Below are 182,039 nucleotides of genomic sequence, written 5' to 3' on the forward strand. Positions count from 1 at the left end.
GGTACCTCAGCGCTGCGCGCTGAGGAGAGAATGCCCTCGCTGCGCTCGGGCGGCCCGCTTCGCGGGCCAGGGCCTCCCCTTCGGGGAGCCACCCCTCCGCTTCGCTCCGGGGGCGGCCCGCTTCGCGGGCCAGGGCCTCCCCTTCGGGGAGCCACCCCTCCGCTTCGCTCCGGGGGCGGCCCGCTTCGCGGGCCAGGGCCTCCCCTTCGGGGAGCCACCCCTCCGCTTCGCTCCGGGGTGGGGGCTGTTGGCCCCCACGGGTTCCCCAGCGCTGCGCGCTGGGGAGGGAGCGCCCTCGCTGCGCTCGGGCGGCCCGCTTCGCGGGCCAGGGCCTCCGCTGAAAGGGGAGGCACCCCTCCGCTTCGCTCCGTGGGGGGGGCCGTTGGCCCCCCCCACGAGTTCTCCAGCGCTGCGCGCTGGAGAAAGGAACGCCCTCGCTGCGCTCAGGCGAGGCTGCTTCACAGCGCGGGGTTTCCCATACAGGAAGGTGACCTTGCGATCCCCAGTAGGACTGGGGGCCAACAGCCCCCAAGGGGTACCGAAACGTTGCCGGCCTCGGACTGTCCCCTCTGTACTCAGACGGGCCTCTTCGTGGCTCAGGGCCTCCCTTTCTAGGAGGTAGCCCGCGGGCTATGGACCAACGTGGCCTAGGGGTGCCGAAGCCCTGCTCGTTTCGAGCTGGAGCAGTTTCTCTGTGTTTGCTTTGGGCTGATTGGAATCAGCCACAGGCATTCTTGGGGGGTTTGGATGTGTCCTTTGAGGTGGGGTGTGGCCTTCGCAGTGGTGAAGGGTGGTTGGTCGGGCGTTGTGTGGTGTGGGTTGGTCTGGGGGCTCTTGAGCTGGGGTTTCGGGTGTGGTCTTAACGCCGTTAACAGGGGTTGGGTGTTTGGGGTGTTAACGGCGTTAAGGGTTGCGTGAGGGGGTTGATTCAAAATTTGGTGTGGATAGAGATGGGAATCAGTCAGATTCTGCGGGGTTGTGGCTGGGGGGTTGTGGTGAGGGTTCGGGCGTTGGGGAGGGGCTTGTTTTTGGGGCTTCAGGGGAGTCTTGCGTGCTGGTTGAGACGGCGTTCAAGGCCTGGGCGGGAGCGACCACCGGCCTATAGAAGGTACGGAGATGCGTTGTCGCAGGTCAGAGGGGGTGCGGGGGAAAAGATATGTCCCCTCAGGAGGGACATATCTCGGGGGTTGTGTCGCTGCTAGGGGGACACAACGGCTGCAAAATGTCATTGGTGCTGACGTAATATGCGCTAAAACGTCAGGGGGGCTGACGTATGGGGGGAGGTGTGCCGACTAACTGGTGGCGGGGCGGGTGGGGTTGGCGCGGGAGCGTCGGGAGGAGGGTCGGGGAACGGTGTGGCTGAGATATGTCACCTGTGAGGGGACACAAGACACGCCGAACGTCAACGAGCGTGACACTTGTGTCACCCTTGTTGACATACTGATCTCCGCAGATCAACGGAGTGGAGAGCAGCCTCGTGTCATCAGAGCCACAGCGCCGCCGGGGCAATCCGGTAGGGACCCCGCGTCCCGATCTGCCGGTGGACGACGCGATCTCCGCGTGGAGTCAGCCCCTGGCTCCGGTCAAGGATCTGGACAGCCTCGCGAAGCGGTATCCGACGCGGAAGCTGACCCTGGACGGCGAGCGCAAGCCGCTGGAGTTCTACGGGACCGAGAATCAGCCGAATGCGTTCTCGATGGACAGCCTCGAGTTCTTCCTCGTCATCGCCCAGTACTTCAGGGAAGCGCTGCCTCTGCGGCTGATCCTGCTGCTCATCGCCTGTCAGCGGGCGGGGGGGCGGATTCCACTTACCCAGGAGGAGATGGCTACCATCCTGGATGTCAGCCGGACGAAGACGTCGGAAGCTCTGCACACGGTGATGTCTCATGGGATCGTCTTCAAGGTGCGGCGGGGTGTGTATCAGTTCAACCCGCCCTACAGTTACCGGGTGGCGGAGTTCATCCCGGGTACCGAGATGACGGGTGAGTTCGTGAAGGTGGAGCAGCACGGGACCATCTCGCAGATTCGTAGCGATACGAGCCTGCCGGACTTGGTGCGCTTTCCCTCGCTGGATCACATGAGGCAGGCCATCGCGGAACTGCGGGCCGAACGGGCAAGAGAGCGCGCTGCGCGTCGGGTGAGCCGGACGAAGCGCACGGGAGAAGGGACGGCTCAGTGAGCACCTTGCGATTCGCCGCGGTCAACGCCGACGGGCTGCTCTCCGACCTCGACCTGCCGCCGGCGGCCTACCGGGTACTGCTGAAGCTGCGTTCGCTCAGTGAGCCGGGCGGGCGGATCCTCATCGACCAGGCGACGGTCGGCGGGATGCTGGACCTGAGCCGGCCGAGCGTGAACGCCGCGCTGCGGAGCCTGGAGCTCGCGAAGTTGGTCAGGAAGATCCGGAACGGGGTCTACCAGATCAACCCGATGCTCGCCGGGTACACCTCGTTCGAGGATGCGGTCGCGGCCGTCAACGAGATGGACTCGGAGGAGCGGCTGGACGCGCGGGGCTATGTGGCCAGCTACCACCGGGCGGTGGCGGCGTATCAGGACCAGCTCGCCGAGCAGCGCAAGAAGCGGGCGGCTCAGGCCGACGCGAAGAAGGCGGCCGAATCGAAGCGGCGTAGGGCGCTGCACGCGGTTGGCTGAGTAGGTGGTGTTTGTAGGGCTTCTGAGGGGTGCTCAGGAGCTTGTGGGGGCCCCGGAGTACTCCGGGGCCCTTTGTGGTTCCTGAGGGGCTCAGGGGGGCGTCTGGGGGTTTGCTGCCTTAGAAATTGAGCTCTACGTAGTCGATGTCGGTGAACTCGACGAGGAGGCCCTGGGCGCGGGCGCCGTGGTCCTTGAAGTAGATCTCCTGGAGCCCTTCGGCGGTGATGCCGCGGAGCTGGGCTTCGGTGGCTCCGGCCTCATGGGCGGTGAAGAGGCGGGAGGCGTACTCCGGGGGGAGATGCTGGGTGATGCGCCGCATCCGGCCGTCGTCGGTCGTGCCGGGGGCGGCGCTGAAGCCGAAGCGGGCGCGGGTCTCGATGACGAGGCCGGTCTGCTTCGCGGCCTTGGCGCGGGCCCGCTTGCGGACGAGGGGCTGCCAGCGGCGGCGTACCTCGCGCTCCAGGCGGGCGGAGAGGGCCGGTTTGGGCTGCTTGATCTGGTCCTTCACGTACCGCTCGACGGTGCGCCGGGAGATGGCGAGGAGGTCCGCTACGGCCTTCGTCGATTTGAGCTGTTTTACGAGGTAACGGATCTGGGCGCCCGCCGATTTGGGGATGGGGCGGGTGAAGTTCTGCTCGTCGGCGCGGTCGAGGCTGTCGCTGATCTCGGACATGGGTGGCTCTTACTCTCCGTCGGCCGCGGCGTCGTGGCCCTTGATGTGGCGGGCGGGGTTGTGGCGTTCGTCGAGGAGCTGAACGGCCCAGAGGAGGGGTTGGGTGCCCTCGTGCTTGACCATGCCGGGGCTGACGCCCAGGCGGAAGCCGCCGGGCAGGGGCTTGCCCTCGGGGGTGCGGGGGAGGAAGTCCAGGGGGCTGGGGCCGTCCGAAAGGTAGACCGCGCAGTCGGAGAGGACGGCGATGGGGTACAGGTCGGCCGCTGTCGCGAGCTTTTGCATCTTGCGGTGCATGTTGACGCGGGCGGTGGAGATGACGGCGGCGCGGATGTCGGGGCGCCAGGTGGGGCGTTCGAGGGCGGGCCAGCTTTCGCCGGGACGGTAGCCGGCGCCCTGCGGGCGTTCGCGGAGCTTGCCGATGCCGCCCTTGACGGTGGACTTGATCGCGGAGAGGACCGCTGTCTGGGGGAGGGGGTGGTCGGGGTCGTCCTTGTACTCCGCCATCGCCTGAAGGAAAGCGGAGTCCGTGAGGGACGTGTGGACGCCGAGTTCGGCCATCGTCGCCATGTACGCGTCGCGCAGGCGGGTGTACCAGGCGTCGAGGTACGGGCCGTGGTCCGGGCGGAGCCAGGCTTCGGTCGCCTGGACGGTGAGGCCGAGCTCCTGGGCGTAGGCGAGGGTCGGAGTGGCGTACCAGGCGGGGCCGGTGGGCGGGCGGCCGTGCGGGGTGAAGGGGCTGGGGAGGCGGGGGTCGAGGGCAGCGGCTTCGGCGGAGAGGTCGGCCAGCCAGCAGCCGGGGAGCTTCGGGTCGAAGCGGGGGCCGTCGGTGTGGACCGTGGGGCCGGTGCCGACGAGGAGACGGTTGGCGGCGGCGGCGAAGGCCATGTTCACGTCGATGCCGACGGCGTGGGTGCGGGTGCACTCGGCGTCGGTGAGGAGCTGGGGGTCGCGGATCCAGTCGTACGCCTCTTCGTCGAGGACCTGGTCCGGCGTGCGCTGGTGGGAGCGGGGATAGAGGGCCGCGACGACCGGGTGCTCGTCGGGGGCCTCCGGGGGAGCGGGATCGACGGGGCGGGTGAGGGAGCCGGGGACCGGGGCGGAGACCCAGGTGTTCGTGGACTCGTCGCGGGCGGCGCGGGTGGGCGGCCGCAGCGCCGTCATCAGCTCCAGGCCCGAGACGGCGGTGGAGCCGCGGGGGGTGAGGACGCGGGTCGCGTACGAGGTGAGCAGCTCGGCGAGTTCCGGTGCGGGGAGGTCCGCGGTCTGCTCGCCCCAGGCTCGGGGGTCGAGGGCGCCCCAGGGGAGGATCGCGAGCTGGACGCACTGGCGGCCGGTGGTGGGGGTGGCGGGGCGGTAGATGCGCGGCCAGGGGCCGAAGCCGCGCCGGGTCAGCTGCCATTTCGATTTGGTGAGCTGCTTGATGACCGGGTGGTCGTCGGGGAGGCGCAGCCCGCGGCGGTCTTCCAGGACCAGGGGGAGTCCGAGTGCCTCGGTGGCGGCGGGGGTGAGGACGAGGAGGGGGTCGCCGTCCTTGCCGTTGCGGTGGAGGCGGGGGGAACGGAGGTTGGCGGCGGGGGTGAGGGCCCACTCGATGAGTGCGGGGAGGGTGGTGGGGGGTGTGAGGACCGTGCCTCCGGCGGCGTGGGCCTTTCCTGTGCCGTCCAGGACGGCTAGGGGGCCGTTGCCTTCCAGGAGGGGTGGGGCGGTCCTGGGGGCGGAGCCCGTGCGGGGAGTGGTTCGGGGGGTGGCCTTGGACGGGGCCGCGCCTGTGCCCGCTCCCGTCTGGGGGTGGGGGGTGGTGGGCGTGGGGTGGGGGTGGGTGGGGCCCTGCGGGGCTGTTCCCCTACCCGCCCCTTCGCGAAACTGGGGCTCCGCCCCAGGCCCCGGTTGCGGGGGTGCGGCCTCGGGGCCGGCGTTAACGGCGTTAATGGGTGCGGCGCCGTTGGGGGTGGGCCCGGCGCCTTCGGCGCGGGCCTGCGGGGTGGCGGGGGCAGGGGCCGCAGCCTGCGGTGCGGCAGCCTGCTCTGCCGCGATCTGCGGTGTGGAGGGCTGCTCTGCTGTGGGCTGTGGGGTGTTAACGGCGTTAATGCCGTGGAGGTCTGCCAGGCCGTTGAGGAGGCGGGCGTAGGCGGCGCGTTTGGGGGGGCGGGGGGCCGTGCGGCCGGTTTCCCAGGAGGTGACCGTTTCGCGGCGGACGGCCAGGGCCTGGGCGATTTGGTCCTGGCTCAGGCCCGCGGCCTCGCGGAGGCGCTTGCGCTCGACCGGGTGCGGGAGGGCGTCCTGTGCCGCGGCCTCTTCCAAAAGGGCGTCGACCGCGGCGAAGAGCGTGGTCTGTTCGTTTTCGTGCGCGTTGGGCATGGGCACCTCCAGGCGCAGCTTATGCGAACCGCACCATGGAACGCACGTGAAACACACGTGGGGGTGTGGTGGTCCGACCGGGCCAACGCCCCCTTCGTGTCGGGTGGGGTTCGGGTCTGGTGTGGGTTAGATGCGGCTCAGGAGCAGCTCTGTTACTGCCTTCAGGTCGTCCGGGGTCAGGTGGGCGGTGAGGGCGTCCGCGATGGTGTCCGGGGAGTCCGCCGTGATGGTGATGCGGCGGGGGGAGGGCCCGGGGGTAGGGGAAGAGGAGGGGGACGGCGAGGGCTCGGGGGCCGGGGTGGGGCGGGTGCGTTGGCGTGGGGGGTTAACGGCGTTAACGGCTTCCTCTGCCGCGGAGGCCTGGTCTTCCTGGGGGAGGCGGCCGATGCGGCGGGCCGGTTCCACCTTGAGTTCGCCGGTCTCCACCTTGTCCTGGAGCTCCGGGGTGAGGTTCAGGAGGGTCAGGCGCTGGGAGACCCAGGCCGGGGTCTTGCCGAGGCGCTTGGCGACCTGGGCCTGGGAGCCGTGGACCTCGACGAGCTCCTGAAGGGCGCGGGCCTGGTCCATGGGCGCCACGTCGACGCGGTGGACGTTGGCGATGAGCGCCGACTCCAGGATGTCCGCCGCGGAGGAGGCGAGGGAGTCGTTGACGTGGATCTGGATGGTGCGAAGGCCTGCGCGGTGGGCCGCCGCCAGGCGACGGTTGCCGTCGATGACCACGTACGGGGCGCGGCCCAGGCCGTCGGTGTTGCCGGGGTGGGCCTCCATGAAGGCCATGCGGGTGGCGACCGCCAGGGGCTGGAGCTGGCCCCGGACCGTGAGGGACGCGGCCAGCTCTTCGAGCTCCGTGAGGTCCTCGCGGAGGTTGAAGGGGTTGTGGGCGAGCGCCTCGATCGGCACCTCCGACGGCGGGACCACACCGGAGGTGGGGGCGCCGGTGGCTTCGGCGATGGCCGCGCGGCGGGAACTGACGCCTACGGGCTGGGCGCGGGCGAAGGAGCTCGAGACTCCGAGTTTGTCGGCCTTGCTCATGAGATCTCCCTTGCGAGGGCGCGCAGGGCGACCGCCTGCTCGCCCTTGGGTGCGTAGACGAACAGCGGCTGCTTCACGCGGACCGCTTCGCGCTGTTCCTTGAGGTCGGGGACGATGGCCACCACGCGCGGATCCTTTATGTCCATCCAGGCCTGGAGGGAAGAGGTCGCGATGTAGCCGCGCCGGCCGTCGTAGAGGTTGACGACGAGGCCGAGGTAGTCGATGTCGAGGCTGAGGTCGTCGCGGAGGTCGTTGATCTGGGAGGTCAGGAGGTCGTAGGCGTCCGCCGAGGAGTCCTCCGCCTGGACCACGATCAGCGCGCCGGAGGCTCCCGGCTGTTCGGCGTCGCGGCGGCGGCCGTAGTAGATGGCGGCGTCCATGCTGAGCCCGAGGCTCGGCGGGCAGTCGATGAGGATGACGTCGTAGTCGGCCTCGACGGGGGCGAGGGCCCGTTCGAGCGCGGCCTCGCGGGCGCGGACCGTGGAGAGGCGGACGTCGAGGAGGAACGCGTCCGTGCAGGCCGGGAGGATGTGGAGGCGGTCGCCGAATTTCTCGTCCGGGATGGGGACGATCAGGTCGGCGAGGGGGCCCTTGGCCTCGCCCGCCATGTGGCAGGTGAGGCTGTCGCCACCGATGGGCAGCGGCTGCCGGCCGAGCTGCTTGGTGAGGTGGCCCTGGGGGTCGAAGTCGACGAGCAGGACGCGCATGCCGAGGCCGGGCAAGTCTTCCAGGTCGACGGGCGGGGCGGACGCCGTGGCCTCCTGGCCCGTCTCGTCTCCGTCCTCGACGGCCGAGAGCCGGGCCAGTTGGCGGGCCACCCGGACCGGGTGGAGGCTGTCGGGGTCCTCGGCGAGGGCTTCGCCGGTGCCGGCGGTGATGGCTGTCTTGCCGACACCGCCCTTCTGGTTGCACACCACGATGCGGCGGACGACCGAGGGCCGCTTCACGGTGGGGGCCGGGTTCATCTCCAGCCAGAGGGAGACGGCTTGGGCGAGTCCCTGGATGAGGGAGACGCCGCGGTGCTTGGAGTCGGTGCGGAAGGACTCCCACTGGCCGGCGGGCAGCCAGGTGGAGAAGGATTCGGCGCCGGAGGTGTCGACGGGGGAGGGGGAGGAGGCGAGCGCGCTCCAGTGGGCGATGCCCTGGTGGACGGCGTCCTGGATGTCCACCCGCAGCTGGGCGGTGCGGATCTTGAGCTCCTGGCGCAGCCACGGAGGGAGTTTGGAGACGACCTTCTCACGGTCGCTCGGTGATGAGGGCGAAGTCATGCGAGGGACTTTACTAACGTTCAAGGGTGGTTGTGGGCGCCACGCTTGAGTTTTGCTAACGAAGTGGTGTGGATCGGCCCCGGAATCGCCTGCCAGGCGGGGGCGGGGTTGTTGGGACAGGGCGGCCTCGCACGCGCCGTGGTGAGCACCCCCGTGGTTCACCACGGCGTGTGCGAGGCGGCCCTGGATGCATCGTCAGACGGTTGCGGCCGGGGAGGAGTCCGGGGCCGGAGCGGAGTGCGGGGCCGGAGCGGAGTGCGGGGCCGGAGCGGAGTGCGGGGCCGGAGTAGAGCCTGGGGTCGGAGCAGAGTGCGGGGCCGGAGCAGAGCCTGAGGTCGGAGCAGAGGCCGCGGCTGACAGGTGCAGTTCGGACCGGCACTCGGGCGAGCCGGCCGGGTCGAAGCGGGAGATGCGCTCCGCGGGCACGATCCCCGGGAGCAGGAAGTTCCACAGGTCGATGACCCGGGCGTGCAGGTCCGTGCGGCCGGTGCGTACGTGTGAGGTCACCTGGATGCCGGAGAACGCGGCGACGAGCATGGTCGACAGGCTGTGGGCGTCGACCGAGGGCAGGACGTCGCCGCGCTCCTGGGCCGGCGTCAGGCAGCTGCGGCAGGTGTCGATCCAGGTGTTGTACGGGCTCGGGTCCGGGTCGGTGAAGGAGCCGAACTCGATGACCAGGCGGATGCCGGCGCGGACCCGGACGTTGGAGCGGAGGCCGAACGCCATCCGGTGGGTCAGGTCGATGGCGGTCTGGAGGCCCGGCTCCGCAATGGAGGGCATGCCTTCGGAGATCTGGAACTGCTCGTCCATCAAGGTCCGGGCGATGGCTTCCTTGGACGAGAAGTGGAAGTACAGGGCGCCCTTGGTGACGCCGGCGTGCCCGACCACGTCGGTCAGGCTGGTGCCGTGGAAACCGGTCCGGTCGAAGGCGATGGCCGCGCCGTCGAGGATCGCCTGCCGGGTGATCTCGGCTCGTTCCTGTCTGGCCCTCGCCATGCGGGTTCTCCTCGGGGTCGCGGTAGTTGGGCGGAAACGGGGGAGTGGTCACCGTGGTTCGGCCAGGTCCAATCTAGGCAGATGGTCCTGAAGAAAACCAGTCGACCAGTACTTTTTATGGAAGTGGATCATTAACGGCGTTAACGCGGTGGGTGGGGAAGGCGGGTGGGGAGGTGGGTGGGGAGTGGGTGGGGGTGGCGTTAACGCCGGACCGGCATTAACGCCGTTAACGTGTACGGTAGACGCAGTTTTGTGGTGGGTGGAGTGCGAGGGGATTCGATGACGGACGCGGACGAGCAGTGGGGCGCGGCCGTGCGGCTGCTCTGGGGGCCGCCGGTGAAGCCCGCGCGCGGGCCCAAACGGGGGCTCACGCTGGAGGGGATCGCCGGCGCGGGGGTCGCCCTCGCGGACGCCGAGGGGCTGGCCGGGGTATCCATGCAGGGAGTGGCCGGGCGGCTGGCCGTCACGAAGATGGCGTTGTACCGGTACGTGCCGGGCAAGGCGGAACTGGTCTCGCTGATGGTGGAGGCCGCGATGCCGGACTCCTCGGTACTGGACGGCCGTCCGGTGGGGGAGAGCCGTCCGGTGGGGGAGGGCTGGCGTGAGCGGCTCGCGGCGTGGGCGCGGGAGCTGCTGGCCGGATTCCGGGCGCATCCGTGGCTGTTGGAGGCGACGGTCGGGGCGCGGGTGATGGGGCCGGTCGAGGTCGGGTGGATGGAGCGGGCGCTCGCCGCGCTCGACGGGTGCGGGCTGACGGGGGCCGAGGCGATCGACGCGGTGGTGCTGGTGTCGGGGCACGTACGCGGGATCGCGGAGCAGGAGCGTGCGATGGCGGGCGGGGCCGCGGGGGAGGGGCCGGACGCGCAGCTGACGTCGGTGCTCGGGGAAGTGATGCGGGTGCACGGGGAGAAGTACCCGGCGCTCGGGGCCGCGTTGGCCTCTGTGGCGGAGGCCGGCGGGCAGGACCAGGCGCTGGACTTCGGGTTGGAGCGGATCCTCGACGGGCTCGGGCTGCTGGTGGCGGAGCGGGTGGGTGAGCGGGGGTAGTCAGGCATTAACGGCGTTAACGCCTTGGCCGTGGGGTGGGGGCGCCGGCGGGGCGGCGCGCGAGGCATTAACGGCGTTAACGCCGGAGGGGCGTAGGCATCGGTGGCGTGGGCCGTGGGGCGGGCGCGGGCATTAACGGCGTTAACGCTGAGGGGCGTGCGTCTCGGTGGTGGGGGCGGGGGCATTAACGCCGTTAACGCCGAGGGGGTGTGGGGCGTGGTGGTGGCGTGGGGCATTAACGGCGTTAACGCCGGGGGGTGTGGAGCGTGGTGGGGGCGGGGGCATTAACGCCGTTAACGCCGGGGGGTGTGGGGCGTGGTCGTGGGCGGGGGCATTAACGGCGTTAACGCTGGAGGGGTGTCGGGCTTGGTGGTGGGGCGGGCATTAACGGCGTTAACGGTGTGGGGCGGGGTGTGGGTGGGTGTGGTCGGCCGTGGGTGGAAGGTGTGAGGGCATGAGTGATGTGGGGCAGTGGGCGGCGCCGTTCCGGCTGGACGTGGCGCAGTCGGAGTTGGACGATCTGGGGCGGCGGCTGGAGCTGGCGCGGTGGCCCGATGAGTTGCCGGGGGCGGGCCGGGCGTACGGGATGCCGCTCGGGGAGCTCCGTGAGCTCGCGGGGTACTGGCGGACCGGCTACGACTGGCGGGCCGCCGAGGCGCGGTTGAACGAATGGCCGCAGTACACCACGGTCATCGACGGGGCACGGGTGCACTTCGCGCACCTGCGGTCGCCCGAGCCGGGCGCGACGCCGCTGCTCATGACCCACGGCTGGCCGGGTTCCTTCGTGGAGTTCCAGAAGGTCGCCGGTCCGCTGACGGATCCGCGGGCGCATGGTGGGGATCCGGCTGACGCCTTTCATCTGGTGCTGCCGCACATCCCCGGCTTCGCCCTGTCCGGGCCGACCACCGAGCGGGGGTGGGAGTTCAAGCGGGTCGCGCGGGCCTTCGGTGTGCTGATGGAGAGGCTCGGGTACGAGGAGTACGGGGTCCAGGGCGGCGACTGGGGCGCTGCCGTCTCGCGGGAGCTGGGGCGGATCCGGCCGGGGAACGTGCGCGGGGTGCACCTGAACCTGCTCCCGGGCGGCGGGGCCACCGCCGAGCCCCGGCCGGAGGAGCTGGCCGCGCTGAGCCCGGCCGAGCGGGAGCGCACGCTCGCCTCCTGGGAGCGCTACCGGGTCTGGGCGCGGGAGCGGCAGGGCTACGCCGACATCCAGGCGACCCGGCCGCAGACGCTCGCGTACGCGCTGAACGATTCGCCGGTCGGGCTGCTCGCCTGGATCGGCGAGAAGTTCACGGAGTGGGCGGACCCGCGCAGTCCCGTGGATCGCGATCAGATGCTGACCAACGTGACGTTGTACTGGCTGACCGGGACCGCCGGCTCCGCCGCCCGCATCTACTACGAGCGTGCCCACGCCGACTACCAGGGCGCGGCGCCCGAGGTGTCGAGCACCCCGACCGCACTCGCCGACTTCCCCCGGGACAACTTCGTGCCGCTGCGGCACATCGCCGCGCGGACCGACCGCATCGTGCGCTGGACCTCGTACGAGAAGGGCGGGCACTTCCCCGCGATGGAGGTTCCGGAGCTGCTGGTGGGTGACGTCCGGGCCTTCTTCCGCTCTCTGTGACCCAGGTCTCTTTTGTGCCGTGTCACGTTCCGGGCCTCCCGTCTGTCCCATGGATGACAGAGCGAAGAGCGAGCGAAGAAGGAGACGGCCATGAAGGTTCTACTGGCGGGTGCGAGCGGGGTCCTGGGGCAGCAGGCGGTACGGGCTCTGCGCGCGGCCGGGCACGAGGTCGCCGGTCTCGGCCGGGGCGCCGGGATGGACGTACGGGCCGACCTGCTCGACCGTGAAGGCCTGCTGCGCGCCGTCGACGGGCTCGGCTTCGACGTGGTGGTGCACGCGGCCACGGCCCTGTCGGGGAAGACCATGGCCCGGCACCAGGACATGGCGGGGACGAACGCCCTGCGCACCGAGGGGACCGTCAACCTGCTGGCCGCCGCGCGGGAGACCGGGGCGCGGCGGTTCGTCGTGGAGTCGATGATGTTCGGCTACGGGTACGGGGACCACGGCGGGGCCGTGCTCGGTGAGGACGACGGCTTCGGGCCGCAGGGGGCGAACGTCTGGCTGGAGCGGCACGTGGGCGCGATGCGGACCAAGGAGGAGCTGGCCTTCACCGCCGACGGGATCGAGGGAGTGAGCCTGCGCTTCGGGCTGTTCTACGGGGCCGGTATCACCGATGGACAGGTGGTGCCGATGCTGCGCAAGCGTGCCCTGCCGGTGGTGGCGGCCAAGGGGCGGGCGCTGAGCTGGGTCGACGTGGCCGACGCGGCGAACGCCGTGGTCGCCGGCGTGGAGTCGGGGCTGCCCGGGCAGGCGTACAACATCGTCGACGACGAGCCGCTGGGGTGGGACGCGCACATGCGGGCGGTGGCCGCGGCGTTCGGGGCGCCAGCGCCGATGACCGTACCGATGTGGGTGCTGAAGCCGGCCCCGCTCGCGCACACCATCATGGGAACGGATCTACGACTGTCGAACACCAAGGCGAAGCGTGAGCTGGGCTGGGCTCCGACGTACGCGAGCAGCGCGGCCGGGGCGGGTGCGCTTGCGGAAGCCGCGGGGGCGGCGGCAGCATGACCGTTCGTGAGCACTGCTGAGCACCTCCCGGGAGCTTCCTTCGATGCACTCGGTCCCTTCACCGCCCATCGGCGGCTGCTGTTCGACGTCGCCTATCGGATGCTGGGCAGCGTCGTCGACGCCGAGGACGTCCTCCAGGACGCGTGGTTGAGCTGGGACCGCGCGGACCGGTCGGCGGTCCTCAACCCGCGGGCCTATCTGGTGCGCACGGTCACCAATCTGTCCTTGAACCGGCTCACCTCCGCCCGCGCCGCCCGTGAGACCTACATCGGGCCGTGGCTGCCCGAGCCGCTGCTGACCGAGCCCCTGCCGACGGTGGCCGATGGCGCGGAGGTGGCGGAGATGGCCGAGACGGTGTCGACCGCGATGCTGGTGGTGCTGGAGAGCCTGAGCCCGCTGGAGCGCGCCGTGTTCGTGCTGCGGGAGGTGTTCGGGTACTCGTACGCGGAGGTGGCGGGGGTACTGGACCGCGCGGAGGCGACCGTACGGCAGACCGGGCACCGGGCACGGGCCCATGTACAGGCCCGGCGGCCGCGGTTCGCCACCGAGCCGGGGCAGCGCGGTGAGGTGACCCGGCGGTTCCTGGCGGCGTGTGCGGGCGGGGACCTGAACGCGGTGATGGAACTGCTCGCCCCCGAGGTGACGGCCTGGTCGGACGGCGGCGGCAAGGTGACGGCGGCCCGGCGGCCGCTGCACGGGGCCGACCACGTGGCGCGCTGGCTGCTGGGGATGCTGGCCAAGCCCTCGCTGCAGGCGGTGACCCTGGAGTCCGCGCAGGTCAACGGGGAGGAGTCGGTGGTGTTCGTGTACGGAGGAGTCGCGTGCGCGGCGCTGACCTACGACTTGGACGCGGTGAACGGGCGGGTCGTGAACCTGCGGTTGCAGGTGAACCCGGAGAAGGTGGCCGGGCTGACGGGCCGGCCCGTGGACGGGGCGACCAGGATGTGAAATGGCCGCGCGCGGGCCGCCGCAGGGCTGTGATCATCACCCGATGATCGATGAACAGCGGACCCCGCCCGTGCTGGTGGGCGACGAACGGGCCACCTTGACCAGCGTTCTCCAGTGGCAGCGGGACACCCTGATGATGAAGTGCGCCGGCCTGTCGGACGAGCAGCTGCGGCGCAGGGCGGTGGCTCCGTCGGGGCTGAGTCTGCTCGGACTGGTACGGCATCTCGCGGAGGTGGAGCGCGGCTGGTTCCGCAACGTCGTGGGCGGCGAGGACGTGCGCGGGTACTTCCCGAAGAACGAGGCGGGGGAGTGGACCGAGTTCCACGTGGACGACGCCGATGTCGCCGGGTCGTTCAAGATCTGGGAGGACACCTGCGCGCGCTCGCGGGAGATCGTGGACGCGGCCGAGTCCCTGGACGTGACCGGCTCCTACGGGGACCAGGACTACTCCCTGCACTACGTACTGGCCCACATGATCGAGGAGTACGCCCGGCACAACGGGCACGCGGACCTGCTGCGCGAGGCGATCGACGGGACCACGGGGGAGTAGCGGCGGCCCCGGCCTAGGCGGCGGATGCCGTGGTGCGGTCCACCTCGTTCAGGGCCGCAGCCCAGGGGAAGTGCGCCGGGGCGTCCGGGCCGGCCGGGCCGGGGACGAATCCGCCCTCGCCGAAGAGGACCGAGACGCCGGCGGCGCGCAGGACGGCCAGGGACTGGTCGAACTGCGGGTGGGCGGCGAGGGCGGCGTTGGCGCAGGGCATGGTGGCGACGGGGGTGCCCTTGCCGATGGCCTCGGCGGCGACCCCGACGACGAACCGGTCGGTCAGACCGAGGGCCCAGGCGTTGACGGAGTTGAACGTGGCCGGGGCGAAGAGCAGGGCATCGGCCGTCGGCCACACGTCGGTCTCCCCGGGCAGTTTGTACTGCCAGCGGACGGGATGGCCGGTGAGCGCGGCGAGACCGTCGAGGCTGCCGGAAAGCCAGTGGGCGGCGGTGGGGGTGAGGCCGAGGCAGACGTCCCAGCCTCGGGACTGGGCGTCCTCGATGACACGGGCCACGTCGAAGACGGGCGGGGCGGCGGAGCAGAGCAGGTAGAGGGTCTTCGTCGTGGTCATACCGCAATGTGATCATATTGATTGACCTGTGGTTGAGCAAGGTCGCGGTACGCACCGTAGGTGCGGTGGGCGCAGTAGGCGTACTCGAGGTGGCGGGACGTGACGAACCCCCGAACCGGGGGCGGTTCGGGGGTCCGGGGTGAGCGTGCGGGTCAGCCGTTGGAGACGGTCTGCCGGGCGTTGCCCGCGGTGAACGCGTCGAACGCGCCCGAGAAGTCGGTCAGGTCGTCGCCGGCCTGGCCGGGTACCAGGCCCGTGATGTCCTGCGTGTCCCGGGGAGCGTCTGCAACGGTGCTGGTGACGGCGTCGGCGAGCGGCGGCTCGGCGGCCATGGCGGGGGCGGCGACGGCGAGGGCCGCGGTACCGGCGATGAGGGCCGTGGTGACGATGCGCTTGATCATGTCCTGGTGAACGACGCCGTCGAACGGGGGTCACTACGGCCACCCGGTTGCCGGACCTACGACCGGAACTACGATCGGAACTCCGTGAGGAACGCGGACAGCAGGGCGTGCACGACCGCGGGGCGGTCCAGGTGGACGTCGTGGCCGGAGCCCGGGACGGAGACCGCCGTCGTCAGGGTGGACGGGCCGCCCGCGGCGGCCGACTCAGCTGCCTCAGCCGACTCGAGCATCCGGACGGACTCCTCGGGCGGGATGATGCCCTTCTCCCCGATGATCAGCAGGGTGGGACACCGGACCGCGCGCCACTGCGGCCACCAGTCGCGGGTGCCCGCGGCGAGCACCGCCTCGGTGATGGCCGCGACCATCACCGAGCGCTCGAAGCGCGGGTACCAGCCGTCGACGCGCTGCTCCAGGCCCGCCGCCCAGGCATCGCCGTTCAGCCCCTGACCGGTGAGATAGGTGCGCGCCTCGGCGAGGGTGGGGAACGGGAGCGGCCAGGAGTCCAGCCAGCCGCCGATCTCGTCCGGAGTGCCCGGGTCGGCGCGGGCGGCGCCCGCCTCGACCAGCACGAGGCCCCGTACGAGGTCCGGGTGGGCGGCGGCGGTGAGCATCGCGGTGTGGCCGCCGAGCGACTGGCCCACCAACACCGGGCGGTGCACGCCGAGCTGTTCGCAGACGGCCCGCACGTCCGCCACGTACGCGGCGCGGGAGACGTCGGCGGGACGGCGCTCGCTGGCTCCGTGACCCCGCTGGTCCACCGCCACCACGCGGTGGTGCGGGGCCAGGTGTGCGGCGGTGGCGTCCCATTCGCCCGCGTGGCCCGCGAGGCCGTGGAGGAGGACGACGGGGGGTGCGGAGTTGGGGTGGCGGGAGTTCCAGTCGCGGCAGGTCAGGCGGACGCCGGCTCGGGTGACGGTGCGCTCGGTCCACATCATGCGGAGATCATCCGACATTTTCGCGGTGGGACCGACGAGTTTTGGCGGAGGTCCGGGTCTACCTTTCGTATGCCGACCGCAGGAACATCGGGAACGTCAGGAACGTGAGGAAGAGGACCGTGATGACCGAGCCGGTGAAGGGCCCCGCCAGCTACTTCCCTTCCATCGAGAAGAAGTACGGCCGTCCGATCGCGGAGTGGCAGGAGCTCATCCGCGCCTCGCCGCTGACCAAGCACATGGAACTCGTCGCCTGGCTCAAGAGCGAGCACGGGATCGGGCACGGGCACGCCAACGCGCTCGTGAAGCACACGCTCGACGGGCGGTAGGGGAGCCGCCGCCCGGAGGAGGGGGCGAGGGCCCGTGGACGCGCGCGTATGCGGTTGAGCTTCTCGGCGATGTTCCGTCTCATGCCGGGGGAGTTGACTGGTCCCCATGACGAAGACAACGCAGCAGACGCAGAACGACACCGACCTCCGCACGCTGGTCATCGGCGGCACGGGCAAGACAGGCCGGCGCGTGGCCGAGAAGCTCACCGCCCTGGGCCGTCCGGTCCGCATCGGGTCGCGCTCCGGTGAGCCGGCCTTCGACTGGAACGAGCCCGAGGGCTGGGGACCGGCCCTCGAAGGCGTGGACCGCGCGTACGTCACGTACTACCCCGACCTCGGCTTCCCCGGCGCCGCCGAGCAGGTCGGAGCCTTCGCCCGGGTCGCGGTGGCCGCCGGGGTGCGCCGCCTGGTGCTGCTCTCGGGGCGCGGCGAGGAGGCGGCGCAGCGGAGCGAGGAGGCGCTGAAGGAGTCCGGGGCCGACTGGACGGTGGTGCGCGCGGCCTGGTTCAACCAGAACTTCGACGAGAGCTTCTTCCTGGAGCCGGTGCTCGCCGGCGAGATCGCCCTGCCGACGGGCGACTGCGTCGAGCCGTTCGTCGACGTCGAGGACATCGCCGACGTGGTGGTGGCCGCGCTGACCGACGACCGGCACATCGGCCGGACGTACGAGCTCTCCGGCCCGCGGCTGCTCAGCTTCTCCGAGATCGCGGCCGAACTGTCGAAGGCGACCGGGCGCGAGATCTCGTACGTCCCGGTCTCGACCGAGGCCTACCGGGAGGTGCTGCGGGAGAACGGGCTGCCGGAGGAGTTCGTGGAGCTGTTCACGCTGATCACGGACGGGCGCAACGCGCACCTGGTGGACGGGGTCGAGGAAGTGCTGGGCCGGGGGCCGCGGGACTTCGCGGACTTCGCGCGGGAGGCGGCGGCTCGCGGGGTCTGGGACGTGTAGGCAATGGGCCGTTCGAGAGCGGGCGGTTGGGGAGTCGTCGAGTGGGGAGCCGGCGGGCGGGGAGTGGGCGGGCGGGGGCCGGGTGGGGAGAATGGGCCGATGGACACGCTGACGGCTCTGCTCGAAGGCCCCAAAGCCAAATCCGCCTTCCTCATCAAGTGCGCGTTCGACCCGCCCTGGTCGGTCCGGATCGAGGACCGGGCCCCGCTGTCGGTGATGACGATGGTGCACGGATCGGCGTGGCTGATGCCGGACGGGGGCGAGCCGGTGCTCATCGCGCCGGGTGAGGCGGTCCTGGTGCGGGGACCGGGTCCGTACACCCTCGCCGACGCCAAGGACACGCCCCCGCAGATCAGGGTGGGTCCGGACCAGCGGTGCAGCAGGGTGGACGGCGGGGAGGACGTGTCCGACTCCATGGCCCTGGGAGTACGGACCTGGGGCGCGGCGGCGGGCTCGGCGGTGCTGCTGAGCGGCACCTACCAGGACCCGGGCGAGATCGGCAGCCGCCTGCTCACCGCGCTTCCGCCGGTGCTGGTCGGCCCGGTGGACCCGACGCTGGTCGGGCTGCTGGGCGTCGAGATCTCCCGTACGGAGCCGGCCCAGGAGCTCGTTCTGAACCGGCTGCTGGACCTGCTGTTGATCGGCGTCGTACGCGGCTGGCTCGCGGAGCGGGGCGGCGCCGAGAACGACCCGGTCACCGGTCCGGCGCTGCGGCTGCTGCACGAGAACCCCGCGTACGGCTGGACCGTGGAGTTGCTGGCCCGCAAAGTCGGCGTCTCGCGGGCCGCGTTGGCCCGCCGCTTCACCGAGCTGGTCGGCGAACCCCCGATGTCGTATCTGACGGGCTGGCGGCTGGCCCTGGCGGCTGACCTGCTGCGCGACCCGTCCGCGACGCTCGCCTCGGTCGCCCACCAGGTCGGCTACAGCTCGGCGTTCGCGCTCTCGACGGCCTTCAAGCGGGTACGGGGGGTCAGCCCGCGGGAATACCGGGCGGGGGCGGGGGCCGCGGCCGCGGCCGCGGCCGCGGGGTAGGGGGCGGAGCCGGAGGTCAGGGAGTCCGGAGGTCCAGGACGGCCACGGTTTCGCCGTCGCTCTCTTCGCCCGTCGGGCGGAAGCCGAGGGCGAGGTAGAAGGGTTCGGGGGTGCCGGGGCCCGGGTGCCAGGTGACGTAGGCGTGGGAGGCGCCTCTGCGGCGGAGTTCGGCGATGACCGCCGTGACCGCGAAGCGGCCGTAGCCCTTGGACTGGTGGGCGGCCGATATGTTCAGGCGCCAGAGGCCGGAGCGGATGTCGTGGGGGTCCTCGGCCGGGCTCCAGGCGATGTCGAGGAAGGCCATCACGAAGCCGACGACCTCGTCGCCGTCGACGATCGCCCGGGGCCAGGCCGTCTCCCCGTGGGCGTCCGCCTCCACCAGTGACTTCGCGACCGGGGAGACGAGGTGCTCCTGGTCGGGGCGGACCGACAGCGCGCAGACGGAGGCGAAGTTGTCGGGGGTGACCGGGGCGAGGTGGAGGGACTTCACGGGTGTGCTCATTCGCGCAGCCTACGTGTGCGTTACATGTGAGTTGGCGGCGGCTGGGCGGCACCGAAGGTTCACTGGCCCGATGGGGTGGGCGGTGGCACGATCAACAGCCGTCGGGGGGCGGTGGGAGCCTCCCGCGTTTCAGGTTTCGGATTTCGGGTTTCGGGTTTCGGACTTACGGGGGCACAGCTGATGGGATCCACCGGCACCAGACTCTCCACCGCACTGCTCGTACTGTCGACCGTACTGGTCGGCCTGATGGCGGGGCTGTTCTTCGCCTTCGACGTCTCGGTGATGCCGGGACTGGCGAAGACCGACGACCGTACGTACGTCACGGCGATGCAGAGCTTCAACGCCGTCATCGACGGCAACCCGCTCTTCGGGACGGTCTTCGTCGTCGCGCTGCTCGCCGCCTTCGCGGCGGCGTTCGTCGAGGCGCGGGCGGGGCGCCGTGCGGTCGCTCTGTGGGCGGCGGTGGCCGCGGCGGCGTACCTCGTCGTGCTCGTCGTCACCTTCGCGGTCAACATCCCGCTCAACAACGAGCTCGCCGACTTGGGTGACGCAGCGAAGCTGACCGACTTCTCGGTCGTCGAGAAGTTCAAGGGCACCTGGGAGACGGCGAACATCGTGCGCACCCTGCTCTGCGCGGCGGCGCTGACCGCCCTGGCGCGGGCGCTCGTACTGTACGGGCGGGCGACAGGGGCGGCGGCGGCGTCGGCGGCGGCCGGGGCCGGTCGCTGACGGGCTAGGCGGCTGTCGCCAGGAGGGCCCAGGACTGGCAGGCCAGGGCGGCCGTGCACAGGGCGGTACGCCAGCGGTTGGCGGGTACCCACTTCGTCTCGAACGCCGCGCGCACGGCGGCCGGATCGGCGATCCGCTCGGCGGGGCCGGCCGCCTCCAGGGCGTTGTTGAGCGGGATGTTCACCCGGCCGGTGACCACGACGGCGAGCACGTAGAGGACGAGGGCGCCCGTCAGCGCGGGGAGCGGCGCGTGCTCGCCTGCGGGCAGGTGGAGGGCCAGGGCGAGGCCGGTGAAGAGGAGCGCGCCCAGGAAGGCCAGCATGAACCAGCCATTGATGATGGAGGTGTTCACGCGCTGCATGACGGAGACGAGGGTTCGGTCGTCGGAGCGCTTGAGGGCCGGCATCACCGAGACGTCGAAGGCGAAGAAGAGGCCGGCCATCAGGCCCGTGGTGAGCGTCGCGGCGACGAGGGCGGCGAGCCGTGCGATGTCCATGCGGCCTGTCTACGTCCTTGCTCCTGGTTCTGTCCATGGTGGAGTGGGAGCCGAGTGGTCCACGGTGGAGTAGGGGCCGAGCCGAGCAGGCCGGAAAGGCTCGTGGTCGTGGTCGGTGGGCGGGGTACCCTCCGGCTGGGGCTGTGTTCGGATAATGGATTCCGCGATGCGGAAGTCTGGTCCGGAGCTCCGAGCCGCATCTCGGAGCCGGTCCCGGCGTAGACACCAGGAGGAACAGACCGTGACGGACCCCAAGGACCCGCAGGGCCGGCTGGACGCGCTGCGCGGCGACATCGAGCGCCGCAACCCCGCCCAGCCCGAGTTCCACCAGGCCGTACGGGAGGTCCTGGACACCCTGGCCCCCGTTTTCGCAGCACGTCCCGAGTACGCGGAACCGGGTGTGGCCCTGCTGGAGCGGCTCACCGAGCCGGAGCGGCAGATCATCTTCCGGGTGCCGTGGCAGGACGACCGTGGTCGCGTCCACGTCAACCGTGGCTACCGCGTCGAATTCAACAGCGCGCTGGGCCCGTACAAGGGCGGCCTGCGCTTCCACCCGTCCGTGGACATCGGCGTCGTGAAGTTCCTCGGCTTCGAGCAGATCTTCAAGAACGCGCTGACCGGGCTCGGCATCGGCGGCGGCAAGGGCGGCAGCGACTTCGACCCGCGCGGCAGGTCCGATGCCGAGGTCATGCGGTTCTGCCAGTCCTTCATGACCGAGCTCCACCGTCACATTGGTGAGCACACGGATGTCCCCGCGGGCGACATCGGCGTCGGCGGCCGCGAGATCGGCTACCTCTTCGGCCAGTACCGGCGCATCACCAACCGCTGGGAGGCCGGCGTCCTGACCGGCAAGGGCCAGGGCTGGGGCGGCTCGCTGATCCGCCCCCAGGCCACGGGCTACGGCAGCGTGCTGTTCGCCGCCGAAATGCTGGCGGTCAAGGGGCTGTCGCTCGACGGGCTGACGGCCGTTGTCTCCGGTTCGGGCAACGTGGCGCTGTACACGATCGAGAAGCTGCAGCAGCTGGGGGCGAACCCGCTGACCGCGTCCGACTCGCAGGGGTACGTGGTGGACGAGAAGGGCATCGATCTCGCGCTGCTGAAGCAGATCAAGGAGGTCGAGCGCGGGCGCGTGAGCGAGTACGCGCAGCGTCGCGGGCCGTCGGCGCGGTTCGTGCCGGGCGGCCGGGTGTGGGACGTGGCGGCGGAGGTGGCCTTCCCGTCGGCCACGCAGAACGAGCTGAACGCCGATGACGCACGGACGCTGATCGCCAACGGGGTCAGGGCGGTGTCGGAGGGCGCGAACATGCCGACCACGCCGGAGGCGGTGCACCTGCTGCAGGCGGCCGGGGTGTCCTTCGGGCCCGGCAAGGCGGCGAACGCGGGCGGAGTCGCGGTGAGCGCGCTGGAGATGGCGCAGAACGCGGGGCGCGTGGCGTGGAGCGCGGAGCGGGTCGAGGCGGAGCTGGCGGGGATCATGCGGGACATCCACGCGGTGTCGTACGCGACCGCCGAGCGGTACGGCTCCGCCGGAGACTATGTGGCCGGGGCGAACATCGCTGGGTTTGAGCGGGTGGCGGATGCGATGTTGGCGCAGGGGTTGATCTGACGCGCCGGCGCCTTTGGCGCCCCTGACGCGCTGAGGTAGGGGGCTGGGGGTGTGTGTCCCCTACCCGCCCTTCCTCCGTTCCCCGGGCTGCGCCCGGACCGCCGGGAGCCGGGGCTGCGCCCGGGCTCCCGGCGGTCCGCCCTGGACCCCGCGCCTCACACGCCGGCGGGGCTGGGGTGGGCGAGGCCGGGGTGGGCGAGGCCGGGGTGGGCGAGGCTGGGTGGGCTGGGTAGGGGTGGGCGGTCTTAGGGTGGGGCGGTTGATGGTGATCGACTCCGTAGGGGGATCAGTGCTGACCGCGCTCACCGGGGTGTATGGAGACCGGCCCGATGCCCTGCGGGTGGCCGGGCGGGATGCCTCCTATGAGGAACTGCTCGGCGCGGCGCGGGCCGTGGCTGCCGATGTCGCCGGGGCGCCCGCCTTCGCGGTGACCGCGACGGCCTCGCTGGAGACCGTCGCCGCCGTCGTCGGCGGGCTGCTGGCCGGGGTGCCCTTCGTACCGCTGCCGCCCGACGCGGGGCCCGCCGAGCGGGAGCACATCCTGCGGGACTCCGGCGCGGTGCTCGTCGACGTGGACTTCGAACGGCGCGGAGACGGGGACGCGGGCGTGGTGGCGGGCCCCGGGCAGCCGGCGCTGATTCTTTACACCTCCGGGACCACCGGCCCGCCCAAGGGGGTCGTCCTCACCGCCGAAGCCGTGGCCGCCGATCTCGACGCCCTCGCCGAAGCCTGGCAGTGGAGCGCCGAGGACACCCTCGTGCACGGGCTGCCGCTGTTCCATGTGCATGGCCTGGTCCTCGGGGTGCTCGGAGCGCTGCGGACCGGCAGTCGTCTCGTACACACCGGGCGGCCCACCCCGGAGGCCTATGCGGAGGCCGGGGGCAGCCTGTACTTCGGGGTGCCGACCGTGTGGTCCCGTATCGCCGGGGCGCCGGCGGCCGCCGCCGCGCTGGGCGGGGCGCGGCTGCTCGTCTCGGGCAGTGCCGCGCTGCCCGCGCCGGTCTTCCGGGACCTGGAGCGGCTGACCGGGCTGCGGCCCGTGGAGCGGTACGGGATGACCGAGACGCTGATCACCGTCAGCGGGCGCGCGGGCGGGGAGGTGCGGCCCGGCACGGTCGGCACTCCGATCCGGGGCATCCGTACGCGGATCGCGGCGGAGGCGGGCGCGGAGATCGGCGAGCTCCAGCTCACCGGGCCGACGCTGTTCTCCGGGTACTTGGGCCGGCCCGAGGCCACGGCCGCCGCCTATACGGAGGACGGGTGGTTCCGTACGGGCGACATCGCGGCCGTCGACGAGGCCGACGGAGTACACCGGATCGTCGGCCGGGCCTCCATCGACATGATCAAGTCGGGTGGGTACCGGATCGGCGCCGGCGAGATCGAGAACGCTCTGCTGGATCACCCCAAGGTGAGCGAGGCGGCGGTCGTGGGGCTGCCGGACGCGGATCTCGGGCAGCGGATCGTGGCCTTCGTGGTGGCCGAGGGCGTCACGGGTCCGGAACTGACGGACTTCGTCGCCGCGCACCTGTCGGTGCACAAGCGGCCGCGCGAGGTGCGGTTCGTGGCGGCGATTCCGCGCAATGCGATGGGCAAGCCGCAGAAGAAGCTGCTGCTGGGCGACGCCTGACGGTGTGTGTATCGGCGCGGGCGGGCCTGTCGTGCCTGCCCCCTTCTGGGCCCCCGGGTTAGTGGGTGTCGCGGGGGACCAGGTGGCGGGCCAGGACCTCCAGGGCGCGGGTCAGCTCCGGCAGCCGTTCTGCTTCGGTCTCGCCGAGGGCGCGGGCGAGGGCGTCCTCGACCTTGGACGCCCCGGCGGCGCGTACGGCGGCCACGCGCGCGGAGGTGCCGGGGGACTGGCGGACCAGCGTGCGGCGGCGGTCGGCCGGGTCGGGCGAGGTCTGTACGGAGCCGGCCTCGCGCAGGCGGGCGACGGCCCCGGAGACCTGGCTCTGCGGGAGGCCCGTGCGCTGGGCCGTCTCCCCGACCGTGGTGTCGGGGTGCGCGGCGATGTCGCCGGCCACGATCACGACGGAGCGGGTGCCGCCGGCGTACTGTCCCGGGCCGCCGGGGGGCTCGGGCAGGGCCTCTTCGCCGAGCTTCATCAAGGCGCGGCCCAGCAGGAAGAGTTCGATTCCGTCCACGGGAGCACGGTACATCGGAACCGTCGAAGCATCGAAGGAGATGTATCTTTTTTGATCCATCTATATTGATGTATCTGATTCGATGGGTTAGGGTGGTTGCAGAGAGTGGACGGACTGGGGGTCCGGAGCCGCGAGCAAGGAGTGATCATGTCTGTCAGCGTCGAGTCCGCCGTCACCGGCACGCTTCCGGTTCAGGGTGCCGTGATCCACTACCAACTGCAGGGCTCCGGCCCGCTGCTGCTCATCGCGCAGAGCGGGGAGGGGGACGCCGACCGCACGGCGGATCTCGTCCCGCACCTCGCCGACGCCTTCACCGTACTGACCTATGACCGCCGTGGACTCTCGCGCAGCCGGCCGGAGGAGCCCGGCCGGACCGCGTCGCTGGCCGAGCACGCCGAAGACGTACACCGGCTGCTGGCGTCCGTCACCGACGAGCCGGTGATGATGCTCGGGTGCAGCCTGGGGGCCGTCATCGGCCTGCACCTGGCCGTTCGGCACCCGGAGCGGGTGAGCACCCTCATCGCGCACGAGCCGGTGGCCCCGCGGCTGCTGCCCGAGGGGGAGCGGGGCCGGCACGTGGCCGAGCTCGAGGGGTTGCAGGGCATCTACCGCACGGGCGGCCTCGAAGCCGTCTTTCCGGAGATGGCGCGGGTCCTCGGGATAGACCTCGCACGGCGTGACGCGGAGCCGGGCCTGACTCCGCAACCCCTGGACGAGCGCAGGCGGGCCAACTTCGGCTACTTCATCGAGCACGACTTCACGGCGATCGTCGAGGACACCCTCGATGTGGACGCCCTCACCCGGACCCGGACGCGCATCATCCCGGCGCTGGGCACCGCCACCCCGTCCACCGTCTTCGACCACCGGTGCGCGACGGAACTCGCGGCCCTCCTGGACACGGAGATACGGGTCTTCCCGGGCGGCCACAACGGCAACACCACGCACCCCCGGGGCTATGCGGAGCTGCTGCGGGGTGTGCTGGCTCCGGGCGGAGCGTAGGGCGCCGGAAAAGGGCAACGGGGTTTTCGGGCGGGGCAGGTAGCTTGCTCGCATGGACAAGACGTCTGATCAGGTCAGGACCGACTGGCGGGCGCTGATAGCCGCCGGAGTGACCGTCGTGCTGTGGGCCTCCGCGTTCGTTTCCATCCGCTCGGCGGCCGCGCACTTCGAGCCCGGAGCGCTGGCGTTCGGGCGCTTGCTGACAGCCTCGGCCGCGCTCGGGCTGGTATTGGTCGTCAAGCGGGTGCCGCCGCCGCCGAAGCAGGCGTGGCCCGGGATCCTTCTCTCCGGGGTGCTCTGGTTCGGGCTCTACATGGTGACGCTGAACTGGGGCGAGCAGCTCGTGGACGCCGGCACCGCGGCGATGATCGTCAACATCGGCCCGATCGTGATCGCCCTGCTCAGCGGCTGGCTGTTGAAGGAGGGTTTCCCGCCCATGCTGTTGGCGGGCATGGCGGTCTCCTTCGCCGGAGCGGTGCTGGTCGGACTGTCCACCTCGAACGGTGGGACCGCCTCGCTGGGAGGGGTGCTGCTCTGCCTGGTCGCCGCGCTCACGTACGGAGCCGGGGTGGTCGCGCAGAAGCCGGCGCTGGCGTACGCGAGCCCGATCCAGGTGACCACGTACGGCTGCTTCGTCGGTACGGCCGTCACCCTGCCGTTCGTCGGGCAGCTCGTCGACCAGCTTCCCGGGGCCCCGCTCGACGCCGTCCTCAACATGCTCTACCTGGGGCTCTTCCCGACCGCGCTCGCCTTCACCACCTGGACGTACGCGCTGTCGCGGACCACCGCGGGGAAGATGGGCGCGACCACCTACGCGGTGCCCGCCGTCGTGGTGCTCATCGCCTGGATCGCCCTCGACGAGATCCCGGCCGCGCTGACCCTGCTCGGCGGTGCGGTCTGCCTCACCGGCGTCGCCGTCTCCCGGAGACGCCGGGTCCCGGCCTAGCTAGGAGCTGTCCGGCCGATCACGTGGAGGGGGGAGGGCGTGGCCAGCCGGGAGTGGTCGGCCGTTGCTAAAGTGCGCCTCGATGGGTATCCGGGAACGCGACCGCAAGGTGTACCAGCCTCTGCGCAGGGCCGGCCTCCAGGTGATCCCGAACTCGGTGCCGGCGGGCACGATGCCGTACGTCCCCGGATGCGGCGTGGAGGACGTGACCGATGGCTTCTCGCACCGGTACGACACCCCGCGGCTGGTCGAACGGCTCAATGCCGACTGGTACGACCTCGCGGCGTCCTCAGGGTTGTTCGACCATCGGCGCGAGTTCCTCCTGCAGCTCCCACAGGGCACCCGTTCACACCGAGCCGCCCTGGAGCACATGCACTCCGGCAACTGGGCACCGGCGCTCTGGACCCGGGTCCGGCTCCTCGACCGCTGGGACATCATGGGCCGGGGCGCCGCGTCGGCGTTCCTCGGCGTGCACTCGGGTCACCCGGGCTTCGCAATGATGGCCCTCGACGGCAGCGTGTACGTCCGTGCCTCGACGGGTGAGACCGGCATCGGCGTGCTCGCCGTGCGCCACCCGGACCGCTCGGAGAACATCCTGCGGCACCTGGAACGAATCGCGCGCGACGGCTCTCCCTACGTCAACCGTGAGTACACGCAGCGGGTCGCTGCCTGGCTTGCCGGCCGGCCGGGGAGCCCTTCAGGTCGCTGAGCCTGGTGGGCGGGGGGTCGAGGCGCCTCGCTCGGGGATATCGGCCGAGCATTCCTTGTTCAGGTCGTAGAGCCTGCGGCGGTCGTCCTCTGTGTCGCCGAGTCGGGCGAGGGTCGTGAAGCTGAAGCCCGCCGCGCGGCGCCGGTCGACGTACGGCGTGAACGGGCGGAGTCGAAGGTGCGGACCGTGAGTTCGAGGCGGACCCAGTGGACGCTCACGCGAGGCGCAGGTCTATGAAGGGCACGGTGTCGCCGGGGAGGACGTAGCGGTCGAACTCGATGAAGCCGGCTCGTCGCGCGAAGCTGAGGCCCTCCGGGTTGGAGGCGAGGACCACGGTCTCGATCACCTCGCCGCCTCGGGCTCGTGCCTGGGTGAGTGCGTAGGCGTACAGCTCTCGGCCGAACCCCCGTCCCCGGTATGCGGGCAGGACCCGTGCGATCACCGTGGCGGTCGTGGAGCCGGCGGTGGGGGGTCGGACCGTCGTGCATCCGACGAGGGTGTCGCCGAGGTGGGCGATGTGCAGGACGTGGCGCGCGGAGCGCTCCCGTATCTCTTCGAGGGAGAGGACGGCCGTCGGGATGACCGAGTTGTGGACGTGCTGCCAGTCGTTCAGGGCGGCTTCGGAGGCGGCGTGCACCGGGTCGATGCGGAGGGAGGAAGCAGGCGGCGGGGTGTCCTGGGCGGCGGCGTCGAGGAGGACGCGGGCCAGGGCGGAGGGGGCGGAGAACATCGGCCAGTGGCCCGTGTCCAGGGTGACGAGCTGCCAGTCCGGGCCGGTGGACAGGAGCTCCGCCACGTCGGGGTGGGGTTCGGCGCCGTCCAGCAGGCATTTGACGTAGGTCGCGGGGAGCTCGGCGAGCGGGTGGGTCAGTACGGCCGGCTCGGTGAGCGTGGCGCCCGGGTGCGGGGTCGCGTCCGCGAGGAGCCTGGCGATCTGTTCGGAGGTGAGGCCCTGGTCCTCGTAGTCGGCGGCCTGTTGGGGTGGCCAGAAAGCGTTGTTCGCCGCGATGGAGGACTCCACGGCTGAGCGGCCCTCCGGCCAGGCGGAGACGAAGGATCCATTGTGGGTGGGGACGTTGGCGTCGACGAAGACCACCCGGTTCAGGCGGGCGCCGATCCGCTCGGCGGCCTGGCCGACCGGGATGCCGGCGTAACTGTGGCCCACGAGGACCACATCGCGCAGACCGAGTCCGTCGATGGCGTCGACTATGTCCGTGACGTGCGTCTGCTGGCCGGCCGCGACGCCCTGCTTGTCCGCGAGGCCGGACAGGGTCAGCGCGTGGACCTCGTGGTCGCCGCGGCCCGTGGTGCGCAGTGCGGTGCGGAGTTCGGCGGCCACCTCGTCCCATGCCGCCGCTCCCAGCCAGGTGCCTGCCACCAGTACGAAGTCAGTCATGAACGTACGTTAATCGAACCGGATGTCGGCGGTGAGGGGCAGGTGATCGCTGGGGGTGGCGGGGAGCGTACGGACGTGGTGCACGCTGCCCGAGCGGGCCAGGATCTGGTCGATCCGGGCCAGGGGGAATGCGGCGGGCCAGGTGAAGGCGAAGCCGGGGGTGGGTGTCGCCGTTGCTGCCAGGGCGGTGCGGACAGGGGCGAGGCCGCGGTCGTCGGCGGTGCCGTTGAGGTCCCCGAGCAGGACGACGCGGTCGGCGGGTTCCGCGGCGAGGACGGCGCCGAGGAGGAGGGCGCTCTCGTCACGGCGGGCGGAGCCGAAGCCGGAGGCGCCGAGGCGCAGGGAGGGCAGGTGGACGACGTAGACGGCGACGGGTCCGCCGGGGGTGGCGGCGGTGGCGCGCAGGGCGCGGTTCCAGTGGGGGTCGCCGGCGAGGGCCGTTGGCCTGATGTCGACGGGGCGGACGTCGGTGAGCGGGTGGGTCGACCAGAGGCCGACCGTGCCGTGCGTGGCGTGGTGGGGGTAGCCGGCGGCGAGGGTGGCGGCGAAAGCCGTGATGGCGGCGGGGGTGAGCTCCTCGACGGCGATGAGGGCGGGGTGGTCGGCGGCGAGGGCCTTGGCCGTGCGGGAGGGGTTCGGGTTCTCGTCGCCGATGTTGTGCTGGACGGCGGTGAGGGTGGGGTGGGAAGTGGACGGTGTGGCGGGGTGGGAAGTGGACGGTGTGGCGGGGTGGGGGAGGAGGCTGCCGAACTGGCCCAGCCAGGCGGCGGTGGGGAGTAGGAGGGCCAGGGCGGTGGCGGCGGAGCGGCGTCGGAGGGCCAGGGCGAGGAGGAGGGGGACGGCGAGGCCGAGCCAGGGGAGGAACGTTTCCAGCAAGCTGCCGGGATGGCCGGGGGTGTTGGGGACGAGGGAAGGGCGGGTGAGGAGCGCGGCGAGGAGGAGGGAGAGGAGCGCGGGGAGGAGTACGGGGAGGGCTGCCGTGTGGGCTGCGAGCCGGGGGAGCGGGCGGCGGCCGGGGCGGGGCGGCCGGCGGAGGGGGATGAGGAGGGGGCGGGGGAGAGGTTTGGCAGTGGGGCCGGGAGTCGGGTCGGGGGTCGGGCAGGGTGTGGGGCTGGGCGGTGGGCCGGGAGTGGGGTCGGTGGTTGGGCGGGGAGTGGGGCCGGGTGTGGGGTTGGGGGTCGGGCCGGTGGTCGCGTCGGGGGTTGGGCGGGGTGTGGGGCCGGTGGTTGGGCGGGGAGTTGGGCTGGGTGTGGGGCCAGGAGGCAGGTTGGGGGGTGGGGGCGGGTTTGTTTGGGGCATGGGGCCGTTTCTGGCTGGGGGTGGTGGGTCGGGCGGCTGGTACGACGACGTTGGGGGCGGGGGGCCGGTTCCCGCGAGGTGTGCGTCCGCGTCCGGGGAGTAAGCGGTTGCCTTGGGTACGTGGGGGTGGATCCAATGGGCGGATGATCAAACGGGCGCGTCGGGCCGACTTCGGTCGCGTCGGCGTGGGGATAGAGGAGCGCCACACTGTGAACGCCTCGGCATTGCCGTCATCGGGGGAGCGGGCCGGCGGGCCGGCCGTGCGATTGGGGGCCCTCGCGCCGTTGACGCCGCCCGGCTGGGTTGATGCGGGGCGGCACTTGCTCGCGGGGCTCGAGCTGGCCGTGCGCGAGGTCAACGACGCGGGAGGGGTCGGTGGCCGGCCGCTGGAGCTCGTGGTCCGGGATACCGCGGCCGATCCGGAGCGGGCCGCGGCGGCCGTGGAGGAGCTGGCCGGTCTGGGTGTGGCAGCGGTGGTGGGGGAGTACCACAGCGTCGTCGCACGGGCCGCCGCCGCCCGGGCGGACGCCCTCGGCGTGCCGTTCCTCTGCTCCTCCGCGGTCCTCGACGCGCTCACCGAGGAGCCGACGGAGTGGGTCGCGCGCCTGGCCCCGGCCCAGTCCCACGGCTGGCGGACGTACGCGGACTTCCTCCTCGGGGCGGGCCACAGCCGGATCGCGGTGGCGACCCAGCCGAGTGTCTATTGGGCTTCCGGGACCCGCATCCTGCGGGATCATTTCGCTTCCCGCGGCGGGGCCGTGGTCGAGATCGACGCCAACGGGCTCGCCCCCGGGGAGCTGTGCGACGCGCTCGTCGAGCACGGGACGACGGCGCTCCTCCTGCTGGTCGGGTATCCGGAGCCGGCGGCGCCGATCGTCAGGGCCGTACGGGGGGACCGGCGGCTCGGGGAGGTCCTGATCGGCGCCCCGGCCGGGCAGCCGGAGTTCGCTGGATGGGCCGAGGCGTTGGGCGCGGACGGCGCCGGGATCCCCTTCCTGCGCTACCTGCCCGAACGACTCGGTGCCCTCGGCGACCGGGTGGGGAAGGAGCTCCGCGAGCGGCTGGGCGAGGAGCCCTCGTTCGTGGCGTTCGAGGGCTGGGACAGCGTCACCGTCCTCGCCGAGGTGCTGCGTTCGCACGGCACGGACCGGGCGGCCATCGCCGGGGCATGGCCGCGCGTGGAGGTCGAGGGGACCCGCGGACCGATCCGGTTCTCCCGGACGCCGGGGATCAGCGTCTGGCAGTGGGCCTGGACACCGGTCCGTGTGGTCGACCGGGACCCGCAGGAGCTCGGCCGCTTCCGGATCCTGCACGACCGGGGCGAGGGGAACGGCCCGCGCTGACCCGGCACCCGGCCGGCCGCGATGACCCGCCGCCCTGCAGCCGTGGCATGTCTGGGTTCGCCGTAAGATACGTGCTGCCTGGTATAATTTGCACCGGCTGTTTTCGGTGACATGCTCCTACCTCCGAGGAGGTGCATCGATGGCTGCCAGCACCATGGAAGGAGCGAAGGTGTCTCAGAGGGAGGCTTCTCGGCGCACCCGGCGACTCATCGTCGAGGCCGCCGGCGCCGTGTTCGCGGAGAAGGGCTTCAACGGGGCCACGATCGCGGACGTCTACCAGCGGCTCGGCCTGACCAAGGGCGCTTTCTACTACTACTTCAAGGGCAAGGAAGAGCTGGCCCAGGCCGTCCTGGCCAGCCAGATCGACACGGTCGGCTTCCCGGTCCTGCCGCGGAGCACCCGCCTCCAGGAGATGATCGACAAGGGCATGCTCTTTGCCGTTCAGATCCGCAGTGATCCGATCGTGCAGGGCAGCCTGAGGCTCTCCCTGGAGCGCGGCAGCCACCACGAGCACCGTCTGCGGCCCTACCAGGACTGGATCGACCACAACCGGTTCGCCCTGGGGCAGGCCCGTGAGTGCGGCGAACTCCACGCGCACGTGGACCTGGACGCGGTCGCGAACCTCATCGTCGGCGCCTTCACCGGAGTGCAGGTGCTCTCTGAGGTGATGTCCGGCTGGGAGGACCTGGAAGTGCGGGTATCCGTGCTGCTCAGGCACATCATGCCGATCATCGCGCTGCCGACGGTACTGGCCGAACTCGACATGGCTCCCGGCCGCGCCGACCGGGTCGTCGCCGACCTGGAGAAGCACCTGCGGGAACGGGCCGACGCCGAACCCGTCGATCCGGCCGAGCTCCAGGCCTAGTACGTCCCGTGGGAAGAGCCGGCAGCTCGCCGTCGCGATGAGCGCCCGCGCCCGCCCTCGGCATCTCCTGCACCGGTCTCGCATCGGTCTCGCATCGGGATTCTGATCCTGTGGCCATGCCCTCCTTGGGGGCATGGCCACAGGTATGTCCGCAGTCGTGTGGGGAAGGGAAGTGCGAATCATCGCCCCGAAGTTATACCTGCACCGTGGTATGTTTCTGGCCTTCGAGGCTCTGAGCCTCGCAGAAGGGAGCCCCTGCCGTGCAGTTCCAGCAGTTACGCTCGTTCCGTGAGGTAGCCGCCGAGATGAGCTTCACTCGCGCCGCTCGCAACCTCCACTACTCGCAGCCCAGCGTCACGGCCCACATCAAGAACCTCGAGGACGACATCGGGGTCGCGCTGTTCGATCGCGCCGGCGGCCGGGTCCAGCTCACCGAGGCGGGCATGCGACTGCTGCCGCACGTAGAGAAGATCATCCTGATCGCCGAGGCCGCCCGTGTGGACGCCGCCTCCGCCGGCAGTGCCCGTCCCGCCGCCTGACCAGCCGTGGTGACCGTCTCCGTGCCCTCAACAAGGCTTCCCCGACTCGTTGTTGATGCACCCCCTCGAGCGTGATGCCGCCAGGTTGGCGTGGATGGGCAAGGGGCCGTGCGCAGCCCAACAAGAGCTGATCGGCGGCCGAACCTACGCTCGGGCCGATCGAACCGTGCGCCCGGCAGTGGTCGCGTACGGAGGAGCTCGGCGAGGCCGTGCACTGGTTCCGGCAGCACCACCGGATCACCGAGGAGAAGAGGCACCACCATGAACATCCTGCTTTTCGGAGCCAGCGGACACATCGGCAGCGCCATAGCCGGCGAACTGCTCTCCCGCGGGCACGCCGTCACCGGCGTGACCCGCACCGGCGAGATCGCGGGCAACGGCCACGAGGGCCTGAAGGTGATCGCCGGTGACGCCACCAACGCCGACACCGTGGCCGAACTGTCCGCCGCGGGCTACGACGCCGTCGGCTCGGCCGTCGGCCCCAAACTCGGCGTCGACGACGACCACAAGATCATCGTCGGTGCGGCGGGCGCGCTCATCGAGGGCCTGACGCGCAGTGGCGTACGCCGTGTCGTGGTCCTCGGGGGCGCCGGCAGCCTGGAAGTCTCCCCGGGCGTCAAGGTCATCGACAACCCGAACTTCCCGGCCGTCTGGAAGCAGAACGCCCTCGCCCAGAGCGAGGCGCTCGGCCTCTACCGCCAGGCCGGCTCCCTGGACTGGACGTTCATCTCCCCGGCGGCCCAGATCGAGCCCGGTGAGCGCACCGGGACCTATCGCGTCGGCGGTGAACAGCTCCTGGTGGACGCCGAAGGCAAGAGCCGCATCAGCATCGCGGACTACGCGGTCGCCTTCGCGGACGTACTGGAGCGCGGCGAAGCGATCCAGTCCCGCATCACCGTCGCCTACTGATTCCGCGTTCCCCGGAGGGGATCAGAAACATGACGTCACCCGCGACACCGAAGGGCGCCGGCATCGTCCGGTTCGCCATCATCCTCGGTGCCCTCACCGCTCTCGGCCCGCTGGCCAACGACGCCTACATGCCGGGCCTCCCGCAGATCGCCGAGGACCTCGACACCAGTGCCTCGGCGGCCCAACTCAGCCTCACCGCCTGCCTGCTCGGCCTCGGCATCGGCCAGCTCATCGCCGGGCCGGTCAGCGACGCGCTCGGCCGCCGCCGTCCGCTCATCGCCGGTCTGGCGCTGTTCGCCGTCACCGCGCTGCTGTGCGCCTTCGCCCCCGACATCTGGACGCTGGTCGGGCTGCGCGCCCTCCAGGGCCTCGGCGGCGCCACCGGCATCGTCATCGCCTCCGCCGTCGTGCGCGACCGGCACACCGGGCCCGCCGCGGCCCGGTTCTTCGCGATGCTGATGCTCATCACCGGCATCGCGCCGATCCTGGCGCCCGTCCTCGGCGGCCAGCTGATGCTCGTCACCTCGTGGAAGGGCATCTTCATCGGTCTCGCGATCATCGGCGCCCTGATGCTCTTCGGTGTCGCCGGGGCCCTGCCGGAGACGCACCCCGCCGAACGGCGCGTGCGCGGCGGCCTCAAGGCCACCGGCCCGATCTTCCGCCGGCTGCTCGGCGACCGGGTGTTCGTCGGCTACAACCTGGCCTGCGGCTTCGCCTTCGCCGCGATGTTCGCGTACATCTCCGGCTCGACCTTCGTGCTCCAGTCCATCCACGGGATGTCCCCGCAGGCCTACAGCGCCGTCTTCGGCGTCAACGCCCTCGGCCTGGTCATCGCCGCGCAGGTCAGCGGCCGCATCGTGCACAAGACCGGCCCGCGCGCCCTGCTCGCCACCGGTCTGGCGCTCTCCGCGGCCGGCGGCCTCGGGCTGCTCGCCGTCGTCCTCACCGACGCCGGTCTGGCCCCGCTGCTCGTCGCGCTCTTCCTGGTCGTCTCCAGCGTCGGCCTCGTCATGCCGAACTCCTTCGCGCTGGCCCTCCAGGACCACGGCGACGTGGCCGGCTCGGCCGCAGCGCTGCTCGGCCTGTCCCAGCACCTGATCGGCGCGGCCGTGGTCCCGCTCGTCGGCCTCGCCGGCGAGGACAGCGCGGTTCCGATGGGCATCGTCATCGCCGTCCTCGGCGCCGGCGGTCTGCTCTTCTTCGGCCTCACCAAGGGCCACCAGGCCGCCGGCAGCGAGGAGGCCGAGGCACAGGCGCCCGAGGTGCAGGCGGCCGAGACCGTTCCCTCCGCGGTCCGCGAGCCTGTCTAGGACCCTGGCGAAGCAGGCTCCCGCAACGGATGGCCCACCGGGGGTCCGTAGGCGTGTGGGTACGGGCGCGGGTCAGCGGACGACGTCGAAGACGTTCAGCTGCAGGCCGTTGGCGTAGGCCTCGTGCTCGACGAGCTTCAGCTTCTGCGCGTCCTTGTCGGTGGCGCTGAAGAGCCGCTTGCCCGCGCCGAGCAGCAGCGGGAAGACCAGCAGGTGGTACCGGTCGATCAGGCCGGCGTCGGAGAGGGCCCGGTTCAGGGTGGCGCTGCCGTGGACGATGATCGGGCCGCCCTCGGTCTCCTTCAGTGCGGCGACCTCGTCGAGCGAGCGCAGGATCGCGGTCTCGCCCCAGTTCGACACCAGGTCGTCCTCGGCGAGGGTGGTGGAGACGACGTACTTCGGCATCTCCTTGTAGTCGGCGAAGTCCTCCATGCCGGGCCACACCGGGCTGAACGCCTCGTAGCTGGTCCGGCCCAGCAGCATCGCGGAGGCTTCCTTCTGCTCCCGGCCCTTGATCTCGAACGCCTCGGGCAGGAACTCGATGTTCTTGAAGGTCCAGCCGGAGTTGCGGTACCCGGGCTCGCCGCCCGGGGCCTCCACGACGCCGTCGAGTGAGATGAAGGCGGAGCTGATCAGGGTGCGCATCTGGGGTTCCTCGGAATCTCGTGTCGGGCTCTCGGCGGTCCGTCCGGCGCGCCCCGCGACCACCTGCGTGGCTGCCGCGGCGCACCTTTCATGAACTAAGACCGCAGTCCCCCGGGAAACTCATCGGTCCCTGCGAAATTTCTTCCGGGAAAGGCGCGAGTCCTCCAAAGGCGTGCGAACTGCGTCGCCTGCGTCGTCTTCAGTCGCGGTCCGCACTCGGTTCGGCGGCGTCCGAGGGTGCTTCCGGCTTCGTGTGGAGGATCTCGCGGGCCTGTTCCGCGGCGCGGGCGATGCTCTCGGAGACGAAGTCGAGGAAGCGGGCGATGTTCTCCATGCGGGTGCCGGCCGGGGTGCCGGCGCCGAGGACGGCGACGCCCTGCCGTGCCGTCTCGACGATCTGGGCGGCGGAGCGGGCACTGGCCATCATCGACTGGTACCAGATGTCGTCGTCGACGACGTAGCGCTCGCGGCGGCCTTCCCCGCGTTCCCGGCGGACGAGGCCCTGCTCCTCCAGGAACGTGATCGACTTCGACACGGACGCCGGGCTGACCTGGAGGCGCTGGACGAGTTCCGACGCGGTGAGGCTGCCCGTGTCGGTGAGGGTGAGGCAGGCCATCACCCGGGCCGTCATGCCGGGCATGCCCGAAGCCATCATGACGGTGGTGAACACCTCCTCGTAGGCGCGCACGGCCTCGGCGTCCCGTCCGTAGGCCTGCGGGGCCGCCTGCGGTCCGCGGGGCGCGGGTTGCTTGCGCCGGTGCGCGCGGGCTTCGGTGGCGCGGTGGGCCAGGTCGGCGCGGTAGGTGCCGGGGCCGCCGTTGCGCATGACCTCGCGCGTGATAGTCGAGGTCGGTCGGTCCAACTGTCTGGCGATCTCCGCGTAGGCGAGGCCGTCCGCCACTCCCAGGGCGATCTGCTGGCGTTCCTGCTGGGTGAGCCTGCCTCCCGGCATCGCGGTCTCCTTCGTGGGGTGTCGTGCCCCCAGTATAGCGTTTACTTCCATCTCATTGCAACGTCTTGAGTGGTGTCGTTGCATTTGATTCCAGGCTTGCGCAACGATTAAATGCCTTTGACCTGCGATTATTAAGGTTAGTCGCAACGAACTGCTTGTTGGGAGTTGGAAAGCAACGTAGCTTTTCCCTCATCGGAAACAACGAGTCGCAGGAGAAGATCATGCAGAAGTTCGCCACCACCGCCCCGATCTCCACCGTTCTGGACATCCCCGCCGGCATCGTCCGCTTCATCGCCGCGGACCGTGCGGACACCGCGGTCGAGGTCCGGCCCGCCGACGCCTCGAAGGGCCGCGACGTGAAGGCGGCCGAGCAGACCCGGGTCGAGTACGCCGACGGGGTCCTGCGGATCGAGGCCTCGGTGAAGAACCAGCACCTGGGCGCCTCCGGTTCCATTGAGGTGACCGTCCAACTGCCCGCCGGCTCCCGCGTCGAGGCGAAGGCGGCCAGCGCCGAACTCCGGGGCGTCGGACGCCTCGGTGACGTCCTCTTCGAGAGCGCGCAGGGCTCGGTCAAGCTCGATGAGGCCGCGAGCGCCCACCTGACCCTCGCGGCCGGCGACGTCTCGATCGGCCGCCTGGGCGGCCCCGCCCGGATCAGCACCCAGAAGGGCGACCTGCGCATCACCGAGGCCCTGAGCGGCACGGTCGAACTGCGCACCGAGTACGGCGACATCTCGGTCGGCGCCGCTCGCGGGGTCAGCGCCACCCTCGACGCCGGCACCTCCCTCGGCCGGATCCACAACGCCCTGCACAACACCGGCGGCGCCGCCGCCCTCGCCATCCACGCGACCACCGCCTACGGCGACATCACCGCCCGCAGCCTCTGACATCCCTTCACGAAGGAGCACCGCTCATGACCACCTGGGCCATCACGGCGAACGGTCTGCACAAGTCCTACGGCGACAAGACCGTCCTCGACGGCATCGACCTGACAGTCCCCGAAGGAACGGTCTTCGCCCTGCTCGGCCCGAACGGCGCGGGCAAGACCACAGCCGTCAAGATCCTCTCCACCCTCGTCTCCCCGGATCCCGCCTCCGGCGAGATCCGGGTCGGCGGCCACGACCTGGCCGCCGACCCGCGGGGGGCCCGTGGGGTGATCGGTGTGACGGGTCAGTTCTCCGCGGTGGACGGGTTGATCACGGGTGAGGAGAACATGCTCCTCATGGCGGATCTCCACCACCTGTCGAAGCAGGAGGGGCGGCGGGTCGCCGCCGAACTCCTCGAGCGGTTCGACCTGACGGAGGCGGCGAAGAAGCCGGCTTCCACCTACTCGGGTGGGATGAAGCGCCGTCTCGATATCGCGATGACGCTGGTCGGTGATCCGCGGATCATCTTTCTCGACGAGCCGACGACCGGTCTGGATCCCCGTTCCCGGCACAACATGTGGCAGATCATCCGAGAACTGGTCACCGGCGGCGTCACGGTCTTCCTCACCACCCAGTACCTGGAGGAGGCCGATCAGCTCGCGGACCGTATCGCGGTGTTGAACGGCGGGAGGATCGCCGCGGAGGGCACTGCCGAGGAGTTGAAGCGGATGATCCCGGGTGGGCATGTCCGACTGCGGTTCTCCGACCCGGCCGGCTACCGGTCGGCCACCGCAGTACTCGGCGAGGTCAGCCGGGACGACGAGGCGCTGGCGCTGCAGATCCCCAGTGACGGCAGTCAGCGCGCACTGCGCTCGATCCTCGACCGGCTGGACTCCGCCGGAGTCGAAGCGGATGAGCTGACCGTGCACACTCCTGACCTCGATGACGTGTTCTTCGCCCTGACCGGTACCGATCCGCGCCCCGGTTCTTCCACCCTTCCCGGCCAGTCGAAGGAGAACGTCCGATGAGCTCTCTGTCCCTTGCGGTCCGTGATTCGTCCACGATGCTGCGCCGCAACCTCCTGCATGCCCGGCGCTATCCGTCCCTGACGCTGAACTTGCTGCTCACGCCGATCATGCTGTTGCTGCTGTTCGTCTACATCTTCGGAGATGTGATGAGCGCGGGCATCGGCGGCGGCAGCCGCTCCGACTACATCGCCTACCTCGTGCCGGGCCTGCTGTTGATGACGATCGGCTCGACCACGATCGGTACGGCGGTGTCGGTCTCCACCGACATGAGCGAGGGCATCATCGCCCGTTTCCGGACGATGGCGATCCACCGCGGGTCGGTGCTCATCGGGCACGTCATCGGCAGTGTGCTGCAGTCGATCGCGAGTGTGGTCCTGGTGGGCGCTGTCGGGGTGGCCATCGGATTCCGTTCCACGGACGCGACGGCCCTGGAGTGGCTGGCGGCGTTCGGGCTGCTCGTCCTGTTCGCCCTGGCGCTCACCTGGATCGCCGTCGGCATGGGGCTGATCAGCCCGAACGCGGAGGCCGCCAGCAACAACGCGATGCCGATGATCCTGCTCCCACTGCTGTCGAGTGCTTTCGTTCCGGTCGAGGGGATGCCGGGCTGGTTCCAGCCGATCGCCGAGTACCAGCCGTTCACTCCGGCCATCGAAACCCTGCGCGGTCTGCTGCTGGGCAGCGAGATCGGCAACAACGGGTGGATCGCGGTCGCCTGGTGCCTGGGTCTCGCGGTCCTCGGCTACTTCTGGTCGGCCGCAAAGTTCAACAGTGACCCGAAGTAGCGGCCGGGCAGCACAGGCCCCCTCCCGCGCCCCGCTCCGCCCGAAGGCGGCGTACCCCGACAACACGTCGGAGTACGCCGCCTCGTTCGTATGCGCTCGGGGAGCCGTCGGACGCGGCGCCGGTCAGCGGGCGCCGATCAGCAGGGAGGTGGTCGGCACGGTGTTCGTCGCCGCCGAGCGGGCGCGGTGCAGGTCGGTGTGCGGCTCGTCCTGGAGGTTCTGGTCCGCGGTGTAGGCGTGGACCGTGGTCATCAGGCCGTGCTCGATGCCGAGCGCGTCGTCGAGGACCTTGGCCAGCGGGGCCAGGCAGTTGGTCATGATGCGCCAGCGTCGCGGGGTCGGTGAGGTCGTTGACGGCGACCACCTCCAGGCCGGTGCCCCGCTGAAGGGCGGCGTGGAAGAAGCTGCGGCCGATGCGGCCGAATCCGTTGATGCCGACCTTGATCGTCAGGTGAAACTCCTCGTTCGAAACTACATCCATGACCGCATGTGAAGCCGTGTTGTCCGGCCGGTCCTCATCCTCGACCGTACCGGTCGGCAGGTCGGCTGGCTTGCGCAAATACGGCTATTCATTGCCTGTTTGCGCGTAAAGGTCGGGTTTGGTGCCTGCCTCATTGGAATATCTGATGGGAGTGAGTACCTGCATGCAGGTATGTTTTTATAAGGCCTGCCTGTCACGAGGGCACGCTTCCCGGAGCGAGGAGAACGATGGACATGCTGCCGCTGCGCGGGCCGAGCACGGCGCGCGTCATCCGCACACACGGCGAGTTCGTGTACGGGGCCACCGTCCGGCGCGACTTCGGCGACGTCACCATCTCCCTCGTCACCGGGGAGGCCCACGAGGCCGTACGCCCCGGCCGCCACATCCGCCCCGACCCCACCGCGCCACTGCGGGTGTTCCGGGCGCTGGCCGGCGAGATCCACGTCCACCAGGACGGCCGCCGGGGCCGGGCGAGCGGCCCGCAGATCATCTGCTGCGACACCAGCCGCCAGTACCGCCTCCTGCTGCCCGGGCCCTTCCACCTGGTCGAAGTGCAGCTCCCGCACCGGCACCTCGGCATGTCGGCCGGCGACACCGCGAAGCTCACCGCCACCGGCTGGTGCGGGCGGATGGGCGCGGGCGCCCTGCTCTCCCAGCTCCTCGCCGGACTCCACGACCACGGCACCGAGATCCACTCCGCCGTCGACCGGGTCGGCGCCACCGTCGCGGGCCTGACCGCGGCCGTCCTCGCCGACCGGCTGCGCCACGTGGCCGCCGAGGATGAGGTGGCCCGGCACGACCTCATGCTGGGCATCCAGGCGTACATCCGAGCACGGCTTTCCGACCCCGAGCTCACCCCGCGGGCGGTCGCCGAGCACCACAACATCTCGCTGCGCTACCTCCAGCGGATCTTTCAGGAGTGCGGGACCAGTCCCGCCCGGTGGATCCGGGACGAGCGCCTCGCCCGCTGCCGGTCGGAGCTGCGCGACCCGCGGCTCGAGCACCTGCCCGTCGGGGTGATCGGCGGACGGTCCGGCCTCTACCAGGCCTCGCACTTCAGCAGGCTCTTCCGCGACCGGTACGGCCTCACCCCGCGCGGCTACCGGACCATGCGCGAGGCCGTGCCCACCTAAGCCGTGGTAGCGAGCGCAGCGGTGGTGTCGTCTGGTGTCACTGTGGCGCACGATGGCGTCATCGGTCTGACCAGCATGTTTGTGTGTAGTGGTGTCATTGCTCAGCAGCGTGGTGCCACATTGGCTCGACATGGCGCCATGTCTGTGCCATGCTGGGCGACATGGACCTCACGCCCTACGTCACCACCCTCCGCCAAGAGCTCGCCGTCGCCGCCGAGGCCGGCGGCGACGAAGCCCGCAAGCTGGCCGAGAGGCTCACTGCTCCCCTGGAGTCGGCAACCCGGCTGACCCTGCTCAATGTGCTCTCCGCCGCGATGGACGAGATCACCCGCGAACTCGCCCCCGGCTCGGTCGACGTACGGCTGCGAGGGCTCGACCCCGAGTTCGTGGTGACAGTGCCCTCCAGCGAGGGCCGCGCCCCCGCGGAGCCGACCGCGGCTCCGTTCGCCGAACCGCTCGCGCCGCAGGCGTCCGCCGACGGCGACGAGGGTGGCATCGCCCGCGTCAACCTGCGGCTGCCGGCCCACCTGAAGGCCCGTGCTGAAGAGGCCGCGAGCCGTGAGGGGCTGTCGGTCAACGCGTGGCTGGTGCGCGCCGTATCGGCCGCGGTCGACGGCGGCGCCCAGCCCCGTACGGCGGAGAAGTCCCAGAGCGTGGGGCAGAGCTTCACGGGCTGGGTGCGTTAACCCACGCCCCCATCGGTTCCATCACCGCACCGCACTGCACCGCCATCAGTTCTCCCACACCACGTCCCACCAGCGGGGACGCCCAGAAGACTCAAGAGGACGGGACAGCCATGCCTTCTTTCGACACCTCCGAAGCGATCTCGGTCACCGCACACGTGGAGGCCGGCTCCATCCAGTTCACCGCGGGCGACCGCCTCGACACAGTCGTCGCGGTGCAGCCTCGGGACCCGAAGCGGGACAAGGACGTACGGGCGGCCGAGCAGACCGAGGTCGCGTACCGGAGCGGTGTACTGACCATCAGGACGCCCAAGTCCAATCCGTTCGGCCGCCCCGGCATCGTCGACGTGACGGTGGAACTGCCCACGGGCTCACACGTCGACACCACCGGCTCCTGGACCCAGGTGCTCGGCGAGGGCCGGCTCGGCGAGGTCCGGGTGAAGACCTCGTCCGGCGACGTCCGCCTCGACACGACCGGCCCGCTCAAGCTGACCGCGTCGCACGGCTCGATCACCGTGGACCGGGCCGAGGGCGCGACCGAGATCACCACCAGCTCCGGCAGCCTGCGCCTCGGCTTCGTCGACGGCCCCGCCGTCCTGAAGAACTCGCACGGCACCACGACCGTCGGCGCCGCCATCGGCGAGCTGCGGGTGAGCGGTGCCAACGGTGACATCGAGATCCGGCGCGCCGAGGACTCGGTCACCGCCAAGACCGCCCACGGCACCCTGCGGGTGGGCGAAGTCGCCCGTGGAACCGTGGAGTTGGAGACCTCCTACGGGGCCATCGAGGTCGGCGTCCGCGAGGGTACGGCCGCCTGGCTCGACGTCAGCTCGGGTTCCGGTCAGGTGCGCAACACGCTCACCGCGTCCGGGAGCCCGGAGGCGAGCGCGGACACCGTCAAGGTCCGGGCCCGGACGAAGTACGGCAACATCGACGTCCGTCGCGCCATCGCCGCCGGAGCCTGACCGCCCCTCTCTCTCGGCTCCTCTCCCCCGTCACTTAAGCCTTCGAATGGAGGGCCTCATGCCTTCTTCTGTCATGCCCACATCAAGTCGACGGGACGGTCGCCCGTCTCCGGCCGCCGTCTCCACCGTCGGTCTGTGCAAGTCCTACGGCGACAAGACCGTCCTCGACGGCATCGACCTGAGCATCCCGGCCGGTTCCGTGTTCGCACTGCTCGGGCCCAACGGCGCCGGCAAGACCACCGTCGTGAAGATCCTGTCCACGCTCATCACCGCCGACGGCGGTCAGGCCCAGGTCGCGGGCCACGACATCGCGGCCTCCCCGGGCGGGGTGCGCGCCGCGATCGGTGTGACGGGGCAGTTCTCGGCGGTGGACGGGTTGATCACCGGTGAGGAGAACATGCTCCTCATGGCGGATCTGCACCACCTGTCGAAGGGGGAGGGGCGGCGGGTCAGCGCCGAGTTGTTGGAGCGGTTCGACCTGGTGGAGGCGGCTAAGAAGCCGGCTTCCACCTACTCCGGCGGGATGAAGCGCCGGCTGGACATCGCCATGACCCTGGTGGGCAACCCGCGGATCATCTTTCTCGACGAGCCGACGACCGGTCTGGATCCCCGTTCCCGGCACAACATGTGGCAGATCATTCGTGAGCTGGTCTCCGGTGGTGTGACGGTCTTCCTGACCACGCAGTACCTGGAGGAGGCCGACGAACTCGCCGATCGGATCGCGGTGCTGAACGACGGAAAGATCGCCGCGGAGGGCACTGCCGAGGAGCTGAAGCGGATGATCCCGGGTGGGCATGTCCGACTGCGGTTCTCCGACCCGGCCGGCTACCGGTCGGCCACCGCAGTACTCGGCGAGGTCAGCCGGGACGACGAGGCGCTGGCGCTGCAGATCCCCAGTGACGGCAGTCAGCGCGCACTGCGCTCGATCCTCGACCGGCTGGACTCCGCCGGAGTCGAAGCGGATGAGCTGACCGTCCACACGCCTGACCTCGATGACGTGTTCTTCGCCCTGACCGGCACCGATCCGCGCCCCAGTTCTTCCACCCTGCCCGCTCAGTTGAAGGAGAACGTCCGATGAGTTCCCTGTCCCTCGCGGTCCGTGATTCGTCCACGATGCTGCGCCGCAACCTCCTGCATGCCCGGCGCTACCCGTCCCTGACGCTGAATCTGCTGCTCACGCCGATCATGCTGTTGCTGCTGTTCGTCTACATCTTCGGAGATGTGATGAGCGCGGGCATCGGCGGCGGCAGCCGCTCCGACTACATCGCCTACCTCGTGCCGGGCCTGCTGTTGATGACGATCGGCTCGACCACGATCGGTACGGCGGTGTCGGTCTCCACCGACATGAGCGAGGGCATCATCGCCCGTTTCCGGACGATGGCGATCCACCGCGGGTCGGTGCTCATCGGGCACGTCATCGGCAGTGTGCTGCAGTCGATCGCGAGTGTGGTCCTGGTGGGCGCTGTCGGGGTGGCGATCGGGTTCCGTTCCACGGACGCGACGGCTCTGGAGTGGCTGGCGGCGTTCGGGCTGCTCGTTCTGTTCGCCCTGGCGTTCACCTGGATCGCGGTCGGCATGGGGCTGATCAGTCCGAACGCGGAGGCGGCCAGCAACAATGCGCTGCCGATGATCCTGCTGCCGCTGCTGTCGAGTGCTTTCGTTCCGGTCGAGGGGATGCCGGGCTGGTTCCAGCCGATCGCCGAGTACCAGCCGTTCACTCCGGCCATCGAAACCCTGCGCGGTCTGCTGCTGGGCAGCGAGATCGGCAACAACGGGTGGATCGCGGTCGCCTGGTGCCTGGGTCTCGCGGTCCTCGGCTACTTCTGGTCGGCCGCAAAGTTCAACAGTGACCCGAAGTAGCGGTGCGGGTAGCGCAGGTCATCGAGGGGTGTAGCCAAGGGACGGGGCGGCGGTAGCGGCGGGTTTCGCGGCGTGCGGCCGCTCCGTCAGCAGGAGGGTGGCGGTCAGCACGAGGAAGGTGGCTGCCGAGGCGTGCACGGTCAGCGCCGTTGCCACGGTGCCGCCGTGGGTGACCACCGCCAGTGCATCGCCCACCGGTATGACCACGTTGATCAGCACGACCCAGCCGAGGATGCGGCGCCGGCCGAGGCCGAGCAGGAGGAGCGTGACGCCCGCCGTGGCGATGTCGCGCACGCCCTTGACGATGAAGTAGCCGTCCGCGTTGCCCGTCGGCCAGGGGTCGATGCCGTAGCTCGTGGGGGCGCCGCCGGGATTGAGCAGGAAGTTCAGGCCGAAGAGCAACGGTGCGGCCCCGGCGAGCAGGGACAGCAGGGTGGTCAGGCGATGCATCGTCATGAGTGTTCTCCCCAGTGCGCTGGCAGACGGATTCCGGTACGAGGGTGGTCAGGACCGCGGGCTCAGACGAGGGCGGCGACGAGCAGGGCGAAGGCGGCGACGATGACGGCGACGCGGACGTAGTGGAAGCGTTCCCAGCGGTTCAGCTGCTCCTTCCAGTCGGCGGGCCGGTTCTCGGGGGTCCACGTCTTGTTCCGGTTGTTGATCGGGACGAGCAGCAGGAGCGACATGACCACGCTGAGGATCAGCAGCGCGCCGGCGGTGACGACGAGGCCGGTGCCCTGGTGGTGCCATCCGGCGACGGCCCAGACCGCGACGAGGACGAGCGAGGTGATGTACCAGACCGGCATCACGGCCCCGAGCATCCGGCCCCCGTGGGCCTTGCCGAGTTGGCCGCTGTCCTCCGGGAGGGCGTCGAGGATCCGGTTCATGACGAAGGCGACGGAGAACTCCACCCCCACCATCACGCCGACGACCACGGTGGTGATGACCTCGAGTGCGTTGAGCATGATGACCCTCTCGGAATCTAGTGCTGCTAGGTGATGAGGCAACGCTAGCGTTATTGCCGCTCGATTGTCTAGCGATGCTAGGATCGAATCATGTCGGTACAGGAACGCAAGCAGCGCGAACGGGCGGAGCGTGAGCGCCTCATCGTGGCGACGGCCCGCGAACTCGCCGAGCAGCAGGGCTGGGACGCGGTCACCACCCGCCGGCTCGCCGAGCGCATCGAATACAGCCAGCCCGTCCTCTACAGCCACTTCCGTGGCAAACGCGAGATCATCGGCGCCGTCGCCCTCGAAGGCGCCACCGAGATGGCCGCGGCGCTGCGGGCCGCGACCTCCGCCGCGGACGGCCCCCGCGCCCGGGTCGCCGCCCTCGCCCGCACCTACCTCGACTTCGCCGCACGCAACCCGGCGGTCTACGACGCCATGTTCCAGCTCGACGGCGGCCTGCCCTTCGCGGACGAGGACACCCCGCAACCCCTGAAGGACGGCTTCGCCGCCCTCCAGGAAGGCCTCGGAGAGGCCGCCGGGGACGGCGTCCACCCGGGACTGTTCACCGAGACGTTCTGGGCGGCCCTGCACGGACTGGCCACCCTGACCCGGGCGCGACGGCTCCCGCCGCAGGACGCCGAGCGCAGGGTGGAGCTGCTGGTGGACCGGCTCGCCATGGTCTGACACGCCGCCCCATGGCCGTGGAGGGAGCGTCCTGGTGTCGGACGCTCCCTCCACGGTTTTCAGAGGGCCGCGGCGGCCCCGGCCGCGGCTGTGATGCCTCTGACCAGTCCCGACAGCCACTGTCCGGGCCGGCGGGTGCGCGTCGGCCGGGGGCGGCCGGGGGCGCCGGCGGCCGGTTCGGTGACGGGCTCGGGGGTGCGCGTCGGCGTGGTGTCCGCGCGGTGGGAGAGCTCCGGCACCGGTACGGGCTCCACCTCGGGTCGGGGCCCCGGCAGGGTGAGTACGGTGGCCAGGGCGGACTTGGTCTGGTGGAGGTCCTCCTCGAGTGCGGTCAGGCGCTGGTGCATGTTGTGGTCGGCGGTGCCGTTGCGGGCGGCCTCGATGCGGTCCCACGCCGCGAGCCAGCGCATGACCTCGGACTCCTTGGTCACCCCGCAGGCCCGCACGAAGTAGGCCAGGAGGTCGCGGCGGCAGTGCCGTGTGCCGTTGAGTACCGCGCCGAGCGTGCTGCGCGGCAGCATGGTGACGGTGCTCGAACCGGGCGTGGCCCGCGTCCCCAGTTCGCGCAGGGACGGGTTTCCGACGCGAAGACGCAGGTCTCGCATGGCGTGGAGCAGGTCGGCCGGCTCGGAGATGTACTGGGGCGCCATCGCCGGCCGCCGCGGTACGGAGCCGGTCTTGCCGGGGGTCCGGATGGAGGCGGCCTTCGTCCACAGCCGCCGGGCCTCGGTGATGCTGCCGCCGCACGCCTTGGTGTAGGCCTCGACGACGCGCCACGCCGGGACGCTGGGCCGCTGCCCGGAGGCGGGGACCAACTCGGCGCGGTACAGGGTGCTGCGGGAGGTGGGCAGGCCCACCTGTTCGGTTCGCTCCGCCACCTGGCTGATGGTGAGGCCCGAGGCCTGTCGCAGTGACAGCAGCCACTGCGACAGGCCTCGGGTGTGCTCAGCCAGGGCGCTGTTGATGCGCCCCACCGCGGTCTCCTAGGAGGCCTGGCGGCGGGCGGCGGTGAGCGTGTCGACCAGCCGGCGGATCAGCTCGATGGCGAGCAGGCCTCCGACGGCGAGGACGGTGATGACGGTCTCGACCGGCATTCCGTAGAGGGTGAGTGCGGCGGTGAGGAGGATGACGATGACCACGATGATCGTGGCGGGCACCGGAACCAGGGTTCCGGTGCTCGTCGTCGGAGCCTCCACGCACGCCGCGGCTGCGCGCGCGGTCTTCTTCTTCAACTGATTCTCCTGAGGGGGTCTCGTTGCCACTCGACAGGCCCACCAGATGGCCGACGGCCTTGCAGGGCCGAAGGTCGTAGACCTTCCCACAGCGTTCAGGAGCCCTCATGTACGCGTCTACAGTCGCTCGGAGCCCCATTCCACTTTGTCCCACTGGAAGTTGAGATGGCGTCAGGGGGAATCCCGCAGGCCAACGGCCCACCGTTCCGCCCGCGCGCACGGGAGATGCCGGTGCTGTCCCACGTGCTGAGGCCATGAGGCCTTGTCCCGCCGGTCTGGAACCCCGACGCTTCGATCCGTAGCCCGAAAGACTCGGGCCCCACGGAGGGGGAGTGAAGGCGATGCACGTCACGACCTGGATCAATCCATGGCCAGTGCTTCAGTCCCTCGTCTTGCTCTGCGCCGGCTTCCTTCCGTGGAGGACCTCCGCGCCACTCGTGGGCACCTTCGCGCCGCCACGGGACTCGGCCACGCAGACGTGGCACGGGTTGCTCCGCGCGTCTCCCGGATGATCCCGGAGCCCCGTCCGCATGCCTGCAGGTCAGGCGGGTCAGGCAGGTCAGGCATGTCTGGGATGGGGGGAATCCCGCCTGCCTTCCCTGGGGGAACTCCCGGACGCGGTCTCTGACCGTGCCGGTCTTTCCGGACGACTTCCGGAGCCGTATGCCCCCATGCCCACATGCCCTCATGTCCACGTGTCCGCATGCCGCATACCCGCAGCTCAGAGGCATGTCCGGGACCTGGCGAACCATGTCCGCCTCCATGGGGCGGATCTCTCAGACGCGGTCTCCCCGGGCCGTTGCCACTCGACACCAACAGGGGAAACTGGTCGGATCTCGTTGCAGCGAGCCCGGCCCCGGGTGCAGCCACTGGCTGCACCCTGAGCTTTGAAGGACGGGAAGGACCACAGGCCGAGTACCTGGTCCAACCCGAAGGAGCGGGAGAGGAACCTCCCGGCCGGCCGGCGGGCGGCGGTGCGCAGGCGCTGCCGGAACGCCGGCTGCGTGTTCCACGTCCCGGTGGCCGAAGCCAAGTTGAAACGACAGGGGCGCAGCCGCATCCGCCGCCCCGGCCCGCCCCGCGCGGCCCGCCCTCTCGGGCGGCCGGTTGCCCCGGCTTGATCAAGACGCACGGCGGCTACCACCTGCGCCATCCCGCCACCGGCGAGTTCACCCTCCAGTACGAAAGCCTCAACCTGCCCGGCGATCCCGACCAGAAGCTGATCATGTACACCGCCGAGGCCGGATCCCCGTCGGAGGCGGCGCTGCGGATCCTCGCCGCGCAGACCCGGGACGTGGACCCCGTACTCGCCGTGCGCCCGGCCGGGGGAGCCCGTACGCCGGTGCAGTGACCGCGCGCGGCGACCGCGCCGTGAGGGTGCTTTCCCGTGGCCGGCTCGCAGCATGCTGCGAGCCGGAATGCCGGAAGCTGCACCCGGAACGGGGCCGGGCGGACGGGACCCGCTGTCAGAGTGGAATGGCCATCCCCGCTTCCGAAGGAGCCACCACCATGGCCCAGACCCAGACCCAGAAGAACCCGCTCGCCGTCACGACCGGTGTGCTGATCGCCCTCCTGGCCTCGTCCACCGTGCTGTTCGACGGCACCGCGCGGTACGTCGTCATGGGTGTGCTCGCCGTCGGCGTGCTCTCCTGCGCCCGCGCGCTCCAGCGGTCCCGCGCGTAGCCGTGGCCGTCTTAGCGGGAGTCCGCGAAGGGGGAGCACCTCCGACGCGGACTCCGTGCTTACCGGGCGGCCGCCCCGGCCGCCCCGCTCAGATCCAGCCGCGCTCCCGCGCGAGCAGCGCCGCGTGGAACCGGTTCGACGCGTCGAGCCGGTGCATCAGCGTCGCCACGTACTTGCGGTACGTCCGCACCGAGATCCCCACGTCCCGCGCCCCGTTCTCGTCCTTGTCGGCCGTGCACAGCGACTCCAGGATCCGGCGCTCCAGTTCGGTGGGGCACTCGCCCTCCGCCGCCGGCCCCTCTTCGTCCGCCGCCGCCGGTATTTCCTGCGCCTGGCCCCACATCCGGTCGAAGAGCGACACCAGCGTGGTCACCAGGCCCGGTTCACGGGTCAGCAGCGCTCCGCGCTTGCTGTCGGAGGGGTCGATCGGCGTCAGCGCTGCCGCCCGGTCGAAGATGAGGATGCGCTCCAGGTCGAGGCGGGACACCCGTACCTCCGCCCCCTTGCCGACCATCTCCCGCAAGTACGCCATCGTGGCCGGGTCGGCCAGCGCGGCCGCCCCGAACAGGCTGCGCATCCGGATCCCGCGCCGCAGGATGCGGGCGTCGGCCGGCCGGGAGGTTTCGATGATCTCGGGCCGCATCACCCCCGAGGGCCACGTGGTCATGGACTCCGACCGGGTGAAGAACGTCAGCTCGTCGATGGCCGCCCGCACCTGCTCGATGCCCATCAGCCGCTCCATGGGAGGCCGGTCCGCCCCCGCGATCGCGTCCGAGGTCGTGGCCGCGTCCCGTTCCGCGAGCAGTGAGGCCACGATCGCGTCCGCCGCCGCCCTGGTCTCCATCTCCTGCCGCATCCGGGCGAGCCGGGCGTCGATCAGGTGCTGCACCGCCTTGGCGGGACTGACCGGGCGCAGCAGCCCGTCGGTCATCGCGGCGAGACCGAGGGCCGTGGCCCGCTGCCGCAGGGCGCACACCGCCTCCTCGTCCAGATCGGCGTGCCGCACGAGCTGTTCGGGATCGGCGCCGCCGCTCCTGAGCAGGACGCGGTAGAAGCGTTCGTCCTCCGGATCGATATCGAGAAACGCCAGATCCGGATCCCCCATGGATTCCCCCAACGCCGTGGCCGGTCATTACCTGGCCTAGATCTACCTGTTACCCCGGGTCGAGGCTACGGCAATGATCCATTCCGCTTCCAGGTCCAGTGCGGAAGGGGGCCGCGGACGGTGCAGTAAGTGACCTCGCAGAACGCAGCAAGCTGCGCGTGACAGCCCTCGAACGAAGCCTTTCCGAACGGCAGAGTTGTGGTCACAAGGAGCCGCCGGGAAAAACACCGGAGGCCACCGGAACCGGGTGGGAAAAGGCCGGATCCGGGACGGACCGCAAATCAAGGGGGAACCACCGTGATGAAGCGCCTCAGCGTCACTCTCGCCGCCGCCGTACTGATCGGCCTGGCCGGTGCCGGCACCGCGAACGCCGACGCTCCGACCCCGCTTCCCGCACCCGGCACCCAGGTCTGCGTACCGATTCCGGCCGGTCTGCCGGTCCCCGACGTCTGCGTGATCATCCCGGGCCGCGACACCCACAACTGGGACTAGTACCCCCTCCGGCAGGCTCCTGCCGGAGGGGACCGGGAAATGATCTCCGCCCCGCAATTCCCGGCCCGGTCCCGCGATATCCGATCTTCCTCGACCATTGCGATCTTCAATCATCCGGCTCCCGGGAAACGAACTCCCGGACCCCGAGCACAAGGAGAGAAAGTCCGATGACCGCCTACTCGGTGCTCGTCCCCTTCGTTCCGAGCCGCCCCGAGCAGCTCCTGCCCTTCGCCGGGCTCGTCCACTGGACCGGGGCCGAACGCCTCTGGCAGGGACAGAGCCTGGTCACCGAGACCCACCAGGCCTTCGCCCACGCGGCCGGCGCCGGATTCAGGGTCCCCGTCGGGCTCGGAGTGACCCTGATGCCGCTGCGCCACCCCACGGAGGCCGCCCTCCAGGCCCGTTCGCTGGCGCTGGTGACGGGTCAGCCGGTACTCGCCGGCTACGGGCCGGGAGCCCCCGCGGTGCAGAAGGCGCTGCTCGGAGCCCCGTACCGGAGCCCGCTCACCGCCGCCCGGGAGTACCTGACCGCCGTACGCGCCGCCCTCGACGGTACGGACACGCTGCTGGACGGGGAGTACCTGCACCAGGAGGCGCTGCTCCCGCCGGTGCCCGGACCGCCCGTCGAGATCGGGCTCGGTGTCCTGCGCCCCGGCATGGCGAGGGTGGCCGGAGAGGTGGCCGACGCGGCGATCTGCTGGCTCACCCCCGCCCGCTACCTGGCCGACACGATCGTGCCCGAGGTGCAGAAGAGCGCCGAGAGCGCGGACCGGCCGGCGCCCAAGGTGGTGGCCATGGTGCCGATCGCCCTGGCGGCGCCCGACCGGGACCCCGTAAGCCTCGCCCTCGCCTCCAACCGGCACCACCTGAAGGCGCCGCACTACCAGGACATGCTCCGGCGCGGCGGTGTCGAACTCCCCGCCGCCACCGGTTCGCAGACGGACGACGAGCGGGCGCGGGGCGCGGCGCTGGTCGCCGGCGACGCCTTCCTCTACGGGGAGCCCGCCGAACTCCTCGCGAAACTCGATGCCTTCCGCGAGGCGGGCGTCGACGAGATCGTCCTCAACGTCACGGGCGTGGCCCAGCTGTACGGCGCCCAGGTCGCGAGCCGTGAACTGCGCACGCTGCTCACGGTCCTCGGACTCGCCTCCTGACCCGAGGCGGCCCGGGCCCCGTGCCCGCACCCCCGTGCCCGCACCCCCCGTACCTCCGCTCGCCGGCACCCCCTGCCTGCACGCACCCCTGCCCGCACGCACCCCTGCCCGCACGCACCCCCGCAGACTTCCGGCCGCCCGGCCGATCCCCCTCCAGCTCCGCGTCATCAGGCGCCCGCGTCCACCCACGCACTCACGTTAGGCATGTTCATGACACTCACTTCCGTCAAGGCCCACGCCTTGCAGTGGGGCACCGGACGCCCCCTGGCCGCACTCGCCCCCCGCCCGCCGTTCACCGCGACGGTCGTCCTGGAGGACGCCGCCCACCTCGACGCCCTGCTCGGCAGCGGAGTGGCCGGCCCCGGCACCGTCGTCCTGGTCCCCGGGGACGAACCGACCGCGGAGCCCGAGCCGCACGAGGCCACCGGCGCCCAGGTCATCGTCTGGCAGGGCTCGCTGGGCGAACCCGGCGCGGAGGCCGGACTGCACCCCGACTTCTACCTCCAGGTGCAGGCCTACTCGATCACCCCCTACCTCTCCGTCCTCGGACCCACCCTGGTCCGCATCGTCGAGGAAGCCGACTTCCAGGCCTTCCTGGAGGACGCCGACCGGGCCCTGAACGACGGCGAGTTCTCCGCCTTCCTGACCCACCCCTCCGTCCAGCTCGCCGACCTCGGAGCCCTCGGTGGCAACGGCGACGGCGACGGCCCGGCCCTGCGCCTCTACGTCTGCGCCGACGGAGCCGTCAGCGTCGCCCCCGGCGCCGCACCCCTCGGCCCCGTCGGCACCCCCGCCGCCGAACTGCACCGGGCCTGGGAGGACTCCACCGGCGCCCTGGACGGCGTACTCGACGAGGACCTGCGCCGCGAGCAGCTCGCCGCCCGGCCCTGGATCTCCCGCTACCTGGCCGCCGTCGGCGCCATCCGCGAAGCCGTCACCCGAGGCCTCGAACAGCCCCGCGTCTCCGGCTTCGGCGGCCGCCTCGTCCCCGCCCTCGCCGCCCACGCCGCACCCCAGGACAGCTCCGGCGACACCCCGGTGCTGCTCTTCAACGCCGAACAGGCCCTGATCCACCACCCCGGGGACCGCCGCACCATCGCCCTCTCCCCGGACGCCGCCCAGGCCGCCGAAGCCCTGCTCGTCACCGGCACCGCCCGGGCCGCCGCCGACTACGCCGACCCGGCCACCGTCGACGCCGTCGCCGCCTACTTCTCCGGCATCGGACTGCCCCTCACCGAGTCCGCCGCCCCCCGTACGGCCCCCCGCACCGCCACCCCCGACGCCACGGAAGGAGCGACCCGCTGATGGGCGCCATGCTGCTCAGCCCCGCCGCCGCGGGCACCGGCCTCACCGGCCGCGCCGCCGAGGCCGTCGCCGAACTCGGTGACCGGGCCGTCCTGTGCGACCTCTACGACGAGGCCGGCGCCCCCGTCTACCACGACATCGCCGGCACCACCCCGCACGAGGTCCGCGAACTCCTCACCACCCTGCGCCGCATCCCCGGCCCGGTCCTCGACCTGGCCGCCGGCTCCGGCCGGCTGACGTTCCCCTTCCTGGCCCTCGGCCGCGAGGTCACCGCCCTCGAACTCTCCGGCCACATGATCGGACTGCTCAGGGAACGGCTCGCCGCCACCCCGGCCTCCCTGCAGGGCCGCTGCACCCCCGTCCAGGCGGACATGAGCGACTTCTCGCTCGGCCGCCGCTTCGGCGCCGTCGTCCTCGGCACCACCTCCATCTCGCTCCTCCCGCCGGAGGCCCGCCCCGGCCTCTATCGGTGCGTACGGGAACACCTGGCGCCCGGCGGCAGGTTCCTGCTCACCACCGTCGAGGTGGACGCCGCCGACGACGGCAGCGACGAGAGCGAGATCCTCGCCCCCGGCGAGATCACCGGCCGCTCCTACCGGATGATCGAACAGTGGACCTCGGGCAACAGCTCCCGCACGGTCACCGTCATCCCCGCGGACCCGCCGGCCGAAGGCCCCGTCCACGTCGCCACCACCACCATCGGCGTGATGCCCGCACCGCTGCTGGTCGCCGAGCTCGAAGCCGCCGGCTTCGCCATCCGCTCCACCACGCCCATCCCGGGCGGCGGGCGCCACCACGACGTCCTCCTGGAAGCCGAGGCCCTGTGATGACCACCGCCCTGCCCACCCTGCCCGGACAGGACGAGGCTCCCGACCACGGCCACCCGGCCCTGTGGACCTCCCTGCTCCCGCCCTCCGCCCACGGCGACGACGCCATCTGCGCCGTCTCCGCCGAGGGGATGTACGTACGGTTCGCCGACGGCAGCGAACTCCTCGACGGCGACTCGGGCCTGTGGAACGCCAACCTCGGCCACGGCAACCGGCACATCGCCGAGGCCTGCCACCAGGCCCTGCTCAACGCCTCGTACCTGAGCGTCTTCCGCTACGAACACCCCTACGCCCGGCAGGCCGCCGAGGACCTGGTGGAGCTCTGCGGAGCCGACCACTTCGCCCGCGTCCTCTTCTCCACCTCCGGCGGCGCGGCCAACGACCTGGTCATGAAGACCGCCCGGCACTACCACGCCCTGCGCGGCGCCGAGAAGCGCAAGATCATCGTGGGGCTGCGCGGCAGCTACCACGGCCTGACCTTCGGCGGCTTCGCCCTCACCGGCGAGAACCTCGGCCAGCAGCTCTACGGAGTCGACCAGCGCCTGGTGCGCCACGTCACCCCCAACGACCCCGCCGACATCGAGAAGCTGATGCGGGCCCAGGGCTCCCAGATCGCGGCCGTCGTCATCGAACCCGTCCTCGGCAGCGGCGCCGTCCCCCTCACCGACGAGTACCTCCAGACCCTCTTCCGGCTCCGCGAGGAACACGGGTTCCTGCTCGCCGCCGACGAGGTGGCCACCGGATTCGGCCGCACCGGATCGATGTTCGCCTCTCAGCTGTGGCCCGAACGCCCCGACCTGCTGGTCACCTCCAAGGGCCTGACCAACGGCACCTGCGCGGCCGCCGCCGTCATCGTCTCCCGGACGATCGCCGACGCCTTCCGCGAAGCCGACGCCACCTTGACCCACGGCGAAACCCAGGCCGGCACCCCCGTCACCTGCGCCGCGATCATCGCCACCATCGAGGAGATGCGCCGCCTCGACGCCGTCTCCCGGGGCCGGCGCGCCGCCGAGACCCTCGGCGCCCACCTGGACCGGCTCGTCGCCGAACACCCCCTCTTCGACTCCCACGACGGCCGCGGCCTCTTCCGCTCCATGCGCCTCCTCACGGCCGACGGCGAACCACTGCCGCAGGCCCGGGTCCTCGACCTGATCGCCGCCATCCGGGCGGCGGGCGCCATCGTCCACGCCGGCGTCCACGGCATCCAGATCATGCCGCCGCTCACCGCGACGGACGCCGAGATCGACGCCCTCATGGAAGCCGTCCGCACCGGAGTCGAAAGCTTCTCCGGAGGACTGCGGTGAACATCGCCTGGTCCGGATCCACCCGGCTGCTCATCGGCCCCGAAGGGCTCAGCGACTGGCTGGCGGACTTCGACGACGCCCACCCGGCAGGGGGGAACCGTCCCGTCACCGCCCTGCTCCTCGACCCGGCCGTCGCGAACTCCCGCATCACCGCCCTGGTGACCGCGGAACTGGACCGGGCGGGACACACCACCCACACCATCGTCCCCGACGGAGACGGAGGCCCGGACGAGATCCTCGCCCTGGCCCGCGCCACCGCCGGCGCCGGACTCATCGCCGTCATCGGCGGCGGAGCCCTCCTCGACCGGGCCAAGCTCCTGTCCGTGGCCCACGCGGACGAGCGGGCCCGCGCGGCCCTGCGCACCACCGGCCGCAGCGGACTGCTCACCCTGGACCCGCGCACCCGCCGCACCCGCCCGCTGCTCGCCGTACCCACCACGGTCGGCACCGGATCCGAACTCAGCCGGGTCGCCTGCCTGCCGCACAACAGTGGCAAACGGCTCGTCATGGGAGACGCCCTCGCCCCCGACGCGGCCCTGCTGGACCCGGCCGCCACCGAGACCCTGCCCGGCGAGCTGCTGATCGAAGGAGCCCTCGAAGCGGTCTTCCGCACCGTCGGCCCCTACGTCGGCAACCTGACCGACCGAGCCGTCGAGGACGCCCTCGCCCAGACCGCCGCCACCCAGCTGGTCCGCCTCGGCGGAGCACTGGCCCGGCAACTGGCCGACGGACAGGCCCCCGACGCCACGCTCCGCACCGACCTGGCCCGGCTGAGCGGACTGACCCAGTCCACCTGGCTCTGCTACGGCAGGGACCTGTTCAGCACCGAGGGCTGGATGATCGCCAACGAACTCTCCAGCGCCCTGGGCATCCGCAAGATGACCGCCGTCGCGGCCATCCTGCCGGCCCTGTGGCGGGCCGTCCTCGCCGGCGACACCCGGCTCGGCTCCGCCGCCCGCCTGCGGGGGATCTGGGAACTGCTCCGCTCGGCCGACAGCAGCGGCGACCCGCTGCCCGCCGAGCCGGTGGCAGGCATCAGCGCCCTGATGAACCGCTGGGGCATCGCCCGCGACATCGCCGTCACCCCGCAGCTGCTCGACGCGGTGGCCCGCAGGACCGTACGGGCCTGGGGCGCGGGCCTCCCGATGCTCGGCGGCCTGCGCGCGGCCGACGTCAACGCCCTGCTCAGCGAAGCGGCCTGAACTCCCGCGCCGCACCCACAGACTTCCGCGCCGGCTTGGCGCGGGGACCGCACCACTCGCTTCCCACGGAAGGAAAACCGTCATGGACAACAACACGTTCGACGTTGCCGCCGATGTGAACCACCTGGAGCTCGGTCTCCAGGAGCTCGAGGTCATGGAGGCCCCGGGCTGGTGGACGACCGGTGGCGTCGTCGTCGGCATCTCCCTCGTCTCGGTGGTCATGACCTGATCCGACCCGGATCACACCGCACCACCCCCCCTGCACGACACAACCCGCACCACCCCTCACGGAAGGAAAACCGTCATGGACAACAACACGTTCGACGTTGCCGCCGATGTGAACCACCTGGAGCTCGGCCTGCAGGAGCTCGAGGTCATGGAGGCTCCGGGCTGGTGGACGACCGGTGGCGTCGTCGTCGGCATCTCCCTCGTCTCGGTGGTCATGACCTGATCCGACCCGGATCACACCGCACCACCCCTGACACACCGGCACCACCTCTGGAAGGAGCACTCGTGAACGAGCAGCAGATCGACCACGCGGCGGTCGTCGCGCAGGACGGCCTGGAGCTGGGCCTGCAGGAGCTGGAGGCCCTCGAGGCCCCCGGTTTCTGGGAGGGCGTCTCCACCGGGATCGCCGTCTCCCTGGTCTCCATCGTCGTCGCCACCTAAGCGACGCACGGCACGACCCGCAGCACGCGCACCACCTCTCACTTCCCACCAGACAGAAGGAGAACAGCCAATGAGCGAGCAGATCCTCGACAACGCGGCGGTCGTCGCGCAGGACGGCCTGGAGCTGGGCCTGCAGGAGCTCGAGGTCCTCGAGGCCCCCGGCTTCTGGGAGGGCGTGTCCATCGGCATCGCCATCTCGACGGTCACCATCGCCACCTGATCCACCCTCACCACCCACGCACCACCACCACACCACCACTCGACACACGAAGGAGAACAGCCAATGAGCGAGCAGATCCTCGACAACGCGGCGGTCGTCGCGCAGGACGGCCTGGAGCTGGGCCTGCAGGAGCTCGAGGTCCTCGAGGCCCCCGGCTTCTGGGAGGGCGTGTCCATCGGCATCGCCATCTCGACGGTCACCATCGCCACCTGATCCACCCTCACCACCCACGCACCACCACCACACCACCACTCGACACACGAAGGAGAACAGCCAATGAGCGAGCAGATCCTCGACAACGCGGCGGTCGTCGCGCAGGACGGCCTGGAGCTGGGCCTGCAGGAGCTCGAGGTCCTCGAGGCCCCCGGCTTCTGGGAGGGCGTGTCCATCGGCATCGCCATCTCCACGGTGACCATCGCCACCTGATCCGGACCGGGCGACCCCGCACGCAAGTGAGCGGCGCCTGAAACGGATCGATGCGGACCGGGCCCGGCCGGGAAACCCCCGGCCGGGGCCCGGCCCTCGGCACCACCGAACCACCGCACCTCCGAACCACCCACACACCCGGCACACCCCGGAAAGGACGCGGCAGCGATGAGCAGCAGCAGCGACCCGGCCGTCTCGCTGAACGGCCTCACCAAGACGTACAAGGGCCTGCGCGCCGTCGACGCCCTGACCGTGGACATCCGCGCCGGCCGCGTCACCGGCCTCCTGGGCCGCAACGGCGCCGGCAAGACCACCACCCTGCGGATGCTGCTGGGCCTCGCCACCCCGACCGCCGGCACCGCGACCATCCTCGGCAAGCCGTACGCCGAACTCCCCGACGCGGCCCACCGCATCGGAGTCAGCATGGACGGCATGGGCGGCGTCACCGGCGCCACCGTCCGCGGCGAGCTGCGCATCTGGTGCACCGTGCTGGGCCTGCCCGCCGGCCGCGCCGACCAGGTCATGGAGTACACCGGCCTCGACTACGCCGCCGACCGCCCGGTCAAGGGCTGCTCCACCGGCATGCGCCAGCGCCTCGCCCTGGCCACCGCCCTGCTCGCCGACCCGGAGATCCTCATCCTCGACGAGCCGGCCAACGGCCTCGACCCGGACGGCATCCGCTGGCTGCGCTCCACCCTGCGCACCCTGGCCCTGGGCGGCCGCACCGTCATCGTCTCCAGCCACCAGCTCGCCGAGCTGGAGCAGACCGTCGACGACGTCGTGATCATGCAGCACTCCCTGCGCTACGCGGGCACCCTCGACGACCTCACCGGCCACGGCGCCACCCGCCTGGAAGACCGCTTCTTCGAGCTGGTCGACCCGGCGGCCACCGTCGTTCCCACCGCCGGCGCCACCGGCACCCGCACCCCGGAAAGGAACTACTCCCGTGCGTAACCTCATCGCCGGCGAAACCCGGAAGGCCCTGACCGGCCGCGCCTGGTGGGCCCTGCCGCTCGCGGGAGCCTGGCTGTGCCTGATCACCACCTTCGGATACGTCTCCGGAGGCGAGAAGGCCATCGCTGGCGGGTCCACCTCCCTGGCCGTCGGCCAGGACGTGGCCCGTTCCTGGATGATGATGTTCCTGCTGGCGGCCGTCTTCGGCGCCGTCCACGTCACCCGGGACTACGCCTCCGGCACCATGGTCCGCTCCGCGCTCCTGGCCGGCTCCCGCTCCCGCCTCTTCGGCGCGAAGCTCGCCGTCGCCACCGCCGCCGGGGCCGCCTTCGGCCTGATCGCCGCCGCGCTCGGCGCCGTGAGCGTCTACCTCGGTCCGCTGCCCTTCGGCCTGGAGGCCGCCGCCGACGGCGAGACCGCCCTCATCCTGGTCGGCGTGTTCGCCTGCTGCACCCTGGCCGCCCCCTGGGGCGCGCTCATCGGCTGGATCGTCCGCAACCAGACCGGCGCCGTCGCCACCCTGATCGGCCTCACGCTCCTGGTGGACCCCGGGCTGCAGCGGCTGGTCCCCGAGGTCTCCAAGTACCTGCTGACCATCGCGATGAGCTCCGTCTACCGGGACGTGAAGCCCGACCTGCTCTCGCTGCCCTGGGCGTACGCGGTGATCGCCGCCTGGCTCGCCGCCGCCCTGGTCACCGGCCGCCACCTGGTCCGCACCCGCGACATCGCGTAAGGGCGTGTCCAGCGCGCCAGGCAGAACCGGTCCGTCCGGCCCCGACCCACCGGACACGTCCTCACCGCCCCCCTGATCCGAGGTGCTTCCACCATGTCCGCCGAAACCGCCTTCGCACCCGATCTGGAGCGGCCCCGCACCGCCGACGACGTGGCCGTGCGCGAACCGCTCACCGAAGACGCCCCCTGGGTGATCCAGCGCGGGGAGCACAAGCACTTCCGCACCGGCGAGGACCTCGCCCGCCTGGTCCGCCTCCTCGACGGAAGCCGCGACCACGACCAGCTCGCCGCCGAACTCGGCTCCCCCTGGACCCCCGGCCACATCGGCCGCGCGGTCCGCAGCCTCGCCGACTCCGACCTCCTGGAAGACGGCCGGCCCGTCAAGAAGCCGGCCCGGGTCCGCTTCGCCGGCCCGCTGACCATCCAGTTCACCCTGGTCAAGCCCGAGCGGATGCTGCGCCGCCTCGCCCCGCTGGTCCGCCCGCTCGGCCACCGCATCGTCCTCGGCGCGGCCGCGGCCGTCGTCCTGCTGGGCGTCCTGGCCCTCGCCGCCTGCGGCGCCACCCTCGGCGAGGCGCTCTCCCGCCCGATGCCGCTGTGGGCGTACGCCTGCGTGATGCTCGGCGTGGTCGCCACGACCGCCGTCCACGAGATGGCCCACGGAGCGGTCCTCACCCATCACGGCGGCACGCCCAGCCGGATGGGCTTCATGCTCTTCTACATGTCGCCGGCCTTCTTCTGCGACGTCTCCGACGGCTGGCGGCTGCCCAGCGCCCGCCAGCGCGTCCAGGTCGCCCTCGCCGGCATCGCCATCCAGGCCGTGGCCGCCGGGACCGCCGCCCTCGCGGCCCTCGCCGTCCCCGCCGGACCGGTCCGCGAGACCCTGCTGCTGGTGGGCCTCGTCAACTACATGACCTGCCTGGTGAACCTGCTCCCGCTGGTCAAGCTCGACGGCTACCTCGCCCTCATGAGCCACCTGGACATCTCCCACCTGCGGGAGAAGGCTATGACCGACGCCCGCCGCGCCATCGCCCGCGTCGTCTTCGGCGGCCGCGGCTACCAGCGCGAACTGCCCGGCCGCGGCTGGTCCGTCCCGTACGGCATCGCCTGCCTGCTCTTCCCGCTGTACCTGGTCTCCACCGCCCTGACCCTCTGGTCCGGGATCCTGCAGCGCCTCGGCATCGCCGGCTCCTGCATGATGGTCTGCGCGCTGGGCTACCTGCTGTGGCGCCTCGGCAAGGGCGCCACCACCCTGGTCCGCGAAGCCGTCCAGGCCGGCGCCCGCCCCGCCCGCATCGCCGCCGCGGGAGTGCTCGCCACCGCCGGACTGGCCCTGGCCGCCACCCTCGTACAGATCCCCGCCACCGTCTCGGCCGGCTACACCACCGAGCGCGACGGCAGCCTCAGCCTCCTCGTCCCCCGGGGCGGCGGCGGCTTCGACCTCACCGAGGGCACCACCGTCACCCTGCGCCGGTCCGGCCTCTTCTCCCGGCCGCAGACCGGCACCGCCACCCTCGGCGAACCCACCGGCCACGACGTCCTCGCCCCGGTCACCGCCATGCTCCCCGTCGCCAGTGACCGCCCCTGGCTGGAGATGAAGGCGTACCCGCTGCACCGCGTCACCGCCACCCCCGCGCCGAACGGCACGGACCGCACCGGCGTCGCCGAGGTCCAGGCGGGCGACCACCCGCTCTGGAAGTGGTTCGCCGTCTCCTACCTCGGCCCGCTGCTCCCCTGACTTCTCCCGTACGCCGCCCACGGAGGCCCGCCATGTCCCTGCGACACGTTGCCCACTGCCCGCCCGGCACCCCCTTCTACGACCGTCCGGCCGCGATCACCGGCGCCGACGCCTTCCCGGCGGCCACCGCCGACGCCCCCGCCGGGTGGACCCGTGAGCCGATGGGGGAGTGGACCGTCCTGACCCCGCCGGGCCTCGAACTCCCCGGCCAGGGCTGGAAGATCCACGTCTCGGCGACCGAGCGGACGGCCCCCGAGGTCCTCGACATCGTGAGCGCGTACTGCACCTCCCGCTCCCTGCTCTTCAAGTTCCTCACCAGCCCCTCGATGCTGATGCTGCGCAACAGCAAGTACGGGGACCGGGGCAGCAGCGGCAAGTTCATCACCCTCTACCCCCGCGACGAGGCGGAGCTGGAGACCGTACTGACCGAGCTCGACGACCTCCTCGAAGGCCGCCCGGGACCGGCCGTCCTCAGCGACCTGCGCTGGGGCGCGGGCCCCCTGTACCTGCGCTACGGAGGCTTCAAGCTGAAGCTGGGCCCCGGCCCGAACGGCGCCCCCGTGCCCTGCATCGAGGACCCCGACGGCAAACTCGTCCCCGACGTGCGCGGCCCCTCCTTCCGCCCGCCGGCCTGGCTGGAGCTGCCGCCGTGCGTGCTGCGGGCCCTGGCCGAACGGAGCCGCGGAGGCTCCCTCGGGGACTTCCCCTTCAAGATCACCCAGGCCCTGCACTTCTCCAACGGCGGCGGCGTCTACCGCGCCACCGACACCCGCGACGGACACGAGGTCCTGGTCAAGGAGGGCCGCCCGCACGCCGGACTCGACGACGCCGGAGCCGACGCCGTGGAGCGGCTGCGCCGCGAGCACGACGCGCTGGCCGCCCTCGACGGACTGCCCTGGTTCCCGCGGGTCCTGGACTGGCGACGCGGAGCCGAACACTGGTTCCTGACACGGGAGTTCGTCGACGGCAACGCCCTGACGAAGGAGACCGCCGAACGCAACCCGATGCTCCACCCGGTCACCGCCCGCGACACCGCCATGCCCGTGGCCGAGTACACCGCCTGGGCCCTGGACGTCCTCGACCGCATCGAGGCCGCCGTCACCGCCATGCACGAACGCGGCCTGGTCTTCGGCGACCTGCACCCCAACAACGTCCTGATCCGCCCCGACGGCACCGTCGCCTTCATCGACCTGGAGACCACCCTCGCCATCGAGGGCCACACCGGCCAGGCCATCGGAGCCCCCGGATTCTGCGCCCCCGCCGGCACCACCGGCACCGCCGTCGACCGCTACGCCCTGGGCTGCCTGCGCCTGAGCCTGTTCCTGCCGCTGACCCCGGTGATGTCCTTCACCCGTCACCGCTCAGAGGACCTCCTCGCGCAGATCGCCGCCTTCTTCCCGGTGCCCGAGGGGTACGCCGACCAGGTCCGCGCCGACCTCGGACACGCCCCGGCGCCCGCCGGCGGCCCGCTGGCCACCCCCGAGCGCATCGCCACCGGCATCCTGACCTGCGCCACCCCCGAGCGCGAAGACCGCCTCTTCCCCGGCGACGCCGACCAGTTCCTGCACGGCGACGGCGGCCTCAACATCGCCAACGGCGCGGCCGGCGTGCTGTGGGCTCTGCGCGGCGCCGGAATCGCCGTCCCCGAGGCGCACCTCGATTGGCTGGCGGACGCCGCCCGCGCCGTCACCAGCCCGCGCCCGGGCCTCTACGACGGACTGGCCGGCATCGCCTGCGTGCTGCACGACTTCGGGCGCACCGACGAGGCCGCCGCCCTCCTCGACCGCGCCCACGGGCTGCTGCCCACCGCCACCCTGCGCGACGGCAGCCCCGACCGCAGCCTCTCCGGTGGCATCGCGGGCCTCGGCCTTGCCCTGCTGCACCTCGGCGAGGACGCCGCCGCCCGCGAACTGGCCGCCGCCCTCGTCAACAGCCCCACCCTGGAGGAACGCCCCGGCCTGCTCCGCGGAGCCAGCGGCGAGGCCCTCTTCCTGCTCGCCGCCGGCCGGGACGACGCCGCCCGCGTGGCGCTCGTACACGACCTCGAACTGTCCCGGCAGCCGCTGCCCACCCCCTGGCACCGGGTCCAGCTCGCCCACGGCGGAGCCGGGCAGGCCATCGCCGTCCACCACTACCTCGCCGCGCACCGGGACCCGTACCTCACGGCCGTCCACGACGCCCTGCTCACCGACCTCACGTCCCAGTTCCACCCGGCCTGCGGCCTGTTCACCGGCCGGGCCGGCGCGCTCGCCGCGCTGACCTGCACGGACGACGGCTCGGCGGCCACTGCCCGGGCGCTAGCGGAGCTCCGCTCCGGCCTGGAACCCTTCGCGGTGGCCCACGAGAACGACCCGGACGCCACCGGCTTCCTCGGTGACCACCTGCTGCGCCTGTCCACGGACCTGGCCACCGGCTCCGCCGGCGTCCTGGCCGCGCTGACCGCGCCCCGCACGGCAGTCCTGCCCTACCTGCCCGCCCCGGTCCCGGCGGCGGCGCCCGCCCCGGCCGCCCGCTGAAGTCCACCCCCGGCACGTTACGGAGCCCCGTATGCCCACCCACCTGACGGTCAGCATCAGCATGACCGAGGAGGCCCCGTCCTCGGCGGCACCCGAGACCACGGCCGTACGCCTCGTGTCCTTCCTCCCCGCGTCGTGGACGGTGGTCCCCGTCTCGATGACCACGCGCTCCGCGACCCTGTCCCTGACCGCCCCGGACGACACCCGGGCCCCGGCGCTCCTCGAAACCCTGGACACCGCGCTGTCGGCCCCGGCCTTCACCGGCTGGATCCGCGGCTGACCGGCCGCCACCCCCCGACCACCCGCAGGCCGCTCTTCCCCCACAAGCGGCCTGCGGGTGCACGTCCTTGTCCGGCCCGCGTCCGGCCCGCGCCTACGGGTCAGCCCCTCGGCGGGACGAGCATGCGCTCCGTGGTGAGGCCGGCCGTGCGGGTGTTCTCGTACAGGGTGGTCTCGCCGTCGCTCCAGCGGACGACGAGGTCGTCGGTGAGGCCGTCGCCGGTGTAGCGGCCGGCGGTCATGAGGACGCTGTGGGTCCAGGTGCCGTCCGGACCGTGGAGGCGGCGCTCGCTGCCGAGCCCACGGGTGGTGATGCCCTGGTGGCTGCCGAGCGCGCCGTTGGACCAGCGGACCATCAGGTCCCACTTCCGGTTGCCGGAGAACTGCCCGGCGGCGAGCAGGGCGGCGCCCTTCCAAGCGGGGCCGGGGGCCTTGAGCCGGTGCTCCCGGCCGAAGGTGCCGGCGCCCACGGCGGTGTGGAGGGTGAGTTCGCCGTCGGACCAGCGGACCACGAGGTCGGTGACGTAGGTGGAGGCGTTGAAGCGCCCGGCAGTGATCTGGGCGGCGTGCTTCCAGACGGATCCGGCGGGGGCCATCTCGGTGACGCGGCCCAGGCCGTGGGAGCCGACGTCGCCGTGCAGGGTCGTCCGGCCGTCCCTCCGGCGGATCAACAGGTCGAACTGGTCCGACCCGGTGAAGTCGCCCGCGGTGATGGTGGCGACGTCCTTCCAGCCCGCGTTCGGTGCCATGAGCCGGCGCTCCGGGAGGAAGCCGCCCCGGCCGTCACCCGGGAAGAGGGTCACCTCCCCGTCCGTCCACACCACGAGCAGGCTGCTGCGGCCGCTGCCGGTGAAGTCGCCGGAGGCCATGGCCTTGGCATGGGTCCACAGCTCCCCGGAGCCGGGCAGCGGGGGGCCGTCCGCGGAACCCGGGTAGGGCGGGCGGGAGAGGGCGCCGGGGTCGCGGCCGGAGTCGGCGTCCTCGTACAGCTCCCGGGCCTCCTTGCCGTACACGGGCGCGTACGTCACCCAGGAGTCGTTGCCGCCGCCGTGGTAGCCGCCGGTGTTGCCGATGACCTTGCCGGTGCGGCGCGCAGCGTCGTAGTCCTTGATCCAGGGGCCGCCGGACACCCCGCCGTAGAAGCCCTTGCACACCATCCGCAGCTGCCGGAAGCCCCGTAGCCGCGTGGTGGGCACATCGCACCGGACGGCCTCGTGCCCCTTGTTCACGCGGGAGGCGGACGGATAGCCGACGACGGTCACCTTGTGCTCGTACGTGCCGACCGGCGTGAAGGTCAGCGCCCCGGTGACGTTCTCGACGCGTCCCTTCGCGTTCGGCTCGACCAGGACGAAGGCGAGGTCCAGGTCGGACACGGCGGCCCTGCCGTGCACCCGGTAGCGGGGGTCCGTGTAGACGCCCCCGGCCCTGACCGGGAAGATGCCGAACGGCTGGGCGGCGGCGGTCTTTCCATGGCGGTAGCGCGGTACGAAGACGGCGCGGTTCGCCGACTGTCGCATGCCGACGGCGCAGTGCCCCGCGGTGAGCACCATGCCCTTGCCCGCGCTGCGCACGACGCTGCCGGTGCAGGAGGTGTCCGCCGTGCCGATCCCGGCCTGCCGGTAGAAGAAGGTTCCCACCATCGGCATGCCGTCGAAGTGGATGCCGGTCGGAATGCCGGAGGGCGCGCGGGCACCGGCCACGGCACGGCTCCGGGCGGCGTCGACGGGCACGGCCGCGGCCATGCGTTCGGCCGTCCAGTACTGCTCCGCGGAGCGGAGCCCGGCAAAGGGCCCCGGGGGCGGGGCGGCCGCGGCGGTCCCGGGAGCGGCGCCCGGTACGGCCGCCAGCACGCAGGCGGCGGCGACGGCGCAGACGGTGAACCATCCGGATCCCAAAGAACCTGCCCGCCTTCTGCGTGAGGTGACCCCGCGGAGCGCCGAGCCGGCCGGCGCGACCGCCGACGGACAAGAACGAGATCACACGAGCGCACCGATGAGCCTCCTGCCCGCGTTCGCCGCGCCGCCGCCGCTCCCGATTCCCCCGATGGGCAGCGCCCGCGACGCCGGGACGGGACCGGCGCCCCGGCTGACTCCGTCGCCGTCGGCTACGCCGAGGGCCGGCCGCCCGGCAAACGGCCGCCGGCGATCCGCTCCTGGAGACGCTTGCGGCAGTCGGGCCACTCCGCCGCGATGACCGAGTGGATCGCGGAGTCGCGGAGCAGGCCGTCCTCGCCCGGTGCCCATGACGGGGACCAGTTGCGGAGCACGCCCTCGAAGCGTGCGCCGACCCCTTCGATCGCGGCGCGGGAGCGGCCGTTGCGGGCGTCCGTCTTCAGGTCGAGCCGGGCCACCTCCCAGGTCTCGAACGCGTGCCGGAACAGCAGGTACTTGGCCTCGGTGTTCAGCCCCGAACCCTGGGCCGAAGCCGCGAGCCAGGTGAAGCCGACCTCGATCGCCTGCAGCCCCTCCCCGGCCGGCCGCGGCCGCGGGTTCCAGTAGGCGGTGACCCCGACCGCCCGCCCCGATGCCCGCTCCACCTGCGCGTACGGGGCCAGTGTCCGCGCGGAGCGACGGGCGAGCTGGGTGTCGATGTACGCCCCGACCCGGTCCGCGGTGGGCACCCACGTGTGCCCGTAGGAGCTGCGGTCCTCTTCGGCCGCCACGGCCAGATCCGCCGTGTGGCGGTGCTCGAGCGGCTCCAGCCGTACGAGCGAGCCGTCCAGGACCGGGCCGTCGAGTGTGAAGGTCATGACCGCAGCGTTCCAGAGCGGTCCCGCCGTGTCGCGCGAATTCGGCGGCACCGGGGCAGAGATCTATACGGGCGTATTGAACAAACGTATTAGACGGTTGTATGGTTCTTGGCGGGGGGTCACACCGGCACCCGTATCCGCACCGCTCAGGGGGAACCACCGTGACGAACACCGCCGCCCAGCCCACCCGTGCCACCCTGACCATCGACGGACGCGCCCTGTCCTACCTGGACTTCGGCGGCGCCGGCCGCCCCCTGCTCGCGCTGCACGGCCACCTCTCCGAGGGCTCCTCCTTCGCGGGCCTGGCCGCCGCCCTCGGCCCCGAGTGGCGGGTGATCGCGCCCGACCAGCGCGGCCACGGAGACTCCGACCGCGCCGCCGAGTACACCCGCGCGGGCTACCTCGCCGACCTGGTCGCCCTCCTCGCCCACCTCGGAATCGGCCGGACCGTCGTCCTCGGCCACTCCCTCGGCGGGATCAACGGCTACCACCTGGCCGCCGAACACCCGCAGCTGGTCTTGGCCCTCGTCGACGTCGACGCCCCCGCCGAGCTCCCCGACCACGGCACCAGCCCGCTGGGCTTCGTACGGAACTTCCCCTACACGGCCGCCACCCGCGAGGAACTCCTCGCAGCCTGCGGACCCCTCGCCCCCGCCCTCGCCCCGGCGCTGCGCCCGCTGCCCGGCGGATCGGGCTGGCGGCTGCCGTTCCACCCCCAGGACACCATCGACTCCGAGCACCTCGTCCACGGAGACCACTGGAAGCAGTGGCTCGCGACCGACTGCCCCGCGCTGCTGGTCCACGGCCTGCGCAGCCAGGTCGTGTCCGCCGCACTGGCACTCGACATGACCACCCGGCGCCCCGGGACGGTGTCCCGCGCCCTGGACACCGATCACTTCGTGCAGACGGGCGACCCGGACGGCTTCGCGGCCGCCGTCCGGGAGTTCCTCGCCGGGCTCTGACGCACGCCCCGCTCCCGTCCCGGAGCCGCGGGTCAGAGGACGAAGCTGCCGCCGGCCTCGAGAACCACCAGACGCTGCGCCGCGCCCGCCTTCTCGAAGGCGGCGCTGACCTCGTCCTGCCCCTCCGTGAAGTGCTGCCAGCCGTCCTGGTGCACGGCGAGCACCTTGCGGGCGCCCAGCAGCTCCGCCACCTCCACCGCCTGCTCGGAGGTGAGCGAGAGCAGCGTCGGGCCGAACGGGGCGAGCTGCGCCGCGCCCACGTGCAGCACCGCCAGGTCGACGCCGGCCCCGCCGAGGCGCTCCGCGAGGGCCCGCACCGGCTCCAGGGAGACGTTGTCGCCGCTGACGTACACCGTCGGCAGGCCCTCACCGCTGAGCAGGAAGCCGGTGACGGCGCCGAGCATCTGCTCGGTCCCGGCCGGACCATGCTGCGCCGGGACCGCGGTGACCACGAGCCGGCCGCCGCCCGGGCGCTCCAGTACGTGCTCGGCCCACGGCGCCAGCCCCGTACCGCCGACGCGCTCGGCGGACTGCTCGGTGGTGAGGACCAGCGCGACGTCCTTGAGGAAGGCGCGCCCGGCCGTGTCGAGGTTGTCGGGGTGCTGGTCGTGCGACAGCAGAACGGCCGTGACCGTGCCCAGCCGGCCGGTGGTGAGCGCCGGTCCGGCCAGCTTGTGCAGGGAGACCGGGCCCAATTCGTAGGAGGAACCGGCGGTGTCGAAGGTCGGGTCCGTCACGAACCGCAGCCCGCCCAGGTCGATGACCACGGTGGGTCCGCCCACCGGGGTGACGGCGAGCCGGTCGGCGGTGTGCTCTGTCATGGCTCTGCTCCTTGAAGGTGGTTCTCGAGTCAGACCGGGCTCTTCTCCGGCTCGGGCTGCTCGGGCCGGGCGCCGTCATGCTCCTTGACCCGCTTGCCGAGCAGCACGAAGAACAGCACGAGCCCCACCGTGAGAGTGATGTGTCCCGACCCGCCCACCAGGGAGAAGAGTTCGGGGACCTCGTTGCCGAGCACGGTCTGGGTGCCCCGGTAGGTCATGCTGAAGACGGTGATCGAGAGGCCCGCGTTGTAGATCCAGAAGAAGCGGTTGAACTGCTTGGTCCCGGACAGCCCGAACACCTTGTCGAGGCCGAGGATGATGAGAAAGACCAGCATGCCCAGCACGAGCAGGTGCGTGTGGACGACCGCGAGCTGGGTGTCGTCCTCGAACTTCTGGCTGGAGGTCAACTCGCGGTAGTACAACCCCGAGCTGACTCCGATGATCATGTAAATATACGCTGCAATGTACGACTTCCGCATCCCCGTGCCCGCTCCCTGATGGTCCAATGGCTCCCCTGCCGGTGGCCATTGAAGCACCTTGCGTATGGAGCCGAAACGGTGGGTTCAGCCTTCGAAGTAGCCTGAATCGACGGGGGGTTGGCGTCGGCGGCGGTGCAGGAGCCCGCTACGGGGGGAAGCTCACCGGGTGGCGGACGACGACATCGGCCCGCCCTCGGACCGCTCGGTCTTGTGCCCCTTGCCGCCCGGCGCCAGCGTCCGCGCGTCCACGGCCTCCGCCGGCGCCCCCGTCGCGTACAGCCCGTCCGGGGCGGTGTCGCGGTCGTGCGGCAGCAGCCAGAACACCCGCCGGCGAAACGTCCCCGAGGAGCGGGACGGCTTGGCCCCCGGCCCCAGCAGCGCGTAACCGACCATCCGGCCGTCGCGGTGGTACGCGGGCCTGCCGCGCCGGGTCGGCAGCCGGTCCAGGCTCTGTCGGACGTAGTCGAGCCGGCTGATGTCCTCGAGCCAGACGAAGTCCACTTCGTGGACGATCTCGTCCTCGGCGATGAGAGCGCTCATGCTGTCTCCTCGTCCGCGAGCAGGCCGATGCCCGGGTAGTACTTGCGCTGGTTCGACAGGATCATTTCCTTGGGCGACGCCAGCCCCACCACCTCACGGACGCGTGCCGCGAAGGCCCGGGAAGAGATCGCCGGGGCTCCCTCATGCTGACACCAGCCCCTGTAGGCCGCGTAGAGCAGCGCCTGCTCCGCCCGCAGGGTCGGCTCGAACCGGCAGGTCTCGCCGATGAAGCGCCCGGTGTGGTCCTCGGTCTCGGCGTACGCCGTGGTCGCGATGCGGACCCGCTCGGGGCCCGAGAGGTCCTTCTCGCCGCCGAGGTAGCGACGGGCGCCTTCGATCAGCCAGTTGAGGATTCCCGAGCCCTCATGGGTCACCAGGATGTCCGCCAGGTTGTCGATCTTCCGCTCGTCGGAGACGACCCGCTCGAACGGGATCAGCCGCATGCGCCGCCAGAACGCGAAGCCGCCGGTGCCCACTTCGGGCCGGTGGTTGCCCAGCAGCCACAGCTTGTGCGTCGGCTCGAAGCTGAAGAAGTCCTGACGCATCCGGCGGGCCTTGATGCGGTCGCCGCCCGTGAGCAGCTTGACGCGGGCCTCGTCGAAACGGTCGCCCGGCTTGACCTCGCTGCACACGATGACCCGGCGCCCGTGCAATTCGGCGAGGTCGGTCGGGTGGCCCTCGTACGGCCGCGCCATCAGGAACCCGGGGGGCGCCGCGTCGGCGTAGTCGCCGAGCAGCTTCATCAGTACGTCCAGCAGTACGGACTTGCCGTTCTTGCCGGAGCCGAAGAGGAACGGCATCACCTGCGCGCCGACGTCCCCGGTGACGGAGTAGCCGAGCAGCAGCTGCAGGAAGTCGATCATCTGCGCGCCCTCCGGCCCCTCGCCGAAGGTGTCGGTCAGGAAGCGGTTCCAGCGCGGCGTGGGCATCGGCTGCGGCGCGGCAGACGTGGAGCGGGAGTGGAAGTCCGTCGCGGGCTCGGCGGGGCGGATATGACCGGTGCGCAGGTCGACGACGCCCGCCGGCGTGCACAGCGCGTACGGGTCGGCGTCCAGCAGCGCCGCGTTGAGCACCATGCCCGGGGCGGACTTCGCCTGCGTGAGCATCGCGTTCATCCCGCTGGTGCTGAGCGCGCGGCGGCGGTGCTGCGCGAGCGAGACCGGGGTGTACACCCCCTGGGGGTCGGTGGTGGCGATGCTTTCCGCCAGGTCGCCCGCCGCCCATACGACGGTGTCGTCCTCGTCGATCTGCCAGCGGGTGCCGTCCCAGCGGTACCAGCCGATGCCGGGGACGTGCCGGTAGTCGTTGCGGTAGAGCTTGACGAACAGTTTGGCGTTGCCGCGGTCGGTGAGCGTGTCGGGCAGCAGTCCTTGCGCCGTGGCCTCACCGTCGGAGCGCGCGGCACCGCCGGCGCCCGCGTCCCCCGCCTCCCCGGACTTCGCCTGCTCCCCGTACTCCCGGGCGGCCGGGACGGGCTGCGCGAGGATCTGCGCGGCGACCGCCTGGACGTCGAAGCCGGAAAACGTGCTCTCGTCGTCCACTCTCATACGCGGCCTCCGGGGGACAGCGGGCGCGACCGACCCGCGTGCAGACCACCACGGATGATGGCGCGGCAGCGGCCCTCCTGCCCGGGACGGGCGTGCTCGGCCGCTTCCCGCAGGGCCCGCGTGGCAGCGGCCTCGGTCACGTGCCCCGCGGCGACCAGTCCGCCCGCGGTGTACGCGGCCCGGTTCAACTTCTCGGAGAAGGCCGCCCCTTCGGGCACCGCCGCGCACGCGGCGACCTCGGCCAGCACTCCCGCCAGGACCCGCTCCGAGACACCACGGCCACCGCCCGCAGCGATGACCGCCTGCCGGGCGCGCGGCGGTACGGGCCGGGGCCCCGCGGCGGCGCGAGCGGGCGCGGCGGGCAGGTGCCCGGTGCGCTCCAGCTCCCGGGCGAGCCAGGACGGCAGGGGGGCGGGTTCACGGGCGGGTCCCACGGGCCGGTAGACGCCCGCGCGGGTCACGGTCCCGGGAGCCACGATGTACCCGCCGCAGGCGCGTACATCGACCTGCCAGGCGAGGGCGCGGGTCCCGCCCGAGCCGGTGGAGCACTGCCAGCGGCGGCCGTCGTCGTCCCGGTACCAGACGTGCAGGCCCCCGGACGGTGTGCGCACGCGCAGGGTCGAGGAGTCGTCCGCCGGGCTGGCGACGCCGCGCAGGGCGGCCAGCACGCCCAGGGTGTGGAATCCGTTGGCCAGTCCGGTCAGGTCGATCCCCGCGGAGATCGCGACGCCGGGCAGCAAACGGTCCCGGCCGGGCAGCTCCCGCTCGTGCGCATCGATGTCGATGACGACCAGGCCCGCGGGGCCGCAGGCCACGCCGACGCCGGGCCGGGGGCGCGTACCCCACCACTGGCGGATCCGGTCGAAGTCCAGCGTGGCCGCGTGGAACCCATGGCACCAACGGCCCGCCCGCAGACAGTCGCACGCTCCCCGGTCGTGTCCGGGCGCACGGCACGCTTCGCAGTTGCCCACGGGTGTCTTGCGGCCCGGGGCGAGAGGATGAACCGGCCAGCCCTGGCGCGCACACCACTGGGCGACCGCCGCAGCACTCGTGAACTGCCCTGGGTCGCTGCGCGAAACCCGCAGCTCAGCTGCCATTACTTCCCCCGTCAGCGACTGAAGCGACTCACGCCCAAAATCACATTAGCGAAACTCTCCTGGGTCGAGAGACATATGAGTCGGAACAGGTGTACGTATTTACCCGGAACTCCAGCGACTGAGCGACTCACCGCGCAGCGACCCGGGATCGTTCGGTCGCTGCTGAAGGCGCTCATGAAATCCCAGGTCAAAGGCGCGCACACAGAAAAACAGCGACTGAAGCGACTCAAGGTCCCCATATATGACGCACACACGCGCACACGCGCACGCGCCAATGTCTCCATATACCCGGACCTTGAGTCGCTTCAGTCGCTGTCAGGCCCATGACACCGATCTGACCTGGGGTTCTTCTCTTTCGCGCCCAGCGACTCAGCGGTCGCTCAGTCGCTGCGCTTCAGCTTTTTCCCGCTCGAGCCCCACTGTCCCCGGCTTTGAGCGGGAAACGAGCAACGACTCATCGCCGAAGGGGGCGCCGCCCCCCGCCGCCCGGATGTGGGATTCCGTTTCCGTGGGTGTGGCCACCCCGGCTACATCTGTCCTCCTTGGAGCCCTAGAAGAAAACAGCTTAGCCGGTATATTTTCGCTTCGTCCGGTGGCAGGGGGGCGAAGGGGGTACCGCTGTGCGGGAGTTGAGTGCGGTGCGGGCGCAGGTCGTGGTGGTCGGGGGAGGGCCCGTCGGACTGCTGGTCGCGGCCGAGCTGGCCGCGTACGGGGTTGACACGGTGCTCTTGGAGGCGCGGGACCAGGTGTCCGAGCGGCCCAAGGCGACCACGCTGCACGCCCGGGCGGTGCAGTGTCTGGCACGGCGGGGATACCTGCCCGGTGGCAGGGCCCCCTACACGGGGCCCCCGGCGGGTCGGCCCTTTCACTTCGGCGGGCTGCCGGGGCTGGTCATCACGGCTCCGGAGAACGAGCCGGAGCCGATCCTCAAGTGTCCGCAGGCGGAGCTGGAGAGGCTGTTCGAGCAGCGGGCCGGAGCGGCCGGGGCGCGGATCCTGCGCGGGTACCGGGTGACGGAGGTCCGCCAGGAGGCCGACGGCGTCCGGGTCGAGGCCGAAGGGCCGCAAGGGCCCGCCGTGTTCGTGGCTCCGTACGCGGTGGGGGCCGACGGAGCGCGCGGTACCGTCCGGGAACAGGCGGGCATCGCCTGCGACACCCGTCCGGCGTCGGTGTCCGGGCTGATGGGCGCCGTCAGGCTCGAGGGCCCGTACGCGCCGGCCGACGGCTGGCACCGCACCCCGCGCGGCTGGATCGTGGCCAAGCGGGAACCGGAGGGCCGTACGCACATCCGGACGCTCAATTGCACCGGTGCCCACGGGGACCGGCAGCTGGCGCCCACCCTGGAGGAGCTGCGCCGCGAGGCGTCCTGGATCTCCGGGCACGACATCGCGATGCGGGACCCGCTCTGGCTCAGCCGGTTCAGCGACTTCACGCGGCTGGCACGGACCTTCCGCGCGGGTGGCGTCTTCCTGGTGGGGGACGCGGCGCACATGCACTTCGCGATCGGCGGGCAGAGCCTGAGCACCGGGGTGCTGGACGCGCTGAACCTGGGCTGGAAGCTGGCGCTCACGGTGCTCGGGGCGGCGGGTCGGGACCTGCTGGACACCTACGACGCGGAGCGCCGGCCGGTCGCCGGCCGGGTCATCGAGAACACCCGGGCGCAGCTCGCGCTGATGCGGCCGGGACCCGAGTCCGACGCGCTGCGCGGATTGTTCACCGGGCTGCTGGCCTCGGAGGACGGCCAGGGGGGTCATGGGCACCTCGGCGCCATGGTCAGCGGCCAGGACACCGTGCTGCCGCCCCTCACCGGGTCTCCGGCACCTGCCGCAGGAACGTTTCTGCGGAACATTGCGATCACCACCGAAACGGGTGAGAGCGATGTGATCGAGCTGCTGCGAACGGGCCGGCCGCAGCTGCTGCTCTTCGGCGAGGAGGGCCGCGGCTACTGGGACCAGGCGCGGGAGTGGGAGGGGACCGTGCGGGTGGTCAGCGCCCTGCCCACGCCCGAAGTGCCGTACGAGGCGCTGCTGCTGCGGCCCGACGGTTACATCGGCTGGGCGCCGGGCGGCGAGGACCTGGGCGTCGCGCTGTCGGCGTACTTCGCCGCGGGAGCCCGCGTGGGGGCTCCGTGACGGGGACACGGGCGCGGCGGGAGGCGTCCGCGGGTCCGCCACGCCATGTCCCGTCCCGGCCCGTCCCGTCCCGGCCCGTCCCGGCCGTTCAGACTGCGGCTTCGGCGACTTCCCGCTCCTCGGCCAGCTTCAGGGCCTCGGCGTACACCGCGGCTCCCCGGCCCTCCGAGAGGTCCAGCGAGGCGAGGACGGGGGACACCACCGCGCTCGGCAGCAGGTGGCGCAGCAGCGCGCACACCCTCGTCGGCAGGTCGGCGTAGTTGCAGACGGCCTGGGACATCGACTGGACACCGGCGAACGAGGAAACGATCACCTCCGCGGTCTCGCCCGGAACCACGTGGGGCAGCAACTCGCCCTGGGCCCGGCCCTTCTCGAGCAGCGCCTGGCCGACCTCGGCCCAGCGCAGGAACGGGCCGCTGCGGTCGAGACCGTTCGCCTGCTGGTCCATGGTCAGCCGTACGCCCGCGCGCACCATGGGATCGGTCTGCAGGCGGTACGCCTGCAGCATCACCACGTCCGAGATCTCCTGCACCTTCGAGGCGCGGTCGGGGACGACGATCCGCTGGTCCTGCTCGGCGAGCACGCCCTGGGCCAGGTCTTCCTTCGACTGGAAGTGGAAGTACAGGGCCCCCTTGGTGACTCCGGCCGCGGACAGGATCTGGGCGATCGTGGCCGCCTGGAACCCATGTTCCTCAAAGATCTTGGCTGCCGACGAAAGGATCGCCTGGCGTGTGCGGATGGCGCGTACCTGCTCAACCACGGTGCCCTCCTTCCTCCTCGGTCGACGGGGCGCGGAACCCATAAGAGACCGCCCGGTTTGTATCTTACAGCGGGTGAACAGGGAGGGAAGATCATGATCCTGGTCACAGGAGCGACGGGGACGATCGGGCGGGAGGTGGTCCGCCTGCTGCCGGCCCATCTGGCGGTCCGCATCCTGGCCAGAGACCCGGCGGCCGTCACCGGTGGATCCGCGACGGCCGAGACCGTTCAGGGGGACTATGCGGACCCGCGGTCGCTGATGCGCGCGCTGAGCGGGGTGCGGGCCGCCTTCCTGGTGACGAACCGGATCGCGGACGACGACGCGCGCTTCTTACGGGCCGCGCGTTCGGCCGGGGTGCGCCACGTCGTGAAACTGTCCGCCGCCGGGGTCACCGACGACGGGGCCGAGGATCTGATCACCCGGTGGCAGCGCGGCAACGAGGAGCTCTGGCGCGGGTCCGGGCTGGAGTGGACCCTGCTGCGGCCCCGCCTGTTCATGTCCAATGCCCTCTCCTGGGCGGGGCACGTCCGTTCACACGGCGCGGTGCGAGCGCTCTACGGGGCGTCGGCCAACGCCTGCGTCGATCCCCGCGACGTCGCCCAAGTGGCGGTACGGGCGCTCACCGGGGACCGGGAGGGGTACGCCGGGACGGCCCTCACCCTGACCGGGCCGGAGCCGCTCACGGCGGTCCGGCAGACGGTCCAGCTCGCCGAACTGCTGGGCCGTCCGCTGCGCTTCGAGGAACTCGGCCCCAGGCAGGCGCGCACGGTGCTGGAAGAGCGCTATCCGCGGGAGGTCGTCGACGCGCTCCTGGAGCGGGCCGAGCGGCAGCGCGAGGGCGCCAAGAGCGAGGTGGACGGAACCCTTCCCGCCCTGCTCGGCCGGCCGGCCGGTTCCTTCCGGGTGTGGGCCAGGCATCATCTGAGCGCTTTCCGGGCCTTGGCGGAGCCGGTTTCCGCAACCGGTCAGAGCCCGTGCGAGCCCGCCGTCACGGTGGCGGAGAAGGCGGGCTCGCCGTCTTGACGGGCGGTCACCAGGACCGTCTCCTCGCCGGCGGCGGGGGAGGCCGCGTCGTCGAGCAGACGCGCCTCGATCATGCAGGGCCGGTCGAGCTCGACGTACCGGGTGAACCGGGTCGCGACGGCGAGGGGGAGGTAGGAGGACCGGCCCAGCACGGCGGCCGTGGCCTGGCGGGCGGCCTCGATCAGCACGGTGCCGGGTATGTGGTCGACCGGGTGCTCGAAGAGCACGGGGTGGCGGGTGTCCACGCGCAGTTGCCAGCAGGCCTCCTCGCCGGTGGGGGAGAGCACGACGTCCATGGGTGACATGCGCCCCACACTCTGCGGTGCCGCCGGGCTGATGAGGGGCAGCTGGTGCCAGTCCCCGCCGGCCGTGTGGTCGCCGCGGACCCGTCTGTAGACCGCGGGCGCCAGACAGGAGTAGGAGCCGGCGCCCGTCGCGACGACGTTTCCGTCGCGGTGGAAGACCGCCTCGAAGCGGAGCCCCGACAGCTTCCCGCCGCGTCGGTTGATCTCGGTGCACGTGACGTCGATGCTGAGCGCCGCGGGTGCGTAGCCCACCAGGAGGTGCTCCGGGCGTACGGTGACGTCGAGGTCCCAGACGATGAACTGGTGGCCCATGGGCACACCGAACTCGGCATGGCCCAGCAGGATGCCGATCTGACGGACCGTCTCGCAGGCGATGAGCGGGTCGTGGTATCCGTCCGCCACCGGGGTGAAGAAGCTATGGCCGCGCGGCCACTGCGCGGCGATGCGGAAGTGGGTGTCGTCCACCCGTGCCCAGTCGGTGAGCAGAACCTCGGCGACCGCCGACCGGTGTACTAATTCCTTGGGAACGGTGCTGGTCAGGGTGATGGCGCCGGCGACGCGGCCTGTGACGGTGGTAACCGCTGCGGCCTCCATCGTTCTGGTGCCGAAGGTTGGGCGCTCCATTTGAGGCGTGCTCGAAGACATGGCTCCCCCTGGACTGCTGGAGTTGTGCTCGGATTGGCCTTGTGGCCCGGAAGATACTTACCAACCGGTTTAATCTCTAGTGGTTCTGAGGTGCTCCCGACAAAAATTGACGGAGGCATTTACTCCGATTCGCCTGTTCGCCCTGGTGAGGTGCCGTCCTCCCCATTCCGGCAACCTCCTGCCCCCCGATGCCCGACCTGGCCCGCTTGAGCAGGATCCGAGCCGTTCTCGAGCGACGCCGACGAGGGCGCCCGCATCCGGGGTCCGCTTCTGGTCGGCTGCGTGAGAAAACCGCACAGACGGTTTGGCAAATCGTCGCGCTTCCACGGGACCGGACGGCCCGCATCAGCGAGGCCCTGGCCGGGAGGCCGGCACTCGCGGCATCACACCCGGACCTGAGCCCGTCTCGAGCGGGATGAGATCGGCCCTTGAGCCGCGTGTCCGACGGTGACCGGAGACCTGAGGAGGGGCAATGGTCGAGTCGGACACCGGGAAGCTCGAACTGCGGATCGAGCGCGGGTCGGTCAGCGAGGAAGAGCTGGCCGCGCTCACCGTCGTGTTGTGCTCGGTACTGGCGCAGCGGGACGAGGTGGGCGGGGAGGAGTTGCCCGAGGTCCCGCCGTGGCGACCCGAGCGGTCCAGTGCGGCCTATCGCTCTCCTTATCACTGGCGGTAGCGCCAGCGAGGCAGCATCAATCCATGGCTGATCTTGTGTGCCCGCCATGCTCCCGTCATACAAACCGCAAGAGCGGTTTGTTACGGTGAGGGTCGTCGATCGGGCCGCACCCTGGGAGGGACGTGTCGTGACCGTTGTGAATGACATTCCTCGGGCCTCTGCGGAGACGGCGGACGCTTACGGGCGTGTGGCCGAACTGCAGGCGGTCCGTGCGCAGGCGCTCGCCGGGCCGAGCGAAAGAGCGACCGAGGCGCAGCACGCCAAGGGCAAGCTCACCGCCCGTGAGCGCATCGCGCTGCTGCTCGACGAGGGCTCGTTCAACGAGGTGGAGCAGCTGCGCCGGCACCGGGCGACCGGTTTCGGACTGGAGGACAAACGCCCCTACACCGACGGTGTCATCACCGGCTGGGGCAGGGTCGAGGGCCGTACGGTCTTCGTCTACGCGCACGACTTCCGGATCTTCGGCGGCGCGCTGGGCGAGGCCCACGCGACGAAGATCCACAAGATCATGGACATGGCCATTGCGGCCGGTGCCCCGCTGGTCTCCCTGAACGACGGTGCGGGTGCCCGTATCCAGGAGGGCGTCTCGGCGCTGGCCGGTTACGGCGGCATCTTCCAGCGCAACACCAAGGCCTCGGGCGTCATCCCGCAGATCTCGGTGATGCTGGGCCCCTGCGCCGGCGGTGCGGCCTACTCTCCGGCGCTGACGGACTTCGTGTTCATGGTCCGCGAGACCTCGCAGATGTTCATCACCGGCCCGGACGTGGTCCGCGCGGTGACCGGCGAGGAGATCACCCAGAACGGCCTCGGCGGCGCCGACGTGCACGCCAGCACTTCGGGCGTGGCGCACTTCGCGTACGACGACGAGGAGACCTGCATCTCCGAGGTCCGCTACCTGCTCTCCATGCTTCCGCAGAACAACCGCGAGTACCCGCCGTGCGTGCCGTGCACGGATCCCCAGACCCGGCGCACCGAGGTGCTGCTGGACCTGGTTCCGGCCGATGGCAACCGCCCGTACGACATGGCCAAGGTGATCGAGGAGCTCGTCGACGACGGCGATTACCTGGAGGTCCACGAGCGCTGGGCGCGCAACATCATCTGCGCCCTGGGGCGGCTGGGCGGCCAGGTGGTCGCCCTGGTGGCCAACCAGCCGCAGTCGCTGGCCGGTGTGCTCGACATCGAGGCCTCGGAGAAGGCCGCGCGGTTCGTCCAGATGTGCGACGCCTTCAACATCCCGATCATCACCCTCCTGGACGTCCCCGGCTTCCTGCCGGGCGTCGACCAGGAGCACGGCGGGATCATCCGCCACGGCGCGAAGCTGCTGTACGCGTACTGCAACGCGACCGTGCCGCGGATCTCGCTGATCCTGCGCAAGGCCTACGGCGGCGCGTACATCGTCATGGACTCCCAGTCCATCGGCGCCGACCTGACCTACGCGTGGCCCACCAACGAGATCGCGGTGATGGGCGCCGAGGGCGCCGCCAACGTCATCTTCCGCAGGCAGATCGCCGAGGCCGAGGACCCCGAGGCGATGCGCGAGCGCATGGTCAAGGAGTACAAGGCCGAGCTCATGCACCCGTACTACGCGGCCGAGCGAGGCCTCGTCGACGACGTCATCGACCCGGCCCAGACCCGCGAGGTCCTCATCAACTCGCTGGGGATGCTCCGCAGCAAACACGCAGACCTGCCCTCCCGCAAGCACGGTAATCCCCCGCAGTAACGGAGCACTCGATGGCCAAACAAGAACGAGCGGTGCGGACGCGGGAGAGCCTGATCGGTTCCGCGGCCGAGATCTTCGACCGAGAGGGCTTCGCGGTGGCGTCGCTCGCCATGATCAGCACGCAGGCCGGAGTGAGCAGCGGAGCGCTGCACTTCCACTTCGCCAGCAAGGCGGCCCTGGCCGACGCCGTGGAGAACGCCGCGCTGGACCGGTTGCGGATCATCGCAGGGGCGGCGTCCCGGGAGGGGGCGAGCCGGCTCCAGTACCTGGTCGATGTGACCCACGGGCTCGCCCTGGGGCTGCGCGGGGACGTGGTGCTGCGGGCGGGGTTCGGGCTGTGCGGCAACCCGGCCCGCGTGACGCCGGGCGAGCTGCGCGAGCAGTGGCGGCGCTGGGTCGAGGAGGCCGTGACGGAGGCCGAGAAGGCGGGAGAGCTGCGGCCGGGGGTGGTGCCGGAGAGCGCCGTGACCGCGGTGGTGGCCGCGACCGTGGGCTTCGAGGTGCTCGGCTCCCGGGAGGAGGTCTGGCTCGCGCCGCATACGATCGCCCGGTTCTGGGAGCTGCTGCTGCCGACCCTGGCGGCAGGGGACCACCTCGCGACGTTGGAACCGGAAGGATCATCAGGCGAATAGGACAGACCAGCCGGTCTGTTTCTGTCGGCTGGGTGAAATCTCGTCCCCCGGCTGCCCATGCCTCGCGTTTCAGCAGGTGGGGGCCGGTGAGGGCAGGTGTGACAGGTGGCCTTGGCTCTTCGCGAAGACGCGAGGAGCCGGGGCCGCCTGTGTGTGGTGCCCGGAGAGATTTCCGGCCATGTCGCCGTGACCCTCTTTCGTCGGTGTTCGGGTGGATCGATGCGCCGCCTCGCTTGGGAACAGCGGAGATTGGGCGCCCGGATGGCGCGGCTGGGGTGGCTATGGAGCCAAAGAGTGGCTGGAAACAGACGATCGGACCCTCCAGGTGACTGGCTGGGATTGACAAACCGACTGCGCTGTTTTGTTATCAAGGGGTCCGGTTGGCTGTGCACCCGGGCCCCGGCAGCGGAAAACGCGGGAAAAAAACGCGCAGGCCGCGAACCGGCCTCCAGGCGACATTTGGGGAGAACGTGGACATCGAAGTGCTGGGTGCGCTGTCCGTTCATGAGAACGGGGTGTCGATCACGCCGACGGCACCCAAGCCGCGGCAGGTCCTGTCCCTGCTCGCGCTCCACGCCGACCAGGTGGTCCCCGTGGCCACGCTGATCGAGGAGTTGTGGGAAAAGTCCCCGCCGCGCAGTGCGCGCACCACGTTGCAGACGTACGTCCTGCAACTGCGCGAGCTCATCGGCGTGGCACTGGCCTACGGCGAGAACGAGCGCTGCTCCCCGAAGGACATTCTGGCCACCCTCCCCGGCGGCTACCGGCTGGAGACCCGGGGCGGGAGCGTCGACTACCGGGAGTTCGAGCGCAGGGCCGGTGCCGGCTACCGGGCGATGGACGCCGACGACTACCAGGGTGCCGCGCGCCGGCTGGCGGACGCGCTCTCGCTGTGGACCGGTCCCGCGCTCACCGACGTCCAGGCCGGGAGCCGGATCGAGACGGAGGTCAGGCGCCTGGAGGAGCTGCGCCTGTGCGCGCTCGACCAGCGCATCGAGGCGGATCTGCGCCTGGGCCGCCACCGCGAGCTGCTGTCGGAGCTGACCGTCCTGGTCAAGCAGTACAGCCTGCACGAGAGCCTGCACGGTCAGTTCATGCTGGCGCTGCACCGCTCCGGCCGACGCGGCGAGGCGCTCAACGTCTACCAGCGGCTGCGCACCATGCTCGTCTCCGAGCTGGGCCTCGAGCCGTCGGCCGCGTTGAGCAGGCTGCAGCGCTCCATCCTGATGGCGCACCCCGAGAGCGCGGCCCCGCCCAAGACGGCCCTCCCGGTGACCGCGCCGGCGGGACCCGGCGGCGGGCGGCTGGTAGCGCGGACGACCTGACCGCCCGGGCCTCGCGGCAGCCGGCGGCATGACCACTGAAGCCCTTCTCCCCGGCCCTCGAACGAGGGCCGGGGGAAGGGCTTCAGTGCTGTGTACGGGGCCTCGAGGACGGCCGTCAGCGGCTCGCAGCGCGGTCCATGGCCAGCTGCTCGAAGCGGTCGGTCAGTTCCCGCTGCTGCCGGCTCAGGACCTCGACCTGGTGGCGCAGCCGGGCCACCTCGGCGCGCAGCGGGTGCAGGCCCGCCTCGCCCTGCGCCTCTCCCGTTTCCCGGGGTGCCGGGTCCTGCCGGTGGCGGATCGACTCCATGCGGCCGCGCAGTACGGGCCCCGGCTCCACTCCGAGGTCGTGCACGAGCCGGCTGCGCGCCCGGTCGTAGACGCCCAGGGCCTCGGCCTGACGACCGCACTGGTACAGCGCGGTCATCAGCAGCTCGTAGAACCGTTCGCGCAGCGGGTGAGAAGCCGTCAGCTCCGTCAGCTCGCCGGCGACCTCCCCGGCCCGGCCGGCCCGCAGACAGGCGTCGTACAGCGTCTCCAGGGTGATCAGCCGGCTCTCCTCCAGCAGCGATGCCTCGGTCGAGCAGATGGTGCCGCGGCCCGCTCCCTCCAGCGCGGGGCCGCGCCACAGCGCCAGCGCCTCGCGCAGGACCCCGGCCGAACGGGCCGGGTCGGTGGCGGCCAGCGAGCGGCCCTGGGCCATGAGGCGGTGGAAGCGCTGGGCGTCGGTGCCGGCCCCGCCCAGGCGCAGTACGTAGCCCGGCGGGCGGGTCACGAGCCACTCGTGGTGGCCCTGGCCGGAGCCGGAGCCGGAGCCGGAGCCGGAACCGGAACCGGGCGCGAGTGCGGGTGCGGGCAGCAGCAGCCGGCGCAGCCGGGCGACATGGGTCTGGAGGGCATTGGCGGCGTTGGCGGGCGGATGTTCGCCCCACAATTCGTCGACGAGCCGGTCCGCGGAAACGACCTGGCCGGCCTTCACGACGAGCGTGCCCAAAAGGGCACGCTGCTTGGCGCCGGCCGGTGTGATCCGGATATCGGCGCGCTCGTCGAAGACCTGGACGGGGCCCAGGATTCGAAACTCCATCTCATCCTCGCACGGCGAGAGTCGGCTAGTACGCGACCGCAGATCCGTGCTCGGCATTCACTCGGAAATGGCCACGGATCCTTCCGTCCTTATCAGATCCTAGGCGCTTCTCGGAGCCGGTGGAGGATTTATAAGCCCTACGCAGGGATTCCTGGAGTATTCCTTGAGGGGGATTCAGGTGCCTCGCGGTTGCACGGCTGGTCGCCGGTCAGATCCGGAAAGCCCACCTGCACCCCGCGCCGGTGCCAGGCGCTCAGCAGCCGCAGCAGGGTCTTCGGATCCGGCAGGCCCTGCAGCCCGGGCGGGCCTGCGACCTGGTCCCGGGCGAGTCGGTTCAGCAGCCCGCGGGTGAGCGGGTCGGCGCTCGGCGCCGTCGAATCCGTTGCCATGGCCAAAAACGTAGCAGCGCCGCCTAGAGCGCCGAAAGAGAACTCGGTCGGCGGAAACGGGCCTTTACGTGACACGCTGGTGGCTCGGCGGTGGCGTGTCGGCGCTATCCCGGCTGCCGCCCGTGCGCCGGACCTGACGGTCCCATTGGAGAGGCGCTCAAGACGCACTCAATTCCTGCATATGAGACGGTCGGGGAAGTATATGGTGCCCCTCGTCCGCCGTCGACGGCAAAGACAAGAAGGGCCAGAAGGCGACAGTATCGAAAGACTCGAACACCGGCTTGTTGCCGACGTTGGCCGGCAAGGCGCGGAGGGGAATCATGAAGATCAAGGTCCTGGGTCCGTTGAATGTCGAAGTCAACGGTATATCGGTCGTCCCGACGGCGGGCAAGCCGCGCCAGATCCTGGCGCTGCTCGCGCTCTATCCGGGCAGGGTGGTGCCCGTTCCGACGCTGATGGAAGAGATCTGGGGCACCCACCTGCCGCAGAGCGCGCTGACCACGCTTCAGACCTACATCCTCCAGCTGCGCCGCAGACTGGGCACCGCCATGGGCCCGGACGCGCCCGGCTCGGCCAAGGACGTGCTCGCCACCCGGTACGGCGGCTACCTGCTCCAGGTCCCGGCCGAGGCGGTCGACGTGCGCACGTACGAGCGCCTGGTGGCGGAGGGGCAGCAGGCGTTCGAGGACGGTGAGGACGAGCGGCTGGCCAAGTGTCTGCGCGCGGCACTGGACCTGTGGGAAGGTCCCGCGCTGGTGGACGTACGCGTCGGCCCGATCCTCGACATCGAGGTGATGCGGCTGGAGGAGAGTCGGCTCGTGGCCCGCGAGCGGCGCATCGACGCCGACCTGCGGCTGGGCCGGCACATCGAACTCATCGCCGAGCTCACCGACCTGATCGCCCGCCACCCCCAGCACGAGGGGCTGCACTCGCAGGCGATGGTCGCGCTCTACCGGTCGGGCCGGCAGGCCTCCGCGCTCGACGTCTACCGCCGGATGCGCCAGCGGCTGATCGACGAGCTCGGTGTGGAGCCCTCGCCGCAACTCCAGCGGCTGCACCAGGCGATGCTCGCCGTCGACCCGCGCCTGGACGTGGCCTGCGGGCCGCGGCGCAGCTCGACCTTCGATCTGTACGCAGCCTGAATCGAGTACCACTCAAGGCCCACGGGTGAGGCTCGGGCCGCGAAGGCGCCGTACCACGAACGTGCCCGCACAGCTTCACGGAGGAGGGCGACGATGGCTTCGCTGACGGCGGTAGAGGGGGCGGCGGGGCGGCGGGTACGGCTCCACTGCCTTGCCCACGCGGGCGCGGGGGTGGCCAGCTACCGTCGCTGGCCCGTCGCGGCCGGGCCCGGCGTGGACGTCGCGGCGCTGGTGCTGCCGGGCCGTGACAGCCGGCGGCGCGAGCCGCGCGTCACCGAGCGCGCAGCGCTCCTGGCGGATCTGCTGCCCCCACTGCTGGAGGCGGCCCGGTCCGGACCGTACGCGCTGTACGGCCACAGTCTGGGCGCCCTGGTGGCGTACACGCTCACCAGGGCGCTGGCGGACGCCGGGGTGCCGGCGCCGCTGTTCCTCGCGGTGGGCGCCTGTCTGCCGCCGCACGCCAGCGCCGCCCTGGTGGCCGCGGCGGAACTCCCCGACGAAGTGCTGCTGCCCCTCCTGGGCGACCTCGGCTCGCTGCCCAAGGGAGCCGCCGCCCGCCCCGGCGGGCTGTGGCACCGCAGTGTGCTGCCCGTCCTGCGCGACGACCTGCGCCTGGCCCGGGCACTGCGCCAGGCGGCCCTGGACCCCGTCACCGGAGGATCCGTGGATCTGCCCCTGCTCGTCTTCGCGGGCAGTGACGACCCGCTCGCCGTGCCCGCCGCCCTCGAGGAGTGGCGGCAGTGGACCACCGGGCCGATCACCGTACGCTCCGTCGACGGCGACCACTTCTTCGCGGGCGGGGACGTCCTGCCGGCCCTGGTCGGCGCGGCCTGCCGCGAGTACGAGGCGGCGGCCGCCGCCGGGGCGCCGGCGGGCGCGAGCGCGGGGGGTGCGCGGTGAAGCGCGTCGTCATCACCGGGGTCGGCGTGGTGGCCCCCGGAGCCATCGGCACCGCCAACTTCTGGTCCCTGCTGACCTCGGGCCGTACCGCCACCCGGGGCGTCACCCTCTTCGACGCCGCCAGCTACCGCTCACGGGTCGCCGCCGAGGTCGACTTCGACCCCATCGCGCACGGCTTCACCCTCGCCGACACCGAACGCCTGGACCGGGCCGCCCAGTTCGCGCTGGTCAGCGCCCGGGAGGCGGTGGCCGACAGCGGCCTGCACGCCGTACTGGCCGCGGGGAACCGGCTGCGCACCGGGGTCAGTCTGGGCAACGCGGCAGGCTGCGCCACCGGGCTCGCCACCCAGTACGCGCTGCTGAGCGACTTCGGCAGCACCTGGAACGTCGACCACTCCCGGGCCGCCGAGTTCCTCTACGACTACTTCGTGCCCAGCTCGCTGGCGGCCGCCGTGGCCCGCGACAGCGGCGCGCAGGGCTCGGTCAGCCTGATTTCCAGCGGCTGCACCTCGGGTCTGGACGCGATCGGGCACGCCGCCGAGCTGATCCGCGAGGGCAGCGCCGACGTGATGATCGCGGGCGGGGCGGAGGCACCGATCTCCCCCATCGCCATGGCCTGCTTCGACCGCATCCGCCTCACCAGCCCCCGCAACGAGGACCCCGCCACCGCCTCGCGCCCCTTCGACCGCACCCGGGACGGCTTCGTGCTCGGCGAGGGCGCGGCCGTGCTGATCCTGGAGGAGCTGGAGCACGCGCGCCGCCGGGGCGCTCGCGTGTACGCGGAGCTGTCCGGCTTCGCCTCGTACAGCAGCGCGCACCACATGACGGGGCTGCGGCCGGGCGGCCAGGACATGGCCGACGCCATCCGGGCGGCACTCGACGAGGCGCGGCTGAACCCGGTCGACGTGGACTACATCAACGCGCACGGGGCCGGCACCCGGCACAACGACCGGCACGAGACGAACGCCTTCAAGCAGGGACTGGGCGACCACGCCCGGCGCGTCCCGGTCAGCTCCATCAAATCGATGATCGGACACGCGCTCGGCGCCGCCGGGGCCCTGGACGTGGCGGCCAGCGTGCTGGCCATCGAGCACAGCACCGTGCCGCCGACCGCCAACCTGCACGAGCCCGACCCGAACTGCGACCTGGACTACACACCGCTGTTCGCCCGCGAGCAGCGCACCAGTACGGTGCTCAGCGTCGCCAGCGGCTTCGGCGGCTTCCACGCCGCCACCGTGCTGACCCGGCCCCGGCTGCGGGAGACGGCATGAGCGGCGCCAACGGCGCGAGCGGGGGCGTGCGCAGCCTGGCCACGGGCCGGGCGCTGGTCACCGGCATCGGCGTGGCCGCGCCCAACGGGCTGGGTACCGAGACCTGGTGGAGCGCCGTGCTGGAGGGCCGCAGCGGCATCGGCCCGATCACCCGCTTCGACGCCTCCGGCTACCCGGTGCGGATCGCGGGCGAGATCCCCGGCTTCGTCGACGAGGAACACATCCCCAGCCGCCTGCTCCCCTCCACCGACCGGGTCACCCGCCTGAGCCTGGTCGCGGCCAAGGAGGCCCTGGAGGACTCGGGCGCCGACCCGGCCGCGCTGCCCGGCCACCGGGCGGGCGTGATCACGGCCAGCTCCGCGGGCGGCACCGAGTTCGGCCAGCGAGGGCTGGAGGCACTGTGGGGCAAGGGCGCCCAGTACGTCAGCGCGTACCAGTCCTTCGCCTGGTTCCACGCGGCGGGAACCGCCGAGATCTCCATCCGGCACGTGCTGCGCGGCCCCGCCTCCGCCGTGGTCACCGAGCAGGCGGGCGGGATCGACACCCTCGCCCGCGCCCGGCGCGAGATCCGCAAGGGCGTGGCCCTCATGGTGACCGGAGGCGTCGACTCGGTGCTGTGCCCCTGGGGCTGGGCCGCTCACCTGGCAGACGGCCGGCTGAGCACCCACCCCGATCCGGCGCGGGCCTACCTCCCCTTCGACGCGGAGGCTTGCGGCCATGTCGTGGGTGAGGGCGGCGCGCTGCTGGTGCTGGAGGACGCGGCGGCCGCCGCTGCGCGTGGCGTCCGCGGGTACGCCGAAGTGGCCGGGTGCGCGGCGACCTTCGACGGCGGGCCCGGGGAGGAGCGGCTCAAGGAGGCGGCCGAACTCGCGCTGGCCGACGCCCGGGTGAGCCCGGACCAGGTGGACGTGGTGTTCGCCGACGGGGCGGGGGAGCGGTCCGCCGACCGGGCCGAGGCCGAGGCGCTGGCCGCCCTGTTCGGGCCGTGCGGGGTGCCGGTGACCGCACCCAAGTCGATGACGGGCCGGCTGGGCGCCGGGGGTTCCTCGCTGGACCTGGCGGCGGCGGCGCTCGCGCTGCGCGACAAGGTGGTGCCCCCGACCACCGGAACGCGGCGGGTCGCCGCGGACTGCCCGCTGGATCTGGTGACGGGCGCGGCGCGGGAGCTGCCCGGGCTGCGGACCGTGCTGGTGCTGGCGCGCGGGTGGGGCGGCTTCAACTCGGCCGCGGTGTTGCGGGCGGTTGATGCCTGAGCCGGCCGGCGCAAGGCTGGGCGGGCCGGCCGCCGTCTGAGGGCGGCGAGGGCTCCGCTACAGCAGTCCGTCCGCACGGGCGGACCGGCGTAGCTCGCGCCGCAGCCGGCGCTCCAGCGGAGTCAGCGGCAGGTCGGGCCGCATCCGGTCCGGGTGTCCCGGCGGGGGCGCGTCCCACATCGGGCCGGGGGCCGGGCAGGTCTCCGGCCCGACCTGTCCCACGGCGTGCAGGCGCCCGAGGGCGATCAGCCCCTCCCACACGGCGCGCACAAAGGCTGTCAGGGCGTGCATATCGCCTCCAGGGCGTTCGGCCGCCGCCGCGCGGGCGGGCGGGACGTGCGGTCACGATCCGCCCCCGTGGTCGAGTAGCCGACGCGGACGGCCGGAACGCGGCTGGATCCCGGGTGCATGCCCGGGCGCGGTGCAGCGGGGCTCCACTCGAGCCGAACCGCGGTAAGGACCCCGGCGGCGCGCAGGCCGGAGCCGCCCACCAGGACGGGGGTGGCCGGGTGGGCGGCAGCGGCGGTCGCGAGCCGGGCCGGGGAAGCGGAGCCGCCCCGGGACGCCGGAGGCGTCGTGCGTCAGGTCGACGCCGCCCGAGCTTCCGCCCGGAGAGTCTCGGCGGCCGGGCTCGCGGGCGGCTCAAGCGGAGGGGGCGGACCCTCCCGGGGCGACGTACGCCCACGCCGGCGCACGTGCAAAAGGGGAGGCCGGGCCTTCGGATCGAGGCGGACGCAGCGGGCGGCTGGAGCCGCGCTCCAGTCAAGCCCGTGCGGTCTGCGAGCCGTTCCGGACAGTGTCTTGGGCACGGCCGTCGGCCCAGGGCCGCCCGACAACGTCTGTCGGCGGCCCTCAGCGGCAGGCGGACGGGTTCGCCGGTGTGAGGGCACCGGCGCAGTGGTGGCACCGTGCCGGGCGGGGGTCGGAGCCCCGCCGGTACGGCGGCACCGCAGCCCGGACCGCAGCCCGGACGCCGCCGGTCGGAGCCGGCCGGCGTACCAATGAGGAGGGTGTGGAAGATGTCGGATGCGCGTGTGCACCGCACGGTCCACGAAGTGATCGCGGCGGCCCCGGCCGGAGTGATGTACGGGCTGATCGCGGACGCCACCCGGTGGCCGTTGTTCTTCGCGCCTTGCGTCCATGTCGAGCAGCTCGACTTCGACGGGACGCGGGAGCGGCTGCGCATGTGGGTCACCGCGGGCGAGAGCGTCAAGTCCTGGGTGTCCAGCCGGCACCTGGACGTGGAGCGGCTGCGCGTGGCGTTCACCCACGACCTGCCCGCCGCGCCCACGCAGTCCATGAGCGGCGTGTGGACGGTGGTACCGCTGGGTGAGTACGCCGCCAAGGTGACCCTGGAGCACTCCTTCACCGTCACCGGGGACGTGCCGCAAGACGTGGCCTGGGTCGAGCGGGTCACCCTCGAGAACAGCCGCGCCCAGCTGGACCGGCTGGCCGAGCTCGCCGAGCGCTGGACGCGTCTGGACGACCTGGTGTGGTCCTTCGAGGACACCGTACGGGTCAACGCCCCCAGCGAGCTGGTGTTCGACTTCCTATACCGGGCGCGGGACTGGCCCGCCGAACTCCCGCACGTCAACCGGCTCGACCTGGTCGAGGACGAGCCGGGCGTACAAGTGATGTCCATGGGCAGCCTGTCCGTCGACGGCAGCGCGCACAGCACCGAATCGGTGCGCATCTGCTTCCCGGGCGCCCAGCGCATCTGCTACAAGCAGACCCGCACCTCGCCCCTGCTGACCGCGCACACCGGCGAATGGTCGGTCGAACCCGACGAGTCCGGGGTGACCCTGACCGCCCGGCACCACGTGCTGCTGTGCGAGGAGAACATCGAGAGCGTGCTGGGCGAGGGCACCGACGCGGTGGCCGCGGGCCGGCACGTGCGCGAGGCGATGGGCCAGGCAGGCCTGTCCGTACTGCGCCACGCCGCGCAGTACGCCATCGACTCGGTCCGAGTCCTGTGACCGCGGTCCAGGACACCACGGCCCCCGTACGGGAAACCCACGCACCCGTACGGGACAAAGGTGAGGCGGCGCCCGCCGCCGCGTCCGAGCGCGCCGCCCGGCTGGAGGCGGCCCTCGGCGACCCCCTCGACCCGGACAACCCGCACGGACACCTGGCGCTGCTGCGCGCCGACGAGGCCCGCGAGGCCCCGGCGGCCACCGAGGCGCTGCTCGCCGAAGCGGGCCTGGGCGCCGAGTTCGTCCCGTACGACCTCGGCGGCCGGCTCACCGACCTGGAGGAACTCGCTCGGGTACTACGCCCGTTGTTCCGCCGCGATCTCGCGCTCGGCTACGGATTCGGCATCACCTCGCTCTTCGCCGCCTGCGCGGTGTGGACCGCGGGCGACGAGCCGCAGCGCCGGGCGCTGGCCGCGCACCTCCTCGACGGCGGCCGGGTCACGATCGTGCACCGCGAGGTGGCGCACGCCAACGCGATCCTGCGCAACGAGGTCGAGGCGAGGCCCGGCCCGGACGGCGGCTGGGTGCTCAACGGGCACAAGGACGTGGTCATCAACGCCCACCGCGCCGAGGCCTTCGTCATGTACGCGCGCACCGCGAGCGAGGACGGACCGCGCAGCCACTCCGTGCTGCTGCTCGGCCCCGAGCCGCCCGCCTCCGGCGAGGTGCGCAGGCTCGGCAGGGTCGAGATGCCGGGCATGCGCGGCGCGCACTTCTCCGGACTCGAATTCGCCGATGTGGCCGCGGGACCCGAGGCACTCGTCGGCGAGGCCGGCGAAGGGGTGTCGCTGGCGCTGCGCAGCTTCCAGATCAGCCACTGCCTGATTCCGGGCGTGGTGCTGGCCGGCGTGGACAGCGTGCTGCGCCAGGCCGTGCACGCAGCCGTGGAGAACCGGCCCGACGGATGGCCCGCCCGCCGCTGGCAGAAGGTGCTCGCCGGGGTCTTCGCGGACCTGCTGGCCTGCGACAGCATGGCCGTCACCGGGCTGCGGGCGATGAGCCTGCTGCCGGAGGACGCCTACCTGCTGGCCGCCGCGGTCAAGTACACGATGCCGGACCTGCTGCGGGAGGACCTGGAGGAGCTGGCGACCGTGCTCGGCGCCCGCGGCTACGACCGCGGGCCGCTGTACGGCGGCTTCCAGAAGCTCGTACGGGATCTGCCGGTGGCCGGTCTCGGACACGCGGGGACGGCCGTGTGCCAGGCGGTGCTGGTGCCGCAGCTGCCGGCGCTGGCGCGCACGGCGTGGTTCCAGACACCGGAGCCGCCGGCGGGGCTGTTCCAACCGGGGGCGCCGTTGCCCCCGTTCGACCACCGGCGCCTCGCGCACTCCGGTACGGACGACCTGCTGACGGCGACTCTGGTCGGCGCGGCGACCCGGCTGGCGAAGGGGCGCTCCGGGTACGCCGACGGGTCGCCGCACGCGGTGCTGGCGGGGCTCGCGCAGACGTTCGTGGCGGAGCTGCGGGTGCTGAGGGCGCGGTGCGCCGCGTTGAGCGCGCCGGTCGGCGGCACCGGATTCGACGCGCAGGCCTGCGCGCTGGCCGACCGGTACGCGCTGGTGCTCGCGGCGGCGGCGGTGCTCGGCATGTGGGAGGGGCAGGCCGGGACCGGATCGTTCCTGGAGGAGCCCGCCTGGGCCGTGCTCGCGCTGAGCCGGATCGCACGGCGGCTGGGGGCGGTGGTGCCGGACCTTCCCGAGGGCGTGGTGGGCTCGGTGCTCGGTGAGGTGCTGGGGCGGTGCCGGGAGGGACGGAGCCTCGACCTGTACGGGACGGCGCTGGCGGGTTGAGGCGTGCGGTGACCTCACCCGACGGCTCGGCGGCGCGGCCCGGCGGCCCGACCGGCCGGCCGCCCGACCACCCGCCTTCCGGTCACGGCACCGCAGACGTGTCGGGGCGGTGGACGAACGCCCCGGCCAGATCGCCGTCCGCCCCGCGGGACCGGGACGGACGGCACTACACGCAGGAGACGACGATGGACCAGGTGAGATGCGCCGCCCCCCTTCGTGTGCCGCGGCCGCACGGTCCGTGGCAGGGGGTGAAGGAGAACCTGACCGGGCTCGGGAACGCGGTGGTCCACACGACCTGGAGCGAATGGCTCCCCAGCGTGCTGACCACACCCCGGCTGCGCGAGCTGCTCGGGCCGGACTGGGACCGCTACCGGCGTACCCCCGACGCCACCGTGCGCTACCGCTTCGCGGCCGCCCGGCTGCTCATCAAGTACACGGCGGCGGCGGCGCTCGGCATCCCGCCCGAGTACCTCGACCTGGCCTACCGGCTGGGCGGGCGCCCCTATCTGCGCGGCTTCGACCAGATCGAGCTGAGCCTGTCCCACACCGGCGACCTGATGGCCGTCGGGCTCAGCCGCACGGGCCGGATCGGCGTGGACGTGGAGCTGGCCAACCGCAACGTACGGCTGGAACTGCTGGAGGCGCAGATCCTGACCCCGACCGAGATGACGGAGATCGCCGGGATGCCGGAGGCGGAGCGGGTCCCGTACGCGCTGAAGCTGTGGACCCTCAAGGAGGCGTACAGCAAGGCACTCGGGCAGGGGCTGCGGCTGGGCTTCAAGGAGTTCGGCTTCCAGCAGTCCGGCTCGGGGGGCGCGCGGCTGCACGCCCCGGACGGCAGCGCGGCGACCCGGGGGGAGTGGGGCTTCGCCACGCACCCGGTGATGGGCCGCTACCTGCTGAGCACGGCCTGCCACGACGCGGGGCTGTCCACCGCGAACGACACGTCGGTGGGGACCATGCTCGACCAGGGATTCCTGTCGGCGATGAACCAGAGCGCGAGCTGACCCGCGGCCCGGGTCCGGGCCTTGAGGCGTTCTGTGGCGGACTTCGAGGCGCGTCAGCGCATCGACAGCTCCCCGGCAGCGGGTTGCTCCACGGTGGGCCCGGGAGTACCGCGCCCTCGGGCGCCCCGCTCCCCGGGCCGTCCGGCGTTCCGGGCCCCGTACGGGAGGATCGGGACCGGAGGAGGGCGACCGCATGGCCAGGTCGAGCCGCCCGCGCACGGGCCGGGGACGAGGCGGCCGCCAGGCAGCCTCCGCCCTGCCGCTGACCTGGTGGCAGCACGACCTGCTGCTGGACTCACTGGAGCACCGAGGCACCGGCCGCCACGTGGAGCAGCTGTCCTGGCGCTGGTGCGGGCCGCTGGACACCGAACGGTTCACCGCGGCCTGGCAGTCCGTCACCGACCGGGAGACGGTGCTGCGCGCCGCCGTCGACTGGGAGCCGTGGCCGCGCGTGGTCCTGCACGACCGGGCCGCCGCCGAGGTCGTACACCACCGGGCCGGCGGCGTCGACTGGGACGAGCTGGTGGAACGCGACCGGCTGCGCGGCTTCGACCTGCGCGGCCCCGGACCGCTGCGGGTCACCCTCGTCGACGACCCGGCGCCCGACGCACCCGCCACGCGCGTGCTGCTCACCTTCCACCACGGACTGCTGGACGCCTGGAGCGTGTTCGTCCTGCTGGACGAGTTCTACCGGGCCTATCTGGCCGGCGGCGCGCTGCCCGGAGGGGAGAGGCGGCCCGACATCCGCGACTGGGCGCGCTGGCTGGAGCACCAGGACCCGGGCCCGGCACGGGAGTTCTGGACCCGGACGGTACCCGAGGGCGCGCCTGCCGTGCTGCCCGCCGCGCCCGGCCCGGACACCCTGGAGAGCGGATGCGGCCGCGCCGAGGCGCGCTTGTCGGCCCGGGAGGCCGAGCGGCTGCACCGCTGGGCCGCGGCCCTGGCCATGCCCGACTCCACTGCGCTGCAGGCGGTCTGGGCGATGCTGCTCTACCGCGGCGCGGGCGTCAGCGGCCCCGCGCAGGTCGGATTCGGCGTCACCGTCTCGGGGCGCGGCATCGCCCTGGAGGCCGTTGAGCGGCTGCCCGCGCCGATGCGCAACTGCCTGCCGATGTCCGTCCAGGTCGATCCGGCGCACCGGCTGGGCCGGCTGCTGACGGTGTTGCGCGACCGCGCGCTGGACATGGCGGCGTACGAGTGGGTCTCCGCCGGGCAGATCCACGAGTGGACCGGCCGGGCCGCGGGCGGCGGGCCGCTGCTGGCGAGCCTGGTGGCCGTCGGGAGCGTGCCGCGCCCGCCGCGGGAACTGCGCGCCGGGCTGGCCGACCACGGCGTGCGGATCGAGCCGTTGTACGCGAGCGGCGCGCACACCGCCTTCCCCGTCGCCCTGCTCACGCACCGCGGCCCCGACGGCTCGCTGACGCTGACCGCCGCACACGACCGGTCCCGGATGTCCGGAGCCGATGCGGGCCGTCTGGTGGGACACTGCGCGCGGCTGCTGCGCGAACTGCCCGCCACCGGCGCCGAGACGACGCTCGCCCAGGTGCTGGCCATCCTCGAAGGGGACGAGCCGCCGCGGATCGCCCAGCGGCGCGGCTCGGCCGCCCAGCGGGCGGCCCGCTTCCGCCTTCACTCGATCGGCGATCGATCCGACGTCGAGCGGATCCCTAGCGGGTCTTGACACCGTGGGGCGACTCATCGTGAAGGAGCCGCCCATGTTCACCTACGACATCAGGCAAGATCTCCGGGAGGTCGAGATGTACTTCTTCGGCCTGGTCCCGGTGGGGGTCGCGCCGCCGCTGCGGCTGGCCGGAGCGGACGAGGACGACGCGGAGTTCCACGAGGAGTTCAGCATCGTCCGCGGTATCGACTAGCCCGTGTCCTACGGAACCCCACCGGTCGACCGCCTTGCCGACCCCGTCTCCACTCAGCTCTCCACCCACCTCTCCACCGACCTCTCCACCCACCTCTCCGCTCACCTGGCCGTTCGCGTCGCGCGGCTGCGCCGTGTCGTCTGGCTCGCCGTACGGGGTGCGGATCCGGCCGTCGGCCGCCCCGGCGGCCCGGCCCCCTGGGTGACCCATGGCCGGAACCAGACGGTTCCGAGCGGAACCCGACCCCTCGCATAGCTCCGCTCCAGCCCCGGTCGGGCGGTCCCAGCGAAAGAAGGAATCGATGTCGCTGTCGAAGCAGCGCGCCGGCGCACCCCAGGTGTCGCCCTCGGTCGAGGCGTTCCTCAACGACCCCGAGCACGTGGGCGTGCTCACCACCGTCAGGCCCGACGGAACGCTGCACACGGCGCCCGTACGGTTCACCTGGGACGGGACGGCCGGCCTGGTCCGGGTCATGACCGTCGCCTCCTCGCGCAAGGCGCGCAACCTGCTGGCCGACCCCGGCGGCCGGGTGGCGATCTGCCAGGTACAGGGCTTCGCCTGGGTCACGCTGGAGGGCCCCGGCACGGTGGTGCGCGAGCCCGGGCGGGTGGCCGAGGGAGTCAAGCGGTACGCCAAGCGGTACTGGTCGGCGCCGCCGAACCCGCCCGGCCGGGTGGTCATCGAGATCGAGGTCGACCGGGTACTGACCCTCAACACCTGAGCAACACCTGAACACCCGAGCAGTACCTGCTCCAGGCCTGCGCCCCACCGCGGCCCCGGCGCCCGAGCGCGCGGCGGCAGCCCTCCCGGCCGCGCCGCGCGCTCACCCGTACCGCGCGCCTACGCGGCCGGCGGGGGTGTGCCGTCCGCCCACAGCAGGCGGAAGGACAGCAGGGTCAGCCGCCACCCGGCGGGGGTGCGCAGGGCCTCGCCGTTGACGAAGGTGCCGGTGGTGAACAGCGGCGCGAGCACGCCCTGCGGCGGGACGTGGCGCGGGTGGTGCACCTGCGTGGAGGTCAGGTTGGCGCGCAGGGTGGCCCGGTCCCCGTCCAGGACGACCACGGCCGGGGAGCCCAGGTGCTGGGTGGCGGCGAAGGCCGACAGGGCCCTGCGGTGGAACTCGGCCATGCCCTCGGTGCCCTCGTGCCGGCTCATCGGCGGGAAGGCCACCACCGCGTCCGGGGTGAACAGCTCCGCCGCCCAGGCGTCGTCGAGCTCTTCGTCGTCGAGGGAGACCAGATAGCGGTTCAAAAGGGCCGCCACAAGAAGGCTTGCGGTGCCGGATTCTTCGAGGATTTCGGTGGAGGTCATCCCTGAGGATTCGCCCGGCCCGGCCCGTCCGGGCAAGCCCGCCTGACAAAGATCTGACATTGGCGACGCTTTTCTGTCATTGATTTGTCGAAGGTCTGTATCACTCGCTCTTTACGCCCCGCCCGGCCCCTCGCGATACTAGCCGAACACCAGTGGGAAGAGGCGGGATGAGCAGCTTTGATGTAGATGCCATTGTTGTGGGAGCCGGGCCCACCGGACTCATGCTCGCAGGCGAGTTGAGGCTCAATGGAGCCTCGGTGATAGTCCTTGACAAACTTGCCGAGCCAATTAAGGAATCACGGGCGCTCGGCTTTTCTGCGCGGACCATCGAGGAATTCGCCCAGCGCGGCCTGATAGCCCGATTCGGCGAGGTCGGCGTCATTCCGGTCGGCCACTTCGGCGGCGTCCCGCTCGACTACCAGGTGATCGAAGGCGGCTCGTACGGCGCCCGGGGCATCCCGCAGGCCCGTACCGAAGGCGTCCTCGGCGGCTGGGCGCGCGAACTGGGCGCCGAGATCCGCCGCGGCGTCGAGGTCACCGGCCTGGCCCAGGACGACGAGGGCGTGACGGTCACCGCGCAGGGCGCGGACGGCAGCCTCACCCTGCGCGCCCGCCACGTGGTGGGCTGCGACGGCGCCCGCAGCATCGTGCGCAAGCTCGCCGGCATCGACTTCCCCGGCACCGAGCCGTCCCTCGAGCTGCGCTTCGCGGACGTGGCCGGCGTACCGCTGCGCCCGCGCTTCAGCGGCGAGCGCGTCCCCGGCGGCATGGTGATGGTCATTCCCATGGGCCCGGACCGCAGTCGCGTCATCTACTTCGACAGCGCCGAGCCGCTGCGCAAGAGCCCCGAGGCGATCACCTTCGCCGAGGTGGTCGAATCCTGGCAGCGCCTGACGGGCGAGGACATCAGTGGCGCCACGCCGCTGTGGGTCAGCTCCACCACCGACAACAGCCGCCAGGCCGCCGAGTACCGGCGCGGCCGGGTGTTCCTGGCCGGCGACGCCGCGCACATCCACCTGCCCATCGGTGCGCAGGGCATGAGCGCGGGCGTCCAGGACGCGGTGAACCTCGGCTGGAAGCTCGCCCTGGACATCCAGGGCCGGGCGCCCGAGGGCCTGCTCGACACCTACCACGCCGAGCGCCACCCGGTCGGGGCCCGCATCCTGACCAACACGCTCGCCCAGCGCATCCTCTACCTCGGCGGCGACGACATCACCCCGATGCGCGAGGTCTTCGCCGAGCTGGTGGACCACCACGAATCGGTCCGCCGCCACCTCGTCGGCATGGTCACCGGCCTCGACATCCGCCACGACGTCGGCGCGGGCGACCACCCGCTGCTCGGCCGGCGCCTGCCCGACCGGGAACTCGTCGTCGACGGCGAGAAGACCTCGGTCTTCGCGCTGCTGAACGCCGGGCGCGCCGTGCTCCTCGAAATCGGCGGCGACCACGGTCTGCGCGAGGCGGCCGCCGGCTGGGCCGACCGCGCCCCGGTGGTCCGCGCCGACCAGCCCGACTGCGACGCCCCGGTGGCCGGCATCCTCGTCCGCCCCGACGGCTACGTCGCCTGGCTCGCGCCCGAAGGCGCCGGCCCCGAAGGCCTCACCGACGCTCTCACCCGCTGGTTCGGTCCCGCCAACTGAGCGCGCCCCGTCCCGCCCGTCCGTACCCTCCATAGGAAGCGAACAAAAATGGCTTTCATCTCCCTCGAGGACAAGCACCTGACCGTCCTCAACCTCTTCACCACCGACGCGCCTGAGAAGCAGGACAGCCTGGTCGAGGAGATGCGGAAGATCGTCGACGCGGCGACGTACGAGGGCTGGATGAACAGCACCGTGCACGCGGGCGTCGACAGCCTGGGCACCTGCAACTTCATCCAGTGGCGCAGCGGCGAGGACCTGGAGCGGCGCTACGAGGGCGAGGAGTTCAAGCACCGCACCCTCCCCGTCTTCGGCGAGATCACCACCTCGATCAAGCTGCTCCAGAACGAGGTCGCCCACACGGTGACCTCGGACGCCCTCGGCGGCAAGGTCGAGATCGGCCCGCACCGCGACGACTACACCGTCCTCGGCGTCTTCTCCGTGACCGACGACGGCCAGGACGAGGCCATCGACGCCCTCGGCAAGGGCCAGGAGTTCCTGGCCGAGGTCCCCGGCTTCCGCTCGCACGTGGTCCTCAAGGGCCTGCGCGCCCGCGGCCTGGACGGCAAGTTCGTCGTCTCCTACGCGCAGTGGGACAGCAAGGAGGCCTACGAGGCCTACCGCGACCGTGCCTCGGAGCAGCAGTCCGCGGCGCGCCAGGAGGCGCAGAACCGCATCGCCGCCGTCTCCTCCGGCGCCCCGTACATCAACTCGTACACCGTGGTGCACTCCCGCTCCGCCGGCGAGTGAACCGGAGCGCTCCCCACGGCAAGACGGGACCGCAAGGCCCCGGACGCCCGGCACCCCGCTCGGGGAGCCGGGCGTCCCGCGTACACGCCCCCCATCCATGAGAAGTCGCGCGGCGCACCCCGCTCCGGCGGAATTCGAGAATCCCCCGTGCGGCGCGCTATCGCCAGGCGGGACCGTCGAGGTCGGTGGCGTTTTCAGGCCACGCAGGCCGCGCCTGCACCGCGCTCTCCCGCGCACACGCTGAGGAGCCAAATCGTATGCACAGCACGTTGATTGTCGCCCGGATGGCAGCAGCCTCGTCCGCCGATGTGGCAAAGCTGTTCTCCGAATTCGACGCGACGGACATGCCCCAGCGCATGGGAACGCGGCGCCGCCAGTTGTTCTCGTACCGGGGCCTGTACTTCCACCTCCAGGACTTCGACGAGGACAACGGCGGCGAGCTGATCGAGCAGGCGAAGAGCGACCCGCGCTTCGTCGGGATCAGCGAGGACCTCAAGCCCTTCATCGAGGCCTACGACCCCAAGACCTGGCGCTCACCGGCCGACGCGATGGCCGCACGCTTCTACAGCTGGGAGACGCCCGCGTGACCCGCCGACGCGTTGTCATCACCGGAATCGAGGTGATCGCCCCCGGTGGTGTCGGCAAGGAGAAGTTCTGGAACCTGCTGAGCGAGGGCCGCACCGCCACGCGCGGGATCACCTTCTTCGACCCCTCGCCCTTCCGCTCCCGGGTGGCCGCCGAGATCGACTTCGACCCGTACGCACACGGGCTGACCGCGCAGGAGGTGCGCCGCCTGGACCGGGCCGCGCAGTTCGCGGTGGTCGCCTCGCGCGGCGCGGTCGCCGACAGCGGCATCGAGCTGGGCGGGATCGACCCGCACCGCATCGGCGTCACCGTGGGCTCCGCGGTCGGCGCCACGATGGGCCTCGACGAGGAGTACCGGGTCGTCAGCGACGGCGGCCGGCTCGACCTGGTCGACCACACCTACGCGGTCCCGCACCTCTACAACCACATGGTGCCGAGCTCCTTCGCCTCCGAGGTCGCCTGGGCCGTGGGCGCCGAGGGCCCCTCCACCGTGGTCTCCACCGGCTGTACCTCCGGCCTCGACTCGGTCGGCTACGCCGTCGAGCTGGTCCGCGAGGGCTCGGCGGACGTGGTGATCGCCGGCTCCTCGGACGCCCCGATCTCCCCGATCACCATGGCCTGCTTCGACGCCATCAAGGCCACCACCCCCCGCCACGACGATCCGCAGCGCGCCTCGCGCCCCTTCGACGGCACCCGCAACGGGTTCGTGCTGGGCGAGGGCGCCGCCTTCTTCGTGCTGGAGGAGCTGGAGAGCGCCAAGAAGCGCGGCGCGCACATCTACGCCGAGATCGCCGGCTACGCCACGCGCTCCAACGCGTACCACATGACGGGCCTGCGCCCCGACGGCCTGGAGATGTCCGAGGCCATCAACATCGCCCTCGGCGAAGCCCGCCTGAACCCCGAGGCGATCGACTACATCAACGCGCACGGCTCGGGCACCAAGCAGAACGACCGGCACGAGACGGCCGCCTTCAAGCGCAGCCTCGGCGACCACGCCTACCGCACGCCGGTCAGCTCCATCAAGTCGATGGTCGGGCACTCGCTCGGCGCGATCGGCTCCATTGAGATCGCCGCGTCCGCCCTGGCCATGGAGTACGACCTCGTGCCCCCCACCGCCAACCTGACGACGCCCGACCCCGAGTGCGACCTCGACTACGTCCCGGTCAACGCGCGCGACCAGCTGGTCGACGCGGTCCTCACGGTCGGCAGCGGATTCGGCGGCTTCCAGAGCGCCATGGTGCTCGCCAGCCCCGAGAGGAGCCTCGTATGACCGCGTCGGTGGTGGTCACCGGCCTCGGTATCGCCTCCCCCAACGGGCTGGGCGTCGAGGACTACTGGTCGGCGACTCTTGGCGGGAAGAACGGCATCGGCCGGATCACCCGCTTCGACCCGTCGAGTTACCCCGCCCGTCTGGCGGGTGAGGTCCCCGGCTTCGTCGCCGAGGACCACCTGCCCTCGCGCATCCTGCCGCAGACCGACCGGGTCACCCGGCTCGCGCTGGTGGCCACGGACTGGGCGCTGCAGGACGCGGGCGTCGACCCCGCGCAGATGTCCGAGTTCGACATGGGCGTCATCACGGCCTCGGCCGCGGGCGGCTTCGAGTTCGGCCAGGGCGAGCTGCAGAACTTGTGGGGCCGGGGCAGCCAGTACGTCTCGGCGTACCAGTCCTTCGCCTGGTTCTACGCCGTCAACAGCGGCCAGATCTCGATCCGCAACGGCATGAAGGGCCCGGCCGGCGTCGTGGTCAGCGAGGGAGCCGGCGGCCTCGACGCCGTCGCCCACGCCCGTCGCCAGATCCGCAAGGGCACCGCGCTGATCGTCACCGGAGCCGTCGACGCCTCCATCTGCCCGTGGGGCTGGGTGGCCCAGCTGTCCACCGGCAGGCTGTCCACCAGCGACGAGCCCGCCCGCGCCTACCTGCCCTTCGACCGCGACGCCCGCGGCTTCGTGCCGGGCGAGGGCGGCGCGATCCTCATCACCGAGGACGCCGACGCGGCGCGCGCCCGTGGCGCCCGCATCTACGGCGAGGTCGCCGGTCACGGCTCGACGATGGACCCCAGGCCCGGCAGCGGCCGCGAGCCGGGCCTGCGCAAGGCCATCGAGCTCGCCCTCGCCGACGCGGGCGCCGACTCCGGCGACATCGACGTCGTCTTCGCGGACGGCGCCGGCGACCCCGCGCTGGACCGCATCGAGGCCGAGGCGATCAGCGCCGTCTTCGGAGCCCGGGCCGTCCCGGTGACCGTGCCCAAGACGATGACCGGACGCCTGTACTCGGGCGCGGCCCCGCTGGACCTGGCCGCCGCCTTCCTGGCCATCCGCGACGGAGTCATCCCGCCGACCGTGCACGTCGACCCGTGCCCGGACTACCCGCTCGACCTGGTCCTGGGCCAGCCGCGCCCGGCACCGGTGCGCAGCGCGCTGGTCCTGGCCCGCGGCAGCGGCGGGTTCAACTCCGCCATGGTCGTGCGCGCCGCCGAGTAGGGCGGCCTCGTCCGCCCGTACGCCACCACCCACGCAGCATCACGATGAAAGGGACATCCACCATGGCCACCAAGGCGTTCACCCTCGACGACCTCAAGCGCATCCTGAAGGAGGCCGCGGGCGTGACCGAGGGCGTCGACCTGGACGGCGACATCCTCGACACCGAGTTCGACGTGCTCGGCTACGAGTCCCTCGCCCTGCTGGAGGCCGGCAGCCTCATCGAGCGCGAGTGCGGCATATCCCTCGACGAGGAAGCCGTCAACGACGCCCACACGCCGCGGACCTTCATCGACGTCGTCAACACGCAGCTGGCCGCCCCGGCCACGGCAGCCTGAAGGGACCCGGACATGACTCAGCACGCCACCCCCAAGGTCGCCGTCGTCACCGGCGCCACCAGCGGCATCGGCCTCGCCTCGGCGCGTCTGCTCGCCTCGCAGAACCACAAGGTGTTCATCGGCGCCCGCAACGCCGACAACATCGCCGCCACCGTCAAGGAGCTCCAGGCCGAGGGCCTGGACGTGGACGGCGCGGTCGTCGACGTCCGCGACACCGCCTCGGTGGACGCCTTCGTCCAGGCCGCCGTCGACCGCTTCGGCACCGTCGACGTCGTGGTCAACAACGCCGGCCGGTCCGGCGGCGGACCGACCGCCGACATCGCCGACGAGCTGTGGCAGGACGTCATCGAGACGAACCTCAACAGCGTCTTCCGCGTCACCCGCGCGGTGCTCACCATCGGCGGCATGCGGGGCAAGGACCGCGGCCGGATCATCAACATCGCCTCCACCGCGGGCAAGCAGGGCGTCGTCCTCGGCGCTCCGTACTCCGCCTCCAAGCACGGCGTCGTCGGCTTCACCAAGGCGCTGGGCAACGAGCTGGCCCCCACCGGCATCACCGTCAACGCGGTCTGCCCCGGGTACGTCGAGACCCCGATGGCCCAGAAGGTCCGTCAGGGCTACGCGGCCGCCTACGACACCTCCGAGGACGCCATCCTCGAGAAGTTCCAGTCGAAGATCCCGCTCGGCCGCTACTCCTCCCCGGAGGAGGTCGCCGGCCTGGTCGGCTACCTGGCCTCGGACACCGCCGCCTCCATCACCTCGCAGGCGCTCAACGTCTGCGGCGGCCTGGGCAACTTCTAGCAGGGCCCGCCCCCACGCACCCACCGAACACCACCTGAGGAGAACCCGCCATGACCACGCGTGAGGTCGAGCACGAGATCACCGTCGGCGCCCCGGCCGCCGCCGTGTACCAGTTGCTCGCGGACGTGACCAACTGGCCGCGCATCTTCCCGCCCACCATCCACGTGGACCGGGTCGAGGCCGAGGGCGCCGAGGAGAAGATCCGGATCTGGGCGACCGCCAACGGCCAGCCGAAGAACTGGACCTCGCGCCGCACCCTGGACCCGGAGGGCCTGCGCATCACCTTCCGCCAGGAGGTCCCGGCGGAGCCCGTCAAGCACATGGGCGGTACCTGGATCATCGAGCCGCTCGGCGAGGCGCAGTCCCGCGTCCGGCTGCTGCACGACTACAGCGCCGTCAACGACGATCCCCACGACCTGCTGTGGATCCAGCGGGCGGTGGACAAGAACAGCACCTCCGAGCTGGCCGCGCTCAAGGTCAACGTCGAGGCGGCGCACGCCGCGCAGACCGAGGAGCTGACCTTCTCGTTCACCGACACCGTCCAGGTCGCGGGCTCCGCCAAGGACGTGTTCGACTTCATCAACGAGGCCCAGCTGTGGGCCGAGCGGCTCCCGCACGTGGCCGTGGTGCGCCTCGAGGAGGACACCCCGGGCCTGCAGGAGCTGGAGATGGACACCCGCGCCAAGGACGGCTCGGTGCACACCACCAAGTCGTACCGGGTGGTCTTCCCCCACGACAAGATCGCCTACAAGCAGGTCACCCTGCCGGCGCTGATGACCCTGCACACCGGCGAGTGGATCTTCGCCGAGACCGACGAGGGCACCGCCGCGTCCTCGCAGCACACCGTCACCCTCAACACGGAGAACATCGCGCGCATCCTCGGGGACGAGGCCACCGTCGCCGACGCCCGCGCGTACGTGCACACGGCGCTGTCCACCAACAGCTCCGCCACCCTCGCGCACGCGAAGGCCTACGCCGAGTCCAAGGCCTCCTGAGCGTGGCGCCCGACCGTGTGACGGGCGGCCGCGAGCCGGCACCGGGCGGCGCGAGCCGCCCGGACCGGCTCGACACCGAGGTGCTCGTCGTCGGGGCCGGCCCCGTCGGCCTGATGCTCGCCGCCGAACTCGCCCGCGGCGGCGTGGACGTGGTCGTGGTCGAGAGGCGCCAGGCCCCCTCCACCGAGTCCCGGGCCTCCACGCTGCACGCCCGCACCATGGAGATCCTCGACGCGCGGGACCTGCTGCCCGACGTCGGCACTGCGCCCAACGAGCCGCGCGGCCACTTCGGCGGCCTCCCGCTCGACCTCACCCTGCCCAGCACCCACCCGGGCCAGTGGAAGGTGCCGCAGACCAAGACCGAGGCGGTCCTGGAGGAGTGGGCGATCTCGTGCGGCGTCGACATCCGGTGCGGCCACGAACTGGCCGCCGCCGGCGAGGTCGGCGAGCACGTCGAGGCCGAGGCCGTCGGACGGGACGGAGTCCTGCGGCTGCGCGCCCGCTACCTGGTCGCCTGCGACGGCGAGGACAGCACCGTACGGCGGCTGACCGGGGTGGACTTCCCCGGCCACGACGCCGGCCGGGAACTGCTGCGGGCCGACGTCGACGGCATCGACATCCCCAACCGGCGTTTCCAGCGCCTGGAGCGGGGGCTGGCCATCGCCTGGCGCAACGACGAGGGCGTCACCCGCGTCATGGTCCACGAGTTCGGCTCTACGGCCGCCCCGCGCACCGCGGACGCCTCGTTCGAGGAGGTCGCCACCGTCTGGAAGCGGGTCACCGGAGAGGACATCAGCGGCGGTACCCCGCTGTGGGTGAACTCCTTCGGCGACGCCTCCCGGCAGCTCGCCTCCTACCGGCACGGGCGCGTCCTGTTCGCGGGGGACGCCGCCCACCGGCAGATGCCGGTCGGCGGCCAGGCCCTCAACCTCGGCCTCCAGGACGCCTTCAACCTCGGCTGGAAGCTCGCGCTCACCGTGCGCGGGCTTGCTCCCGAGAGCCTTCTCGACACCTACCACGAGGAGCGGCACGCGGTCGGCCGCCGGGTCCTGGCGAACATCCGGGCCCAGGCCATGCTGCTGCTCGGCGGCCCCGAAGTGGAGCCGCTGCGCGAACTGGTGGTCGAACTGACCGGCCTGGAGGACGTACGGGCCCACCTGGCCGGAATGATCAGCGCACTCGACGTGCGCTACCCGGTGCCCGGCCCCGCGCACCCGCTGCTCGGCGCCCGGCTGCCGCACACCGTCGTGCGGTCCGGCGGGCGCGAGCTCGGCGGCACTGCCGAGCTGCTGCGGGCCCGCGGCGGTCTGCTGATCGACCTGGGCGGGACCGGCGTACAGGTGCCCGCCGGCTGGGCCGACCGGGTCACCGCGGTCGCCGGCGACCCGGAGCCCGGCTCGCTCCCCGGTGAGCCGGGGGCCGTTCTCGTACGGCCCGACGGCCACGTGGCGTGGGTGGGCCGATCCGGCGACGGCGACGGCGCCGGCGACGGGCTGGCCGAGGCGCTCGACCGCTGGTTCGGCCCGGCCCGCCCACCGACCCCCTGAGCGTCGCCCCCACGTGTACGTCCGCACCCCGCCGCACACCCACCCACCACCCAGTCTCCAGTGATTTTCACTGCTAGGAAGGACACCCCATGGAAGGGACCGAAGGGACGGCGGCGGACACCGACGTCATCGTCGTCGGCGCCGGCCCGACCGGACTGATGCTCGCGGGCGAACTGCGCCTGGGCGGAGCCCGCGTCGTCGTGATCGAGAAGCTGGCGGCGCCGACCGGGCAGTCCCGTGGCCTGGGCTTCACCGCCCGTGCCATGGAGGTGTTCGACGAGCGCGGGCTGCTGCCCCGGTTCGGCCAGGGCGAGACCCTCGCCACCAGCCCCGTGGGGCACTTCGGCGGCGCCCAGTTCGACTTCACCGTGCTCGAGGACGCCCACTTCGGCGCCCGCGGCATCCCGCAGGGGCAGACCGAGGCCGTGCTGGAGGGCTGGGCCGCCGAACTCGGCGCCGACATCCGGCGCGGCTGGGACTTCGTCTCCCTCGCCGACGGCTTCCTCGACGGGGACCACGTCGAGATCACCGTCCGTACGCCCGAGGGCGACGAGCAGCGGCTGCGCGCCGCGTACCTGGTGGGCTCCGACGGCGGCTCCAGCCTCGTCCGCAAGGCCGCCGGCATCGAGTTCCCGGGCACCGACGCCACCCAGGGCATGTACCTCGCCGACGTCACCGGCTGCTCCCTGCGGCCGCGGTTCCTCGGCGAGCGCCTGAACAACGGCATGGTGATGGCGGCCCCGCTCGCCGAGGGCGTGGACCGGATCATCGTCTGCCCCGACGGCCGCCCGGCGCACGACCGCGAGCGGACCGTCACCTTCGAGGAGGTCGCGGAAGCCTGGCAGAGCATCACCGGCGAGGACATCTCGCACGGCGGCGCCGACTGGGTCTCCTCCTTCACCAACGCCACCCGCCAGGCCTCCGAGTACCGGCGGGGCCGGGTGTTCGTGGCCGGCGACGCCGCGCACATCCACCTGCCGGCCGGCGGCCAGGGCCTCAGCACCGGCGTGCAGGACTCGGCCAACCTCGGCTGGAAGCTGGCCGCCGTGGTCCGCGGCGACGCCCCCGCCGCGCTGCTGGACACCTACCACTCCGAGCGGTGGCCGGTCGGCCGCCGCCTGCTGGCCAACACCCGTGCCCAGGGGATCGTCTTCCTCGGCGGCGCGGAGTCGGACCCGCTGCGCGAGCTGTTCGCCGAACTGGTCGGGTACGACGACGTCAAGCGGCACCTGGCCGGAGCGGTCAGCCACCTCGACATCCGCTACGACCTCGGCCCAGGCGCGGACTCCCACCCGCTGGTCGGCCGCCGGATGCCACCGCGGCTGTTGGTCGGCGCCGACGGCGAGCAGCGCACCGCGCGACTGCTGCAGCCGGGCCGGGCCGTGCTGCTCGACTTCGCCGACGATGCCGGGGTGCGCCGTACGGCAGCCGGCTGGCAGGGCCGCCTCGACGTGCACACCGTGTCCGCCAAGCCGGTCGACGGCCCGGACGTACTGGCCGGCGTCCCCGCGCTGCTGGTCCGTCCCGACGGGTACGTGGCCTGGGCCGGCGAGCCCGCGCAAGGGCTCGCGGCCGCACTGGAGCGGTGGCTGGGAGCCGCTTCCGCCTGACCTCCTCAGAGCGCCGCAGCCCCCGCACCGCCGTCAGACCGGCGGGGCGGGGGCTGCGGCGCGTGCGCGACCGCGCCGGCGGCACGTGGAAAGCCCCGGTTCCGTGTCGGGGGTGTCGCGGAACCGGGGCTGCTCAGGGATGTGCGTCAGACCGCGACGGCCTCCACGACCGAGACGGCCGCGGCGGTCTCCACGACCCGCTCCAGCTTGAAGCCGGCCTTCGCCACCAGCTCCGCGTACTGCGACCGGGTGCGCTCCTTGCCGCCCACGAGCAGCAGCAGCCACAGGTCGACGAGCTTGCCCGAGTGCGGCTCGTCGCCCTCCGGGACCACCATCTCCACCAGCAGCAGCTTGCCGCCCGGCTTGATCGCGGCGCGCACGTTCCGCAGGATCTGCAGGGCCTGCTCCTCCGGCCAGTCGTGCACGATGTGCTTCAGGACGTACGCGTCCGCACCCGACGGCATCGGGTCGAACAGGTCGCCGTCGGCCAGGACCACGCGGTCCGCGACGCCCTGCGACGCCAGGAACTCCGCGGCGCCGTTCCCGGCGACGCGCGGGTCCGAGAGGATGCCCTTGGTCTCGGGCGCGCTGTTGAGGATGCCGGCGAGCAGCCCGCCGTTGGCTCCACAGAAGTCCAGGACCGTGCCGAACTGCGAGAAGTCGTACGCGGCCACGACCGGCACGGTCTCGGTGGAGGACATGTTCCCCATCCCGCCGATGAACACCGCACCGTATTCCGGGTTCTGCATGAGGTATTCGAAGGCGCCCATTCCGCGCCGCTTCGGCAGGCTCGGCTCGCCGGTCCGCACCGCGTCCAGGAAACCGTTCCAGTCGTCCCAGTGCGTCGGGTGGCCCATCAGCACGCAGATGTCGCGCATCGTCATCGGGTGGTCGGCGCGCAGCGCGTCGGCCATCGGGGTCAGCGCCCAGAGGCCGTCGTCCTGGCGTGTGAACACGCCCTGGGTGGCGAGCAGGCGCAGCACCCGGCCCAGCGCCTCGGCGTTCGCGCCGACCTCCGCGGCCAGGTCTTCGGTTCGCCGCGGACCGGCCTGCAGGGCCTCGGCCACGCGCAGTTCCGCGGCGGCGTACAGCGCCTGGGTCACCATGGAGCCCATGGCCAGTTCGAGCAGGGCGAACGGGGGCGGGGCCAGCTCCCGGACCTGCTTCTGCAGGTCCGCCCGGGTCTTCTCCGCGGCGCGGACGACTTCGGGGGGCGGCACAGCGGGCATGAGTGTCCTCCATGGCAGAAGAGCGAGAGTTCTGTCCCAACCGCCGGAAGGGACCCGTCCCGCCACCATAGGGAGGGGGAGTGGACCCGCCCTGGAAAGCGACTTGTAGGCATCTGGAGCGGCCCGGCCGCCGGACGGCCGGCCCAGAACCGCTCGGCGGCCGCTCGACGCGGGCCGGAGACCGGTTCGTCCGGGACGAAGTACTCGGCATCCTTGGCCCGGCATCGCCTTGCGCAGTCCGACGCACCTGGAGGCCGACCGTGTCCGTTCGTACCGAGCCCCCCCTCGCCGAAGACCGGACCGCTGTGTGGCTGACCGGGGCCGGCGCCGCGCCCGAGCGGGCCACCGCCCCCGCCGAGGTGTAGGCCCGTGCGCTTCCGCCACCGCGACGGCACCACCGTCCACCTCGCGTACTCGACCACCGTGCACCCGGCCGAGACCCTTGACGGGCTCCTCGCCCAACTGCGCGCGTACTGCGAGCCGGTACGCCGTCGGCTGGGCCTGGAGCGGCTCGGCATCGGGCTGTGGCTGGCCGCGGACGCCGTCCGCGCCCTCGACGCCGATCCTCGCGCGCTCGCCGCCCTGCGCGGCGACCTCGACCGGCGCGGCCTGGAGGTCGTGACCCTCAACGGATACCCGTACCAGGGCTTCGGCGACCAGCGGGTCAACTACCGGGTCTACCGCCCGGACTGGGCCCAGGTCCAGCGCTACGAGCACACCCTCGCCCTCGCCCGGATCCTGGCCGCCCTGCTGCCCGAGGACGCCGCCGAGGGCACGATCTCCACCCTCCCGCTGGCCTGGCGCACCGTCTACGACGACGAGCGCGCCGCCCGCGCCCGGACGGCCCTGGCCGACCTCGGCGCCCGCTTGGACGACCTCGCCGACGCCACCGGCCGCTCGATCCGCATCGCCCTGGAACCCGAACCCGGCTGCGCCGTCGAGACCACCGCCGAGGCCATCGAACCCCTGCGGGCCATCGGCCACGACCGGATCGGCATCTGCGTCGACACCTGCCACCTGGCCACCTCCTTCGAGGAGCCGGGGCCCGCCCTCGCCGCCCTGGCCGCGGCCGGCGTCCCGGTGGTCAAGAGCCAGCTGTCGGCCGCCCTCCACGCCGAGCACCCCGACCGCCCCGAGGTCCGCGCGGCCCTCGCGGACTTCGCGGCCCGCGGGGAGTCCCGGTTCCTGCACCAGACCCGCACCCCCGCCGCCGACGGCCTGCGCGGCACCGACGACCTCGGGCCCGCCCTGGCCGGCGGGGCCCTGCCCGAGACCGGGCCCTGGCGCGCCCTCTTCCACGTACCGCTGCACGCGACCCCCGCCGCGCCCCTGACCGCCACCCTGCCCGTCGTGAACGAGGCCCTGGCCCACCTGGTCGGCGGCGAACGGGCGCTGACCGGGCACCTGGAAGTGGAGACCTACGCCTGGCAGGCGCTGCCGCCCGCCCTGCGCCCGCGCACCGCGGAGCAGCTCGTCGACGCCGTCGCCGCCGAACTCGCGCTCGCCCGCGACCTGCTGACGGAGCACGGCCTGAAGGAGCTGCCGTGACCACCGCCCCCACCGCCCCGGCGCCGGCCCCGCCGTGCACCGCGCACCGGCAGTCGCCTCGCGCGGGTGAGGAAGGGACCTCAAGGATCGCTTGAGCGATCCTGCGGTCCCGCTGCACCGCCCTGCGACCCCCCTGTTCTTTCCTGTTGATCAACCGTCTGTATGGAGGAATCGAAAATGGCAAAGAGCGCGATCATCGTGGGCGCTGGGCCGGTCGGTCTGATGCTCGCGGGTGAGCTGCGGCTCGGCGGCGCGGACGTCGTCGTCTACGACAAGCTGCCCGCCCCCAGCGGCGAGTCGCGCGGCCTCGGATTCACCAGCCGTACCGCGGAGGTCCTCGACCAGCGCGGGCTGCTCGACCGGCTCGGCGACATCCGCTGGGGCAAGCAGGGCCACTACGGCGGTGTCCGCATCGACTTCTCCCTCCTGGACGAGAGCCACTTCGGCGTCATGGGCCTGGCCCAGTCCGTCACCGAGGACGCGCTCGGCAGCTGGGTCGCCGAGCTCGGCGTCGAGGTGCGCCGCGGCTACGAGCTGACCACGCTGACCGAGACCGGGGACGGCGTCGTCCTCGGCTTCCAGGGCCCCGACGGGTACACCGAGGCCACCTGCACGTACGTCGTCGGCTGCGACGGCGGCAAGTCCACCGTGCGCACCCTGGCCGGCATCGACTTCCCCGGCGACGAGGCCACCCGCGGCATGTACCTGGCCGACGTCGTCGGCGCGGACGTGCGCATGCGGCCCATCGGCGAGCGCATCGAGGGCGGCGGCATGGTGCTGTCCGTCACCCTGGAGCCGGGTGTGGACCGCATCGTCATCCACGAGGCCGGCGTCCGCCCGCACCACGGCGAGGGCGAGCTGGAGTTCTCGGAGCTCGCCGACGCCTGGCAGCGCCTGACCGGCGAGGACATCCACGGCGCCTCCGCCTCCTGGATGTGCGCCCTGACCAACGCCACCGGCCTGGCCGCCCAGTACCGCAAGGGCCGCGTCTTCCTCGCCGGCGACTCCGCCCACGACCACGCCCCGCTCGGCGCCCAGGGCGTCAGCGTCGGCCTCCAGGACGCCGTCAACCTCGGGTGGAAGCTCGCCGCCGTGCTCGGGGACCGGGCCCCCGAGTCCCTGCTCGACACCTACCACGCCGAGCGCCACCCGATCGGCGAGGAGCTGATGCGCGACGTGCACTCCATGTCGCTGCTGTACCTCGCCGGCGAGGAGCTGGAGCCGCTGCGCACCGTCGTGCGCGAACTCGTCACCCTGCCCGAGGGCGCCCGGAGGCTCGCGGGCCGCGTCTCCGGCCTGCACATCAAGTACGACGTGGGCGCCGAGGGCCACCCCTTCCTGGGGCTGCGCCTGGCCCCGCACCGAGCCGTCGAGCTCGCCGACGGCAGCCGCACGAAGGTCGCCGAGCTCCTGCACGGAGCCCGCGGCGTGCTCATCGTCACGGGCGGGGACGGCGGCCCGGCCGAGCTCGCCGCCCGCTGGGCCGGCCGCGTGGACGTCGTCACCGGCGCCTGGGCCGACCAGGAGGCCGACCACCACGACGCCCCGCAGGCCGTGCTGGTCCGCCCCGACGGCTACATCGCCTGGGCGGCGCCGACCGGCGACGACCTCGAAGCGGCCCTCACCCGTTGGTTCGGGGCACCCGCGGCCCTCTGACGGCCCGCCGCACGACACCCCGCTCCACCCCGCAGCTTTGATGTTTGAGGAGTAGGACATGGCAAAGGGCGCGATCATCGTCGGCGCCGGGCCGGTCGGGCTGATGCTCGCCGGCGAACTGAAACTGGGCGGCGTGGACGTCGTCGTCTTCGACAAGCTCCCCGCGCCCAGCGGCGAGTCCCGCGGCGTGGGCTTCACCCGCCGCGCGGCCGAGGTCTTCGACCAGCGCGGCCTGCTGGAGCGCTTCGGCGACGTCGAATGGGCCCAGGGCCACTTCGGCGGGGTCCACATCGACTTCTCCAAGCTGGACGACAACCACTTCAGCGTCCGCGGCATACCGCAGTTCCGCACCGAGGAGATCCTCGAAGGCTGGCTGAAGGAGCTGGGCGTCGAGGTCCGCCGCGAACACGAGGTGCTCGGCTTCCGCGAGACCGAGGACGACGTCGTCGTCGAGTACGAGGGCCCCGCCGGCCGCGGCGAGGAGAGCGCCCGCTACCTGATCGGCTGCGACGGGGCGCGCAGCATCGTCCGCCGGCTCGCCGGCATCGACTTCCCCGGCTGGGAGCCCACCCGCGGGATGTACATGGCCGACATCGTCGGGGCGGACGTACGCCAGCGCCCCATCGGCGAGCGCGTGCCCGGCGGCATGGTCATGGCCTTCAACCTGGAGGACGGCGTCCACCGGATCGTCATCCACAACGAGTCGCTGCGCCCGCCGGAGGACAAGAGCGGCCTCACGTTCGAGACCATCGCCGACGCCTGGCAGGACATGACCGGCGAGCACCTGCACGACGCCGAGGTCCGCTGGGTCAGCTCCTTCACCGACACCACCCGCCAGGCCGCCCAGTACCGCAAGGGCCGGATCCTCCTGGCCGGCGACGCCACCCACATCCACATGCCGGCCGGCGCGCAGGGCATGAGCGTGGGCGTGCAGGACGCGGTGAACCTCGGCTGGAAGCTGGCGGCCACCCTCAACGGCTGGGCGCCCGAGGGCCTGCTCGACACCTTCCAGTCCGAGCGGCACCCGGTCGGGGAACTGCTCATGCGCAACACCCGCGCCCAGACCAAGCTCTACCTCTCCGGCGAGGAGATGGAGCCGCTGCGCGCGGTCATGCAGGAACTCGTCCAGGACGTCGCGGTGGCCCGCCACCTGGCCGGCCAGGTCTCCGGCCTCGACGTGCGCTACGACATGGGCTCCGGCAGCCATCCGCGGCTCGGCCTGCGACTGCGCCCCGACACTCCGCTCAAGCTCACCGACGGCAGCCCCGCCACGGTGCGGGACCTCCTCAAGCCGGCCCGTGGCGTGCTGTTCGTGACCCCCGCGGCGGCCGACGCGGACGCGCTGCGCGCCACCGCGGCGCGCTGGGGCGACCGGGTGGACACGGTCACCGGCGACTGGGCCGAGGGCGAGGGGTACGCGTCGGACGCCCCGCACGCGCTGCTGGTCCGCCCCGACGGCTACATTGCCTGGGCCGCCCCGGACGAGGCCGGCCTGCAGGAGGCGCTGGAGCGCTGGTTCGGAGCCGTCTGAGAGACGTTCCCACGGTGAGGACGCCCCGCCGCCGCGTCCGCGGCGCGCGGGGCTGACGGCTCGCCCACGGTCCGGCCCGAAAGCACCCCCCGCCCACGCGAGGGGTGCTTTTCGCGTGTCACGGCGCCCGTACGCGTTCCCGACCGTTTCGGAAGGTGCCCGAAACCGGTCCAGGACCGGTCTTCCAGCCGTATCCGAGCCCTGGTTGAGCGGCGGGACGGACCGTTGGCGGACACCACCCCTGACCCCCGGGGAGCAGGCCGGGCCGGCACACCGGCGGGGCCGACGCTGCGGCGCCGCGGTCCAGCCGTCCCCCGTCTCCTGAGCGGAGTGCTTCGTGAGTAGCGGACGTATGGAAGTGTGCCTTGTCGGCGCCGGACCCCGCGGGCTGTCCGTACTGGAACGACTCTGTGCACAGGAGCGGAGGTCCCCCCGCTGGGACCAGCTGACCGTGCACATCGTGGAACCTGACCCGCCGGGCTCCGGCCGGGTCTGGCGGCCCACCCAGTCCCGGCACCTCCTGATGAACACCGTCGCCTGCCAGGTCACGGTCTACACCGACGCCAGTGTGGCCATCGAAGGGCCGCTGGAAGAGGGCCCGAGCCTGTACCAGTGGGCCAAGGCGCTGGGCCCCAGCGCGCTGACGCCCGGAGCGGGCACGGCGTACGACGACGAAACCCTCGCCGAGGCCCGGGACCTGGGGCCGGACACGTACCCCACCCGCGCTTTGTACGGCCAGTACCTGACCTGGGTGTTCGGCCGGGTGACCGCGAGCGCGGCCGCGCACACCACCATCCGCGTGCACGCCTCGCGCGCCGTGGCCCTGGAGGACGCCGAGCCCGGCGCGAGCCCCGCCGGGGCGCAGACCGTGCTCCTGGAGGACGGCACCCGGCTGACGGGCCTGGGCGCGGTGGTGCTCGCGCAGGGCCACGTGCAGGTGCGGCCGACCGACAGGGAGCGGGAGTTCGCCGCGTACGCCGCCCGGCACGGGCTGACCTACCTCGCGCCGAGCAACCCGGCGGACGTCGACCTGTCCACCGTCGCCCCCGGCGAGACGGTGCTGCTGCGCGGCCTGGGCCTGAACTTCTTCGACTACATGGCGCTGTTCACGCACGCCCGCGGCGGGCTGTTCGAGCGCGTCGACGGCCGCCTCGTGTACCGCCCCTCGGGCCGCGAGCCGCGGCTGTACGCGGGATCCCGCCGCGGCGTGCCGTACCAGGCGCGCGGCGAGAACGAGAAGGGTGCGCACGGCCGCTACCACCCGCGGCTGCTGACCACCGCTTTCGTGGCGGCCCTGCGCGCCCGGGACCGCGGCGGGGAGCCGATCCGCTTCGGCACCGAACTGTGGCCGCTGATCTCCAAGGAAGTGCGCACCCTCTACTACGAGACGCTGCTGGCGCAGCGCGCGGAGCCGGCCGCGGTGGCCGCCTTCGCGGAGGCGTTCCTGCGGGCAGAGGGGGACGCCGCCGAGGACGTGCTGCTCACCGCGGCAGGCATCGGCGACGACGAGACCTGGGACTGGGACACGGTCGCCCGGCCGTACGGCGAGCAGGTCTTCCGGGACCTGGCCTCCTTCCGCGGCTGGCTGCGCGGCTACCTCGACGAGGACGTGCGCCGGGCCCGGGAGGGCAACGTCAGCGGCCCGTACAAGGCGGCCCTGGACCTGCTGCGGGACCTGCGCAACGAGCTGCGCCTGGCGATCGACCACGGCGGCCTCGACGCCGACTCGCACCGCGACGAGCTCGACCGCTGGTACACGCCGCTCAACGCCTTCCTGTCGATCGGTCCGCCGGCCTCCCGCATCGAGGAGATGGCCGCCCTGATCGACGCGGGCATCCTCGACGTGACCGGTCCGGGGCTGCGGGTGGCCACCGACCCCCTCGACCCCGCGGGCCCCGCCTTCGTCGGCACCTCTTCGGACATCGCCGACCTGCGGGTGCGGGCCACGGTGCTGATCGAGGCCCGGCTGCCGGAGATCGACGTACGGCGCACCGCCGATCCGCTCATGAACCGGCTGCTGAGCACCGGTCAGGCCCGGACCCACCGCGTCGCGGGCTCGGACGGCTCGTCCTACGAGACCGGCGGCCTCGCCGTCTCGCAGCGCCCGTACCACCTGCTCTACGGGCAGGGGGTGCCGCACCTGCGGCGGTTCGCGTACGGGGTGCCCACCGAGTCCGTGCACTGGGTGACCGCGGCCGGCATCCGGCCGGGCGTGGGCTCGGTGACGCTGGAGGACTCCGACGCGATCGCGGCGGCGGTGCTGGCGCTGCCGGAGCCGCGCCCCGCGCTGCGGCTGCCGGAGGCGCCGGCGGTCGCGGCGGGGCCGGCGCTGTCCGGCAACGCGGGTGCGGGAGCGGTCGCGTGAGCCGGACCGCCGCCCACATCACCGGCCCGGACACGGGGCTGCTGTCCCCGGTCCGGGCCGGCACGCCCGTCGAGGCCGCCGTCGCCGACGACGCCTGGGTCCAGGCGATGCTCGACGCCGAGGCCGCGCTGGCCCGCGCCCAGGCGCGGTGCGGCACGGTCCCGCCCGCGGCGGCCGCCGTGATCACCGCCGCCGCCCGGGCCTCGAACTTCGACACCCGGGAGCTGGCGCTGGCCTCGCGGGAGACCGCCAATCCGGTGGTGGCCCTGGTCGCGGCGCTCACCGCGCGGGTCGCGGCCCGCTCGCCGGAGGCGGCCGAGTACGTGCACCGCGGCTCCACCAGCCAGGACGTCTTCGACACCGGCGCGATGCTGGTGGCGACCCGGGCCCTGCGGCTGATCGTCGCGGACCTCCATGCGGTGGCCGACGCCCTCGCCGGGCTGGCGGCCGACCACCGGGACACGGTGATGGCGGGACGCACCCTCGCCCTGCACGCCGTACCCACCACCTTCGGGCTGAAGGCGGCGGGCTGGCGCCAACTGGTCCTGGAATCCGCCGAGCGGCTGGAGCGGCTGGCCGGGGGCGGCCTGCCGGTCTCCTTGGGCGGCGCGGCCGGCACCCTGGCCGGCTACCTCCAGTACGCGGGCGACGACGCCGACCCGGCCGCCGTCCTGACCGAACTGGTGGCCGCCTTCGCGGACGAGACCGGGCTGGCCGCACCGGTGCTCCCCTGGCACGCGCTGCGCACGCCGGTCGCCGACCTGGGTGCGGCCCTCGCGCACACCACCGGGGCACTGGGGAAGATCGCCGCAGACGTGCTGGTGCTGGCCCGCACCGAGATCGGGGAGGTGGCCGAGCCGGCGGTGGCCGGGCGGGGCGCCTCCTCGGCGATGCCGCACAAGCGCAACCCGGTGCTTTCGACGCTGATCCGCTCCGCCGCCCTCCAGGTCCCGGCGCTGGCAGCCGTACTCGCGCAGTGCCTGCCGCACGAGGACGAGCGGTCGGCGGGGGTCTGGCACGCCGAGTGGCAGCCGCTGCGCGAGGCGCTGCGGCTGACCGGCGGGGCCGCGCACACCGCCGTGGAGCTGGCCCGCGGGCTCACCGTGCGTCCCGAGCGGATGGCGGCCAACCTGGAGGCCACGGGCGGGCAGCTCGTTTCCGAGCGGGTCTCCGCCGTGCTCGCCCCGAAACTGGGCAAGGCGGCCGCGAAGGAACTGCTCACGCGGGCGTCGCTGCGGGCGGCCGAGACGGCCCGCCCGCTGGCCGACGTACTGGCGGAGTCCGACGCGCTGCGGGGGGTGCTCACGCCCGCGGAGCTGACCGCGCTGCTCGACCCGGCCGGTTACACCGGTGCGGCCGGGCCGCTGGTCGACCGGGCGCTGGCCGCCTCGGCGCCGACGCCCAGGAAGGCGGTGGGCCGCACCGCCTGCGTGTTCTGAGGACGGGCACGGGCGCGGGGCGAAGCGTCAGACGATGCCGAGGCATCAGACGGTGCCGAGGCATCGGATGGTGCCGAGGCGTCAGACGGTGCCGAGGCGGAAGCCGACGCCGCGGACGGTGACGATCCAGCCGGGGTTGCCCAGCTTGCCGCGAACGCTGCTGACGTGGGTGTCCACGGTGCGCCGCGACCAGGAGTTGCCCCACACCTGCTGCAGCAGCTGCCTGCGCGGGACGACGGTGTCGGGATGCTGCGCCAGCAGGCACAGCAGGTCGAACTCCTTGCGCGTGAGGGTGACGGGCGCGCCGTCGACGGTCACTTCGCGGGAGCCGACCTCGATGCGCAGCCGGCCGTGCCGGATCTCCTGGGCCGGGCCCGCGGCGGCCGCCGGTTGCCATTGCGTGCGGCGCATGACGGCCTCGATCCGGGCCATCAGCTCGCGGACCCCGAAGGGCCTGGTGACGTAGTCGTCCGCGCCCGCTTGGAGTCCGAGCACGCAGTCGACCTCGGACTCGCGGGAGGTGACGATGATGAGCGGCACCCGGCTGACCGACCGGATCGCCCGGCACACCTCCAGCCCGTCCAGGTCCGGCAGTTCGAGGTCGAGCAGGACGAGGTCGGCGCTGCCGTAGGCCTGCAGGGCCGCGCCGCCGTGGGCCGCCCTGGTGCAGGTGTGGCCGTGCCGGCGCAGCTGGTGCGACAGCCCGTCCCCGGCGTCGGCGCCCACGATCAGGATGCGCCGGCCGGAGACCGCGGGCGCAGGCCGGGGGGCGGCCCCGCCGAGTCCGCCCGGGAGCGACGTCTGACCCAGGGCGGCCGGTCCGGGCACGCTCTGGACGGGGCTCCGCTGGCCAAGCGCGTGCTGGCCGAGCGCGTGCTGGCCGAGTGTGTGCTGGCCGGGGGGCCACACGCCGGGGGATCCGGGGCGCGGCGGCCGCGTCTCCCGTACCAGCGCGCGGGCCGGCGGCCCGTCGTGCTCGGGGTGCGGAGCGGACGTCTGGTGCTCCGGCAGTGCCTGCGTCTGAACCTGACTCATGCCTCCCCCGGGGGGTCGTGGCGAGGCCGGACCGGTTCGGCCGCCTGCCGCGCCGAGGCTAGCGGTGCGCGGTCGAATCCTGGTGCAGCGCCGGTCCAGGGTCCGCCCGGCCGCTCGCCGGTCCGGTCCGCGGCCGAAACACCCCCTAGACCGCGAACACCTCGGTGACGGCGTGGTTCGGGTCGCCGGCCCGCAGGTGCATCTCGCCCACCCCGGGCAGCATGACCACGGAGGCCACCGTCCTCTCCAGGCTGTAGATCCCGTGGTCGGCGATGCACACCGGCGGCCGGGACAGCACCGCGAAGTGCCTCTCCACCGTGGCCACCGGGCCGATGCGGGTCAGTCCCTTCGTCACGGCCTCCAGCCGCGCGTCGGAGTTGACGCGGTCGGGCGCCGACTGCCGGTCGAGCGGGGTGAAGTCCGCGTGCAGGAAGTGGTTGGTGTGCACGGCCTCCCGCGAGGCGGGCTCGGTCACCCGCAGCTCGGTCCCGCACACCTCCGCGTACACCGCGCGCCGCCGGTCGCACAGCATGAGGTTGCGCGAGCTGGACAGGGTGATCCCGGCCAGCATCTCCAGGGCCTCGTCCACGCTTCCGGCACCGTCCAGCAGGTGACGGATGGCCAGGTAGGGGGTGAGGCTCGGCCGCCACTGGCCGTCGGTCGTCAGGTTCACCCCGATGGCCAGCCCGTCGCTGTTCATGCCCAGGTAGCCGAGCATGCCCGCGAAGCTGAGCACCGTCACCCGGCGGGGCGACCCCGCCCGGGCCAGCGACAGCACGGCGATGTGGCTGTCGACGTACGCGTTGAGGTCCACCGTCTGCGCCAGCACCGGTCGGCCCGAAGGCCAGGTGCGCGCGTACCCCGTGCAGTCCCCGGCGCTCGGCACCCCGGTGTAGCCCATCACCTCGCGGCGCAGCTGCAGCAGCCACGCCTTGTCCTCGGAGATCCCGGCCCCCACCGCCAGCCCCGCGATCTCCTCGGCCAGGTCCGGGGCCGCCGCCGTGATCTCCGACCGGTACGCGGAGATCGACGGCAGCAGCCCCGTGAGCGTCAGCGGCCCGCCGGCGAGGTGGTCGAGCCGCGCCATGCCGTCGCTGAGGAAGGCGCGCAGCGGGCCGGCGAGTGCTTCCCCGTGGGTGCGGCCCAGTTCGAAGGGGGTGCCGTCGGCCTTGACGTACGCGACGCTCATGCGGAGGCAACCGCCTTCTTCGGGCCCTGGGAGAGGGCGGCGCGCACCCGCGGCCACTCGGCGCGCAGGATGCTGTAGAAGACCGCGTCGCGGCGGCGTCCCCCCGGCATGTAGTTGAAGGAGCGCAGGGTGCCCTCCTCGGTGGCGCCGATGTTGCGCAGGCCCCTGCGGGCCTGGACGTTGAGCTCGTCCGTCTTGAACTCCACCCGCTCGGCCTCCAGCACCTCGAAGGCGTGCTGGAGCAGCAGCAGCTTCGCCCAGTGGTTGATGCCCTTGCCGCGGAAGTCCTTGCCGAGCCAGGAGGCGCCGATCTCCAGGCGGCGGTCCTTCTCGGCCATGCTGAGCAGGCTCATGCTGCCGGCGACCCGGCCGCTCTGCCGGTCCCGGATCACGTACACGGCGCGGCGGCCGGCCGCGTGCTCGGCGAGGTTCGAGTCGAAGAACGTCTCGAAGTCCGCGTCGTCGCCGACGACGACCGTGAAGTAGCGCCAGATGTCGGGGTCCATGGCGACGGCGCGGATGTCCTCGCGGTCGGGCGCGCTGAGCGGGGTCAGCAGGACGTGGTCGTTCTTCAGGAAGGTGGCGGCGTTTTCGGCCCAGTTCATGCTCTGACTCCGGTGGTGGTGGGGCGGGGGGAGTGCGGTCGCCCGGCGGTTCAGCCCGCCTGCTCGCGCAGCTCCTCCAGCCGGTTGTGGATGACGTGGTGGTTGACGAGGAAGTCCTCGGGGCGGCGGGGGGCCGTCTCGATGCCCTCCGCGCGCAGTGCGTCGGCGAAGTTCTCGCCCTGCTCGGCGGTGCGCCGGGCGGCGGCCTGGACGGCGCGGTAGGCCTGCTCCCGCTCGACGCCCCGCTCCAGGAGCTCCACCAGCACGGACGAGCTCCACACGAGGCCGTTGGTGTGGTCGATGCCGGCGCGCATCCGCCCGGTGTCCACGTACAGGTTCTCGACCATGTCCGCGGCCTTGGTGACCTGGAAGTGCGCGACGGTCAGCGCGTCGGGCAGCACGACCTTCTCCACCGCCTGGTGGGCGATGTCCCGCTCGTGCCACAGCGCGACGTCCTCCAGGACCGTGGTGGCGTACCCGCGCAGCAGCCGGGCCAGACCGACCAGCATCTCGCTGCCGGACGGATTGGCCTTGTGCGGCATGGCGCTGGAGCCCTGGTAGGCGGAGGTGCGGCGCTCTTCGACCTCGCGGACCTCGGTGCGCTGGAGCAGCCGGAACTCCAGGGCGATCTGCTCGACGCAGGCGCCGAGCAGTGCGACGGCCTGGACGAGTTGGGCGTGCCGGTCGCGGGCGACGACCTGGCTGGGGCAGGGCTCGATGCCCAGGCCCAGCTCCTGGCAGACGTAACTCTCCACGGCCGGGTCGATGAGCGCGTACGTGCCGACGGAGCCCGAGACCGTGCCCACGGCGACGGCCTCGCGGGCGGCCTCCAGGCGGGCCAGCGAGCGGTCGATGGCGAAGGCGAAGCCGCCGAGCTTGTGGCCGAAGGTGGTGGGCTCGGCGTGGATGCCGTGGGTGCGGCCCACGGTCGGGGTGTCCCAGTGCTCGGCGGCCCGGTCGGTGAGGACTTTGCGCAGCCGCTTCACGGCGGCGATCAGCACGTCGCAGGCCCGGGCCAGGATGTGCCCGAGGGCGGTGTCGACCAGGTCGTAGCTGGTCATGCCGACGTGTACCCAGCGGGCCGAGGACTCGGGCATGTCCTCGCAGTAGGCGGCCAGGAAGGAGAGCACTTCGTGGTCGCGCTGCCGCTGGATCTCGATGACCTTCTCCGGCGTCGGGACGGGCGCCCGGCGCATGTCGTCGAGCACCTCGGCGGGCACCCGGCCCAGCTTGACCTGGGCCTCGGTGGCGAGGATCTCGACGCGTACGTAGGTCTCGTAGCGGAATTCGTCCGAGAGGAGCGCCGACATCTCGGGGAGCGTGAAACGGGGGATCATCACAGACCTTCGTCGGAGGGAGGAATGCCGGAACACGGGCGGGCGGGCCGGTGAGGGAGACCGGCCCGGCGGACGGCGGCGCGGGGCCGGCCGTCGTGACGCAGGAGCGCCGAGCGGGGTCAGAAGGCCGCGAAGTACTCGCGCTGCTCCCACTCGGTGACGTGGCCCGGCACCGGGGACGCGCCCCGCGCCCAGGCCTCGTAGCGGCTCACCTCGCTCTCCTTGACCTTGGTGAGGACGATGGCCAGCGGGTCGCCGAGCAGCTTGGCCGCGCGCCCGGTGCGGAAGGCCTCCAGGGCCTCGCGCAGGGACTGCGGGACGGTGTCGGAGCCCTCGCGGGGCCCGTCGGCCGTGCCCCCGGCGAGCCCGTCGAGGCCCTCGAGGCCGGCGAAGAGCTGGGCGGCGATGTTCAGGTACGGGTTCGCGCTCGGCTCGCCGATGCGGTTCTCGATGTGCGCGCCGGCCCCCGAGCCGACCACGCGCAGCATGGCCGTGCGCGACTCCAGGCTCAGGCCCACCCGGGTCGGGGACAGGGCGTGCCGGGTGCCCAGGCGCTGGTAGCCGTTGACCGTGGGCACCGACAGCAGGAACAGGTCGCGCAGCCAGTCCTGCAGGCCTTCGGCGTACGCCTTGCTCGTGGGGGACAGCCCCGCCGAGAGGCCCTCGGCGCTGAAGACGTTGCGGCCGGTGGCGGTCTCCAGGACGGACTGGTTCAGGTGCCAGCCGCTCGGGTCCGCCCCGGCGATCGCCGGCTGCGACATGAACGAGGCGTGCAGGCCCCGGGCCGCGCACCAGCGCTTGGTGAAGACGCGGAAGAACAGCATCGCGTCCGCCGTGTCCAGCGCCGACATGGGGTCGAAGGTGGTCTCCACCTGCCCGGGGCCCATCTCGTGCTCCATCGACCGCACCGGCAGCCCCAGTTCGAGCAGGGCGAGGGCCAGCGGGTCGGTGACCGGGGCGACCGTGTCGTACGCGGCGTCCAGGTTGAACTGGTAGCCCGCGTTCATCGCGGCCACCCGCGGGGCCGGGCCCTGCAGGCCGAAGCCGTTGCCCTCGTTGCCCGGCTCGTCGTCCAGACGGCGCGCCAGGTACCACTCGACCTCCAGGCCGAGTACGGGCGTCAGCCCGCGCTCCTCGTACCCGGCCAGCACCCGGTGCAGCACGTGCCGCGAGGACAGCGGGTGGGGGCGGCCGTCGCGCAGGTACTCGTCGCCGATCACCCAGGCCGTGCGCGCACCCTCGCCGGGCAGCACCATGAAGGTCAGCGGGTCGGGCACCAGCACGAAGTTGCCCAGGCCGGCGATCTCGTCGACGCCGGTGCCGTGCTCGCCCCGGTAGTCCACCGCCGTGGCGCAGGCGGTGTCCTTCAGGAACGGGCCGGGGCTGTAGTTCATGCCGTTGCGCAGCACCCCGCGGAAGGTGCGGGCGGTCAGCGTCTTGGAGCGCACCAGGCCGTGCGGGTCGCCCCACACCAGTCGGACGAAGTCGATTCCGTCCAGCCCCGCCTGGATCCGCTCGGCGGCCGCCAGCCGTGCGTCGTCCCACAACCCGTGTTCGGCGACGAAGGCGGGGCTCCCGACGCTGCCCTCCGTGGCAGGGGTCGACCATGACCTGGAATACATGACGGGGAGCGTCCTTTCGTCAGAAGGCCGACAGGGGGCTGACTGGGCCGGCAGGGGGCCAGCAGGGGGTGTTGGGCGTCAGAGGCGTCAGGGGCGTCGGCTAGGCGACCCGGGGCCGGGCCGGCTCCGGGGCGGCCACCTCGACCGGGGTGCCGGTGACGGACTCCCAGTGCCAGGCCGAGTTGAAGGCCGTCACCTCGGCCTGCTCCCCCTGCTCGGCGAGCGCGGCGGCCTGCTGCGTCATCCGGGCGATGAAGGCGGCCACCTGGTGCGCCGCGAGCATCTCCTGCTCGGTGTACGGCTCGCCGTCGGCGCGGACGATGCGCAGGTCCATGAACCCGTTGAAGGCCCGGCCGCACACCTCGACCGACTGGGGGCTGCGGATCGTGAAGCGCACCATGTTGTTGACGTGCCCGTGGTGGTGCTGGTCGGAGAAGTGGGCGATGTCGGGGATGGTGGGCGGCACGAAGTGGTCGCGCTCCAGGACCTTCTGGGTCCGCGGCAGGTTGCCGGCGATGAAGTGCCAGGAGTTGTACTGCATGCGCGAGGACATCGCCCAGGCGGTGTCGGCGAGCGTGGCGAGCGAGTCGCCGTAGTGCCGCCGTGCCTCCTGCGCGGGGACCACGCAGCAGAAGAAGTCCGTGATGCCCCAGGAGCTGATCTCGTCCCAGGCCTCCGCGCGCAGCGCGCGGACCAACTCCGGCAGCGACCGGATGCCGCGGCTCATCGAGAAGTCGGCCTTGAACGCGGCGGTGGTGGCGGCGACCGCCTCGTACACGACCGCCTCCAGACCGGTGCCGAACCCGCCGTGGGGCCGGGCCAGCCAGGCCGGGTCGGCGTCGTCGGCGAGCCGCAGCTCGGCCAGCCGGTCGCCGGCCACGGGCAGCGTGGCGCGCAGGTGGTCGGTGACCTGCCGGTCCCGGTCCGCGGCCACCTCGCCGTACGGGGCCGCGACCTTCTCCACCTTGTGGATCAGGGCGCCGTGGATCTCGCGGTACAGCTGGACGGTGCGGGTCACCTCGGGGCGGTGCGCGCCCAGCGCCGTGGCCAGGACCATCAGCGCGTCGAGACCGGCGTCGGGACCGGCCGCGGGGATCCGCTCCCCGCCCAGGGCTCCGTTGTAGTTGCGGCGGGTGTGCTCCAGCAGCCGGCCCACGTTGTCCAGGGTGAGCTGCGAGCCGTTGGCCTCTTCGATGCGGCCGTACCCGGCCGAGCGGATGAGCAGGCTGATGCCCACGACCAGCAGGGCGTCGTGGTCCGACCACAGCTCCACCGGCAGGCCGGCCAGGCTGGCGAACACGCAGTCCGGGTGGCCCGGCCACAGCGTCTTGCCCACGACCGTGTTGGTGTCGCGGAAGTTCGTGTACTGCTTGTCCTCGATGTAGAGCATGAACGGGGCGGTGCGCTGCGCGCCCTCGGTCAGCTGCGCCAGCAGCGCCTCGCGGCCCTCGCGCCCCTGCTCCGCCAGCCAGCGGCGGCTGTCGGCCGCGTAGCGGTCGAAGCGCTCCTGAGCCGTCGTCACCTCGCGGCGGTACTCGTCCAGGTGCCGCTGGGTCCACGGAACCCGCAGCACCCCGCCGACCAGCGTGTGCTGCTTGGCGAGCGGCTGCTGGGAGGGAACGCGGACGACGACCCGGCCGCCGGTGGTCAGGCCCATCTCACCGAGGAACACGGTGGCCTCCGCGGCGTCCGCGACGGCCCCGGCCGGTTCCCGGGCGTCCGCGGACAGGCCGGCGACGACCTTCAGCGCGGCGGCGTCCGCGGTGCGCAGACCGCCCGCCTGGACCTCCGCGGGCACGTGTCCGTCGAGCGTGAGCAGGGTGTCCAGGGCCGAGCGCACGTCGGCGGCGGCCGAGGCCTTGCGCCACACCCGGGCCAGCAGCCCGGGGAACCCGGCGTCCTCCTCGCGTACCCGGTCCGGCTTGGGCGTGGCGCCGGCCGCCAGGCCCAGGCGGCTGGGCCGCCGGCTCTGGCGCTTGCGGGCGTTGGCGGCTCGACGGGAGCCTTCGCGGTCTACGGGCGCGGTCATGCGGCACCTTCCCCGGTGAGTGCGATGTGGCTCCACATCGCGTCGTCGGTGGGCGTCCAGTCCTCGTCGACGTAGATGCAGTCGACCGGGCACTCCAGGACGCAACGGGGGCAGCCCGAGCACAGCTCGGGGATGATCACGACGTCGAGCCCGCGGTCGAAGATCGCGCCGAATTCCTCCGGACAGCTGCGCAGGCAGGTGTCGCAGGTGATGCACTCGGACGTTTCGATGCGCCGCGGGGGCTTGGCCCAATTGTCGGCACGGCTGCGCGTGGCGATCCTCAGGGGGCGCCCGGTCGGCACATCTGACGGAGCGTTGCTTTCCACGGGCATGGGACCCCTTAGACGTCGTGTCGATGACGGCTCGAACGGACGCTCCGAGCATCCGGGGTTCCTCTCGACCCACTCCTGAACCCCGGTCGGGGCGTGCTGGAGCGCCACACCGGCCGGAAGGAGGGAGTCCGGCGGGAGGGAGGGAGTCCGGAACAGCCGCCGTGAGGGGAACCAGTGGTTCCGGATCGCTAGCGCCGCTCGAGCTGAGCGCGATGTGCACACGTCAGGCTGCTGATCGGCCTACACGTGTGAGGTGCGTATGGATACGGCAGTAGAAAGAGCCATCGAGTGCATGCGGGAGCACCACGGTGAGCCCCTGGCCCTTGCACGGATCGCAGAAAGCGCTCTGCTCAGCCGGTTCTATTTCACGCGGCTGTTCAAGGAGGAGACCGGGCTCACCCCCGGCAGGTTTCTGGCCGCGGTCCGCATCCACGAGGCCAAGCGGCTGATCGAGATGACCTCGATGAGCATCACCGAGGTTTCCTGCGCGGTCGGATACAACAGCATCGGCTCGTTCACGAACTACTTCACGGCCAGCGTCGGAGTGTCCCCCAGCCGGTTCCGCCGGCTGGCGAGGGACGGGGGCGACGGCCTGCCGGCAACGGAGCCCGTACCCCCCGTCCCGCAGCCGGGAACGGGCACGGTCGGCGGAACCGTCAGTCTGCCCGAGGGCCACGGGAACGCGCGCGTGTTCCTGGGGGCCTTCGCCACGCCCGTCGTCCAGCACCCGTGTGTCGCCTCGGCCGTCTTCGACGTACCGAGCGGCCGGCCGTCCTGCTACTCCCTGAAGAACGTCCCCGAGGGGAGTTGGCACCTGCTCGCGGTGGCGGTGGCCGACGCCCTCGGGCCAGACCGGACGGCCGGCCGGACCCCGCTCGTCGGGGGCCGCGGCGTGATGCCCGTGACGGTCACCGCCGACGGCGTCACGAGCGCGGCGGTGCGGCTGCGCCCGGGCCGGCCGACCGATCCGCCGGTCCTGCTGGCGTTGCCCGAGCTCGTGCCCCCGGTCACCTTCGTGCCGCCCCCCGGGTGTCCGTCCACCACCCCGGATCAGGGCGCCGACGACCAGCGCCGGGCCGCGGGCCACCTCCGGCTGGTGTCCGCGGCACCGGCGCCGTGACGGGCGTGCCCGCGGTTCACGGCATCATGTCCTGCTTGGTCTTGAGCCCCTCGGCGAGCAGGCTCCATTCCTTGCCGATGCGCTCGGCGATCGGGGCGATGACGCCGAGCCAGTGGGCCGGAACCGCGTCGATCAGCTCCCGCCAGCCGTCGTCCGGCTCGGCGGCGTGCAACTGCATCCAGCGGAGGAACTCCCGGCCGCCCGCGGTGTAGCGGACGGCGGGATCGGCGGCCATCTTCGCCGCCACCGTCGTCCAGGCCGGAATCTCGTCGATGCGGTTCCTGCGCTGCGGCGCGCTGTTGCCGCTGCTGCTCGGTGCCACCCGCAGGGGCACAGGGGCTGCGCCACCGGAATCCGCACCACCGAAATCCGCGCCGCCGGGAACCGCCGGTACGGGCCGCGACGGTTCCCCGGCCGGCCGTACGGACCGCACGGGGTGGACGGGGTGGACGGATCGCAGGGGCTGCGGCGCCTCGTCGGGTGTACGGCTGCCGCTGCGCTCGGGGCTTTCGCCGCGCCGCAGCCGGGCGCTCACGTCGTGGACCGTGCCGAGCGACACGTCGGTCTCCCGGGCGACCTGACGGAGCGGGGCGCCCGGGTGCGCGGCGATGTACTCGGCGGCCCGCCGCCGGCCCTCGCCCGGGCCCACCGGACGCCGCCTGCCGTCCTGGCCGATGCGCTTGCCGTCGAGCGGTGCTCCCTCACCCGACCTCTCGCGCATCGACGCGATCGTCTTCGCGCTCAGCCCGGTGATGCGGCCGACGGCACGGTCGGACCAGTCCGGGTGGGAACTCAGGACGCGCTGGGCTCCGGACACGCGGTCGGCCTTCGACAGCGGCAGTCCGTGCGAGCCGTTCGCCTGCATGGCGATGACGAGCGCCTCGGAGTTCGAACAGTCGACGAAGCGCGCCTTGATGCTGCTGTCGCCGCGCAGCTTGGCGGCTTCCAGCCGGTGCAGGCCGTCGATGATGCGGTAGCCGTCGATCTGGACCAGAACGGGCGGCAGCTCCGTCGAGCCGGCCGCGTCGACGAGAAGCTGGATGTGCGCGGCGTCCGTGCCGCTCCGGCGCAGAAGCACGCCCGCGGACAGAGCGTTGACGAGGACGTCGCAGGCGGGAAGCTGCTCGAGGTTCTTCAGATCGAATTCGCTGCGGGCCGACGCGTCGACGTTCTCTGTTCTGACGGAGCCGAACGCGTTCGTGATCAAGATGGCCTGCGCGCTGCTCTGAGCCATTCCTTCACTTCCTCTCTGCTGCCGCTGCCGATGAGCGTCGCAGGAGCGGCTCTAGCAGCAGTCGAGGAGAGATCGACGCTTCCTGGAAACGCAGGACAGCGGGTGTCCGCCGGTCAGGCGGACACCCGCTGCGGGTGCGGCGGGGAAAGTGCCCCGGCGTCGCCGGTCAGGCGCCCCTGCGCTGCAGGAGAGCACCGCGGCGACGGTGGTACCAGGAGGGTCATTGCGTTCAGTAGGCGTCGGCCCGACGGGTTTTGAACGATGGCCGCCGCTTTGCGCGCACGGCTATTTTATTGCCGTGGTGGCCCTCCGCGGAAGCGGTTGTTTCATCTGCCTATTTTCCTCAGTTGAACCCGTAAACCCCTGAAGGTGGTTATGAAATCATTCGTGAATCATTCGGTGGGCACGGGGCGGCCGGTGATCGGGATCTGTGCGCGGACCGCGCCGGTCACGTTCCAGGGCAGCGACATGGTCGTCAGCTTCGCGCTCCAGTCCCACCTGGCCTTCCTGGCCGCGGCGGGCTGCACGCCCCTGCTGCTTCCGCTGCTGCCCGGCGTCGAGGCCATGGCGGACCGGATCGACGGCCTGCTGATCCCGGGCGGCCCCGATGTGGATCCGGCGCTCTACGGCGAGGACCCGCACCCCGGCACGCGGGCGATGACCCCGGACGCCGACCGCGCCGAGCTGGCGTTGATCCGTGCGGCGCTTGACGCCGAGCTGCCCGTGCTGGCCATCTGCCGCGGCATGCAGCTGCTCAACGTGCTGCACGGAGGCTCGCTGCATCAGCACCTGCCCGAGATCACGGGCCACGACGGCCACTGCCCGGACACGCCGTCCTTCACCCTCGGCCCCCACCCGTTGAAGCTGGAGCCGGGCAGCCGGATCGCCGGTGTCCTCGACGAGGACGAGCCGGTGACGGCCTGCCATCACCACCAGGCCGTCAACCGGCTCGGTGCCGGCCTCACCGTCACCGGCTGGGCGCAGGACGGGACCGTCGAGGCCATCGAAGTCACGGATCACCCCTTCGCCGTCGGCGTGCAATGGGAAGCGGGATTCACTCCCGACCAACGACTTCACCACGCACTCGTGCGCGCCGCCGGACGCCCGTAAATCGGCTGTCCGTCGAATTCCGTATGAGCTGAGAAAAGATGGAGCACACCCTTGAATCCCCCTCGACCGAAGACCCTGCTCGAGGGGGATTCAAGGGATGACCGAGGGCCGTCTCGTAGTCGCTCCTTGATCTCGCGCTGACTCCAGCAGGTTTCGAGCCGGTTCAAAGACCCCCTTGCCACGCTTTGAGCGCCGTGCATTCAGAAGGGGAATCCATGAAAAAGCTCGCATTGGTCACTGCGGTGATCGTGACCGGCCTGTTGGTTCCGGCCGTCACCCCCGTGGCGGCGGCCGAGGAGGCTGCCGCCACGGCCGCCGGAACAATCGCCTGGTCGCCGTGTCCCGACGCCGACCCGAACCTCGGCGGGTTGCTCAAGGGCCTGGAATGCGGCTCGGTGGAGGTCCCGCTCGACTACGCCCAGCCCGGCGGCCAGAAGATCAAGCTGGCGCTGACCCGGGCCAAGCACACCGTCACCGACGACCTGTACAAGGGCGTCGTGCTGCTGCACCGCGGCCAGTGGCCCGGCCCGATCAGCCGCGACATGCCCACCCGGTACGCCAAGGGCACGAGCGGGCTGGCGAAGGACGTCGGCCCCGCCTACGACTGGATCGGCATGGACCCGCGCGGCGTCGGGGCCAGCGAGCCGTCGATCGTGTGCGACGCGTCCTACATCAACCCGCTGCTGCCCGACCCCGTGCCGAACACGGCCGCGGACGAGCAGGCGTCGGTGGCCCGTGCCCAGGCGTACGCCAAGAGCTGCGGCGACAAGTACGGCGACACGCTGGGGCACTTCACCACCAAGGACTCCGCGCGCGACCTCGACCAGATACGGATCGCGCTGGGCCAGGAGCAGATCAGTTACTACGGCATCGACTGGGGCGCCTACCTCGGCTCGGCCTACGCGTCGATGTACCCGACCCGGGTGAAGCGCATGGTGCTCGACAGCGTGCCCAGCCCCAGCGGCGTGGGCTACCAGAACCAGATGGCCAAGAACCTCACGGCCGAGCACAGCGGCGGGCTCTTCTTCGCCTGGGTCGCCAAGTACGATTCCGTATACCACCTGGGTACGACCGCGGAAGAGGTCGAGGAGAAGTACTACGAGGCCCTGGGCACCCTCCGTGCGACGCCCGTCGACGGCAGGATCGGACCGGGCGAGTGGACGAACGTCTTCGAGCAGGTCGTCTACCGCAGCTGGACCTGGGTGAGCCGCGCGAAGATCCTCTCCGACTTCGTGGTGCGCGGTGACGCGACGGCGCTGCGGGCCGACTCTCCGACCCCGGGCTTCCCGCAGCAGAACCGCGTCGCGATGACCAACGCGGTCAACTGCTCCGAAGGCATGTGGCCGAAGAACTGGAACGTCTGGAGCGCCACCCTGAGCGGCCAGTACGCCGCCGGGAACAAGCTCCTGACCTGGAACAACGCCTGGTACAGCGCGCCGTGCGCCTTCTGGCCGACGCAGTCGCAGGCCCCGGCGCAGGTCGGCAACAGCAGCGTCAACATTCTGCTGGTGCAGCCGCAGTACGACCCCTCGCACGGGATGTTCGGCGCCCTCGACATGCGCCTGCGGTTCCCCAACTCCCGTCTCATCGTGGAGCTGGGCGGCCACAACCTCGGCTCGACGCTGACGGCCAACAACAACGCCTGCCTCAACACGTACGCCAGTGACTACTTCCGGGACGGCACCCGTCCCAGCTCGTGGTGGGGCATCGACGCCACCTGCCAGGCGCCCGCCGACCCGGTGCCGCCGACGGTCTGATCCGTCGACGGCCGGGCCCCGCACGTTCACCGTGCGGGGCCCGTCGTCGTCTGCCGTCAGCGCGTTGCGGAGGCCGGCCGCTGACTCCGTCTCGATCGTGCGTTCCGCAGGCGTCCTGTCCAGGCCTGCCCGGTGTTCGCGGTCGCAGCGGTGACCACGACCGTGATGCCGGCGACCACGAGGGCCGCGGTCAGCGGGCCCGCGAGGTCGCTCAGCGCGCCCATGACGAGGATGGACACCGCCACGCCCGAGGGCAGCAGCGTGGCCCGCAGCGTCACCACCGACGGGAGGTCCTCGTCGGACGCCGAGGCCAGCAGCCGGTTGTTGTAGTGGACGAAGGCCACCTCGAAGAGCACCAGGAACAGTGCGTACAGCACGATCGTCGCCGTCGTCCGGCCGACCGCCACCGCCGCCAGCAAGGGCACCATGGGCAGCAGCACCCAGGTGGTCGAGGGCACGTGCGCGAGGTACCGCTGGGCGGGCAGGGAGGCGAGCGAGCCCGCGAAGATGGCGACCGCCGACACCGCGACGAACACCCCCACCAGACGGGTTCCGCCGCCCAGCAGCTGGAGCGGGATCACGGTGACGGCCACCGTGTGGAATCCCTGCCAGAACGCCACCAGGAGGAAGCGGGCGAAGAGCCGGCGCAGCACGGGGTCCTGGACGCGCAGGCGCGCACCGGTCTTGGAAGCCGCGCCGTCCTTGGCGTCGTCGGCCACGGCTTTTCCGGGGGCCGACGGCAGAGCCCAGGCGAGGAGCGCCGAGAGCGCCAGCGTGGCCACGTTCACGGCGATCAGGCCCCGCAGCGACAGGACCGATGAGGCCGGCCCCGCCAGCGCCGCCCCGACGCTGACACCGGTCAACTTGCAGATCTCGGCGACGGTGTTGGCCTGGTCGAGCCGCTTCGACGGGACTACGTTGCGCAGGACGACCGACGTGGCCGAGCGGGTGACCGACTCGAAGAACCCGCGGGCGACCAGGACGCAGGCGGCCACCACGAGGAGTGCCCGGTCCGGCGCCAGGAGCGCGGCCGCGGTCACCAGCAGGCTCGCCGCCTCGGCCAGCCGGACGAGGCCTTCCGGGGCACGCTTGCTGAGCAGCCGGTTGAGCGGAGCGGCCAGCAGCAGCGCGGGTAGCCACGGCGCACTGAGCACGCCTCCCGCGAGCAGTCCCGACCCGGTGGTCGATCCCACGTGCGTGGACAGGGCCACGAGGACCAGGAAATTGCCGCACGTGTTGACGAAGAGCAATACGGGCGTGATATGCGGCGAGCGAACGCTCGCGAAATAAGATGTCATCACTCATCCTTCCAGGATCGGAGGATGACAGAGCTGAACGGATTTCGGCGAGCAGTGGGTCTGTCTATGTTGAACTCATGACAGCAGCCGATCAGAGCAACCAGAGCAACCAGAGAAGCCAGAACAATCAGAGCAACCCGTGCATCGTGATGGTCGATGCCTACGCCGCGGCCCGTTCGCTCGTCCTGGAATTCCTGAAGCAGGGATGTTCCATAGTCCGCGTGCAGAGCACGCGTGATGTGCCGTTCGTATACCTCGCGGCCCCGTACGTCCCGGACGACTTCATCGCCGACATCATCCACGAGGGAGATATCGCGGCCACGGCCGACGCCGTCGCGGCGTTCGAGCCGATCGCGGTGATCTCGGGCGGCGAGGTCGGGGTGGAACTCGCGGACCTGCTCGCGCAGCGGCTCGGCCTGCCGGGCAACGGCACCGGCCTCAGCGCCGCGCGGCGCGACAAGCACCTCATGGTCGAGACCGTGCGCGCCGCCGGGCTGCGCGCGGCCCGTCAGCTGCGGGCCACCGATGCGGACGAGCTCGCCGCCTGGCACCGCGAGCTCGGCGGCCGCGTCGTCGTCAAGCCGCCGCGGAGCGCCGGCAGCCAGGGGGTCTCCTTCTGTGACTCCCCGGAGGAGTCCGTCGCGGCGTTCCTGTCCCTCGCCCCCGCCGACGACGTCTTCTCCCAGCCCAACAACGGGGCCGTGGCGCAGGAGTACCTTCCGGGCACCGAGTACATGGTCAACACCGTCAGCCGCGACGGCCGCCATCACCTGTGCGACGTCTGGCGGACCACCCGCGTCAGCGCCAACGGCGTCGTCGACCTCTGTGACGCCCTCCTGCTGATCGATTCGGGGGAGCGGGTCGTGGAGGCGCTCAGGGAGTACGCCTTCCAGGTCCTGGACGCCCTCGGCATCCACTACGGCCCGGCGCACGTGGAGATCAGGATGACCCCCGCCGGGCCGTGCCTGGTCGAGGTCGGCGCCCGGATAGCCGGCGGCGGCATCCCGGCCGGTGCCACCCTCGGCATCGGCGAGTCGCAGCTGGAGTGGACGGTCGACGCGTACCTGCGCCCCGAGCGGTTCCACGCCCGCGCCGGAACCCCGTACGAGGTGCGCAAGTACTGCGCGATCGCCGGCATGGTCTCGCCGGTGGAAGGCGTGCTCAGCGAGTACCGCGGCATCGAGGAGATCGAGGTGCTGGAGAGCTTCCGCACCCTGCTGACCCCGGTGAAGCCCGGCCAGCCGATCCGCCGGACGGTCGACGACCTCACCTACCCGGTCATCGTCGTGCTGCTGCACGACCTCGAAGAGGTCGTGCAGCGCGACCTGAACACGATCCGCCACCTCGACGGCACCGGGTTCTACGCCCTCGACCACGGGAGCGAGCACCGGAACTCAACGTTCGACTGAGGATCTGCCGCGGTCGAACGTCACACCGGAGCCGCGGCCGGCTCTCACCGCGCCCAGGACGGGCGCGGCACCTTGTAGACGAAGCTGACGGCGGTACGGGGCTCCGTCTCCGTCGTGTTGGGCGCCGAGCGGTGCACCACCAGGCCGTCGAACATGACGGCCGAACCGGGGTCGAGGGGCACGGCGACCGGTTCGGCCGCACGGGGCAGGTGCGCGTCCGCGATGTGCGGCTCGACCGCCTTCTCCGGCGGGGCCTCACCCGGCAGCCGCTCACGGTCCCCGGTGTGCGGGAACAGCCCGAGCGCGTGGGAACCGGGGATGAACTCCAGGCAGCCGTTGCGCGTGGTCGCCGGCTCGAGCGCGATCCAGATCGTCACGATGCCGTGGTCCTCGGCGCCGAAGCCGGGCGGCGCGAAGGCGATGTCCTGGTGCCAGGGCTTGGCCGAGCCCACGACGGGCGGCTTGGCCCACAGGAACGCGTTGACGAGCTCGCCCGGGGCGCCGACGCCGCGGGCGACCGGCCCGTCGGCCAGGCCCAGCGAGCGCTGCACGGCGTCGAACTCCGGTACGTGCTCATGGATGCGGTCGGCCGACCGGAGCACCCCTTTGAGGGCGCCGGCGCCCTGCTGCCAGGCCGCCCATCCGCCGACGCCGGGCGCCTCCAGGACGAACTCCCCGCTGGAGGCCGTGCGGTCGGCGGCGAGCTCCTCGATCCGGCCCACCGCGCGCCGGAGCCGGGCGAGCGCGTCGCCGGCCGCGAGCCCCGGGAGCCGTGTGAACCCGTTCTCCCGTATGTCCCGGGAAGCGGTGTCAACCATTCTTTCCTCCTTCTCTGAACGCCAAGATCGATATGAACTTACCCGCAGGTTATCGAGGAATGCTCTTTTCCTGGTTCACCGTTGCGGTGCCTTCCGCTCCCTGTCAGTGTTTGAGTCGTGAGGTCGACAGGCCACACAAACACCACTCGAATCCCCTATGCAGAAGGGAGAGAAAAATGAGCGACCGTGACTTCATCGAGACCCGTGACGCCAAGCAGGAATGCTCCAAGTGGTAATCCGCTGAGCCGAGAATTAGCCGCCCGTACGGGAATTCCGTACGGGCGGCTCGTCGTCCGAGAGAGGTAGAGATGGTAGGTAATCAGGTTTCCGGCGTCATCGACGTTCCCGCTGACCTGCTGGCGATCGACGATTCCACCGACGCCCGCTACTGGGCGTCGGTGCAGCGCGTCGTCGACCTGGCCGAGGAGAAGGGCCGGGCCGCCGACGGGATACCGCTCCTGGCGAGCCTCGTGGTCGCCCACCCCGAGTGGCCGGTGCGCGCCGGCGCCGTGCGGCTGCTGGCCACGCACCACGCGGGCGACCCCGCCGCCGACACCGCCGTGGCCTCCGCGACGCACGACACGGTCGACTGGGTCGCGTTCACCGCGCTCAAGGTCATCACGGAGCACCGGATCGCCGCCGCCGTGCCCGACCTCATCCGCATCTCCGGCTGGCCCAGCAACTTCACCCGCCCCGACTGGGCGCGCAAGCCCGTCGGCTGCGGCGCCGCGCTCACCAAGCGCGCCCTGATCGCCGTCTTCGGCACCCGCGACCCCGCCGAACTGCGCCGTCTGGAAGACGAGTACTTCACGGACATGCGGGCCCGGGTCGATGCCGTCCGCACGCGCCCCCGGCGCAACGACGACGTCGCCCTCGTGCCGGCCGGTCCGGCGATCATCGGTGCGGACGAGCAGCCCGACGCCTTCCGCATGGCGCAGGACGACACCACGCTGCGCGCGGTGGACGTGCCCGCCTTCTTCATCGACCGCACCACCGTGACCAACGCCCGCTACCGCGAGTTCTTCGAAGAGGTGGGCGACTCCGGCCAGTTCGACCACCCCGACCAGCCGCTCGAAGCATCGCACCGCCCCGCGCACTGGCACGACCCGCGCTTCAACGCACCCGGCCTCCCGGTCGTGGGCATCGACTGGTACGACGCCTACGCCTTCGCGAAGTGGGCCGGCGGCGCGCTGCCCAGCGAGGTCCAGTGGGAGAAGGCCGCGCGCGGCGTCGACGGCCGCCGCTTCCCCTGGGGCGAGGACTGGGACCCCGACCGGGTGAACTACGTCGAGCGGTCGTTCGGCCAGGCCGTGGCCGACCTCGACTCCCTCGAAGCGCTCCTCGTCACCATCGAGCTGGGGGAGAACCCCGCCCACCCGGTGCTGGCCGCGGACGCCCTCGCGGAGGGCGCCAGCCCGTACGGCGTCCTGCAGATGTCGGGCAACGTCTGGGAGCTGACCCGGACCAACTTCTACACCGGCGAGGACATGGACCCCTTCTTCAGGGGACGCCACCCGCTGGACTTCATGAACCGCAAGGAAGCCTTCCACGTGCTGCGCGGCGGCACCTTCACCTCGCCGCCCGCCTGCCTCACCACGTTCTACCGCGGCAAGGACCTGATCACCGACCGCCACATGGAGGTCGGCTTCCGCTGCGTGTACGAGGGGACCGGCTGATGCGCCTGACCTCGCTCGGCCACGCCGCCGTCCTCATCGAGACGGGGACGGAGCGGATCCTCTTCGACCCGTGGCTCACCCAGCGCCTGGACCGCTTCTGGGAGCACCACCCGCCGCTGCCGGACGACCTGGTCCGCACGGTGCTCGACGAAGGCGTCGACTACGTGGTCCTCAGCCACCACCACTACGACCACCACCACTTCCCCTCCCTGCTCCGCCTCACCGACGGCGCCGACGTGGACTTCGACGACAGCCCGCGCCAGAGCTCCGAGGTCACCTGCGTCTACCCCGCCGGACCGGTGCCGCCGACGCTGACCGCCTCGGGACTCGGGCACCAGGCGATCTCCTGGACGCTGCGCCGCTTCGGCTTCGAGCGCCTGCGCCCGGTCACGCCGGGCGACACGATCACCACCCCGGGCGGGACGACCCTGCGGACGTTCCCTTCAGCCGTGTCGTTCCCCGAGATGAGCGTGCTGGTGCAGACGGCCGAGGCGGCCGTCATGCTGTGCGGCGACGCGCTCCTCCACGAGGACACCATCGCGGCCTTCGGGCGCGACGACGCGCCGCGCATCGACGCCGTGTTCGTCCCCGCGCACAGCATCTCCCCGCCCGGTGTGCTCACCGAGCGCCGCCCGCTGACCGACTCCGACGCGGTCCGCGCCCGCGCCGTCGCGAACTTCGACCGGTACATCGCCTCGATCCCCGCGACCGTGGCCGTGCCCTCCTCGTTCGGCTGGCGCATCAGCGGCGACGGCGAGCGCGACTACTCCTGGTGCAACAAGACGATGTTCCCCTTCACCCCGGCCCAGGCCCTGCGCCGGCTCGACGAGCTGGGCCAGGACGGCCTGCTGTGGGGCCCCGGCCAGGTGCTGGAGGTGGCGCACGGCAAGGCCGCCCTGGTCGACGGACCGGTCTCGCCCGACGCGTACGACTTCGACGAGGTCTACTCCGAGATCACGCTCGACCCGGCCACCCCCGTGCCGCCGTTCGACGCCTCCCTCGACCGCTACGGCCGCCAGACCCGCGGCGCCGAGGACCTGCTCCGCGACCTGCTGGACCGGCTCGTGGCGACCGACTACTGGTACCACGCGCTGGACGACGGCGCCGGACGGCACGTCGTCTCGCTGCACGAGGACGACGGCACCGAGACCTCCTTCCTGCTCGACCCGGTCGCGGACCGGGTGACCCGGCTCGGCCCGGGCCCCGCCCGCAGCCACGTCACCGGCGCGGAGGGCTGGACCGAGATGGCGGCGAGCACGCTGGAGGCCATGCTCGGCGCCGGCCTCCTGATCGGCAGCTCCTACGGCCTGTGGGCCAGCAACGGCCTGCTGCTCTCCGCGGTCTTCCACCACCCGTCCTTCTATACGCGCCACGTGGAGCGCACGCTGCAGGAGGCGAACGAGGCATGAGCGACATGGTCGTGCTCGATCACGAGAGCACCTGCCTGCGCGGCAACCCGCTCGGCGACTCCCACCGGCGCCGCATCGAGGTGCACCTGCCGCCCGGGTACGACGGCGTCCGGCGCTTCCCGGTCGTCTACTGGCTGCCCGGGTTCGGCGCCCACCCCAGCCTCGCCGGCAAGGCGCTCGCCTTCGGCGCGTCCGTCGCCGACCGCCTCCGCGAGGCGATGACGGACGGTCGCGTGCCGCCCGCGCTGCTCGTCGTGCCCGACTGCACGACCGCCTACGGCGGCTCGCAGTACATCGACTCCGCCGCCTCCGGCCCGTACGCCGGCTACCTGGCCGAGGTCGTCGCCGAGATCGACCGGCGGTTCGCGACCCGGCCGCAGCCGCAGTGGCGCGCCATCGGAGGGAAGTCCAGCGGCGGCTACGGCGCGCTCGTCGCGGGCATGACCTCCGACCTGTTCGGGGCGGTGATCGCCTGCTCGCCCGACGCCGGGTTCGAGCACAGCTACCTGCCGCTGCTGCCCGGCACGCTCGACACCGTCAGGGCGGCCGGCGGCATGGACGCGCTGCTGGCCCGCCGCGACCACGGCCCGATCGACGCCCCCTTCATGGTCGCGATGAGCATCATCGCGATGGGCATGTGCTACGCCGACGACCCCCGGACCACGGCGTCGGACGCGCTGCCGTGCGACCCCGTGACGGGCCTGTTCCGCGACGAGGTGTGGCAGCGCTGGCTCACGTACGACCCGGTACGGATGCTCCCCGCGTACGCCGGCCGGCTCGCCGGACTCGGCCTGCTGCACCTCAGCGTCGGCCGGCGCGACGAGTACGGCATGCACTGGGGCGCCCGCGCGCTGCACGCGGCCCTCGACGCACACCGGGTCCCCCACCACTACCTGGAGCACGAGGGCGGGCACCAGGGCATCGAGTACGTCTACACCGAGGCTCTGGCGGGGCTCTGGAAGATGTGGCGGGAGCGGCAACCGGAGGATGACGCATGTGCGGCATAGCGGGCTTCATCAGCTTCGAAGGGCGGCGCGATCCCGACTGGCTGGACGCGCTCGGCCGGACCATGACCGGTGCCATGGCGCACCGCGGCGAGGCGGCCTGCGCCCCGTACGTCTCGCCCTGCGGCACCGTCATGCTCTGCGCGACGCGGCTGGCCGTGCGCGATCGCAGCCACGCCGGCGACCAGCCGATGACCGACCCCACCGGCCGGATCGTCCTGGTGCACAACGGCGAGGTCTACGGCTCCCGTTCGCCCGCCCCGCCGTTGTGGCCGCGCCGCACCACCTGTGACACCGAGTTCGTGCTCCAGCAGGTCTGCCGCGAGCCCGATCCGGCCGCCGCGCTGCTGCCGCTGGACGGCATGTTCGCGCTCGCCTGGCACGACACCTGGACCGGACGCGTGGTGCTGGCCCGCGACCACTTCGGCGTGAAGCCGCTGTTCTACGCCCACACCGACGGCGGCCTGCTCTTCGCCTCGGAGCAGGGGGTGCTGCTCAGCACCGGCCTCGTCACCCCCGAGGTGGACCGCGAGGAGTTCGTGCTGCGCTCCTGGATCCGGATGGACGCCGCGGACGACCGCACCTGGCTGCGCGGCATCGAGACCCTGCCGCCCGCCCAGTACCTCGTCATCGACCGGCCCCGCGCAACCAAGCACCGCTACTGGCATCCCGGGGCGGTGGACGACCCGATCGAGCCCGAGGAGATCAGGGCCGCCTTCGACCGGGCGATCCAGCAGCGGTCGGTGTCCGACGTCCCGCGGGCGGCGGTGCTCAGCGGCGGCGTCGACAGCACGGCGATCGTCGCGGGCATGACCGCCCTGGGACTGCCCGTCGACACGTACGTGATGCGCTATCAGGACGGCATCGGCGGCTCGGGCGACGACGTCGCGTACGCCACCGAGGTCGCCGAGCACCTGGGCGTACCGCTGACCGTTCTCGACCTCGACCGCAACGCCGCCGCCGACCTGCTGCCGGTCCTGCCCACCCGGCTGATGCGGCCGCTGCTGCACGGCGCCGAGCTGGCGATGCACCACCTCTACCGGGCCATCGCCGCCGACGGGAAGGTGGTCGTCTACTCGGGACACGGCGCCGACGAGTTCTGGGGGTACCAGGCCGGCCGGTACTTCCCCATCGTCGACCCCTACGCGCCCACGTTCATCCACGGGCGCCACTATCTGACGCACAGCCTCCACGCCGACGAACGCCCGGTCTGGTCCCGGCTCGTCGCGTGGATGGCGCACGAGCTCGACGTCGACATGACGACGGTGACCGACATGGTGTGGGAACGCACCATGGCCGAGTACCGGGCGCTCAAGACGGCATCGCCGCTCAAACGCGGCAGGCACCACCTGATGCGGCGCTTCCTGGTCTACGTCAACGACATGGTGGACGCCACGTCGTCGACCTTCACCCTGGAGGACCGGCCCGTCTTCCAGGACGTCACCCTCGCCGAGCTGGCCTTCCGCTGCCCCGAGCACTTGAAGGACACCAACGAGCCCGGCACCCACAAGGGGCTGCTGAAGGCCGCGCTCGCCGACCTGCTGCCCGAATCGGTGCAGCTCCGCCGCAAGCAGGGTTTCCCGACCCCCACCGACCCCGAGTACGTCCGCCGGCTGACCGACCTGGCCGACGGGCTCGGCACCCCCTTCGGGCTGCCGAAGCTGCCGGCCGGGCTCCGCGCCGAACTGGGCGTCGGGGAATGGATGTTCCTTGCCTCAAGCTCCGCCTGGCTCGACCACCTCGCGGGGCTCCCAACCGACCCGAGGAGTCATGGTGAGCAGTCTCGTCCCCCACTGGCGCTGGCACACCCTGGACAGCGCAGCCGATCTTGACCCGGTACCGCCGGTGATCACGGAGGAGCTCGCCCAGGACTGGTGCAACTTCGTGGTGTGGCGGCCGTCCGAACTGCCCGAGGGCTGCGACACCAGCACCGGCACGATCCGGCGCGAGGCGCCCCCCGGACGCGTCGAAGCCGAGGGCCGCAGCCCGTGGACCGACGCCAACCCGTCCGGCTACCGCACCGAGATCTCCGGTGGCGGACGGCGGCTGCGGCTGAAGCAGTTCCTGTACGACTGGGCGTTCCCCGCCGCGGACCACCCGTGCCTGTGGGGCAGCGAGACCAAGGCGTACGACATCGGCGAGGGCAGGGTCGTCTGGCTCGGCACCGACTACATGAGCCACCGGGCCGCCAGCGCCCGCATGGCGCGTACCACGGTCGAGCTGTCGGTGCTGGAGGGCGAGTTCACCGACGACGAGCTCGTCGCGTTCTTCGCAGCACTGCGGCCGGCCGTACCGGAAGCGGCGACGAGGGTGCCGGCCACCCCGTTCGCCGAGCTGAGCTACTGGGCCCGGCAGCCGGCCGAGATGGTGTCGGTGCCCACCGGTGTCTTCTCCTTCCACCGGCGCGGGCGGGAGCACGAGGGCGACTGGGTCGCGTCCGGGGAGCTCACCGCCTTCCTCGCCGGGCAAGGAGTGCCGGTGTCGGCCGGCGGATACCGTGCCGACAGCGCCGCGACGTTCGGCGACGGCGACGCCGTCCGCGAGCTGGACGTCGTCTACGCCTCGGCGTCCGGCGGCGAGCTGCGGCTGACGGCGCAGCGCACCGGAGGCGGGCGCCTGGAGTTCCCGCCGCAACGCGACAAGCACCCCGCCACCGAGGAGCTCCTGGACCTCGACGGCCGCCCGCTGTACCTGGGCTATTCGGACGCCGAGTTCGGAGCCTGCGACGCCTGGTGGCAGCACCCCGACGGGTACGAGCTCAGGCTGCTGGGCAGCGCGGGCACGGGCCTGGGGCGGGACGCCTTCCTCGGCCTGGTCACCGAGATCGACGCCGGACTGCGGCTGGGCGGCCGCGCCGGGACACTGGGATGACCGAGGTGGGACGCGCGATCCTCGACCCCGCCACCGGGCGCGGCATCGCCCACGTACCGGACACGTCCGGGCCCGGCGTCGGCGACGCCGTGGCCCGGGCGGCGTCGGCGTTCCACGAGGGCTGGGCCGACACCTCCCCGGCCCACCGCTCCCGTCACCTGCGCGAGCTCGCCGGCCTGCTGCGTGACGACCGCGACGCCCTCGCGGCCCTGGAGCAGCGACACACGGGCAAGCCCACGGCACGCGCCGCAGGAGAGGTCGACTTCGCCGCCCAGGTGGTCGACTGGTTCGCGGCGGCGGCCCGGTACCCGGTCGGCGAGACCCACCCGGCCGGCCCCGGCATGCGCACGTACAGCGACCGCGTGCCGGTCGGGGTGTGCGCGGCCATCGCCCCGAACAACTTCCCGCTCCTGCTGGCCGTCTGGAAGATCGCCGCGGCGCTCGCGTACGGCAACACCGTCGTCGTCAAGCCGGCCCCCGAGACACCGCTGTCGACCCGCCGACTGGTCGAGCGCGCCGCCGAGGTGCTCCCCGACGGCGTGCTCACCGCCGTCTACGGCGGAGCCGACACCGGCCGGCTGCTCTGCGACGACCCGGCCGTCGGGATGGTCTCCTTCACCGGCTCGACGGCGGCGGGGCGCGACGTCGCGCGACGCTGCGCGGACGGCCTCAAGCCCGTCTCACTGGAGCTCGGCGGCAAGAGCCCCGTCGTCGTCTTCCGCGACGCCGACCTCGACGAAGCCGCCCGCGCGGTCGTCACGGGCTTCACCGGCAACACCGGCCAGGTGTGCGTGGCCGGGACGCGCCTGATCGTCGACCGGGCCGTGCACGCCGAGTTCGTCGGCCGCGTGGCCGAACTGGCCGCCGCCCTGCGCGTGGGCCTGCCGCAGGACCCCGCCACCGACCTCGGCCCGCTGATCAGCCGGGCGGCCGTCGACCGCGCGGCCGAGGTGGTCGACGAGGCGGAAACCCGGGGGGCGAAGGTGATCCTGCCGCCCGGCCGTGCCGGGATCCGCCACGAACTCGGCGGCGGCTTCTTCGTCAACCCGGTCATCCTGGACGGCCCGCCGTCCGACAGCCGCGCCTGGCGCGAGGAGATCTTCGCCCCCGTACTGTCCGTGGCGGCGTTCGACACCGACGCCGAGGCCCTGTCCCTCGCCCACGACACGGCGTACGGCCTGTCGGCATCCGTGTGGACCTCGGACGCCCACCGGGTCGAGCGCTTCAGCCGGGCCCTGCGCGCCGGCATGGTGTGGGTCAACACCTGGGGCGACACCGAGGAGACGGTCAGCGTCTCGGGGCTCGGCCAGTCCGGATACGGCCGCGAGCTGGGCATCCACGCGGTGGAGGGCTACACCAGGCCCCGCGCCGTCTGGGTGGCCCACCGGGCGCAGGGGTAGGCCGCGATGGCCCGGACCGACTTCCCACGGCTCGACCTCCCCCGGCTCGACTTCCGCAGCGACACCCGCACCGTGCCGGATGCGCGGATGCGCGCGGCGATGACCGCGGCCGAGGTCGGGGACGACGTGTACGGGGACGACCCCACGGCCCTGCTCCTCGAAGCGCGGGTGGCCGAGTTGCTCGGCACCGAGGCCGCGCTGCTCACGCCCACCAGCACCATGGCGAACCTGCTCGCCCCGCTCGCCGCGGCCGGCTCCCCGGGACGGAGCGCGCCACGGCTGGTCGTCGGCGAAGACACCCACATGGCCTTCCTCGAATCGGACGGGCTGCGCCGCTTCGCCGGGGTCGAGCTGCTGCCGGTGGCGCAGCGCCCCGACGGCCTGCCCGACCTCGACGCCGTGGACAAGCTGCTCGCCACCGGCGGCGGCCGGCCCACCGTGGTCTGCCTCGAGAACACGAGCATGATGCGCTCAGGCAACGCCCTCGACGCCGCGGCGACCCGCGCCCTGGCCGCCCTGGCCCACCGGTACGGCGCCCACGTCCATCTCGACGGTGCCCGGCTCGCCAACGCGGCCGTGGCGCTCGGGGTCCGCCCCGCGGAGCTGGCGGAGCCCGCGGACAGCGTCGCCTTCTCGGTCTCCAAAGGGCTCGGCGCGCCGGTCGGCGGGCTGCTGTGCGGGACACGCGCGTACGTCGCACGCGCCCGCGAACTGAGGGCCGCGCTGGGCGGCGCCATGCACCAAGCGGGCGTCGTGGCGGCGCCCGCCCTCGTCGCGCTGGAGCGCCTGCCCGACCTGGCAGCCGACCACGCCACGGCCGCCGCGCTCGCCGCCGGCTTCGAGACGGTGCCCGGCGTCGAGCTGATGCACCCGCCGCGGCCGACCAACATGGTCATGGCACGCCTTGCCGGGCTGACCCCCGAGGAATGCGCCGGCCGCCTCGCCGGCCACGGGGTGCGCGTCCTGCCCCTGCCCAACGGCTTCGTGCGCTTCGCCGTACACCGGGCACACGACATGATCGGTGTGCGTGAGGCCGTCAGGGCGCTGGCGGCCGTCGCGGCCACCGCACCGGTGGCCCGTACGAACACCGAAGGAGACCTCCTCGGACGGGGACTCTCCACGACATCGAGGGAGGAAGCATGACGGCTATGCCACCGCGTGGGCTCGAAGAGCGGCTGGAGGACACTCGCAAGAGACTGGAGAACGACGTCGATCTCTGGGTCGCTTCGGCGGGTGGCTCGGACGGTGCCTACCTCATCCCCCTCTCGTTCCTCTGGGACGGGACCGCCTTCCTCGTCTCGACTCCGCGCGGTTCCGTCACCGGTCGCAACCTGCTGGCGGACGGCCGGGTGCGCGTCGGCCTCGGCCTGACGCGCGACGTCGTGATCGTCGACGGCGACGCGGAGCCGGTGGACGCCGCCGAACTGGGCGCCACGGCCGACGCCTTCGCGGCCAAGACCGGCTTCGACCCGCGCGAACTCGACCAGCCCTACCAGTACTTCCGCCTACTGCCCCGGCGCATCCAGGCCTGGCGGGAGGCCAACGAGCTGGCCGGACGCACGCTGATGCGCGACGGCGTCTGGCTCGGCTGAGGACCCCGCAGGGTCCCGGAGGGTCCCCTTCCCCGCGGCACGCAGCCGGCCGGTCACCCGCGTGACCGGCCGGCGGCCTGTCGGAGTCGAGTCGTCCTTGACCAGGGTTGCGGACGACGTTGGCAGGCTGGGCCGGAAAAGCCATCTGAATTCTGGAAGGGCGAACATGACGTCAATCGAGGTTCCGGTCCTGATCGTGGGCGGCGGCGGGTGTGGCCTGTCCGCCTCCGTCTTCCTTTCCGACCAGGGCGTCGACCACCTGCTGGTGGAGCGGCACGCTGACACGTCGAGGGTGCCGAAGGCGCACTACCTCAATCAGCGCACGATGGAGATCTTCCGCCAGCACGGGGTCCGCGATGACGTCCTCGCCGAGGCAGCGCCGCTGGACAAGTTCGGCAAGGTGCGCTGGGCGACCACGTTCGCCGGTGACGGGCCGCTGGACGCTCGCCGGATCCATGAGATGGACGCCTTCGGCGGTGGCGAACTGACGGAGCGCTACGGGGCGGCCGGGCCGGAACTGCCCGCGAAGCTCCCGCAGATGTGGCTGGAGCCGATCCTGCGCCGTCACGCGGAGCAGCGCAATCCGGGGCAGATCCGCTTCGGCCACGAGGTGATCGACTTCTCCGACGAGGGCGACCACGTCGTCGCCGAGGTGCGCAACCTCGAGACCGGCGAGACCATCACGGTCAAGGCGCAGTACCTCCTCGGCGCCGACGGCGGCCGCTTCGTCGGCGACAAGGTCGGCATCGAGATGCAGGGCCCGCCCAGCAACGTCAACACCACGACCGTGTACTTCACCGCGGACCTGTCGCAGTGGTGGGAGGAGGGCACCCTCATCACGCACTACCTCAGCCCGGAAGACCCCGACCTCTCCGTCAACCTCATCGAGATGGGTCCGAGCTGGGGCAAGGCCTGCGAGCAGTGGGGCCTGCACATGGCCCCCGGCCCGGCCGGCCGCTGGAACAACGAGACGGTCGTCGACCGCATCCGCGAAGTGCTGAAGGTGCCGGACCTGGAAGTGACCGTGCACAAGGTCACCGACTGGATCGTGAACGCGATCCTCGCCGACAAGTACCGGGTCGGCCGGGTGCTGATAGCCGGCGACGCCGCGCACAAGCAGCCGCCCGCCGTGGGCCTCGGCCTCAACACCGGCATCCAGGACGCGCACAACATCGCGTGGAAGCTGGCCGCGGTGCTGAACGGCACCGCGCCCGAGAGCCTGATCGACACCTACGAGGACGAGCGCCGGCCCGTCGGCCGCGAGAACGTCGACTGGGCGGTCTCCGCCGCTCAGCACCACCAAGTGGTCATCGACGCCATCGGCGGCGGCCACAACATCCCCGCGGGGCGCCGCGGGCAGCGTCTGGCGGCGTACTTCGACCCGTCCCCGCTCGGCGACACCGTGCGGGCGCGTGCCCTGGAGGTGTTCCACACCCACCGCGGCGGCTGCCAGTCGTTCGAGATGGAGATCGGCTTCGCCTACGAGGAGGGCGCGGTCCTCTCCGACGGCACCGAGCGCCCGGCCCGCGTCCCCATGCGCGACGAGCACACGCCGACGTCGCGCCCCGGCCACCGGCTGCCGCACGCCTGGATCACCCGCGACGGTGAGCGCCTGTCCACCCTCGACCTGACGGGCAGGACCGGCTTCACGCTGATCACCGGCCCGGAGGGGACGGCGTGGTGCGAGGCGGCCGCGCGCGTGGCGGAGAAGTTCTCCGTCCCGGTCAACGCGGTCCGCATCGGCGACGGCGCCGAGTACGCCGACGTGGACGGCGGGTGGGAGGCCGTCCGGCAGATCACCGGCGCCGGCGCACTCCTGATCCGCCCCGACCAGCACGTGGCCTGGCGCAGCACCGACGCCGGCGCGGACGCGGAGCAGGAGCTGGCGGACGTCTTCGCCACGATCCTGGACCGCTGATCCGCAACGGGCAAGACGAGAAGGGGCCGTGCCCGACCGGGCACGGCCCCTTCTCGTTCGTCATGCCCGGAAACCGGGCGCAGACATGCCGAATCCACCGGAGCGATCCCTTCGGGATCACTCCGGTGGATTCGAGGATCAGACTCCGACCGCGACCGAGGAGGAGGCGGCGGCCGCCGCCTTCTTCACGAAGGGGAGGATCTGGTCGACGGCCCTGCGCGAGGTCATCATGCAGACACCGACGCCCACGCCGTCGTACGCCGCACCGCACACCGCGAGTCCGGACTGGGTCGCCACGGCCTCACGGATCTGCCGCACGCGGTCCACGTGGCCGACGGTGTACTGCGGCAGGGCGCTCTCCCAGCGGCTCACGCGGGACGCCACCGGGACACCGGTCACGCCGGTGGCCTCGGCGAGCTCGGCCGTCGCCAGCGCGACCAGGTCGGCGTCGTCGCGCTGGAGCAGCTGCTCCTCGCCGAACCGTCCGAGCGAGCAGCGCACGATCTCCACCTCGCCCGCCAGGTGCGGCCACTTCACCGTGGTGAAGGTGACCTCCTTGACGGCCTTCCCCTCCTCCGCCGGCACCCGGTAGCCGGCGTATCCGCGGCCCGAGAGCCCGCCGGGGAACGCCGTCTTCGGGTAGGCGAGCGTCACCATGGCCGTGCTGGAGTACGGCACCTCGGTGAGCGCAGAGACGGCGGAGGCCGTACCCGGGACCCCGGCGAGCAGGCTGCTCGTCGGGCCGGCCGGGGTGGCGATGATGACCGCGTCGGCGTTGATGACCTCCGGGTCGGAGGCCGACCCCACGGTCACCTGCCAGCCGTCACCGCTGCGCTTCAGCTCCCGGACGGTGGTCCCGGTGCGCAGGGCCGTGTCCGGGGCGGCGTCCAGCACCTGCTGGATGATCGCCGCGGGCAGCGTGCCGAAGCCCCCCTCGAGGGTGGCGACGCTCACCGGCGGGGGCTTCTCGCCCTCCTGCAGGTGCGGCACCAGCGAGCCGGCCGCGTCCGCGAGCGAGATGTGATCGCGGGAGGCCCGCGCCAGCGGGGTCAGGGTGGCTTCGAAGGACAGGTCCGCGGCCCGCCCGGCGAACACACCGGCGAGGAACGGCTCGACGAGGCGGTCCACGACCTCCTGGCCGAACCGCCCGCCGACGAAGGACGCGACCGAGAGGTCGCCCTCCAGGTCGAACGAGGGCAGTACGAGGTCCTGCCGCGCCCGCTCCATGCCCTCGGCGGACAGCACCCCGGACCGGGCGAGGTCGTCCATGTCACAGGGCACGCCCATGAACTGACGGTCGGGCTGGTGCCTGATCGCGCCCTGGGTCCAGATCGCCGACGCGGTGACGGGGCCCGCCGCCACGATCTGCTCGCCGAGTCCCGCCTCCTTGATCAGGCCGGTGGTCTTCTTGCGGTTGGCGTACAGCGACTCGGCGCCCTCGTCGACCGCGACCCCTGCCACGTCGGAGACCAGCAGCTTTCCGCCCAGCCGGGACGAGCCCTCGAGGAGCGTCACGCGCACCGGTTCGTTCCGCAGGTGGAACGCCGCCGCCAGTCCCGAGATCCCGCCACCGACGATGACCACGTGGGGCTTACCGCTCGCCTGAGCCTGTTCGCTCCCAGTCATTCCACCAGCTCCTTCATGGTTACGGCGTTGTAAGGCCCGTACGGTCGGCGCCGAGACAGGCGTGGGCAGTCTGGCCGAGCGGCCCGGAACCCGGGTAGAGGACGCCTAGAAGGCGGGCCCGTCTCTCGGAATTGCGCGCCGGCCGTCCGTTCGACCGCGGACCTGTCGCATTTGAACACGGTGTTTCGACGGCATCATCGAAGGTGCCCGGGCGTTTGCGTTTCGTACCGTGAACGTATTAATTCATTGCTTGAAAACCGGGCGCACGACGTTCCGCTCGCCGCCTCTGCGTATCCGGCGAAGTGGCGTTCCGGGGGCAGCGGGACCCGGACCTCACGAAAGGGAAAAACGTGCCGTTCGAGAAGGTCGCGCTCATCACGGGCGCCAACAAGGGCATCGGTTTCGCCATCGCGCGGCAACTCGGCGAGCAGGGGATCACCGTTCTCCTCGGCGCCCGGGACGAGGTGCTCGGCAAGCAGGCCGCCGACGCGCTGGCAGCCGACGGCATCACGGCCGTGCCCATCCGGCTCGACGTGACGGACCCGGCCTGCGTGGAGGAGGCGGCCCGCGAGATCGAGCGGCGGTTCGGGCACCTGGACATCCTGGTGAACAACGCCGGCACCGCGGGCGCCTTCACCGGGACGCCCAGCGAGGCGACCGCCGCCGACCTGCGGGAGGTCTTCGAGACCAACGTGTTCGGGGTGGTCACCGTGACCCACGCGATGCTGCCGCTGCTGCGCCTTTCGCCGGCCGGCCGCATCGTCAACTTGTCCAGCCACGTGGCCTCGCTGACCCTGGGCTCGGCTCCGAGCGGCCCTCTGGCGGGCCTCAGCATGATCGCCTACCAGTCCTCGAAGACCGCCCTGAACGCGGTGACGCTCGCGTACGCCAAGGAGCTGCGGGAGACCCCGATCAAGGTCAACGCGGCGCTCCCCGGAGTGGTGGCGACCGACATGAACCACCACCGCGGGTACCGGACCCCCGCCGAGGGCGCGGAGATCGCCGTCCGGCTCGCCACCCTGGACGAGGCCGGCCCGTCGGGCCAGTGCCTGGCGGACGACGGCCCCGTTCCCTGGTAGCGCGGAACGTCACCGTCCCGCGAGGGACCGCGGCCGTTCGCGGCCATCACACCCGATAGCCGGGCCGGGCGAGGCCCGGCGGGCACACGACATGGAGGCAGACAGTGGCGGTTGCACAGACGATCCTGGTGACGGGCGGCACCGGCCGGCAGGGCGGGGAGGTCGCCCGCGACCTGCTGCGGCGCGGTTTCTCCGTGCGCGCCCTGGTCCGCGACCCGCAGAAGGCCGAGGCGCGCGCACTGGAGGAGGCCGGCGCGGTCCTCGTCCGCGGTGACATGGACGACGAGGCGTCGCTGGCGGCGGCGACGGAGGGTGTCTACGGGGTCTTCAGCGTGCAGACCTTCCGCGGCCCCGGCGGCATCGAGGCCGAGATCCGCCAGGGCAAGGCCGTGGCGGACGCCGCGGTGCGGGCCGGGGTGAAGCACTTCGTCTACAGCTCGGTCGGCGGTGCGGACCGGGACACCCGCGTCCCGCACTTCGAGAGCAAGCTGGTGGGCGAGCAGTACCTGGCGACGCTCGACCTGCCGGTCACGGTGCTGCGGCCGGCGATGTTCCACAACATCCTCCTGGACATCGCCCCGCGCGCGAGGCAGGGCGAGCTCGTCCTGGCCATGTGGCTCGACCCCGAGACCTCGGTGCAGGTCATCGCGCCGAGCGACATCGGCGCGTTCGCCGCGGACGCCTTCGAGAACCCGCGGGAATGGATCGGCCGGACGGTCGACATCGCCAGCGAGGAGCTGACCGGTCCGCAGATGGCCGCGGCGTTCGAGGCCGTCTCCGGCATCCCGACCCGCTTCCAGCAGCTGCCCATCGAGCCGCTGCGCGCGGGCCGCCCGGACCTCGCCAACATGTTCGACTGGTTCGAGCGTGACGGTTTCCAGGCCGACCTGACCGAACTGCGCAAGAACAGGCCGAACCTGGTCTCCGTGGAGGCGTGGCTGAAGGACAACTGGACCGCCCCGGCGGTCGCGGCCCGCGGCTGACGCCCGAGCCGGCCGTGGTGGACACCGGGGCTCAGGCGAAGATCGGGTCCCGGGTCCGGGTGCGCTTGAGCTCGAAGAACCCGTCGGTCTGGGCCACAGCGAGCACGCCGTCCCAGAGCTTCACCGCGGCCTCCCCCCTCGGGGTCGGCGTCACCACGGGGCCGAAGAAGGCCACGTCCCCCACGGCGATGACGGGGGTGCCCACATCGGTGCCGACGCGGGCGATGCCGTCGTGGTGCGAAGCGCGCACCGCGCCGTCGAACGCGTCGGACCCGGCCGCGTCGGCCAGGGCGGGATCGAGGCCCGAGGCGACCAGGGCCGCCTCGTAGGTGGCCCGCTCCTTGGGCGCCTTCTCGAGGTGGAACCGGGTGCCGAGTTCGGTGTAGAGCCGGAGCAGCACCCCGGGTCCGTACGCGGCCTCGGCGGCGGCGCAGACCCGTACCGGCTCCATGCGCAGGGCCAGGTCCCGGTGCCAGCGCTCGTCCAGGTCCGCGCGCCCCTCGTTGAGCACCGTCAGGCTCATGATGTGCCAGCGGATCTCCAGGGGACGTCGCTCGGCGACCTCAAGGACCCACCGGGACGTCATCCAGGCCCAGGGGCAGGTCGGGTCGAACCAGAAATCCACCGGAGTCGTGGTGTCGTGCGCCAACGTCGGCCTCCTCAAGGCGGCTGCAAGGTCGCGGTCGGCACAGCCTGACAAGCGGGGTCGGATTCCCGGTCGAGTGTTAGTAGAGCTGGGCTCCGTTCAAACGCGAGAATTCCCCGGTCGAACCCTTCTTGTCGATGATCTGAGAAAATCGGTCGGTTGCGGCGGGGAGAAGCGCCGACCTATGGTCTGGAATCCGAGAAAAGTCACTCTGAGGGGAAAGCGATGCCCGCATCGGCAGAGGTCCGCGACCAGTCGGATTCCTACGCGCTGCTCGAATTGATTCAGGGTGCCGTCATCACCCAGGCGATCTCCGTCGCGGCCAGGCTCGGCATCGCGGACGTGCTCGCCGACGCGCCGCTGTCCGCCGAGGACATCGCCCGGCGGGTCGAAGCCGACCCGCAGGCGACCCACCGGATCCTGCGCGCGCTGTCCGGTCACGGAGTCTTCGCGGTCCGTCCGGACGGCCGGTACGAGAACACGGCGCTGTCCGGCAAGCTCCGCGAGGACGCGCAGGACTCGATGCGGAAGTTCGCCCAGCTGATGAGCCACCCCCTGCTGCACGAGGAGTGGGGCCACCTGCTCACCACCGTGCAGACCGGCGAGGCCAACCTGCCCAAGCTGCGCGGCATGAGCACGCTGGACTTCTTCCACGCCAACCATGCCTACGCCGCCGCGTTCTTCCAGGCGTTCGGCAAGCTCTCGGAGTCGGAGACCGACCCGGTCCTGGCCGCCTACGACTTCTCCCCGTTCCGCACCGTCGTGGACGTCATCGGCGGCCGCGGCTACCTCCTGGCGGGCGTCCTGCAGCAGGCGCCGGACGCCAAGGGCGTGCTGTACGACTTCGAGATCGCGACCGTGGACTCGGCCTCGCTCTTCGAGGAGGCCGGCGTCGCGGACCGCTACACCGTCGAGCACGGCAGCTACCTCGGCCACCTGCCCAAGGGCGCTGATGCGTACCTGTACAAGCGCATCATCCACAACTTCTCCGAGGAAGACGCCCTGACCGCGCTGCGCAACGCACGCGAGGCGATCGGCCCCGACGGCAAGCTGCTCTGCATCGAGTACCTGCTCCCCGAGAACAACGAGCGCCACATCGGCCACACCATCGACCTCTGGCTGATGCTGATGATCGGCTCCCGGGACCGCACCCTCGCGCAGTACACCGAGCTGTTCGCCAAGGCGGGCTTCAAGATCACCAGGGCGATCCCCACCGCGTCACCGATCTCGATCATCGAGGCGATCCCGGTCTGACGGCCCTGCCCGACGTCCTCTCACCTTCCAGCACACCGCTATCACACAGGAGAACTCTCGATGGCTCAACGGATGGGCAACCCCTCCCTGGTCGTTCCCGGCGCCCTGCAGCCCCTGCTCGACCTGTCCGAGGTCATCGGCAAGGTCGGCGTGCCGCAGTCGACCCTCGACTTCATCCGGCTGCGCGTCGCCGGACTCAACGGCCGGGTCTACACCTTCCCGACCGAGCCCGCGGACAAGCGCCTGCCCCTGGTGGACGCCTGGCGGACCGAGCCCTCCTTCACCGACGCCGAGCGCGCCGCCCTGGAGCTGGCCGAGGCCGTCACCCTGCAGACCGACGCTCAGAACGCGCCGTCGGACGAGGTCTGGGCGAACTCCTCCAAGCACTACACGGACGTGCAGCTCGGCGCCCTGGTCATGCACATCAGCCTGGTCAACTTCTGGAACCGGGTGAACGTCGCCACCCACCAGGACGACGCGGTCTGGCGCTGAGGGAGAGGACACACCACCGTGTTGAAGCTCATCAACGCCGGCCTGGGCCGGACCGGCACCACATCGCTCCAGGTTGCCCTGGAGCGGCTCGGCCTCGGGCCCTGCTTCCACATGTTCCAAATCGTCGACGACGAGCAGCGCCTGGCGCAGTGGGAGCGGATCATCTGCGACGGCGAGCGCCCCGACTGGGCCGCGCTCTACGACGGCTTCGCCTCCGCGGTGGACGGCCCCTCCACCGTCTACTACCAGCAGATCAGCGAGGCGCTCCCCGGGACCAAGGTGGTCCTCACGGTGCGCGACGCCGAGGGCTGGTACAAGAGCACGTACGACACGCTGTACCAGTTCGCGCTGCGGACCATGGAGCACCCGCCCGAGCCGGGCTCCCGGCAGGCCCGGCTGTTCCGCGTCGTCAACGCCCTGGTCTGGGACGGCCTCTTCGACGGCCGGTTCTCGGACAAGGACCACGCCATCAAGGTCTACCACCGGCACACCGAGGACGTCGTACGCGCCCTCGGCGCGGACAACGTCCTCGTGTACGACGTGAAGCAGGGGTGGGAGCCGCTGTGCGCGTTCCTCGGGGTCGAGGTTCCCGACGAGGAGTTCCCGCGCGCCAACAGCACCGAGGAGATGCGTCAGCGCATAGCCCAGGCAGCCGGCGCCGGAGCCGGCAAGGTCCCTGCCGGTTGAGCCGGCGAGGCTCGTAGCGCGCCCCGTGGGCCCGCGCCGGTCACCGGCGCGGGCCCACGGCGTTGTGCGTCAGTGGTGGCCGCTCGCGTGCGTCTGCGCGGCTGCCTGCACATGGGCGCCCGGCGACACCACCAGGGGCCGCACCATGTGCTGCTCGTGCTCCAGCATGTGGCAGTGGTGGACGCCCCTGCCGACGACGGGGAACCGGACCGCCACGGTGACCAGTTCGCCCAGCGTGGCGTTCGGCGTGATCTGGCCGGCCGTACCCACCCGGATGACGTCCTTCTCCCCGAGCTCGTGCGCTTCCAGCACCCCCGCGGCCTTGAACGCGATGGGCTTCGCCGAGCCGCGGGTCACCCGGTGGAACCCGGTGATGTCGTAGCTCTCGCGGGACAGCACCTGGAAGTGCGCCAGGTGGATGTGCATGGGGTGCGGGGACGCGGCGAGGTTGAGGTACTTCCAGATCTCCACGCTGCCGTGCGCGGCGGTGAACGTCTTGCCGTCGTCGTACGCCATCGCCGTCCTGCGCAGCGTCTTGACCGTGCCCTCGGCGTCCTGGACCTGGACGATCCCGGAAGAGGGGAACGTGATCCCCGCCGGGTCGACCTCCTCCATCTCCCACAGCTCGGGAATGTTCGTCGAGCCGGGACCGACCACGACCACCCACCGGTGGGCGAGGTCGTGGGGCAGGTCGTCGTGGGTGAGCCGCTTGAACGTGGGCGAGAGGACCTCCGGCAGCACGAACCCGTTGGACGGCCTCTGGTCCGTGACGCGGAACTGCATCACATCGGGCTCCAGCAGGTCGTTGAGCTTGTTGGAGGTACCGGGCGTGATGCCCTCCAGCGTGTTGACCAGCTTCAGGGCCTGCCCCCGGAACGCGCCGAAGTCGACCAGGACGTCGACGCGCTCGCCGGGGGAGAGGTTGAGCGCCCCCTCGACGGCCGCCGGCTTGTCGACCAGACCCTGGTCGGTCCCGATCACCCGCAGCGCCCCCGGGACGGGCCGGCCGTCCGCCAGCAGCATCAACCGGTAGATCCGGGAGTTCGCGGCGTTGACGATCCGGAACCGGTACCAGCGGGGCGTGACCTCCAGGTACGGCCAGACCACCCCGTTGACCAGGGTGTAGGGGGCCGAGTGGGTGCGCATGAGCCGCTGCGGGCCGATCATCTCCACCTTGTGGACCAGCCGGCCGACCAGGGCCCCGGTCTCGTCCACGTCGAAGTTGCGGTCGCTGAGGATCAGCGGCACGTCGCGGGCGCCCTCGGGCAGGCCGAGCGCCTCTTCCTCCTCGTTGCGGGAGACGAACATGCCCGCGAGCCCGGCGTACACGCTGAAGCGGCTCACGTGGTGGGTGTGGTCGTGGTACCAGAGCGTCGTCGCGGCCTGGTCGTTCGGATAGGCCGACAACTGCACGTCGCCCGGACCTATCAGGTTCTCCATCCAGCCGTCGTTGCCGCCGCCGGTCAGCATGCCGTGCATGTGCACCGCGGCCCACGGCGCCAGGTCCGACACACCGGGGACCACCTCGGTCCCCGCGGTGCCGGGGTAGTTGGTGAGCGGGTCGGGCGAGCGGCCCGTGGGCGAGGTGAAGTCGACGGCCTTGACCGGGATGTTGCCCGTGAGCTGGTTCTCCCAGACGACCCGCAGCGGACGGCCGCTGACCGTCTTGATCGTCGGGCCCGGGTAGACGCCCTCGTACGTCCACATCGTCACCGGCGGCATCTGCGAGTGCACGGTGACGTCGGCGGTGCGCATGCGGACGGTCAGCTCGTCATGGTTGCCGCGGTCGCGGGGGCGCAGCACCGGCGGGATCCGCAGCGGATCCCGGAACTTGGTCAGCTTCAGCTCGGGCGCCGACGGCTCGGGCCCGCCGGCCGTCGCGGCGGCCGCACCGTCCGACTTGAAGAAGGGGGCCGCGGTGACCAGGGCGCCCAGGCCGGCCAAGGTGCCGTAACGCAGCAGCGTGCGGCGGTTCGGCCCGGATGGCTCGAATGTTTCGGAAGCTGTGGGATCCATTCGCCCGAGGCTAGGGGCGGCCGCTTTCACCGGACTCGAGCTCGGCTCTAGGACGAGTCCTTCCGGCCGTCCGCCGGCGCCGGCGGACGGCCCCGCCCCTTCGACAGGGCCGTCCGGGCGGCGGAGTTCAGACCGCTATCGGCTCGCTGTCCCGGTTGATGAGCGTCGCGTAATGGCCACCGCGCAGGAGCAGCTCATCGTGGGTGCCGCGCTCGGAGACCCGGCCCCGGTCCAGCACGATGATCTCGTCCGAGTTGCGGACGGTCGACAGCCGGTGGGCGACCGTGATGGTGGTACGGCCCACGCTCGCCGCGTCGATGGCCTTCTGTACGGCCTGCTCGGTCTGGGTGTCCAGGGCACTGGTGGCCTCGTCGAGCACCAGGATCGGCGGGTCGCGCAGGATGGTGCGGGCGATGGCGAGGCGCTGCTTCTCACCGCCGGAGAACCGGTACCCGCGCTCGCCGACCACCGTGTCGTAGCCGTCGGGCAGGAGCATCAGATAGTCGTGGATGTGGGCGATCCGCGCCGCCGCGAACAGCTCCTCGTCGGTCGCGTCGGGCTTGGCGAACCGGAGGTTGTCCGCGACGGTGGCGTGGAACAGGTACGTCTCCTGGGAGACGACGCCGACCGCGGACGTGAGCGTGGCGAAGGACAGGTCGCGCACGTCGACCCCGTCGATCGTGACGGAACCGGACGTGACGTCGTACAGCCGCGGGATGAGGTAGCTGAGCGTGGTCTTCCCCGAGCCGGTCTCTCCGACGATCGCGAGGCTGCGGCCCGCGGGGACGGTCACGTCGACGCCGGCCAGCGTCGGCTGGTCCGTCCCCGTATAGGAGAAGCCGACCCCCCGCATGCGCACCTCCCCCCGCAAGACGGCCGGCTCGACCGGCCGCTCCGGCTCGGCGATGTCGACGGGCAGGTCGAGGTACTCGAAGATGCGGCCGAACAGCTCGAGAGAGCCCTGGATCTCGATCCCGACGGTCAGCAGCCGCTGCGCCGGGCGGAACAGGCTCTGCTGGAGCGACGTGAAGGCGACCAGGGAGCCGATGGAGATGGCCATGTGGCCGTTGCTCGAGGTCAGCCCCGTGACCCAGTAGATCACCGCCGGCATGGAGGCTATGACGATCCAGATCGTGGACTGGTACCACAGGCCCGCCGTGGTGACGCGCACCTCGACTTCGGTGAGCTTGCGCGACTGCCGCGAGAAGTCGTCGGTCAGGGAGCGGGACCGGCCCATGGTGTGGCTGAGCAGGATCCCGCTGATCGACAGCGACTCCTGCATGGTCGAGGACAGCCCGGCGAGCTGGTTCTGCCGGTCACGGGTGATGGTCCGCCGCTCGTTCCCGACGCGACGGCTCACCAGGGCGAACGCCGGGAGCATGAGCATGGACGCGAGCGTCAGCCGCCAGTCGAGCAGGAACATGGCGGTGGTCGAGGCGATGACGATCGTGACGTCGGACAGCAGCGCCGTGGCGGTGGTCGTGATGGTGACCTGCATCCCGCCGATGTCGTTGGCGATGCGCGACTGCACCTCGCCGGTACGGGTACGGGCGAAGAAGGCCAGCGACATCCGCTGGAGGTGGCCGTACACCGCCGTGCGCAGATCGTGCATGACGAGCTGGCCCACCGTGGCCGACACGTGCGTCTGCCAGACGTTGAACGAGCTGGTGGTGACCGACACCAAGATCATGCCGAGGGCCAGCAGGGACAGCAGCCCCAGCCTGTCCTGCGGCAGCGCCGTGTCCATGACCTCACGGATCAGGAACGGGTTGACGAGGGAGACCAGGGAGGAGCCCGCGACCAGCAACACGACGGACAGCAGCTTCCTCCGATACGGGCGGAACAGCCCGAGGACGCGTCGCAGCTGGCCGTCTTTCATCAGTGCCTGGGGACGCGTGATGCCCGAGCTGGCGCTGCCCACCCTGGCCTCCTTCTCTATGTGGTCGGTTCCAGTCGATCCAAGTCGTGCCTACTGCAGCTGCTTCACCAGCGCCGCCCATTGGGCGAGCTCCGCTTCCGACAGCGGTGGCGGGCACGGCTGGCCGGCAGGCAGGGCGGCGGATTCCTTCCATGCGCAGGGGGGATACAGGCCGTGCCACGCGAACCCCGTCCACATCAGGCCTTCACCGAACTTCTTCCACAGGGATCGCATAGCGGACCTGGGCCTCGCGCCCATGTCGATCTCCATTCGCAGGGGGGACCGCCCAACGTCATCTTGTGCAACGTGGCTCAACAGGACATCGGGACCGTGTCGAGTTCCGCTGGAGGGCGGGCGCCTCAGCGTGCGGCGAGCAGCCCGCGGCTGCGCAGCACCCGGCGCTCCAGCGGGCTGAAGAACAGCAGGTCGATGGCGACGCCGACGACGAAGATCAGGATGATGCCGAGCATCACACCCGGCATGTCGGAGAACTCCCGCTGGTTCTGCAGGTAGCGGCCGAGGCCGATCCCCAGCTCGGGGGAGGAGGCGATGAGCTCGGCGGCCATCAGCGCCCGCCAGGAGAACGCCCAGCCCTGCTTCAGCCCGGCCAGGTACCCGGGCAGGGCGCCGGGCAGCAGCACGTGCCGGGCGCCGCGCAGACCGCTCGCACCGAGCGTACGGCCGGCCCGCAGGGTCAGCGGCGGCACCTGGTCGATCCCGGCGATCAGGCCGTTGGCGATCGAGGGCACCGAGCCCAGCAGGATCACGGCGTACATGGCCGAGTTGTTGATGCCGAGCCAGATGACGGCGGCCGGCACCCAGGCGACCGAAGGCAGCGACTGCAGGCCTGCCAGCACCGGCCCGATGGCGGCCCGTACCGGCTTGACCTGAGCGACGAACAGGCCGATCGGCGTACCGATCGCGACGGCCGCCAAGAAGCCCGAGACGCCGCGCCAGAGGCTGGTCCAGACGATGGAGAACAGCGTGCCCTCGTCCCAGAGGACCGCGAGCGCGTGCCACACGCCGGCCGGGCTCGGCAGCTTTTCGGGGCTGGTCAGGTGCAGGCTGTAGGCGAGCTGCCAGGCACCGAGGACCAGCACGATGCCCAGGATCGGCGGCAGCACCTTCTTCTTCAGCACCTGGCTGAACGAGGCGCGCTGCGCGTGGCCGGCCTCCAGCGCGTCGAGTCCGGCCCCCAGCGTGTCGAGGCCGGTCCCCACGCCGTCGCGGCGGGCGGCGCGTCCGCCCGCCGCGGGCAGGGTGTCAGTGCTGCTGGACATGGCGGCGGATCTCCCCACGCAGATGCTCGGTGATTTCGGTGGACAGCGCCGCGACTTCGCGGGACTCGCCCCGCAGCGAATGCGGCAGGTCGACGCGCCACTCCCGGGCGATCCGGCCGGGCCGGGACGACAGCAGGACGACGCGCTGGGCGAGGCGCACGGCCTCTCTGACGTTGTGGGTGACGAACAGGACGGTGAGCCTGCGCTCGTTCCAGATCCGGGTGATCTCCTCGTGCAGGACGTCCCGGGTGATGGCGTCGAGTGCGGCGAACGGCTCGTCCATCAGCAGCACGGTGCTGCCCTGGGCGAGCGCGCGCGCCATCGCCACGCGCTGGCGCATGCCGCCGGAGAGCTCGTGGACCCGCTTGCGGTGCGCGCCGCCGAGGCGGACCAGTTCCAGCAGCCGCTCGGCCTCGGGCCTGCGCTCCGCGCGCGGCACGCCCGCCAGGCGCAGCGCCAGCTCGATGTTGCGACCCGCGCTCAGCCACGGGAACAGCGCGTGGTCCTGGAACATCAGCGACGGCCGGGTGCCGGGTACCTCGATGGTTCCGGCGCTGGGTTCGTCGAGCCCCGCCACCAGGTTCAACAGGGTGGATTTGCCACAGCCGGAAGCACCGAGCAGGGTGACGAACTCGCCCGGGGCCACGTCCAGGCTGATGTCGTCGAGCACGACGGAGTCCGCACCGGGGCGGCCGAAGGCCTTGGAGACGTGCGAGAGCCGGACCGCCGGGTACTCGTCCGTGGTCTCGACGACGGGGGCGAACTTCGGGATGGTCAGTGCCGTGGTCATTGCGGACACCTCCTGCGGGAGTGGACGGGGCGCTGCGCGGAGCTACGGGGTGCCGCGGGTCGTCACTTGACGCCGAGCCCGGCGTCCGCCGCGGCGGGCCGGCCCGCCGCCGCGAGTACCTTGTTGAGCAGGGTCAGGTCGACGATCCCGGCGAGGTCGGGCTTGGCGAGCAGGCCCGCGGCGACCGCGTGGTCGGCCCCGGTCTGCAGGGTGGCGGCCAGCGGGTCGTCGATGAAGTCGATGCCGCTCCACGCGGGGTCGAGGATGGCGGGCGGCAGCGCGTTGCCCGTGTCGGCCTTGATCCGCAGGTTGGCGTCGGCCTTCGCCTTCTCCGGGTCGGCCTTGATGAAGGCGTTGGCCGCCACCGCGCCGCGCAGCACGGCCTCGACGACGTCGGGGTGCGCGGTCAGGAACTTCTGCGAGACGATGATGTTGGTGGTCACGAACTTGCCGTCCGGCCACAGCGACTTCTCGTCCAGCAGGACCTTCGCGCCGAGCGTGACCAGCCTGGAGGCGGTCGGCTCGGGCACCCAGGCGCCGTCGATGGAGCCGGACTTGTACGCCTCCGGCACCACCTTGTTCTCCGTACGGAGCACATTGACGTCACCCGCGCCGGAGGCCGGGTCCACCTTGTAGCCCTTGCCCGCCAGATAGTTGAGCAGGGAGACGTCCTGGGTACCGCCCAGCTGCGGGGTGGCGATCTTCTTGCCCCGGAGGTCGTCCAGCGAGCCGATCTTCGCCGGGTTGACCACCAGCTTGACGCCGCCGGAGGCCGAGCCGCCGATGATCCGCAGGGACGTGCCGTGCGACTTGGCGTAGCCGTTGATCGCCGAGTTCGGGCCGATCCAGCCGATGTCGATCGAACCGGCGTTGAGCGCCTCGATTTCGGCCGGACCGGCGTTGAAGTACTGGGACTTGATCCGGGTCGACCCCAGCTCCTTCTGGAACAGGCCGTCCTGCAGGCCCACCAGGGCGGTCCCGTGCGTGAGGTTCGGGAAGTAGCCGATCTTCACGGTGTCGGCGGAGAGCTTCGCACCCGAGACACCGGCGGTCTGCGCCGCCGGGACTTCGTCGGCACTGGCGCCGTAACTGCAGCCCGACAGCAGTCCGGCGGCCGCGCTCACCGCGACGGCCGCCACGGCCATGCGCCCGATCGTCTGGTGGTGCATCAGAGCCAGTCCTCCTCGTTGATGGCCGCGGCCGTGCGCCGTACGGCCTCGAAGGGCTCGCCCGCCATGCCGGCGGCGAGAGTGGTGCCGTCGGCCGGGTCGATCAGCAGGAACGAGCCCGTCCGGCGGTTGTCGGCGTAGGGGTCGAGCGCGAGCGGCTCGGCCGTGCGCAGCACGACGTGGCCGATGTCGTTGACCTGCAGGCCCTCGGCGCCGGGGCGCCGTTCGAGCGTGCTGATGTCGATCCGGTACGAGATGTCCTTGACCAGGGCGCGCACGGTGCGGGTCGTGTGCTTGAGCAGGACCTTGGCGCCGACGTGCAGGGGGCGCTCGTTGAGGTGGCAGACGCTCGCCTCGATGTCCGTGGTGGGCGCCCCGGCCGTGCCCGTGGCCGCGATCAGGTCGCCGCGCGAGACGTCGATGTCCTCGGTGAGGCGGACGGTGACGGACTGGGGCGCCCAGGCGACGTCCGTCTGCGTGCCGAGCGCGTCGATGCCCGCGACGGCGGTGGTGTGGCCGGAGGGCAGGATGGTGACAGCGTCCCCGACCCGCAGCACGCCGGAGGCGATCTGGCCGGCGTAGCCCCGGTAGTCGGGGTGGTCGGCGGTCTGCGGGCGGATCACGTACTGGACCGGGAAGCGGGCGGGCTCCTCCCTGGGGTCACTGCCGACCGGGACGGTCTCCAGGTGCTCCAGCAGGGTCCGGCCGCCGTACCAGTCCATGTTGGCGGACGGCTCGACGACGTTGTCTCCGGCCAGCGCGGAGAGCGGGATCGCCACGACGTTCTTGATCCCGAGCGTGGCGGCGTACGAGGTGAACTCCTCGGCGATCTCCGCGAAGACGCACTCCTTGTAGCCCACCAGGTCCATCTTGTTGACGGCCAGGACCACGTGGGGCACCCGCAGCAGGGCGGCGACCGCGGTGTGCCGGCGGGTCTGCTCGACCATGCCGTTGCGGGCGTCGACGAGCACGACCGCGAGGTCGGCGGTGGAGGCGCCGGTGACCATGTTCCGGGTGTACTGCACGTGCCCCGGCGTGTCGGCCAGGATGAACCGGCGCCGCGCGGTGGCGAAGTAGCGGTAGGCCACGTCGATGGTGATGCCCTGCTCCCGCTCGGCCCGCAGGCCGTCGGTCAGCAGCGCGAGGTCGGGGGTGTCCTGGCCGCGGTCGGCGGAGACCCGCTCCACGGCCTCCAGCTGGTCCTCCAGGACCGACTTGGAGTCGTGCAGCAGCCGGCCCACCAGGGTGGACTTGCCGTCGTCGACGGAACCGGCGGTGGCGAAGCGCAGCAGCGTCGTCGCGCTGAGCTGCTCGGTGGTGGTCGTCATCGCTAGAAGTACCCTTCGCGCTTGCGGTCTTCCATCGCGGCCTCGGACATCTTGTCGTCGGCGCGGGTCGCGCCCCGCTCGGTGAGCCGGGAGACGGCGATCTCGGCGATCACCGCGTCGAGCGTGTCGGCGTCGGAGTCGACGGCGCCGGTGCAGGACATGTCGCCGACGGTGCGGTAGCGGACGAGCCGCTTCTCGACCGTCTCGCCGTCCTTCGGGCCGCCCCACTCGCCGGCGGTCAGCCACATGCCGCCCCGCAGGAAGACGTCCCGTTCGTGGGCGAAGTAGATGTCCGGCAGTTCGATCTTCTCGCGGGCGATGTACTGCCACACGTCCAGCTCGGTCCAGTTGGAGAGCGGGAAGACGCGCACGTGCTCGCCCGGTGCGTGGCGGCCGTTGTAGAGCTGCCACAGCTCGGGGCGCTGGCGGCGCGGGTCCCACTGGGAGAACTCGTTGCGCAGGGAGAAGACGCGCTCCTTGGCGCGGGCCTTCTCCTCGTCGCGGCGGCCGCCGCCGAAGACGGCGTCGAAGTTGTGCTGCTGGATCGCCTCGGTCAGCGGGACGGTCTGCAGCGGGTTGCGGGTGCCGTCGGGGCGCTCCGTGAGCTTGCCGGCGTCGATGTAGTCCTGGACCGAGGCCACGTGCAGGCGCAGGCCGTGCTCGGCGACCGTGCGGTCCCGGTACTCGATGACTTCGGGGAAGTTGTGCCCGGTGTCGACGTGCAGCAGCACGAACGGCACCGGCGCGGGTGCGAACGCCTTGAGCGCCAGGTGCAGCATGACGATCGAGTCCTTGCCGCCGGAGAAGAGGACCACCGGCTTCTCGAACTCGCCCGCCACCTCGCGGAAGATGTGGACCGCCTCGGATTCCAGCGAGTCCAGGTGCGTCAGCGCGAAGGGGTTCCCCGACGCCTCGATCAGGCGATGGGTCGCGGTCGTCATGCCAGGCCCCTCTCGATCAGGAAGGTGTGCAGTTCGGCTGCGGAATCGGCCACCGAGCGGCCCTGCGTCTGGATGCGCAGCTCCGGGTTCTCGGGTGCCTCGTACGGGTCGTCGACGCCCGTGAGACCGGAGATCTCGCCGGCCGCCTGCTTGGCGTACAGGCCTTTCACGTCGCGCTGGGAACAGAGCGTGACCGGGGTGGCCACGTGGATCTCCAGGAACGGCGTGCCACTGGCGGCGTGCCGGGCACGGACGGCGGCGCGGGACTCGGTGTACGGGGCGATGACCGGAACCAGCGTCTTGACGCCGTGGGAGGCCAGCAGCCCGGCCACGAAGCCGATCCGCTGCACGTTGGTGTGCCGGTCCTCGCGGGTGAAGCGCAGGCCGGCCGAGAGGAACTCGCGTATCTCGTCGCCGTCGAGCACCTCGACCTCGTGCCCCTCGGCGCGCAGGCGCTCGGCAAGCGTGAAGGCGAGGGTGGTCTTGCCCGCGCTGGGCAGCCCGGTCAGCCACACGGTGGCGCCGCGCTCGCTGGGGGCGGCGGCCGGGGCCGCCTCCGCGGTGTACCGGGCGGCCAGGGTGTGAGCCGTGGTCACGGTGGTGTTCTCCCGGGAGGTAGATGCGGACTTTCGGGGGATGGGTCGAGCACGCCCCCCGCGCCGCAGGGCGGCGGCGCGGGCAGGGGTGGCGGGACCTTTCAGGCGGTGGCGAACTCGGCGAGCGTCCGGCCGAGCACGTCCATGTCAATCCGGTGCCAGGACCCGGGCAGCTCGAGGGCCCGGCCGTTGGGAAGGGCCGCCGCAGTCGCCTGCGCCGCCGCACGCAGCCAGGCGCTGGTGCTGTCGCTGTTGAGGACCAGCGTCTGCGTCTCGAATCCGGCCAGCGGGCCGGCCGGGACGGTGAAGTCGCCGCAGATCGTGACGTCGTACAGCAGCGTGTGCGCGTTCGCCTCGTTGATGGCCCAGATCGGGCTCCTGCGCCACTCCGCGACGGTGTCGGGGGTGAGGCCCAGGACGGGGCCGAGGAAATACTCGGCCGCCTCGTCGCGCCGGTCGCCGTCCAGGAGGACCTGGAGCGTCCGCGCGGCGTTCCACGGGGTCTTTGGGAACCCGTCGACCCGGAAGAACGGCTCGTGGAGCGCCAGCCTGGTGATCGGCGTGCCCGTGAGCGCCGCCTGGATCGCCAGGTTCGCGCCCGTCGACCCGGCGAACACGGCCGCTGAGCCGCCCGCCTCCTCGATCACCGCCTGGAGATCCTCGATCTCCCGCTCGACGGCGTACTCGGGAGCGTCGCCGCTCTGGCCGCGCCCGCGGCGGTCGTAGGCATACACCGTGCAGTGCCGGGCCAGCTCGGGAACGAGCTCGGAGAAGATCGTGTGGTCGCGGAACGCACCGTTGAGCAGTACGAGTGGGGGGCCCTCGCCCGACTTCTCGTAGGCGATCGTCGTGCCGTCACGCGAAACGACCTTGAGCATCACGCACTCCTCATGCCGACCGGAGGTGATCTCACCTCGCCCTGTGTCTGCAGCTTCGAGTGCGTCGATGTATAACCGGTCGAGAACCGTTAGCGGCCCGCTTGCACCGCCTGCCGCCCCCGGCGGCGCCCAAGAGGGCCGTGCGGCTGCGGCGATGGCCCCGGCCGCAGGTGGGAAAGCCCGTGCCGTCGGCGGGGACGCCGACCTCCTCGGCCGAGGTCGCGATCGTCCGGTCGTCCCGTGGAGGGGCCTGGAGGACGCCGCATCAGCCCCACGGCGACTTCGCGGCGGACTTCAGGACCGGGGCGCCGGCGCCCACGGCGGCGCCGATGAAGCCGTCGACGACGGCCTGCGGGCTTCCCGGTTCCTGACCGGTCTCGAGACTTGCTTCGCCACGCACGCCGGCATCCCCTCCACCTTGACCGCCGGCCCGGCCTCGCGGGCCGCACCCGCGGCATCGCCGTGGTCGGCCGCCGCATCCGCCGCCTGGCGCCGGAAGGCCCCGGGCGGCATGCCGACCAGCTCGGTGAAGCGGGTGGTGAACGTGCCCAGCGACGCGCAACCGACCGCGAAGCAGACCTCGGTGACGCTGAGGTCGCCCCGCCGCAGCAGCGCTGCCGCCCGCTCGATGCGACGCGTCATCAGGTAGGCGTACGGAGACTCGCCGTAGGCGGCCCGGAACTGCCGGCTCAGGTGCCCGGCGGACATGTCCGCATCGCGGGCGAGCGCCTCCACGTCCAGTGGCTGCGCGTATTCCCTGTCGATCCGGTCGCGGACGCGGCGCAGCCGCGCGAGGTCGGCCAGGCGCTGCGCCTGGATGCGTGCACGCCGCCATTCGGGCTTGCACATCAGCGAAGCTCCTGGATGCGGACCAGGTTGCCCGCCGGGTCGCGGAAGGCGCAGTCGCGGACGCCGTACGGCTGCTCGGTCGGCTCCTGGACGACCTCGGTGTCACCGGCCTGCACCTTCTCGAACGTGGCGTTGACGTCCGGGGTGGCCAGCAGGATCCAGCCGTAGGTTCCCTTGGCCATCATCTCCGTGATCGTGCGGCGCTCGTCCTCGGTGATGCCGGGATCGGCGGCAGGCGATGTCAGAAGGATCGAGGTGCCCGGCTGACCGGCCGGGCCGACCGTGATCCAGCGCATCCTGCCCTGGCCGATGTCGCTGCGGACCTCGAAGCCGAGGAGGTCGCGGTAGAAGGCGAGCGAAGCGTCCGGGTCGTCATGCGGCAGGGATGTCGTGTGAATGCTGATGTCCATGGCAAGCAGGCTAGAGGCGACTTCTCGAACCGGACTTCTCGATTTCTGATCGACCCGGTCCCGGGGCCGGACCGGCCCGCCCCCCCCGTAGCGGCAGGGCGCGCCCGGCGCCGCCCACGGCCGCGCCGTCGGGCACCGGGCAGACCACGCTGCCTCGCGGCTCGCGGCCGAAGACGGCCTCGCGACCGCCCTGTCGGCCTCCGGGGAGTGCCTAGCCCCAGTTGTTGCCCGCGGGCTCCTGGATGGTGGCGTTCAGCCGGTTGAAGAAGTTCGTCGTCGCGATCATGAGGATGATCGCGGCGAGCTGCTCCTCCGTGAAGTGGTCGGCGGCCTCGTCCCAGATCGCGTCCGGCACGGCCTGTCCGCTGCGGTCGGCCAGCCGGGTGGCGGCCTCGGTCAGTGCCAGCGCGGCGCGCTCGGAGTCGGAGAAGAACGGCGCCTCGCGCCAGGCGGCGACGGCGTGCAGACGCTCGTCGGTCTCGCCGGCCTTCTTGGCGCCCGTGACGCCGCCGTGGACACAGGCGCTGCAGCCGTTGATCTGGCTCGCGCGCAGGTGCACCAGGTCCAGCGTGCGCGGTTCGACCCCGCCCTTGTGCATGGCCTTGTAGAGGTTCTGAATGCCGTTCATGGCGTCCGGCAGAAGCTTGGCGGGGTTCTGCATACGAGCCTTCATCGGGTGCTCCCTCAGGGGTGTTTTCCGTTCGTCACAACACTGACCGAGCCTGCCCTACAGATGTGACCGGCGAACAGGAACAAGCTTTCGAGCGGCGGCACGCCCCCTCCGCTGACCTGCGGAAATTAGGGAGCCTCAAGCGTGCCCGTGCCATCCCTCAAGGGAGTCTCGAGCGTGCCTGTGCCACCGCTCGACCGAGGGGCGACCGGTCCACCAGCGCGATGCACCGCGACGTCCACCCGTCGCCGCACCCGGTCGTACGGGCTGCTCGACGGGATCGGCGGTAAGCGGAACGGCCCTGCACGGTGGCGGTCGTGACGACCTCGCAGGGCTCGCGTAGGGAATCAGCCAGAACCGGACTGCCACGGGGCGAGGGAATCCGGGTTCAAGCCAACTCGAGGGGCGCTCCACCAAGGCTCCACCCCTCTGGTGAAGAACCTTTATATAAGTCCAGTCCCGTACGAGCCCCCGCTCCACGGCTCCTGACCCTCAGCGAGAGTCACATGACGACCCAGACCCCGGCACCATCCCCCACGGAAACGGATACACCGCCCGCTCCTTCCCCCACCGTTGCGAGCCGCTACGCCGCCTTCGTCGCAGGCCGGCGCTCCAAGTGGGTCGTGCTTGTGCTGTGGCTCCTGCTCATGGGCATCGGTGGCTCGCTGGCCGCCGGCCTGGCAGACGTACAGGACAACGACCCGGAGACCTGGCTGCCGTCGAGCGCGCAGTCGACCAAGGCGGTGCAGCTCGCGGAGCAGTACTTCGCCGACAAGGACTCCAGCACCGCAGTCATCGTCTACGCCCGCGAGGGCGGCCTCACCCAGGCCGACCTGACCAAGATCGACAGCGATCGCGCCGGGCTCGCCGACAAGGTGGCCGTCGGCGAGGTCTCCCCCGCCGTGGTCTCCGAGGACAAGGTCGCGGCGTTCGTGAGCGTTCCGCTGCGCACCTCGCCCAGCGACAACAAGGTGCTCACCGACAAGGTGGAGGAGGCCGGCAAGCTCACCGCCGACGGCGCCCCCGCCGGTCTCGACGTCAAGGTCACCGGCGAGGCCGGGAGCATCCGCGACTTCGCCGAGGTCTACTCCGGCATGGACGGCGCGCTGCTGGGCGCCGCGCTCGGCGTGGTGGCGCTGCTGCTTCTCATCACGTACCGCAGCCCGGTGCTGTGGCTGATTCCGCTGATCGCCGTGGGGCTGGCCAGCCAGGTGGCGAGCGGCGTGGTCTACCTCCTCGCCAAGCACGCGGGGCTGGTGGTCAACGGTCAGAGCGCCTACGTACTGATGGTGCTGTCCGTAGGCGTGGGCACCGACTACGCCCTGCTGATCATCGCCCGCTACCGGGAAGAGCTGCACCGGCACGAAGACCGCCACACGGCGATGGCGCTGGCCGTCAACGGCTCGCTGCCGGCTCTGGCCGCCTCCGCCGCGACGGTGGCGATCGCGACGCTGTGCCTGGTCTTCGGCAGCATGAACAGCACCAAGGGTCTGGGACCGGTCGTCGCCATCGGCGTGGTCCTGGTGTTCTTCGCCATGACCTCGCTGCTGCCGGCGCTGCTGGTGATCCTCGGCCGCTGGGTCTTCTGGCCCGTGAAGCCGCGCGTCACCGCGGGATACGACCCGAACTCGGCGCAGGGGCACAGCAAGTGGGCGAAGATCGCCGCTGCCGTGGGCCGGCGCCCGCGCGCGGTGTGGGTCGGCACGGCACTGGTGCTGGGCGTCATGGCGCTGGGCATCGCCGGCGTGCAGACCGGCCAGACGCAGGCCGAGCAGTTCACCAGCAAGGTCGACTCGGTCACGGGCCAGCAGCTTCTGGCCAAGCACTTCCCCGCAGGCTCGTCCGCTCCTGCGGACGTGTACGTCCGCGACGCCGGGGCCGAATCCGCGGCGGCCACCGTCGCCAAGGTGCCCGGTGTGTCCTCCGTCAGCACCCAGGTGGCCAAGGGCGGCTGGACGCACCTGACCGCAGTGCTCCGGGACGCCCCGGACTCCGCGGCCGCCAAGGACACCATCAAGGACATCAGGAAGGCACTGGACGGCTCGACCGGGCCGGCGGCCGACGCGATCGTCGGGGGCCAGACCGCGGTGGCGCTCGACGTCTCCGAGGGGCAGAGCTCCGAAGAGAAGCTGCTGATCCCGCTGATCCTCGCCGTGGTGCTGGTGATGCTCTTCATCCTGCTGCGGGCGGTCATCGCATCGGCGGTGCTGCTCGTGTCCGTGGTGCTGTCGTTCGCGGCAGCCGTCGGCACGGCCTCGCTGCTGTTCCACGCACTCGACCACGCGAAGATCGACCGAGGCCTGGTGCTGTTCGGCTTCATCTTCCTCGTCGCACTGGGTGTCGACTACACCATCTTCATGGTGACGCGCGCCCGGGAAGAGGTGCGGCTGCGCGGGCACCGCGAGGGAATCCTCACCGCGGTGACGGTGACCGGCGGCGTCATCACGTCGGCGGGCGTGGTGCTGGCTGCCACGTTCCTCGTCCTTGCGGCCATCCCCACGGTGAGCGCACTGCAGCAGGGGCTGCTGGTAGCGGTCGGTATCCTCCTCGACACGTTCCTGGTACGCAGCCTGCTGGTTCCGGCGCTGGCCCTGGACCTGGGGCCGCGCTTCTGGCGGCCGGGCCTGACGGAACAGGAGACGGCGCCGCACGAGCCCGAGAAGATCCGGGCCGACGTGCCGTCCACCGTCTGAGTTCGCGGTGTGACGTCGCAGGTCACCAGAGGTACTGATCTGCGGTGAGCAGGCGGCCGTTCCTCACGCTTCGAGGGTCGATCAACGAAGCGCTGGGGGACGGCCGCTGCTTTTGTGTGCCCGTTCCCCGGACGGGCCTGCCCGTCCGCGTGGACACGAGGCCGTCCTCGCCCCCCGGGGTCCCTCAACGCACCGATCAACACCGACGCGGAAGGCGGCCCTGTCCCGCCGGCCCTGTCCCGCCGTACGTCCCCTCGTCGACGGAGCCCTCGGCCGCCTCTCCACACCGCGGGCCGCAGCGAGCCGACGCAGCCGCACGAGCCGACGCAGCCGGCCGGCTCGGCGCAGACGTCCCGGCGACCCGCGCGACGACCCGGTGTGTTTCGGCCATCGGGTCGCCTCTCCCGCCCCACCGATCTGCGGTGTTCGCCCGGCCGGGAGCCGGCGGAGGCGCCGCGCCACCAGTGCGGGAGCGGCGGCCCGGCGCGCGGCGGGCGGGAGGGCCTCGGCTGCGGATCCGGCCTGCGACGACCGGTCTTCGAGCGGTCCTCGAGCGCCGGGTGGGATTCCTCTAACGACACCTTTTCCTCCTCACCCGGTCGGAAAAGTGCGCGCGACCCGAAGGCGGAGCTCCGTACCACCGGACCCGCCGCCGATCACTGCCGGAGGCCTACGTGAGTCCAGTCCGTAAGCGGTACACGGTGGCCGTCGTCGGTGCGGGTGCGGCCGGCACGCTGACCGCCGTCCACCTCTGTGAGACGGCCACGCGCCGCCGGACCCCCCTCGACCTGGTCCTGATCGACCCGGCCCCCGAAGCGGGCCGCGGCACCGCCTACACCACCCGGGACCCCGGGCACCGCCTCAACGTGCCCGCGGGCGGCATGAGCTGCTACCCCGACGACCCCGGCCACTTCACCCGGTGGCTCTGCCGCCACGGCGAACCCACCGCCACCGCCACCGACTTCGCGACCCGTCACCGCTTCGGCGCCTACCTCGCCGACACGCTGGCCCAAGCCGTCGTCCGCGCGCACGGGACCGTGTCCGTACGCCGGCTGGCCACCCGCGCCGAGCACGTCGCCGGCGCCCCCGACAGCGGGGTGACCCTCCGGCTCGCCGACGGTACGCGCCTCGCCGCCGACGTCGCGGTCCTGGCCACCGGCCCCGTAGCGCCGACCGCGGCCTGGGCTCCCGCGCAGCTGTGCGCCGCCGCCCGCTTCATCGCGGCGCCCTGGGACGCCGGCGCGCTGGACGGCCCCCTCGCCGACGACAGCGACGTCCTCCTCGTCGGCACCGGCCTGACCTCCGTCGACCTCACCCTCACCCTCGAACGCCCCGGCCGCACGGTGCACGCCGTGTCCCGCAACGGCCTGCTGCCCCAGCCGCACGCCCTGACCCCGGCCGGCCCCATGGCCGCCCCCGAAGGCCTCTACGACACGTCCTTCCAGCAGCTGCGCCGCACCGTCTACCGCCACATCGCCCGCGCCGTGCGCCTGCACGGCGACTGGCGTCCCGCGCTCGACAGCCTGCGCCCGCACACGGCGCACCTGTGGAGCCGCCTCACCCCCGAGGACCGCGCCGAATTCCTCGCCCGCGACGGCGCGTTGTGGAACACCCACCGCCACCGCATGGCGCCCGCCACCGGAGAGTCCGTGCTGCGCGCCCGCACCTCGCGCCGCCTGGCCGTCCACGCCGGCACCGTCACCCGCGCCGACGTCCGCGCCGACGGATCGCTGGACATCGGGCTCTCCGGCGGGCGCGACCTGCACGTGGGCTGGGTCATCGACTGCACAGGGCCGGGTCCGCGCCCGGACGAACCCGTGTGGCGCTCCCTGTTCGAAGCCGGCGCCGCGGTGTCCGGCCCGCTCGGCATGGGTGTAGCCACCCTCGACGGGCGCCTGCTCGACGAGCAGGGAGCCACCGGCCTGCCCCTGTACACCCTCGGCGCCCCGCGCCGCGGCGAGCTGTGGGAGACCACCGCCATCCCCGAGATCCGCGTCCAGGCGGCGGCCCTCGCCCAGCAACTGCTCGCCCCGCTCGTCCCCCGGCGCCGCAACACGCGCCGCCCGCTCGACGGACACGGCGTCGCCCTGTCCACCCACGCCGAGGCGGCCGCCGCCTACCGCACCGGACTCGACCGGATCCTGAAGGTCCGCTCGGGCGCCGAGGACTCCCTCAGCCGCGCGGTCGCCCTCGACCCCGGCTTCGCCGTCGGGCACGCGGCCCTCGCCCTGCTGGGACACGAGTGCGGAGCCGCCGTCGACGTACCCCGGGCCCTGGCCGAGGCGCAACGCTGTGCCCGGGAGCGCGCGTGTGACCGCGAGCGCTCCTTCGTGGAGGTCGTCACCCGCCGCGTCCACGGAGACGGAGGCGACGCAGCCCTCGTACGGCACCTGGATCAGTACCCGGCGGACGTGCTCGCCCTCGCCGTCGCCGTGCCCACCATCGCCTTCTCCGGCGTCGACGACCTCGACGACGACTACGCGCTGCGTCTGGTCGAGCGAACCTCCGCCACGCACGACGGCCACTGGTTCCACACCTCCCTGCTGGCGTTCCTGCGCCAGGAGCAGGGCCGCCTGCACGAGGCCGGCGAACTCGCCCACCGCGCCCTGGCCGCCGAGCCCGCCTCCGGGCACGCCGTACACGCGCTCGCCCACGTCCACTACGAGACCGGCGCGCACGGCGAGGGCCGCGACTGGCTGGAACGCTGGGTCGCCGGGCGGGGCCGCGGCGCCGTGCACCGGGCCCACTTCTCCTGGCACATCGCCCTGCACGAACTGGCCCTCGACGACCCCGCCGCCGTGCGCAAGCGCTGGTTCACCCAGCTCGCCCCGGCCCGGGTGACCGGCGTACGGGCCCTGGTGGACTCGGGGTCGCTGCTGTGGCGCGCCCGGCTCAGCGACAGCTGGCGCGGCGACCTGCCCGTCGCGGACGTCCTGGACACGGTGGAGGCGGAGATCCTGGAACGCCCCGCGACCGCCTTCACCGCCCTGCACTGCGCCGTCACCCTCACCGCCGTCGGCGACCTGGCCGCCCTGCGCCGCCTGCGCGACCACGCGGCGGCCGCCGACGAGGTCCAGCGCGAGGTCATCGCCCCTCTGTGCGACGCGTTCGCCGCGCTCGTCGAGGAACGCTTCCGGGACGCCGCCCGCGGCCTCGACGCGCTCCTGCCCGTCCTGCGCCGGGTCGGCGGAAGCGCGGCGCAGCGCGAGGTCGTCGAGGAGACCCTGCTGTACGCGCTGACGGCGGACGGCCGCTGCGAGGCGGCGGCCCGCCTCCTGGACGCCCGCCTGGAACGCACGCAGGCCCCCCGAGACCTCCGCATGCGCGCGGGCCTCCCGGCCTGAGGACGGCCCCGCCGTCAGCCCGCGTCGACGACCTTGACGGTGACCGGGGTTCCGGCCTCCACCGTGCGGCTGACGGTGCAGAGCTTGTCGTGGGAGGTCTTCACGGCGCGCGGCAGGATCGCGCGGGCCCGGTCGCCGGCCTCGCCCGGGGGAAAACGGACGGTGAAGGCGGCCTCGAGGCCGGTCAGGTGGTTGCCGCCCGCGTCTTCGGCCTTGTGCCCGTGCACGGCGACGGAGAACTCGGCGGGCTCGGCGTGCCGACTGGTGGCGACGTCCACGTCGGCCGCGGAGCAGCCGCCGATCGCGGCGAGGAAGAGCTCGACGGGGGTGAAGCCGCCGACGGATCCGGCGGCGAAGGTGATCGTGTCACCGCGTGAGTTGGTCGCGGTGAACAGGCCCGGACCGGTTCGCTCGACGGTGACGGAGCGCAGGGAGTCAGCAGTCATGACGTCGACGGTAGCCCCGCCACCACGGATGCGCCGTGCCACACGGCGGAGCGGGAGTGTGTACGGCCGGGCCCCACGGGCCGGCAGAGCGCTTCCCGATGGTCTGTCACACGCCTGTGACGCGGAGGGGACCATTCCACCCGCACAAGATCACTAATTTTCCATCTGTAGCCAGCAGCCCGAACTCAACGGCCTCCACCGGAAGAGACCACGGCATACGGCTCTCCTTCACCCAGTGCAAAGCTCCAAGGAGTCGTCATGCGTACCGCCCTCCGCGTCACCACCGCCGCCCTCGCTCTCTTCGGCGCGGCGATCGCCGTACCCGCCACGGCGTTCGCGGCCTCTTCCCCGGCCCAGCAGGCTTCCCCCGCGCGGACCCAGGTGGTCGCCGAGAACTGCGTCAAGACCAAGGTCATCCCGTCGCTGTTCGCCGGCCTGACCGTCAAGCTGACCAACAGCGCCCACACCGGCGCCAAGGCCCAGCTGCGCGACGAGAGCGGCAAGGTGCTGAGCACGGTCGACCAGTCCAAGCCGCTGGACCTGGCCAACGGCCTGCGGATCGACGGCGTGCTGTCCTCCGCGCCCGTCTTCAAGCAGCGCACCCAGGGCGGCGACATGCCGTGGACCGCCACCGCGTTCCCGAAGCTGCCCCAGGAGTGCAACACCGCCGGCAGCCTCTACTCCACGACGACGTACGGCGGCCTGACCGTCAAGACCTACAAGGCCGGCCCGCAGCTCTTCAGCTCGCACATCATCGAGAACGGCAAGCGCGTCGGCTTCCTGCGCCCGGCGCCCACCGCCTACCAGGACGTCCGCAAGGTCGGCCAGCGCTACGTGCGCCTCACCGTCGACGGCGAGATCCACAGCTGGACCGGTGCCACCACCGTCTCCCCGAAGCTCGGCGTCTACAACGTCGCGGGCGGCACGAAGGTCCGCCTGGTGAAGAAGGACGGTCTGTACGGCGTCCAGATGACCTCGCACGGCACCTGGAGCAACTGGACCTACTTCGCCAAGGGCAAGTCCGTGATCCTCCAGGACAACAACACCATCATCGTGCTGAACGCGAACGGCACCCTCTCCAACTTCGTCTACGGAATCGCCCGTCAGACCGCACCGGTCTGGAACCACGCCTGATCATCCGCCGACCGGCCACGGACCCCCGGCCGGTCACCCACTGACCGGGCTAGACCCTTGCTCCACTGCTCCACCCGCACCACCCCGAAGGGGGCCGCTCCGGCAGACACTCTGCCGAGGCGGCCCCCTTCCGGCCTTGGCCGATGCGCCCTCGGCGACGCGCGCTCATCACGTGACCGACGGGACAGGCCCATGGCGTGTCTTTCGGATCAGGCCGCGTCCACGGTGTAGCCGAGGGCGTGCAGCGGCTGGCGGACGGCCTCGAGGAGTGCGTGCGCCCGGTCCAGGGCCCGGGCTTCCGTGTCGGCGCGTACGAAGACCACGAGCCCCAGGCCGTACGGGGCCGGCCGCGCGCGCAGGTGCTCCAGGTGGTGGGCCGCCGAGGCGTGGGCCCACAGCAGTTCGTCGAGGATGTGTGCCTCGTCCGCTGTTCCGGGGCCGCCGTTCATGCGGAGCAAGGATGCCTGGACCATGCGCATGAGGGGTCCCTTCCGAGGAGCCGACCGACCGGACACGGTGGTTCCAGCGTGCGCGGCCTCGAGGGTGCACGGAAGTGCGCACGCCTGGCACCAAGCGGCCTGGCACCTTCCGGAAGCCTCGTACCAACCCGGCCACTTCCGGATGATTACCGGCCGCCGGTGACGACGTTCCTTGTAGCGGCCGCGACCTGCTGAGACCATCGCGCGCAGCGAGCACGCGGGAGCTGCTGCGCAAGCGTCCATCTGGGGGGTTGGGCACGTGCTGGAGATGCTGGGGCTGGATCCGCACACCGAGAACGTCTACCGGGAACTGCTCGCCGATCCCACGGGCGGTGTGGCCGAGATCGGGCTGCGCCTCGCACTGGCCGAGGCGACCGTACGGGCCTGCCTGGACCAGCTCGCGGACCTGGCCCTCGTCCGGCCCTCCCGCGACGAACCGGGCGCCCTGCGGGCCGTGAGTCCGGAGCGCGGGCTGGAACTGCTGCTGCGCCGCCAGGAAGCAGAGCTCCTGCGCAGACAGCAGGAGCTGGAGCTGAACAAGGCCGCGGCGGCCCGCGCGGTCGCCGAGTACGCCGACCTGCGCCCGGGGACGGCCAACGGCGACGGGACCGAGCGGCTGGTGGGGCTGGACGCGATCCAGGCGAAGCTGGAGGTACTGGCCGAGGAGGTCCGCCGGGAGTGTCTGTCGGTGATGCCCGGAGGGGCGCAGTCGCAGGCGAGCCTGGACGCTTCGCGCCCGCTGGACGAACAGGCGCTGCGGCGCGGCATCTCCATGCTGACGCTCTACCAGGACAGCGCCCGCAACGACCCGGCCACCCACGCGTACGCCCAGTGGATGACCCGGGAGGGCGGGATGGTCCGCACCTGCCCGGTGCTGCCCCCGCGCCTCCTCCTCTTCGACCGTGAGACCGCCGTCGTCCCCATCGACCCGGCCAACACCCGCCTGGGCGCGCTGTGCACGCGCGAGCCGGGCATCGTGGTCTCACTGACGGCGCTGTTCGACCAGACCTGGAGCGCCGCCGTACCGCTCGGCGCGGACCGGCCTCAGGAGTCCGCGACCGGGCTCACCCCGGTCGAGCGGGAGCTCCTGAAACTGCTGGCCTCGGGCATGACGGACGACATGGCGGGCCGGCGCCTGGGCGTTTCGATGCGGACGGTACGGCGGCAGATGGCCGCCCTCATGGAGCGGCTGGAGGCAAGCAGCCGCTTCGAGGCGGGACTGAAGGCGGCCCAGCGCGGCTGGCTCTGACGCCACGGCCCGGACGTCACCAATAGGTCAGGACGCTTGGTGACACACGCAATCCCTTCTCCGCAGCGGCGCGACTGAGCAGGATTTGGTTCACCGGGAGGGCGGCGGAAACGCGGCGGCCCGGTCCACGAAACCACTGACTCTCGCTGGGGGAACCGCCATGTCCCGGACCAAGTCCCTGCTCGCCACCGCCGTGCTCTCCCTGCTGCTGACCGGCCTCGCCACCACCACGGCGGCAGCGGCGGACGGCACCATCGGCATCGGCTGGGACACGGCCCCGACGGCCACGGCGGGTGACACCGGCATCGGCTGGGACGTCGCTCCGGCAGCCACCACAGGCGACCCGGGCATCGGCTGGGACACCACCCCGACGGCCACCGCCGCCTGACCGAGCCGGGGGCCCGTGCGCAGCCCCACAGGCCGTCGGCACCGCGCACGCAGACTCCACCGCCGTGGTGCGCCGACTTCGCCCGCTGGGTCGTCTACGACGCGGACGGCTCCCTCGCCGACGGCGAGGCCGATCACGTCAACCTGGTCGTCGAGGTCTCCGCGGACGGAACCCAGATCAAAACGGTCGGCGGGAACGAGAGCAACTCCGTGCAGGCCAGAAGCTGGTTCAACTGGCAGACCACGGGGGCGCCCGCGATCTCCCGGGCATCTTCCGGCGCAGCTCCGCCAGCGGCTCCGACACCTCCTTCCTCTACGGCAACGGCGGCACCTGGTCCTGACCGTCGGCCTCACCCCACCCACACCCGCATCACGAGCCCTGGAGTCCCGCCATGTCTGTTTCCTCTCCCGTTCCCTCTTCCTCCCCCACCACCACCCATTCCCGTTCCCGTTCGCTGCGCCGGCCGCTCTCCGCCCTCGCCCTGGTCCTCACCGCCCCGCTCCTCGCCCTGACCGGCGCGGCCTCGGCCGGCGCCGACGGCGGGCAGGTCGCCGCGACGGCGAACGCCCAGGTCGGCAACGGGTGCAACACGTACTACGGCTGCCCTCACCCCGGCGCCTGGTGCGCGGACTTCGCCCGCTGGGTGTGGGGACAGGGCGGGGCGCAGACGAGCGGCCTGGGCGGGGCGGCGTACTCCTTCGTCACCTACGGCAGGCAACGCGGCACGATCCACAGCACCCCGCAGGTCGGTGACGCCGTCGTCTACGCCACCGCCGCCAACTGGTCCTCGGGCTGGGCCAACCACGTCAACGTCGTCGTCGCGGTCAGCGGTGACACGATCACCACGATCGGCGGCAACGAGAGCAACAGCGTCAAGAAGACCACCTTCAACTGGCGGACGAACGCCAACCCCGTCAACGCCGGCGCGATACGTGCCTTCGTCGGCGCGGTCTGGACCGCCCCGCCCGCGAACACCAATCCGGCTTCTCTCCCGGCGGGCACCCTGATCAAGGGTCCGGGCAGTGCGACCGTCAAGGTGGTCGTCTCGGGGGCCGGCCTGAGCATCACCGGGGACGACGTGACCCGCGACGGGTACGACCTGTCCACGATCGTCCCGGTGACCGACGCCGCCTTCAACGCGCTGCCCAGCGTCCTGCCGAACGGCTCCGTGCTCATCGACCAGTCCGGCACCGACCGCACCGTCTACGCCAGCACGAGCGGTGTGTCCCTGCCCCTGAACGGCGCGGAGTTCACCGCGTACGGCTACGACACCCGCCCCCTGATGGGCGTACCCACGTCGTACATCGCGGCCACCACCGGCCGGCAGCTGCCGGACCAGAGCCTGGTGAAGGCCCCGGGCGACGCCACGGTGAAGCTCCTCGTCGGCGCCGCGGGCTTCGCCCTGACCATGGACGATGTCAACGCGATGGGCCTCGACCTCGGCCGCACGGTGGAGGTACCGCCCTCCTACTTCACCTCCCTGCCGACCACCCTGGCCAACAAAACCCTGTTCAAGGAGCCCGGCAACGCCACCGTCAAGGTGGCCGCCGGAGGCGCCGGAGCCGCGCTGACGCTGAACGACGTCAACGCCCTCGGCTACGACCTGAACCAGACCCGCACCATCCCGTCCCAAGCCTTCTCCGTCATCGGCACCACCCCCGCGGACGGCACCCTGCTGCTCGCCCCGGGTGACGCCACCGTCTGGCGGATGACCGGTGGCGGCAAGCACGGCCTCACCGGCGCGGAGTGGAACGCGGGCGGCTACCGCGACGCCGACATCGTGCGCGTCCCCGCCGCCTTCCTGGCCGCCCTCCCCACCACCTGACCAGCCGCTCCTCTGACCGACCACCAAGGGCCCTGCCTCATCGGCAGGGCCCTTGGTGGTCGGTCAGAGGAGCGGACTACTCTCCGATGAATCCGTGTGCCCCGTTCCATGCAGTCAGCTGGAAGAGCCGCGCGGTGTGCATGTAGGGCGGACGTGCACTGACGGCGAGCTCCAGTCGCTCAAGGTCGGCGTAGAACGCCGGCTCGTACTTTCGCGCGTCGTCGGTGATGTAGTCACAGAAGCTGCGGATGCCGTAGTGCTGTACGTCGAGACAGCCGCCATCACCGAGAACAGTCCGCCGCGCTTCAGCGGGGCGAGAACCGCGGCAACATTCCGAACAGATTCACTCACCAGCGAGTCCGGCAGGCGGGGACGGCGCGCGCTCAACGGTGCCCGCATCGACGCTCCGAGGTCCCTGATCCGGTACGGGATGATCTTTCCAAAGTCTAGCCCCAACTGAGAATGAATCAATCGAAGCGGATGACCGCGGGTCGGGTCGAGGTGACCCAGGGGCAGAGGGGCCCGCAGGCCGCCGACGTCCGAGGAGTCAGGCGGCGCTCGCCCGGGTCTTTTCGTATGGAGGTGGGGACAGGGGCCTTTTTGCTCAGGCGGGTAGTTCCCAAACAGTCGCCTGAATTCTGACCTGGCCGCCGTTTCCTGCGCCGGGGGTGAAGTACCCGACCCGTCTGGCTTCGGTTCCGAAGCAGGCGCTGCGGCCCGCGGGGACGTCCGCGGTGCGCTGTCCGAGCTGGGTGTTCAGCAGGTCGAGGCACGTCTGCCGATCGGGTGTGCCGGGACCGTTGAAGGCGACGATCGTGTTGCCGACGTAGCGTCCTGGATCGCAGCTGAGTTGGCAGGACAGTCCGAGGTCTCCCAGCGGTGCGCGCTGGGGCGGGACGGGATCCAGGAACCAGCCCGTCGTCGGGATCCCGGTTTTGCTCCCGTCGTCCAGGGTCAGCGTCCCGCGCCACCGGACGCGTACGGCCGAAGACACCGTCGGGGTGGGGGGTTCGCTCGCCGGGGGCGGGGTGGGGCTCGGCGGCGGGACGGGCGCCGGGCTCGGCGAGGGGGAGGTGGAGGCCGGGGCGGACGGTGTGGGGGAAGGCGTCGGCGTCGGCGGGGGCGTGGGGCTCGGTGAAGGGGGCGGGGTCGGGGACGATGCGGAGCTCACGGGCTGCGGGCCGTCATCGGCTACCGGGCTCTTTCCCGCTGCCGGGTTCCCCCGCTGGAGCAGTACCGCCCCCCAGACGATCGCGGCCACCGCGAACAAGACGGCGGCCAGACCTGCGAGCGGGAGACGGTGTCTCCAGGGGGAAACAGCCTCGCGGCCAGTGCCGGAAACAGCCTCGGGAAACGGCCATATCCCACGGTGGGGTACGAGTGCAGTGGAGTCCTCGCCGGGAAGCCGGGTCAGGAGGCGGTCGATCTCGCCCAGGATCCGCTGCCGCTGCACGGCCAGGTGGCCACTGAGCCGCTCCAGCTGTGCCGCCCGCGCGTCCACTCTGTCCCCGGGTTCGGTGCCGGCCTGCGGGGCCTGCCCATGGTCGGCCAGCTCGGCCAGCTCGGCCAGCAGCCGGGCGGTCTCGGCCTCCCGGTCCTGAACCTCCCGCAGTGCCCGCTCCTGTTCGTAGAGCGCGGCCCGCTCGCTGTTGCGCCCGCCCACCGGGCCCAGCGCCCGCTCGTACAGGGCCGTCACCAACGCGCGGACAGCGGTGGTGAGCGGCGCCTGCCCGCGCCGGTCCGCCTCCTCCAGCAGCGCCTCCACGTAGGCGCTGCGCGGCAGCCGGTCCCCGTTCTCGTACCGCGACACCGAGGTGATGCTCCCGCCGTGCAGGGCGACCATCGCCCGCTGCGACAGACCGGCGTTCTCCCGCAGCAGCCGCAGCTGCTCACCCAGTGCCCGCGCCGCCGCCACGGAACCCGGCTCCCCCGCACCCTCCAAGCCGGAACCGCCCCCGCTCCCGCTGCGGCCATCGCTCTCAGACATGACTGCTCCTGCTCCCCCAAGGCACACGGAAATCTTCCCCACCGGGAAACCACCTGCTCCCAGGAGGGGACACCGAGCCTAGGCGCGAAGGTCGATCACAGAGCCGACACCGGCCAACTTCCCCGCCCCGACGAAAGGAAGACCCCATGTCCTCGATCGCCCTGGCCGTACTACTGCTCCTGATCCTGGTAACGCTGCTCCTGGCAGCCGCCATCGGCTACACCGTCCACCGCCACCCGGCCCTGAACGCGCCACTGACCGCAGCCGGAACGGCCGTGGCCCTCATCGTGACCTGCGTGTGCACCATCGCGGCACGCTGACCCGCGGCCCGCCGCTGCACGCACCGTGGTTCGCCCTTCCTCGTCCCCCGGCTCCGTCCGCCCGTGATCCGCGTAGGACAAGGGGGGCGGCTGACCAAGAGCGGTGACGGGCGGTCAAACGACGGGCGGGGGGAAGGTGCACCGGCGGTACGTGCGTGTTGTGCCTGTTCAGAGCCCAGTTTCCGGCTGGTGAGTGCCCGGACTTTCGTCTGTGTGTGGGGGTCTGGGCGGTCGGGCCGGGCGCTGCGCGAGGGCTCTTGAAGGCGAAAGCGGCGGCGTAGCCGTACTCACGGCCTTTTAGGGCGGAGGAACCACGGCTTGGTGAATGAGGTGCCGAGTTGTGCCTTCTGATGGCGGGGCCGTTGGGGGTTGCGCCGCTTGGTGCGTGGTCCAGCACGGTGCCGCCGTGCGGAAATCCCGCAGCACTCCGGAAGGACACCACCGTCATGACCACGCTCCCGACCGACTCCCAGCCGCAGCAGCCGTCCACCCGCCGCCGGTTCGCCCCGCTGCTCCTGGCCCTGGGCTACCTCGCCCTGGCGGGCACCGTCGCGGCCGCCACGTACGCGGTGCCGACCCTGGGCGACTCCATCCAGACCGGGCTCACCGCGGTCACAGTCGCCGCGAGCCTGCGCCCCGTCCGCGTGGTCGTCGTCCAGGACAGCGGCCCGGCCGGTGCCGGCCCCGCCTAGGCACGGGCGCCGCCGGTGCCTAGGACCCGCCGTGGCGGCCGCCAAACGGCCACGGCGTACCGGCCCGTCAGGAACGGGGGCTTGGCGGGGTCCGGTGCCCAGAGGGCGGCGCTGATCATCCACCCACACAGTCTCCCGCCCCGCCTGTCACCTCTGTGCAGCAGCCCGGGCTACTGCACAGAGGGCAGATGTCAGGACGTTCCGGGAGGGGGCGTCTCGGCCTGCTGGCAGCCTCGGGCGCGGGAGGCGCGGATCGCCTTCACACCCCAGCTGATGGTGGTGGCCAGCACTCCGGCGACGATGTTGCCGAGGACGTCGTGGAGCAGGAAGTTGTAGACGCTGTGCAGGGCCATGGCGATTTTCCCCCAGGGATGTGGTGAACCAGGTGTGCGCCCGATTGTGTGAGTGATCTGATTGGCCATCGGGTCGCCGAGTGGATCACCACATGTCAGCGGCTTGGGGGCGTGGACGAAGGCTGGACAACAGGGGGACAGATGGCGCGCAAGAGGGAGATGAAGGGGCGTCCGGCGGCCAACGAGCTGGCCGCGTTCTTGTGCCGCATTACGGCCCCGCGGACCGTCGACCAAGTCTGCTCACTCGTGCCATCCGGCCCGCGCTCCTCGACCTGGGCGAAGTACATGAACGGCGCCGAGGTCATCCCCAAGAAGCACCTCGCGACCCTGATCCAGGAGCTGTACGTCAAGAAGCCCCTTGAGATGGGCGCCTACTTGCAGGACGCCGTGACGCTGTGGAAGGCGGCGCATGCGGAGTCTCTGCACCCGGCCGAACCGGGCGAGGAGACCGCCGGCGGGGATTCCTCGGCCACGCTGGTACAGGTGCAGAACGACCTGATCGAGGCCTTGAACGGGCAGCACCGGGCGGTGCAGGCAACCGAGAAGGCGAACTCGATGATCTCCTCACTGCTGCAGATGGGGGCCATGCTGAGCACAGTCATCGCGAGCAAAGAGACCGAGCTGCGCATGGTCGTGGACCGGGAGCGGTCCGAGGTGGAGCTGCAGTTGTCCCAAGCGAGGCTCCGGCTGGAGCGCACGACCTCGGAGCTGGAGAAGGCCAAGGGACGCCGCTACACCGCCGAGCAGGCACAGCAGGCCCTGACCCAGGAGGTACTGGAGGCCCGCGAGCAGATAGCCCGTCTCCAGCAGCGCATGGGGGTCATCGGCATGGTGGACCTGCCTGTCGTCGCCTCTGTACGCATGTCTCCCGACCTCCTGATGGAAGACTTCGACGATGCGCTGGCGGACCTGATCGAGGAAGGCGCCGAAGCCGATCAGGAGATCGCCGACCTTGCCGAGCAAGCGCATCTGCCGCAGACAGACCGACCCATCCCCGATGCGCCAGTTGTTTTGGAGGGCACGGTCATCACCGGCTCTGCCCACGCACAGCAGCAGCCCGCAGACACGTCCACGTTGTCCAGGACAATCGTGGAAAACGCTGTGACCAGCAACGATGGAGCATCAGAGGACCTCGGAACCACCCCGATCACGGCAGGGTCGAACGACGACACGAGCCGACAGATCAACACGGCGGGGCCCCAAAGCACCACCTCCTCCCTGGCCGAGGGCCTCGCAAGAGTGGACGACGCTTCCGGATTCGGTTTCCACCTGCGCGCCTTGAGAACGCGGGCCGGAGCCCACAACTGGCCCATGGACAAGATCGCCAAGGCCGTCTTCGAGGACGCTGACCCCAAGCACCCGTCACTGGTCGCCACCTGGTTCTCAGGCGGCGTGGACATCCCGAGGCGCGATGAAGCCAGCAGCCTTGTCATCTCGCTCGGAGCCACGCTGGACGAGGCCGTGGCCTTCCAGCAGGCATGGGACCGCATCGACGAGGGCTACATGATGGCGTGCGTAGCGCCGAGTGCCGCTGGATCGAAGCGGAGAGGGTTCAACGCACTCGACGTGCTGTTCCTGTTCTCGATCGTCCTTCCCGACGTGCTTCTTCCAGCCCTCTCCGTCGGTATGACAGGTCTGGTCGCCACCGGCTGGTTCGAAGCTCTCGACGCCGACCCGGGCCCGGCCATCTGGAAGATGACGGTGTACGGCCTTGGGGCAATCGTGCTGTCGGGACTCATCGTGGCTGGCACGAACTCCGTGGCGAAGTGGCTCAGCCTGCCAGACATATCCCGGGGTTTCGTGCTCTGCGGGCCGGCGCTCGGAATCCCGCTGGCAGCGATAGCCAGCTTCATGGGCCTGGGTGCAGCGGGGGAGTGGGTTGCCTCCGTCGTTGCGCTCACCTAGGAGCTGTCCGGCCGATCACGGTACAGGCACCTGCGTGCTCAGACCCCCTCGCCAGACACGCTCTTCCGCGCCGAACTCGCCCAGCTGGTCCGGTCCTTGGGCCTCGACACCCGGGCGCCCCAGGAGCCACCGGAAAACCGCTACCCGGGCATCTGCGTGACTGGCTACGCTCCCCCCTTTGACCAGTACAGATGTGGGGAACGCATGACGCAGCAGTTCACCGACCGCCAGGGCCGGGCCGTGGTGCTCGAGGAGATCACGGAGGACAACTGGCGCGATGTCGCCGACGTGGCGCCCGCCGACGAGCAGCGCCGGTATGTGGCCGCGCTCGCGGCGCGCTACCTCCTGCTCTCCCAGCGCGGGGAGGTGTGGACGTCCCTCGGCGTCCGCGCCGGTGACGACGTCGTGGGCCACGTCATGTGGGCGTACGACGACGAGGACGGCACCCACTGGATCGGCGGCATGGTGGTGAGCGCGGCCGAACAAGGCAAGGGTGTGGGCCGCGCCACCCTGGGCGCCGTGATCGAGCGCCTGTCGGCGCTGCCGGAGTGCCGGGAGATCCGTCTCTCGTACCACCCGGACAATACTTCCGCCGGCCGCCTCTACACCTCGTTCGGCTTCCAGCCGACCGGGGACTTCGAGGACCAAGAGATCGTGGTGGCGCTTCCGGGCAGCTAGGACTTGCCCGGCCGATCATGTCCGCTGTGGGGGTGGATCTATCCGGGCGCCTAGGGAGGAGGTGCCCCGTGGAGCGAGATGTGCAGCTGGTGCAGGACTTGGTGGCCGCTGTGCCGGGCTTCGAGGACCTGGTTGACGTGCACGTTTTCAACGAGCACGGTGTCCTGTCCCACGTGTTCTTCTGGGATGTGGTTCAGGAGACAGTCGCGTCGTTCCTTGGAGGCGACGAGACGGACTGGCGTGACACGCTGCGGTTCCTGGAAGAGCAGCTTCGTCTCGATGTCCCCGAGGTCACCACGGTGGTTGTCACCTCGTTCCTCTTCAGTCTGCCGTGGCCGGACCAGCCCGGGTATGGCCTTGTTGACCACCTTGGTCCTGCCATGAGTGCGCGGTTCGCTGCGATTCGGCCGTCCGGCTAGGCCTTGTCTGGTCGAACGTGTGACTACCGCGTGTCCGGCCCGTTGATATGGGCATGGGGCGGGGTGATCTGAGTGATGCCGAGTGGGAACGGCTGCGGCCGTTCCTGCCGGTCAGCAACGGGCGTTGTGGCCGGTGGCGGGATCATCGGCAGGTGATCGACGGAATTCTGCACCGGGTGCGGACCGGCGTTCACTGACGTGATCTGCCGGAACGGTTCGGGCCGTGGAAGACCGTCTACGAACGGCACCGGCTGTGGTCGGCGGACGGAACATGGGAGCGCCTGCTTCAGCAGGTTCAGGCCACGGCCAACGCCGCAGGCGAGATCGACTGGGACGTCTCGGTCGACTCAACCATCGTTCGTGCGCATCAGCATGCGGCGGGCGCTCGCACCGACCGGCCGCCGGCGCCCGCCGCAAAGGGGGCCGAAGGGCCAGAACACGGGCTGCATTCTCCGAACAAACCTGACTATTCGTCAGTTATATGTGTTTTGGTGTGTGGTGGGGGCGTGCTCCGGTGGTGGGTTGGTTTTCTGACCCGGGGTCGGGTGGGTTGTGTGCTCGTGTGCCCCCACCCCGGAGCGAAGCGGAGGGGTGCCTCCCCGAAGGGGAGGCCTTGGGCCTCGAAGCGGCCCGCCCGAGCGCAGCGAGGGCGCTTCGTTCCCCAGCGCGCAGCGCTGGGGAACCTGTTGGGGGCCAACGGCCCCCAACCCGGAGCGAAGCGGAGGGTTTACCTCCCCGAAGGGGAGGCACTGGCCCGCGAAGCGGGCCGCCCGAGCGCAGCGAGGGCATTCTCTCCTCAGCGCGCAGCGCTGGAGTC

Annotated in this window: 174 protein-coding genes and 4 pseudogenes; 112 read left to right on the forward strand and 66 right to left on the reverse strand. The window is 71.8% G+C overall.

Translation table 11 applies throughout. The annotated features are described in order from the left end of the window. Positions 1-1,540: 1,540 nt before the first annotated feature. The gene (locus AC3IYI_RS42285; protein ID WP_239516702.1) at positions 1,541-2,179 is read left to right on the forward strand and encodes a helix-turn-helix domain-containing protein; all 639 of its coding nucleotides are present in this window, start codon (positions 1,541-1,543) and stop codon (positions 2,177-2,179) included. Beyond that, the gene (locus AC3IYI_RS42290; protein ID WP_243336386.1) at positions 2,176-2,649 is read left to right on the forward strand and encodes a MarR family transcriptional regulator; all 474 of its coding nucleotides are present in this window, start codon (positions 2,176-2,178) and stop codon (positions 2,647-2,649) included. Before AC3IYI_RS42285 ends, AC3IYI_RS42290 begins: the two co-directional genes overlap by 4 nt. A 118-nt stretch (positions 2,650-2,767) precedes the next feature. Here AC3IYI_RS42290 and tpg read toward each other — a convergent pair whose 3' ends face one another. From tpg to AC3IYI_RS42315, 5 genes are all read right to left on the reverse strand, one after another. Then, complete coding sequence (gene tpg, locus AC3IYI_RS42295; protein ID WP_243336387.1) at positions 2,768-3,322, reverse strand: telomere-protecting terminal protein Tpg; 555 nt, start codon at positions 3,320-3,322, stop codon at positions 2,768-2,770. 9 nt (positions 3,323-3,331) lie between these two features. After that, entirely contained in the window at positions 3,332-5,680 is a 2,349-nt protein-coding gene (gene tap / locus AC3IYI_RS42300; RefSeq protein ID WP_489412284.1) for a telomere-associated protein Tap, read from the reverse strand. A 126-nt stretch (positions 5,681-5,806) separates the two neighbouring features. Continuing rightward, positions 5,807-6,712 (reverse strand): ParB/RepB/Spo0J family partition protein, encoded by a 906-nt coding sequence (locus AC3IYI_RS42305; RefSeq protein WP_489412285.1) that lies wholly within the window; start codon positions 6,710-6,712, stop codon positions 5,807-5,809. After that, positions 6,709-7,980, reverse strand: a complete 1,272-nt coding sequence (locus AC3IYI_RS42310; protein WP_489412286.1) for a ParA family protein — start codon at positions 7,978-7,980, stop codon at positions 6,709-6,711. The genes AC3IYI_RS42305 and AC3IYI_RS42310 overlap by 4 nt, the downstream gene beginning before the upstream one ends. Before the next feature lie 195 nt (positions 7,981-8,175). After that, the gene (locus tag AC3IYI_RS42315) at positions 8,176-8,976 is read right to left on the reverse strand and encodes a ScbR family autoregulator-binding transcription factor (protein ID WP_489412287.1); all 801 of its coding nucleotides are present in this window, start codon (positions 8,974-8,976) and stop codon (positions 8,176-8,178) included. A 279-nt stretch (positions 8,977-9,255) separates the two neighbouring features. On the opposite strand from AC3IYI_RS42315, the gene AC3IYI_RS42320 reads away from it, so the two are divergent. The 5 genes from AC3IYI_RS42320 to AC3IYI_RS42340 all read left to right on the forward strand — a co-directional run bounded on the left by AC3IYI_RS42320 (position 9,256) and on the right by AC3IYI_RS42340 (position 14,156). Next, positions 9,256-10,023, forward strand: coding sequence for a TetR/AcrR family transcriptional regulator (locus tag AC3IYI_RS42320; RefSeq protein WP_489412288.1), 768 nt, complete (start codon positions 9,256-9,258; stop codon positions 10,021-10,023). Between the two features lie 454 nt (positions 10,024-10,477). Further along, positions 10,478-11,647 carry an epoxide hydrolase family protein gene (locus tag AC3IYI_RS42325; RefSeq protein WP_489412289.1) on the forward strand — a complete coding sequence of 390 codons (1,170 nt, stop codon included), beginning with the start codon at positions 10,478-10,480 and terminating at the stop codon, positions 11,645-11,647. Between the two features lie 90 nt (positions 11,648-11,737). Continuing rightward, on the forward strand, positions 11,738-12,658 hold the full coding sequence (locus AC3IYI_RS42330) for an NAD-dependent epimerase/dehydratase family protein (RefSeq protein ID WP_489412290.1): 921 nt from the start codon (positions 11,738-11,740) through the stop codon (positions 12,656-12,658). 6 nt (positions 12,659-12,664) lie between these two features. Next, positions 12,665-13,606, forward strand: a complete 942-nt coding sequence (gene sigJ, locus AC3IYI_RS42335; RefSeq protein WP_489412291.1) for an RNA polymerase sigma factor SigJ — start codon at positions 12,665-12,667, stop codon at positions 13,604-13,606. Positions 13,607-13,649: 43 nt separating this feature from the next. Next, the gene (locus AC3IYI_RS42340) at positions 13,650-14,156 is read left to right on the forward strand and encodes a DinB family protein (RefSeq protein WP_489412292.1); all 507 of its coding nucleotides are present in this window, start codon (positions 13,650-13,652) and stop codon (positions 14,154-14,156) included. A 13-nt stretch (positions 14,157-14,169) separates the two neighbouring features. On the opposite strand, the gene AC3IYI_RS42345 is transcribed toward AC3IYI_RS42340, so the two are convergent. The 3 genes from AC3IYI_RS42345 to AC3IYI_RS42355 form a co-directional block, all read right to left on the reverse strand. Beyond that, positions 14,170-14,721 (reverse strand): flavoprotein, encoded by a 552-nt coding sequence (locus AC3IYI_RS42345; protein WP_489412293.1) that lies wholly within the window; start codon positions 14,719-14,721, stop codon positions 14,170-14,172. Positions 14,722-14,873: 152 nt separating this feature from the next. Next, positions 14,874-15,122, reverse strand: a complete 249-nt coding sequence (locus AC3IYI_RS42350) for a hypothetical protein (RefSeq protein ID WP_243336397.1) — start codon at positions 15,120-15,122, stop codon at positions 14,874-14,876. Between the two features lie 68 nt (positions 15,123-15,190). Further along, positions 15,191-16,057 carry an alpha/beta fold hydrolase gene (locus AC3IYI_RS42355; RefSeq protein WP_489412294.1) on the reverse strand — a complete coding sequence of 289 codons (867 nt, stop codon included), beginning with the start codon at positions 16,055-16,057 and terminating at the stop codon, positions 15,191-15,193. Positions 16,058-16,179: 122 nt separating this feature from the next. On the opposite strand from AC3IYI_RS42355, the gene AC3IYI_RS42360 reads away from it, so the two are divergent. The 3 genes from AC3IYI_RS42360 (at position 16,180) to AC3IYI_RS42370 (ending at position 18,364) form a co-directional block, all read left to right on the forward strand. Continuing rightward, positions 16,180-16,383 (forward strand): DUF4287 domain-containing protein, encoded by a 204-nt coding sequence (locus AC3IYI_RS42360; protein ID WP_489412295.1) that lies wholly within the window; start codon positions 16,180-16,182, stop codon positions 16,381-16,383. A gap of 106 nt (positions 16,384-16,489) precedes the next feature. Then, positions 16,490-17,332 (forward strand): NmrA family NAD(P)-binding protein, encoded by an 843-nt coding sequence (locus AC3IYI_RS42365; protein WP_489412296.1) that lies wholly within the window; start codon positions 16,490-16,492, stop codon positions 17,330-17,332. 99 nt (positions 17,333-17,431) lie between these two features. After that, positions 17,432-18,364, forward strand: coding sequence for an AraC family transcriptional regulator (locus AC3IYI_RS42370; protein WP_489412297.1), 933 nt, complete (start codon positions 17,432-17,434; stop codon positions 18,362-18,364). A 16-nt stretch (positions 18,365-18,380) separates the two neighbouring features. On the opposite strand, the gene AC3IYI_RS42375 is transcribed toward AC3IYI_RS42370, so the two are convergent. Further along, entirely contained in the window at positions 18,381-18,866 is a 486-nt protein-coding gene (locus tag AC3IYI_RS42375; RefSeq protein WP_489412298.1) for a GNAT family N-acetyltransferase, read from the reverse strand. 180 nt (positions 18,867-19,046) lie between these two features. On the opposite strand from AC3IYI_RS42375, the gene AC3IYI_RS42380 reads away from it, so the two are divergent. After that, on the forward strand, positions 19,047-19,595 hold the full coding sequence (locus AC3IYI_RS42380; protein WP_489412299.1) for an anthrone oxygenase family protein: 549 nt from the start codon (positions 19,047-19,049) through the stop codon (positions 19,593-19,595). 4 nt (positions 19,596-19,599) lie between these two features. Here AC3IYI_RS42380 and AC3IYI_RS42385 read toward each other — a convergent pair whose 3' ends face one another. Further along, positions 19,600-20,091: an anthrone oxygenase family protein gene (locus AC3IYI_RS42385; protein ID WP_489412300.1), complete on the reverse strand. Its 492-nt coding sequence runs from the start codon at positions 20,089-20,091 to the stop codon at positions 19,600-19,602. A 241-nt stretch (positions 20,092-20,332) separates the two neighbouring features. Between AC3IYI_RS42385 and gdhA the strand changes: the two genes are divergently transcribed. Then, complete coding sequence (gdhA, locus tag AC3IYI_RS42390; RefSeq protein ID WP_489412301.1) at positions 20,333-21,697, forward strand: NADP-specific glutamate dehydrogenase; 1,365 nt, start codon at positions 20,333-20,335, stop codon at positions 21,695-21,697. A 262-nt stretch (positions 21,698-21,959) separates the two neighbouring features. Next, on the forward strand, positions 21,960-23,324 hold the full coding sequence (locus tag AC3IYI_RS42395; RefSeq protein WP_489412436.1) for an AMP-binding protein: 1,365 nt from the start codon (positions 21,960-21,962) through the stop codon (positions 23,322-23,324). 58 nt (positions 23,325-23,382) lie between these two features. Here AC3IYI_RS42395 and AC3IYI_RS42400 read toward each other — a convergent pair whose 3' ends face one another. After that, positions 23,383-23,838 (reverse strand): MarR family transcriptional regulator, encoded by a 456-nt coding sequence (locus AC3IYI_RS42400; protein ID WP_489412302.1) that lies wholly within the window; start codon positions 23,836-23,838, stop codon positions 23,383-23,385. 147 nt (positions 23,839-23,985) lie between these two features. On the opposite strand from AC3IYI_RS42400, the gene AC3IYI_RS42405 reads away from it, so the two are divergent. From AC3IYI_RS42405 to AC3IYI_RS42415, 3 genes are all read left to right on the forward strand, one after another. Then, positions 23,986-24,837 carry an alpha/beta fold hydrolase gene (locus AC3IYI_RS42405; RefSeq protein WP_489412303.1) on the forward strand — a complete coding sequence of 284 codons (852 nt, stop codon included), beginning with the start codon at positions 23,986-23,988 and terminating at the stop codon, positions 24,835-24,837. Between the two features lie 52 nt (positions 24,838-24,889). Further along, the gene (locus AC3IYI_RS42410) at positions 24,890-25,783 is read left to right on the forward strand and encodes a DMT family transporter (RefSeq protein WP_489412304.1); all 894 of its coding nucleotides are present in this window, start codon (positions 24,890-24,892) and stop codon (positions 25,781-25,783) included. A gap of 82 nt (positions 25,784-25,865) precedes the next feature. Further along, positions 25,866-26,492, forward strand: a complete 627-nt coding sequence (locus AC3IYI_RS42415) for a hypothetical protein (protein ID WP_489412305.1) — start codon at positions 25,866-25,868, stop codon at positions 26,490-26,492. Positions 26,493-26,706: 214 nt separating this feature from the next. On the opposite strand, the gene AC3IYI_RS42420 is transcribed toward AC3IYI_RS42415, so the two are convergent. The 3 genes and pseudogenes from AC3IYI_RS42420 to AC3IYI_RS42430 all read right to left on the reverse strand — a co-directional run bounded on the left by AC3IYI_RS42420 (position 26,707) and on the right by AC3IYI_RS42430 (position 28,929). Further along, entirely contained in the window at positions 26,707-27,129 is a 423-nt protein-coding gene (locus AC3IYI_RS42420; protein WP_489412437.1) for a GNAT family N-acetyltransferase, read from the reverse strand. Positions 27,130-27,168: 39 nt separating this feature from the next. Next, a pseudogene (locus tag AC3IYI_RS42425) lies at positions 27,169-27,888 on the reverse strand (alpha/beta fold hydrolase); the annotation flags it as partial. 9 nt (positions 27,889-27,897) lie between these two features. Then, positions 27,898-28,929 carry an endonuclease/exonuclease/phosphatase family protein gene (locus AC3IYI_RS42430; RefSeq protein WP_489412438.1) on the reverse strand — a complete coding sequence of 344 codons (1,032 nt, stop codon included), beginning with the start codon at positions 28,927-28,929 and terminating at the stop codon, positions 27,898-27,900. A gap of 524 nt (positions 28,930-29,453) precedes the next feature. On the opposite strand from AC3IYI_RS42430, the gene AC3IYI_RS42435 reads away from it, so the two are divergent. From AC3IYI_RS42435 to AC3IYI_RS42455, 5 genes are all read left to right on the forward strand, one after another. Beyond that, a complete protein-coding gene (locus AC3IYI_RS42435) occupies positions 29,454-30,530 on the forward strand; it encodes an ABC transporter substrate-binding protein (RefSeq protein WP_489412439.1) in 1,077 nt (358 codons plus the stop codon). Positions 30,531-30,699: 169 nt separating this feature from the next. Next, positions 30,700-31,395 (forward strand): ScbR family autoregulator-binding transcription factor, encoded by a 696-nt coding sequence (locus AC3IYI_RS42440; RefSeq protein ID WP_489412306.1) that lies wholly within the window; start codon positions 30,700-30,702, stop codon positions 31,393-31,395. A 260-nt stretch (positions 31,396-31,655) separates the two neighbouring features. Next, positions 31,656-31,934: a LysR family transcriptional regulator gene (locus tag AC3IYI_RS42445; RefSeq protein ID WP_489412307.1), complete on the forward strand. Its 279-nt coding sequence runs from the start codon at positions 31,656-31,658 to the stop codon at positions 31,932-31,934. A 261-nt stretch (positions 31,935-32,195) separates the two neighbouring features. Continuing rightward, the gene (locus tag AC3IYI_RS42450; protein ID WP_489412308.1) at positions 32,196-32,843 is read left to right on the forward strand and encodes an NAD(P)-dependent oxidoreductase; all 648 of its coding nucleotides are present in this window, start codon (positions 32,196-32,198) and stop codon (positions 32,841-32,843) included. 29 nt (positions 32,844-32,872) lie between these two features. After that, a complete protein-coding gene (locus AC3IYI_RS42455; protein ID WP_489412309.1) occupies positions 32,873-34,153 on the forward strand; it encodes a multidrug effflux MFS transporter in 1,281 nt (426 codons plus the stop codon). 72 nt (positions 34,154-34,225) lie between these two features. On the opposite strand, the gene AC3IYI_RS42460 is transcribed toward AC3IYI_RS42455, so the two are convergent. Both AC3IYI_RS42460 and AC3IYI_RS42465 read right to left on the reverse strand, forming a co-directional pair. Then, positions 34,226-34,798: a dihydrofolate reductase family protein gene (locus AC3IYI_RS42460; RefSeq protein ID WP_489412310.1), complete on the reverse strand. Its 573-nt coding sequence runs from the start codon at positions 34,796-34,798 to the stop codon at positions 34,226-34,228. A gap of 199 nt (positions 34,799-34,997) precedes the next feature. Further along, positions 34,998-35,750 (reverse strand): GbsR/MarR family transcriptional regulator, encoded by a 753-nt coding sequence (locus AC3IYI_RS42465; RefSeq protein ID WP_489412311.1) that lies wholly within the window; start codon positions 35,748-35,750, stop codon positions 34,998-35,000. 221 nt (positions 35,751-35,971) lie between these two features. Here AC3IYI_RS42465 and AC3IYI_RS42470 point away from each other — a divergent pair, with 221 nt between their 5' ends. The 3 genes from AC3IYI_RS42470 to AC3IYI_RS42480 are packed head-to-tail and all read left to right on the forward strand — an operon-like array spanning position 35,972 to position 38,426. After that, a complete protein-coding gene (locus AC3IYI_RS42470; protein WP_489412312.1) occupies positions 35,972-36,637 on the forward strand; it encodes a DUF4097 family beta strand repeat-containing protein in 666 nt (221 codons plus the stop codon). 26 nt (positions 36,638-36,663) lie between these two features. Next, positions 36,664-37,644 (forward strand): ATP-binding cassette domain-containing protein, encoded by a 981-nt coding sequence (locus AC3IYI_RS42475; RefSeq protein WP_489412313.1) that lies wholly within the window; start codon positions 36,664-36,666, stop codon positions 37,642-37,644. After that, on the forward strand, positions 37,641-38,426 hold the full coding sequence (locus AC3IYI_RS42480; RefSeq protein ID WP_489412314.1) for an ABC transporter permease: 786 nt from the start codon (positions 37,641-37,643) through the stop codon (positions 38,424-38,426). Before AC3IYI_RS42475 ends, AC3IYI_RS42480 begins: the two co-directional genes overlap by 4 nt. Positions 38,427-38,570: 144 nt before the next feature. Here the strand turns inward: AC3IYI_RS42480 and AC3IYI_RS42485 are convergent. Next, positions 38,571-38,741: pseudogene (locus tag AC3IYI_RS42485) on the reverse strand (type I glyceraldehyde-3-phosphate dehydrogenase); the annotation flags it as partial. Positions 38,742-38,802: 61 nt separating this feature from the next. Further along, a pseudogene (locus AC3IYI_RS42490) lies at positions 38,803-38,907 on the reverse strand (hypothetical protein); the annotation flags it as partial. Between the two features lie 227 nt (positions 38,908-39,134). On the opposite strand from AC3IYI_RS42490, the gene AC3IYI_RS42495 reads away from it, so the two are divergent. The 5 genes from AC3IYI_RS42495 (at position 39,135) to AC3IYI_RS42515 (ending at position 43,548) form a co-directional block, all read left to right on the forward strand. Continuing rightward, on the forward strand, positions 39,135-40,040 hold the full coding sequence (locus AC3IYI_RS42495) for a helix-turn-helix domain-containing protein (protein WP_489412315.1): 906 nt from the start codon (positions 39,135-39,137) through the stop codon (positions 40,038-40,040). Positions 40,041-40,201: 161 nt separating this feature from the next. After that, complete coding sequence (locus AC3IYI_RS42500; protein WP_489412316.1) at positions 40,202-40,726, forward strand: hypothetical protein; 525 nt, start codon at positions 40,202-40,204, stop codon at positions 40,724-40,726. Between the two features lie 110 nt (positions 40,727-40,836). Beyond that, entirely contained in the window at positions 40,837-41,688 is an 852-nt protein-coding gene (locus AC3IYI_RS42505) for a DUF4097 family beta strand repeat-containing protein (RefSeq protein ID WP_489412317.1), read from the forward strand. Positions 41,689-41,761: 73 nt separating this feature from the next. Further along, positions 41,762-42,766, forward strand: a complete 1,005-nt coding sequence (locus AC3IYI_RS42510; RefSeq protein WP_489412440.1) for an ATP-binding cassette domain-containing protein — start codon at positions 41,762-41,764, stop codon at positions 42,764-42,766. Beyond that, entirely contained in the window at positions 42,763-43,548 is a 786-nt protein-coding gene (locus AC3IYI_RS42515; RefSeq protein WP_489412318.1) for an ABC transporter permease, read from the forward strand. Before AC3IYI_RS42510 ends, AC3IYI_RS42515 begins: the two co-directional genes overlap by 4 nt. 18 nt (positions 43,549-43,566) lie before the next feature. Here AC3IYI_RS42515 and AC3IYI_RS42520 read toward each other — a convergent pair whose 3' ends face one another. Both AC3IYI_RS42520 and AC3IYI_RS42525 read right to left on the reverse strand, forming a co-directional pair. Beyond that, positions 43,567-44,004: a DUF4267 domain-containing protein gene (locus AC3IYI_RS42520; protein WP_489412319.1), complete on the reverse strand. Its 438-nt coding sequence runs from the start codon at positions 44,002-44,004 to the stop codon at positions 43,567-43,569. Between the two features lie 62 nt (positions 44,005-44,066). Next, complete coding sequence (locus AC3IYI_RS42525) at positions 44,067-44,513, reverse strand: anthrone oxygenase family protein (RefSeq protein WP_489412320.1); 447 nt, start codon at positions 44,511-44,513, stop codon at positions 44,067-44,069. A gap of 90 nt (positions 44,514-44,603) precedes the next feature. Here AC3IYI_RS42525 and AC3IYI_RS42530 point away from each other — a divergent pair, with 90 nt between their 5' ends. Further along, entirely contained in the window at positions 44,604-45,182 is a 579-nt protein-coding gene (locus tag AC3IYI_RS42530) for a TetR/AcrR family transcriptional regulator (protein WP_489412321.1), read from the forward strand. A gap of 59 nt (positions 45,183-45,241) precedes the next feature. Here the strand turns inward: AC3IYI_RS42530 and AC3IYI_RS42535 are convergent, their stop codons facing one another. After that, positions 45,242-46,156: a helix-turn-helix domain-containing protein gene (locus tag AC3IYI_RS42535; protein ID WP_489412322.1), complete on the reverse strand. Its 915-nt coding sequence runs from the start codon at positions 46,154-46,156 to the stop codon at positions 45,242-45,244. 9 nt (positions 46,157-46,165) lie between these two features. Beyond that, positions 46,166-46,414: a hypothetical protein gene (locus AC3IYI_RS42540; RefSeq protein ID WP_489412323.1), complete on the reverse strand. Its 249-nt coding sequence runs from the start codon at positions 46,412-46,414 to the stop codon at positions 46,166-46,168. 1,117 nt (positions 46,415-47,531) lie between these two features. Here AC3IYI_RS42540 and AC3IYI_RS42545 point away from each other — a divergent pair. After that, positions 47,532-47,765, forward strand: coding sequence for an MmyB family transcriptional regulator (locus AC3IYI_RS42545; RefSeq protein WP_489412324.1), 234 nt, complete (start codon positions 47,532-47,534; stop codon positions 47,763-47,765). 158 nt (positions 47,766-47,923) lie between these two features. After that, the gene (locus AC3IYI_RS42550) at positions 47,924-48,097 is read left to right on the forward strand and encodes a hypothetical protein (RefSeq protein WP_243336469.1); all 174 of its coding nucleotides are present in this window, start codon (positions 47,924-47,926) and stop codon (positions 48,095-48,097) included. A gap of 88 nt (positions 48,098-48,185) precedes the next feature. Here AC3IYI_RS42550 and AC3IYI_RS42555 read toward each other — a convergent pair whose 3' ends face one another. Next, positions 48,186-49,202, reverse strand: a complete 1,017-nt coding sequence (locus AC3IYI_RS42555) for a helix-turn-helix transcriptional regulator (RefSeq protein ID WP_489412325.1) — start codon at positions 49,200-49,202, stop codon at positions 48,186-48,188. Positions 49,203-49,499: 297 nt separating this feature from the next. Here AC3IYI_RS42555 and AC3IYI_RS42560 point away from each other — a divergent pair, with 297 nt between their 5' ends. From AC3IYI_RS42560 to AC3IYI_RS42640, 17 genes are all read left to right on the forward strand, one after another. Then, a complete protein-coding gene (locus tag AC3IYI_RS42560) occupies positions 49,500-49,694 on the forward strand; it encodes a hypothetical protein (protein WP_489412326.1) in 195 nt (64 codons plus the stop codon). Between the two features lie 167 nt (positions 49,695-49,861). After that, the gene (locus tag AC3IYI_RS42565) at positions 49,862-50,848 is read left to right on the forward strand and encodes an LLM class flavin-dependent oxidoreductase (RefSeq protein ID WP_489412327.1); all 987 of its coding nucleotides are present in this window, start codon (positions 49,862-49,864) and stop codon (positions 50,846-50,848) included. 210 nt (positions 50,849-51,058) lie between these two features. Next, positions 51,059-52,153: a daptide biosynthesis RiPP recognition protein gene (mpaB, locus tag AC3IYI_RS42570; RefSeq protein WP_489412328.1), complete on the forward strand. Its 1,095-nt coding sequence runs from the start codon at positions 51,059-51,061 to the stop codon at positions 52,151-52,153. Next, positions 52,153-52,980: a daptide-type RiPP biosynthesis methyltransferase gene (gene mpaM, locus AC3IYI_RS42575; protein ID WP_489412329.1), complete on the forward strand. Its 828-nt coding sequence runs from the start codon at positions 52,153-52,155 to the stop codon at positions 52,978-52,980. The genes mpaB and mpaM overlap by 1 nt, the downstream gene beginning before the upstream one ends. Further along, complete coding sequence (gene mpaD, locus AC3IYI_RS42580) at positions 52,980-54,284, forward strand: daptide-type RiPP biosynthesis aminotransferase (protein ID WP_489412330.1); 1,305 nt, start codon at positions 52,980-52,982, stop codon at positions 54,282-54,284. Before mpaM ends, mpaD begins: the two co-directional genes overlap by 1 nt. Continuing rightward, the gene (gene mpaC, locus AC3IYI_RS42585; RefSeq protein WP_489412331.1) at positions 54,281-55,486 is read left to right on the forward strand and encodes a daptide-type RiPP biosynthesis dehydogenase; all 1,206 of its coding nucleotides are present in this window, start codon (positions 54,281-54,283) and stop codon (positions 55,484-55,486) included. The genes mpaD and mpaC overlap by 4 nt, the downstream gene beginning before the upstream one ends. A gap of 82 nt (positions 55,487-55,568) precedes the next feature. Continuing rightward, positions 55,569-55,715, forward strand: coding sequence for a daptide-type RiPP (locus AC3IYI_RS42590; RefSeq protein ID WP_243336477.1), 147 nt, complete (start codon positions 55,569-55,571; stop codon positions 55,713-55,715). A gap of 75 nt (positions 55,716-55,790) precedes the next feature. Continuing rightward, positions 55,791-55,937 carry a daptide-type RiPP gene (locus AC3IYI_RS42595; RefSeq protein ID WP_243336477.1) on the forward strand — a complete coding sequence of 49 codons (147 nt, stop codon included), beginning with the start codon at positions 55,791-55,793 and terminating at the stop codon, positions 55,935-55,937. A gap of 62 nt (positions 55,938-55,999) precedes the next feature. Next, positions 56,000-56,155, forward strand: coding sequence for a daptide-type RiPP (locus AC3IYI_RS42600; RefSeq protein WP_489412332.1), 156 nt, complete (start codon positions 56,000-56,002; stop codon positions 56,153-56,155). A gap of 70 nt (positions 56,156-56,225) precedes the next feature. Further along, entirely contained in the window at positions 56,226-56,375 is a 150-nt protein-coding gene (locus AC3IYI_RS42605; RefSeq protein WP_250744242.1) for a daptide-type RiPP, read from the forward strand. A 63-nt stretch (positions 56,376-56,438) separates the two neighbouring features. Continuing rightward, positions 56,439-56,588 carry a daptide-type RiPP gene (locus AC3IYI_RS42610; protein WP_250744242.1) on the forward strand — a complete coding sequence of 50 codons (150 nt, stop codon included), beginning with the start codon at positions 56,439-56,441 and terminating at the stop codon, positions 56,586-56,588. Positions 56,589-56,651: 63 nt separating this feature from the next. Continuing rightward, positions 56,652-56,801, forward strand: coding sequence for a daptide-type RiPP (locus AC3IYI_RS42615; RefSeq protein WP_250744242.1), 150 nt, complete (start codon positions 56,652-56,654; stop codon positions 56,799-56,801). Positions 56,802-56,969: 168 nt separating this feature from the next. Next, entirely contained in the window at positions 56,970-57,755 is a 786-nt protein-coding gene (locus tag AC3IYI_RS42620) for an ABC transporter ATP-binding protein (RefSeq protein ID WP_489412333.1), read from the forward strand. After that, on the forward strand, positions 57,748-58,488 hold the full coding sequence (locus AC3IYI_RS42625) for an ABC transporter permease (RefSeq protein ID WP_489412334.1): 741 nt from the start codon (positions 57,748-57,750) through the stop codon (positions 58,486-58,488). Before AC3IYI_RS42620 ends, AC3IYI_RS42625 begins: the two co-directional genes overlap by 8 nt. 93 nt (positions 58,489-58,581) lie before the next feature. Then, on the forward strand, positions 58,582-60,225 hold the full coding sequence (gene mpaP / locus AC3IYI_RS42630) for a daptide biosynthesis intramembrane metalloprotease (RefSeq protein WP_489412335.1): 1,644 nt from the start codon (positions 58,582-58,584) through the stop codon (positions 60,223-60,225). Positions 60,226-60,257: 32 nt separating this feature from the next. After that, positions 60,258-62,741: a class III lanthionine synthetase LanKC gene (lanKC, locus tag AC3IYI_RS42635; RefSeq protein ID WP_489412336.1), complete on the forward strand. Its 2,484-nt coding sequence runs from the start codon at positions 60,258-60,260 to the stop codon at positions 62,739-62,741. Between the two features lie 31 nt (positions 62,742-62,772). After that, positions 62,773-63,021, forward strand: a complete 249-nt coding sequence (locus tag AC3IYI_RS42640; protein ID WP_489412337.1) for a hypothetical protein — start codon at positions 62,773-62,775, stop codon at positions 63,019-63,021. 100 nt (positions 63,022-63,121) lie between these two features. Here the strand turns inward: AC3IYI_RS42640 and AC3IYI_RS42645 are convergent, their stop codons facing one another. Next, a complete protein-coding gene (locus AC3IYI_RS42645) occupies positions 63,122-64,915 on the reverse strand; it encodes a trypsin-like serine peptidase (RefSeq protein WP_489412338.1) in 1,794 nt (597 codons plus the stop codon). A gap of 209 nt (positions 64,916-65,124) precedes the next feature. Continuing rightward, positions 65,125-65,769, reverse strand: coding sequence for a GNAT family N-acetyltransferase (locus AC3IYI_RS42650; RefSeq protein ID WP_489412339.1), 645 nt, complete (start codon positions 65,767-65,769; stop codon positions 65,125-65,127). A 161-nt stretch (positions 65,770-65,930) separates the two neighbouring features. Between AC3IYI_RS42650 and AC3IYI_RS42655 the strand changes: the two genes are divergently transcribed. Then, on the forward strand, positions 65,931-66,731 hold the full coding sequence (locus AC3IYI_RS42655; RefSeq protein WP_489412340.1) for an alpha/beta fold hydrolase: 801 nt from the start codon (positions 65,931-65,933) through the stop codon (positions 66,729-66,731). Between the two features lie 32 nt (positions 66,732-66,763). Here AC3IYI_RS42655 and AC3IYI_RS42660 read toward each other — a convergent pair whose 3' ends face one another. From AC3IYI_RS42660 to AC3IYI_RS42680, 5 genes are all read right to left on the reverse strand, one after another. Next, on the reverse strand, positions 66,764-67,552 hold the full coding sequence (locus tag AC3IYI_RS42660; protein ID WP_489412341.1) for an MBL fold metallo-hydrolase: 789 nt from the start codon (positions 67,550-67,552) through the stop codon (positions 66,764-66,766). Positions 67,553-67,581: 29 nt separating this feature from the next. Continuing rightward, positions 67,582-68,031: a DUF2871 domain-containing protein gene (locus AC3IYI_RS42665; RefSeq protein ID WP_489412342.1), complete on the reverse strand. Its 450-nt coding sequence runs from the start codon at positions 68,029-68,031 to the stop codon at positions 67,582-67,584. A gap of 159 nt (positions 68,032-68,190) precedes the next feature. Further along, positions 68,191-68,571: a DUF6009 family protein gene (locus AC3IYI_RS42670; protein WP_489412343.1), complete on the reverse strand. Its 381-nt coding sequence runs from the start codon at positions 68,569-68,571 to the stop codon at positions 68,191-68,193. After that, the gene (locus AC3IYI_RS42675; protein ID WP_489412344.1) at positions 68,568-70,118 is read right to left on the reverse strand and encodes a DNA primase family protein; all 1,551 of its coding nucleotides are present in this window, start codon (positions 70,116-70,118) and stop codon (positions 68,568-68,570) included. The genes AC3IYI_RS42670 and AC3IYI_RS42675 overlap by 4 nt, the downstream gene beginning before the upstream one ends. Continuing rightward, positions 70,115-71,215, reverse strand: coding sequence for a bifunctional DNA primase/polymerase (locus AC3IYI_RS42680; RefSeq protein WP_489412345.1), 1,101 nt, complete (start codon positions 71,213-71,215; stop codon positions 70,115-70,117). Before AC3IYI_RS42680 ends, AC3IYI_RS42675 begins: the two co-directional genes overlap by 4 nt. A gap of 620 nt (positions 71,216-71,835) precedes the next feature. Between AC3IYI_RS42680 and AC3IYI_RS42685 the strand changes: the two genes are divergently transcribed. Then, entirely contained in the window at positions 71,836-73,347 is a 1,512-nt protein-coding gene (locus AC3IYI_RS42685; RefSeq protein ID WP_489412346.1) for an FAD-dependent monooxygenase, read from the forward strand. 88 nt (positions 73,348-73,435) lie between these two features. Here the strand turns inward: AC3IYI_RS42685 and AC3IYI_RS42690 are convergent, their stop codons facing one another. Then, positions 73,436-74,107, reverse strand: coding sequence for a ScbR family autoregulator-binding transcription factor (locus tag AC3IYI_RS42690; protein WP_489412347.1), 672 nt, complete (start codon positions 74,105-74,107; stop codon positions 73,436-73,438). A gap of 93 nt (positions 74,108-74,200) precedes the next feature. Between AC3IYI_RS42690 and AC3IYI_RS42695 the strand changes: the two genes are divergently transcribed. Beyond that, positions 74,201-75,130, forward strand: a complete 930-nt coding sequence (locus AC3IYI_RS42695) for an NAD(P)H-binding protein (RefSeq protein ID WP_489412348.1) — start codon at positions 74,201-74,203, stop codon at positions 75,128-75,130. Here AC3IYI_RS42695 and AC3IYI_RS42700 read toward each other — a convergent pair. Next, positions 75,073-76,080, reverse strand: coding sequence for a ScbA/BarX family gamma-butyrolactone biosynthesis protein (locus AC3IYI_RS42700; protein ID WP_489412349.1), 1,008 nt, complete (start codon positions 76,078-76,080; stop codon positions 75,073-75,075). The genes AC3IYI_RS42695 and AC3IYI_RS42700 overlap by 58 nt on opposite strands. Before the next feature lie 472 nt (positions 76,081-76,552). Here AC3IYI_RS42700 and AC3IYI_RS42705 point away from each other — a divergent pair, with 472 nt between their 5' ends. From AC3IYI_RS42705 to AC3IYI_RS42720, 4 genes are all read left to right on the forward strand, one after another. Continuing rightward, positions 76,553-76,756, forward strand: a complete 204-nt coding sequence (locus AC3IYI_RS42705) for an acyl-CoA carboxylase subunit epsilon (protein ID WP_489412350.1) — start codon at positions 76,553-76,555, stop codon at positions 76,754-76,756. 127 nt (positions 76,757-76,883) lie between these two features. After that, positions 76,884-78,476, forward strand: a complete 1,593-nt coding sequence (locus AC3IYI_RS42710; protein ID WP_489412351.1) for an acyl-CoA carboxylase subunit beta — start codon at positions 76,884-76,886, stop codon at positions 78,474-78,476. A gap of 11 nt (positions 78,477-78,487) precedes the next feature. After that, positions 78,488-79,108, forward strand: a complete 621-nt coding sequence (locus tag AC3IYI_RS42715; RefSeq protein WP_489412352.1) for a ScbR family autoregulator-binding transcription factor — start codon at positions 78,488-78,490, stop codon at positions 79,106-79,108. 470 nt (positions 79,109-79,578) lie between these two features. Beyond that, on the forward strand, positions 79,579-80,433 hold the full coding sequence (locus tag AC3IYI_RS42720) for an AfsR/SARP family transcriptional regulator (RefSeq protein WP_489412353.1): 855 nt from the start codon (positions 79,579-79,581) through the stop codon (positions 80,431-80,433). A 115-nt stretch (positions 80,434-80,548) separates the two neighbouring features. Here the strand turns inward: AC3IYI_RS42720 and AC3IYI_RS42725 are convergent, their stop codons facing one another. Both AC3IYI_RS42725 and AC3IYI_RS42730 read right to left on the reverse strand, forming a co-directional pair. Beyond that, positions 80,549-81,514: an AfsR/SARP family transcriptional regulator gene (locus tag AC3IYI_RS42725; RefSeq protein ID WP_489412354.1), complete on the reverse strand. Its 966-nt coding sequence runs from the start codon at positions 81,512-81,514 to the stop codon at positions 80,549-80,551. Positions 81,515-81,651: 137 nt separating this feature from the next. Then, positions 81,652-81,903 (reverse strand): hypothetical protein, encoded by a 252-nt coding sequence (locus AC3IYI_RS42730; protein ID WP_489412355.1) that lies wholly within the window; start codon positions 81,901-81,903, stop codon positions 81,652-81,654. A 320-nt stretch (positions 81,904-82,223) separates the two neighbouring features. Between AC3IYI_RS42730 and AC3IYI_RS42735 the strand changes: the two genes are divergently transcribed. From AC3IYI_RS42735 to AC3IYI_RS42750, 4 genes are all read left to right on the forward strand, one after another. Then, entirely contained in the window at positions 82,224-83,045 is an 822-nt protein-coding gene (locus AC3IYI_RS42735; RefSeq protein ID WP_243336500.1) for an AfsR/SARP family transcriptional regulator, read from the forward strand. 93 nt (positions 83,046-83,138) lie between these two features. Then, the gene (locus tag AC3IYI_RS42740; RefSeq protein WP_489412356.1) at positions 83,139-83,945 is read left to right on the forward strand and encodes a thioesterase II family protein; all 807 of its coding nucleotides are present in this window, start codon (positions 83,139-83,141) and stop codon (positions 83,943-83,945) included. Next, on the forward strand, positions 83,942-85,216 hold the full coding sequence (locus AC3IYI_RS42745) for a beta-ketoacyl-[acyl-carrier-protein] synthase family protein (protein ID WP_489412357.1): 1,275 nt from the start codon (positions 83,942-83,944) through the stop codon (positions 85,214-85,216). The genes AC3IYI_RS42740 and AC3IYI_RS42745 overlap by 4 nt, the downstream gene beginning before the upstream one ends. Next, positions 85,213-86,469, forward strand: a complete 1,257-nt coding sequence (locus AC3IYI_RS42750) for a ketosynthase chain-length factor (RefSeq protein WP_489412358.1) — start codon at positions 85,213-85,215, stop codon at positions 86,467-86,469. Before AC3IYI_RS42745 ends, AC3IYI_RS42750 begins: the two co-directional genes overlap by 4 nt. Positions 86,470-86,526: 57 nt before the next feature. Here AC3IYI_RS42750 and AC3IYI_RS42755 read toward each other — a convergent pair whose 3' ends face one another. Then, complete coding sequence (locus AC3IYI_RS42755; protein WP_489412359.1) at positions 86,527-86,760, reverse strand: DUF6059 family protein; 234 nt, start codon at positions 86,758-86,760, stop codon at positions 86,527-86,529. 728 nt (positions 86,761-87,488) lie between these two features. Here AC3IYI_RS42755 and AC3IYI_RS42760 point away from each other — a divergent pair. From AC3IYI_RS42760 to AC3IYI_RS42790, 7 genes are all read left to right on the forward strand, one after another. Then, a complete protein-coding gene (locus tag AC3IYI_RS42760) occupies positions 87,489-88,445 on the forward strand; it encodes an aromatase/cyclase (RefSeq protein WP_489412360.1) in 957 nt (318 codons plus the stop codon). Then, the gene (locus AC3IYI_RS42765; RefSeq protein WP_489412361.1) at positions 88,442-90,232 is read left to right on the forward strand and encodes an acyl-CoA dehydrogenase family protein; all 1,791 of its coding nucleotides are present in this window, start codon (positions 88,442-88,444) and stop codon (positions 90,230-90,232) included. Before AC3IYI_RS42760 ends, AC3IYI_RS42765 begins: the two co-directional genes overlap by 4 nt. A gap of 185 nt (positions 90,233-90,417) precedes the next feature. Further along, the gene (locus AC3IYI_RS42770; protein ID WP_489412362.1) at positions 90,418-91,239 is read left to right on the forward strand and encodes a 4'-phosphopantetheinyl transferase family protein; all 822 of its coding nucleotides are present in this window, start codon (positions 90,418-90,420) and stop codon (positions 91,237-91,239) included. 193 nt (positions 91,240-91,432) lie between these two features. After that, positions 91,433-92,920: a condensation domain-containing protein gene (locus AC3IYI_RS42775; RefSeq protein ID WP_489412363.1), complete on the forward strand. Its 1,488-nt coding sequence runs from the start codon at positions 91,433-91,435 to the stop codon at positions 92,918-92,920. 34 nt (positions 92,921-92,954) lie between these two features. Next, a complete protein-coding gene (locus AC3IYI_RS42780) occupies positions 92,955-93,113 on the forward strand; it encodes a hypothetical protein (RefSeq protein WP_243336509.1) in 159 nt (52 codons plus the stop codon). A 3-nt stretch (positions 93,114-93,116) separates the two neighbouring features. Next, the gene (locus AC3IYI_RS42785; RefSeq protein ID WP_489412364.1) at positions 93,117-93,368 is read left to right on the forward strand and encodes a hypothetical protein; all 252 of its coding nucleotides are present in this window, start codon (positions 93,117-93,119) and stop codon (positions 93,366-93,368) included. A gap of 46 nt (positions 93,369-93,414) precedes the next feature. Continuing rightward, positions 93,415-93,834 carry a pyridoxamine 5'-phosphate oxidase family protein gene (locus AC3IYI_RS42790; RefSeq protein ID WP_489412365.1) on the forward strand — a complete coding sequence of 140 codons (420 nt, stop codon included), beginning with the start codon at positions 93,415-93,417 and terminating at the stop codon, positions 93,832-93,834. 119 nt (positions 93,835-93,953) lie between these two features. Here the strand turns inward: AC3IYI_RS42790 and AC3IYI_RS42795 are convergent, their stop codons facing one another. Continuing rightward, entirely contained in the window at positions 93,954-94,424 is a 471-nt protein-coding gene (locus AC3IYI_RS42795; RefSeq protein ID WP_489412366.1) for a nuclear transport factor 2 family protein, read from the reverse strand. A 167-nt stretch (positions 94,425-94,591) separates the two neighbouring features. On the opposite strand from AC3IYI_RS42795, the gene AC3IYI_RS42800 reads away from it, so the two are divergent. The 10 genes from AC3IYI_RS42800 to AC3IYI_RS42845 all read left to right on the forward strand — a co-directional run bounded on the left by AC3IYI_RS42800 (position 94,592) and on the right by AC3IYI_RS42845 (position 105,165). After that, positions 94,592-96,064, forward strand: coding sequence for an FAD-dependent monooxygenase (locus AC3IYI_RS42800; protein WP_489412367.1), 1,473 nt, complete (start codon positions 94,592-94,594; stop codon positions 96,062-96,064). Positions 96,065-96,112: 48 nt separating this feature from the next. Then, positions 96,113-96,811: an antibiotic biosynthesis monooxygenase family protein gene (locus tag AC3IYI_RS42805; protein WP_489412368.1), complete on the forward strand. Its 699-nt coding sequence runs from the start codon at positions 96,113-96,115 to the stop codon at positions 96,809-96,811. A gap of 257 nt (positions 96,812-97,068) precedes the next feature. Next, positions 97,069-97,398: a TcmI family type II polyketide cyclase gene (locus AC3IYI_RS42810; protein WP_489412369.1), complete on the forward strand. Its 330-nt coding sequence runs from the start codon at positions 97,069-97,071 to the stop codon at positions 97,396-97,398. Then, positions 97,395-98,666, forward strand: a complete 1,272-nt coding sequence (locus AC3IYI_RS42815; RefSeq protein ID WP_489412370.1) for a beta-ketoacyl-[acyl-carrier-protein] synthase family protein — start codon at positions 97,395-97,397, stop codon at positions 98,664-98,666. The genes AC3IYI_RS42810 and AC3IYI_RS42815 overlap by 4 nt, the downstream gene beginning before the upstream one ends. After that, on the forward strand, positions 98,663-99,877 hold the full coding sequence (locus tag AC3IYI_RS42820; protein WP_489412371.1) for a ketosynthase chain-length factor: 1,215 nt from the start codon (positions 98,663-98,665) through the stop codon (positions 99,875-99,877). Before AC3IYI_RS42815 ends, AC3IYI_RS42820 begins: the two co-directional genes overlap by 4 nt. A 62-nt stretch (positions 99,878-99,939) precedes the next feature. Next, positions 99,940-100,212: a phosphopantetheine-binding protein gene (locus tag AC3IYI_RS42825; protein ID WP_489412372.1), complete on the forward strand. Its 273-nt coding sequence runs from the start codon at positions 99,940-99,942 to the stop codon at positions 100,210-100,212. A 12-nt stretch (positions 100,213-100,224) separates the two neighbouring features. Next, the gene (gene fabG, locus AC3IYI_RS42830; RefSeq protein ID WP_489412373.1) at positions 100,225-101,013 is read left to right on the forward strand and encodes a 3-oxoacyl-ACP reductase FabG; all 789 of its coding nucleotides are present in this window, start codon (positions 100,225-100,227) and stop codon (positions 101,011-101,013) included. A 50-nt stretch (positions 101,014-101,063) separates the two neighbouring features. After that, the gene (locus tag AC3IYI_RS42835) at positions 101,064-102,008 is read left to right on the forward strand and encodes an aromatase/cyclase (RefSeq protein ID WP_489412374.1); all 945 of its coding nucleotides are present in this window, start codon (positions 101,064-101,066) and stop codon (positions 102,006-102,008) included. 2 nt (positions 102,009-102,010) lie between these two features. Continuing rightward, positions 102,011-103,555 (forward strand): FAD-dependent oxidoreductase, encoded by a 1,545-nt coding sequence (locus AC3IYI_RS42840; RefSeq protein ID WP_489412375.1) that lies wholly within the window; start codon positions 102,011-102,013, stop codon positions 103,553-103,555. 89 nt (positions 103,556-103,644) lie between these two features. After that, positions 103,645-105,165, forward strand: coding sequence for an FAD-dependent monooxygenase (locus AC3IYI_RS42845; RefSeq protein ID WP_489412376.1), 1,521 nt, complete (start codon positions 103,645-103,647; stop codon positions 105,163-105,165). A gap of 146 nt (positions 105,166-105,311) precedes the next feature. On the opposite strand, the gene AC3IYI_RS42850 is transcribed toward AC3IYI_RS42845, so the two are convergent. Next, positions 105,312-106,394, reverse strand: a complete 1,083-nt coding sequence (locus tag AC3IYI_RS42850) for a methyltransferase (protein WP_489412377.1) — start codon at positions 106,392-106,394, stop codon at positions 105,312-105,314. A 369-nt stretch (positions 106,395-106,763) separates the two neighbouring features. Between AC3IYI_RS42850 and eboE the strand changes: the two genes are divergently transcribed. From eboE to AC3IYI_RS42875, 5 genes are all read left to right on the forward strand, one after another. Then, on the forward strand, positions 106,764-107,942 hold the full coding sequence (eboE, locus tag AC3IYI_RS42855) for a metabolite traffic protein EboE (protein ID WP_489412378.1): 1,179 nt from the start codon (positions 106,764-106,766) through the stop codon (positions 107,940-107,942). Between the two features lie 177 nt (positions 107,943-108,119). Further along, on the forward strand, positions 108,120-109,598 hold the full coding sequence (locus AC3IYI_RS42860; RefSeq protein ID WP_489412379.1) for an FAD-dependent monooxygenase: 1,479 nt from the start codon (positions 108,120-108,122) through the stop codon (positions 109,596-109,598). Between the two features lie 58 nt (positions 109,599-109,656). Continuing rightward, on the forward strand, positions 109,657-111,129 hold the full coding sequence (locus tag AC3IYI_RS42865) for an FAD-dependent monooxygenase (protein ID WP_489412380.1): 1,473 nt from the start codon (positions 109,657-109,659) through the stop codon (positions 111,127-111,129). A gap of 352 nt (positions 111,130-111,481) precedes the next feature. Continuing rightward, positions 111,482-113,494 (forward strand): FAD/NAD(P)-binding protein, encoded by a 2,013-nt coding sequence (locus tag AC3IYI_RS42870; protein WP_489412441.1) that lies wholly within the window; start codon positions 111,482-111,484, stop codon positions 113,492-113,494. Then, positions 113,491-114,933: a nitrosuccinate lyase gene (locus AC3IYI_RS42875; RefSeq protein ID WP_489412381.1), complete on the forward strand. Its 1,443-nt coding sequence runs from the start codon at positions 113,491-113,493 to the stop codon at positions 114,931-114,933. The genes AC3IYI_RS42870 and AC3IYI_RS42875 overlap by 4 nt, the downstream gene beginning before the upstream one ends. 81 nt (positions 114,934-115,014) lie before the next feature. Here AC3IYI_RS42875 and AC3IYI_RS42880 read toward each other — a convergent pair whose 3' ends face one another. From AC3IYI_RS42880 to AC3IYI_RS42910, 7 genes are all read right to left on the reverse strand, one after another. Then, complete coding sequence (locus AC3IYI_RS42880) at positions 115,015-115,968, reverse strand: response regulator transcription factor (protein ID WP_489412382.1); 954 nt, start codon at positions 115,966-115,968, stop codon at positions 115,015-115,017. A 145-nt stretch (positions 115,969-116,113) separates the two neighbouring features. Next, on the reverse strand, positions 116,114-117,157 hold the full coding sequence (locus AC3IYI_RS42885; protein ID WP_489412383.1) for a C45 family autoproteolytic acyltransferase/hydrolase: 1,044 nt from the start codon (positions 117,155-117,157) through the stop codon (positions 116,114-116,116). Next, positions 117,154-117,762, reverse strand: a complete 609-nt coding sequence (locus AC3IYI_RS42890; RefSeq protein WP_489412384.1) for a GNAT family N-acetyltransferase — start codon at positions 117,760-117,762, stop codon at positions 117,154-117,156. The genes AC3IYI_RS42885 and AC3IYI_RS42890 overlap by 4 nt, the downstream gene beginning before the upstream one ends. Before the next feature lie 50 nt (positions 117,763-117,812). Next, positions 117,813-119,099, reverse strand: a complete 1,287-nt coding sequence (purB, locus tag AC3IYI_RS42895; protein WP_489412385.1) for an adenylosuccinate lyase — start codon at positions 119,097-119,099, stop codon at positions 117,813-117,815. 119 nt (positions 119,100-119,218) lie between these two features. Continuing rightward, positions 119,219-120,721, reverse strand: a complete 1,503-nt coding sequence (locus tag AC3IYI_RS42900) for a type I glutamate--ammonia ligase (protein WP_489412386.1) — start codon at positions 120,719-120,721, stop codon at positions 119,219-119,221. 100 nt (positions 120,722-120,821) lie between these two features. Further along, positions 120,822-122,750 carry a hypothetical protein gene (locus tag AC3IYI_RS42905; protein WP_489412387.1) on the reverse strand — a complete coding sequence of 643 codons (1,929 nt, stop codon included), beginning with the start codon at positions 122,748-122,750 and terminating at the stop codon, positions 120,822-120,824. Then, on the reverse strand, positions 122,747-123,082 hold the full coding sequence (locus AC3IYI_RS42910; RefSeq protein WP_489412388.1) for a 4Fe-4S dicluster-binding protein: 336 nt from the start codon (positions 123,080-123,082) through the stop codon (positions 122,747-122,749). Before AC3IYI_RS42910 ends, AC3IYI_RS42905 begins: the two co-directional genes overlap by 4 nt. Positions 123,083-123,374: 292 nt before the next feature. Here AC3IYI_RS42910 and AC3IYI_RS42915 point away from each other — a divergent pair, with 292 nt between their 5' ends. After that, entirely contained in the window at positions 123,375-124,202 is an 828-nt protein-coding gene (locus AC3IYI_RS42915) for a helix-turn-helix transcriptional regulator (RefSeq protein WP_489412389.1), read from the forward strand. A 16-nt stretch (positions 124,203-124,218) separates the two neighbouring features. On the opposite strand, the gene AC3IYI_RS42920 is transcribed toward AC3IYI_RS42915, so the two are convergent. Beyond that, the gene (locus AC3IYI_RS42920) at positions 124,219-125,436 is read right to left on the reverse strand and encodes a ParB/RepB/Spo0J family partition protein (protein WP_489412390.1); all 1,218 of its coding nucleotides are present in this window, start codon (positions 125,434-125,436) and stop codon (positions 124,219-124,221) included. Positions 125,437-125,811: 375 nt separating this feature from the next. On the opposite strand from AC3IYI_RS42920, the gene AC3IYI_RS42925 reads away from it, so the two are divergent. Together AC3IYI_RS42925 and AC3IYI_RS42930 are read left to right on the forward strand one after the other, a co-directional pair. Beyond that, positions 125,812-126,546, forward strand: a complete 735-nt coding sequence (locus AC3IYI_RS42925) for a gamma-glutamyl-gamma-aminobutyrate hydrolase family protein (protein ID WP_489412391.1) — start codon at positions 125,812-125,814, stop codon at positions 126,544-126,546. Between the two features lie 215 nt (positions 126,547-126,761). After that, a complete protein-coding gene (locus AC3IYI_RS42930; RefSeq protein WP_489412392.1) occupies positions 126,762-128,303 on the forward strand; it encodes an alpha/beta fold hydrolase in 1,542 nt (513 codons plus the stop codon). A gap of 56 nt (positions 128,304-128,359) precedes the next feature. Here AC3IYI_RS42930 and AC3IYI_RS42935 read toward each other — a convergent pair whose 3' ends face one another. Next, positions 128,360-129,553, reverse strand: a complete 1,194-nt coding sequence (locus AC3IYI_RS42935) for an MFS transporter (RefSeq protein ID WP_489412393.1) — start codon at positions 129,551-129,553, stop codon at positions 128,360-128,362. 125 nt (positions 129,554-129,678) lie between these two features. Here AC3IYI_RS42935 and AC3IYI_RS42940 point away from each other — a divergent pair, with 125 nt between their 5' ends. Continuing rightward, positions 129,679-131,010 (forward strand): ATP-grasp domain-containing protein, encoded by a 1,332-nt coding sequence (locus AC3IYI_RS42940; RefSeq protein WP_489412394.1) that lies wholly within the window; start codon positions 129,679-129,681, stop codon positions 131,008-131,010. Positions 131,011-131,054: 44 nt separating this feature from the next. Here AC3IYI_RS42940 and AC3IYI_RS42945 read toward each other — a convergent pair whose 3' ends face one another. After that, positions 131,055-131,828 carry a phytanoyl-CoA dioxygenase family protein gene (locus tag AC3IYI_RS42945; RefSeq protein WP_489412395.1) on the reverse strand — a complete coding sequence of 258 codons (774 nt, stop codon included), beginning with the start codon at positions 131,826-131,828 and terminating at the stop codon, positions 131,055-131,057. A gap of 308 nt (positions 131,829-132,136) precedes the next feature. Here AC3IYI_RS42945 and AC3IYI_RS42950 point away from each other — a divergent pair, with 308 nt between their 5' ends. The 9 genes from AC3IYI_RS42950 (at position 132,137) to AC3IYI_RS42990 (ending at position 143,698) form a co-directional block, all read left to right on the forward strand. After that, positions 132,137-133,504 carry an SUMF1/EgtB/PvdO family nonheme iron enzyme gene (locus AC3IYI_RS42950; protein ID WP_489412396.1) on the forward strand — a complete coding sequence of 456 codons (1,368 nt, stop codon included), beginning with the start codon at positions 132,137-132,139 and terminating at the stop codon, positions 133,502-133,504. After that, positions 133,504-134,913 carry an MBL fold metallo-hydrolase gene (locus AC3IYI_RS42955; protein WP_489412397.1) on the forward strand — a complete coding sequence of 470 codons (1,410 nt, stop codon included), beginning with the start codon at positions 133,504-133,506 and terminating at the stop codon, positions 134,911-134,913. Before AC3IYI_RS42950 ends, AC3IYI_RS42955 begins: the two co-directional genes overlap by 1 nt. Beyond that, a complete protein-coding gene (locus tag AC3IYI_RS42960) occupies positions 134,910-135,920 on the forward strand; it encodes an alpha/beta hydrolase-fold protein (protein WP_489412398.1) in 1,011 nt (336 codons plus the stop codon). Before AC3IYI_RS42955 ends, AC3IYI_RS42960 begins: the two co-directional genes overlap by 4 nt. Next, entirely contained in the window at positions 135,908-137,749 is a 1,842-nt protein-coding gene (locus AC3IYI_RS42965) for an asparagine synthetase B family protein (protein ID WP_489412399.1), read from the forward strand. The genes AC3IYI_RS42960 and AC3IYI_RS42965 overlap by 13 nt, the downstream gene beginning before the upstream one ends. After that, on the forward strand, positions 137,688-138,788 hold the full coding sequence (locus AC3IYI_RS42970) for a hypothetical protein (protein WP_489412400.1): 1,101 nt from the start codon (positions 137,688-137,690) through the stop codon (positions 138,786-138,788). Before AC3IYI_RS42965 ends, AC3IYI_RS42970 begins: the two co-directional genes overlap by 62 nt. Then, complete coding sequence (locus AC3IYI_RS42975) at positions 138,785-140,188, forward strand: aldehyde dehydrogenase family protein (RefSeq protein WP_489412401.1); 1,404 nt, start codon at positions 138,785-138,787, stop codon at positions 140,186-140,188. Before AC3IYI_RS42970 ends, AC3IYI_RS42975 begins: the two co-directional genes overlap by 4 nt. A gap of 6 nt (positions 140,189-140,194) precedes the next feature. Then, positions 140,195-141,331 (forward strand): threonine aldolase family protein, encoded by a 1,137-nt coding sequence (locus AC3IYI_RS42980; protein WP_489412402.1) that lies wholly within the window; start codon positions 140,195-140,197, stop codon positions 141,329-141,331. Beyond that, positions 141,328-141,780, forward strand: a complete 453-nt coding sequence (locus AC3IYI_RS42985; RefSeq protein ID WP_489412403.1) for a pyridoxamine 5'-phosphate oxidase family protein — start codon at positions 141,328-141,330, stop codon at positions 141,778-141,780. Before AC3IYI_RS42980 ends, AC3IYI_RS42985 begins: the two co-directional genes overlap by 4 nt. A 166-nt stretch (positions 141,781-141,946) precedes the next feature. Continuing rightward, complete coding sequence (locus AC3IYI_RS42990) at positions 141,947-143,698, forward strand: FAD-dependent monooxygenase (RefSeq protein ID WP_489412404.1); 1,752 nt, start codon at positions 141,947-141,949, stop codon at positions 143,696-143,698. 138 nt (positions 143,699-143,836) lie between these two features. Here AC3IYI_RS42990 and hemG read toward each other — a convergent pair whose 3' ends face one another. Then, complete coding sequence (hemG, locus tag AC3IYI_RS42995; protein WP_489412405.1) at positions 143,837-145,324, reverse strand: protoporphyrinogen oxidase; 1,488 nt, start codon at positions 145,322-145,324, stop codon at positions 143,837-143,839. Positions 145,325-145,674: 350 nt separating this feature from the next. Between hemG and AC3IYI_RS43000 the strand changes: the two genes are divergently transcribed. Next, the gene (locus AC3IYI_RS43000) at positions 145,675-146,403 is read left to right on the forward strand and encodes an SDR family oxidoreductase (RefSeq protein ID WP_489412406.1); all 729 of its coding nucleotides are present in this window, start codon (positions 145,675-145,677) and stop codon (positions 146,401-146,403) included. Between the two features lie 104 nt (positions 146,404-146,507). Next, positions 146,508-147,386, forward strand: coding sequence for an NmrA/HSCARG family protein (locus tag AC3IYI_RS43005; RefSeq protein WP_489412407.1), 879 nt, complete (start codon positions 146,508-146,510; stop codon positions 147,384-147,386). A gap of 31 nt (positions 147,387-147,417) precedes the next feature. On the opposite strand, the gene AC3IYI_RS43010 is transcribed toward AC3IYI_RS43005, so the two are convergent. After that, entirely contained in the window at positions 147,418-148,035 is a 618-nt protein-coding gene (locus AC3IYI_RS43010; protein WP_489412408.1) for a mycothiol-dependent nitroreductase Rv2466c family protein, read from the reverse strand. A 222-nt stretch (positions 148,036-148,257) separates the two neighbouring features. Between AC3IYI_RS43010 and AC3IYI_RS43015 the strand changes: the two genes are divergently transcribed. Genes AC3IYI_RS43015 through AC3IYI_RS43025 form a run of 3 tightly spaced genes read left to right on the forward strand, consistent with a single transcriptional unit; the run spans position 148,258 to position 150,465 of the window. Next, positions 148,258-149,286, forward strand: a complete 1,029-nt coding sequence (locus AC3IYI_RS43015) for a methyltransferase (protein ID WP_489412409.1) — start codon at positions 148,258-148,260, stop codon at positions 149,284-149,286. Positions 149,287-149,346: 60 nt separating this feature from the next. Further along, a complete protein-coding gene (locus tag AC3IYI_RS43020; RefSeq protein ID WP_243336583.1) occupies positions 149,347-149,778 on the forward strand; it encodes a carboxymuconolactone decarboxylase family protein in 432 nt (143 codons plus the stop codon). Positions 149,779-149,796: 18 nt separating this feature from the next. Further along, entirely contained in the window at positions 149,797-150,465 is a 669-nt protein-coding gene (locus AC3IYI_RS43025; protein ID WP_489412410.1) for a sulfotransferase family protein, read from the forward strand. A 69-nt stretch (positions 150,466-150,534) separates the two neighbouring features. Here AC3IYI_RS43025 and AC3IYI_RS43030 read toward each other — a convergent pair whose 3' ends face one another. The 13 genes from AC3IYI_RS43030 to AC3IYI_RS43090 all read right to left on the reverse strand — a co-directional run bounded on the left by AC3IYI_RS43030 (position 150,535) and on the right by AC3IYI_RS43090 (position 163,313). Continuing rightward, complete coding sequence (locus AC3IYI_RS43030; protein ID WP_489412411.1) at positions 150,535-152,409, reverse strand: multicopper oxidase family protein; 1,875 nt, start codon at positions 152,407-152,409, stop codon at positions 150,535-150,537. 199 nt (positions 152,410-152,608) lie between these two features. Further along, the gene (locus tag AC3IYI_RS43035; RefSeq protein ID WP_489412442.1) at positions 152,609-154,360 is read right to left on the reverse strand and encodes an ABC transporter ATP-binding protein; all 1,752 of its coding nucleotides are present in this window, start codon (positions 154,358-154,360) and stop codon (positions 152,609-152,611) included. 90 nt (positions 154,361-154,450) lie between these two features. Then, a complete protein-coding gene (locus AC3IYI_RS43040) occupies positions 154,451-154,669 on the reverse strand; it encodes a hypothetical protein (protein ID WP_489412412.1) in 219 nt (72 codons plus the stop codon). A gap of 89 nt (positions 154,670-154,758) precedes the next feature. Further along, complete coding sequence (locus AC3IYI_RS43045; RefSeq protein WP_489412413.1) at positions 154,759-155,679, reverse strand: ABC transporter permease; 921 nt, start codon at positions 155,677-155,679, stop codon at positions 154,759-154,761. Then, positions 155,663-156,469, reverse strand: a complete 807-nt coding sequence (locus AC3IYI_RS43050; RefSeq protein ID WP_489412414.1) for an ABC transporter ATP-binding protein — start codon at positions 156,467-156,469, stop codon at positions 155,663-155,665. The genes AC3IYI_RS43045 and AC3IYI_RS43050 overlap by 17 nt, the downstream gene beginning before the upstream one ends. Before the next feature lie 62 nt (positions 156,470-156,531). Next, positions 156,532-157,638, reverse strand: coding sequence for an aliphatic sulfonate ABC transporter substrate-binding protein (locus tag AC3IYI_RS43055; RefSeq protein ID WP_489412415.1), 1,107 nt, complete (start codon positions 157,636-157,638; stop codon positions 156,532-156,534). Beyond that, positions 157,638-158,966: a sulfate adenylyltransferase subunit 1 gene (locus AC3IYI_RS43060; RefSeq protein ID WP_489412416.1), complete on the reverse strand. Its 1,329-nt coding sequence runs from the start codon at positions 158,964-158,966 to the stop codon at positions 157,638-157,640. Before AC3IYI_RS43060 ends, AC3IYI_RS43055 begins: the two co-directional genes overlap by 1 nt. Positions 158,967-158,968: 2 nt before the next feature. Further along, positions 158,969-159,907 (reverse strand): sulfate adenylyltransferase subunit CysD, encoded by a 939-nt coding sequence (gene cysD / locus AC3IYI_RS43065; RefSeq protein ID WP_489412417.1) that lies wholly within the window; start codon positions 159,905-159,907, stop codon positions 158,969-158,971. Continuing rightward, entirely contained in the window at positions 159,904-160,485 is a 582-nt protein-coding gene (gene cysC, locus AC3IYI_RS43070; protein ID WP_489412443.1) for an adenylyl-sulfate kinase, read from the reverse strand. The genes cysD and cysC overlap by 4 nt, the downstream gene beginning before the upstream one ends. Before the next feature lie 119 nt (positions 160,486-160,604). Next, positions 160,605-161,381: an alpha/beta fold hydrolase gene (locus AC3IYI_RS43075; RefSeq protein WP_489412418.1), complete on the reverse strand. Its 777-nt coding sequence runs from the start codon at positions 161,379-161,381 to the stop codon at positions 160,605-160,607. A gap of 294 nt (positions 161,382-161,675) precedes the next feature. Beyond that, on the reverse strand, positions 161,676-162,230 hold the full coding sequence (locus AC3IYI_RS43080; RefSeq protein ID WP_489412419.1) for a helix-turn-helix transcriptional regulator: 555 nt from the start codon (positions 162,228-162,230) through the stop codon (positions 161,676-161,678). Next, positions 162,230-162,640 carry a VOC family protein gene (locus AC3IYI_RS43085; protein ID WP_489412420.1) on the reverse strand — a complete coding sequence of 137 codons (411 nt, stop codon included), beginning with the start codon at positions 162,638-162,640 and terminating at the stop codon, positions 162,230-162,232. The genes AC3IYI_RS43080 and AC3IYI_RS43085 overlap by 1 nt, the downstream gene beginning before the upstream one ends. A gap of 211 nt (positions 162,641-162,851) precedes the next feature. Beyond that, positions 162,852-163,313 carry a carboxymuconolactone decarboxylase family protein gene (locus AC3IYI_RS43090; RefSeq protein WP_489412421.1) on the reverse strand — a complete coding sequence of 154 codons (462 nt, stop codon included), beginning with the start codon at positions 163,311-163,313 and terminating at the stop codon, positions 162,852-162,854. Between the two features lie 503 nt (positions 163,314-163,816). Between AC3IYI_RS43090 and AC3IYI_RS43095 the strand changes: the two genes are divergently transcribed. Beyond that, positions 163,817-166,003, forward strand: a complete 2,187-nt coding sequence (locus AC3IYI_RS43095) for an MMPL family transporter (RefSeq protein WP_489412422.1) — start codon at positions 163,817-163,819, stop codon at positions 166,001-166,003. A gap of 674 nt (positions 166,004-166,677) precedes the next feature. Then, on the forward strand, positions 166,678-169,347 hold the full coding sequence (locus AC3IYI_RS43100) for an FAD/NAD(P)-binding protein (protein ID WP_489412423.1): 2,670 nt from the start codon (positions 166,678-166,680) through the stop codon (positions 169,345-169,347). Positions 169,348-169,361: 14 nt separating this feature from the next. On the opposite strand, the gene AC3IYI_RS43105 is transcribed toward AC3IYI_RS43100, so the two are convergent. Beyond that, positions 169,362-169,793: an OsmC family protein gene (locus AC3IYI_RS43105; RefSeq protein WP_489412424.1), complete on the reverse strand. Its 432-nt coding sequence runs from the start codon at positions 169,791-169,793 to the stop codon at positions 169,362-169,364. Positions 169,794-170,051: 258 nt separating this feature from the next. Between AC3IYI_RS43105 and AC3IYI_RS43110 the strand changes: the two genes are divergently transcribed. Further along, positions 170,052-170,927: a hypothetical protein gene (locus AC3IYI_RS43110; protein ID WP_489412425.1), complete on the forward strand. Its 876-nt coding sequence runs from the start codon at positions 170,052-170,054 to the stop codon at positions 170,925-170,927. A 209-nt stretch (positions 170,928-171,136) separates the two neighbouring features. On the opposite strand, the gene AC3IYI_RS43115 is transcribed toward AC3IYI_RS43110, so the two are convergent. Then, on the reverse strand, positions 171,137-171,406 hold the full coding sequence (locus AC3IYI_RS43115; protein WP_489412426.1) for a hypothetical protein: 270 nt from the start codon (positions 171,404-171,406) through the stop codon (positions 171,137-171,139). Between the two features lie 259 nt (positions 171,407-171,665). On the opposite strand from AC3IYI_RS43115, the gene AC3IYI_RS43120 reads away from it, so the two are divergent. The 3 genes from AC3IYI_RS43120 (at position 171,666) to AC3IYI_RS43130 (ending at position 174,868) form a co-directional block, all read left to right on the forward strand. Further along, positions 171,666-172,655: a helix-turn-helix transcriptional regulator gene (locus tag AC3IYI_RS43120; RefSeq protein ID WP_489412427.1), complete on the forward strand. Its 990-nt coding sequence runs from the start codon at positions 171,666-171,668 to the stop codon at positions 172,653-172,655. Between the two features lie 160 nt (positions 172,656-172,815). Continuing rightward, complete coding sequence (locus AC3IYI_RS43125) at positions 172,816-173,043, forward strand: hypothetical protein (RefSeq protein WP_489412428.1); 228 nt, start codon at positions 172,816-172,818, stop codon at positions 173,041-173,043. Positions 173,044-173,434: 391 nt separating this feature from the next. Next, positions 173,435-174,868 (forward strand): hypothetical protein, encoded by a 1,434-nt coding sequence (locus tag AC3IYI_RS43130; protein WP_489412429.1) that lies wholly within the window; start codon positions 173,435-173,437, stop codon positions 174,866-174,868. A 604-nt stretch (positions 174,869-175,472) separates the two neighbouring features. Here AC3IYI_RS43130 and AC3IYI_RS43135 read toward each other — a convergent pair. Beyond that, positions 175,473-176,855: a helix-turn-helix domain-containing protein gene (locus AC3IYI_RS43135; protein ID WP_489412430.1), complete on the reverse strand. Its 1,383-nt coding sequence runs from the start codon at positions 176,853-176,855 to the stop codon at positions 175,473-175,475. A 146-nt stretch (positions 176,856-177,001) separates the two neighbouring features. Between AC3IYI_RS43135 and AC3IYI_RS43140 the strand changes: the two genes are divergently transcribed. Next, positions 177,002-177,175, forward strand: a complete 174-nt coding sequence (locus AC3IYI_RS43140; protein ID WP_489408898.1) for a hypothetical protein — start codon at positions 177,002-177,004, stop codon at positions 177,173-177,175. Between the two features lie 446 nt (positions 177,176-177,621). Then, positions 177,622-177,867 carry a hypothetical protein gene (locus tag AC3IYI_RS43145; protein ID WP_489412431.1) on the forward strand — a complete coding sequence of 82 codons (246 nt, stop codon included), beginning with the start codon at positions 177,622-177,624 and terminating at the stop codon, positions 177,865-177,867. Positions 177,868-178,058: 191 nt separating this feature from the next. Here AC3IYI_RS43145 and AC3IYI_RS43150 read toward each other — a convergent pair whose 3' ends face one another. Beyond that, a complete protein-coding gene (locus AC3IYI_RS43150) occupies positions 178,059-178,220 on the reverse strand; it encodes a hypothetical protein (protein ID WP_489412432.1) in 162 nt (53 codons plus the stop codon). Between the two features lie 141 nt (positions 178,221-178,361). Between AC3IYI_RS43150 and AC3IYI_RS43155 the strand changes: the two genes are divergently transcribed. The 4 genes and pseudogenes from AC3IYI_RS43155 to AC3IYI_RS43170 form a co-directional block, all read left to right on the forward strand. After that, positions 178,362-180,125, forward strand: a complete 1,764-nt coding sequence (locus AC3IYI_RS43155) for a hypothetical protein (protein WP_489412433.1) — start codon at positions 178,362-178,364, stop codon at positions 180,123-180,125. 204 nt (positions 180,126-180,329) lie between these two features. Next, positions 180,330-180,803, forward strand: a complete 474-nt coding sequence (locus AC3IYI_RS43160) for a GNAT family N-acetyltransferase (protein WP_489412434.1) — start codon at positions 180,330-180,332, stop codon at positions 180,801-180,803. 68 nt (positions 180,804-180,871) lie between these two features. Continuing rightward, positions 180,872-181,222, forward strand: a complete 351-nt coding sequence (locus AC3IYI_RS43165) for a hypothetical protein (RefSeq protein WP_489412435.1) — start codon at positions 180,872-180,874, stop codon at positions 181,220-181,222. 53 nt (positions 181,223-181,275) lie between these two features. After that, a pseudogene (locus AC3IYI_RS43170) lies at positions 181,276-181,656 on the forward strand (IS5 family transposase); the annotation flags it as partial. Positions 181,657-182,039: the final 383 nt, after the last annotated feature.

Source organism: Streptomyces sp. GL_148, assembly GCF_057834205.1.

What these genes read in the sequence shown, in the direction of transcription:
- AC3IYI_RS42565 (WP_489412327.1), top strand. Translation starts at nt 49,862, where the DNA reads ATGACCGCCTACTCGGTGCTCGTCCCCTTCGTTCCGAGCCGCCCCGAG.
- AC3IYI_RS42395 (WP_489412436.1), top strand. Translation starts at nt 21,960, where the DNA reads ATGGTGATCGACTCCGTAGGGGGATCAGTGCTGACCGCGCTCACCGGG.
- AC3IYI_RS42365 (WP_489412296.1), top strand. Translation starts at nt 16,490, where the DNA reads ATGACGAAGACAACGCAGCAGACGCAGAACGACACCGACCTCCGCACG.
- AC3IYI_RS42305 (WP_489412285.1), bottom strand. Translation starts at nt 6,712, where the DNA reads ATGAGCAAGGCCGACAAACTCGGAGTCTCGAGCTCCTTCGCCCGCGCC.
- lanKC (WP_489412336.1), top strand. Translation starts at nt 60,258, where the DNA reads ATGTCCCTGCGACACGTTGCCCACTGCCCGCCCGGCACCCCCTTCTAC.
- AC3IYI_RS42620 (WP_489412333.1), top strand. Translation starts at nt 56,970, where the DNA reads ATGAGCAGCAGCAGCGACCCGGCCGTCTCGCTGAACGGCCTCACCAAG.
- AC3IYI_RS43060 (WP_489412416.1), bottom strand. Translation starts at nt 158,966, where the DNA reads ATGACGACCACCACCGAGCAGCTCAGCGCGACGACGCTGCTGCGCTTC.
- AC3IYI_RS42385 (WP_489412300.1), bottom strand. Translation starts at nt 20,091, where the DNA reads ATGGACATCGCACGGCTCGCCGCCCTCGTCGCCGCGACGCTCACCACG.
- AC3IYI_RS42700 (WP_489412349.1), bottom strand. Translation starts at nt 76,080, where the DNA reads ATGTCTTCGAGCACGCCTCAAATGGAGCGCCCAACCTTCGGCACCAGA.
- AC3IYI_RS42915 (WP_489412389.1), top strand. Translation starts at nt 123,375, where the DNA reads ATGCGGGAGCACCACGGTGAGCCCCTGGCCCTTGCACGGATCGCAGAA.
- AC3IYI_RS42825 (WP_489412372.1), top strand. Translation starts at nt 99,940, where the DNA reads ATGGCCACCAAGGCGTTCACCCTCGACGACCTCAAGCGCATCCTGAAG.
- AC3IYI_RS42980 (WP_489412402.1), top strand. Translation starts at nt 140,195, where the DNA reads ATGGCCCGGACCGACTTCCCACGGCTCGACCTCCCCCGGCTCGACTTC.
- AC3IYI_RS42605 (WP_250744242.1), top strand. Translation starts at nt 56,226, where the DNA reads ATGAGCGAGCAGATCCTCGACAACGCGGCGGTCGTCGCGCAGGACGGC.
- tap (WP_489412284.1), bottom strand. Translation starts at nt 5,680, where the DNA reads ATGCCCAACGCGCACGAAAACGAACAGACCACGCTCTTCGCCGCGGTC.
- AC3IYI_RS42415 (WP_489412305.1), top strand. Translation starts at nt 25,866, where the DNA reads ATGGGTATCCGGGAACGCGACCGCAAGGTGTACCAGCCTCTGCGCAGG.
- AC3IYI_RS42740 (WP_489412356.1), top strand. Translation starts at nt 83,139, where the DNA reads ATGGCTTCGCTGACGGCGGTAGAGGGGGCGGCGGGGCGGCGGGTACGG.
- AC3IYI_RS43075 (WP_489412418.1), bottom strand. Translation starts at nt 161,381, where the DNA reads ATGCTCAAGGTCGTTTCGCGTGACGGCACGACGATCGCCTACGAGAAG.
- AC3IYI_RS43035 (WP_489412442.1), bottom strand. Translation starts at nt 154,360, where the DNA reads ATGAAAGACGGCCAGCTGCGACGCGTCCTCGGGCTGTTCCGCCCGTAT.
- AC3IYI_RS42340 (WP_489412292.1), top strand. Translation starts at nt 13,650, where the DNA reads ATGATCGATGAACAGCGGACCCCGCCCGTGCTGGTGGGCGACGAACGG.
- AC3IYI_RS42820 (WP_489412371.1), top strand. Translation starts at nt 98,663, where the DNA reads ATGACCGCGTCGGTGGTGGTCACCGGCCTCGGTATCGCCTCCCCCAAC.
- AC3IYI_RS42695 (WP_489412348.1), top strand. Translation starts at nt 74,201, where the DNA reads ATGATCCTGGTCACAGGAGCGACGGGGACGATCGGGCGGGAGGTGGTC.
- AC3IYI_RS42460 (WP_489412310.1), bottom strand. Translation starts at nt 34,798, where the DNA reads ATGCGCACCCTGATCAGCTCCGCCTTCATCTCACTCGACGGCGTCGTG.
- AC3IYI_RS42780 (WP_243336509.1), top strand. Translation starts at nt 92,955, where the DNA reads ATGTTCACCTACGACATCAGGCAAGATCTCCGGGAGGTCGAGATGTAC.
- AC3IYI_RS42550 (WP_243336469.1), top strand. Translation starts at nt 47,924, where the DNA reads ATGGCCCAGACCCAGACCCAGAAGAACCCGCTCGCCGTCACGACCGGT.
- AC3IYI_RS42755 (WP_489412359.1), bottom strand. Translation starts at nt 86,760, where the DNA reads ATGCACGCCCTGACAGCCTTTGTGCGCGCCGTGTGGGAGGGGCTGATC.
- AC3IYI_RS42880 (WP_489412382.1), bottom strand. Translation starts at nt 115,968, where the DNA reads ATGAGTCAGGTTCAGACGCAGGCACTGCCGGAGCACCAGACGTCCGCT.
- AC3IYI_RS42495 (WP_489412315.1), top strand. Translation starts at nt 39,135, where the DNA reads ATGGACATGCTGCCGCTGCGCGGGCCGAGCACGGCGCGCGTCATCCGC.
- AC3IYI_RS42955 (WP_489412397.1), top strand. Translation starts at nt 133,504, where the DNA reads ATGCGCCTGACCTCGCTCGGCCACGCCGCCGTCCTCATCGAGACGGGG.
- AC3IYI_RS42525 (WP_489412320.1), bottom strand. Translation starts at nt 44,513, where the DNA reads ATGCTCAACGCACTCGAGGTCATCACCACCGTGGTCGTCGGCGTGATG.
- AC3IYI_RS42310 (WP_489412286.1), bottom strand. Translation starts at nt 7,980, where the DNA reads ATGACTTCGCCCTCATCACCGAGCGACCGTGAGAAGGTCGTCTCCAAA.
- AC3IYI_RS42665 (WP_489412342.1), bottom strand. Translation starts at nt 68,031, where the DNA reads ATGCGGAAGTCGTACATTGCAGCGTATATTTACATGATCATCGGAGTC.
- AC3IYI_RS42465 (WP_489412311.1), bottom strand. Translation starts at nt 35,750, where the DNA reads ATGCCGGGAGGCAGGCTCACCCAGCAGGAACGCCAGCAGATCGCCCTG.
- AC3IYI_RS42330 (WP_489412290.1), top strand. Translation starts at nt 11,738, where the DNA reads ATGAAGGTTCTACTGGCGGGTGCGAGCGGGGTCCTGGGGCAGCAGGCG.
- AC3IYI_RS42675 (WP_489412344.1), bottom strand. Translation starts at nt 70,118, where the DNA reads ATGAGAGTGGACGACGAGAGCACGTTTTCCGGCTTCGACGTCCAGGCG.
- AC3IYI_RS42370 (WP_489412297.1), top strand. Translation starts at nt 17,432, where the DNA reads ATGGACACGCTGACGGCTCTGCTCGAAGGCCCCAAAGCCAAATCCGCC.
- AC3IYI_RS42670 (WP_489412343.1), bottom strand. Translation starts at nt 68,571, where the DNA reads ATGAGCGCTCTCATCGCCGAGGACGAGATCGTCCACGAAGTGGACTTC.
- AC3IYI_RS42325 (WP_489412289.1), top strand. Translation starts at nt 10,478, where the DNA reads ATGAGTGATGTGGGGCAGTGGGCGGCGCCGTTCCGGCTGGACGTGGCG.
- mpaD (WP_489412330.1), top strand. Translation starts at nt 52,980, where the DNA reads ATGACCACCGCCCTGCCCACCCTGCCCGGACAGGACGAGGCTCCCGAC.
- AC3IYI_RS43020 (WP_243336583.1), top strand. Translation starts at nt 149,347, where the DNA reads ATGGCTCAACGGATGGGCAACCCCTCCCTGGTCGTTCCCGGCGCCCTG.
- AC3IYI_RS42405 (WP_489412303.1), top strand. Translation starts at nt 23,986, where the DNA reads ATGTCTGTCAGCGTCGAGTCCGCCGTCACCGGCACGCTTCCGGTTCAG.
- AC3IYI_RS42725 (WP_489412354.1), bottom strand. Translation starts at nt 81,514, where the DNA reads ATGGAGTTTCGAATCCTGGGCCCCGTCCAGGTCTTCGACGAGCGCGCC.
- hemG (WP_489412405.1), bottom strand. Translation starts at nt 145,324, where the DNA reads ATGACTGGGAGCGAACAGGCTCAGGCGAGCGGTAAGCCCCACGTGGTC.
- AC3IYI_RS42320 (WP_489412288.1), top strand. Translation starts at nt 9,256, where the DNA reads ATGACGGACGCGGACGAGCAGTGGGGCGCGGCCGTGCGGCTGCTCTGG.
- AC3IYI_RS43095 (WP_489412422.1), top strand. Translation starts at nt 163,817, where the DNA reads ATGACGACCCAGACCCCGGCACCATCCCCCACGGAAACGGATACACCG.
- AC3IYI_RS42680 (WP_489412345.1), bottom strand. Translation starts at nt 71,215, where the DNA reads ATGGCAGCTGAGCTGCGGGTTTCGCGCAGCGACCCAGGGCAGTTCACG.
- tpg (WP_243336387.1), bottom strand. Translation starts at nt 3,322, where the DNA reads ATGTCCGAGATCAGCGACAGCCTCGACCGCGCCGACGAGCAGAACTTC.
- AC3IYI_RS42990 (WP_489412404.1), top strand. Translation starts at nt 141,947, where the DNA reads ATGACGTCAATCGAGGTTCCGGTCCTGATCGTGGGCGGCGGCGGGTGT.
- AC3IYI_RS43110 (WP_489412425.1), top strand. Translation starts at nt 170,052, where the DNA reads ATGCGTACCGCCCTCCGCGTCACCACCGCCGCCCTCGCTCTCTTCGGC.
- AC3IYI_RS42800 (WP_489412367.1), top strand. Translation starts at nt 94,592, where the DNA reads ATGAGCAGCTTTGATGTAGATGCCATTGTTGTGGGAGCCGGGCCCACC.
- AC3IYI_RS42470 (WP_489412312.1), top strand. Translation starts at nt 35,972, where the DNA reads ATGCAGAAGTTCGCCACCACCGCCCCGATCTCCACCGTTCTGGACATC.
- AC3IYI_RS42865 (WP_489412380.1), top strand. Translation starts at nt 109,657, where the DNA reads ATGGCAAAGGGCGCGATCATCGTCGGCGCCGGGCCGGTCGGGCTGATG.
- AC3IYI_RS42850 (WP_489412377.1), bottom strand. Translation starts at nt 106,394, where the DNA reads ATGCCCGCTGTGCCGCCCCCCGAAGTCGTCCGCGCCGCGGAGAAGACC.
- fabG (WP_489412373.1), top strand. Translation starts at nt 100,225, where the DNA reads ATGACTCAGCACGCCACCCCCAAGGTCGCCGTCGTCACCGGCGCCACC.
- AC3IYI_RS42760 (WP_489412360.1), top strand. Translation starts at nt 87,489, where the DNA reads ATGTCGGATGCGCGTGTGCACCGCACGGTCCACGAAGTGATCGCGGCG.
- AC3IYI_RS43105 (WP_489412424.1), bottom strand. Translation starts at nt 169,793, where the DNA reads ATGACTGCTGACTCCCTGCGCTCCGTCACCGTCGAGCGAACCGGTCCG.
- AC3IYI_RS42315 (WP_489412287.1), bottom strand. Translation starts at nt 8,976, where the DNA reads ATGGCGAGGGCCAGACAGGAACGAGCCGAGATCACCCGGCAGGCGATC.
- AC3IYI_RS42355 (WP_489412294.1), bottom strand. Translation starts at nt 16,057, where the DNA reads ATGATGTGGACCGAGCGCACCGTCACCCGAGCCGGCGTCCGCCTGACC.
- AC3IYI_RS42960 (WP_489412398.1), top strand. Translation starts at nt 134,910, where the DNA reads ATGAGCGACATGGTCGTGCTCGATCACGAGAGCACCTGCCTGCGCGGC.
- AC3IYI_RS43080 (WP_489412419.1), bottom strand. Translation starts at nt 162,230, where the DNA reads ATGTGCAAGCCCGAATGGCGGCGTGCACGCATCCAGGCGCAGCGCCTG.
- AC3IYI_RS42650 (WP_489412339.1), bottom strand. Translation starts at nt 65,769, where the DNA reads ATGACCTTCACACTCGACGGCCCGGTCCTGGACGGCTCGCTCGTACGG.
- AC3IYI_RS42920 (WP_489412390.1), bottom strand. Translation starts at nt 125,436, where the DNA reads ATGGCTCAGAGCAGCGCGCAGGCCATCTTGATCACGAACGCGTTCGGC.
- AC3IYI_RS43150 (WP_489412432.1), bottom strand. Translation starts at nt 178,220, where the DNA reads ATGGCCCTGCACAGCGTCTACAACTTCCTGCTCCACGACGTCCTCGGC.
- AC3IYI_RS42480 (WP_489412314.1), top strand. Translation starts at nt 37,641, where the DNA reads ATGAGCTCTCTGTCCCTTGCGGTCCGTGATTCGTCCACGATGCTGCGC.
- AC3IYI_RS42835 (WP_489412374.1), top strand. Translation starts at nt 101,064, where the DNA reads ATGACCACGCGTGAGGTCGAGCACGAGATCACCGTCGGCGCCCCGGCC.
- AC3IYI_RS42640 (WP_489412337.1), top strand. Translation starts at nt 62,773, where the DNA reads ATGCCCACCCACCTGACGGTCAGCATCAGCATGACCGAGGAGGCCCCG.
- AC3IYI_RS42590 (WP_243336477.1), top strand. Translation starts at nt 55,569, where the DNA reads ATGGACAACAACACGTTCGACGTTGCCGCCGATGTGAACCACCTGGAG.
- AC3IYI_RS42505 (WP_489412317.1), top strand. Translation starts at nt 40,837, where the DNA reads ATGCCTTCTTTCGACACCTCCGAAGCGATCTCGGTCACCGCACACGTG.
- AC3IYI_RS42945 (WP_489412395.1), bottom strand. Translation starts at nt 131,828, where the DNA reads ATGGTTGACACCGCTTCCCGGGACATACGGGAGAACGGGTTCACACGG.
- AC3IYI_RS42890 (WP_489412384.1), bottom strand. Translation starts at nt 117,762, where the DNA reads ATGAACTGGGCCGAAAACGCCGCCACCTTCCTGAAGAACGACCACGTC.
- AC3IYI_RS42515 (WP_489412318.1), top strand. Translation starts at nt 42,763, where the DNA reads ATGAGTTCCCTGTCCCTCGCGGTCCGTGATTCGTCCACGATGCTGCGC.
- AC3IYI_RS42610 (WP_250744242.1), top strand. Translation starts at nt 56,439, where the DNA reads ATGAGCGAGCAGATCCTCGACAACGCGGCGGTCGTCGCGCAGGACGGC.
- AC3IYI_RS42845 (WP_489412376.1), top strand. Translation starts at nt 103,645, where the DNA reads ATGGAAGGGACCGAAGGGACGGCGGCGGACACCGACGTCATCGTCGTC.
- AC3IYI_RS42735 (WP_243336500.1), top strand. Translation starts at nt 82,224, where the DNA reads ATGAAGATCAAGGTCCTGGGTCCGTTGAATGTCGAAGTCAACGGTATA.
- AC3IYI_RS42375 (WP_489412298.1), bottom strand. Translation starts at nt 18,866, where the DNA reads ATGAGCACACCCGTGAAGTCCCTCCACCTCGCCCCGGTCACCCCCGAC.
- AC3IYI_RS42615 (WP_250744242.1), top strand. Translation starts at nt 56,652, where the DNA reads ATGAGCGAGCAGATCCTCGACAACGCGGCGGTCGTCGCGCAGGACGGC.
- AC3IYI_RS43130 (WP_489412429.1), top strand. Translation starts at nt 173,435, where the DNA reads ATGTCTGTTTCCTCTCCCGTTCCCTCTTCCTCCCCCACCACCACCCAT.
- AC3IYI_RS42530 (WP_489412321.1), top strand. Translation starts at nt 44,604, where the DNA reads ATGTCGGTACAGGAACGCAAGCAGCGCGAACGGGCGGAGCGTGAGCGC.
- purB (WP_489412385.1), bottom strand. Translation starts at nt 119,099, where the DNA reads ATGATCCCCCGTTTCACGCTCCCCGAGATGTCGGCGCTCCTCTCGGAC.
- AC3IYI_RS42520 (WP_489412319.1), bottom strand. Translation starts at nt 44,004, where the DNA reads ATGACGATGCATCGCCTGACCACCCTGCTGTCCCTGCTCGCCGGGGCC.
- AC3IYI_RS42715 (WP_489412352.1), top strand. Translation starts at nt 78,488, where the DNA reads ATGGCCAAACAAGAACGAGCGGTGCGGACGCGGGAGAGCCTGATCGGT.
- AC3IYI_RS43050 (WP_489412414.1), bottom strand. Translation starts at nt 156,469, where the DNA reads ATGACCACGGCACTGACCATCCCGAAGTTCGCCCCCGTCGTCGAGACC.
- AC3IYI_RS42555 (WP_489412325.1), bottom strand. Translation starts at nt 49,202, where the DNA reads ATGGGGGATCCGGATCTGGCGTTTCTCGATATCGATCCGGAGGACGAA.
- mpaM (WP_489412329.1), top strand. Translation starts at nt 52,153, where the DNA reads ATGGGCGCCATGCTGCTCAGCCCCGCCGCCGCGGGCACCGGCCTCACC.
- AC3IYI_RS43085 (WP_489412420.1), bottom strand. Translation starts at nt 162,640, where the DNA reads ATGGACATCAGCATTCACACGACATCCCTGCCGCATGACGACCCGGAC.
- AC3IYI_RS42775 (WP_489412363.1), top strand. Translation starts at nt 91,433, where the DNA reads ATGGCCAGGTCGAGCCGCCCGCGCACGGGCCGGGGACGAGGCGGCCGC.
- AC3IYI_RS42350 (WP_243336397.1), bottom strand. Translation starts at nt 15,122, where the DNA reads ATGATCAAGCGCATCGTCACCACGGCCCTCATCGCCGGTACCGCGGCC.
- AC3IYI_RS42950 (WP_489412396.1), top strand. Translation starts at nt 132,137, where the DNA reads ATGGTAGGTAATCAGGTTTCCGGCGTCATCGACGTTCCCGCTGACCTG.
- AC3IYI_RS42985 (WP_489412403.1), top strand. Translation starts at nt 141,328, where the DNA reads ATGACGGCTATGCCACCGCGTGGGCTCGAAGAGCGGCTGGAGGACACT.
- AC3IYI_RS42380 (WP_489412299.1), top strand. Translation starts at nt 19,047, where the DNA reads ATGGGATCCACCGGCACCAGACTCTCCACCGCACTGCTCGTACTGTCG.
- AC3IYI_RS42730 (WP_489412355.1), bottom strand. Translation starts at nt 81,903, where the DNA reads ATGGCAACGGATTCGACGGCGCCGAGCGCCGACCCGCTCACCCGCGGG.
- AC3IYI_RS42965 (WP_489412399.1), top strand. Translation starts at nt 135,908, where the DNA reads ATGTGCGGCATAGCGGGCTTCATCAGCTTCGAAGGGCGGCGCGATCCC.
- AC3IYI_RS42970 (WP_489412400.1), top strand. Translation starts at nt 137,688, where the DNA reads ATGGTGAGCAGTCTCGTCCCCCACTGGCGCTGGCACACCCTGGACAGC.
- mpaB (WP_489412328.1), top strand. Translation starts at nt 51,059, where the DNA reads ATGACACTCACTTCCGTCAAGGCCCACGCCTTGCAGTGGGGCACCGGA.
- AC3IYI_RS42750 (WP_489412358.1), top strand. Translation starts at nt 85,213, where the DNA reads ATGAGCGGCGCCAACGGCGCGAGCGGGGGCGTGCGCAGCCTGGCCACG.
- AC3IYI_RS42510 (WP_489412440.1), top strand. Translation starts at nt 41,762, where the DNA reads ATGCCCACATCAAGTCGACGGGACGGTCGCCCGTCTCCGGCCGCCGTC.
- AC3IYI_RS43115 (WP_489412426.1), bottom strand. Translation starts at nt 171,406, where the DNA reads ATGCGCATGGTCCAGGCATCCTTGCTCCGCATGAACGGCGGCCCCGGA.
- AC3IYI_RS43135 (WP_489412430.1), bottom strand. Translation starts at nt 176,855, where the DNA reads ATGTCTGAGAGCGATGGCCGCAGCGGGAGCGGGGGCGGTTCCGGCTTG.
- AC3IYI_RS42345 (WP_489412293.1), bottom strand. Translation starts at nt 14,721, where the DNA reads ATGACCACGACGAAGACCCTCTACCTGCTCTGCTCCGCCGCCCCGCCC.
- AC3IYI_RS43040 (WP_489412412.1), bottom strand. Translation starts at nt 154,669, where the DNA reads ATGGAGATCGACATGGGCGCGAGGCCCAGGTCCGCTATGCGATCCCTG.
- AC3IYI_RS42790 (WP_489412365.1), top strand. Translation starts at nt 93,415, where the DNA reads ATGTCGCTGTCGAAGCAGCGCGCCGGCGCACCCCAGGTGTCGCCCTCG.
- AC3IYI_RS42870 (WP_489412441.1), top strand. Translation starts at nt 111,482, where the DNA reads ATGGAAGTGTGCCTTGTCGGCGCCGGACCCCGCGGGCTGTCCGTACTG.
- AC3IYI_RS42805 (WP_489412368.1), top strand. Translation starts at nt 96,113, where the DNA reads ATGGCTTTCATCTCCCTCGAGGACAAGCACCTGACCGTCCTCAACCTC.
- AC3IYI_RS42940 (WP_489412394.1), top strand. Translation starts at nt 129,679, where the DNA reads ATGACAGCAGCCGATCAGAGCAACCAGAGCAACCAGAGAAGCCAGAAC.
- AC3IYI_RS42885 (WP_489412383.1), bottom strand. Translation starts at nt 117,157, where the DNA reads ATGAGCGTCGCGTACGTCAAGGCCGACGGCACCCCCTTCGAACTGGGC.
- AC3IYI_RS43145 (WP_489412431.1), top strand. Translation starts at nt 177,622, where the DNA reads ATGACCACGCTCCCGACCGACTCCCAGCCGCAGCAGCCGTCCACCCGC.
- AC3IYI_RS43045 (WP_489412413.1), bottom strand. Translation starts at nt 155,679, where the DNA reads ATGTCCAGCAGCACTGACACCCTGCCCGCGGCGGGCGGACGCGCCGCC.
- AC3IYI_RS42770 (WP_489412362.1), top strand. Translation starts at nt 90,418, where the DNA reads ATGGACCAGGTGAGATGCGCCGCCCCCCTTCGTGTGCCGCGGCCGCAC.
- AC3IYI_RS43055 (WP_489412415.1), bottom strand. Translation starts at nt 157,638, where the DNA reads ATGCACCACCAGACGATCGGGCGCATGGCCGTGGCGGCCGTCGCGGTG.
- AC3IYI_RS42705 (WP_489412350.1), top strand. Translation starts at nt 76,553, where the DNA reads ATGGTCGAGTCGGACACCGGGAAGCTCGAACTGCGGATCGAGCGCGGG.
- AC3IYI_RS43125 (WP_489412428.1), top strand. Translation starts at nt 172,816, where the DNA reads ATGTCCCGGACCAAGTCCCTGCTCGCCACCGCCGTGCTCTCCCTGCTG.
- AC3IYI_RS42930 (WP_489412392.1), top strand. Translation starts at nt 126,762, where the DNA reads ATGAAAAAGCTCGCATTGGTCACTGCGGTGATCGTGACCGGCCTGTTG.
- AC3IYI_RS42975 (WP_489412401.1), top strand. Translation starts at nt 138,785, where the DNA reads ATGACCGAGGTGGGACGCGCGATCCTCGACCCCGCCACCGGGCGCGGC.
- AC3IYI_RS42810 (WP_489412369.1), top strand. Translation starts at nt 97,069, where the DNA reads ATGCACAGCACGTTGATTGTCGCCCGGATGGCAGCAGCCTCGTCCGCC.
- AC3IYI_RS42595 (WP_243336477.1), top strand. Translation starts at nt 55,791, where the DNA reads ATGGACAACAACACGTTCGACGTTGCCGCCGATGTGAACCACCTGGAG.
- AC3IYI_RS43140 (WP_489408898.1), top strand. Translation starts at nt 177,002, where the DNA reads ATGTCCTCGATCGCCCTGGCCGTACTACTGCTCCTGATCCTGGTAACG.
- AC3IYI_RS42905 (WP_489412387.1), bottom strand. Translation starts at nt 122,750, where the DNA reads ATGACCGCGCCCGTAGACCGCGAAGGCTCCCGTCGAGCCGCCAACGCC.
- AC3IYI_RS42860 (WP_489412379.1), top strand. Translation starts at nt 108,120, where the DNA reads ATGGCAAAGAGCGCGATCATCGTGGGCGCTGGGCCGGTCGGTCTGATG.
- AC3IYI_RS42360 (WP_489412295.1), top strand. Translation starts at nt 16,180, where the DNA reads ATGACCGAGCCGGTGAAGGGCCCCGCCAGCTACTTCCCTTCCATCGAG.
- AC3IYI_RS43160 (WP_489412434.1), top strand. Translation starts at nt 180,330, where the DNA reads ATGACGCAGCAGTTCACCGACCGCCAGGGCCGGGCCGTGGTGCTCGAG.
- cysD (WP_489412417.1), bottom strand. Translation starts at nt 159,907, where the DNA reads ATGACGACCGCGACCCATCGCCTGATCGAGGCGTCGGGGAACCCCTTC.
- AC3IYI_RS42660 (WP_489412341.1), bottom strand. Translation starts at nt 67,552, where the DNA reads ATGACAGAGCACACCGCCGACCGGCTCGCCGTCACCCCGGTGGGCGGA.
- AC3IYI_RS42795 (WP_489412366.1), bottom strand. Translation starts at nt 94,424, where the DNA reads ATGACCTCCACCGAAATCCTCGAAGAATCCGGCACCGCAAGCCTTCTT.
- AC3IYI_RS42910 (WP_489412388.1), bottom strand. Translation starts at nt 123,082, where the DNA reads ATGCCCGTGGAAAGCAACGCTCCGTCAGATGTGCCGACCGGGCGCCCC.
- AC3IYI_RS42500 (WP_489412316.1), top strand. Translation starts at nt 40,202, where the DNA reads ATGGACCTCACGCCCTACGTCACCACCCTCCGCCAAGAGCTCGCCGTC.
- AC3IYI_RS43015 (WP_489412409.1), top strand. Translation starts at nt 148,258, where the DNA reads ATGCCCGCATCGGCAGAGGTCCGCGACCAGTCGGATTCCTACGCGCTG.
- AC3IYI_RS42450 (WP_489412308.1), top strand. Translation starts at nt 32,196, where the DNA reads ATGAACATCCTGCTTTTCGGAGCCAGCGGACACATCGGCAGCGCCATA.
- AC3IYI_RS42925 (WP_489412391.1), top strand. Translation starts at nt 125,812, where the DNA reads ATGAAATCATTCGTGAATCATTCGGTGGGCACGGGGCGGCCGGTGATC.
- AC3IYI_RS43090 (WP_489412421.1), bottom strand. Translation starts at nt 163,313, where the DNA reads ATGAAGGCTCGTATGCAGAACCCCGCCAAGCTTCTGCCGGACGCCATG.
- AC3IYI_RS42900 (WP_489412386.1), bottom strand. Translation starts at nt 120,721, where the DNA reads ATGTATTCCAGGTCATGGTCGACCCCTGCCACGGAGGGCAGCGTCGGG.
- AC3IYI_RS42455 (WP_489412309.1), top strand. Translation starts at nt 32,873, where the DNA reads ATGACGTCACCCGCGACACCGAAGGGCGCCGGCATCGTCCGGTTCGCC.
- AC3IYI_RS43155 (WP_489412433.1), top strand. Translation starts at nt 178,362, where the DNA reads ATGGCGCGCAAGAGGGAGATGAAGGGGCGTCCGGCGGCCAACGAGCTG.
- AC3IYI_RS42475 (WP_489412313.1), top strand. Translation starts at nt 36,664, where the DNA reads ATGACCACCTGGGCCATCACGGCGAACGGTCTGCACAAGTCCTACGGC.
- AC3IYI_RS42410 (WP_489412304.1), top strand. Translation starts at nt 24,890, where the DNA reads ATGGACAAGACGTCTGATCAGGTCAGGACCGACTGGCGGGCGCTGATA.
- mpaP (WP_489412335.1), top strand. Translation starts at nt 58,582, where the DNA reads ATGTCCGCCGAAACCGCCTTCGCACCCGATCTGGAGCGGCCCCGCACC.